Source organism: Pseudomonas sp. JE3303, from assembly GCF_056312565.1.
Genome location: NZ_JBWGIF010000005.1, coordinates 57289 through 282784, shown reverse-complemented (window position 1 = coordinate 282784; position 225496 = coordinate 57289). Strand labels below are relative to the sequence as shown.

Genomic DNA, 225496 nt, shown 5'->3' with positions numbered 1-225496 from the left:
CTTCGAAGAAGCAGCTGTGCTGCTGGCTGAACTGTCCGCCGTGAAGTTCACCGAATCCTTCGACGTTGCTGTCAACCTCGGCGTTGACCCGCGTAAATCCGACCAGGTCGTTCGTAGCGCTACCGTGCTGCCACACGGCACTGGCAAGACCGTACGCGTTGCTGTCTTCACCCAGGGTCCAGCTGCCGAGGCCGCTCTGGCTGCCGGCGCTGACCGTGTAGGCATGGACGATCTGGCTGCAGAAATGAAAGCCGGCGACCTGAACTACGACGTCGTCATTGCTTCCCCGGACGCAATGCGTGTTGTAGGCCAGTTGGGTCAGGTTCTGGGTCCTCGCGGCCTGATGCCTAACCCGAAGGTTGGTACCGTATCCCCAGACGTAGCCACCGCGGTCAAAAACGCCAAGGCTGGTCAGGTTCGCTACCGTACCGACAAGAACGGTATCATCCACACCTCCGTTGGCAAGGTCGGCTTCGAAGCTGGCAAGCTGAAGGAAAACGTTGAAGCCCTGATCGCTGATCTGAAGCGTATCAAGCCAGCTTCCTCGAAAGGTATCTACGTCAAGCGCGTTACCCTGAGCACCACCATGGGCCCAGGTCTGGTCATCGACCAGAGCTCGCTGGACGCGTAAGACAAAACTGGCGCGAGCGATCGCGCCGGTTGCAAAAATTGGGGTCCCTGCCTGGCGGGGGCTATCCAAGACCGTAGGCGGCGCAAGCCTTAAACCACCAGCCTACGCAGATGGTGCTCCCGGTTCCTTACCGAATCAGACACCAAAACGACATCCGGCTTCGGCCAGATGAAACGGTAACAAGCAGGAGTTTTACCCGTGGCAATTAAACTCGAAGACAAGAAGGCCATCGTCGCTGAAGTCAACGAGGCTGCCAAAGTCGCTCTGTCCGCTGTCGTGGCTGATGCCCGTGGTGTGACTGTAGGCGCAATGACCGGACTCCGCAAAGAGGCTCGTGAAGCTGGCGTATACGTACGTGTCGTACGTAACACCCTGCTCAAGCGCGCTGTTGCTGACACTGAATACAGTGTCCTCAACGACGCCTTCACTGGCCCTACCCTGATCGCTTTCTCCAACGAACACCCGGGCGCTGCTGCTCGTCTGTTCGCTGAGTTCGCCAAGGGTCAGAGCAAGTTCGAGATCAAGGCAGCTGCGTTCGACGGCAAGTTCCTTGCCGCAGACCAGATCGACGTGTTGGCTTCCCTGCCGACCCGCGACGAGGCTATTGCGAAGCTGATGAGCGTGATCCAAGGCGCAACCAGCAAGCTGGCTCGTACCCTGGCAGCCGTTCGCGACCAGAAAGAAGCTGCTGCTGCCTAAGGCACCGCAAGCCCTTTCGAAATCATACGTTTAATTTGATGGCTGCGTAGGCTGTCACCCCAATACAGGATTTAAGTCATGTCTCTGACTAACGAGCAAATCATCGAAGCAATCGGCCAGAAAACCGTTCTGGAAGTTGTTGAGCTGATCAAAGCAATGGAAGAAACCTTCGGCGTTACCGCTGCTGTCGCCTCTGCTGGCCCAGCTGCTGCCGCTGCCGTTGTTGAAGAACAAACCGAGTTCAACGTTGTTCTGCTGGAAGCTGGCGAGAAGAAAGTCAACGTCATCAAGGCCGTTCGTGAACTGACCGGTCTGGGCCTGAAAGAAGCCAAAGAGAAAGTTGACACCGCTCCTCAGATCGTCGCCGAAGGCGTGTCGAAAGACGCTGCTGAAGACGCCAAGAAGAAGCTGGAAGAAGCAGGCGCCAAAGTCGAAGTCAAGTAACTCTCGACTGTGCGTCTCCAGCCCGAGCGATAAGCGAAAGGCTGATGGCTGGTGGCTCATGCCACCGGCCTTTTTCCGTTATTGGCGGCCGACCAGGTCGGCCCCGATGACGTGCTCCAACCACCTGACCGGTGGCGCAAACCATGGGGTTTGCAGATTTTCTGGCTGCTCCCGTCGGGAGAAGCCAAACAAGCAGGTGACCAAGCTGGGGAACGCTGATGGCTTACTCATACACTGAGAAAAAACGTATCCGCAAGGACTTTAGCAAGTTGCCGGACGTCATGGATGTGCCTTACCTCCTGGCCATCCAGCTGGATTCGTATCGTGAATTCCTGCAGGCAGGAGCGACCAAGGACCAGTTCCGCGACGTCGGGCTGCACGCGGCCTTCAAGTCGGTTTTCCCGATCATCAGCTACTCCGGCAATGCTGCCTTGGAGTACGTTGGCTATCGTCTGGGCGAGCCGGCTTTCGACGTCAAGGAATGCGTCCTGCGCGGCGTGACCTTCGCCGTGCCTCTGCGGGTGAAAGTCCGCCTGATCATCTTCGACAAGGAATCGTCGAACAAAGCGATCAAGGACATCAAAGAGCAAGAAGTCTACATGGGTGAAATCCCCCTGATGACTGAAAACGGTACCTTCGTTATCAACGGTACCGAGCGTGTAATCGTTTCCCAGCTGCACCGTTCGCCAGGTGTGTTCTTCGACCACGACCGTGGCAAGACTCACAGCTCCGGCAAGCTGCTGTACTCGGCGCGTATCATTCCTTACCGCGGTTCGTGGCTGGACTTCGAGTTCGATCCGAAGGACTGCGTGTTCGTTCGTATCGACCGTCGCCGCAAGCTGCCGGCCTCCGTACTGCTGCGCGCCCTTGGCTACAGCACCGAGGAGGTCCTGAACGCCTTCTACACCACCAACGTACTCCACGTCTCGGGCGAGAAGCTGAGCCTGGAGCTGGTGCCACAGCGCCTGCGTGGTGAAGTCGCGGTCATGGACATTCACGACGAGACCGGCAAGGTCATCGTCGAGCAGGGTCGCCGTATCACTGCGCGCCACATCAACCAGCTCGAAAAAGCTGGCGTGAAGCAGCTGGACGTGCCGATGGAATACGTCCTGGGCCGCACCACTGCCAAGGCTATCGTGCACCCGGCTACCGGCGAGATCCTGTGCGAGTGCAACACCGAGCTGACCACCGAGCTGCTGATCAAGATCGCCAAGGCTCAGGTTGTCCGCATCGAGACCCTGTACACCAACGACATCGACTGCGGTCCGTTCATCTCGGACACCCTGAAGATCGACTCCACCAGCAATCAGCTGGAAGCGCTGGTCGAGATCTACCGCATGATGCGTCCAGGCGAGCCACCTACCAAGGATGCCGCCGAGACCCTGTTCAACAACCTGTTCTTCAGCGCCGAGCGCTACGACCTCTCCGCTGTAGGTCGCATGAAGTTCAACCGTCGTATCGGTCGTACCGAAATCGAAGGTTCGGGCGTGCTGAGCAAGGAAGACATCGTCGAGGTCCTCAAGACCCTGGTCGACATCCGTAACGGCAAAGGTATCGTCGACGACATCGACCACCTGGGTAACCGTCGCGTGCGTTGTGTCGGCGAGATGGCCGAGAACCAGTTCCGTGTTGGCCTGGTGCGCGTCGAGCGTGCGGTCAAGGAACGTCTGTCGATGGCCGAAAGCGAAGGCCTGATGCCGCAAGACCTGATCAACGCCAAGCCGGTAGCGGCGGCGGTGAAGGAGTTCTTCGGTTCCAGCCAGCTCTCGCAGTTCATGGACCAGAACAACCCGCTCTCCGAGATCACCCACAAGCGCCGTGTCTCCGCACTCGGTCCTGGCGGTCTGACCCGTGAGCGCGCCGGCTTCGAAGTCCGTGACGTACACCCGACCCACTACGGCCGCGTGTGCCCGATCGAGACGCCTGAAGGTCCGAACATCGGTCTGATCAACTCCCTGGCGGCCTATGCCCGCACCAACCAGTACGGCTTCCTCGAGAGCCCGTACCGCGTTGTGAAAGAGGGTGTGGTCTCGGACGATATCGTGTTCCTGTCCGCGATCGAAGAAGCTGATCACGTCATCGCCCAGGCTTCGGCCACGATGAACGAGAAGAAGCAGCTGATCGACGAGCTGGTAGCGGTTCGTCACCTGAACGAATTCACCGTCAAGGCGCCGGAAGACGTCACCTTGATGGACGTTTCGCCGAAGCAGGTTGTCTCGGTTGCAGCGTCGCTGATTCCGTTCCTCGAGCACGACGACGCCAACCGTGCGTTGATGGGTTCGAACATGCAGCGTCAGGCAGTCCCGACCCTGCGCGCCGACAAGCCGCTGGTAGGTACCGGCATGGAGCGCAACGTCGCCCGTGACTCCGGTGTCTGCGTGGTAGCTCGCCGCGGTGGTGTGATCGACTCCGTCGACGCCAGCCGTGTGGTCGTTCGCGTTGCCGACGACGAAGTCGAGACCGGCGAAGCGGGTGTCGACATCTACAACCTGACCAAGTACACCCGTTCGAACCAGAACACCTGCATCAACCAGCGTCCGCTGGTGAACAAGGGTGATGTGGTTCAGCGCGGCGACATCATGGCCGATGGTCCGTCCACCGACATGGGTGAACTGGCTCTGGGCCAGAACATGCGCATCGCGTTCATGGCGTGGAACGGCTTCAACTTCGAAGACTCCATCTGCCTCTCCGAGCGTGTGGTCCAGGAAGACCGCTTCACCACGATCCACATCCAGGAACTGACCTGTGTGGCTCGTGACACCAAGCTTGGCCCAGAGGAAATCACTGCGGACATCCCGAACGTGGGTGAAGCCGCACTGAACAAGCTGGACGAAGCCGGTATCGTCTATGTAGGTGCCGAAGTCGGCGCTGGCGACATCCTGGTCGGCAAGGTCACTCCGAAAGGCGAGACCCAGCTGACTCCGGAAGAAAAACTGCTGCGCGCAATCTTCGGCGAGAAGGCCAGCGACGTCAAAGACACCTCCCTGCGCGTGCCGACAGGCACCAAGGGTACTGTTATCGACGTACAGGTCTTCACCCGTGACGGCGTCGAGCGCGACAGCCGTGCGCTGTCGATCGAGAAGATGCAGCTGGACGAGATCCGCAAGGACCTCAACGAAGAGTTCCGCATCGTAGAGGGCGCGACCTTCGAACGTCTGCGTTCTGCCCTGAACGGCCAGCTGGTCGACGGTGGCGCGGGCCTGAAGAAAGGCACCGTGGTCAGCGACGAAGTACTGGACGGTCTGGAGCACGGCCAGTGGTTCAAGCTGCGCATGGCCGAAGACGCGCTGAACGATCAGCTCGAGAAGGCCCAGGCCTACATCGTCGATCGCCGCCGTCTGCTGGACGACAAGTTCGAAGACAAGAAGCGCAAGCTGCAGCAGGGCGATGACCTGGCACCGGGCGTACTGAAGATCGTCAAGGTCTACCTGGCAATCCGTCGCCGCATCCAGCCGGGCGACAAGATGGCCGGCCGTCACGGTAACAAAGGTGTGGTCTCGGTGATCATGCCGGTCGAAGACATGCCGCACGACGCCAACGGTACTCCGGTCGACGTGGTCCTGAACCCGTTGGGCGTACCATCGCGTATGAACGTCGGTCAGATCCTTGAAACCCACCTGGGCCTCGCGGCCAAGGGCCTGGGCGAGAAGATCAACCGCATGATCGAAGAGCAGCGCAAGGCCGCTGAGCTGCGCACCTTCCTGACCGAGATCTACAACGAGATCGGTGGTCGTCAGGAGAACCTTGCGGAATTCACCGACAAGGAAATCCTCGACCTGGCGCATAACCTCAAGGGCGGTGTGCCAATGGCTACCCCGGTCTTCGACGGTGCCAAGGAAAGCGAGATCAAGGCCATGCTGAAACTGGCCGATATGCCAGAGAGCGGCCAGATGGTGCTGTTCGATGGTCGTACCGGCAACAAGTTCGAGCGTCCTGTGACCGTTGGTTACATGTACATGCTCAAGCTGAACCACTTGGTGGACGACAAGATGCACGCGCGTTCCACTGGTTCTTACAGCCTGGTTACCCAGCAGCCGCTGGGTGGTAAGGCGCAGTTCGGTGGTCAGCGTTTCGGGGAGATGGAAGTGTGGGCGCTGGAAGCATACGGCGCGGCATACACCCTGCAAGAAATGCTCACAGTGAAGTCGGACGACGTGAACGGCCGTACCAAGATGTACAAGAACATCGTGGATGGCGATCACCGTATGGAGCCGGGCATGCCCGAGTCCTTCAACGTGTTGATCAAAGAGATCCGTTCGCTCGGTATCGACATCGATCTGGAAACCGAATAACACGTGACGCGAATCGGGAGCGGGGCTGATACAGCCCGCTCTCTGCTCCGCCAGGAGGAAAGGCCTTGAAAGACCTACTGAATTTGCTGAAAAACCAGGGTCAAGTCGAAGAGTTCGATGCTATCCGCATCGGCCTCGCGTCGCCTGAGATGATCCGTTCGTGGTCGTTCGGTGAAGTAAAAAAGCCGGAAACCATCAACTACCGTACGTTCAAGCCTGAGCGTGACGGTCTGTTCTGCGCCAAGATCTTTGGCCCAGTCAAGGACTACGAGTGCCTGTGCGGCAAGTACAAGCGCCTCAAGCACCGCGGTGTGATCTGCGAGAAGTGCGGCGTTGAAGTCGCCCTGGCCAAGGTCCGTCGTGAGCGCATGGCGCACATCGAACTGGCCTCGCCGGTTGCCCACATCTGGTTCCTGAAGTCGCTGCCGTCGCGTATCGGCTTGCTAATGGACATGACCCTGCGTGATATCGAGCGCGTTCTCTATTTCGAGAGCTACGTCGTAATCGACCCGGGCATGACCACCCTCGAGAAGGGTCAGCTGCTCAATGACGAGCAGTACTTCGAAGCGCTGGAAGAGTTCGGTGACGACTTTGATGCCCGCATGGGTGCCGAAGCTGTCCGCGAGCTGCTGCACGCTATCGACCTGGAGCACGAGATTGGCCGCCTGCGCGAAGAAATCCCGCAGACCAACTCCGAGACCAAGATCAAGAAGCTGTCCAAGCGTCTGAAGCTGATGGAGGCCTTCCAGGGCTCGGGCAACCTGCCTGAGTGGATGGTCCTGACCGTTCTGCCGGTTCTGCCGCCAGACCTGCGTCCGCTGGTTCCGCTTGATGGCGGTCGCTTCGCGACCTCCGACCTGAACGACCTGTATCGTCGGGTGATCAACCGTAACAACCGTCTGAAGCGCCTGCTCGACCTGTCCGCGCCGGACATCATCGTGCGCAACGAAAAGCGCATGCTGCAGGAAGCGGTCGACGCACTGCTCGATAACGGCCGTCGTGGCCGCGCCATCACTGGCTCGAACAAGCGTCCTCTGAAATCCCTGGCCGACATGATCAAGGGTAAGCAAGGTCGTTTCCGTCAGAACTTGCTCGGCAAGCGTGTCGACTACTCCGGCCGTTCGGTAATTACCGTAGGTCCGACCCTGCGTCTGCACCAGTGCGGTCTGCCGAAGAAGATGGCTCTCGAGCTGTTCAAGCCGTTCATTTTCGGCAAGCTGGAAATGCGTGGTCTGGCGACCACCATCAAGGCCGCCAAGAAGATGGTCGAGCGCGAGCTGCCGGAAGTGTGGGACGTTCTCGCCGAAGTGATTCGCGAACACCCCGTGCTGCTCAACCGTGCACCGACCCTTCACCGTCTGGGCATCCAGGCGTTTGAACCGGTACTGATCGAAGGCAAGGCCATCCAGCTGCACCCGCTGGTCTGTGCTGCGTACAACGCCGACTTCGACGGTGACCAGATGGCCGTTCACGTGCCGCTGACGCTGGAAGCCCAGCTCGAAGCGCGCGCGCTGATGATGTCGACCAACAACATCCTGTCGCCAGCCAACGGTGAGCCGATCATCGTTCCTTCGCAGGACGTTGTACTGGGTCTGTACTACATGACCCGTGAAGCCATCAACGCCAAGGGCGAAGGCCGCGTGTTCGCGGACCTGCAGGAAGTCGACCGCGTATTCCGCGCCGGCGAAGCTGCCCTGCACGCCAAGATCAAGGTTCGTATCAACGAAACCGTGAACGACCGTGATGGCGGCAGCGTCAAGAACACCCGTATCGTCGACACCACCGTCGGCCGTGCACTGCTGTTCCAGGTTGTACCACCAGGTCTGTCGTACGACGTGGTCAACCAGCCAATGAAGAAAAAGGCGATCTCCAAGCTGATCAACCAGTGCTACCGCGTGGTTGGTCTTAAAGAGACCGTGATCTTCGCTGACCAGCTGATGTACACCGGCTTTGCCTACTCGACCATCTCCGGCGTTTCCATCGGTGTCAACGACTTCGTTATCCCGGACGAGAAAGCCCGCATCATCGGTACCGCTACCGACGAAGTGAAAGAGATCGAGAGCCAGTACGCCTCCGGCCTGGTAACCCAGGGCGAGAAGTACAACAAGGTCATCGACTTGTGGTCCAAGGCGAACGACGAAGTCTCCAAGGCGATGATGGCCAACCTCTCGAAAGAGCGGGTCATCGACCGCAATGGCGACGAAGTCGAGCAAGAGTCCTTCAACTCGATGTACATGATGGCTGACTCCGGTGCCCGGGGTTCGGCAGCTCAGATTCGTCAGTTGGCCGGTATGCGTGGCCTGATGGCCAAGCCGGACGGCTCGATCATCGAGACGCCGATCACCGCGAACTTCCGTGAAGGCCTGAGCGTACTGCAGTACTTCATCTCGACTCACGGTGCTCGTAAGGGTCTGGCGGATACCGCGTTGAAAACCGCGAACTCCGGTTACCTGACTCGCCGTCTGGTGGACGTTGCCCAGGACCTGGTCGTTACCGAGATCGACTGCGGTACCGAGCAAGGCCTGCTGATGACGCCGCACATTGAAGGCGGTGACGTCGTAGAGCCGCTGGGTGAGCGTGTACTGGGCCGTGTCATCGCCCGTGACGTGTTCAAGCCAGGCACCGACGACGTGATCGTTCCTGCCGGCACCCTGGTCGACGAGAAGTGGGTCGAGTTCATCGAGCTGAACAGCATCGACGAAGTGATCGTGCGTTCGCCGATCAGCTGCGAAACCCGCTATGGCATCTGCGCCAAGTGCTACGGCCGTGACCTGGCTCGTGGTCACCAGGTGAACATCGGTGAAGCTGTCGGCGTTATCGCTGCACAGTCGATCGGTGAGCCGGGTACCCAGCTGACCATGCGTACGTTCCACATCGGTGGTGCTGCAAGCCGTACTTCGGCTGCCGACAGCGTCCAGGTGAAGAACGGCGGTATGGTCCGTCTGCATAACCTCAAGCAGGTAGAACGTGCTGATGGCAACCTGGTTGCCGTATCGCGTTCTGGCGAGCTGGCCATTGCCGACGAATTCGGCCGTGAGCGTGAGCGCTACAAGCTGCCTTACGGTGCAGTGATTTCGGTCAAGGAAGGTGACAAGGTCGACGCTGGCGCCATCGTCGCCAAGTGGGACCCGCACACCCACCCGATCGTGACCGAGATGAAAGGTACCGTGACCTTCGTGGGCATGGAAGAAAACATCACCATCAAGCGTCAGACTGACGAATTGACCGGTTTGACCAACATTGAAGTCCTGGACGTCAAAGACCGTCCGGCCGCAGGCAAGGAAATCCGTCCTGCAATCAAGATGGTCGACGCCAATGGCAAGGATCTGCTGCTGCCAGGTACCGACGTACCGGCCCAGTACTTCCTGCCGGCGAACGCCCTGGTCGGTGTTGCCGACGGTGCACAGATCGGTGTTGGTGACGTTATCGCGCGTATCCCGCAAGAGACGTCGAAGACCCGTGACATCACCGGTGGTCTGCCACGGGTTGCCGACCTGTTCGAAGCCCGTCGTCCGAAAGAAGCCTCGATCCTGGCTGAAGTCAGCGGCACCATTGCCTTCGGTAAAGAGACCAAGGGCAAGCGCCGTCTGGTCATCACTCCGAACGATGGTACCGATCCGTACGAAGAGCTGATTCCGAAGTGGCGCCACCTGAACGTCTTCGAAGGCGAACAGGTAAACCGCGGCGAAGTCATCTCCGACGGCCCGAGCGATCCGCACGATATCCTACGTCTGCTGGGTGTGAGCGCGCTGGCCAAGTACATCGTCAACGAGATCCAGGACGTTTACCGTCTGCAAGGCGTGAAGATCAACGACAAGCACATCGAGACCATCCTGCGTCAGATGTTGCGCAAGGTCGAGATCAGCGAGTCGGGCGATTCCAGCTTCATCAAGGGCGACCAGATGGAACTGACCCACGTGCTGGTCGAGAACGAGCGTCTGGCCGGTGATGACAAGTTCATCTCGAAGTTCTCGCGCGTGCTGCTGGGTATCACCAAGGCGTCGTTGTCGACCGAATCGTTCATCTCGGCGGCTTCCTTCCAGGAAACCACCCGTGTACTGACCGAAGCGGCGGTAACCGGCAAGCGCGACTACCTGCGCGGCCTGAAAGAGAACGTGGTCGTGGGTCGTCTGATCCCGGCTGGTACCGGTCTGGCCTACCACAGCGAGCGCAAGCGCCGCCGTGAAGCCGACAAACCGCTGCGTGTAAGCGCCAGTGAGGTGGAAGCCGCACTGACCGAAGCACTGAACTCAAGCGGTAACTGAGTACAGGGCAGGGCCCCGGCAACCCCCTGAAGGGCATCGGCGACACAAAATGTTGCCGATGACTGGAGGGGGGAGGCTGGGGCCTTGTCTTGACTGGGTGCAAGATCCTCCGTAGACTTTTGTACCCTTAAATTCGGTAGGGCTCCGTCCTGCCGTTTTTTGGCTTTTCTTGCAAGACAATAGCGTCGCAAGACAAACAGTGGAGCTAGTAGATGGCAACTATCAACCAGCTGGTACGTCAGCCGCGTAAGCGTATCGTCGAGAAATCCGACGTACCTGCGCTGCAGAACTGCCCGCAACGTCGTGGCGTGTGCACCCGCGTGTACACCACCACGCCGAAAAAACCTAACTCGGCACTGCGTAAAGTATGCCGTGTGCGTCTGACCAACGGTTTCGAGGTTTCCTCGTACATCGGCGGTGAAGGCCACAACCTGCAAGAGCACAGCGTCGTCCTGATTCGTGGCGGCCGTGTAAAAGACTTGCCAGGTGTTCGTTACCACACCGTTCGCGGCTCTCTGGATACCTCCGGCGTCAAAGGCCGTAACCAGGGTCGTTCGAAGTACGGTACCAAGCGTCCGAAGTAATCGGCCGTTTGCGGTAATTTGCAGTCAATCATTTTTATTGAGTCGATAAGAGTAAGGTCGGGCGCGCACCGCAAGGTCGAGTCCCGGGCTAACCTGAAGACCGTTTGAGGGCTTATCAATGCCAAGACGTCGTGTAGCAGCCAAGCGTGAGATTCTGGACGATCCGAAATACGGAAGCCAGATCCTCGCCAAGTTCATGAACCACGTGATGGAAAGCGGCAAGAAGGCCGTAGCCGAGCGCATCGTTTACGGTGCCCTGGATACCGTCAAAGCACGCAAGAACAGCGATCCCCTGGAGATCTTCGAGAAAGCTCTCGACGCCATCGCTCCGCTGGTCGAAGTAAAGTCCCGCCGTGTCGGCGGTGCCACTTACCAGGTTCCGGTCGAAGTTCGTCCATCGCGTCGTAACGCTCTGGCAATGCGCTGGCTCGTAGACTACGCCCGCAAGCGTGGCGAGAAGTCCATGGCCCTGCGCCTGGCCGGCGAACTGCTGGATGCCGCTGAAGGCAAAGGTGCTGCAGTCAAGAAGCGTGAAGACGTGCACCGTATGGCTGAAGCCAACAAAGCATTCTCGCACTACCGCTTCTAATTCAAGCATCAATCATTTTGCGAGGGCTTTATGGCTCGTACTACAGCAATCAACCGCTACCGTAACATTGGTATTTGCGCGCACGTTGACGCGGGCAAGACTACCACTACCGAGCGGATCCTGTTCTACACAGGCCTGAGCCACAAGATGGGCGAGGTGCATGACGGCGCCGCGACCACCGACTGGATGGTGCAGGAGCAGGAGCGGGGTATTACCATTACCTCCGCTGCCGTTACCACCTTCTGGAAAGGTTCTACCGGTCAGTACGACAACTACCGCGTAAACGTCATCGATACCCCTGGCCACGTTGACTTCACCATTGAAGTTGAGCGTTCGCTGCGTGTACTCGACGGCGCGGTCGTTGTGTTCTGCGGTACCTCCGGCGTTGAGCCGCAGTCCGAAACCGTATGGCGTCAAGCCAACAAATACGGCGTTCCACGTGTTGTCTACGTGAACAAGATGGACCGTGCCGGCGCTGACTTCCTGCGCGTTATCGGCCAGATCAAGAACCGCCTGGGTCACACCCCGGTTCCGATCCAGCTGGCAATCGGTTCCGAAGACAACTTCCAGGGTCAGATCGATCTGATCAAGATGAAAGCTGTCTACTGGAACGACGACGACAAGGGTACTTCGCCGCGCGAGGAAGAAATTCCTGCCGACATGCTTGAGTTGGCTCAAGAGTGGCGCTCCAACATGGTTGAAGCGGCTGCCGAGTCCAGCGAAGAGCTGATGAACAAGTACCTGGAAGGCGAAGAGCTGACCATCGACGAAATCAAGGCAGGCCTGCGTGCGCGCACCCTCGCCAGCGAAATCGTCCCGGCTGTCTGCGGTTCGTCGTTCAAGAACAAGGGTGTTCCCCTGGTTCTCGACGCCGTCATCGACTTTCTGCCTGCTCCTACCGAAATTCCTGCGATCAAGGGTATCAACCCGGATGACAAGGAACTCGACAAGGAAGACCCGGCAGTTCGTCACGTGGAGCGTCACGCTTCCGATGACGAGCCGTTCTCGGCTCTGGCGTTCAAGATTGCCACCGACCCGTTCGTTGGTACTCTGACTTTCGTGCGCGTCTACTCGGGCTTCCTGAGCTCGGGCGACTCCGTGATCAACTCGGTCAAGGGCAAGAAAGAGCGCGTCGGCCGTATGGTGCAGATGCACGCCAACCAGCGTGAAGAGATCAAGGAAGTACGCGCTGGCGACATCGCTGCTCTGATCGGCATGAAGGACGTCACCACTGGTGACACCCTGTGCAACGCCGACCAGCCGGTCATCCTCGAGCGTATGGACTTCCCGGAGCCTGTGATTTCGGTTGCTGTCGAGCCGAAGACCAAGCAGGACCAGGAAAAGATGGGTATCGCACTGGGCAAACTGGCTCAGGAAGACCCGTCGTTCCGCGTCAAGACCGATGAAGAAACCGGTCAGACCATCATCTCCGGTATGGGTGAGCTGCACCTGGACATCCTCGTTGACCGCATGAAGCGCGAGTTCAACGTCGAGGCCAACATCGGCAAGCCGCAGGTTTCGTACCGCGAGAAGATCACCAAGTCCAACGTCGAGATCGAAGGCAAGTTCGTTCGTCAGTCGGGTGGTCGTGGTCAGTTCGGTCACTGCTGGATCCGCTTCGCGGAGCCGGACGTGGACGAAAAAGGCAACATCACCGAAGGTCTGGTGTTCACCAACGAAGTCGTTGGTGGTGTGATTCCTAAGGAATTCATCGCCCCGATCCAGAAGGGTATCGAAGAGCAGATGAAGAACGGCGTCGTCGCCGGCTATCCTCTGATCGGCCTGAAGGCCACGGTATTCGACGGTTCGTACCATGACGTCGACTCCAACGAGATGGCGTTCAAGATCGCTGCTTCGATGGCAACCAAGCAACTGGCCCAGAAGGGCGGTGGCGTGGTTCTCGAGCCGATCATGAAGGTCGAAGTTGTAACCCCTGAAGACTACATGGGTGACGTGATGGGTGACCTGAACCGTCGTCGTGGTCTGATCCAGGGTATGGATGATTCGGTCTCCGGCAAGGTTGTCCGTGCTGAAGTTCCGCTCGGGGAAATGTTCGGTTACGCGACCGACGTTCGTTCCATGTCTCAGGGTCGCGCGAGCTACTCCATGGAATTCTCCAAATACGCCGAAGCTCCGTCGAACATCGTCGAAGCTCTCGTTAAAAAACAAGGCTGATTCAGCCCCTTTAGGCTAGGAGTTCACTGTCGTGGCTAAAGAAAAATTTGATCGTTCCCTTCCGCACGTAAACGTTGGCACCATCGGCCACGTTGACCACGGTAAGACCACTCTGACCGCTGCTCTGACTCGCGTCTGCTCCGAAGTATTCGGTTCGGCCGTCGTCGACTTCGACAAGATCGACAGCGCCCCAGAAGAAAAAGCTCGCGGTATCACCATCAACACCGCGCACGTCGAGTACAACTCGAAGATCCGTCACTACGCTCACGTCGACTGCCCAGGTCACGCTGACTACGTGAAGAACATGATCACCGGTGCTGCGCAGATGGACGGCGCGATCCTGGTTTGTTCGGCCGCTGATGGTCCGATGCCACAGACCCGTGAGCACATCCTGCTGTCCCGCCAGGTAGGCGTTCCGTACATCGTGGTCTTCCTGAACAAGGCTGACCTGGTAGACGACGCTGAGCTGCTGGAACTGGTCGAGATGGAAGTTCGCGACCTGCTGTCCACCTATGACTTCCCAGGCGACGACACCCCGATCATCATCGGTTCGGCTCGTATGGCGCTGGAAGGCAAAGACGACAACGAAATGGGCACCACCGCTGTCAAGAAGCTGGTTGAGACTCTGGACAGCTACATCCCGGAGCCTGAGCGTGCTATCGACAAGCCGTTCCTGATGCCGATCGAAGACGTGTTCTCGATCTCGGGTCGTGGTACCGTTGTTACCGGCCGTATCGAGCGTGGCATCGTCCGCGTTCAGGACTCGCTGGAGATCGTTGGTCTGCGTGACACCACCACCACCACCTGCACCGGTGTTGAGATGTTCCGCAAGCTGCTCGACGAAGGTCGTGCTGGCGAGAACTGCGGCGTTCTGCTGCGTGGTACCAAGCGTGACGACGTTGAGCGTGGCCAGGTTCTGGTCAAGCCAGGTTCGGTCAAGCCGCACACCAAGTTCACCGCAGAAGTCTACGTTCTGTCGAAGGAAGAAGGCGGTCGTCACACTCCGTTCTTCAAAGGCTACCGTCCTCAGTTCTACTTCCGTACTACTGACGTGACTGGTAACTGCCAGCTGCCAGAAGGCGTTGAAATGGTAATGCCAGGTGACAACATCCAGATGGAAGTCACCCTGATCAAGACCATCGCAATGGAAGACGGCCTGCGTTTCGCCATCCGTGAAGGCGGTCGTACCGTCGGCGCCGGCGTCGTAGCCAAAATCATCGAGTAAATCTCGATAGGTTGAAGAAGCCCCCGCTCAGCAGGGGCTTTTTTATTGGGTTGACACCCAATATGGGCGTCTATAGAATCACGCCTCCTTTTAACGGGCGTAGTGCGCCCGGTGGGAATAGCAGCCTGGAGTCTGAAATCCAATGCAAAATCAGCAAATCCGTATCAGGTTGAAGGCTTTTGACCATCGCCTGATCGACCAATCCACCCAGGAAATCGTGGAAACCGCGAAACGTACTGGTGCTCAAGTGCGTGGTCCAATTCCACTGCCTACCCGTAAAGAGCGGTTCACCGTTCTGGTCTCCCCGCACGTCAACAAAGACGCGCGTGACCAGTACGAGATCCGTACTCATAAGCGCGTTCTGGACATCGTCCAGCCAACGGATAAAACCGTTGATGCGCTGATGAAGCTTGATCTGGCGGCCGGTGTGGAAGTGCAGATCAGCCTCGGCTAAGACAGGGTCTTAGTCGTGTAACGCTCTGAAATGGGCGGCCATAGCGGGTGAAAGCCCCGTACACTCATGAGGTTTACAACATGACTATTGGTGTAGTCGGTCGTAAATGCGGTATGACCCGTATTTTCACCGAAGAAGGTGTCTCCATTCCGGTCACGGTCATTGAGATCGAGCCGAATCGCGTCACCCAGTTCAAAACCGAAGAAACTGATGGCTATCGTGCAGTGCAAGTCACTGTCGGCGAGCGTCGTGCTTCGCGTGTGACTGCTGCTCAGGCAGGTCACTTCGCAAAGGCGAACGTTGCAGCTGGTCGCGGGGTCTGGGAATTCCGTCTTGAAGAAGGCGACTACCAGGCTGGCGACTCGATCAACGCCGAGCTCTTCGCTGCTGGTCAACTGGTAGATGTTACCGGTCAGTCCAAAGGTAAAGGCTTCGCCGGTACCATCAAGCGCTGGAACTTCCGTGGTCAAGATAACACCCACGGTAACTCCGTTTCCCACCGCGTCCCGGGCTCTATCGGCCAGTGCCAGACTCCTGGTCGTGTATTCAAGGGCAAGAAAATGTCCGGTCACATGGGCGCCGAGCGCGTGACCGTTCAGTCCCTGGAAGTAGTGCGCGTCGACGCTGAACGCAATCTGTTGCTGGTCAAGGGTGCCGTTCCAGGCGCTACTGGCGGTGACGTGGTTGTGCGTCCGGCTGCCAAGGCTCGCGGTTAAGGGGAAGCTGACATGCAATTAAATGTAAATGACGCTCAAGCGATCGAAGTTTCCGAACTGATTTTCGGTGGCGAATTCAACGAGACGCTGGTTCACCAAGCAGTCGTGGCCTACATGGCCGGCGGCCGTCAGGGCACCAAGCAGCAAAAGACCCGTTCCGACGTATCCGGTGGCGGTAAGCGCCCATGGCGTCAGAAGGGTACTGGCCGCGCTCGTGCCGGTACCATCCGTAGCCCGATCTGGCGCGGCGGTGGCACCACTTTCGCAGCTCGTCCACAGGACCACTCGCAAAAGCTCAACAAGAAGATGTATCGCGCTGCACTGCGTTCCATCCTCGCTGAGCTGGCCCGTACCGACCGTCTGGTCGTGGTTCAGGACTTCGCTGTTGAAGCACCAAAGACCAAAGACCTGCTGAATAAGCTGAATGGCATGGGTCTGAGCGACGTGCTGATCGTTTCCGACGCCGTTGACCAGAACCTGTACCTGGCTGCTCGTAACCTGCCGCACGTCGACGTACGTGACGTTCAAGGTTCCGATCCGGTCAGTCTGATCGCCTATGACAAAGTGTTGATCACTGTGTCGGCCGTGAAGAAATTCGAGGAGCTGCTGGGATGAACCAGGAACGCGTATTTAAAGTCCTCCTTGGCCCGCATGTTTCCGAGAAGGCTACCGTTCTGGCTGAGAAGAAAGGCCAGTTCGTATTCAAGGTTGCTACCGACGCAACCAAGCTGGAAATCAAGAAAGCTGTCGAGAGCCTGTTCGGCGTACAAGTCGAAAACGTGTCGACTGTCAACGTTCTGGGTAAAACCAAGCGTACCGCACGTGGTCTGGGCAAGCGTAATGACTGGAAGAAGGCGATCGTCTCCCTTCAGCCAGGCCAAGATCTCGATTTCAGCAGCAGTGCTGAGTAAGGAAGGGGTGCATCATGGCAATCGTTAAATGCAAACCGACTTCCCCTGGCCGCCGTTTCGTGGTCAAGGTGGTCAACCAGGAGCTGCATAAAGGCGCTCCTCACGCACCGCTGCTCGAGAAAAAATCGAAGTCTGGTGGTCGTAACAACAATGGCCGCATCACTACTCGTCACGTAGGTGGTGGTCACAAGCAGCATTACCGTATGGTCGACTTCCGTCGCAACGACAAGGACGGCATCGCCGCCACTGTCGAGCGTATCGAATACGACCCTAACCGTACTGCTCACATCGCCCTGCTTTGCTACGCAGACGGTGAGCGTCGCTACATCATCGCGCCTAAAGGCGTGAGTGCTGGCGACCAGCTGATCGCAGGCGCTCTGGCTCCAATCAAGCCAGGCAACTCCCTGCAGCTGCGTAACATCCCAGTAGGTAGCACCATTCACGGCATCGAACTGAAGCCGGGTAAAGGTGCTCAGATCGCTCGTTCCGCTGGTGCTTCGGCTCAGCTGATCGCTCGTGAAGGCGTCTACGTGACCCTGCGTCTGCGCTCCGGCGAGATGCGTAAAGTACTGGCCGAGTGCCGTGCGACCCTGGGCGAAGTCTCGAACTCCGAGCACAGCCTGCGTTCGCTGGGTAAAGCTGGTGCCAAGCGCTGGCGTGGCGTTCGCCCAACCGTTCGTGGTGTTGCCATGAACCCGGTTGACCACCCACATGGTGGTGGTGAAGGTCGTACCTCCGGTGGTCGTCATCCGGTATCGCCATGGGGCTTCCCGACCAAGGGTGCGAAGACTCGTGGTAATAAGCGTACCGACAAAATGATCGTCCGTCGTCGCAAGTAAATAGAGGGATACGACAGTGCCACGTTCTCTGAAAAAAGGTCCTTTTATCGATCTTCACCTACTGAAGAAGATCGAAGTGGCGACGGAGAAGAACGATCGCAAGCCAGTGAAAACCTGGTCGCGCCGTTCGATGATCCTGCCACAAATGGTCGGTCTGACCATCGCGGTACACAACGGTCGTCAACATGTCCCAGTTCTCGTGAACGAAGACATGGTCGGCCACAAACTGGGCGAGTTTGCCGGTACCCGCACTTATCGTGGGCACGTGGCTGACAAGAAAGCCAAGCGTTAAGGGGTTAGGAAATGGAAGTAGCCGCTAAGTTGTCGGGCGCTCGAATCTCCGCCCAGAAAGCCCGCTTGGTCGCCGACCAGATCCGCGGGAAGAAGGTGGGCGAAGCGCTCAACCTGTTGGCCTTCAGCAGCAAAAAAGCTGCTGAAATCATGAAGAAAGTCCTCGAGTCGGCCGTTGCCAACGCCGAACATAACGAAGGCGCAGACGTTGATGACCTGAAGGTCTCCACCGTTTTCGTCAACGAAGGGCGTTCGCTGAAGCGCATCATGCCGCGTGCCAAAGGCCGCGCTGATCGCATCGTCAAGCGGTCTTGCCATATCACTGTCAAGGTTGCGGACAAGTAACGGAGTCGATCAGATGGGTCAGAAAGTACATCCCACTGGCATTCGCCTGGGAATCGTCAAGGAGCACACCTCCGTCTGGTACGCAGACGGTGCTACTTACGCAGATTACCTGTTGAAGGATCTGAAAACACGTGAGTACCTCCAAGACAAACTAAAAAGCGCGTCCGTAAGCCGTATCGATATCCATCGTCCGGCTCAGACTGCACGCATCACCATCCACACCGCTCGTCCAGGTATCGTTATCGGGAAGAAAGGTGAAGATGTTGAGAAGCTGCGTCAGGACCTGACCAAGCAAATGGGTGTGCCTGTGCACATCAACATCGAAGAGATCCGCAAGCCGGAACTCGACGGTATGCTGGTTGCGCAGAGCGTAGCTCAGCAGCTGGAACGCCGCGTAATGTTCCGTCGCGCCATGAAGCGCGCCGTGCAGAACGCCATGCGTATTGGTGCCAAGGGCATCAAGATCCAGGTGAGCGGTCGTCTCGGCGGTGCTGAGATCGCACGTACTGAATGGTATCGCGAAGGTCGTGTGCCACTGCACACCCTGCGTGCCGATATCGACTATGCCACCTACGAAGCTCACACCACCTACGGTGTGATCGGTGTCAAGGTTTGGATCTTCAAAGGCGAAGTTATTGGTGGTCGCCAAGAAGAACTGAAACCACAAGCACCAGCGCCTCGTAAAAAAGCTGCTAAGTAAGGGGTACGCCAAATGTTGCAACCAAAGCGTACAAAATTCCGCAAGCAGATGACTGGCCACAACCGTGGTCTGGCACTGCGCGGTAGCAAGGTCAGCTTCGGCGAATTCGCCCTGAAGGCTGTTGCTCGCGGTCGTATCACCGCCCGTCAGATCGAGTCGGCACGTCGTGCTCTGACCCGTCACGTTAAACGTGGCGGCAAGATCTGGATCCGTGTATTCCCGGACAAGCCGGTTACCAAGAAGCCTCTCGAAGTGCGGATGGGTAAAGGTAAGGGTTCCGTGGAGTACTGGGTTGCCCAGATCCAGCCAGGCAAAGTCCTGTACGAGATCGAGGGTGTTTCTGAAGAGTTGGCTCGTGAGGCATTTGCCCTGGCTGCTGCGAAGCTGCCACTTGCCACCTCCTTTGTTAAGCGGACGGTGATGTGATGAAAGCGAATGAACTTCGTGAGAAATCAGCACAGCAACTGAACGAGCAACTGCTCGGCTTGCTGCGCGACCAGTTCAATCTGCGCATGCAGAAAGCAACTGGCCAGTTGGGGCAGTCGCACCTGCTCTCGCAAGTTAAGCGTGACATCGCTCGCGTGAAAACTGTGCTCAACCAGCAGGCAGGTAAGTGATCATGGCTGAAGCTGAAAAAACCGTCCGTACGCTGACTGGCCGTGTCGTCAGCGACAAAATGGACAAGACCATCACCGTTCTGATCGAGCGTCGCGTAAAGCACCCGATCTACGGTAAATACGTTAAGCGTTCGACTAAGCTGCACGCGCATGACGAGACCAACCAGTGCAAGATCGGCGACAAGGTTTCCATTCGCGAAACCCGTCCGCTGGCCAAGACCAAGTCCTGGGCGCTGGTTGAAGTCATCGAACGCGCTGTTGAAGTCTAAGGGCGAAGGGTCGGAGAAATTTTATGATTCAGACTCAATCCATGCTCGATGTGGCCGATAACAGCGGCGCTCGTCGCGTCATGTGCATCAAGGTTCTCGGCGGTTCGCACCGCCGTTACGCCGGCATCGGTGACATCATCAAAGTAACCGTCAAGGAAGCAATTCCGCGCGGCAAGGTCAAAAAAGGCCAGGTGATGACTGCTGTTGTCGTACGTACCCGTCACGGTGTACGTCGCGCTGACGGTTCCATCATTCGTTTCGACGGTAACGCTGCTGTTCTGCTGAACAACAAGCAAGAGCCGATCGGCACTCGCATCTTCGGGCCAGTGACCCGTGAACTTCGCAACGAGAAGTTCATGAAGATCGTCTCGCTCGCCCCTGAAGTGCTGTAAGGAGATCCGACATGCAAAAGATTCGTCGTGACGACGAGATCATCGTGATCGCCGGCAAAGACAAAGGTAAGCGCGGTAAGGTGCTGAAGGTACTCGCTGATGACCGTCTGGTCATCGGTGGTGTCAACCTGGTGAAGCGTCATACCAAGCCTAACCCGATGTCGGGCGTTCAGGGCGGTATCGTCGAGAAAGAAGCGCCACTGCACGCTTCCAACGTTGCCATTTTCAATGGTGAAACCAACAAGGCTGACCGCGTTGGCTTCAAAGTAGAAGACGGCAAGAAAATTCGTGTCTTCAAGTCGACCCAAAAAGCGGTTGATGCTTGAACACTGCTAGGTAGAAGACCATGGCACGACTGAAAGAGATTTACCGGAACGAAATCGCTCCAAAGCTTAAGGAAGAACTTAAGCTTTCGAACGTGATGGAAGTCCCGCGCGTTACCAAAATCACCCTGAACATGGGTCTGGGTGAAGCAATCGGCGACAAGAAGATCATCGAGCACGCAGTAGCTGACCTCGAGAAGATCACTGGTCAAAAGCCGGTTGTGACTTTCGCACGCAAATCCATCGCGGGCTTCAAAGTCCGTGAGGGTTGGCCGATTGGCGTCAAGGTTACCCTGCGCCGTGATCGTATGTACGAGTTCCTGGACCGCCTGCTGGCGATCTCCCTGCCTCGGGTCCGCGACTTCCGCGGCCTGAATGCCAAGTCCTTCGATGGTCGTGGCAACTACAGCATGGGCGTGAAAGAGCAGATCATCTTCCCGGAAATCGACTACGACAAGATCGATGCTCTGCGCGGTCTGGACATTACCCTGACCACCACTGCTCGTTCGGATGACGAAGGCCGCGCTCTGCTGCGTGCTTTCAAATTCCCGTTCCGCAACTGATTGGAGTAGGAAAATGGCCAAGAAGAGCATGAAAAACCGCGAGCTGAAGCGTCAGCTCACGGTTGCCAAGTACGCCAAGAAGCGTGCCGAGCTGAAAGCGACCATCGTCGACGTGAACGCCTCTCCTGAAGAGCGTTTCGCTGCCGTTGTCGCCCTGCAGAAGCAACCACGTGACGCGAGCCCGGCTCGCCTGCGTAACCGCTGCCGCCTGACCGGTCGTCCGCACGGCGTCTACCGCAAGTTCGGCCTCGGCCGTAACATGCTGCGTCAAGCAGCAATGCGTGGTGACGTACCAGGTCTGGTCAAGGCCAGCTGGTAAGCCCTGCAGGGCGGGGTACCGATGGAAGGGGATTGATCTTCCGACCATCGGTGTCCTCGCACAGAAACAAGCCCCCTCGTGGGGCTTGTTTCGTTTCTGCTATGTGTCTAGAATGACCGGCTCACCTGAGCCCGGGTTTTTTGACCTGCCTGCTTAGGTGGTTGTTATAGCCGAGAGGCTAATATTTCTTGTATCAGGAGCATCTAGCCCATGAGTATGCAGGACCCGTTAGCGGACATGCTAACTCGCATCCGTAATGCCCAGATGGCTGAAAAGTCCGTCGTAAGCATGCCTTCTTCGACTCTGAAGGTTGCGGTAGCAAAAGTTCTCAAAGACGAAGGCTACATCGCCGGCTATCAAGTCAGCGCTGAGGTCAAACCGTCCCTGTCGATCGAACTGAAGTACTTCGAAGGCCGTCCGGTCATCGAGGAACTGAAGCGCACCAGCCGTCCAGGCCTGCGCCAGTACAAGTCCGTCTCGGACCTGCCGAAAGTACGTGGCGGTCTGGGCGTGTCTATTGTCACCACCAGCAAAGGTGTGATGACTGATCGCGCTGCGCGCGCTGCCGGTGTCGGTGGCGAAGTTCTGTGCACAGTGTTCTAAGGGGGGATAGGCATGTCTCGCGTCGCTAAGAACCCCGTAAAGCTGCCGTCTGGCGTCGAAGTAAAATTCGCCGGTCAACAGCTTTCGGTGAAGGGTGCCAAGGGCACTCTCGAACTGAACGTTCACAATTCTGTTGAAGTTACCGAAGAGTCTGGCGAGCTGCGCTTCGTTGCTCGCAATGGTGACCAGCAAGCTCGTGCCATGGCCGGTACTACCCGTGCCCTGGTAAACAACATGGTCCAAGGCGTAAGCCAAGGCTTCGAGCGCAAGCTCCAGCTGGTCGGTGTTGGTTACAAGGCGCAAGCCAAGGGCACCGTGCTGAACCTGGCTCTCGGCTTCTCGCATCCTGTGGACTACGAACTGCCAGCCGGTATCACCGCTGAGACCCCAAGCCAGACCGATATCCTGATCAAGGGTATCGATAAGCAACTGGTTGGTCAGGTGGCCGCTGAAATCCGCGATTTCCGTCCACCAGAGCCGTACAAGGGCAAGGGTGTGCGTTACGCGGACGAAGTAGTCCGTCGTAAAGAAGCCAAGAAGAAGTAGGGCCTAGCAAATGACCGACAAAAAAGTTACTCGACTGCGTCGCGCTCGCAAAGCACGCCTGAAAATGCACGAACTCGAAGTCGTGCGTCTCTGCGTGTTCCGCTCTTCGCAGCACATCTACGCCCAGGTCATTTCGGCCGACGGCAGCAAGGTTCTGGCAAGTGCCTCGACCTTGGACAAAGAACTGCGTGATGGTGCCACCGGCAACATCGACGCGGCCACTAAGGTTGGCAAGCTGGTAGCTGAGCGCGCGAAAGCCGCTGGCGTTTCTCAAGTTGCTTTCGACCGTTCTGGCTTCAAGTACCACGGCCGCGTCAAGGCGCTGGCTGATGCTGCTCGTGAAGGCGGGCTGGAGTTCTAAGTTATGGCAAATAACGACCAAAAGCGCGACGAAGGCTACATTGAGAAGCTGGTTCAAGTTAACCGCGTTGCAAAAACCGTAAAAGGCGGCCGTATCTTCACCTTCACCGCGTTGACCGTGGTTGGTGATGGCAAGGGCCGCGTCGGCTTCGGCCGTGGCAAGTCGCGCGAAGTACCTGCCGCGATCCAGAAAGCCATGGAAGCTGCTCGTCGCAACATGATCCAGGTTGACCTGAAGGGCACCACCCTGCAGTACGCCACCAAGGCTGCCCACGGCGCCTCGAAGGTTTACATGCAGCCTGCCTCCGACGGTACCGGTATCATTGCCGGTGGCGCAATGCGTGCTGTCCTGGAAGTTGCTGGCGTTCAGAACGTCCTGGCCAAGTGCTACGGTTCGACCAACCCAGTGAACGTGGTTCATGCCACCTTCAAGGGTCTGAAGGCCATGCAGTCTCCTGAATCCATTGCTGCCAAGCGCGGCAAGAGCGTTGAGGAGATCATCTGATCATGGCTACCGTTAAAGTAACGCTGATCAAAAGCACCGCCGGCCGTCTGCCTAACCACATCCTGTGTGTGAAGGGCCTGGGTCTGCGTCGCATCGGTCACACTGTAGAAGTCCTGGATACTCCCGAGAACCGCGGGATGATCAACAAGGCCTACTACATGCTGCGCGTCGAGGGTTAATCGATGAAACTCAATGATCTGAGTCCAGCGCCGGGTTCCCGTCGCGAGAAGCATCGTCCGGGTCGTGGTATCGGTAGCGGTTTGGGCAAGACCGGTGGCCGCGGCCACAAAGGTCAGACCTCCCGTTCCGGTGGCACCATTGCTCCGGGCTTCGAAGGCGGTCAACAGCCGCTGCACCGTCGTCTGCCGAAATTCGGCTTCGTTTCCCTGAAAGCCATGGACCGCGCAGAAGTGCGTCTGTCCGAGCTGGCCAAAGTGGAAGGCGACGTAGTCACCGTGCAATCCCTGAAGGATGCCAACGTGATTAACCAAAACGTACAGCGTGTGAAAATCATGCTGTCCGGCGAAGTTACTCGCGCGGTCACCATCAAGGGTATCGCAGCCACCAAAGGTGCGCGTGCGGCTATTGAAGCAGCTGGCGGCAAATTCGAGGAATAAATGGCTAAGCAAGGTGCTCTCTCTTCGCTCGGCAAGGGCGGGATGTCTGAACTCTGGGCTCGTCTGCGTTTTCTGTTCCTGGCGATCATCGTCTATCGGATAGGCGCGCATATCCCAGTTCCAGGCATCAACCCGGACCGGCTGGCGGAACTGTTCCGGCAGAATGAGGGGACCATTCTTAGCTTGTTCAACATGTTTTCCGGCGGTGCGCTGGAGCGCATGAGCATCTTTGCACTGGGGATCATGCCGTACATTTCGGCATCGATCATCATGCAGCTCATGACCGCTGTCAGCCCACAGCTGGAGCAGTTGAAGAAGGAAGGTGAAGCTGGCCGTCGCAAGATCAGCCAGTACACCCGCTACGGCACCGTTATCCTGGCGCTGGTCCAAGCCATTGGCATGTCCATTGGTCTGGCCGGTCAGGGCGTGGCGTTTTCTGCAGACCTTGGCTTCCATTTCGTCGCTGTCACCACGTTCGTGGCGGGTGCGATGTTCATGATGTGGCTGGGCGAGCAGATCACCGAGCGCGGTGTGGGCAACGGTATCTCGATGTTGATTTTCGCAGGTATCGTAGCCGGTCTTCCGAGAGCAATCGGGCAGTCTTTCGAGTCTGCACGCACGGGCGATATCAACATTTTCGCCTTGGTCGCTATCGGGCTGCTGGCAGTAGCGATTATCGGTTTCGTGGTGTTCATCGAGCGTGGTCAGCGGCGTATCGCCGTTCACTATGCGAAGCGTCAGCAGGGCCGCAAGGTCTTTGCTGCGCAGACGAGCCACTTGCCGCTTAAAGTGAACATGGCGGGGGTTATCCCGGCCATTTTCGCGAGCAGCATTCTGCTGTTCCCGGCTTCGCTGGGTGCCTGGTTCGGTCAGTCCGAAGGTATGGGCTGGTTGCAGGACATCTCGCAGTCGATCGCTCCTGGTCAGCCGTTGAACATTCTGCTGTTTAGTGCAGGGATCATTTTCTTCTGCTTCTTCTATACGGCGTTGATGTTCAATCCGAAAGACGTAGCGGAAAACCTGAAGAAGTCCGGTGCCTTTATTCCGGGTATCCGTCCTGGTGAGCAGTCGGCGCGCTACATTGATGGCGTTCTGACCCGTTTGACCATGTTCGGTGCTCTATACATGACGGCCGTGTGCCTGCTGCCCCAGTTCCTGGTGGTGGCTGCAAACGTTCCGTTCTACCTTGGCGGGACCTCGTTGCTGATCGTGGTAGTGGTTGTGATGGACTTCATGTCCCAAGTACAATCGCACCTCGTTTCACACCAGTACGAATCCCTGATGAAGAAAGCCAACCTGAAAGGCTATGGCGGCAGCGGTCTGCTGCGCTGATTGGCCCCTAAGGTTCGAGGAGTTGGTGATGAAAGTTCGTGCATCGGTGAAAAAGCTGTGCCGTAACTGCAAGATTATTCGCCGCGAAGGCGTCGTGCGAGTGATCTGCAGCGCGGAACCGCGTCACAAGCAGCGCCAAGGCTGAGTGTGATTTGCGCTTCAAACCCAGCAGCTAGTGTGCTGCTGGGTTGATTATTTGTTTCTACAGCGATATTATCTCGCGCCCTATTTCTTGGCTTCCGGGGCGTAGGTAGCTGTCAATTGGAGTCCCACTGAATGGCCCGTATTGCAGGCGTTAACATTCCAGATAACAAGCATACTGTTATCTCGCTGACCTACATCTACGGTGTTGGTCGCACAACTGCACAGAAGATCTGTGCAGACGCTGGTGTCAACCCAGCCGCTAAGATCAAGGATCTGAGCGACGAGCAGATTGAACAGCTGCGTGGCGAAGTCGCGAAGTTCACCACTGAAGGTGACCTGCGTCGTGACGTCAACATGAAAATCAAGCGTTTGATGGACCTGGGCTGCTACCGCGGTCTGCGCCATCGTCGGGGTCTTCCGGTTCGCGGTCAGCGCACCAAGACCAATGCCCGTACCCGTAAAGGTCCGCGCAAGCCGATCCGCAAGTAATCGCACCAGCGAATCGACAGGAATATAGACATGGCAAAACCTGCTGCTCGTCCTCGTAAGAAAGTCAAAAAGACAGTGGTTGATGGCATCGCCCACATCCATGCGTCTTTTAACAACACCATCGTGACCATCACCGACCGTCAGGGCAACGCGTTGTCCTGGGCTACCTCCGGTGGTTCGGGTTTCCGTGGTTCGCGCAAGTCCACCCCGTTCGCAGCTCAGATCGCTGCCGAGCGTGCTGGTCAAGCTGCGCTGGAATACGGTCTGAAGAACCTCGACGTAAACGTCAAGGGTCCAGGTCCAGGTCGTGAGTCGGCTGTTCGTGCTTTGAACGGCTGTGGCTATAAGATCGCCAGCATCACCGACGTGACGCCAATCCCGCATAACGGGTGCCGTCCGCCGAAGAAGCGCCGCGTGTAATCAGGAGACAGATAAATGGCACGTTACATTGGTCCAAAATGCAAACTGTCTCGTCGTGAAGGCACCGATCTGTTCCTGAAGAGCGGCGTACGCGCTCTGGAATCGAAGTGCAACATCGAAGCAGCCCCAGGTATCCACGGCCAGCGCCGTGGCCGTCAGTCCGACTACGGTACCCAGCTGCGCGAGAAACAGAAAGTTCGTCGTATCTACGGTGTACTGGAGCGTCAGTTCAGCGGTTACTACAAGGCAGCAGCCTCCAAGAAGGGCGCTACCGGTGAGAACCTCCTGCAACTGCTCGAGTGCCGTCTGGATAACGTCGTCTACCGTATGGGCTTCGGTTCGACTCGCGCCGAATCCCGTCAGCTGGTTTCGCACAAAGCGATCAGCATCAACGGTAAGACTGTAAACATTCCATCCTACCAAGTTCGTCCGGGTGACGTGGTCGCGGTTCGCGAGAAGTCGTCGAACCAGCTGCGCATTGTTCAAGCCCTTGAACTGTGCGCCCAGCGTGGCCGAGTTGAGTGGGTTGACGTGGATGCTGCCAAGAAGTCGGGCGTTTTCAAGAACGTTCCTGCTCGCAGCGACCTGTCTGCCGACATCAACGAAAACCTGATTGTCGAGCTCTACTCCAAGTAAGGGCTAGAAAATAGGTGCATCCATGCAGATTTCGGTAAATGAGTTCCTGACACCCCGCCACATTGATGTGCAGGTTGTCAGTCCGACCCGCGCCAAGATCACGCTCGAGCCTCTCGAGCGTGGCTTCGGCCACACCCTGGGCAACGCGCTGCGCCGCATCCTGTTGTCCTCCATGCCTGGCTGTGCAGTAGTCGAGGCCGAGATCGATGGCGTACTCCATGAGTACTCCGCGATCGAAGGTGTACAGGAAGATGTAATTGAAATCCTGTTGAACCTTAAAGGTCTGGCAATCAAGCTGCACGGTCGTGACGAAGTTACGCTGACCTTGTCGAAAAAGGGTTCGGGGGTGGTTACCGCTGCCGATATTCAGCTGGATCATGATGTCGAGATCGTCAACCCCGATCACGTAATCGCTAACCTGGCGTCGAATGGCGCCTTGAACATGAAGCTCACCGTAGCTCGTGGTCGTGGTTATGAGCCGGCAGACTCGCGTCAGACCGACGAAGACGAAAGCCGCAGCATCGGTCGTTTGCAGCTGGATGCTTCGTTCAGCCCGGTACGTCGTATCGCTTACGTGGTGGAAAACGCCCGTGTCGAACAACGTACCAACCTGGACAAGCTGGTCATCGATCTGGAGACCAACGGCACCCTGGATCCTGAAGAGGCTATCCGTCGTGCTGCTACCATCCTGCAACAGCAGCTTGCTGCGTTCGTCGACCTGAAAGGCGACAGCGAGCCAGTAGTTGTCGAGCAGGAAGACGAGATCGACCCGATCCTGCTGCGCCCGGTTGACGATCTGGAACTGACCGTACGTTCGGCCAACTGCCTCAAGGCGGAGAACATCTACTACATCGGCGACCTGATTCAGCGTACCGAAGTAGAGCTGTTGAAAACTCCGAACCTGGGCAAGAAGTCCCTGACTGAAATCAAGGACGTCCTGGCTTCGCGTGGTCTGTCCCTCGGCATGCGCCTCGACAACTGGCCGCCTGCAAGTCTTAAGAAGGACGACAAGGCGACTGCCTGATCGTCGTAATCACCGAACGAACTGTTTGGTAAGGAATGAATCATGCGTCATCGTAAAAGTGGACGTCACCTGAGCCGTACCAGCTCTCACCGCAAGGCCATGTTCCAGAACATGGCGGTGTCGCTGTTCGAGCACGAGCTGATCAAGACTACCCTGCCGAAAGCCAAGGAACTGCGCCGCGTTGCCGAGCCGCTGATCACCCTGGCCAAGGAAGACAGCGTTGCCAACCGTCGTCTGGCCTTCGACCGTACTCGTTCGAAAGCTATCGTTGGCAAACTGTTCAACGATCTGGGCAAGCGCTACGCCACCCGTCAGGGCGGCTACCTGCGCATCCTGAAGTGCGGTTTCCGCGCTGGCGACAACGCTCCTATGGCGTATGTCGAGCTGGTTGATCGTCCAGTCGGCGGTGCTGTAGAAGCCGCTGAGTAAGACGTTTAGTCTGCTACAGAGAACCGGGCCTTGAGCCCGGTTTTTTGTGTCTATACGCATTGAGATTATCTATTGATCTCACTAATGTAATGAATTTGTTTCACACGCCTCCGTACTGGATACTCCTTCTCAAGCCGCCGAGCCGGCACTACATCCAGAGAAGGAAAGCCCATGAGCAAGATACTCACCACCGCCAGCGGCGCCCCGGTTGCCGACAACCAGAACTCCCGCTCCGCAGGCCCGCGTGGCCCCTTGCTGCTGGATGATTTCCATCTGATCGAAAAACTCGCGCACTTCAACCGCGAGAACATCCCTGAGCGCCGCGTGCACGCCAAGGGCTCGGGCGCCTACGGCACGTTCACCGTCACTCGCGACATCACCGATTACACCTGTGCCAAGCTGTTCGAACAGGTCGGCAAGCGAACCGAGACCTTTCTGCGCTTTTCAACTGTTGGAGGCGAGCGTGGTTCGGCAGATACCGAACGGGATCCCCGCGGTTTCGCCCTGAAGTTCTACACCGAGGAAGGCAACTGGGACATTGTGGGCAACAACACGCCGGTGTTCTTCATCCGTGACCCCCTCAAGTTCCCTGACTTCATCCACACCCAAAAGCGTTTGCCGCAGAGCAACCTCAAAAGTGCCCAGATGATGTGGGACTTCTGGTCGCATTCGCCTGAGTCGCTGCACCAGGTCACGATTCTCTTCTCCGACCGGGGTATTCCGGACGGCTACCGGCACATGCACGGTTTCGGCAGCCACACCTACAGCCTCATCAACGCCCAGGGCCAGCGCACGTGGGTGAAGTGGCACTTCAAGACCCGCCAGGGCATCAAGAACCTGACTCCGGCCGATGCCGCCCGTTTGGCCGGCACGGATCCGGACTACGCCCAGCGCGACCTGTTCGGCGCGATCGAGCGTGGGGACTTCCCCAAATGGGCGGTGTGCATCCAGGTCATGAGCGAGGAGCAAGCCGCCATGCGCGCCGAGAACCCGTTCGACGTGACCAAGACCTGGTCGCAGAAGGAGTTTCCCCTGATCGAGATCGGCGAGCTGGAACTCAACCGCAATCCGCTCAATTACTTCGCGGAGGTGGAGCAGGCGACCTTCGGCCCTAGCAACATGGTCCCGGGTGTGGGCCTGTCCCCTGACCGGATGCTGCAAGGCCGTGTGTTTGCCTACGCTGACGCTCACCGCTACAGGGTCGGGACCAATCACCAGCAGCTGGCGGTGAACGCGCCACGCAGCCCGGTCAACTCCTACCAGCGTGATGGCGCCATGGCGTTTGGTAACAACGGCGGTGCCGCCCCGAACTATGAGCCCAACAGCTACAGTGATGCGCCCAAGCAGTCGCCACGCCATGCCGAGCCAGCCTTGGCGCTGAGCGGCGCCGCCGGCAGGCATGACCATCGCGAGGATGGCGATTACTACAGTCAGGCCGGTGCGTTGTTCCGGCTGATGAGTGCCGAGCAAAAGGCACTGTTGATCAGCAACATCGCTGGAACGATGGCAGGGGTCACCGAGGAGGTAGTAGAGCGTCAGTTGCGACACTTCATCCAAGTGGATCGCGCCTATGGAGAGGGGATTGCCCAGGCACTGGGATGGAAACTTGCCTAAGTCGAAGTGATAAGGAGAACCGCCCGCATCTGGGCGGTTTTTCAATGAATATCACTACCGTTTGCCGACTTTTTTCATAGTTTTTGCGTGTTTTTCAGTGACCTCGCAATAATCCTGGTTCAAACTATGGCTTTCACACAAGGAGAAACAGGGCAATGCAAGGTCACCCGGACGTAATCGACTACCTCAACTCGTTGCTCACGGGCGAACTGGCGGCACGCGATCAATATTTCATTCATTCACGGATGTACGAGGACTGGGGCTTCAGCAAGCTCTACGAGCGTATCAACCACGAGATGGAGGAAGAAGGTCAGCACGCCGATGCCCTGATGCGCCGCATCCTGATGCTCGAAGGCACGCCGCGCATGCGTCCTGACGATCTTGACGTCGGCACCACCGTGCCGGAGATGATCGCCTCCGACCTTCGCCTGGAGTACAAGGTGCGTGCCGCGCTGTGCAAAGGCATCGAGCTGTGCGAGCTGCACAATGACTACATCAGCCGCGACATCCTGCGCGCGCAGCTGGCCGACACCGAAGAAGATCACACCTACTGGCTGGAAAAGCAGCAGGGCCTGATCAAGTTGCTTGGCCTGGAGAATTACCTGCAATCGCAGATGTGATCACGCCTCGCGCTGTAGCATGAAAAAAGCCCCTGGCACTCACGTGTCAGGGGCTTTTTTCATATCCGGGGTGTCAAGCCCGGTCCCGCTCCAGCAGCGGCTTGAGGTAGTGCCCGGTGTGCGATTGCTTCATCTTCACCAGTTCCTCCGGCGTGCCGCAGGCAATGATCTGCCCGCCCTTCGAACCGCCCTCGGGCCCCAGGTCGACCAGCCAGTCGGCGGTCTTGATCACATCCAGGTTGTGCTCGATCACCACTACGGTGTTGCCGTGATCGCGCAGGCGGTGCAGCACGTCCAGCAATTGCTGGATGTCCGCGAAGTGCAGCCCGGTGGTCGGCTCGTCAAGGATATACAGGGTCTTGCCGGTATCGCGCTTGGACAACTCGCGCGACAGCTTCACCCGCTGCGCCTCACCGCCGGACAACGTGGTCGCTGACTGGCCCAGCTTGATGTACGAGAGCCCGACATCCATCAGCGTCTGCAGCTTGCGCGCAAGCGCCGGTACCGCATCGAAGAAGCCGCGGGCATCCTCGATGGTCATTTCCAGCACTTCATGGATGTTCTTGCCCTTGTACTTGATCTCCAGGGTCTCGCGGTTGTAACGCTTGCTCTTGCACACGTCGCAAGGCACGTAGATGTCCGGCAGGAAGTGCATTTCAACCTTGATCAGGCCGTCGCCCTGGCATGCTTCGCAGCGTCCACCCTTGACGTTGAAGGAGAAGCGCCCTGGGCCATAGCCGCGCGAACGCGATTCCGGCACGCCAGCAAACAGCTCGCGGATCGGCGTGAAGATACCGGTGTAGGTCGCCGGGTTGGAGCGCGGGGTGCGGCCAATCGGGCTCTGGTCGATATCGACCACCTTGTCCAGATGCTGCAAGCCGTCGACGCTGGCATGCGGCGCCGCTTCCAGCGTGGTGGCACCGTTGAGCGCGGTCGCCGCCAGCGGGAACAGGGTGTTGTTGATCAGGGTGGACTTGCCCGAGCCGGATACACCGGTCACGCAGGTCAGCAGCCCGATCGGCAGCTCCAGGTCGACGTTCTGCAGGTTGTTGCCGCGGGCGCCCTTGACCTTGAGCGAGAGCTTTTTGTTGCGCGGCGTGCGCTTGGCCGGCACCACGATTTTCTTGCGCCCGGAGAGGTACATCCCGGTCAGCGAGTCGGGGTGGTCCATGACCTCCTGCGGGGTGCCCTCGGCAACGATCTGCCCGCCATGCACACCGGCACCCGGACCGATGTCGACCACGTAGTCAGCCAGGCGGATGGCGTCCTCGTCGTGCTCGACGACAATCACCGTGTTGCCCAGGTCCCGCAGGTGATTGAGGGTGCCCAGCAAGCGGTCGTTGTCGCGCTGGTGCAGGCCAATGGAGGGTTCATCAAGGATGTACATCACGCCCACCAGGCCCGCGCCGATCTGGCTGGCCAGGCGGATGCGCTGGGCCTCGCCGCCAGACAGGGTGTCGGCGCTGCGGTCCAGGGTGAGATAGTCCAGGCCGACGTTGACCAGGAACTGCAGCCGCTCGCAGATTTCCTTGAGAATCTTGGAGGCGATCTCGCCACGCCGGCCCGTTAGGGTCAGGCCGCTGAAATAGCTGCTCGCATCGCCGATCGGCAGGCTGGTGACGGCCGGCAAGGTCTTTTCGCCTACCCATACATGCCGTGATTCACGGCGCAGGCGGGTGCCGCGGCAGTCAGGGCAGGGCTGGGTACCCAGGTACTTGGCCAGCTCTTCACGCACAGTGGCCGACTCGGTCTCACGGTAGCGGCGCTCAAGGTTGGGCACGATCCCCTCGAACGGGTGGGAGCGCTTGACGATGTCGCCCCGGTCATTGAGGTACTTGAAGTCGACGTTCTGCTTGCCGCTGCCTTGCAGCAGCAGCTTCTGCTGTTCGGCTGGCAGCTGGCCAAAAGGTTTCTCGAGGCTGAAGCCGAAATGCGCAGCCAGTGAGCCGAGCATCTGGAAGTAATAGACGTTGCGCCGGTCCCAGCCGCGGATCGCCCCCTCGGCCAGGGTCAGCTCGGCATTGACCAGGCGCTTGGTGTCGAAGAACTGCTTGACCCCCAGGCCGTCACAGGTGGGGCAGGCGCCAGCCGGGTTGTTGAAGGAGAACAGCTTGGGTTCGAGCTCGCTGATCGCATGGCCGCAGATCGGGCAGGCGAAGCGGGCGGAGAAGATCATCTCCTCGCCAGGCTCGTCGTCCATCGGCGCGATCAGGGCGATACCGTCGGCGAGCTTCAGAGCAGTCTCGAAGGATTCCGCCAGGCGCTGTTGCAGGTCGGCGCGCACCTTGAAGCGGTCGACCACCACATCGATGCTGTGTTTCTTCTGTTTGTCCAGCTTGGGCAATTCATCGAGTTCGTAAAGCTTGCCGTTGATGCGCGCGCGGACAAAGCCCTGGGCGCGCAACTCGTCGAATACCGCCAGGTGCTCGCCCTTGCGCTCGCGTACCACAGGGGCGAGCAGCATCAGTTTCTTGCCTTCGGGCTCGGCCAGTGCCAGGTCGACCATCTGGCTGACGGTCTGGGCTTCCAGCGGGATGTCGTGGTCCGGGCATCGCGGGGTACCGACGCGGGCATACAGCAGGCGCAGGTAGTCATAGATTTCGGTGATGGTGCCCACGGTCGAGCGCGGGTTGTGCGATGTCGATTTCTGCTCGATGGAAATGGCCGGTGACAGGCCCTCGATAGTGTCGACGTCAGGCTTTTCCATCATCGACAGGAACTGCCGGGCATAGGCCGACAGTGATTCCACGTAGCGGCGTTGACCTTCTGCGTACAGGGTGTCGAAGGCCAGTGAGGACTTGCCGGAACCCGACAGGCCGGTGATGACGATCAACTTGTCACGCGGCAGGGTCAGGTCGATGTTCTTCAGGTTGTGGGTACGTGCCCCACGAATCAGGATCTTGTCCACTGCGGCCTCGCTTGGCGGGCATAAACCAGGAAGTATACGGCGCGCTGCCATTACGCGGCAAAGCGTCGCGTATATGCCGTTAAGCAGTCGGACTGATAGAATCCCCGCCGGTTCACACGAGGTTAATCCATGCACGACAACCACCACGATCGCATGAGTGGCAGCGAAACCCGCGCCGCAGGCGGCCTGGCCTTGGTCTTTGCTTTTCGCATGCTGGGCATGTTCATGGTCCTGCCCGTGCTGGCCACCTATGGCATGGACCTGGCCGGGGCGACACCGGCGCTGATCGGCCTGGCCATCGGTGCCTACGGCCTGACCCAGGCGTTCCTGCAGATTCCATTCGGGATGATTTCCGATCGGATCGGGCGTCGCCCGGTCATCTACGCAGGCCTGGTGATCTTTGCCCTGGGCAGCGTACTGGCGGCCCAGGCGGATTCGATCTGGGGCGTGATCGCCGGACGTATCCTGCAGGGGGCGGGGGCAATTTCAGCGGCAGTGATGGCCTTGCTCTCGGACCTCACCCGCGAGCAGCACCGGACCAAGGCCATGGCCATGATCGGCATGAGCATCGGCCTGTCGTTCGCCGTCGCCATGGTCGTCGGGCCGCTGCTGACGCGTACCTTTGGCCTGTCAGGATTGTTCCTCGCAACCGCGGGCCTGGCGCTGGTCGGCATCGGCCTGGTCGTGTTCGTCGTGCCCAATGCCCACAGCGCACTGCAGCACCGCGAGTCTGGCGTGGCTCGCCAGGCCCTGGGCCCGACCCTGCGTCATCCCGACCTGCTGCGCCTGGATGTGGGCATCTTCGTGCTGCATGCCATCCTCATGGCCAGCTTCGTCGCCTTGCCGCTGGCGTTCGTCGGCGCGGGACTGCCCAAGGAAGAACACTGGTGGGTATACCTGACTGCGTTGTTCGTCTCATTCTTTGCAATGGTTCCCTTCATCATCTATGGCGAAAAGAAGCGCAAGATGAAGCGTGTGTTGCTCGGCGCAGTGGCTGTGCTGATGCTCACCGAAGTGTTCTTCTGGCAATGGGCTGACAACTTGCGCGGACTGGTGATCGGCACCGTGATATTCTTTACCGCATTCAACCTGCTGGAGGCATCCTTGCCTTCACTGGTGAGCAAGGTGTCGCCCGCCGGCGGCAAAGGGACGGCCATGGGGGTCTACTCCACGAGCCAGTTCCTGGGTGCCGCGCTGGGAGGAATACTCGGTGGTTGGTTGTTCGGGCAGGGTGGCCTGAGCATGGTGTTCATGGGCTGTGCCGGTTTGTGCCTGGTCTGGCTGGTTGTCGCGCTGAGCATGCGCGAACCGCCTTACGTGACCAGCTTGCGCATGCCGCTATCGCCGGAAGCGGTCCGGGAAGCCGGGCTGACCGAACGCCTCATGGCCGTGCCGGGAGTGACCGACGCCGTGGTGGTGGCAGATGAAGCCGCCATCTACATCAAACTGGATACGAAAATTTTGGACCGTGCGACCCTTGAGCGTCTGGTAGACCCGGCCTCAGCGGCGTGCGAAGCCTAGGAGAACGTTATGGCCCGTGGGGTTAACAAAGTCATTCTGGTCGGTACCTGCGGTCAGGATCCCGAAACTCGCTACCTGCCCAACGGTAACGCCGTGACCAACCTGAGCCTGGCCACCAGCGAGCAGTGGACCGACAAGCAGACCGGTCAGAAGGTCGAGCGTACCGAGTGGCACCGTGTCTCGATGTTCGGCAAAGTTGCCGAAATCGCTGGCGAATACCTGCGCAAGGGTTCGCAAGTCTACATCGAAGGCAAGCTGCAGACCCGCGAGTGGGAAAAAGACGGTATCAAGCGTTACACCACTGAAATCATCGTCGACATGCAAGGCACCATGCAGCTTCTGGGCGGCCGTCCGCAGAACCAGGATGGTGGCAACCAGTACAACCCAGGCAGCAACCAGGGCGGCAACCAAGGCGGCGGCAACTACAACCAGGGTGGCAACCAGGGCGGTAACAACTACAACCAGGCCCCGCCGCGCCAGCAGGCCCAGCGCCCGCAACAGGCCCCGCAACGCCCGGCGCCGCAGCAGCCGGCCGCGCAGCCTGCTCCTGACTTCGACAGCTTCGACGACGATATTCCGTTCTAGGGCCTGACGCTCCGGAATGAATCAAAGCCCCTGACCGCAAGGCCAGGGGCTTTTTGCTGTCTGCACCCTGACCCGACATGCCGACGCAGTCCCTTTCAGAAATTCTCGGCTAGTCTTAGCCATTGGCGGCCGTTGATTCTGCCGCCACCGTGACAGTTCGAGAGACGCCGGCAATGTCCCGTGCGTCCACCACCTGATCAGGAGTGCACGATGGACCTCAACCGTCGGCAGTTCTTCAAGGTCGCTGCAGTCGGCCTTGGAGGCTCGAGCCTGGCAGCGTTGGGCATGGCCCCGACGCCGGCCTTCGCCGAGCAGGTACGCCACTTCAAGCTGGCGCACACCAGGGAGACCCGCAACACATGCCCCTACTGTTCGGTAGGCTGCGGCCTGATCATGTACAGCCAGGGCGATGCGGGCAAGAACGTCTCCCAGAACATCATCCATATCGAAGGCGACGCGGACCACCCGGTCAACCGCGGCACGTTATGCCCGAAAGGAGCAGGTCTGCTCGACTTTATCCACAGTCCCAACCGGCTGCTGTACCCACAGGTGCGCAAGCCGGGCGGCACCGAATGGACGCGGGTCAGCTGGGACGAAGCCATGGACCGCATTGCCGATCTGGTCAAGATCGACCGCGACGCCAACTTCATCGAGAAAAACGCCGAGGGCCAGACCGTCAATCGCTGGCTCACCACCGGCTTTCTCGCCGCTTCCGCTGCTTCCAGCGAGGCGGGTTACCTGACCCACAAGGTCATCCGCTCACTGGGCATGCTGGGGTTCGATAACCAGGCACGTGTCTGACATGGCCCGACGGTGGCAAGTCTTGCCCCGACGTACGGCCGTGGAGCCATGACCAACCACTGGACCGATATCGCCAACGCGAATCTGATCCTGGTAATGGGTGGCAACGCAGCAGAGGCCCATCCGTGCGGCTTCAAGTGGGTAACCGAGGCCAAGGCGCATAACCAGGCGCGGCTGATCGTGGTCGATCCCAGGTTTACCCGCACCGCAGCAGTGGCCGATTACTACGCGCCGATTCGCACCGGCAGCGACATCGCCTTCATGGGCGGCCTGATCAATTATCTGCTGAGCACCGACAAGATCCAGCACGAATACGTGCGCAACTACACCGACGTTTCGTTCATCGTCAAAGCCGGCTTTGGCTTCGAGGACGGGCTGTTCAGCGGCTACGATCCGGTCAAGCGCACCTACAACGACAAGTCAGGCTGGGGCTACGAGATCGGCGAGGACGGCTTCGCCAAGGTCGACCCGACCCTGCAGGACCCGCGCTGCGTCTATCAACTGATGAAGCAGCACTACAGCCGCTACACCCCGGAACTGGCCAGCATGACCTGCGGCATGCCGCAAGCCAGCATGCAGAAGATCTGGGAAGAGATCGCCACCTGCTCGCAACCGGGCAAGACCATGACGATCCTCTACGCCCTGGGCTGGACCCAGCACTCGATAGGCGCGCAGATCATCCGCAGTGCGGCCATGGTGCAGTTGCTGCTGGGCAACGTGGGCATGCCCGGAGGTGGCGTCAACGCCTTGCGCGGCCACTCCAACATCCAGGGCCTGACCGACCTTGGGCTGTTGTCCAACTCACTCCCGGGTTACCTGACCCTGCCGGGCGATACCGAGCAGGACTACGACGCCTACATCGCCAAGCGGGCGCCCGTGCCGCTACGGCCGGGCCAGCTGTCCTACTGGCAGAACTACGGCAAGTTCCACGTCAGCCTGATGAAGGCCTGGTACGGTGCCAAGGCAACCGCCGAAAACCGCTGGGGCTATGACTGGCTGCCCAAGCTCGACATCCCCGGCTACGACGTATTGAAAATGTTCGACCTGATGGGCCAGGGCAAGGTCAACGGCTATATGTGCCAAGGCTTCAACCCCATCGCCGCGTTGCCTGACAAGAACCGTGTGACAGCAGCGCTGAGCAAGCTCAAGTGGCTGGTGATCATGGATCCCCTGGCGACTGAAACCTCGGAGTTCTGGCGCAAGGTCGGGCCATTCAATGACGTCAGCAGTGCCGACATCCAGACCGAAGTCATCCGCCTGCCCACCACCTGCTTTGCCGAGGAAGACGGTTCCCTGGTCAACAGCAGCCGCTGGCTCCAGTGGCACTGGAAAGGTGCCGACGGCCCAGGCGAGACACGCACCGATGTGCGCATCATGAGCGAGTTGTACCTGCGCCTGCGCAAGCGCTACCAGGAGGAAGGCGGCGCCTACGCCGAGCCATTGCTCAACCTCAGCTGGCCTTACAAGGTGGCCGACGAGCCATCCCCGGAAGAATTGGCCAAGGAGCTCAACGGCAGCGCGGTCATCGACCAGGCAGATGCCGCAGGCACGGTGCTGAAGGCCGGCCAGCAACTGGCGGGCTTCGGCCAGCTCAAGGACGACGGCAGCACCGCCTCGGGCTGCTGGATATTCTGTGGCAGCTGGACCGAGCAGGGCAACCAGATGGCCCGGCGCGACAACAGCGACCCGTTCGGCATGAAGCAGACCGTCAATTGGGCGTGGGCCTGGCCATCCAACCGGCGCATCCTCTACAACCGCGCTTCGGCCGACCCCCAGGGCAACCCCTGGGATCCACACAAGCGCCTGGTCTGGTGGAACGGCAAGACCTGGGGCGGCACCGATACCCCGGACTACAAGGTCGATGTCCCGCCCGAGGCGGGCATGAACCCGTTCATCATGAACCCCGAAGGGGTCGCGCGCTTCTTCGCCCTCGACAAGATGGCGGAGGGACCATTCCCTGAGCACTACGAGCCCTTCGAGACCCCCATCGGCATCAACCCTCTGCACCCGAACAACAAGAAGGCCACCAGCAACCCGGCCGGACGTGTGTTCGATTCGGTGTGGGAAACCCTCGGTCAGGCCAAGGACTTCCCCTATGCCGCAACGACCTATCGACTGACCGAGCACTTCCACTTCTGGAGCAAGCACTGCCGCCTCAATGCCATCGCCCAGCCCGAGCAGTTCGTCGAGATCGGTGAAGTGCTGGCCAACGAGAAGGGCATCGCGGGGGGGGATCGGGTACGGGTGAGCAGCAAGCGCGGGTTCATCGAGGCGGTGGCGGTGGTGACCAAGCGGATCCGGCCGCTGCAGGTCAACAACCAGACCGTGCACCAGATCGGCATCCCGCTGCACTGGGGCTTCACCGGCGAAACCCGGCATGGCTACCTGACCAACACCCTGGTGCCGTTCCTGGGTGACGGCAACACCCAGACGCCGGAATCCAAGTCGTTCCTGGTCAACGTGGAGAAGATCTGATGGCCAGCCAAGATATCATCGCCCGGTCAGCCACCACGACCGTCCCTCCCTCGGTGCGCCAGCAGCAGGAAGTCGCCAAGCTGATCGACACCACCAAGTGTATCGGCTGCAAGGCCTGCCAGGTGGCGTGCTCGGAGTGGAACGAGCTGCGTGACGAGGTCGGCCACAACCACGGCACCTACGACAATCCCCACGACCTCACCGCCGAGACGTGGACCCTGATGCGCTTCACCGAGCACGAGACATCCGATGGCAACCTGGAGTGGCTGATCCGCAAGGACGGCTGCATGCATTGCGCAGATCCTGGTTGCCTGAAGGCGTGTCCGAGCCCCGGCGCGATCATCAAGCACGCCAACGGCATCGTCGACTTCAACCAGGACCACTGCATCGGCTGCGGCTACTGCATCACCGGCTGTCCTTTCAACATCCCGCGGATCTCGCAGAAAGACCACAAGGCCTACAAGTGCAGCCTGTGTTCAGACCGCGTGGCCGTGGGGCTGGAGCCCGCCTGCGTGAAAACCTGCCCGACCGGCGCCATCGTCTTTGGCACCAAGGACGACATGAAGACCCATGCCGCGGAACGGATCGTTGACCTCAAGTCGCGTGGCTTCGACAACGCCGGTCTCTACGACCCCGACGGGGTTGGCGGCACCCATGTGATGTATGTGCTGCACCACGCCGACACGCCGCGTATCTATGCGGGCCTACCGGACGAGCCGGTGATCAGCCCGCTGGTCGGGCTGTGGAAAGGCATCAGCAAGCCGCTGGCGCTGCTGGCCATGGGCGCCGCGGTGGTCGCAGGCTTCTTCCATTACGTGCGGGTAGGACCGCAGCGGGTCGAGGAAGAAGAGCATCCGGCGGCGGTGGACAGCAGCGTGCATCAGGTGGACCCGGCGGTCCATGTCTATGACCCAGGCAAGCCTGGTGGGCAAGGGGAGCAGCGGCCATGAACGATGACAGACCGATCCTGCGCTACACCGCCAACCAGCGGACCAATCACTGGTTGGTGGCCATCCTGTTCGTCATGGCCGGGCTGTCGGGGCTGGCGCTGTTTCATCCGGCGCTGTTCTGGCTCAGCAACCTGTTTGGAGGGGGGACGTGGACACGGATCCTGCACCCTTTCATGGGCGTGGCGATGTTCGTGTTTTTCCTCGGCCTGGTGGTGAGTTTCTGGCGCGCCAACTTCATCACCGCCAACGACCGCCTGTGGTTGCGCCGCATCGACAGGGTGATGCTCAATCGGGAGGACGGCGTGCCGGTGATCGGCAAGTACAACGCCGGGCAGAAGCTGCTGTTCTGGACCCTGTTGCTGTGCATGCTGGTCTTGCTGGTCAGCGGGGTGGTGATCTGGCGCGCGTATTTCAGCGAGTATTTCGGAATTGGCGCCCTCAGGGTTTCTACCTTGCTGCATGCGCTGGCGGCTTTCGTGCTGGTGCTCAGCATCATCGTGCATATATATGCCGGCATCTGGATCAAAGGCTCGGTGGGCGCCATGCTGCATGGCTGGGTCAGCCGGTCCTGGGCGCGCAAGCACCATGAGCTGTGGTACCGCGATGTAACCGGCGACAAGCCACCACACCGCGCCACCCGCAAGGAGGGATGAACGCTTGAGTACGATCCTGGAGCCTGGGCAGATTGAAGCCTCCGCGGTCTCGCCACCGTTCTTGCACCTGCCACCGGCCAACCTGTTCGAGTTGCGCGCCGCACGCCTGGAACGGCTGGCCGAAGGGCATGCGCTTGCCGGTTACCTTCGGCTAGTCGCCAGCCTGTGCCGCGTGCAGCAGCAATTGCTGGCGCTGCCGCCTGGCGGCGTACCGGTCGAAGCAGAGCGCCAGCGCCTGTGCATCAGTCATGGCCTGCCGCCCTTGTCGGCCGACAGCCTGGTGCGCGAGGGTGCGTGGCTGGTCTGGCTGCAGGCCTTGCTCGATCTCTACGTTCCGCCGCCTGGGGATGCGTTGGCCGAGGCCTTGCGGCAATTGCGCGAGGCGGACACGCAGCAGCGCAAAGGCTGGGGCATCGCCTTGCTGGCGGGGCAATACGATGCGCTGCCAGCGGCGCTGGTGCCATTCATTGGAGCTGCGCTGCAGGCCGCCTGGAGCCATTGGTTGCTGGCGCTGCCGGCTGGCGAGATCAAGGCGGGCGGCAGCCTCAGCCAGTGCCCGTGCTGCGGTTCTCCGGCGATGGCCGGCGTGGTGCGTAACCGCGGCAAGCACAATGGCCTGCGCTACCTGGTGTGTTCGTTGTGTGCCTGCGAGTGGCATGTGGTGCGGGTCAAGTGCGTGTACTGCGAACAAAGCAAGGATCTGCGCTACAGCAGCTTCGAGGATGACCGGCATGCGCCGGAAAAAGCGCCGCTGCGTGCCGAGTGCTGCCCGGGGTGCAAGGGGTACCTGAAGCAGCTGTATCTGGAGAACGATGCCGAGGCTGAGGCCCTGTCGGCGGACCTGGCCAGCCTGGCGCTGGACATGGCGCTGGACGAGGCGGGGTTTCAGCGGATGGCGCCGAACCTGATGCTGGCGCCGGGGGGCGGGTAGGCGGTCTACACTCTGAGACCGAGTCGCCCCTAATCGCGTCCCGACTTGCCCGCGATAGGACCCGTCCAGACACCGGATAAGCCCAAGGTCGCCTGCATGCCCCACAGCACCCACAGCACCCACCCACGTCTACCCTCCATCGACACCCTCCTGCGCCACCCCGCCTGCCAGCCCCTGCTTGACCGCCACGGCCGCGATGCCGTCCTGGCCGCCCTGCGCCAGCTGCTCGATGGCCTGCGCGACCCCGCCCGCCGGGGCCAGCTCAGCGGCGCCGAGCTCACCGCCGAAGTCCTTACCGGCCGCGCCAGCGAACGTCTCGCACTGCAGAGCCAGAGCCACATCCGCCGCGTATTCAACCTTACCGGCACCGTCCTTCACACCAACCTCGGCAGGGCATTGCTGCCCGAGGAAGCCATCCAGGCCGTGCAACTGGCTGCCCGCTACCCGCTCAACCTCGAGTTCGACCTGGCGACCGGCAAACGCGGCGACCGCGACGACCTCATCGAAGGACTGATCCGCGAGCTCACCGGCGCCGAGGCCGTCACCGTGGTCAACAACAATGCCGCTGCCGTGCTGCTGGCGCTCAACAGCCTGGGTGCGCGCAAGGAGGGCATCATCTCCCGCGGCGAACTGATCGAGATCGGCGGCGCCTTCCGGATACCCGACATCATGGCCCGCGCCGGCGTACGCCTGCGCGAGATCGGCACCACCAACCGCACCCACGCCCGAGACTACCAAGCGGCCATCGGCCCGCGCACCGGCCTGCTGATGCGGGTGCACTGCAGCAACTACAGCATCCAGGGCTTCACCACCCAGGTGCCGACCGCGGCGCTGGCCGAGATCGCTCACCAGCACGGGCTGCCATTGCTCGAAGACCTGGGCAGCGGCAGTCTGCTCGACCTCACGCGCTGGGGCCTGCCCGCCGAGCCGACCGTGCGCCAGGCGCTGGCCGATGGCGCCGACATCGTCACCTTCAGCGGCGACAAGCTGCTCGGCGGACCTCAGGCAGGGATCATCGTCGGCCGCAAGGAACTGATCGCCCGGATCAAGAAGAACCCCCTCAAGCGCGCCCTGCGTGTCGACAAGCTGACCCTGGCGGCACTCGAAGCAGTGCTTGGCCTGTACCGCAATCCCGATCGCCTGGCCGAACGCCTGCCAAGCCTGCGGCTGCTGGCCCGGCCGCAGCAGGACATCATCGCCCAGGCCGAACGCCTGGCGCCTGCCTTGGCCAGCCAGCTCGGTCCCCAGTGGTCTGTCAGTGTCGAGCCGGCGCTGGGGATGATCGGCAGCGGCAGTCAGCCTGTGGCGCGCCTGCCCAGCGCCGCCCTGTGCATGCGGGCCCAGGTTTCCAAGCGTCTTCGTGGCCGCAGCCTGCATGTACTGGAGCGGGCCCTGCGTGCCTTGCCAGTGCCGGTGCTAGGACGTATCGACGACGACGCGCTGTGGCTGGACCTGCGCCAGCTCGACGACGAGACCCAGTGGCTGGCGCAGTTGCCCGGACTGCGGCTGGGCGTGGTGTCAGCGTGATCGTCGGGACCGCCGGGCATATCGATCACGGCAAGACCGCATTGCTTCAGGCCCTGACCGGGCAGGCGGGCGACCAGCGTCAGGAAGAGCGCGACCGCGGGATGACCATCGACCTGGGCTACCGCTACGCGGCGCTGGAGCAGGACGGGCCGCTCACGGGATTCATCGATGTGCCGGGGCATGAGCGTTTCATCCACAACATGCTGGCCGGCGCCCATGGAATCGATGTGGTGCTGCTGGTGGTGGCCGCGGACGATGGCGTGATGCCGCAGACCCGCGAGCACCTGGCGATCGTCGAGTTGCTGGGTATCCCTCAGGCCCTGGTGGCGATCACCAAGTGCGACCGGGTCGAGGCGCCGCGGATCGCCCAGGTGCAGGCCGATGTGGCCGCGCTGCTCGCTCAGGGTAATTATGCGGGCGCCGCGCAATTCGCCGTTTCGAGCGTGAGTGGCGAAGGCATCGACGCCCTGCGCCAGGCGCTGCTGCAGCTCCGCGACAGGGTACAGGCGCGCGGCGTGGCCGACGGTTTTCGCCTTGCCATCGACCGTGCTTTCGCCGTGACGGGAGCGGGCATCGTGGTCACCGGCACGGCACTCGCCGGGCGGGTGGACGTCGCCGATACCCTGTTACTGGGCAAGGCCGGCAAATCGGTGCGGGTGCGCGGCCTGCATGCACAAAACCAGGCCGCACCAACGGCCCAGGCCGGCCAGCGAGTGGCCCTGAACATCAGCGCCGAGCGGCTTGCGCTGGAGCAGATCCACCGGGGCGACTGGCTGGTCGCCGAGTGGCTCCACGCGCCGAGTACGCGTATCGATATCGAGATGAACCTGCTGCCGGGCGAAACACGTCCATTCGCTCACTTCAGTGCCGTCCATGTGCATCTTGGCACCCAGGATGTCACCGCGCGGGTAGCGCTGCTGCAGGGCGAGACGCTGCGCGGCGGTGAGCGGATGTTCGCGCAACTGCTGCTCAACGCACCTTTGCAGGCAGTTCACGGCGACCGGCTGGTGTTGCGTGACCAGCGCGCCGAGCGGACCTTGGGTGGCGGCAAGGTGCTCGATCCCTTCGCCCCGAGTCGTCAGCGCCGCAGTGAGGCGCGGCTGCGACAGTTGCAGGTGCTGACCGACGCCTTGAGCCTGGAGCTGGCGTTGCCAGCCTTGCTCGACGCTGCGCCTGGCGGCCTGGAGCCACAGCGGCTGGAGCGCCAGTTCAATCGGCTGCGCGGTAGCTGGCGAATGCCCGGCAATGCCCTTGTCGTCGCGACGCGCCAGGGCCAGCTGTTGTTCGCCAGGGGGCACTGGAAGAGGCTCGGGCAGCAAGTGATCGAGCAGCTTGCGCTGTTCCATGAGCAGGAGCCTGACCAGTTGGGCCCGGACCGGGACCGCCTGCGCCGCTTCGCCGCCCTGTCCCTGGAACGTCCGGCTTTCATCAGCCTGCTGGAGGAGTTGTTGAGCGGTGGGGAGATCGCCGCCAGCGGTCCATGGCTGCATTTGCCTGATCATCAGGTCCGCCTTACCGACGCGGAGACCGAGGCATGGGCACAGCTCGAGCCCTTGTTGCTGGAAGGGCGGTTCGATCCGCCCTGGGTCAGGGCTCTCGCCGGTACGCTGGCCTTGACGGAGGCTGATGTCCGCTTGCTGATGCGCAAGCTGGCGCGGCTGGGGCTGGTGCATCAGGTGGTCCGGGACCTGTTCTACCCTGAGGTGACGATCCGGCGCATGGCCGAGCTGCTGGTCCAGCAGTCGGACGGCACGCTGGTGGTGCAGGTTGCCGAATTTCGCGATATGTTGGGCATCGGCCGCAAGCGGAGTGTGCAGATACTGGAGTACTTTGACCGGATCGGCCTGACACGCCGGGTGGCCGACCAGCGCCATGTTTGCCCGGACAACGCCTTGGCCCAGCAGCCCAGGCGATGATTCAAGGAAGGCAATCGCGCCCGGTGGCGCGGCCGGGCTTCAAACCCGGTTGGGGACGGCATCCGTTCCCGGGCAGGTTCGACTCCCGCTGCCTTCCGCCATTTACAGGCTCAGCCCCGCTCCCCACACAGATCCAGCGCGAACCAATGCTCTGCCGCTTCTGCGTCCAGTCCTGCACCGAGCAGCGCAAACATCTTCCCCAGCGCTGCCTCACGGGTCATTCCGCCGCCACTGGCCAAGCCGGTCTCACGCAACCGGCTCCCCGCAGCGTACGTCCCGAATTCCACCGCACCCTCAGGGCACTGACTGATCGCGGCAATCATCACGCCGTTCTGGCGGGCGTCATGCAGTGCATCAAGCAGGGCCTGATCGTCCGAGGGCCCTGTGCCGCTGCCATAGCATTCCAGCAGCAGGCCGTGGGCGCCGGTGGCCAGCAGTGCACTCACATGCTGCGCCTGCAGGCCAGGAAACACCGGCAGCACGACCAGGTTCACCATCTTGCGCACTTGTCGGTAATCCAGCGCCGCCGGGATCGAAGCGGCCTTTTCAGCTTCACGATGACGGGGCAACACCACAAACGCATCGAACGCTTCGCTACGCAGCTTCGAGGCTCGCGCGCCATGCAGCAGGTGACCGTTGAAGTACAGCTGCACGCCATCTTCCAGCCCATCGGCAAACAGCTGCAAGGCGCCTTCGAGATTGCCCCAGGCATCGCTGCCGGGGGCGCCAGCGGGAAGCATCGAGCCGGTCAGCACTATCGGTACCGGCAAACCCAGCAACAGGAACGACAACGCTGCGGCGCTGTAGGCCAGCGTGTCGGTGCCGTGCAGCACCATCACACCATCATGGCCGTCGCGCTCTACCGCTTCGACGATGGCGTCGCGCATGGCCAGCCAGTTGGACTGCTGCATGTTGGCGCTGTCCAGCAATGGGTCAAGTTCGCGCAACGACCAGTTTATCTGCGGTGCATCCGGGCGTTTTGCCAGGTGCTCGCGCATCCGCGCTTCAAAGCCGCCCGCAGGCGCGAGGCCCGCCGGCGTCTCGAGCATGCCGATGGTGCCGCCGGTATATAGGACGAGGAGGTTGCTGACTGCACGCATGGGGCGTTCCGTGGCGATGAGCGGAAGGATGTGGCCGCCCGCGGGAGGGGCGGCCAGGGAGGCGTGAGAGTATCAGCCTTGAGTCTGGACCTGGCCGGTGGCCTTGTCAGCAGCTGTTTCCACCTGTGGATTGGCCGGCCAGGCGGCGCGGTCCAGGTCCAGGTCGGGGAACTTGGCAGAGTCGAACACTGGCTGCTTGATGCCGGCACGGCGCTGGCCATCGTAGTCGCGCATCACCCGCAGGCCGACCTTGAACAGCATCGCCAGGGCGATCAGGTTGACGAAGGCCAGGCAGGTCATGGTGATATCGGCAAAGGTGAACACGGTCGACAGGTTCTGCACCGAGCCCCACACCACCAGCGCCAGCACCAGAGCGCGGTAGCCCAGCAGCACCAAGCGGTTGCGGCTGAGGAACTGCAGGCTGGTCTCGCCCAGATAGTAGTTGTAGAGGATGCAGGTAAACACGAACAGCGACAGCGCGACGCTGACGAACAGGCGGCCCCAGTCACCGACCACGGCAGCCAGGGAGTTCTGGGTGAGGACGATGCCGTCACCTTCGAAGCCCGGGGTATAGAAGCCCGACAGCAGGATCAGCAGCGCGGTGCAGGTGCAGATCACGAAGGTGTCGAGGAACACGCTGAAGGCCTGTACCACGCCCTGGGCGCCTGGATGACGCACAGCGGCGACGGCGGCGACGTTAGGCGCGCTGCCAAGGCCCGCTTCGTTGGCGAACACGCCACGCTTCACGCCCATGACGATGGCGCTGCCGAGCAGGCCGCCGAAGGCTGGGTCGAGGCCGAAGGCGCTCTTGAGGATGGTTTCAAGCATGGCTGGCACGTGCTCGATCTGGCTGCCGATCACGTACAGGGTGACGCCGATGTAGGCCAGGGTCTTGACCGGTACCAGCAGGTCGGAGACCGAAGCGATGCGCTTGATGCCGCCCAGGAAGACCACCGCCAGCAGCACGGCCAGGGCAATGCCGGTGTGCTCGGGCGCGAAGCCGAAGGCGTTCTGCAGCGAATGGGTCACGGTGTAGGACTGCAGGCCGTTGAAGGCAAAGCCGTAGGTCACCAGCAGCAGGACCGAGAACACCACTGCCATGCGCTTGAGCTTCAAGCCATGCAGGATGTAATAGGCTGGGCCGCCACGGTACAGGCCGTCACCGTCGGCGCGCTTGTAGACCTGGGCCAGGGTGCACTCGAAGAAGCTGCTGGACATGCCCACCAGTGCGGTGACCCACATCCAGAACACCGCGCCTGGACCGCCCAGGGTCACGGCGATGCCGACACCTGCGATGTTGCCTGCGCCGACCCGGCCGGCGAGGCTCAGCATCAGGGCCTGGAACGAGCTCAGCTGGCCCGCCTGGCCTTTCAGGGATTCCTTGAAGACGCCGAACATGTGTCCGAAATGACGGAACTGGACGAACCGCGAGCGGATTGTGAAATAGCTGCCGAGTCCGACGATCAGCACGATAAGGAGTTTCCCCGAAAGGAAATCGTTGAGCACTTCGAGCATGGTGTAACCCTCGATTCTTGTTCTTTTGCGTGAAAGACCGCAGCGATGTCGTGGCACCGCGCTTTGTTGGGGCGAATGGTTGGCCATGACAAGAGTGGTTACAATTTCGCAGGTTGGTCTGATTTGATGCGACCTGATGCTAGAATGGCGTCAATCGCATCACCAGGAACGGCGCCCATGAGCGAACATTTCGCGGCTAATCTCAAGCTCGCCTGCAATCATTACCGCTCTATTTCAGAGGTTTGCCGGCAGCTGTCGATCAACCGCGCGCAGTTCAACAAGTACCTGAGCGGGCAGAGCCGGCCCACGGCCTACAACCTCAAGCGCATCGGCGATTTCTTCGGCGTCGAGGATTACGAGCTGGGCTTGCCGCCCGAGCAGTTCGCCCGCCTGATCGGCGCGCGCACCACCGAAAGCCTCGCGCAACAGCAGGGTGACCCTCTCAGCGACCTGCTCAAGCCCCTGCACGCCCATTCCGGCAACTTGTCCCGCTACTGTGGCTACTATTTCGAATACTCCAACTGCATGTCGGTGCCGGGGACCATCCTGCTGTCGCTGGTGCACCTGTATGAAGAGCGCGGCAGCTTTATGTTCGAGCGCCAGGAACGGCAGGAACGTACCAGCAGCACGGACGTACAGGCCGAAGACTGGGTACGCTGCCGCTACCTGGGCGCGGCCTTCCAGCTGCAGGATCGCCTGTTTCTCATCGACTACGAGTCGCTGACCTTCAATGAGATGAGCCAGACCATCCTCATCCCCAGCTTCAAGAGCCGCATTACACGGCTGAACGGCCTCAAGACCGGCGTATCGAGCGGCGACCGCCGGAACCCTGCCTGCACTCGCGTGGTCTGGGAGTACCTGGGGCCCGAGATAAACCGCATCAACGCGTACCGCCAGGTGAAGCTGTACCGCCCGGATGATCCGCGCATAGATGATGACGTGCGCGAACGACTGAACGTCGGGCCGATTCGCAATGGATTGTTCGAGATCGAATAATGCCAACCTGTCGCAGGGCCCCGGTTGGACTTCCCTCGCAGGAAACCGCAATAATGTTCGCTTTCCTCAATCAACCTGTTCGGATCTGCTGACTCTATGCGAATGCGCCTGATGCTATTGGGTGGTGGAAGTGCCCTCGGGCAAGCGCTGATTCGCCTCGGGGCCGAGGAGGATGTGGCCTTCATCGCGCCGCGTCCACCGGACACCGGCTGGAATGCGGCGAGCCTGACCCAGCTGCTCGATGACACCCGTCCGGATGCGCTGATCAACCTGGCTTACTACTTCGACTGGTTTCAGGCCGAGTCGGTCAGTGAGCAGCGCCTCGCCCAGCAAGAGCGGGCAGTCGAGCGGCTGGCCGAGCTGTGCCAGCACCACGAGATCAAGCTGGTGCAGCCGTCGAGCTACCGGGTGTTCAACGGCCTGCGGGCGACCGCCTACAGCGAGAAAGACGAGCCCGCGCCGTTGGGCCTGCGTGGCCAGGCCTTGTGGCGAATCGAGCAAAGCGTGCGCGCCACCTGCCCGCAACACGTGCTGCTGCGCTTTGGCTGGGTGCTCGATGAGACCATCGATGGTGCGCTGGGACGTTTTCTGACCCGCGCCGAGCAACCCCACGAACTGCTGCTGGCCGACGACCGGCGTGGCAATCCGACGCCGGTGGACGACGCCGCTCGGGTGATCCTGTCGGTGCTCAAGCAGCTGGACTGCGCCGCGCCGCTGTGGGGCACCTATCATTACGCTGGCAACGAAGCGACCACACCGCTGGCGCTGGGGCAAGCTATCCTCAGTGAGGCGGCCCAGTGGCACAAGCTGGCCGTGCAGACCCCAACCCCGCAAGCTCACGCCTCGCGGCCCGATGCGAGCGACGAGCCGCAGCACGCGGTGCTGGCCTGCAGGAAGATCCTCCACACGTTTGGCATCAAGCCCCGCGCCTGGCGCGCTGGCTTGCCGCCCCTACTGGACCGATTCTATCGTCATGGCTGATGCCCCAATTCTGATTACCGGTGGTGCAGGATTCATCGGTTCGCACTTGAGCGATGCGTTGCTGGCCAAGGGTCATGCGGTACGCATCCTAGATGATCTCTCGACCGGCAAGCGCGCCAACCTGCAACTGCAGCACCCGCGCCTGCAACTGATCGAAGGCGATGTCGCCGACGCCGCGCGGGTGGCCGAGGCTGCCGCCGGGTGCCAGGCCGTAGTCCACCTGGCAGCGGTGGCGTCGGTGCAGGCCTCGGTCGAGGACCCGGTCAAGACCCACCAGAGCAACTTCATCGGCACCCTCAATGTCTGCGAGGCCATGCGCCTCAATGGCATTCGCCGCGTGGTATATGCCTCGAGCGCGGCGGTGTACGGCAACAATGGCGAAGGCCAGTCGATCACCGAAGACACGCCAAAGGCGCCGTTGACCCCTTACGCGGTGGACAAGCTGGCGGGCGAGCAGTACCTGGATTTCTACCGGCGCCAGCATGGCCTGGACCCGGTGGTGTTCCGCTTCTTCAATATCTTCGGGCCGCGCCAGGACCCTTCCTCGCCGTACTCGGGGGTGATCAGTATCTTCGCCGAGCGGGCCACCCAAGGTACGCCGATCACGGTCTTCGGCGATGGCGAGCAGACCCGCGATTTCCTTTATGTCGGCGACCTGGTGCAGGTCATGCTCCGGGCACTCGAGCTCGACGAGGTGCAGGAGGGTGCGGTCAACATCGGCCTGAACCAGGCCACCTCGCTCAACCAGTTGCTCGCAGCGCTGGAGCAGGTGGTCGGCAGTCTGCCCCCTGTGAATTACGGCGCATCGCGCTCGGGTGATATTCGCCATTCGCGGGCTGACAACCAGCGTCTGCTGGCGCGTTTCGGCCTGCCTGAGCCGACTTCCATGGTCGATGGTCTCGCCAGCCTTCTAGGCAAGGCGCAGTAACAAAAAAACGGCGATTTGATCGCCGTTTTTTTATACGTCCGAACTCAGAACTTGTAGCCGATACCGACCATGTAGACCCACGGGTCGACATCCACATCGACCTTGGTCTTGCCCACGCCCAGGGCGGATGGGCCGTCGATGGTCGCCTTGGTGTCGATGTCGACGTACCACACCGCGGCGTTGACCAGCAGGTTGTCGGTCACCATGTAGTCCATTCCCAGTTGGCCGGCGATGCCCACCGAATCCTGCAGCTTCATGTTGCTGAAGCCCTGTTGCTTGCGAGCGCTGCTCAGGTCTTCATCGAAGAACAGGGTGTAGTTGATGCCGACGCCAGCGTAAGGCTGGAATCTGGACGAGGCTTCCATCGGGTAGTACTGCAGCGACAGGGTCGGGGGCAGTTGCTTGATATCGGCGAGCTTGCCGTCCAGGCCGCCACCCAGGCCCTTGACGCCCACGGTGTGCTTGAACGGTGTGGCCGCCAGCAGCTCAAGGCCGACATGGTCGGTGAGCATGTAGGCGAAGGCCAGGCCCAGCTGGGTGTCGCTGGTCAGGGTTGCCTTGGTGCCAGACATCCTGGCACCGTCGAGTTTCAACTCGCCGCTGTCTTCATTCGGGGCAGTGGTGATGGCACCGGAACGGATGATGAAATCGCCAGCCTGGTGGGCGTTGGCAACAGGCGCGGCGAGGGCAAGGGCGACGAGCGAGGCGCCGAGCAAGGACTTGTTCATGGAAGCTCCCAAAGGACGTCAAAAATTTTGTGGCCCAATGGTACGGAGCTGTTTAACCACCAAACTTGATCTGGCTCAATGAAAGGTGCGTCCTAGACGGGACGCAGTTCTCATTCCAGCTCATAAACGTAGATTTTCTCGGCTTCCATCCGGTAACCGGCGTCGGCCAGTTCGCTGCGGGTGGCCGCGACCTGCATCTGTCCTTCGATCCAGTAGGGCTGGTAGAGGTCTTCTACGCGCACGCCCATTTCGCTGAAGATATGCACGATCTGGTTCGACGGTGGCGGCGGCACATGGATGCAGGCACCGTAGTAGGGGACCAGCAGGAACTCGGTGGTCCGGCCTTCCTCGCTGACCTCCAGTGGCACGATGTAACCCGGCAGCTTGATCCGCTGGCCGTCGAGTGACTTCACCACCGGGGCGTCAGGTGCCTGCTGGCTGGCCGCTGGCGCGGACTCTGCGGCCAGGGCATCCCCGAGCTGGGACAGTTGCGAGAGGTCGTGCAGCGGGGTCAGCTGCGGTTCGATGCGCGGTGCGCCGTCGGGAATCAGCTGTGGCCAGTCGAGGGTACGCGGCTCGCCGGCCCACAGCGGGGTGACGGCGAACAGCAGGAGCAGCAGCAAGGCGCGGGTCATGTGAGCTTCTCAGAGGTGAATGGACAGGCCGTCGGCCAGCGACTGCCGGTAGGCGCGCCAGGCCGGCACGCTGCCCATGAGCAACGCTGCGCCAAGAATGACCGCCAGCAGCGCCCATTCATGGGCACTCGGCCAGGCCAGCGGCAGGTACAGGCCGTAGTTGGTCTGGACATAGCCTTGGGCCACGGCGATTCCTGTGTAGAGCAATCCCAGCCCGGCGGCGATCCCGCACAGCGCCAGCGCCAGCGCTTCGAGCACCAGCAGGCCGGCGATATGCCAAGGGCGTGCGCCGACTGAACGCAGGATGGCCATCTCCCGCCGCCGCTCGTTGAGGCTGGTGAGAATGGCCGTCAGCATGCCGATCAGCCCGGTCAGCACCACGAACAGCGACACCACGAACAGCGCCTGTTCAGCGGTGCCCATCAGGCTCCACAGCTCCTGCAGGGCAACGCCGGGCAAGATCGCCAGCAGCGGCTCGTTGCGGAATTCATTGATCTCCCGCTGCAGGCTGAAGGTCGCGATCCTGCTGTTCAGGCCTAGCATGAATGCGGTGATGGCACTCGGCTGCAAGTCCATGCCGCGTGCCTGGTCAGCGCTGATGCGCCCGCCGCCACGAGCCGGCACGCCGTTGTGCCAGTCGATGTGGATAGCCTCCATGCCGCCTAGCTCGATATGCAGGGTGCGGTCGACCGGCGTGCCTGTGCGGGCCAGCACGCCCACCACGGTAAACGGCTTGTCGTCGTGCTTGACCAGGCTGATCGCCGCCACGCCATGGGCCAGCACCAGCTTGTCGCCCAGCTTGTAATGCAGTGCATGCGCGACCTCCGCGCCCAGCACCACCTCGAAGGGATCGTCAGCGAAGACGCGTCCCTGGCTCAGTTGCAGATGCTGCCTGCGTCCGTACTGGTAGTGCGCGAAGTACTCGGCAGTAGTGCCCATCACCCGGTAGCCCCGGTGTGAATCGCCCAGCGAGACAGGGATCGCCCACTTCACCCGTGGATCCTTCGCGTAGTGTTCGAAACTGTCCCAGCGGATGTTGTTGGTGGCATTGCCGATGCGAAATACCGAGTACAACAGGAGGTTCACCGAGCCGGAGCGGGCGCCGACGATCAGGTCGGTGCCGCTGATGGTGCTGGCGAAGCTGGCGCGGGCCTCGGTACGCACGCGCTCCACGGCCAACAGCAGGCATACCGACAGGGCGATGGCAAAGGCCGTGAGAAAGGCGGTGAAACGCCGGTTGGCCAGGCTGGCCAAGGCAAGATGGAACAGGTACATCAGGCCTCCTGGGGCAGGTGCGGCGTGGCTGCCCGATTGAGCTCGGCCAGGGACAGGTGACGGTCGAACAAGGGCGCCAGGCCCTGGTCATGGCTGACGAACAGCAGGCTGGCACCGGCGCCGCGGCACTCCTCGAACAGCAGCCGGATGAAGGCTTCGCGGGTATCGGCGTCGAGCGCCGAGGTGGGTTCGTCAGCGATCACCAGCTCCGGTTGGCCGATCAACGCGCGCGCGGCCGCCACCCGTTGCTGCTGGCCGATCGACAGGCTGTCGGCACGCCGGGCGAGCAATGCCGGGTCGCCGAGGCCCAAGTGCGCCAGCAGCTGGCCGGCCGCCTGGTCGATGCTGCCGTGACGCTGGATCGCGCGCTCGGCACGGCTGCACGAAAAACGACAAGGCAGCTCGACGTTTTCGCGCACTGACAGGAAGGGCAGCAGGTTGAACTGCTGGAAGATGTAGCCCGTGTGATCGACCCTGAACCGATCGCGGGCGCCCTGGCCCAGCTCGCCCAGGTCCTGGCCCAGCAGGCGCACGCTGCCCTGGGCCGGACAGTTCACCCCGCCCAGCAGACCGAGCAGGGTGGTCTTGCCACTGCCACTGGGGCCCTTCAGAAACAGCGCCTCGCCAGCTTCCAGGCGAAAGTGCGGTATGTCCAGCAGCGGCGGCTGCCTCGGCCAGGCAAAGACCAGGTCATGCAGCTCGATCAGCGGAGGGCGCATTCAGAACGCGACCACGGCCTGGGCCGGACTGGCCTGGGTGCCTTTCTGACCGTTGGGGCCGATCAGTTGCACATTGATCTTCTGGGTGGCCGGGAAGGCGCTGAACAGCGGGCCGAGATCCAGTTGAGCAAGCTTGCCCGGCTGGCTGCAGGTGATCTGGTAGTGGGCATGGATATCGGTGTGCTCGTGGCCAGCGGCCTGCGCATCGCCGAACAGCGGGCTTTGCAGGTCTTCGGCGCTCTCGCTGCAACCGGCGTCCTTGGCCAGGCCGAACAATTTCAGCGGCTGCTCCAGCTGCTGGCGCACCGCGGCGACCTTGGCCTTGTCGGCGTCGGTACTGGCGGCATGCTCGAAACCGACGAGGTTCATTGCCGGGCTGTCGAGTTCCAGTTCCAGCGCATTGCCATCCAGTGCGACGTTGAGGCTGGCAACCCCGTGCTCGTGGGCGCCGAGACTGCCGTGCTGGTGATCATGATCGTGCTCGTCGTGGGCATGGGCCGCGGCCAGGGGGAGCAGGGCAAAGGGCAGGGCGAGCAACAGGCGGCGCATGGACGACTCCGGGGAGGATGCGGAAGGATTCGTAATGTTATAACAAGTTTTGCCGGGCGCACCAGTGCGCTTGGCGATGCCGAGTGCGCATGGGAGCATGTGAGCATGTGACCCGTAGAGGATAGAACCGTGAGAATTCGAGGAAAGATCGGCGAATGGCCGGTGGACCTGACCATTGAGCTGGAGCCGGCGGAGTGGGCGCAGCTGGGACGTCAGCTGGAAGTGCCTGCCGCAGTCTCGGCTGCGGCCCCGGCGCAAACCGCACCCCGGCAGGACGATGGGCAATGGCTGGCGGCCTGCGACTTGCTGCGGCAGGCCGGCCAGCTCAACGGACCGGCACTGCTGGAGGGCCTGGAGATGCTGACGGGAAGTACATTGACCGGCAAGCGCCTGCTGGTACGGCTGCGCCATAGCGCCAATGTACGAGTGGAGACCGGGGCGGACGCCCCGATCTATCACTGGCTGGATAGGGTTGGCAACCGGTAGCGCTGACGACACTTCTGAAACCGCTGCGGTACCTGTAGGATCTCAGTACAGGGCTGCAAACAGCTTGCGGCGGTAACCTGCCACCAACGGATGATCACTGCCCAGCAACTCGAACACCTGCAGCAGGGCCTTGTGCGGCAAGCCGTTCTCGTAACCCCGGTTGCGCACGAACAGCTTCAGCAAGCCATCCAGCGCAGCATCGTATTGCTGGCGCGCCAATTGCTGGATGCACAGCTGGTACGACGCTTCATCATCCTGGGGGTTCTGCGCCAGGCGGCTCTTGAGCTCGGCGGTTTCGGGCAGGTCGGCAGCCTGGCGCAGGAATGTCAGCTGAGCCTTGGCACCGGCCAGGGCGGCCTTGTGCTCGTCGGTCGTGACGGCATCAAGCACCACCTGCGCTTCACCCAGTTCCCCACGCTCGGCCAAGCAGCGCGCATAGAAGATCAGTGCCTCGGCATTGCTGTTGTCTTCGCCCAGCAGGGCCTTGAGCGTGGCTTCGGCTTCACTGAAGCGGCCTTCGCTGAACAGCGCCTTGGCCAGTTCGAGCGGCGAGGCGGCAACTGGCGCCGGCAATTGCACATGGGGTTCAAGCAGGGCGCGGATGGCCGACTCTGGCTGGGCCCCGGCAAAGCCGTCGACCGGCTGGCCATCCTTGAACAACACCACGGTCGGCAGGCTGCGGATGCCAAAGCGGGCGACGATGTCCTGCTCGATGTCGCAGTTGACCTTGGCCAGCAACAGCTCGCCCTGGTAGCTCTCGGTGATCTGCGCGAGCAGGGGCATCAGTGCCTTGCAGGGGGCGCACCACTCGGCCCAGAAGTCCACCAGCACCGGCTTGTGGAAAGAGTTCTCGATGACCACCTGATCGAAATCGGCGGCGCTGGCATCGAAAATGTACGGCGTGTCTTGGCTCATCGCGAATCTCGCAAATCCTGTAATGGCATAACTATAAAGGCTGGCGCCAGGCGTGGTACAGGCTGACCCTTCATGGCGTCTTTTCGAAACGCAGGGCGCCGGTGGCCTGGGTCTGGGCCTGGCTGATGCGCAGGGCAGGCAGGTGCAGGATCAACTGGCCGGAACGGCTCGCGCGGCCCCGCAGCTCGACGCGTGCGCCCGCCGGGAAAGCCTCGGGGTTGAAACGCAGGTGATAGGGCAGCGGCAGGCCGGTGCCATCCAGGTTGCTGCTCGCCAGCAGGCGCTGGGGCCGGCCGCGGTCATCGATCACCAGCAGTGCCAGCTCGACTTCGGCACCCACCGGCACCTCGAGCAGGGTTCCGCTGAGTTCACGTTGGTAGGCGGGCAGGGGGCCAAGGCCTTCGAGCTTTTTCGCAGCCTTTGGCGCAGGTGCGGCGGCGGGCTGGTCGGGTTTCGGTGCTTCGCTGCTGCAAGCCGCCAGCAAGGCGCCGAGGCAGAGCACTGCAAGCGCTCGGTGGTGCATGGAGAAATCCTTCACGGGCAATTTCAATGGATGGTAACCCCTTTGGCTTGTCTTGCCAGTGGGATGCGCTACCATGGCCCTCCCTTTTTTTGTTGCCTGCCACCATGCACTGTCCGTTTTGCGGTGCCAACGACACCAAGGTCATCGACTCGCGACTGGTCGCCGAAGGCGAACAGGTACGCCGCCGCCGCGAGTGCGTCGCCTGCGGCGAGCGCTTCACCACCTTCGAGACCGCCGAGCTGGTGCTGCCCCGGCTGATCAAGCAGGACGGCACCCGCCAGCCTTTCGATGAAGAAAAACTTCGTGCCGGCATGCTGCGCGCACTGGAAAAGCGCCCGGTCAGCATCGAGCGCCTCGAAGCCGCGCTGGCGCACATCAAGCACAAGCTGCGCGCCACCGGCGAACGCGAGGTCAAGTCGCTGGTCATCGGTGAGCTGGTGATGGCCGAGCTGCGCAAGCTCGACGAAGTCGCCTACATCCGATTTGCCTCGGTCTACCGGCGCTTCCAGGACCTTGACGAATTCCGCGAAGAAATCGACCGCCTGGCCCGCGAGCCAGCCAAAGAGTGACGATGCCCAGCCAGACCGCCATCCTCGATGCCCACTACATGGCCCGCGCCGTGGAACTGGCCCGCAAGGGCCTCTACAGCACCCATCCGAACCCTCGTGTCGGCTGCGTGATCGTGCGTGATGGCGAGGTGGTCGGCGAAGGCTGGCATGTCCGCGCCGGCGAGCCGCATGCCGAAGTGCATGCCCTGCGCCAGGCCGGCGAGCGCGCACGCGGCGCCTGTGCCTACGTGACCCTTGAGCCCTGCAGCCACCATGGGCGCACGCCGCCCTGCGCCGAGGCGCTGGTCACGGCCGGCGTGGCGCGGGTGGTCGCGGCCATGCAGGATCCGAATCCGCAAGTGGGCGGGCAAGGCCTGCGGCGCCTGGCCGAAGCAGGCATCGAGGTCGCCAGCGGCGTGCTTGAAGCCGAAGCGCGCGCGCTCAATCCCGGTTTCCTCAAGCGCATGGAACACGGCCTGCCGTATGTAAGTGCCAAGCTTGCCATGAGCCTGGACGGGCGCACTGCCATGGCCAGCGGCGAGAGCCAGTGGATTACCGGCCCGGCGGCGCGCTCGGCGGTGCAGCGCCTGCGAGCGCGTTCCAGCGTGGTGCTGACCAGCGCCCAGAGCGTGCTGGCCGACAACGCGCGCATGACTGTGCGCGCTGACGAGCTGGGCCTGGATGCCGAGACCACGGCGCTGGCAGTATCGCGCTTGCCGCTGCGGGTGCTGGTCGATGGCCGCCTGCGCCTGCCGCTGGAAGCGCCGTTTTTCCAGGCGGGCCCTGCATTGGTGGTGACCGCCGCCGCGGACGACCCGCGCTACGCCGAGGCCGGCCACGAGCTGCTGAGCCTGCCCGGCGCGGACGGCCAGGTCGATCTGCCGGCGCTGTTGCAGGCCCTGGCCGCGCGCGGGGTCAACGAGATCCTGCTGGAGGCCGGGGCCGGCCTGGCTGGTGCGTTTGCCGAGAAGGGGCTGATCGACGAATACCAGCTGTTCGTCGCAGGCATCTTCCTTGGCTCCAGCGCCCGTCCGCTGCTGGACTGGCCACTGGCGCGAATGAGCGAGGCACCCAGGCTGAAAATCATCGAAATGCGCGCGGTCGGCGAAGACTGGCGGATCACGGCCATCCCTGTTCCGGCCCGCAGCGTATAATTCCAGGCTTGCCACGCGCAGCCCCGTTATCGAGGAGCACACATGTTCACAGGCATCATCGAATCCATCGGCTCCATCCGCAACCTGACCCCCAAGGGCGGTGACGTGCGGGTCTACGTCGAAACCGGCAAGCTGGACCTTGCCGACGTCAAGCTGGGCGACAGCATCGCCGTCAACGGCGTGTGCCTGACCGCTGTCGAGCTCCCCGGCGACGGCTTCTGGGCCGACGTGAGCCGCGAGACCCTCGAATGCACCGCTTTCGACGACCTAAAGAGCGGCAGCCCCGTCAACCTCGAGAAGGCCCTGACCCCGACCACTCGCCTGGGTGGCCACCTGGTGAGCGGCCACGTCGACGGCGTCGGCGAAATCGTCTCGCGCAGCGATAACGCCCGCGCGATCCAGTTTCGCGTGCGCGCGCCCAAGGAACTGGCCAAGTACATCGCCCACAAGGGCTCGATCACCGTCGATGGCACCAGCCTGACGGTCAACCTGGTCGATGGCGCCGAGTTCGAGCTGACCATCGTCCCGCACACCCTGTCCGAAACCATCATGGCCGACTACCGCACAGGTCGTCGGGTCAACCTTGAGGTCGACCTGCTGGCCCGTTACCTGGAGCGCCTGCTGCTGGGCGACAAGGCCGCCGAACCGAGCAAGGGCAGTGGCATCACCGAAAGCTTCCTGGCCGCCAATGGCTATCTGAAATCCTGATCGAGAAGGGGGTGCCGCGTGGCGCTCAACAGTATTGAAGAGCTGGTGGAAGACATCCGCCAGGGCAAGATGGTCATCCTCATGGATGACGAAGACCGCGAGAACGAAGGCGACATCATCATGGCTGCCGAGTGCTGCCAGGCCGAGCACATCAACTTCATGGCCAAGCACGCCCGTGGCCTGATCTGCATGCCGATGACCCGCGAGCGTTGCGAAACCCTCAAGCTGCCGCTGATGGCGCCGCGCAATGGTTCGGGCTTCGGCACCAAGTTCACCGTGTCGATCGAGGCTGCCGAGGGTGTCACCACCGGCATCTCCGCCGCTGACCGCGCCCGTACCGTGCAGGCCGCCGCCGCCAAGGACGCCAAGGCCGAGGACATCGTCAGCCCAGGCCATATCTTCCCGCTGATGGCGCAGCCCGGCGGTACCCTCGCTCGCGCCGGTCACACCGAAGCCGCCTGCGACCTGGCGCGCATGGCCGGCTTCGAACCTAGCGGCGTGATCTGCGAAGTGATGAACGACGATGGCACCATGTCGCGCCGCGCCGAGCTCGAAGTCTTCGCCGCCCAGCACAACATCAAGATCGGCACCATCGCCGACCTGATCCATTACCGGATGATCCACGAGCGTACCGTTCAGCGGGTTTCCGAGCAGCCCCTGGACAGCGAGCTGGGCCAGTTCAACCTGGTCACCTTCCGCGACGCGGTCGAGGGCGACGTGCACATGGCCCTGACCCTGGGCACCATCTGCGCCGAAGAGCCGACCCTGGTGCGCGTGCACAACATGGACCCGCTGCGCGACCTGCTGATGGTCAAGCAGCCTGGCCGCTGGAGCCTGCGCGCCGCGATGAACGCGGTCGCCGAGGCCGGCAGCGGCGTGGTCCTGCTGCTGGGCCACCCGCTCGATGGCGACGTGCTGCTGGCGCATATCCGTGAAAGCGCGGGCGAGACTCAGGTCAAGACGCCGAGCACCTACAGCACCGTCGGCGCCGGTTCGCAGATCCTTCGCGACCTGGGCGTGCGCAAGATGCGCCTGATGAGCTCGCCGATGAAGTTCAATGCGATATCCGGATTCGATCTGGAAGTTGTAGAATACGTGCCCTCCGAGTGACACAGGCCTGATCGAAGTCCTGCCGCTCGTGTCCAAAACCTCCTGCAGGCCGCCTGGTAGCGGCCTCGCTCTTTAAGATGAGAACTCCGGAATGACCCTGAAGACCATCGAAGGTACCTTCATCGCCCCCAAAGGTCGCTATGCTTTGGTGGTTGGCCGCTTCAACAGCTTTGTCGTCGAAAGCCTGGTAAGCGGTGCCGTTGATGCCCTGGTACGCCACGGCGTGAGCGAAAGCGACATCGTCATCATCCGCGCCCCGGGCGCCTTCGAGATCCCGCTGGTCGCGCAGAAAATCGCCCAGCAAGGCGAATACTCGGCGATCGTCGCCCTGGGCGCGGTCATCCGTGGCGGTACCCCGCACTTCGAATACGTGGCGGGCGAATGCACCAAGGGCCTGGCCCAGGTGTCCATGGAATTTGGCGTTCCGGTCGCCTTTGGTGTCCTGACTGTCGATTCCATCGAACAGGCCATCGAGCGTTCCGGCACCAAGGCCGGCAACAAGGGCGCTGAAGCTGCCCTGTCCGCCCTTGAAATGGTCAGTCTGCTGGCGCAGCTGGAGGCCAAGTGATTAGCGACGAAAGCGATCGTTTCAATCCGCGCGATCCCAAGCCGGCCGATGCCGGCAAGCCATCGAAGAGCGTCAAGCGCCGCGAAGCCCGAAAGCTCGCGACCCAGGCACTGTATCAATGGCACATGGCCCGTCATTCGCTGAACGAGGTCGAAGCGCAGTTCCGGGTCGATAACGATTTCACCGATGTCGACGGCGCCTACTTCCGCGAGATCCTTCACGGGGTCCCGGCGATGGTGCAGGAAATCGACAACGCCCTGGCCCCGTGCCTGGACCTGGCGCTCGAAGAGCTCGACCCGGTCGAACTGGCGGTACTGCGCCTGTCCACCTGGGAGTTCATCAAGCGTGTGGACGTGCCGTACCGCGTTGTCATCAACGAAGGCGTCGAACTGGCCAAGGTCTTCGGCGCCACCGACGGACACAAGTTCGTCAACGGCGTGCTCGACAAGTTGGCTCCGCGTCTGCGCGAAGCCGAAGTCAAGGCGTTCAAGCGCTGATCCTGGCGCTGCCGGACCATGGGTGAGTTCGAGCTGATCAGCCACTACTTTGCCGCCGCGCCCTGTGCGCAGGGCGGTGAAGAGGTGGGCCTGGGCATCGGCGACGACTGCGCCCTGCTCAACCTGCCGGCCGGCGAACAGCTGGCTGTCTCGACCGATACCCTGGTCGCCGGCGTGCACTTTCCAGCACAGTGCGAGCCACTGCTGCTCGGCCAGCGCTCGCTTGCAGTGGCCGCCAGTGACCTGGCGGCAATGGGCGCCACGCCCATCGGCTTCACCCTGGCGCTGACCTTGCCCGAGGTCGGCGAGCAGTGGCTGCAGGCCTATGCCGAAGGCCTCGACCGCATGGCCCGCCATTGCGGCCTGAGCCTGATAGGCGGCGACACCACCCGCGGACCCCTCAGTATCACCATGACCGTGTTTGGCCGGCTTCCGGCTGGGCAGGCGTTGGTGCGCAGCGGTGCCCGTGCCGGTGACCTGCTGTGTGTCGGTGGCGAGCTGGGCAATGCCGCCGGCGCCCTGCCGCTGGTGCTGGGCGAGCGCACCGCCGAGGCCGCGCTGGCCGAGCCGTTGCTTGCGCACTACTGGTCCCCCTCGCCGCAACTGGCGCTGGGCCAGGCCCTGCGCGGCAAGGCAAGTGCGGCGCTGGACATCTCCGACGGTCTGCTGGCCGACTGCGGGCATATCGCCAAGGCATCGAAGGTAGCCTTGGAGGTGGACCTCGCCCGGCTGCCGCTATCGCCCGCCCTGCAAGGCCTGCTCGGGCCCGAGGGCGCGCGGCGGGCGGCGCTGAGTGGTGGTGACGACTACGTGCTGGCCTTCACTCTACCCCCACACCATCTATCATCCCTGCAGCAGGACGGCTGGCCGATTCATGTCGTCGGGCGTGTGCTCGACGGTCAGGGTGTCAGCCTGCACGACTGTCAGGGCCGGGACATCACCCCGGCCGTGCGGGGTTACCAACATTTCAGGGAGACACCGTGACCGACCACCCAAAGCAGGTGCCTGCGGAGTTCGTCCCACCTTCGGTCTGGCGCAACCCATGGCACTTCCTCGCCTTCGGCTTCGGCTCAGGCACGCTGCCCAAGGCCCCAGGGACCTGGGGCTCGCTGGTGGCCCTGCCGTTCGTGCCGCTGTGGCAGATGCTGCCGGACTGGGGCTACTGGCTGTTGCTGGGCCTGACCATGCTGTTCGGCTTCTGGCTATGCGGCAAGGTCGCCGACGACTTGCGCGTTCACGACCATGAGGGCATTGTCTGGGACGAGATGGTCGGCATGTGGATCACCCTGTGGCTGGTGCCAGAGGGCTGGCAGTGGCTGCTCGCCGGGTTCCTGATGTTCCGGTTCTTCGACATCCTCAAGCCGTGGCCGATTCGCTGGATCGACCGGCACGTGCATGGAGGCGTGGGAATCATGCTCGACGATGTTCTGGCGGGTGTATTCGCCTGGCTGGGCATGCAGGTGCTGGTCTGGGTTCTGGCTTGACGAAGGAGCGTTGAATGGCCATCAGGTATGTGTTGCTGGCGATGTGGCTTGTACTGACCGCAAATGCTTACGCCGTGGATGAGGACGCTGGCCCACCTGGCCAGGTGCGCCTGGTCAGCGAGGAGTGGATCGACTACACCAATGCCGATGGCACCGGCCTGGCCTGGGATGTATTGCGCAAGGTGTTCGAGCCCGCCGGCGTCGAGGTGAAGCTGCAGACTGCACCGTACAGCCGCTCCGTCGGGCTGGTGAAGCGCGGTGAGGCTGATGCCTGGGTCGGTTCCTACAAGGAAGAGGAAGACGACAACCTCTATCCGCGTTGGCATTACGACATGGACCACATCTACGCCCTGGGCCTGGCCAGCAAGCCCGTGCCGACGCTTGAGGACATCAGCCAGCATCGGCTGGCCTGGGTCCGCGGCTACGACTTCCAGTACTACCTGCCCGGCACCGAAGACTGCCTCAAGGTACAGCATTGCCGCGAAATCCAGCGCCGCGAGGGCATCCTGCCGATGCTTCAGCACAACCGGGTCGACTTCTATATCGACGCGTTGACCGAGGTCGACTATGTGCTTGACCAGGCGTCCAACCCCGCACTGTTTCGCCGGACCCACATCGTCGAGCTGCCGCTCTACCTGGCCTTTGGCAACAATGAACGAGGCAAGGCCCTGCGCGCGGTGTTCGACCAGCGCATGGACTCCCTCGCGCGCAACGGCGAGCTGAAGCCGATATTCGACCACTGGAAGCAGCCGTACCCCTTTGGTGACGAAAGCGCGCCGCGCTAACGATCGAACTTTTCGATCTTGTCTCCCGGTATTCAGCGTGCGCACGGGTGCCGGGCTGCTGATACAATCGGCTCACGTGAAATCCCAAGTTACCAATCAGGAGCACAACGTGCCCGTCGTCTTTGTTGCCGCCTCGAAACTGCCTACTCCTTTTGCAATCTTCACCATGCATGGCTTTCTCGATGAAGCCACCGGCCGCGAGCATGTCGTGCTCAGCCTGGGTGACGTTGCCGATGGCCAGCCGGTTCTGGGGCGCCTGCATTCCGAATGCCTGACCGGTGATGCGCTGTTCAGCCAGCGCTGCGACTGCGGCTCGCAGCTTGAAGGCGCGCTGCAGGCCATTGCCCGTGAAGGCCGTGGCGTGCTGCTGTACCTGCGTCAGGAGGGTCGGGGCATCGGCCTTCTGAACAAGATCCGCGCCTACAAGCTGCAGGATGGCGGCGCCGACACCGTCGAGGCCAACGAGCGCCTGGGCTTTGCCGCCGACCAGCGCGACTACGCCATGTGTCTGCCGATGCTCGAGCACCTGGGCGTGCAGTCGCTGCGCCTGATGACCAATAACCCGCGCAAGGTGAAGGCATTGACCGACATGGGCATCGTGGTCGCCGAGCGTGTGCCGCTGCACACCGGGCATAACCCGCACAACAGTCACTACCTGGCCACCAAGGCCGGCAAGCTCGGCCACATGATGGGCAACGAGCACCAGGGCGAGGCCGGGCCAGCGTGATCCGCGGCATGGGGGGTGCGCGCGGTGTCGTGGTCTTCCTGCTTCTGGCCTTCAGTACATGGGCCAACGCCGGGCTTCGTGTCGTCAGCCTGGCGCCGTCGATGACCGAGATTGTCATCGAGCTTCAGGCAACCGACCTGCTGGTCGGCGTGCTCGATGGCGTCGACCGGCCAACGGCGCTGGAAGGGCTGCCTTCGGTGGGCCGCTACGGGCAGCTGGAAATGGAGCGGCTGATCAGCCTCAAGCCCGACCTGCTGCTGCTCTGGCCCGACAGCGTGGCCCCTGCGCAGCGTGACCAGCTGCAGCGGCTAGGCATCCCCATCTATACCGGCGAGCCTCATGACCTTGATCAGCTGCTTGAGCAGATCGAGGCGATCGGCGTGCGCCTGGACCGCGCGGAGCAGGGCCGTGCCTATGTGGCCGAACGCCGCCAGCGCCTGAGCGAGCTGCGCCAGCGGTATCACCGCGAGCAGCCGCTGCGAGTGTTCTACCAGGTCTGGAACAATCCTCTCTACACCTTGGGCGGCGCCCAGATCATCAGCGATGCGTTGGCGGTGTGCGGGGCGCGCAATGTCTTTGCCGACCTGAAGCAGCCGGCACCGCAGGTCAACATTGAATCGGTCTTGCAGCGTGATCCACAGGTGATCCTGGCGGGCGATGATGCCCATCTGGAGGAATGGAAGGCGTGGCCGGCGCTGAGTGCTGTGTCCCAGGATCGTTTGCTGATCGTGCCGGACAAGGGCCTAGAGCGGCCTAGCGGTCAGATGATCGATGCCACCGCGCGCCTGTGCGCCGTGCTCCAGCCTACAGCGTCGGCGTCCAGGTAAGGCTCAGCAGCCAGGTCCGCCGCTCTTCGCGATAGGCCTGGTTGTCGGTCCCGTAGCTGTAGAGTGCCCGGCTGTAATCCTTGTCCAGCAGGTTGTCGAGCTTCAGCGCCACGCTCACCTCGGGCGTGGCCTGCCAGGCGCCGCGCAGTCCCAGCAGACCATAACCGCCAAGGCGATTGCGGTTGGCTTCGTCATCGAAGCTGCTGCTGACTGCCTGCCAGCTACCACCCACACTGAAACGGTCGAACTGTCGGTCCAGGTCCAGGCTCAGGGTGCGCCGAGCCCGGCGCGCCAAGGTGTGGCCGCTGTCCCGGTCGCGCGGGTCGGTGAAGGCGAGGCCCAGTTCGGCCTGCCAGCCGAACAGCTCCTGATGCAGTGCCATTTCCAGGCCGTTGATCCTGGCCGACGCCACGTTACGCGGGATGGAACCCTCGCCGAAGATGATCGCATCGCGCAGGTCGGTGCGGTACAGCGAAGTCTCCAGCCGGGTGCCGGCGCTGATCTGGCTGCGCCATTGCAGCTCGTAGCTCTTCGAGCGCTCCGGGTCCAGGTCGGGATTGCTGAACTGCGGGTAGTAGAGGTCGTTGAAGGTAGGCGCCCGGAAACCTTCGCTGTAGGACAGCAACACGTCATTATCGGGGTTCAGCGGCAGGGTCAGGCTGGCGCTCCAGGTCGTCTGGCCGCCGAACTGCTGGTTCTGGTCGCGGCGCACGCCGACTTCGGTCGAGAAGTACTCGCCGGTGAAACGGTGCTGGATGAACGCCGCGCGGTTCCAGCGGCTGTCCTCGTCGAAGTCGGTACTTGCATGAACCCGGTCCTGGTACCAGTCGCCGCCCAACAGCAGGCTGTTGCGCCCGTCCAGCACGAGATCGTTCTGCCAGGTGACCTGGTCGCGGTAGGTATTGAACACGCTGGCATCGTCACTGAGTTTGTCGCGTTTGTCGTCGCGGTTCTCGCTGTGGGCCAGTTCCAGGCGCGAATGCCATCGCTCGGCCAGTTGCGCGTCCAGGTAGGTGCCCACGCTGCTGACGTTGAAGTCGGTGTAGGGCTTCTGGCCGAAGCTTTCGAAGGTGACCGGGTCGAAGCGCCCGAACGGGTTGTCGTATTCGCTGCGGCCACGGCTGTCGAGGAGGTTGAGGCCTGCCTCGAAGTTCTCGGTGAAGGTGTGGCTCAGGCTGAAATTGATCGACTGGTTGCGGTACGCATCGTGGTCATCGTCGCTGGCAAACGAAGGCCCGGTGGAGTCGATGCCGGCGGTCTCGTCCAGGCTGGCGCCGAGGTTGAAGCGGGTCGGGCCATCTCCACCGGACAGTCCCAGGCTGGTTTGCCGGGTCTGGTTGCTGCCTGCGGCCAGGCGCAGCCGCGGCTGCAGGCCTTCGCCCGCGTTGCGGCGGGTGAAGATCTGGATCACTCCGCCGATGGCATCGCTGCCATAGATGGCCGAGCGCGAACCGCGCAGGACCTCGACACGCTCGATCTGGTCGATGCCCAGAAACTGCAGGCCGCTGTCCCCGGAAGTCGCATTGGCGATGCGCACGCCATCGACCAGCACCAGGCTTTGCGCGGCCTTGGTGCCGCGGATGAAGATCCCCGGCAGACTGCCCCGGCCGCCGGTGGGTGCGGCTTGCACACCCGGCACGCGGGTCAGCAGGTCGGTCACACTGGTGGGTTGCAGGCGATCGATGTCGGCGCGGGTGAAGACCGTGCTGGCGGCGCTGGTGGCGGTACGCGATTCGACCTGGCGGTTGGCGCTGATCAGTACGTCGGGGAGCTTGAGCGCGTCGTCACGGGTGGCGGGGGCGGCCATCAGGGTCGTGGGGAGGCAGAGCAGCAAAGGGGCAAGACGTAGCGGAGTCATGAGGGCACCAGGTGGAACGGTGGGGGCTGTTCTGGGGCCGCTGCGCAGCCCATCGCGGGACAAGCCCGCTCCCACAGAATGGGATGCCCCCAAGGGTTGGATTTTTTGTCCAACTTCTTGGGGGCAGTCCAGAAGTGGTGCAACACGGCGAACCTGTGGGAGCGGGCTTGTCCCGCGATGGGCTGCGCAGCGGCCCCAGTCAATGACAACTTATCCTACAGCCCGAGCACCGCCATCCGTGCGCGCACCGAAGCCTCGATCCCCTCCGCATCCAGCCCGCACTCGGCCAGCATCTGCGCAGGCTTGGCATGCTCGACATAGATGTCCGGCAGTCCCAGGTGCAGCAAGGGCATCACCACCCCCTGGCCCGCCAGGTACTCACCCACCGCGGCACCCGCGCCACCCATGATGGCGTTTTCCTCGATGGTCACCAGCAGCTCATGGCTGCCGGCCAGTTCACGCACCAGTGCTTCATCCAGCGGTTTCACGAAGCGCATGTCGACCACGGTCGCATCCAGGCCTTCAGCCACCTTCAGCGCCTCGGACAACTGCACGCCGAACACCAGCAGGGCAACCTTGCTGCCCTGGCGGCGCACCACGCCTTTACCGATATCCAGCGGCTCCAGATCACTGCTGATCGCAGCGTTCGGGCCGGTACCGCGCGGATAGCGCACGGCGGCGGGGCCGTTGTAGAGGTGGCCGGTGCTGAGCATCTTGCGCAACTCGTTCTCATCGCTCGGGGTCATCACCAGCATGCCCGGGATGCACCGCAAGAACGACAGGTCGAAGCTGCCCGCGTGAGTCGGACCGTCTTCACCCACTAATCCCGCACGGTCGATAGCGAACAGCACATCGAGGTTCTGCACCGCGACGTCATGGATCAGCTGGTCATACGCACGCTGCAGGAACGTCGAGTAGATCGCCACCACCGGCTTGGAGCCCTCGCAGGCCATGCCGGCCGCCAGGGTCACGGCGTGCTGCTCGGCAATCGCGACGTCGAAGTAGCGATGCGGATACCGCTCGCTGAACTCGACCAGGTCGGAGCCTTCCTTCATCGCCGGAGTAATACCCACCAGGCGCGGATCGGCAGCGGCCATGTCGCACAGCCATTTGCCAAACACCGCCGAATACTTGGGCCCGCCGGCCTTTTTCGGCGCGATGGGCTTGTCCACGGGTTCGAGCTTGGTGATGGCGTGGTAGCCGATCGGGTCGACCTCGGCAGGCGCGAAGCCCTTGCCCTTCTTGGTCACGACGTGCAGGAACTGCGGGCCCTTGAGGTCACGCATGTTGCGCAGGGTGGCGATCAGGGTCGGCAGGTCGTGGCCGTCGATCGGGCCGATGTAGTTCCAGCCCAGCTCTTCGAAGAGCGTGCCGGGGACCAGCATGCCCTTGGCGTATTCCTCGGTGCGGCGGGCGATTTCCCACGCACCGGGCAGCCGCGAGAGGACCTTCTTGCTGCCTTCACGCATGCTTGCGTAAGTGCGGCTGGAAAGGATCTTGGCCAGGTAGTTGGACAAGCCACCGACATTGCGCGAGATCGACATGTCGTTGTCGTTGAGGATCACCAGCATGTCCGCGTTGACTTCCTGGGCGTGGTTCAACGCCTCGAAGGCCATGCCTGCGGTCAGGGCGCCATCGCCGATCACCGCGATCGACTTGCGCGCGGAATTCTGCAGCCGGGCGGCAATCGCCATGCCCAGGGCAGCGCTGATCGATGTGCTGGAGTGACCCACCCCAAAGGTGTCGTACGGGCTCTCGCTGCGCCGCGGGAAGGCAGCGACGCCGTCCTTCTGACGCAGGGTGTGCATGCGCTTGCGGCGGCCGGTGAGGATCTTGTGCGGATAGGCCTGATGACCTACGTCCCACACCAGACGATCGTCTGGCGTGTCAAAGACGTAGTGCAGGGCGATCGTCAGCTCGATCACGCCCAGGCCGGCGCCGAAGTGCCCGCCAGACTGCCCGACGGTATAGAGCAGGTCCTGACGCAGTTCGTCAGCCAGGGTCTCCAGGTCGGCTTCGGCCAGCCGGCGCAGGCCGGCAGGCGTATCAGCGCGATCAAGCAATGGCGTGACCGGGCGTTCGCGGGGGATCTCTTGAAACGTCGTGGGCATCAGGCGAATCGTTATAGGTTTGAAGTGGCGGCAGTTTACCCCATTGTTCGGGAGACTGCCCATTTAGGAGGCCTGTACCGGTGGGTGCGGCGAGTCAGTTGCGCCGCTCGACGATATACCGTGCCAGCGCCCGCAGCGGCTCGGCGGATTCACCAAAGCCTTCCAGTGCGACCAGCGCCTGGTCACGCAGTTCAACCGCGTAGGCCTTGGCCGCATCCAGGCCCAGCAGGGCGGGATAGGTAGGCTTGTCGCGGGCAATGTCGGCTCCCTGGCGCTTGCCCAGGGTCGCGGTATCGCTCTCGACATCCAGAATGTCGTCCTGCACCTGGAACGCCAGGCCGACCGCCCCGGCATACACCTGCAACGCATCGAGCTGTTGCTGCCCGGCGCGCGCGCTGGCCAGGGCGCCCAGGCGCACGCTCGCTTCGATCAGCGCACCGGTCTTGTGCCGATGCATGAACTCCAGCGCGTGCTGGTCAAGCTTCACGCCCACCGAGCCCAGGTCGATGGCCTGGCCACCCACCATGCCTGCCGGGCCCGCCGCCCTGGCCAGCGCCTGCACCATCGCCAGGCGGATACCGTCCACCTGAGGGCTCAAGCGCGAATCGAGCAGCGCCTCGAACGCCAGGCTCTGCAGCCCGTCGCCGGCCAGAATCGCGCACGCTTCGTCAAACGCCTTGTGAGTCGTCGGTTGCCCGCGGCGCAGATCGTCATCATCCATCGCTGGCAAGTCATCGTGCACCAGCGAATAGGCATGGATCAGCTCGACCGCACAGGCCGCGCCGTTGGCATCTTCAGCAGGAGCGCCAAGCGCCTCGCAGGCCGCGTACGCCAGCAGCGGGCGCACACGCTTGCCGCCGTTCATCACGCTGTAGCGCATGGCGGCGTAGAGCCGTTGCAATTCAGGCGTGGGCGCCTTGAACAAAGACTCGAGGGCAGCGTCGACGCGGGCCTGGCAGGTGGACTGGTAGGCGCCGATCATGCCGCGGGGTCCGCGTCGAAGGGCTCGGCGGCGAGCTCCCCGTCACGCTCCAGCAGGACCTGGACCTTCTGTTCGGCCTGGGCCAGGGCGCTCTGGCAGTCACGGGTCAGGCTGATGCCTTGCTCGAAGGCGGCCAACGAGTCCTCCAGCGACAGTTCGCCGTTCTCCAGGCGCTCGACCAGCGTTTGCAGGTCGGCGAGGGATTGCTCGAAATCGATGGAGGCTTTTTTGCGGGCCATGGCAGCTGTCTCGGTGGCGGTATTAACCGCGCGACACTAGCAGAGCAGGGCAGGGGGAGCAAATGTGGGCCGCAGGGCAGCCCACACGAAACGGGAGGATCAGACAGCGATTGCCGCTTCCTGCATCACGGCGACACGGTATTGCGCCAGCTCCTCGATGGTCAGGATCGGCAGCGAGTATTCGCGCGCATACATCATTACCTGCTCGCCACGGGCCATGGTCCCGTCCGGGTTCATCAGCTCGCACAGTACACCGGCCGGACGCAAGCCGGCCAGCCGCGCCAGGTCGACCGTGCCCTCGGTGTGGCCACGGCGAGTCAGCACGCCGCCGTTGCGCGCGCGCAGCGGGAAGACGTGGCCGGGGCTCACGATGTGCCGGTCCTGCGCCGTGGAGCTCAGCGCCGCGGCAATGGTGGTGATGCGGTCCTTCGCAGAAACGCCGGTAGTGATACCTTCCGCCGCTTCGATGGTGACCGTGAAGCCGGTGCCATGGCGGGCCTGGTTGTTCTGCACCATCGGCGCCAGCTGCAGCGCATCGACAGTGGTTTCGTCCAGGCACAGGCAAACGATGCCGCTGCAGTCGCGGATCATCATGGCCATGGTCTGCATGGAGATATTTTCGGCGGCGGCAATGATATCCGCTTCGTCCTCGCGATCATCGTCGTCGAGCAACAAAACCGGCTTGCCGGCCTGGAATGCGGCGATAGCGGCCGCGACATTGGGGTACTGCTGGCGGTGCAAAGGGGACATGAAACGCTCCTCGTTAGAGATCGATGAACGTTTCAGGGCGAACAAAACGCGCGCAGGGGCACAGGGGCCCCGCCTGACGCCTTCTTTCATCCGGACTATGACCGTCGGCTCTGGAGTCTCACCAGATCTGCTGACCCTTGGCCAAAAAGCCAAGGCGCTCGCGGGCTCATCTTTCGATTTACCGCCGGTGGGGACTTGCACCCCGCCCTGAAGACCGGGCAAGCATACAGCACAGTGCCACCCCACTGGCAAGCCATCGGACCACGACCTTTGGTGCAGGTCATACGCGTTATCATGCGGATCAGGCAGTCAGCGGGGTATCAGCATGAACATTCTCGAAGTGGCCGGCGGCAAGCCGATCAAGCTCTGGACCGACGGTGTCCCCGTTGAAGAAGAGGCCCGCCGGCAGCTCATGAACACCGCCAGGATGCCCTTCATCTACAAGCACCTTGCCGTCATGCCCGACGTGCACCTGGGCAAGGGCTCGACCATCGGCAGCGTCATCCCCACCGTCGGCGCCATCATTCCCGCCGCCGTTGGCGTCGATATCGGCTGCGGCATGATCGCCGCCCGCACCTCCCTCAACGCCCGCGACCTGCCCGACAACCTCCACGCCCTGCGCACCGCCATCGAACAGTCCGTACCCCACGGCAAGACCTTCGGCCGCCGCGACCAGGGTGCCTGGGATCACGTCCCCCACCACGCCGACCAGGCCTGGCAGAGCCTCGCCGCCCGCTTCAAGGCGATCACCGACAAGTATCCCCGCCTTGAAAAGACCAACAACCGTCATCATCTCGGCACCCTCGGTGGCGGCAACCACTTCATCGAAGTCTGCCTCGACGAAGCCCAGCGCGTCTGGTTCATGCTCCACAGTGGCTCGCGCGGCGTCGGCAATGCCATCGGCAACCACTTCATCGAGCTTGCCCAGGCCGACATGCGCCAGCATCTGGCCAATCTACCCGACAAGGATCTCGCCTATTTCAAGGAAGGCAGCCGCCATTTCGCCGACTACGTCGAAGCTGTCGAATGGGCCCAGGACTTCGCCCGGCACAACCGCGAGCTGATGATGCATGCCGTCATCGCCGCCGCCCGCAACGTATTGCGCAGGCCGTTTGACGCCAACCTCGAAGCCGTCAATTGCCACCACAACTACGTGCAGCGCGAGCAGCATTATGGCCGCGAAGTGCTGGTCACCCGCAAAGGCGCGGTGTCTGCGCAAAAGGGCCAGCTCGGGATCATTCCCGGGTCGATGGGTGCCAAGAGCTTCATCGTCCGCGGGCTGGGGAATGAAGAGTCGTTCTGCTCATGCAGCCACGGCGCAGGCCGGACCATGAGCCGCACCAAGGCCAAGAGCAGCTTCACCGTGCAGGACCAGCAGCGTGCCACCGCGCATGTAGAGTGCCGCAAGGACAAGGATGTGATCGACGAGATACCGATGGCCTATAAGGACATTGATGCAGTGATGCGCGCGCAGAGTGAGCTTGTGGAGGTTGTCCACACCCTTCGGCAGGTGGTCTGTGTGAAAGGCTGAGCAGCGCCCCTCCAAGACCCAAAGACCGCACATATCCGTGGGCGGTGTGGCGAGCGCAAATCGCAGGCATTAAAAAGCCGGCTTGTGGCCGGCTTCTTGGGGACGGTCTTGGCTAATTTTTGGTAAGCCGCAACCGCCTTAAACTGTTGGCACAAGGCCTGGAAAGAGGGCGGTCGACCTGGTCGGTCGTCGCCTGGGCCCCTGCTGCGCGGCCAGGCCGGGAGGGGCAGATATGCGGCTTAGCATACAAGGGTGATACCAGGTTGCCCAGCAAAAAATCCCCAGCTTCATTCCGGCCTCCCCGGTCGCAGATGTGCCCACCAGAATACCCAGCCGATGATTTCCACTCCCTGCACGCGGCATTGAAGGGCGGTCAGCCTTTCGGGTGGGTGATTGCGGTTGTCGTGGCTGTGCAGGCACAGCACCCCTTTTTCGGTAAGGCTGAGGGTGTTCACGCGCAGCTGGCCACCGTGCAACAGGGCGTAGGTTTCGCCTTCGACGATGCGGGTAAGGCTGCGGTCGATGGCGAGCGTGCTGCCATGGGGCAGGGTGGGGGTCATGTTGTAGGCCGGCATGCTGAGGCACACGGCGTCGCCTGGGGCCACGCCCAGTGCTTCGAAGGCCCGTAGCGGCAGGCGCAGGTTGCCGCCAGGTACCGGTTCGAGCTGGCCGTCGCATACGCGGTAAAGCGGGATCGGCGAGTATTGCCCGTCATGGCACATCAATGCGCTGGGCGAAGGGGAGTGGGGCGCGTGGCGGGGGCAGGGAGTGCACAGGCGCGGGATGGGGTTGAGGTATTTCGGGCCTTCACCGGTGTGCAACCAGCGGCGATGCACGCACAGCAAGTCGGAGATCTCGTCGAGACGGGCCAGGGGCACGCCGCGCTTGAACCAGTTGTTGACGTGCTGGGGCGAGACTTGGCGCTGGGCGGCAAAGTCGGAGGCGGTCAGGTTGCACTCCTGGAGGAGGGCTTTAAGGCGTTCACCAGAGCTGTTCATGGGGCTCAGTCTAGCGAGCGATGAGCGCGAGGAATATAAACGTTAAGTTCAATTTTGCTGTAGGAAATCAGTGCTTTCGGAGGAATTAGCTGAGGATCGCGTAGGAAAAGTGCTGTCTCAACATTCGCAGGCTATAAAAAAACCCCGCCGAGGCGGGGTTTTCTCAGTCAAGCGGGCTTCAGCCTTTGTAGGCAGCAACCGACTTGGTAATCGCGGCGCGGGCGGCGTCTGCACCTTCCCAGCCTTCGATCTTGACCCATTTGCCTTTCTCGAGATCCTTGTAGTTCTCGAAGAAGTGCTTGATCTGCTCCAGCAGCAGGGCTGGCAGGTCGGTGTATTCCTTCACGTCGACGTACAGCTGCGACAGTTTGTCGTGCGGTACGGCGATGACCTTGGCGTCGCCGCCGCCGTCGTCAGTCATGTTCAGGATGCCGACCGGGCGGGCGCGGATGACCGAGCCAGGGGCAACCGGGTACGGAGTAACGACCAGCACGTCGAGCGGATCACCGTCGTCGGCCAGGGTGTTGGGGATGAAACCGTAGTTGGCCGGGTAGAACATCGGCGTGGCCATGAAACGGTCAACGAACAGGGTGTCGCTGTCCTTGTCGATCTCGTATTTGATCGGCGCGTGGTTGGCCGGGATCTCGATGGCGACGTAGATGTCGTTCGGCAGGTCTTTGCCAGCCGGAATCTTGCTGTAGCTCATTGGGCAGTGCCCCCATGTTTGACCAAAAATTGGGCGCGATTATAGGCATATTCGCAGGGGGGTTGCCACGGTTGGGGATAGTCGGGCCGCCGATCAAGCCTGGGTGTCGCGGTAATCCGGGTGCTGGTGGCGCAGGTGATGGAGCCGGGTGAGAGGATCCTGGCGGTAGAACAGCGCCAGTTGCTGGTAGACGGCAGGGTAGGCCTGGTGCAGCAGGTCGGGGGCGCTGAAGAAATATTCGCTGGTGACGGCGAAGAACTCGGCAGGGTTTTCCGCAGCGTAGGGGTCGATGGCGGTGTCGGCGTCGGGGTCCTGGTCGAGCTGGCGGTTGAGGTCGTCGAAGGCTTGCTGCATGGCCTTGGCCCAGTCGCCGACGTGCATGCCGTCGTGCAGGGGCGGTAGGCCGTTGGCGTCGCCGTTGAGCATGTCGAGCTTGTGCGCGAGCTCGTGGATGACCAGGTTGTAGCCTTCCCAACCGCCGCTGGCGAGCACGCCAGGCCAGGCAAGGATCACCGGCCCCTGGTGCCAGGCTTCGCCGCTGTGCTCACCGTCCCACTCGTGCTCGACGCCGCTGGAATCGCGGTAGCGCTGGGGGCTGACAAAGTCGTCGGGGTAGAGGATGACTTCGTGAAAGCCCTGGTACCAGTTGAGCTCGCCCAGGTGCAGCAACGGCAACTGGGCCTGCGCCGCGAGAAACAGCCGCTGCTCGCCATCGAGTTCGACGCCGGGCAGGGCGGTGAGATGCTTGTCGGCCAGGAACAGCACGCTGGCGTCACGCAGCCAGCGGTCCTCGTTTTCGGTCAGGCCGTCGAGCATCGGCAAGCGCTGGCAGATGGCCTGCCAGCGTTGCGGATCGATGGGATGGCGCGCCAGAGTGCGCTGGCGCCGCCAGGCGCGCAGTGACCACATCGGTCAGTGGGTATTGGCAGTGCGGCCGAAGCGGCCGCGCACCAGGCCGATGATCATCGGTACCAGCGAGAGGACGATGATCGCCACGATCATCAGCGACAGGTTCTGCTTGATGAATGGCACGTTGCCGAAGAAATAGCCCAGGGTCACCAGGCCGCCGACCCAGAGAATGGTGCCCGCGACGCTGAAACCGAGAAAACGCGGGTAATGCATCCTGGCGATGCCGGCGACAAACGGCGCGAAGGTCCGCAGGATCGGCAGGAAGCGCGCCAGGGTCACGGTCTTGCCGCCATGGCGTTCGTAGAAGTTGTGGGTCTGCTGCAGGTAATCGCGGCGGAAGATCTTCGAATTGGGATTGGAAAACAGCCGCTCGCCAGCCGTTCGTCCGATCACGTAGTTGGTACTGTCACCCAGGATGGCTGCCGCCATGAGCAGGCCGCCAAGCAGTACCGGATCCATGCCGCCGCCCGCAGCGATGGCGCCCGCGATGAACAGCAGCGAGTCGCCCGGCAGGAAAGGCATCACCACAAGACCGGTCTCGCAGAAAATCACTGCGAACAGAATGGCGTAGATCCAGGGACCGTAATTGGTGACCAGCAAATCGAGGTACACATCGAGATGCAGTATAAGATCCAGCGGGTTGAAATCCATGTACAACACCTGTGTTCTTGACCCGCAGCAGCGGGCACGCGATGACGGACAATGCGAGGATGTAGGCTTCTTCACCCAGGTCCGGATGAATTTTCACACACGAAGAGCAGGCATTATACGGCCATGAAGGGAATCTGCCCGGACAGTTTGTAGCGGCTGATTACGGCAGGGGATACCGGCAGGCGAGCGCCTGCCGGGCGGGGTTCAGTCGCCGTTGATCGGCAGGATGTAGTTCTTGAATTCGGTGTCCAGACGAAAGCCCATCGACTCGTAGGTCTTCTTGGCAACCTCGTTGTCATCGCTTGTGGACGCGCGCAGGCGCACTGCGTTGGTTTCCCGGGCCATCTTCTTGGCTTCGCGCATGAGATTGTCGGCGACGAGCATGCGCCGGTAGTCCTCGGCCACGTAGATGTCGTTGACGATCCACACGCGTTTGAGCGACAGGGACGAGTAGCTCGGGTAGAGCTGGCAAAAGCCCATCAGCTTGCTGTCGTCATCCTTGGGGAGGGCGAGGTAGATCACTGACTCGTCGCGTTTCAGGCGTTTTTCGAGAAACGCCCGCGAGGAGTCCGGATAGGGCAACTGCTTGTAGAACTCCCGGTATTTGACGAAGAGCGGGGCGATGAGGTCGAGGTGTTCCAGGGTTGCCTTGATGATGCGCATGAGCAGTCCTCAGGGTCCATTTGGGGGAGCGGCGAATTGCCAGCAGCCTGTGTCCGAATGCTGCATCACTGCGGGGTCGAAGCGCAATCTGCTCTGCATTACAGGGTTTTACCCCTCGCCAAGCAAAAAGTTTCCTTTTTTGCCAATGGGCTCATCGCTGTCCAGTCTGTGCACCTCGGCCTCCTCCTTGAGTCTGACCCCCGACAGCTGACGACGGTTGGCTTCCCTTATCAAGTAGAGCAGGCGATGGGCGGCCATGCCATAGCTCAGGCCCTCAAGGCGTATGTTGGAAATGCAGTTGCGGTAGGCGTCAGTCAGGCCGACACGCGGTGCATACGTGAAGTACAAGCCGAGGCTGTCGGGCGAGCTCAGGCCTGGACGTTCGCCGATCAACATGACAGTCATGCGCGCGCCCAGCAGTTCGCCCACTTCATCGGCCACGGCGACCCGCCCTTGCTCGACAAGGATCACCGGCGCCATCGACCAGCCGTCATTCGCCGCCTGTTCTTCGAAGCGGGCCAGTAACGGCAGGGCGTGCCGGTGCACGGCCAGGGCCGAGAGACCATCGGCGATCACGATGGCAAGGTCCACCCCTCCGGGCTTTGCCTGGACATGCTCACGCAACTGGCAGGCGGAGTCCTCGTCGAGGCGCCGCCCCAGGTCGGGGCGTTGCAGGTACAGATTGCGGTCTGTGGCGGCGCTGTGCAGCAGCAGGCTGTCACGCCCGCGATCGCTCAACTGGGCGGCCAGGCTGGTGTGGTCGAAGGGCAGATGGACCGCGTCGCGGGCCTGGGCGTGGGCAAACTGGAAATCAAGTTGCGCCGCAGTCGGCAGGCTGGTGCCGGTGCGGCCCAAGGCGATGCGCGCCGGAGTCAGGGTGCGCAGGGCGAGCCAGGGGTTGTCGGTGCTGGGAGTCTTTTCGTCCATGTTCGTCTCTAGGCAAGTTGCGCAAGGGCGTGGCGGAAGGCTGGTGGCAGGTTGTCACCGAAGCGCACCCTGCCATCGGCCTGGGTGAGGATGCCGGTACGGGCCAGCCAGGCCTCGAACTCGGGGCCCGGCTTGAGGCCCAGGGTCTGACGGGCGTAGAGCGCGTCGTGGAAAGAGGTGGTCTGGTAATTGAGCATGATGTCGTCCGAGCCCGGAATGCCCATGATGAAGTTGATGCCTGCCACGCCAAGCAGGGTCAGGAGGGTGTCCATGTCGTCCTGATCGGCTTCGGCGTGGTTGGTGTAGCAGATGTCGCAGCCCATGGGCACGCCGAGCAGCTTGCCGCAGAAGTGGTCTTCGAGCCCGGCGCGGATGATCTGCTTGCCGTTGTAGAGGTATTCCGGGCCGATGAAACCGACCACGGTATTGACCAGGAAAGGCTTGAAGTGGCGGGCAACGGCGTAGGCACGGGCCTCGCAGGTCTGCTGGTCGACGCCGTGGTGGGCGTTGGCCGACAGCGCGCTGCCCTGGCCGGTCTCGAAGTACATCAGGTTCTGCCCGAGCGTGCCGCGGTTGAGGCTCAGGCCCGCTTCGTATCCCTCCTGCAGGACATTGAGGTTGATGCCGAAACCGGCGTTGGCGGCCTCGGTGCCGGCGATGGACTGGAACACCAGGTCGAGCGGCACGCCACGGTTGATCGCTTCGATCGAGGTGGTCACGTGGGTCAGCACGCAGGACTGGGTGGGAATGTCGTAGCGCTGGATGATGGCGTCGAGCATTTCCAGCAAGGCGCAGATCGAGGCGATGTTGTCGGTGGCCGGGTTGACCCCGATCATGGCGTCGCCGTTGCCATACAGCAGGCCGTCAAGGATGCTGGCGGCGATACCAGCGGGCTCGTCAGTGGGGTGGTTGGGCTGCAGGCGGGTGGACAGGCGCCCGCGCAGGCCCATGGTGCCGCGAAAGCGCGTGACCACGCGGATCTTCTGCGCCACCAGCACGAGGTCCTGCACGCGCATGATCTTGGACACGGCGGCCGCCATTTCCGGGGTGAGGCCGGGGGCAAGGGCGCGCAGGCTGAGTTCATCGGCCTCATCGCTCAACAGCCAGTCGCGCAGCCCGCCGACGGTCAGGTGGCTGACCGGGGCGAAGGCTGCGGCATAGTGAGTGTCGATGATCAGGCGGGTAACTTCATCTTCCTCGTACGGGATCAGTGCCTCGCTGAGAAAGTGCGTGAGCGGGATATTGGCCAAGGCCATCTGCGCAGCGACCCGCTCACCGTCGTTACCGGCCGCGATACCCGCGAGAAAGTCGCCCGAACGGGCCGGGCTGGCCTTGGCCATGACGTCCTTGAGGCTGTCGAAACGGTAGACCTGATTGCCTACCGTGTGTACGAATGTTGCCATTGCTTATCTCCAGGGCAGCTGAGGCCAGGCAATCAATGCAGCGCTGCTTCGGCTTTCTGAATTGCGGCGAATTCCTCTTCGGGTGTACCCGCCACCAGGTGATGCCGGCTATAGAACGCGAAGTAGGCGATCAGTACGCCGTAGATCACCGCAGCCCCGATGACCACCCGTGGATCGACCAGAAAGCCCGCGACCACGGCCAGGCATGCCAGCACCAACGCCACGCCCGAGGTGAAGATTCCGCCCGGGGTGCGATATGGACGCTCCATTTTGGGGCGTCGGATGCGCAGCGCGATGTGCGCGGCCATCATCAGTACATAGGACAGCGTAGCGCCGAACACAGCGACCAGGATCAGCAGGTCGCCCTGGCCGGTCAGCGAGAGCGCGAAACCGATGATGCCGGGGATGATCAGGGCCAGGACCGGCGCCTTGCTCTTGTTGGTCTGGGATAGCTTGCGGGGCAGGTAGCCTGCGCGGGAAAGCGCGAAGATCTGCCGCGAATAGGCATAAATGATCGAGAAGAAGCTGGCGACAAGCCCGGCGAGGCCGACCAGGTTGACGAAGCCGCTCATCCAGGTGGAGCCGCCGTAGGCCCGGGACAGTGCCTCGACCAAGGGGTTGCCGGAAGCCTTGAGCGCCTCCGAGCCCGCGCCGCCGGGGCCGACTACCAGGATCAGCAGAGCAAAGGCGAGCAGCACCAGCATGGCGCCGATCAGGCCGCGTGGCAGGTCGCGGCGAGGGTTCTTGGTTTCTTCCGCAGCCAGCGGGACACCCTCGACGGCAAGGAAGAACCAGATGGCGTAGGGGATCGCCGCCCAGACACCGACATAGCCGAAAGGCAGGAAGCTGCTGGCACCGACCGCGTCGGTCTGGGCAATGTCGAACAGGTTGCTGGCGTCGAAGTGCGGCACCATGCCGATCAGGAACACCACAAGGGCAATCGCAGCGACCGCCGTGATGATGAACATCAGCTTGAGTGCTTCACCCACGCCGAAAATGTGGATGCCGATGAAGATGATGTAGAAGGCCAGATAGATCATCCATCCGCCGATGCCGAACAGCGATTCGCAATAGGCACCAATGAACACGGCGATGGCGGCGGGGGCGATGGCGTACTCGATCAGGATCGCCGTGCCGGTCAGAAAGCCGCCCCAGGGCCCGAATGCGCTGCGGGCGAAGCCGTAGCCGCCGCCTGCGGTGGGGATCATCGAGGACAGCTCGGCCAGCGAAAAGCACATGCACAGGTACATGGTGGCCATCAGCAGCGTGGCCAGGAACATGCCGCCCCAGCCGCCCTGGGCCAGGCCGAAGTTCCAGCCGGCATAGTCACCGGATATCACGTATGCCACGCCCAGGCCGACCAGCAGGACCCAGCCCGCTGCGCCCTGTTTCAATTCTCGTTGCTGAAAGTATTCGGAACCGACCTTTTCGAAATCGACGGATGAACCTGACGGCGTGTTGCCGGGATGATCGCTAGGCATTGTGTCCACCTTTTTTCTTGGTCCGGCGGGGGTGCCGGTTATTGGTGATACAGCTTGCAGGAAGCGGGCCAGAGCGGTTGAAGGGGCTTTGGCCGATGTCTTTCCGGGGAGAATCCGGGGCCGCGACGCGGCCCCGGATGCTTCAGAAGAACCCGAGCGGGTTGATGTCGTAGCTCACCAGCAGATTCTTCGTCTGCTGATAGTGATCCAGCATCATCTTGTGCGTCTCACGGCCGACGCCCGACTTCTTGTACCCCCCAAACGCGGCGTGGGCCGGGTACAGGTGATAGCAGTTGGTCCAGACTCGCCCAGCCTTGATCCCGCGCCCCATCCGGTAGGCCCGGTTGATGTCACGGGTCCATACGCCTGCACCAAGACCGAACTCGGTGTCGTTGGCGATCGCCAGCGCCTCTTCCTCGTCCCGGAAGGTCGTGACGCTCACCACCGGCCCGAAGATCTCTTCCTGGAACACGCGCATCTTGTTGTGGCCCTTGAGCAGGGTCGGTTGGATGTAGTAACCCGTGGCCAGGGCGCCTTCGAGTTTTTCGACCTTGCCGCCGGTCAGCAGCTCGGCGCCTTCCTGTTCGGCGATCTCAAGGTAGGAGAGGATCTTCTCGAACTGTTGCTGCGACGCCTGGGCGCCCACCATCGTGTCGGTGTCGAGCGGGTCGCCGCGCTTGATCTGCTGCACCTTCTTCATCACCGCTTCCATGAACTGCGGGTAGATGGACTCCTGCACCAGCGCCCTGGACGGGCAAGTGCAGACTTCGCCCTGGTTGAAGAACGCCAGCACCATGCCTTCGGCGGCCTTCTCGATGAAGCTCGGCTCGGCCTGCATGATGTCTTCGAAGTAGATGTTCGGCGACTTGCCGCCCAGCTCGACGGTGGACGGGATGATGTTCTCGGCGGCGCATTTCATGATGTGCGAGCCGACCGGGGTGGAGCCGGTGAAGGCGATCTTGGCGATGCGCTTGCTGGTGGCCAGCGCTTCGCCGGCTTCACGGCCATAGCCCTGCACCACGTTGAGTACGCCAGGCGGCAGCAGGTCGCCGATCAGCTCGGCCAGCACCGTGATGCCCAGTGGGGTCTGCTCGGCGGGCTTGAGCACCACGCAGTTGCCGGCGGCGAGGGCCGGGGCGAGTTTCCAGGCGGCCATCAGCAGTGGGAAGTTCCACGGGATGATCTGCCCTACCACTCCGAGCGGCTCGTGGATGTGATACGACACGGTGCCTTCGTTGATTTCGGCGGCGCCGCCCTCCTGGGCGCGGATGCAGCCGGCAAAGTAGCGGAAGTGGTCGACCGCCAGCGGGATGTCGGCGTTGAGGGTTTCGCGGATCGGCTTGCCGTTGTCCCAGGTTTCGGTGATGGCCAGCAGCTCGAGGTTCTGCTCGATGCGGTCGGCAATGCGCAGCAGCACGTTGGAGCGGTCCTGCACCGAGGTGCGGCCCCAGGCGTCGGCAGCGGCGTGGGCGGCGTCGAGGGCCTTGTCGATGTCTTCGGCGCTGGAACGGGGGAATTCGGCGATCGGCTGTCCGTTGACTGGCGAGACGTTGGTGAAGTACTCGCCTTTTACCGGCGGGACGAACTCACCACCGATGAAGTTGCCGTACTGGCGCTTGAACGAGACCTTGGCGCCGTCGGTGCCGGGATGTGCGTAACGCATGATGTGTCTCCTGGATATTGAATTTGTAGGGGAGGATATAAAGTCTAGTGCAAGGGTCGCGCCAGCGCTTTCGGGTCCATTGCGGGCGCGAAACAGCGGGTGCGATTTCCTGCGCCCTGGGCTACCCTGCCTCGACGTTTTGCGAGGTCGATCATGCACATTCATATTCTCGGTATTTGCGGCACTTTCATGGGTTCCCTGGCCGTCCTGGCCAAAGAGCTCGGGCATCGGGTCACTGGCTCGGATGCCAATGTCTATCCACCCATGAGCACACAGCTCGAAGCCCAGGGCATCGAACTGACCCAAGGCTATGACGCGGCCCAGCTGGACCCGGCGCCTGACCTGGTGGTGATCGGCAACGCGCTGTCACGTGGCAATCCGGCAGTGGAGCACGTGCTCAACAAGGGGCTGCCTTATGTGTCCGGCCCGCAGTGGCTGGCCGACCATGTGTTGCAAGGCCGCTGGGTGCTGGCCGTGGCCGGCACCCACGGCAAGACCACCACCAGCAGCATGCTGGCGTGGGTGCTGGAACATGCCGGCATGAGCCCGGGCTTCCTGATCGGTGGTGTGCCGCAGAACTTCTCGGTGTCTGCCCGCCTGGGCGAGACGCCGTTCTTCGTGGTCGAGGCCGATGAGTACGACAGTGCCTTCTTCGACAAGCGCTCGAAGTTTGTCCACTACCGTCCTCGTACCGCGATCCTTAACAACCTCGAGTTCGATCACGCGGATATCTTCCCCGATCTGGCCGCGATCGAGCGCCAGTTCCATCACTTGGTGCGGACCATTCCGAGCGAAGGGCTGATCGTCCATCCGACTACCGAACAGGCGCTGGAGCGGGTGATCGGCATGGGCTGCTGGACGCCGGTACAGACCACCGGCGAAGGTGGCCAGTGGCAGGTGCGCCTGCTCAGCGCCGACGGTTCGCGCTTCGAAGTGAGCTTCGAGGGTGAAGTGCAGGGCGTGGTCGATTGGGCTCTCACCGGCCAGCACAACGTCGCCAACGCACTGGCCACCCTGGCTGCGGCTCGCCATGTCGGCGTGGTGCCGGCCATGGGCATCGAGGCCCTGAGCGCCTTCAAGAGCGTCAAGCGGCGCATGGAGAAGGTCGCCGAGGTCAACGGCGTGACCATCTATGACGACTTTGCCCACCACCCGACCGCCATAGCCACGACTCTGGACGGCTTGCGCAAGCGCGTGGGGGAGGCACCGGTGATTGCAGTGATCGAGCCTCGCTCCAACTCCATGAAGCTCGGCGCCCACCGCGATGGCCTGCCTGAAAGCGTCAACGACGCCGACCAGGTTATCTGGTACGCACCGCCCAACCTGGGCTGGGACCTGGCGGGCACTGCAGCGCAGTGCAAGGTGCCGGCGATCGTCGCCGACAGCCTGGAAGCCATCATCGAACGGGTCAAAAGCCAGGCTCAGCCCGGTACGCAGGTTGTGATCATGAGCAACGGCGGCTTCGGTGGCCTGCACGGCAAGCTTGCCGAGGCGCTCAAATGAACGGGCCAGACCGCATCACCCTGGCGATGACCGGGGCGTCGGGGGCACAGTACGGCCTGCGCCTGCTCGACTGCCTGGTGCGTGAAGACCGCGAGGTGCACTTTCTGATCTCCAAGGCCGCGCAGCTGGTGATGTCGACCGAGACCGACGTAGTGCTGCCCGCCAAGCCCCAGGCCATGCAGGCGTTTCTGACCGAATACACCGGCGCTGCCGCCGGGCAGATCCGCGTCTATGGCAAGGAAGACTGGATGTCGCCGGTGGCCTCCGGCTCCGGGGCGCCAGGGGCCATGGTGGTGGTGCCCTGCTCGACGGGCACCTTGTCGGCAATCGCCACCGGTGCCTGCAACAATCTGATCGAGCGGGCGGCCGACGTGACCCTCAAGGAGCGCCGCCAGCTGATCCTGGTGCCTCGCGAGGCGCCGCTGTCGACCATTCACCTGGAGAACATGCTCAAGCTGTCGCAGATGGGTGCGGTGATACTGCCGGCGGCACCTGGGTTCTATCATCAGCCGCAGACCATCGACGACCTGGTCGATTTCGTCGTGGCTCGGATTCTCAACCTGCTGAACATCCCGCAGGACATGCTGCCGCGCTGGGGCGAGCATCACCTGGGCGCGGACGAGTGAATCGCCTGCTGGCGGGGCTGGCAGTGCTCGTCGCGCTGCAGGGATGTGCGACGGTGCGCACCCTGGATGCCGCCAAGCCCGGCGCGCCGGTGGTGTATTCCGGTACGCGGCTGGACCTGTATGCGTTGAAGGGTGGGTGTTGCGCGCTGGACCGGTTTGGCGCTGAGGCGCCGGCCTATCCCGGGCTTGACCTGCCGGGGAGTGCGTTGCTGGATACGGTGCTGCTGCCGTTATCCGTGTTGACGGTGCTGGGGGTGGGATTCCAGGCTACCGGAGGCCTGTAGGAGCGGCCTTGTGCCGGGACGCCGGACCGTGCGAAGCGGCCGCTCAGCGGTTGTAAACCTGCCGGCTCGGTGTGTCAGACGAACGGTGTCGCCTGGTTTTACGGCCCCTTCGGGCCCGCTTCGCGACACAAGGCCGCTCCTACACACACACAAACGCACAGGCACAGGCACAGGCACAGGTACACAGCAGTCTGCGGGGGCGGAGATGATCCCGAGGTTATTTGCCCAGCCTGCGCAGTTCATCGGACTCGACGATGCGAATCCCGTCCTGCTCTTCCAGCGCCAGCCGCCACAGCGCCCGGGCCAGCTGGCATGCTTCGATTCCCCGGAATTTCCCGGGGATCAGTTTCGACAGCGATCCGGCTACCTGCTCGGCCAGGCGCGGCTCGACGCGCTCACCCAGCAGCAGCGAAGGCCGGGCAATCGTCAGCTGTGGCCAATCCTGGGCCTTGAGCGCTTCTTCCATCTCGCCCTTGACCCGGTTGTAAAAAATCGAAGACTGGGGATCGGCGCCAATGGCGCTGACGACAAGAAGATGACGCGCGCCCAGCTCGCGGGCCCGCCTGCTGAAGGCCACGACCATGTCCAGGTCCACCGCGCGGAAGGCGGTCTCCGATCCGGCCTGCTTGAGCGTGGTGCCCAGGCAGCAGAAGGCGATATCCACCCTGCCGCCCAACCGGGGCAGGAAGATCGCAGGGTCACCCACCGGGTTTTCCAGGTGCGGGTGCTCGGCCAGCGGACGCCGGGTGGGAGCCAGTACGCGGCTGATGGTCGGTTCACTGAGAAGCCGGTCGAGCAGATGCTCACCCGTCAGGCCCGTGGCTCCGGCAAGCAGTACATGCTGAGGCGTCAAGTACATGATGTCTCTCCCTTGTTACAGTCAGCTTAGTGGCTTGCAGGGATTTTTTCCTGTCCCGCCGGAGCGGGGCGGGCATCACTCTGCAAGGCCTTGCGGGCCTGCTGCTGGCGCAATCGCTGCCAGTGGTCAAGCACGGCGGGCGGAGCCCAGAACTGGGGCTCCGAGGCTTCGAAACCTTCTGTCCGTTCCCGTTCGGCAACAGTAGCGCTCGCCAGTTCAAACGCCTGTTTCAGATCGTCGGTCTGATTGAACGCCTGGGCGAACAGCGCGTCGCCGAAGTAGGTGAAATCGGCCTCCTCCGAGCAGCCGAACGAAACCCGGTCGGGACGGGCCGCGGTCATGATCAGCGTGCGGTCGTCCTTGAGCGGATCGATATAGCCTCCTGAATAACACGCGGAGATGACGATCACCTTATCACGGTGCTCGAGGGGAGCCAGCGCGCTGGCCAGTTCGCTTGCGGTCAAGTCGGCCAGTTGCAGGCGCGGCTGGTCGAGCACCAGTTGATGGTCCTGGCTGCCATGGCTGGTCAGGTAGATGAACACCAGGTCCTCCGGGCCGCTGCGCTCGGCCAGTGCCTGGGCGGCGCGGGTAAGGTTCTCGCGGGTGGCCATGGGCCGGTCGGCCAGGTGGTCGCGGTGGTTCACCAGGGTAACCTGGCCGCGCGCACCGAAACGTACCTTCAGCAGCTTGCTGACGTAATCGGCCTCGCGCAGGAATACGCTCTGCTGGCCGTCGCCGGCCAGGACCAGGCTGTACAGCTCTATGGGCGGCGTGGAGCGGGGCAGGCTGGCCAGCGATTGCTCCAGCAGCTTGCCCTGGTTGAGCAGTGCCAGCTCGAGCGGGTCAGGCAGCAGCTTGCCTTTTTCATCACGGTTGCGCAGGCCATTGACCCAGAAACCCGCCTGGACGCGTCCATCGCTTGACGTCAGGCGCCCGTGCCCCTGGTAGGCGTCGCTTTCGAAACCGCCGATGTAGTGACTGCCGTCGGCAAGCTGCAGGCGGCCCTGTCCTGTGAACCGCCAGTCCCGAAAGCCGCCCTTGTAGTGACTGCCGTCGCTGCCGAGCAGCTCGCCCTCACCCATGAGCGAGCCGTCCTTGAACTCGCCGATCCACACATCGCCATCGGCGTTTTCGTAGCGGCCACGGCCTTCGAGCCGGTTGTTCTTGAAGTCGCCGATGTACTGCTCGCCTTCGACGCTGTTGAACGTCCCGGCGCCCTGCAACTGGCCGTCGACGAACTGACCACTGTACTGGTTGCCGCTGGCGTCGCTGCGAACGCCAGCGCCATTGGGCTTGCCCTTGGTGAACAGGCCCTGGTAGCGGCTGCCGTCAGCCAGGTCGAGCTGGCCGGCGCCATCGTACTGGTCATTCCTGAACTGGCCGCGGTAAAGGCTTTCAAGTTCCTTGAGAGTACCCTCGCCATCGCGGCGGCCATGTTTGAAGGTGCCGGTGTAATGGCTGGCGAGCGTGCTCAGGGTGCCCACGCCCTGGAACAGCCCTTCGACGAACTGCCCGCGATAGACCTCGCCATTGCTGCCATGCCATTCACCCTGGCCATGCCACTGGCCATCGTGGAAGCCACCGGCGTACCAGCTGCCGTTGGGATAATCGATGCGCCCCTCGCCCTGTAGCAGGCCATCGACCACCTCGCCCCGGTAGCGGCCACCGTCGGGCAGGCGCGCATCCGGCGGAGACAGCGACTCGCCGTCACCACAGGCGGCGAGCAACAGGATCAGGGCAATGGGTGCAAGCTGGCGCATGGCGGGGTCCGGGAAAAAACAAGCCCGGGAGTATGCCGCACAATGCGCCGGCTGAAACAGCCGCAGCTGCCGACTGCCCTGAGTTTCAGACGAAGCAGAGGGTGATGGGCTCGGCGACGTAGGCGGGCTTTTCCTCGCCCTCGATCTCCAGCGTGGCGGTAGCCTTGAGCAGCCATTGGCCAGGGCGCTTCTCGGTGACGTCAACCAGTTCGACCTTCAGGCGCACCTGGCTATCGACCTTGACCGGCTGGATGAAGCGCACGCTGTCCAGTCCGTAGTTGACCACCATCTTGATCCCTTCAGGCAGCAACATGATGTCTTCCATGAGCTTGGGAATCAGCGACAAGGTAAGGAAGCCATGGGCGATGGTGCTGCCGAACGGCGTCTGCGCCGCCTTCTGCGCGTCGACGTGGATGAACTGGAAGTCTCCGGTGGCCTCGGCGAACAGGTTGATGCGCGCCTGGTCGATCTTCAGCCACTCGGAACGTCCCAATTCCTTGCCAACATACTGCGACAGTTCTGCAACGGGTACATGGGGCATCGCGGCTCTCCGGATTGTTGTTGCGTCTGGGTTCGAGAATCCAAGATCAGCACGGCATCCGGGCCTGGTCAAGTCGCCACCGCATCGGTGAATGCCGGGGTATAGCCTTCCGCCCGGCGTGCTTATAATGGCGCCTGGCATGGAAGGAGCTCCTTATGTTGTTGCGTGGTTTGACCTGGCTGGTGCTGTTTCAACTGCTGGGCACGGCGATCAATCATCTGCTGGTGCCGGTGCTGCCTGGGCCGATCATTGGCCTGCTGCTGTTGCTGGTGTTCCTGATGGTACGCGGCGAAGTGGGTGCACCGCTCAACGAAGCGGCCGGCAGCCTGCTGCGCTACCTGCCGTTGCTGCTGGTGCCGCCAGCGGTGGGGGTGATGGTCTATGCCAAGGACATCGCGGCGGACTTCTGGGCCATCGTAGGGGCGCTGGTGATTTCCGCGCTGCTGACCCTGGTCTTCGTCGGCGTGCTGATGCAGCGGCTCATGCACCGCCAGGTCAAGCGCGAGGAACAACCATGATGCTCGACTGGCACGGCGCGGTCGACGCGGTCATCCATCACCCGTTGTTCGGCATCGGCATCACGCTGGGTGCGTACCAGGTGGTGCTGGCGGCCTTCGAGAAAACCCGCTGGATTTTCCTGCAGCCGGTGCTGGTGTCGATGTTGCTGGTGATCGGTGTGCTGCTGACCTGTGGCATCGGCTACAGCGAATACCGCAAGAGCACCGAGATCATGAACATCCTGCTGGGCCCGGCCACCGTGGCCCTGGCGGTGCCGCTGTATCTCAACCTGCGGCGCATTCGCCAGCTGTTCTGGCCGACCTTTACTACGCTGGTAGTCGGGGGTCTGTTCGCCACTGTTGCCTGCCTGCTGCTGGGCTGGTGGTTTGGCGCCGAGCACATGATCCTGATGACCATGGCGCCCAAGTCGGTGACGTCGCCGATCGCCATGCTGGTGGCCGAGCAGATCGGCGGAGTAGCGGCCCTGGCGGCAGTCTTCGTGCTGATCACCGGCGTGATCGGCGCTATCTTCGGACCGGCGCTGCTGTCGCGTTGCGGGGTGCTGAGCCCCGAGGCGCGTGGCATGTCGCTGGGTATTACCGCGCATGCCGTCGGTACCTCGGTGGCGTTGCAGGAAAGTGACGAGTGCGGCGCCTTTGCCGCGCTGGCGATGAGCCTGATGGGCGTGGCCACGGCGGTGTTCCTGCCGTTGGCCGTCAGCCTTGTGGCCTGAGGACAAGACATGACGCTTCCGCTGTTTCCCCTGAATACGGTGCTTTTTCCTGGCTGCCTGCTCGACCTGCAGATCTTCGAGGCGCGCTACCTGGACATGATCGGCCGCTGCATGAAGCAGGACGGCGGTTTTGGCGTGGTGTGCATCCTTGAGGGCGAGGAGGTTGGCAAGGCTGCGCCGGGTGTCGCCCACATCGGCTGCGAGGCGCTGATCCGCGACTTCCAGCAGCAGGACAACGGCCTGTTGGGCATCCGTGTCGAAGGCGTGCGACGTTTTCGGGTCGAGCAGACCGATATCGAGAAAGACCAGTTGCTCGTGGCCGCGGTGCAATGGTTGCCCGAACGGCCGGACACACCGCTGACCGAACATGACGACGACCTGCTGGCGCTGCTCATTGCCTTGGGCGAGCATCCGATGGTGGCTTCCCTGGACATGCCCAAGGCCGTGGACGGGCAGCAGTCGCTGGCCAACCAACTGGCCTATCTGCTGCCCTTCATGGAAGAGGACAAGCTCGACCTGCTGGCCATCGACTCGCCCCAGCGGCGCCTGGAAGCGATCCAGTCACTGCTGGAGCGCATCCAGGGCGAACTCTTCGCCTGACTTAGTACTGGTAGCGTAGCAACGCCTGGGGCAGGGCATAGAGGGCGAAGAACGCCAACAATGCGATGCAAGATGGCAATACCAGCCACCAGACCCTCAGCGGCAAGGCGTTCAGCGGCTGGCGCTGCTGCGTCAGGGTCAGGCTCAGGGCGCAGACACAGCAGGCCAGCAGAGCCCCCGCCAGGATGTCGGTCGGCCAGTGGGCGCCCAGGTACACCCGCGACAGAGCGATCAACAACGCGGGCAGGCAACCCAGCAAGATCCAGGTCAGGCGCATCCGCGGCGGCTGGCCGCGCCCTGCAAGCACCGCCAGGGCCAGGAAAAACGCAAATGATGCCGAACTGTGGCCGCTGGGCATGCTGTAGGTGGTCAGCGGGTCGGTCAGTACTTCGGGGCGCGCCCGGGCGAACAGCCATTTCAGCGTACCATTGGCCACCGCAGTGCCGAGCAGTGCCCCGCCGACGAAGACCGCATGACGCCATTGCCGGGTGAGCAGCAGCAGGCTGGTCAGCAAGACCCCGAGAATCAGCTGGTGACTGAAGTCGCCAAGCCGGGTGATGACCACCACGGTGGCATCCAGGGCCTGTCGGCGGTGCTCCTGGATCAGCGTCATTACACCCTGGTCGAATTCATGCAGGTAAGGCCAGCCCAGAAACACAGCTGCCAGCGCCAGCAGGCTGGCTCCCGCGACCAGTCGGCTGCCATGGCGATGTCGACGCAGGCTGCTGTTGATGCTCAGGCCGATCAGGATCGCCACGCCGCCGGCGATCAGCCCTGCGTCCAGCCAGAAGCCCTCGGGCAGCGGCAGGCGCATGGCCGCCCCGGTGGCCCAGCCGGGCAATAGGTAGGCAATCGACCACCCAGCCCCAGAGACCAGGCTGACCGCGATGAAGCGGGGTAGCGGCATGTCGAACATGCCGGCCACCATGGGCAGCATTGGCCGTAGCGGGCCGATGAAACGCCCGACCAGCAGGCTCGCGATGCCGTAGCGCTGGAAATAGGTTTCAGCGCTGCCGATCCATTCGGGGTGATGGCGTATCAAGGGCAGTCGACGGATGTTCTGGTGAAAACGCCGTCCAAGCGTATAGGACACCGCATCACCGAGCATCCCGCCAAAGAAACCCAGCATCAGCGTTTCGCTCAGTGACAGCGCGCCGCTGCCGGCCAGTACCGCCACCGCGAACAGCAGCACGGTGCCGGGCACGATGATCCCCGCGATGGCCAGGCACTCGATGCAGGCCACCACGAAAATCGCCAGCCCAAGCCACTGCGGGTTGGCACTGAGCCAGCTGGTCAGGCTGTCGAGCCATTGGCCCATGTGTCAGCTTCCTTGTTGGAGAATGAAGAAGTCGCGCCCTTCGACTTGGCCGCGGCGCAGAGGGTTCCGGGTGCAGAAACGGGCATATTCGGCATCGACGAAGCGGTATAGCAAATGTTCGTCGCGGCCGTGGGGAATACCGAGGCGTGTGGTCTGGATAATTTGTGTCGGGTTGATTCCGCAGTCTTCGACATACAGCCGTTCCGCGTCAAAACGCTGGGCGTCCCAGTGGGGCACTTTAAGGCCAAGCGCCTTGCAGAGCAGCGTCTGTCCTGCACACAGGCGCTCGGCTGGTCGGAACTGGCCGCTGGCGTCGGGATTGTTGAGCTGCATCTGCGCCAGGCTGTTGGCGTCCGAGAGCGCGTCCTGCCACGGGAAGGCCGACTTGATCAGCACCGCGTTGCCGGGTCCCTGGGCGCTGAAATTCAGCGAGTCGCCGCCGCGTGCGTAGTACATGTAGATATGCCCGCCGTCCAGGAACAGCGCCTTGCGCTTTTCGGTATAGCCCAGCGAGGCGTGGCTGCCCTTGTCGGTCAGGTAGTACGCCTCGGTCTCGATGATTCGCACCGCCAGCCAGAGGTTGCCCTGGCGGTGCCGGATGATCTTGCCCAGCAAGGCCTTGGCCAGGGTCTGGGCATCACGGTCGAAAAAGCTGTCGGGCAGCGCGCGGGCAGGGCAGGGAGCTGTATCAGGCATGCGATGGCTTCGCGCTTGGTAAAGGGCATGAGGATAGCAATTTATTGTGGGTTTACGCAGGAGGTGGAGGGGCGGGTTTTGTCTTGAGATGTGCAGCGCTCAGGAGGTCGAGCGCCGGGTTTTGTCTTGAGGTGTGCAGCGCCCAGGAGATCGAGCGCCGCCCGCGCGGCGCATCGCGGGACAAGCCCGCTCCCACATTTGTTGCAACGTGCCATGGCCTGTAGGGTTGGGGTTGCCAGCCTTAGTGCATGGCAGAAGAGTGGTGGGAGGCCAGTGTGCTCCCCTCAAGACCTGAGCCGGACAAACAAGGCTAAGACTCCATTCTGTCAGGCCATGGCACGTTGCAACAAATGTGGGAGCGGGCTTGTCCCGCGATGCGCCGCGCGGGCGGCGCTCGATCTCATGGGCCCCACAAGGCCCCAGGCGCACGCTTTTCCCACCCACCCCAACGCTTCATTTCAGACCATCCGCCAGCCACCGCTGGGCGTACACCTGCGCGCCAGTTATAATCAGCCGATTTCCCCTTTGCCAAGACACCGAGCCCATGACTGAGTCCGTTCTTGACTACATGACCCGCCTGGGTCGCGCCGCTCGCGAAGCCTCGCGGGTGATCGGCCGTGCCACCACCGGGCAGAAGAACCGCGCCCTGCTGGCGGCCGCCGATGCCCTCGACGCCGACCGCGACGCGCTCACCGCAGCCAACGAACTGGATTTGGCCGCTGGCCGTGCAAGCGGCCTGGATGCTGCCTTGCTCGACCGCCTGGCGCTGACGCCAGCGCGAATCGACGGCATGATCACCGGCCTGCGCCAGGTGGCCAGCCTTCCGGACCCGGTCGGTGCCATGCGCGACATGAGCTATCGTCCGTCGGGCATCCAGGTCGGCAAGATGCGCGTGCCGCTTGGGGTAATCGGGATCATCTACGAATCGCGGCCGAACGTGACCATCGACGCCGCCAGCCTGTGCCTGAAGTCCGGCAACGCCACCATCCTGCGTGGCGGCTCGGAGGCGATCCACTCCAACCGCGCGATTGCCGCCTGCATCCAGCGCGGCCTGGCTGTCGCCGGCCTGCCGCCCGCCGTGGTCCAGGTGGTCGAGACCACCGACCGCGCGGCCGTCGGCGCGCTGATCAGCATGCCCGAGCATGTGGACGTGATCGTCCCTCGCGGCGGCCGTGGCCTGATCGAGCGCATCAGCCGTGACGCGCGCGTGCCGGTGATCAAGCACCTGGACGGCATCTGCCACGTGTATGTGGCCGAGCATGCCGACCTGGACAAGGCCTGGAACATCGCCCTCAACGCCAAGACCTATCGCTACGGCATCTGCGGCGCCATGGAAACCCTGCTGGTCGACCAGTGCGTGGCAAGCGACTTCCTGCCCGAGATGGCCCGCCGCCTGTGCGCCAAGGGCGTCGAGCTGCGTGGCTGCGAACGCACCCGTGCGATCATCGAGGCGCTGCCTGCCACCGAAGACGACTGGCACACCGAGTACCTGGCGGCCATCCTGTCGATCCGGGTGATCGACGGCCTGGACCAGGCCATCGAGCACATCAACCACTACGGCTCGCACCATACCGATTCGATCGTCACCGAACACCAGGGCCTGGCCCGGCGCTTCATCGCCGAAGTCGACTCGGCATCGGTGATGCTCAACACGCCGACCTGCTTTGCCGACGGATTCGAGTATGGCCTGGGCGCGGAGATCGGTATCTCCACCGACAAGCTGCATGCGCGTGGGCCTGTTGGCCTCGAAGGCCTGACCTGCGAGAAGTACGTGGTGATCGGTGACGGCCAGCTGCGCGGCCAGGAGTCCTGCTGATTTGACTCAGGCGACCACGCCCGCGCGCGGGGCTGTCCGGCGTGTCGGCATTCTCGGCGGCACGTTCGACCCGGTGCACATCGGCCATCTGCGCAGTGCGCTCGAAGTGGCCGAGTTCATGGCCCTGGACGAGCTGCGCCTGCTGCCGAACGCGCGTCCGCCCCACCGCGATACCCCGCAAGTGGCGGCGCAGGACCGCCTGGCGATGGTCGAGCGTGCGGTCGAAGGCGTCAGTCGCCTGAGTGTCGACGCCCGGGAACTGGCGCGCGACAAGCCCTCCTACACCATCGATACTCTGGAGTCGATCCGCGCCGAGCTCGGGCCCGATGACCAGCTGTTCCTGGTGCTTGGATGGGATGCTTTTTGCGGCCTGCCTGGATGGCACCGCTGGGAAGAGCTGCTGCAACACTGTCACATCCTGGTGCTGCAACGCCCGGATGCCGATGTCGAACCCCCGGACGCGCTGCGCAACCTGCTGGCGGCGCGTTCAGAAAGTGACCCCACGACCCTGCCCGGGCCTGCGGGACACATTTCATTCGTCTGGCAGACCCCGCTTGCGGTGTCGGCCACGCAGATCCGACAGCTGCTGGCCAGCGGCAAGTCGGTGCGGTTCCTGGTGCCGGACGCAGTACTGGCCTATATCGATGCGCACGCCCTTTACCGTGCGCCGAACTGAAGGCGCCAAACGGCGCCTCATCCAAACGAGTTGAACGAGTTTTATATGAAAAAGCAAAACAACATCACTGCCGAAGAACTGGTCGAACTGACCAAGGCAGCCCTGGACGACGTCAAGGCGCAGGACGTACAAGTCATCGACGTGCGTGAAAAGCACAGCCTGACCGACTACATGATCATCGCCACCGGTACCTCCAACCGCCAGATCAGCGCGATGCTGGAAAAGGTGCGCGAGCAGGTCAAGGCCAAGGGCGTGCAGCCGCTGGGCGAAGAAGGCAAGGGTGACAGCGACTGGGTCCTGCTGGACCTGAACGACGTCATCGTGCACATGATGACCGCCGCCGCTCGCCAGTTCTACGACCTGGAGCGCCTGTGGATGGGTGCCGAGCAGAGCCGCGCCGCCGATGGCAAGCACCACAACCCGGATCACGCCCACAGCTACTCCGACAACCTGAAAGACCGGGAATAAGGAAGCGCTGTGCGTCTGCGCCTGATCGCGGTCGGCTCGCGCATGCCCCGATGGGTCGAGGACGGCTGGCATGAATATGCCAAGCGTCTGCCTTCGGAGCTGGCGCTGGAGCTGGTTGAAATCCCGCTGAACACCCGTGGCAAGAACGCCGACGTCGCTCGCCTGATTCGTCAGGAGGGCGAGGCGATGCTGAGCAAGGTGCAACCGGGGGAGCGAATCGTTACCCTGGAAGTCCACGGCAAACCGTGGAGCACCGAGCAGCTGGCGGTCGAGCTCGATCGCTGGCGGCTGGATTCGCGCACTGTCAATTTCATGGTCGGTGGCCCGGAAGGGCTGGCGCCGGAGGTCTGCGCGCGTGCCGAGCAGCGCTGGTCGCTGTCACCGCTGACCCTGCCGCACCCGTTGGTAAGGATACTGATCGGCGAACAGTTGTACCGTGCCTGGACCGTGCTGTCCGGGCATCCTTACCACAAATGAGCCTGTAAGCTTCATGTCGCAGCCGATCCGCCTCAAGGACCACGAGAAAGACGCCCGCCTGGTGCGTAAGCGCGTCGTGGTCGGCGCGGTGGCGATCATGCTGCTGATTTGTGTGCTGATTGCGCGGCTGTATTACCTGCAGGTGATCCAGTACGACTATCACTCCACGCTGTCGGAGAACAACCGGGTGCATGTGCAGCCGATCCCGCCGACCCGCGGGCTGATCTACGACCGCAACGGGGTGATCATCGCCGACAACCGCCCGAGCTTCAGCCTGACCATGACGCGCGAGCGTTCTGGCGACTGGCAGCAGGTGCTGGACGTGATCGTCGAGGTGCTGGAGCTGCCCGCCGACGACCGCGCCCTCTTCGAGAAACGCATGCGCCAGGGGCGCCGGCCATTCGAGCCGGTGCCGATCCTGTTCGAGTTGACCGAAGAACAGATCGCCCGGGTGGCGGTGAACCAGTTCCGCCTGCCCGGTGTGGAGGTCGCGGCCCAGCTGGTGCGACACTACCCGCAGGGCGCGCATTTCGCGCACTCGGTCGGTTATGTGGGACGAATCAACGAGAAAGAGCTCAAGATCCTCGACCCGGTCAACTACAGCGGTACCCACCATATCGGCAAGACCGGCATCGAGCGCTTCTATGAAGCCGAACTGCACGGCCAGGTCGGCTATGAAGAGGTGGAGACCAACGCGCGCGGCCGGGTGCTGCGGGTGCTCAAGCGCACCGACCCGATTCCTGGCAAGGACATCGTCCTGGGCCTGGACATCAAGTTGCAGGAAGCCGCCGAAGCGGCCCTGGCCGGGCGCCGTGGCGCCATCGTCGCGCTCGATCCGCGCAGCGGCGAGGTGCTGGCAATGGTCAGCCAGCCGAGCTTCGATCCCAACCTGTTCGTCACCGGCATCGGTTTCCAGGCCTACGCCGACCTGCGCGACTCCATCGACCGGCCGCTGTTCAACCGTGTACTGCGCGGGCTGTACCCGCCGGGCTCGACCATCAAGCCGGCGGTAGCCATCGCCGGACTGGACAGCGGTGTGGTGACGGCTGGCAGCCGGGTGTTCGACCCGGGCTACTACCAACTGCCCAACTACGACCACAAGTACCGCAACTGGAACCGCAGCGGTGACGGCTGGGTAGATCTGGACCTGGCGATCATGCGGTCCAACGACACCTACTTCTACGACCTGGCGCACAAGATGGGCATCGATCGCCTCTCCAGCTACATGAACAAGTTCGGCCTGGGCCAAAAGGTCTCGCTGGACATGTTCGAAGAGTCGTCCGGCCTGATGCCAACCCGCGAGTGGAAGCGTGCCACCCGCCGCCAGGCGTGGTTCCCGGGCGAGACGCTGATTCTCGGCATCGGGCAGGGCTACATGCAGACCACGCCTTTGCAGATGGCCCAGGCCACGGCGCTGATCGCCAGCAAGGGCAAGTGGAACCGGCCACACCTGGCCAGGACCATCGAGGGCCAGCCTCCCGTGGACGAGGACCCGATCGCCGATATCGTCCTGCGCGACAAGTCGGACTGGGTAAAGGTCACCCATGGCATGGAGCAGGTGATGCACAACGCCCGCGGCACGGCGCGCCAGGCTGCGGCCGGGGCGCAGTACCGCATCGCCGGCAAGAGCGGTACGGCCCAGGTGGTCGCCATCAAGCAAGGCGAGAAATATGACCGCAACAAAGTCCAGGAACGCCACCGTGACCATGCCTTGTTCGTTGGTTTTGCCCCCGCGCAGGATCCGAAGATCGTGGTGTCGGTGATGATCGAGAACGGCGAGGCCGGCGGCCGGGTCGCGGCGCCCGTGATGCGCCAGGTGATGGACGCCTGGATGCTCGACGAAAATGGCCTGCTCAAGGCCGATTTCGTACCTTCAACCGTCGCGCAGGAAAACGCCCCGTGATGAGTAATTTCGATCGCATGCTCTCCAGCGAGGATGTGATGCGCCGGCGCGCCAGCTTCTTGCAGCGCATCCATGTCGACGGCCCCTTGCTGATCCTGTTGCTCGCCCTGGCGGCCGGCAGCCTGTTCGTCCTCTATTCGGCCAGCGGCAAGAACTGGGACCTGCTGCTCAAGCAGGCCAGCTCGTTCGGCCTGGGACTGGTGTCGATGTTCATCATTGCCCAGCTCGAACCGCGCTTCATGGCGCGCTGGGCGCCGGTCGCCTACCTGGGCGGGGTGTGCCTGCTGGTAGTGGTCGATGTCATGGGCCACAACGCCATGGGCGCCACCCGCTGGATCAACATTCCCGGGGTGATCCGCTTCCAGCCTTCGGAGTTCATGAAGATCATCATGCCGGCGACGCTGGCCTGGTACCTGTCCAAGCGGACCCTGCCACCCGACCTGAAGCACGTGGCCATCAGCCTGATGCTGATCGGCGTACCGTTCATCCTCATCGTGCGCCAGCCCGACCTTGGCACGGCATTGCTGATCCTGGCCGGGGGCGCCTTCGTGCTGTTCATGGGAGGCCTGCGCTGGCGCTGGATCCTGACCGCGATCGGGGCAGCGGTGCCAGTGGCGGTGGCCATGTGGTTCTTCTTCATGCATGACTACCAGAAACAGCGCGTGCTGACCTTCCTCGACCCCGAGAGCGACCCATTGGGCACGGGCTGGAACATCATCCAGTCGAAAGCGGCCATTGGCTCGGGCGGGGTCTTCGGCAAGGGCTGGCTGCTGGGCACCCAGTCGCACCTGGACTTCCTGCCCGAGAGCCACACCGACTTCATCATCGCCGTGCTCGGCGAGGAATTCGGCCTGGTCGGCATCTGCGCCTTGCTGCTGCTGTACCTGCTGCTGATCGGCCGCGGGCTGGTGATCACCGCCCAGGCGCAGACCCTCTATGGCAAGTTGCTGGCGGGCAGCCTGACCATGACTTTCTTTGTATACGTGTTCGTCAATATCGGTATGGTCAGCGGCCTGCTACCCGTGGTGGGTGTGCCGCTGCCCTTCATCAGCTATGGCGGAACTTCGTTGGTGACGCTGCTGTCAGCGTTTGGCGTTCTGATGTCGATCCACACGCACCGCAAGTGGATTGCGCAAGTTTGAATAAGGTGAAGAATTTCATGCAAGCAGTGCGTGGCTGGATGGCTCGTTGTGTACCGTGGATCGGTGCGATGGGCCTGTTCGGCGCTGTCCAGCAGGCCAACGCCGGTGACTATGACGGCTCGCCACAGGTGGCTGAATTCGTCGGCGAGATGACCCGCGACTACGGGTTTGCCGGCGAGCAGCTGATGAGCGTGTTTGCCGAAGTACAGCGCAAACAGTCGATCCTCGATGCGATCTCGCGTCCGGCCGAGCGGGTCAAGCCGTGGAAGGACTACCGCCCGATGTTCCTCACCGACGCGCGCATTGCCCGCGGCGTGGACTTCTGGCGCCAGCATGAGGCCACCCTGGCGCGCGCCGAGCAGGAATACGGCGTGCCGGCCCAGGTGATCGTGTCGATCATCGGCGTCGAGACCTTCTTTGGCCGCAACACCGGCAACTTCCGGGTGCTCGACGCACTGTCGACCCTGGGCTTCGACTATCCGCCGCGCGCCGACTTCTTCCGCAAGGAATTGCGTGAGTTCCTGCTGCTGGCCCGCGAGGAACAGCTCGACCCGCTCACGCTCAAGGGTTCGTACGCGGGCGCCATGGGCCTGCCGCAGTTCATGCCCAGCAGCTTTCGCGCCTACGCCGTGGACTTCGACGGTGACGGCCACATCAACATCTGGAACAACCCGGACGATGCCATCGGCAGCGTCGCCAGCTACTTCCAGCGTCATGGCTGGGTGGGCGGCGAGGCTGTGGTCAGCCGCGCCACGGTGCGCGGCGAGCGTGTCGACGAGGGCCTGAGCCCTGGTATCGATGCGGTCAAGACCGTCGCAGAGTTGCGGGCACTGGGCTGGTCGAGTCATGATGCGCTGCGCGATGATCTGCCGGTGACCGCCTTCCGTCTCGAAGGCGAAAATGGCCCGGAATACTGGCTCGGCCTGAAGAATTTCTACGCGATCACTCGCTACAACCGCAGCGTGATGTACGCGATGGCGGTACATCAGCTATCGGACCTGCTGGTTCAAGCACGGGGCGTCAAGTAATGCGCGTACTGTTCAACACTTCCTCTTTCAAGCTGCTGGCCTGCGCCGCCGCCGGTCTCGTTCTGGCCAGCTGCTCCAGCACCCGCGCGCCGCAGACATCGCAGCAGCAGGGCTCTGTCGTACGTGCCCAGCCGGGCCTGGACATCAACCGGGCCCACAAGGACGGCGCGCCGTGGTGGGATGTCGATGTCACGAAGATCCCCGATGCCACGCCGACCGTGCATACCGGCAACTACAAGGCCAACCCTTATACCGTGCTGGGAAAGACCTACTTCCCCATCCAGGACTCGCGCAACTATCGCGCCGAGGGCACGGCGTCGTGGTACGGCACCAAGTTCCATGGCCAGAATACCGCCAACGGTGAGGTCTACGACCTCTACGGCATGAGCGCGGCGCACAAGACCCTGCCGCTGCCGGCCTATGTGCGGGTGACCAACCTGGACAACAACCGCGTGGTGGTGCTGCGGGTCAACGACCGCGGGCCGTTCTATTCCGATCGGATCATCGACCTGTCCTACGCAGCGGCCAAGAAGCTCGGCTACGCCGAAAGCGGCACCGCCCGGGTGCGCGTCGAGGGCATCGACCCGCAGCAGTGGTGGGCCCAGCGGGGCCAGGCAGCACCGATGGTCCTGCAACAGCCGCAGGTAGCCCAGACCAAGCCGCTGCCAGCCACCACCGGCCGCGTCGAACAGTGGACCCCGCCACCGCAGCAGCACGCCGCGGCCGTGGTGCCGGTGCAGGTTGCCAGCAACAACGCCATCGGCAACAGCGGTGGCCTGTTCCTGCAGGTTGGCGCCTTCGCCAACCCGGATGCCGCTGAGCTGCTGCGTTCCAAGCTCAGCAGCATGGTCAGTGCGCCGGTGTTCATCAGTTCCATCGTGCGCAACCAGCAGACCCTGCACCGCGTGCGCCTGGGGCCGATCAGCAGCCAGGGCGAAGCCCAGCAGATGCAGGACAGCGTGCGCCTGGCCAATCTTGGCCAGGCCAAGGTGGTCACGGCGGACTGACAGAGAGCTGTCGGTTTTGTCATGTAGCGGGTAACGCGCCCATGTACAATGGTCGTTTTGCCCGCAAGGCCCCGGCCTGTTAACTTTTTGCCCATGAGGGCATGAGCCCATTAGCCATTTCGAGAGACGGATGAACATCACCTCCTTTGCCAAACGCCTTTGCCTGCTTGTACCGCTGATGATCACCCCTGCCGCGTTCGCGGCAGAGCAGATGATGCCGTCGCCGCCGCAACTGGCAGCCAAGTCCTACGTGCTCATGGAAGCGTCCAGCGGTAATGTCCTGGTCGAGAACAATGGTGACGAGCGTCTCCCGCCGGCCAGCCTGACCAAACTGATGACCGCCTACATCGCCACCCTCGACATCCGTCGTGGTCAGATCGGCGAGAACGACCCCGTTACCGTCAGCGAAAACGCCTGGCGCACCGGTGGCTCGCGGATGTTCATCAAGGTCGGCAGCCAGGTCAGCGTGAGCGACCTGCTGCACGGCATCATCATCCAGTCCGGCAACGACGCCAGCGTGGCCCTGTCCGAGCACATCGCCGGCAGCGAAGACGCCTTTGCCGACATGATGAACAAGACCGCCGCGGACCTGGGCATGAGCAACACCCACTTCATGAACCCGACCGGCCTGCCGCACCCCGAGCACTACTCCTCGGCGCATGACATGGCGGTACTGGCTCGCGCGATCATCGACGAGGATCCGGCTCACTATGCGATCTACTCGCAGAAAGAGTTCTACTGGAACAACATCAAGCAGCCCAACCGCAACCTGCTGCTGTGGCGCGACAAGACCGTCGACGGCCTGAAGACCGGCCACACCGACGAGGCTGGCTACTGCATGGTGTCCTCGGCCGTGCGAGACGGCATGCGCCTGATCGCCGTGGTGTTCGGCACCAACAGCGAACAAGCGCGCGCTGCCGAAACCCAGAAGCTGCTGACCTACGGTTTCCGCTTCTTCGAAACCCAGACCTTCTACCAGAAAGGTACCGAGCTGACCCAGGCCCAGGTCTGGAAGGGCGCGACCAACGTCATCAAGGCCGGCCTTGCCGACGACCTGAGCATGACCATGCCCAAAGGCCAGCTCAAGCGCCTGGCTGCCAACATGATGCTCAACCCCCAGCTGACCGCGCCCATCGCCAAAGGTGACGTGATCGGCAAAGTCGAAGTCAAACTCGATGACAAGGTTGTCCACAGCGCTGACCTGATTGCCCTGGACGGCGTCGAGGAAGCTGGTTTCTTCGGCCGTATGTGGGATAGCATCCGCCTGTTCTTCTACGGGTTGTTCAACTGATACGTGACCTGCCGCGCCCCCGCCTTGTTCTGGTGGGGGCGCCGTTGTTGCCACGGCTTACGAGGCCGTTACTGCCATGAGCGAAGCTGACGTCAAGTCGCATAAAATCGAATTCCCCTGCGCCGATTATCCGATCAAGGTGATCGGTGACACCGTTGTAGGTTTCAGGGACACGGTGATCGAGATCCTGAGCAAATACGCCCAGGTCGACCTGAGCACCCTGGCCGAGCGTCAGAGCAAGGAAGGCAAGTACACGACGGTGCAACTGCACATCGTTGCCACCGGCGAAGACCAGCTGCACAACATCAACAGCGCCCTGCGCGCGACCGGCATCGTCAAAATGGTGCTGTGATGCCTGTTACCCTCGGCTTTCGCGATCTCGGCCAGATGCCATACGAGCCGGTGCTGGCGGCCATGCGCCGCTTCACCGACCAGCGTACGGCCGAGACTGGCGACGAAGTCTGGCTGGTGGAACACCTTCCGGTGTTCACCCAGGGCCAGGCGGGCAAGGCCGAGCACTTGCTGATACCGGGCGAGATCCCGGTGGTGCAGACCGACCGGGGCGGCCAGGTGACCTATCACGGTCCCGGGCAGCTGGTGGCCTATCTGCTGCTCGATGTACGCCGGCTGGGTTTTGGCGTGCGCGAGCTGGTCAGCCGCATCGAGCGCAGCCTGATCGGCTTGCTGGCAAGTTTTGACGTCGAGGCCGCGGCCAAGCCCGATGCGCCCGGCGTGTATGTCGATGGGGCGAAGATCGCTTCCCTCGGCCTGCGGATTCGCAACGGCTGTTCGTTCCACGGCCTTGCCCTGAACGTTGACATGGACCTCGCGCCATTTCGCCGAATCAACCCCTGCGGGTATGCGGGGCTGGCCATGACCCAGCTGCGCGATCAGGCAGGGCCGATCGATCTTTCCGAGGTCAGGACAAGGCTGCGCGGACAGCTGGTCAAGCACCTCGACTATGCTGAGCAGACGACCCTCACGGGCGGAATCGACTGAATATGACTATTGTGCAAGAAGCCGTGCCTAACCTGATACCGACCCAGGATGTCTCCCCACGCCCGGCCCCGCGGCCGAAGGTCGAGGCGGGCGTCAAACTGCGGGGCGCCGACAAGGTAGCCCGGATCCCGGTAAAGATCATTCCCACCGACGAGCTGCCGAAGAAGCCAGACTGGATTCGCGTGCGTATTCCGGTCTCGCCTGAAGTCGACCGCATCAAGCAACTGCTGCGCAAGCACAAGCTGCACAGTGTGTGCGAGGAAGCCTCCTGCCCGAACCTGGGCGAGTGCTTCTCTGGCGGTACCGCGACCTTCATGATCATGGGCGACATCTGTACCCGCCGCTGCCCGTTCTGTGACGTCGGCCACGGCCGGCCGAAGCCGCTGGACCTGGACGAGCCCAAGAACCTCGCCGTCGCCATCGCCGACCTTCGCCTCAAGTACGTGGTGATCACCTCGGTGGACCGCGACGACTTGCGCGACGGTGGTGCCCAGCACTTCGCCGACTGCATCCGCGAGATCCGCGCCCTGACTCCTGGCATCCAGCTGGAGACACTGGTGCCGGACTACCGCGGGCGCATGGACGTGGCCCTGGCCATTACGGCCCAGGAGCCGCCGGACGTGTTCAACCACAACCTTGAAACCGTGCCGCGCCTGTACAAGGCCGCGCGCCCGGGTTCGGACTACCAGTGGTCGCTGACCTTGCTGGAGAAGTTCAAGGAGCTGGTGCCGCACGTACCGACCAAGTCCGGCCTGATGCTCGGCCTGGGCGAGACCGACGAGGAAGTGATCGAAGTGATGCAGCGCATGCGCGAGCACAACATCGACATGCTGACGCTCGGCCAGTACCTGCAGCCTTCGCGCAGCCACCTGCCGGTGCAGCGCTTCGTGCACCCGGACACCTTCGCCTGGTTCGCCGAGGAAGGCTACCGGATGGGCTTCAAGAACGTCGCGTCCGGCCCGTTGGTGCGTTCCTCGTACCACGCCGACCAGCAGGCGCATGAGGCTCGGATCAAGCTCTGAGCCTTTGTGGGTTGACGATGCCGATGCGCGCCGTGAGGCGGCATCGGCATTTTTGTTTGCAGAGGGAAACAAAAGAATGAACAACGCCTGTCCAGCCAACCTGGATTCACGCTTGCCGGGGCCACTGCCGCATCACGCACGCTTTGCCATCATCGCGCCCGCTGGCCCCGCACGGCTGGATGCGGAGCGGGCCCGGGAATGGTTCGAGAGCCGGGGTTATCACTGCGAGCTGATGCCCGGGGTTAGCCAGGCCCAAGGCTACCTGGCCGGGTCCGACGAAATCCGCCTGCACGACCTGCACGCCGCCTTCGCTGATCCGCGGATCGACGCGATCCTGTGCATGCGCGGCGGGTACGGCAGCATGCGATTGCTGGACAAGATCGACTTCGAGCTGCTTCGGCGCAATCCCAAGCCGCTGATTGGCTATAGCGATGTCACGGCGCTGCACACGGCTATTGCCCGGCACGCCGGTTTCATTACCTTCCATGGCGCGATGCTCAATGCCGACCTGCTGGGAGAGAAGCTCGAGCCTACGCTTGGCTCGTTGCTGGCGCAGCTGCACGGACGCCTTGGCAACGGCAGTGTGCTGCAGCATCCTCCAGCTTATCCGCTGAGCGAAATACTGCCCGGCACGGCAAGCGGCCGTTTGATGGGTGGCAATCTGTCCATGCTGGCGGCAACCCTGGGTACGCCGGGGGAGGCAAGCCTCGCGGGCTGCATCCTGTACATGGAGGACATCAACGAGCCGTTGTACCGGATCGACCGGCTGCTGACCCAATTGCGGCTGGCGGGCAGGCTTGCTGGAGTGCGCGGAGTGCTGGCAGGGGATTTCGCGGGGATAACGGTCGAGGCAATGACGCCATTGCTGCAGGATATCTTCGGGCCGCTGGGCGTGCCCGTCCTGGCTGGGTGGCGCAGTGGGCATTGCAATCCGAACCTGTGTTTGCCGCTTGGGGCACAGGTTCGGTTGGACAGCAGTGCGGGGACCCTGACCCTGGAACAGGATCTCTTCAGGCTCTAAAGCCAACGCCGTCCCCGTGTAGGAGCGGCCTCGTGTCGCGAAATGAGGGCGTAGCCCTCACCCAGGCGCAAAATAGCCGCGTTGTGCGATGGCAGCAGGGGACACCGCATGCAGTCCGATACCCTTGCAGCGCTCTGCGATTCTGGGGCCGCTTCGCGGCCCTTTCGCGACACGAGGCCGCTCCTACACGGGGGATCGAGGTTCTAGGGCTGGCGCAGGCTCTCGAGCAACTTGTGCGTCGGGTAGCCATCCGCTGGCCAACCCAGCGCTTGCTGCGCCGCGCGGATCGCCTTGCGGGTATTGGCGCCGATGATGCCGTCGGCGTTGCCGGCCTCATGCCCGCTGGAGTTGAGCAGACTCTGCAGCTCCATGCGCTCGCTGCGGCTCAACGGCAGGTCGTCCTTGGGCCAGGCACCTGCGATGTAGCCCCAGTTGGAGAACCGGTCACCGAGCAGGCTCACCGCCAATGCGTAGGACGACGAGTTGTTGTACTTGAGAATCGCGCGGAAGTTGTCGAGCACCAGGAACGCCGGGCCCCGCGCGCCAGCCGGCAGCAACAGGGCCGCGGACAGTTGGCCGCTGCCGTCGGGCAGGCGGGTGCCGGTGGGCATCTTCAGGCCCAGCTGCAGCCACTCGTTGACCGTCTTGCGCTGCACGCCATCGGCCAGGAAGAAGTCGAAGCCCGGTGCCAGCTGTACTTCGAAGCCCCAGGGCTCGTTGCTTTTCCAGCCCGAGCTTTGCAGGTAATGAGCGGTCGAGGCCAAGGCGTCGGCGGTGCTGTTCCAGATATCGCGACGGCCGTCGCCATCAAAATCGACTGCATGGGTGTCGTAGGTCGTCGGGATGAACTGCGTCTGGCCCATGGCGCCGGCCCACGAGCCGCGCATGGCCTCGGGCTGGATATCACCGTTCTGCAGGATCTTCAGCGCGGCCAGCAACTGGTCGTGCGCGAAGGTCGGCCGACGGCCTTCGTAGGCCAGGGTCGCCAGCGAGCGGATGACTGACTTGTTGCCCTGGAACTTGCCGTAGTTGCTCTCCATGCCCCACACCGACACCAGCACCTGGCGGTCGACGCCATAGCGTTGCTCGATGCGGGTCAGCAGCTCGGCGTTCTCTTCCAGCAGGGCCTTGCCCTGGCGCACGCGCAGTGGCGAGAGAGCGCCGTCAAGGTATTCCCACACCGGACGGGTGAATTCTGGCTGGCTGCGATCCGCCTTGATCACGTCCATGTCGGGCGTGATGCCCTGGAAGGCATGGTCGAAGAGGCTGGCGTTGATACCGGCCTGCAAGGCTTGCTGGCGGAAACCGTCCTGCCACTGGGCGAAGGTCTGCGCAGGCTGGATGTCGGTACTGACATCGGACACGGGGCTGGGCAGGGGCACGGCTGCGGCGGGCTGGGCTGAGGCCAGCGGGAGAGCGTCGGCGGCGGTAGGTTTTTCCGCGCAGGCGACGAGCAGGATGAGGCTGGAGGCCGCGATCAGCTGGCGAGGTTGCCAGCGCTGGGAAAGACGAAGGGGCATGCACAGGTCCAGGAATTGCAGGTCAGGTGCCGACCATATCATGCCTGTGGCGTTCGTGCTTCATGCGGCCAAAAAGTGAGAAGCCTCCCAATCTCTCGATTGGAAGGCTTCGCGGCGGTAGCTGCCTTTGCCTTTGCCCGATTGCTCCTGGCGGGAGCGGAAGAGGGGTTGGGCGACGATCGACTTGGCTTTGTTGGGTCTTTTTTGTTGCGGCTTTTTGCTCATGGCGCGTCCCTGGGTGAGGGGTGGGGTACGGCGCGCACTCTAAGACCAGCGGGGGGTGGTGACCAATTGATTGTATGTATCGGCGGTGTGTCAGGGCTGGCCTCTTCGCTGGCTTGCCAGCGAAGAGGGCGGACCTGGCACTGCAGGATTACTGGGCGGGAAGCGCCAGGCGCTGCCCTGCCATCAGCAGGCTCAACCGCGACAGGCTCACCCACGGCGATCCCTCGGCCTGGCCTTTGATCTGCGCATCGATGCGCTGGGCATCCTGCAACAGCTGCGCCCAGCGCTGTGCTGACATCCGCTGCAGGGCCTTGCTCACCAGCGGGCGACGTTTATCCCATACCGGCGGGCGGGCCTGGCTGAAGGCCTTGTCCAGTGGCACGCCCTGGCTGAACTGCTGGGCCAGACCGGCCAGCAGCCGCAGTTCGCGGGCCAGTGCCCAGAGAATCACCGGCGGCTCGACACCTTCGCCGCGCAAACCCTCCAGCATCCGCAGCGCATGCGCCGCCTCGCCGTTGAGAATGGCATCGACCAGCCCGAACACGTCGAAGCGGGCACTGTCAGCCACGGCCCCCTGGACAGTTTCGACCGTGATCTGACTGCCTTCGGCCACCAGCTTGAGCTTCTCGATTTCCTGGGCAGCGGCCAGCAGGTTGCCTTCCACTCGCGCGGCTATCAGCTCCACTGCTTCGCGCTGGGCCGACAAGCCGGCCTGTGCAAGCCGCTGGTTGATCCACTGGGGCAGTTGATGGCTGTCCACCGGCCAGATCTGGATGAACTGGCAGTGCTGGCCTTCGATCAGGGCCTTGCCCCACTTGGTCTTCTGCGCGCTGCCATCGAGCTTGGGCAGGCTGATCAGCAGCAGGGTGTCTTCCGCTGGCCGGCTGCAGTACTCGATGAGCGCAGCGGCGCCCTTGTCACCCGGCTTGCCGGTGGGCAGTCGCAGTTCAAGCAGGCGGCGCTGGGCAAACAGCGACAGGCTGGCGCCCGCCTGGAGCAAGGTACCCCAGTCGAAGTTGGCGTCGGCACTGAAGACCTGGCGTTCGTCGAACCCCTGCTTGCGAGCAGCGGCGCGGATAGCGTCGGCAGCTTCCTGGCACAGCAGCGGGTCATCGCCGCTGACGATATAGACAGGCGCAAGGTTGCCTTGCAGGTGTTTGGTGAGCTGGGCGGGAGTGAGCTTCATGGGGGAGGGCGGGGCACCAGGGTGCCCCTTTCAGACTCAGTTGGCAGGCAGTTCCAGGGGAGACTGCTGAGGCGTGGCGTCCTGGGCACGGCGCGCCGCGTCCAGTGCCTCGGCCTCGGCACGGGCGCGTTCGTCGGCTTCCTGCTGCAGGTGCTCGAGCTGGGTCGGGGTCAGCAGTTGCAGGCGAACCAGCATGGCCTGTACCAGGTCCTGGCGCAGTTCGTTGCGCGTGCGCGTTGCGTCCTGTTCCGAGCCGGTGATGTTGTTGCCGTCATGGATGTAGACCTTGCGCACCTGGACCTTGTCATCGAGCAACTGAGCGTTGTTCAGGCCGGCGATGGTGTAGCTCAGCGTGGTGGTGAGCTCATACTCGGCCGAACGGCTGCCGCCGGTGTAGCTCGCCGCGCGGCGGTCTTCCTGTTCGTTGGTCAGGATCAGCTTGTATGGCGCGCCCGCATGGACGTCGACGCCGCTGTTCTGCAGCACCTGGCGCAGTTGGGTGACGGTATCGCCATAGGCATTGCGCGCGCTGACATCCAGTTCCTTGATGGCCATCTCGGTGTCGCCCGTGCCACGCAGCTGGAAACCGCAGGCGCTGAGCAGTACGGCCAGGCCCATTACCAGCAGATTGCGTTTGATCATGTTGTTGCTCCCTTGTGGGCCGATTCCGCCCGCCCGCGTGTTGCGCGGGCGGACGTTGCCATCAGTTGGCGACGATGTTGACCAGCTTGCCTGGTACCACGATGACCTTGCGGATAGTCAGGCCATCGAGGAAGCGCAGCACGTTCTCGTTGCCGCGCGCAGCCGCCTCGACTTCCTCGCGGCTGGCCGCGGCAGGCATTTCGATCTGGCCGCGCAGCTTGCCGTTGACCTGGATCACCAGCACGATGCTGTCCTGCACCAGTGCGCTTTCGTCGACGACAGGCCAGCTGGCGTCGATCACGGCGCCCTCGTGGCCCAGGCAGTTCCACAGCTCATGGCTGATGTGCGGGGTGATCGGCGCCAGCAGCAGGGCGACGGTCTCCAGGCCTTCCTGCAGCAGGGCGCGGTCTTGCGCGGTAGCCTGCGGGGCTTTTTCGAGCACGTTCATCAAGGTCATTACCTGGGCAATGGCGGTGTTGAACTTGTGGTGCTGGCCCACATCGGTGCTGGCTTGCCTGATCGCCGCATGAATGGCGCGGCGCACGGTTTTCTGTGCGTCGTCCAGGGCAGCGATATCGAGCGTGCCTGGCAGGCCCTGGCTGACGTGTGCCTGGGCGAGGCGCCAGACGCGGCGCAGGAAGCGGCTGGCGCCTTCGACGCCGGAGTCCGACCATTCCAGGCTCATGTCAGGCGGCGAGGCGAACATCATGAACAGGCGGCAGGTATCGGCGCCGTAGGCATCGATCATCGACTGAGGGTCGACGCCGTTGTTCTTGGACTTGGACATCTTCTCGGTGCCGCCGATTTCCACCGGCAGGCCGTCGGTCTTCAGGCGGGCGCCAATGATCTTGGCCTTGGCATCGCGCTCGATTTCGACATCGGCCGGGTTGAACCAGTCCTTGCCGCCGTTGCTGGCCACGCGGTAGTAGGTCTCGGCGACCACCATGCCCTGGGTCAGCAGGTTCTTGAACGGTTCGTTGGACGTGACCAGGCCTTCGTCACGCATCAGCTTGTGGAAGAAGCGCGCGTACAGCAGGTGCAGGATGGCGTGTTCGATGCCGCCGATGTACTGGTCCACCGGCAGCCAGTGGTTGGCGGCCTTCGGATCGACCATGCCACCCTCGTAGTTCGGCGAGGCATAGCGGGCGAAGTACCAGGACGACTCGACAAAGGTGTCCATGGTGTCGGTTTCGCGCTTGGCCGCAGTGCCGCATGTCGGGCAGGTGCACTCGTAGAACTCGGGCATGCGCGCCAGTGGCGAACCGGCGCCATCCGGCACCACGTTTTCCGGCAGGGTAACCGGCAGCTGGTCTTCAGGCACCGGCACGTCGCCGCACGACGGGCAGTGGATGATCGGGATCGGGCAGCCCCAGTAGCGCTGGCGGCTGATGCCCCAGTCGCGCAGGCGGAACTGGGTGCGTGACTTGCCCAGTCCCTTGCGGATCAGGGCAACTTCGATGGCGTCGAAGGCGCCAGCGAAGTCCAGGCCATCGAAGGCGCCGGAGTTGATCACCTGGCCGTGCTCGCCATAGGCAGGCTGCCATTCGCTGCCGACGTCATCGCCAGCGCTGGTACGCACCACGGCCTTGATCGGCAGATCGTACTTGTGGGCAAATTCGAAGTCGCGCTCGTCGTGGGCCGGCACGGCCATGACCGCGCCATCGCCGTAGTGGATCAGCACATAGTTGGCGACCCATACAGGCAGCTTCTCGCCGGTCAGTGGATGCTCGACGAACAGGGAAGTGGGCATGCCCTTCTTCTCCTGGGTGGCGACGTCGGCTTCGGCGACGCTGCCGCTCTTGCATTCATCGATGAAGGCCTGCAGCGCCGGGTTACCCTCGGCGGCCTGGGTGGCCAGGGGGTGCTCGGCGGCAACGGCCACATAAGTGGCGCCCATCAGGGTGTCGGGACGGGTGGTGAAGACCTTCAGCGCGCCTTCGTGGCCGATGCTCGCCTGGTCGTACGGGAACTGTACTTCCATGCCGCGCGACTTGCCGATCCAGTTGCGCTGCATGGTCTTGACCTGTTCAGGCCAGCCCGGCAGCTCGTCGAGGCTTTCGAGCAGCTCGTCGGCGTAGTCGGTGATGCGGAAGTAGTACATCGGGATCTCGCGCTTTTCGATCAGCGCGCCCGAACGCCAGCCACGGCCGTCGATGACCTGCTCGTTGGCCAGGACGGTCTGGTCGGCGGGGTCCCAGTTGACGGTGCCGTTCTTGCGGTAGATGACACCCTTCTCGAACAGGCGGGTGAACAGCCACTGCTCCCAGCGGTAGTAGTCCGGCTTGCAGGTGGTGACTTCACGCGACCAGTCGATGGCCAGGCCCAGGCTCTTGAGCTGGGTCTTCATGTAGTCGATGTTCTCGTACGTCCACTTGGCCGGGGCGACGTTGTTTTTCATCGCCGCGTTTTCGGCCGGCATGCCGAAGGCGTCCCAGCCCATTGGCTGCAGGACGTTCTTGCCGAGCATGCGCTGGTAGCGGGCGATCACGTCGCCGATGGTGTAGTTGCGCACGTGCCCCATGTGTAGCTTGCCGCTCGGGTACGGGAACATCGACAGGCAATAGTAAGTGTCCTTGCCTGGCTGTTCACTGACGGCAAACGACTGTTGCTCATCCCAGAAAGTCTGGGCGGCGGCTTCGATGTCACGGGGCTGATATTGTTCGTGCATGGCTACTTTTGCGCTGAGAGATGAGAGACCCTATCCAGGCAGCGAAGCTCGCTGCATCCGGCAATCCGGTGTCAAAAGAGTGAGCGCCGTAGCATACAGGACCGTCGCGCGTAGAGGGAAACCCTGATTGCATCGCGCGCCCCGGCCCTGCGGCCTGCGGGCCGTTGGTCGCGGCGCCCGGCTGCTTTTTACAGTGACGCTAAGCTCAGGTGTGGGGGAGATGTTCTTATCTTCAATGAGGTGAACGGATGGGAGAGTCGCAGCTACCCGTAACGAAACCGGAGCTATATGAACGCCTGATCGATCGACTGGGCCTGGCGCTGGAAGTGGCCAGGACATCTGTGCAATTACGTGATGAAACACCTGTCGAACTTGAGCTGCGCGGCCTGAGCCACGCCGAGTTCGAGGTGATCAAGGCTTATCTGGACACGCTTGCCGAAGGCCGTATTGCAAGTGCCGGTGCTTATCAGCAATCGGAGCCGCCACCGGGAGCCAAGGTCATCTGGCTCAAGGACAAGAGGCGCTCGTCCCTCACCGCAATATCCAGGACGCTGCCACTCAGATAGCCGTTCGGGTGTGCCGGCGCAATCAGGAGTGCGCCAGAAATCAGAGACATTTCACCAATCGGCGCCGCCCGCGCACTTGTGGGCTGGCGCCGATTTTCTTAGGCTGCGCACCTTCCATGGAGGTGCCCGATGCCCATTCGCTACCTGATCAAACACTGGCTCTTGCCCCCTGGCGGTCTGCTGCTGTTGCTGCTGGCCGCCTGGCTGTTGCGCAAGCGCTGGCCGCGGCTGGCGGGGCTGTGCTTCGCGCTGGGGCTGGGTGGATTGTGGGTCATGAGCCTGCCGCTAGTGGTGGAGCAGGCGGCGCGGCAACTCGAGACCGAACGGCCCCTGGACCCGAGCGAGTGGGCAGGGCTGGCCAAGCACGCCGATGCCATCGTGATTCTCGGGGCTGGGCGAGAGCGCGGTGACCCGGCCTGGGGCGGGGAGGACCAGCCCGCGGTGGTGGCCCTGGAGCGATTGCGCTATGGGGCCCAGCTTGCCAAGGCTTCCGGCCTGCCAGTGCTGACCACCGGCGGCCTGCATTACGGCACACCGCCAAGCGAGGCTCAGTTGATGGGCGACAGCTTGCAGCGGGACTTTGGCGTAGACGTGAAATGGAAGGAACAGGCCAGCCGCACTACCTGGGAAAATGCCCGGATGACGGCCGAGATCTTGCGGCCGCTGGGCGTGCGCCGGGTCGTGGTGGTGACCCAGGCCTGGCACATGCAGCGCTCGCGCTGGAGCTTCGAGCAGGCCGGTTTCGAAGTGGTGCCGGCGCCGGTGGGGGCGCTGGGGCGTGACCATGGGCGGCCGTTCTGGGGGTTGCTGCCTGAGGGGCGGGCGGTATGGCAGAGCGCGCAGTTGTTGAACGAGGCGGTGGGGTTGGTGGGGTATCGGTTGTTCTACTGACACAGCCTGGGGCCGCTTTGCGGCCCATCGCGGGACAAGCCCGCTCCCACAGGATGGTGAGTTGCACCCCCAGAAGCTGGAAACCCATCCAGCTTCCCGAGCCCGAGCACTCTGTGGGAGCGGGCTTGTCCCGCGATGGGCTGCAAAGCAGCCCTAAGGCCTACACCGTCTTGGCGATCCGCGACGCCAGCAACGCCCACCCAAACAACAGCAGACACACCACCGCCAACGGCCACGACCGCCATTGCAGGTACGGCGTCAGCTGCTGCATCGGCACCACTTCCCCATAGAGAATCGCCCGCTCGAACTGCGGCACCTGCGCGGTGATCTTGCCGAATGGATCGATCAGCCCGGTGACGCCGTTGTTGGTGGCGCGGATCATCCAGCGGCCCGCCTCCAGGGCACGCATCTGGGCCATCTGCAAATGCTGCAGCGGGCCGATCGAGGTGCCGAACCAGGTGTCATTGCTGATCGTCAGGAGAATGTTGCTGCGTGCGGCAAGGCTCGCGGCGAACTCCGGGTAGACCACTTCGTAGCAGATGTACGGGGCGATCTGGTAACCCTTGGCCTGCAACATCGCCTGGTCGGCCGGGCCGCGGGCAAAGTCCGACATCGGCAGGTCGAAGAAGGCGATGACCCCGCGCAGCATGTCCTGCAGCGGTACGTACTCGCCAAAGGGCACCAGCTTCTGCTTGAGGTAGGTGCCTTCGCCTTCGCCGCTGACCGTTATGCCGTTGTAATAGCGGCGCTGCCCTTGCTCCACCTGGCGTACTGGCACGCCGGTGATGAGCGCGCTGTGACGGTCGCCGGCAAAGCGGCCCATCATGTCGATGTAGCCCTGAGCCTGGTCCTTGAGGATCGGCACCGCGGTTTCCGGCCATACCAGCAGGTCGACAGGCCTGGAGCTGAAGCTCATGTCACGATAGAGGGCGAGCTGTGCGTCGATGTGCGCCGGGTCCCATTTCAGGTCCTGCTCGACGTTGCCTTGCAAGGCAGCGACCTTGAGCGGTGCGCCAGCAGGGCTGGTCCAGGCGTGGCCCTTCAGCGCCAGTCCGGCAACCCATGGTGCGAGCAGCAGCACTGCACCGGCCGCCAGGAACGACGGCCGGGCGCGCAGGCGGTGCAGGTTGCACAGCAGCGCGGCGCTCAGCGCCAGGACGAACGAGACCAGCCATACGCCGCCCACGGGCGCGAGGCCGGCGAGCGGGCCGTCGAGCTGGCTGTAGCCGGAGTAGAGCCATGGGAAGCCGGTGAGGAACCAGCCCCTGAACGCTTCCTGCAATACCCACAAGGCGGCAAAGCACAGGGCATCGGCCAGGGGCGCCTCGCTGCGCCGCAGCCAGCGCGCCCAGAGCCACGCGGGCAAGGCGAAAAACCAGGCGATGGCAGCGAAGAATGCCACCAGCAGCAGCGTGGCCAGCAATGGCGAGGCGCCGCCGTAGGTGTTGATGCTGACGTAGATCCAGCTGGTACCGGCGCCATACAGCCCGAATCCGTAGCACCAGCCACGGCCCAGGGCCTGGCGAGGGCTCAGCTCGCGCAGCCCCAGGTAGAACAGGCCCACCGCGAGCAAGGCCAACGGCCAGATATCGAATGGCGCCAAGGCCAGGGAAGTAATGGCACCGGCCGCCACGGCCAGCAGGTTACCGGGCCAGCCGGGACGGGTGATCCAGCGCATGTAGATCCTTAGCGGTTGATAGGCGTCAGGCGCAGCAGGTGAATCCGGCGGCTGTCAGCGTTGAGGATGCGGAAACGGTAAGGACCGATCTCGGTGGTCTCGTTGCGCTTGGGAAGATGGCCGAAGGCGCTCATCACCAGGCCACCGACCGTGTCGAACTCGTCGTCCGAGAACGCGGTGTCGAAGAACTCGTTGAAGTTCTCGATCGGCGTCAGGGCCTTGATCAGGAAGTCGCCGCTGGGCAGCGGCTTGATGTAGCTGTCTTCCTCGACGTCATGCTCGTCCTCGATGTCGCCGACGATCTGCTCGAGCACGTCCTCGATGGTCACCAGGCCCGCCACGCCGCCGTACTCGTCGATGACGATGGCCATGTGGTTGTGGTTGGCGCGGAACTCGCGCAGCAGCACGTTGAGACGCTTGGACTCGGGCACGAAGGTGGCCGGGCGCAGCAGGTCCTTGATGTCGAACGTGTCGCCGTTTTCCTTGAGGATCAGCGGCAGCAGGTCCTTGGCCAGCAAGACTCCGAGCACATCGTCGTGGCCTTCGCCGATCACCGGATAGCGCGAGTGCGCGGCGTCGATCACCGCCGGCAGGAACTCGCGTGGCGACTGGTTGACCTTGATGCTGATCATCTGCGAGCGCGGCACCATGATGTCGCGCACCTGCAGGTCGGCGACCTGGATGGCGCCTTCGACGATGGTCAGCGCTTCGCTGTCGAGCAGCTTGTTCTGATGGGCTTCGCGCAGCAGCTCAAGGAGCTCCTGGCGGTTTTTCGGCTCATGGACAAAAGCCTGGGTCAGTTTACCCAGCCAGGACTTCTGCCCGTTGCTCGATCGGTCTTCGCTCATGGCGGTTACTCGTGTTCCTTGCAGGTATCAGTGTGTGGTGTGTCGGATTCGTCGTCGGCGTACGGGTCTGGATGACCCAGTTCGGCGAGCAGAGTTCGTTCGAGGGCTTCCATCTCTTCAGCTTCATCGTCATCGATGTGGTCGTAGCCGAGCAGGTGCAGGCAACCGTGGATGACCAGGTGCGCCCAGTGGGCCTCGAGGGACTTGCCCTGTTCGGCCGCTTCGCGCTCGACCACCGGGATGCAGATCACCAGGTCGCCCAGCAGCGGGATGTCGAGCAGCTCGTCCGGCACGTCGGCCGGGAACGACAGCACGTTGGTCGCGTAGTCCTTGTGCCGGTACGTGTGGTTGAGCTCGCGGCCTTCTGCCTCGTCGACCAGGCGGATGGTCATCTCGGAGTCGGCGCTGCGCTGGCGCAAGGCAAGCTCGCACCAGCGGCGGAAGTCGTCATCAAGCGGGGCGGCGGCATCCGTGGCCCGTTGCAGGTCGAGTTCAAGCATCGCCGACGCTACCCTCGGGCTTGGCCGCACGCGTCTCGAAGCGCTCGTAGGCTTCGACGATGCGCTGGACCAGCGGATGGCGCACCACGTCCTTGGGCTGGAAGTGCGTGAAGCTGATGCCCGGCACGTCCTTGAGCACGTCGATGACATGGGCCAGGCCCGACTTGGTGCCGCGCGGCAGGTCGACCTGGGTGATGTCACCGGTGATCACCGCGGTAGAGCCGAAGCCGATGCGGGTCAGGAACATCTTCATCTGCTCGACGGTGGTGTTCTGGCTCTCGTCGAGAATGATGAAGCTGTTGTTCAAGGTGCGGCCACGCATGTAGGCCAGCGGGGCGATCTCGATCACCTGGCGCTCGATCAGCTTGGCCACGTGCTCGAAGCCGAGCATCTCGTACAAGGCGTCGTACAGCGGGCGCAGGTACGGGTCGATCTTCTGGGCCAGGTCGCCCGGCAGGAAGCCGAGCTTCTCGCCCGCCTCGACTGCGGGGCGTACCAGCAGGATGCGCCGGACCTGTTCACGCTCCAGGGCGTCGACCGCGCAGGCCACGGCCAGGTAGGTCTTGCCGGTACCGGCCGGGCCTACGCCGAAGTTGATGTCGTTGGCCAGGATTTCCTTGACGTAGCGCTGCTGGTTGACGCCGCGCGGGCGGATATTGCCCTTGCGGGTGCGCAGCGACACGCTGACTTCGATGACAGCCGGGTTGTCGAGGGTTTCCACGGTGGATTCCTGGAGGTACAGGTGGACCGTTTCCGGAGACAGCTCGGTGGCCTTGGTCTCTCGATAGAGGCGGCGCAGCAGCTGCTCGGCAGAGGAGGTGGTCTTGGGGTCGCCGATCAGCTCGAACTGATTGCCGCGGTTGCGGATCTCGATGGCCAGGCGTTGCTCGATCAGGCGCAGGTGCTCGTCGAACTGCCCGCACAGATTGGCGAAGCGATGGGCCTCGAAGGGTTCGAGGATGAAACGATGAGGTTGTATGGGTGCGTTCAAGGTCGTTTTTGGCCGCTCAACGGCTAAGGAGATGAACCCAAGAATAACCCTTGCTCGGCAGTGGCGAAAGCACTTAAACGATCAAGGGTCGCGAAGGGGAGGCCGCAGGTGATTCGGCGCGGTTTGCGCGTGCGCCCGCTCTGGTATCATTCGCTACTATTTCCCTATTCTGATTGCCGCCGAACATGACCAAGCGCGAAGCACCCATCTATAAAGTGATCTTTATCAACCAGGGCCAGGTGTTCGAGATGTACGCCAAGCAGATCTTCCAGAGTGATCTGTGGGGCTTTCTTGAAGTGGAAGAGTTCGTCTTTGGCGAACGTACGCAGATGGTCGTCGATCCCAGCGAAGAGAAGCTCAAGGCCCAGTTCGAGGGCGTCGTGCGCAGCTTTGTGCCGATGCATTCGATCGTGCGCATCGACGAGGTCGAGCGTCTGGGTACCGCCAAGATCAGCGAAGCGAAAGGCATGGGCAATGTGATGCCGTTTCCGGTGCCGATGCCCGAGAAGTAGCAGGAGGGTTTTCAGGGCAGCGGAGAGAAAGGCGTACGCCCGTCGGCGTTCTGCAGTTCCAGCAGGTATTTGCGGAAGATCTGGCCGAGCACCTGGGTTGCGTGTTCCAGGTCTTCGCGGGACATCTGCGCCGAGACCTCGTCGGCCATGTCCAGGGCATCCTCGGCCCCGTTGACCGCTGCCATCTTCAGCACGATATAGGCCTGCACGTTGTTGGCGGCGACCCCTTCGCCGTGGAAGAACATGGCGCCAAGACGGTATTGCGCTTCGGCGTGGCCTTGCAGCGAAGCCTGTTCGAAGTAGCTCAGTGCCTTGTTCAGGTCGCGCGGCGCGAGAGTGCCGCTGTAGTAGAACTCGCCCAGCTCGAACTGTGCCTGTGCATCCCCCGACGCCGCCGTCTGCTCGCACGCCTTCACGGCCTTGGGCAGGTCTTCGGGCTGGACATTCAGGGTGCAGCGACCCGTCGCCGGAATCAGCAACGAATTACCGTCCTCTGCCAACGCCAGCAGGGGCTGAAGAAGCAACAGGCAGCCCAGGGAAAGGGCGCGGCCGGTGCGGTTCATGGGGATCGACTTACCTCTGCAAAGCTGCGGCCAATGTATCTGGTGGCACATTATGGGATAAGCAGCGCCAACCTTACAAAGTTTTACTCGAATTTGTGCAGGGCGAACAGCATTGTGCGCTGTCGCCCCTGCTGGAGGTAATTACCTGGCCAATTCGGCGAACGCACGCTCGGCTGCATCCAGGGTGATCTTCAGCTCGGCCTCGCCGTGGGCGATGGACGTGAAGCCTGCCTCATAGGCACTCGGCGCCAGGTACACGCCGCCTTCGAGCATCAGGTGGAAGAAGCGCTTGAAGCGCTCGACATCGCTTGCCATCACGTCTTCGAAGGTGACGATGTCGTCGGCCCCGGTGAAGTACAGCCCGAACATGGCACCTGCCTGGGTCGTGACGAAAGGCACCCCCGCGGCATCGGCACGTTGCTGCAGGCCGTCGAGCAGGCGGCTGGTGAACTCGGTCAGCTCGTCATGGAAGCCCGGGCGGCTGATCAGCTTGAGGGTGGTCAGGCCCGCAGCCATGGCCAGCGGATTGCCCGACAGGGTACCGGCCTGGTAGACCGGGCCCAGCGGTGCGATGCGCTCCATGATCTCGCGCTTGCCGCCGAAGCAGCCTACAGGCATGCCGCCGCCAACGATCTTGCCAAAGGTCGACAGGTCAGGGGTGACGCCGTAATAGCCCTGCGCGCCGCCGAGGGAAACACGGAAACCGGTCATCACTTCATCGAAGATCAGCACCACGCCATGCTTGTCGCATTGCTCGCGCAGGCCTTCGAGGAAGCCCGGTGCCGGTGGCACGCAGTTCATGTTGCCAGCCACTGGCTCGACGATGATGCAGGCAACGGTCTCACCGACTTCGGCCAGGGTCTTCTCGACCTCGGTAATGTCGTTGAACTGCAGGGTCAGCGTGTGCTTGGCGAAGTCGGCCGGCACGCCAGCGGAGCTTGGCACGCCCTGGGTCAGCAAGCCGGAACCGGCCTTGACCAGGAGGCTGTCGGAGTGGCCGTGATAGCAGCCTTCGAACTTGATGATCGCGTCACGCCCTGTGTAGCCACGGGCCAGGCGGATGGCGCTCATGGTCGCCTCGGTACCCGAGCTGACCATGCGGACCATTTCCATGGACGGCACGATCGAGCAGACAAGGTCCGCCATCTCGGTTTCCATGGCCGTCGGGGCACCGTAGGACAAACCATGCTCCAGTTGGCTGCGCACCGAAGCGAGCACCTCGGGGTGGCTGTGGCCAAGGATCATCGGACCCCAGGAACCGACGTAGTCGACATAGCGCTTGTCATCTTCGTCGGTGACGTAGGCGCCTTCGGCGTGCTTGAAGAACAGCGGAGTGCCGCCGACGCTCTTGAAAGCGCGTACCGGCGAGTTGACGCCCCCGGGAATGTGCTTCTGGGCGTTGGCGAACAGGGTTTCGGAACGGGACATGATGAAATCTCTCAAATCAGGCAGAAGCGAACAGGGCATTGAAGGCGCGGGCACGGCGGGTGACTTCCTGCGTGCTGTCGGCGCCGAACAGGCCATGGATCACCGCCAGCAGGTGCGCACCGTGGTCGACCAATGCTGCGGCGTTGTCGAGGGTGACGCCGCCGATCACGGCGATCGGCAGCTTCACGCGGGCGCGGGCTTGGCTGAGCAGTTCAAGGTCGGCCGCGGGCGCGCCGGGCTTGGTGACGGAATTGAAGAAGCGGCCGAACGCAACATAGCTGGCACCTTCGCGGGCAGCCTGCTCGGCGAGATCGACCTGGGCGTGGCACGTCGAGCCGATGATTGCGTTGCGTCCGAGCAGGGCGCGGGCCGGGGTCAGCGGGCCATCGGTCTGGCCCAGGTGCACGCCGACGCCCAGGCGTGCGGCGAGCTCGGCATCGTCGTTGATGATCAGGCGTGTGCCATAGCGGTCGCACAGCGCCTTGAGGGTTTCGGCTTCGCGCAGGCGGCGGGCCTGGTCATTGCTCTTGTCGCGATATTGCAGCAGGCAGACGCCGCCCTCGAGCGCCGCCTCCACATAAGACAGGAAGCGGCCGGCGAGCAGCTGGCTGTCGGTGATGGCATACAAGCCGCGTAATTTCATCATCGGGCCTCGAAGGGTGGAATCAGGAGCAGAAGTCCAGCGGCAGCCGGCGCGGCACGAACTGACCCTTGCCCAATTGCTCGGCGTCACGCAGGGTGCGCCACGTATAGTCCAGGGCCGAGCGCACGGCGCTTTCCAGCTGCTCGCCCAGGGCCAGGCGACCGGCGAGGGCGCTGGCCAGGGTGCATCCTGATCCATGATAGCTGCCCGGCAGGCGCTGGCAGGTCCAGGTATGACGCTGGCCGTCGCGGCTGTACAGGCGATTGTGAATTTCGTCCTCATCACCATGACCGCCGGTGATCAGCAGGTGCCGGCAATACGGCAACAGCTTTTCGGCGCATTCGTCCGCGGTGCCTTCGGGCAACTCGGCGAGGATGCGCGCTTCAGGCAGGTTTGGCGTGGCGATCATGGCCAGCGGCAGCAGGCGCTCGCGCATCGCATAGCCGACCTCGTCCCGTCCCAGGCGGCCACCGCCGCCTGCCCGCAGCACCGGGTCGCAGACCATCGGCAGGTGCGGATGGGCCATGAGCAGTTCGGCCACGGTATCGACCATCTCGATCGAACCCAGCATGCCAAGCTTCACGGCAGCGACCGTCGAGTCAGCCAGCACGGCGTTGGCCTGGGCCAGCACCCATTCGCGGTCGAGCACCCGGAAATCGGTGACATTGACGGTATCCTGGACGGTCAGGGCGGTCACGGCAGGTGCTGCATGACACCCCTGGGCGATCAGGGCTTCTATATCTGCCTGCAGGCCGGCGCCGCCACTGGGGTCGTGGCCGGAGAGACAGAGGACAACGGGGCGGGAGCTGTAGATATTCATGGTGGGCGAGCTTACCACCAAACCTTTTTGACCGGGTTGCCGGGCGAATCACTTTTGTTGATCAAGTGATCAGGTTATTGCCCTGTCTGGCGCTGTAATATACGTTCTAGAGCCTCTGCTTTATATTTTGCATGGGCCGATTGCCTCTCCGGAGACCTGTGCTAGAGTGCCCCGATAATCGATAACGGCTGCTGCCAGCTTCGTCGCCTCAAAGGGATAGGGGGCCTCGCGACGTGACTGGACAGGCCATGCTGGGGCTGTATGCGCTATTTGCTGATCGTTGTGCTGGGCTGGCTGCCCTTGCTCGCCGGGGCCGTCGACTTCGACGAGACCACGCGCAGTCTGCCATTGGGTAAGGTCATGCAGGTCTTCGAGGACCGCGAGGGCACCGCCACCATTGCCCAGGTCAGCGCGCCCGTGTTCGCCGGCCGCTTTCGCCAGCATTCGACCGACGTGCTCAACGCCGGCTACTCCACTTCGGTGTTCTGGCTGAAAATCGACCTTGCCTACGCCCCCAAGCGCCAGGCAGCGCCGCGCCAGTGGCTGCTCGAACTTGCCTACCCGCCGCTCGATCACCTCGAGCTCTACCTGCCCGACGCCCAAGGCGAACCGCGCCTGGCGCAGCGTACCGGTGATGCATTGCCCTACGCCACGCGGCAGATCCGCCAGAACAACTACCTGTTCGAGATCCCCTTCAGTCCAGGGCAATCGACCACTGTCTACCTGCGCCTGCACAGCCAGGGTTCGGTGCAGGCGCCGCTGACCCTGTGGTCGGCCGAGGCCTATCTGGAAGACCAGCCGACGCGCCTGTACGTGCTCGGGATGATCTATGGCGTGCTGCTGGTGATGCTGGTGTACAACCTGTTCATCTACGTCAGCGTGCGCGATCCGAGCTACCTCTACTACATCCTCTATATCGCCTCGTTCGGCCTCTACCAGGTGTCGGTCAATGGTGCTGGCGTTGCCTACCTGTGGCCCGACAGCCCATGGTGGGCGAACGCCGCCACGCCGTTGTTCATCGGCGCGGCAGGGCTGTTCGGTTGCCAGTTCGCCCGGCATTTCCTGCAGATGAGCCGGATCAGCATCGCCTTCGACCGGTTGCTGCAGCTACTGATGCTGGGCGGCGTGCTTGTGATGGTGCTGGCGGTCAGCATGCGCTACGGCGTTGCCCTGCGCATGGCCACGGCCCTCGCGCTGCTGTTCACCGTGAGCATCTTCGCTGCCGGACTGTATGCCTGGGCACGCGGGTTGCGGGCGGCGCGCTACTTCATCATCGCCTGGTCGGCCTTTCTGCTGGGTGGGTTGGTCAACACGCTGATGGTGCTGGGCTACCTGCCCAACCAGTTTCTCACCATGTACTCCAGCCAGCTTGGCTCGGCGCTGGAGGTGGCGCTGCTGTCACTGGCCCTGGCCGACCGCATCAACAGCATGCGCGACCAGCAGGCGCAGACCCTGCGCGACACTGGCCACACCCTGGAGCAGCTCAACCAGCAGTTGGCCAAGAGCAACCAGCTCAAGGATGAGTTCCTCGCCACCGTGACCCACGAACTGCGCACACCCATGAACGGTGTGATCGGCTCGCTGGAACTGATGCAGACCCTGCCCATGGATACCGAGCTGGCCCAGTACCAGCGGACCGCCAGTGATGCGGCGCAGAACATGATGGTGATGGTCGACGACATCCTGATCCTTACCGAGCTGCAGGCAGGACGGGTCCGCGCGCATGCGGTGCCCTTCAGTCTGCGCCGGCTGCTTCAGGAGCTGCGTGCGAGCTATGCCGGCCAGGCGCTGGGCAAAGGGCTGTACCTGAGCCTGGACATTCCGGCCGACGTGCCTGACACCCTGGTCTGCGACGCCCAGAAACTGGCCCGCTGCCTGGCGTGCCTGGTGGACAACGGGCTCAAGTTCACCCACCACGGTGGCGTCGTGCTGCAGGTTCGCGGCCGCTTGACCGGGCCCCAGACCCTGGCATTGTCGGTCAGTATCAGCGACACCGGCATCGGCTTCGACGACCTGGACCAGGCGATCCTGTACCAGCGCTTCTTCCAGGTAGACGGGTCCATGACCCGTCGCTATGGCGGCATGGGCATCGGCCTGTCGATCTGCCGCCAGCTCGCCGAACTGCTGGGCGCCAAGCTGACCCACGAGTCGACTGCGGGACTGGGCAGCCGTTTTGAAGTGAGCCTGAACGTCGCCGTGGCACAGGCGAGCGTGGTTCCCCGGCAGATGACGACCGGACTAAAACGCTTCTAGTTAGGCGTTTTTGTCACTTTGATGCGGTACTGAAGAGGTGCTTCACTGGGTTTTCCAGGCATGACCAGATCCAGGAGGCCTCGATGAACCTGCACCAGTACGCTGAAACCCACGAAGTCACCAACCAGCCACCGTCGCTGGACGGCGCCAACCTGTACCGCCTCGACGTGCCGTTGCAGGAGTGGTCGCGACGCTTCGGCGCGGGCTGGGCCGAATCGAGGATCGACGCCTATGGTGCGCTGGCGGGTGGGCCGCTGATGGCGGCAGGGTTCCTGGCCAACCAGCACAAGCCACGCTTCACCAGTCATGACCGCTATGGCCACCGTATCGACCTGGTGGAGTTTCATCCGGCGTATCACGAGCTGATGCGCACGGCCATCGAGCATGGCCTGCCGTCGTTGCCCTGGGCCGAACCGCACAGTGGTGCCCACGTCGCCCGCGCCGCCATGACCTACCTGCACACCCAGGCCGAAGCGGGCAGTGGCTGCCCGCTGACCATGACCTTTGCCGCCGTGCCCGCGCTCAGGCTGCAGCCGGAGCTTGCCCGGTACTGGGTGCCCAAGGTGCTGTCGCGCGAGTACGACCCCCGCAATGTCGGCGACCGGCACAAGGCAGGCGTCACCCTGGGCATGGCCATGACCGAGAAGCAGGGCGGCACCGATGTCCGCGCCAACACCACTCGTGCCTATCCGGTCGGCAGCCCCGGGCCGGGCCAGCCGTACGAGCTGGTCGGGCACAAGTGGTTCTGCTCGGCGCCCATGTGCGACGCCTTCCTGACCCTGGCACAGACCGAGAAGGGCCTGAGCTGCTTCCTGCTCCCCCGGCACCGGCCCGACGACAGCCGCAACCAGTTCTATATCCAGCGCCTGAAGGACAAGCTTGGCAACTGCTCCAACGCCTCCAGCGAAGTGGAGTTTCGCGGTGCACTGGCGTGGATGCTTGGGGAAGAAGGGCGGGGGGTGCCAACCATCATCGAAATGGTCGCCATGACCCGCTTCGACTGCATGGTCGGCTCAAGCGCATTGATGCGCCAGGCGTTGACCCAGGCCGCGCATCATTGTGCTCATCGCACGGTGGGCGGGCGCTTGCTCAGCGAGCAGCCCCTGATGCAGAACGTGCTGGCGGACCTTGCGCTGGAGAGCGAGGCGGCGCTGGCGCTGAGCCTGCGCATGGGGCAGGCGCTCGATCAGCTCGACGATCCACAGCAGGCACGCTTTGCCCGCCTGGTGACCGCAGTGGGCAAGTACTGGATCTGCAAACGTGCCCCGGCCTTGATCAATGAAGCCGCCGAGTGCATGGGCGGCGCCGGCTATGTCGAAGACAGCATCCTGCCGCGCCTGTACCGCGAAGCCCCGGTCAACTCGACCTGGGAGGGTTCGGGCAACGTGCAGTGCCTGGACGTGCTGCGCGCGCTGTCCAAGGAACCCGGGGTGCTCGAAGCGCTGTTCGCCGAGCTAGGCGACGGGCACGGCGACCCGCGCCTGGCCGCGCATATCGGCAACCTCAAGAGCGCCTTCGCCGATACGGGCGACATTCAGTACCGCGCGCGGCAACTGACCGGGGACATAGCCGTGGCGCTGCAGGCCAAGTTGTTGCTGGAGGCGGGGAATGCCGTGGTGAGCGATGCATTCATCGGCAGCCGTCTGGCGGGCGGGGGGCGGGTGTACGGCGAGCTGCCGCGAGGCGTGGACGTGCAAGCCCTTGTGGCCCGGTCATCGCCTGCCTGACCCATCCCCGACGCACGCGCCCTTTCCCGACGCACGTGCTCCACACCTACACCCACACCCACATACACGAGCGCGCATTGGGTTAGAGGGATGTTTTTACCCGCGAACCTAGGCAAGATGGCTGACATGCATGTCCAGACAGGAAGCACAGTGTGAGCCAAGCTTTTGTAGTTGTAGATACCGCCGAGCAGGCCGTCGATCGTCTGGCGGCCCTGCATGAACAAGCCAGCACGGCCCTCAGCCAGGCGCTCAAGCGCTACCTCAAGGACCGGACCGAACCCGACGCCGACGAACGCGCGCTGTTTCGCTACCCTGCGCTTCGCCTGACCTACTACTGCCAGGGCGAAGCCCCGGTCATCACCCGCGCCTATGCCAAGGTCCAGGTGGCAGGCACGTACAGTGTCACCGTCACTCACCCGGCCGCCTTCCGCAAGTATCTGCTGGAGCAGTTGGGCCCGTTGATGAGCGACTTCACGGTCACCGTTGAAGTGGGCGTCAGCGAGCAGAACATCCCTTATCCCTATGTGGTCGAGCAGGGCGACGAGCTTGCCGGTACCGGCATCACCGCCGCGGCGCTGGCGCGGGTCTTCCCCAGCACCGACCTCTCGGCGGCCACCGATGGCATTGCCGACGGCCTGTACGACTGGGATGCCGAAACCCTGCCGCTGGCACTGTTCGACGCCGCCCGCGTGGACTTTTCCCTGCGCCGCCTGGTGCACTACACCGGCAGCGACTGGCGCCATGTGCAGCCGTGGATCCTGCTGACCAACTACCACCGATATGTCGACCAGTTCATCGCCCACGGCCTGGAGCAGCTGCGCGAGGACCCGCGTTTCGTGCGCATGGTCTTGCCCGGCAACGTCTTCATCGACAAGGGGATGGACCACGGCGAGGCCCAGGCGCTGGTCGCCGGGGTGGTCTGGCACCGCTACCAGATGCCGGCCTATCACCTGATCGCCGCTGACGGGGATGGCATTACCCTGGTCAACATCGGCGTCGGCCCGTCCAACGCCAAGAACATCACCGACCACTTGGCCGTACTGCGTCCGCACTGCTGGCTGATGATCGGTCACTGCGGCGGCCTGCGTCAGTCGCAGACCATCGGCGATTATGTACTGGCCCACGCCTACATGCGCCGCGACGGGATCCTCGACCGGGTCGTGCCGCCGAATATCCCCATCCCGGCCCTGGCCGAGGTGCAGATGGCGCTGCAGGAAGCGGCGGCCCAGGTGACTGGCGAGCGCGGGGACGAACTGAAGAAGCGCCTGCGCACAGGCACCGTGCTCACCTACGATGACCGTAACTGGGAGCTGCGCTGGGCGCAGGAGCGGCCGCTGATCAACCTGTCGCGCGCCGTGGCCGTGGACATGGAGAGTGGCACCATCGCCGCCCAGGGTTATCGCCTGCGGGTGCCGTACGGGACCCTGCTCTGTGTGTCGGACAAGCCACTGCACAGCGAGATCAAGCTGCCCGGGGCCGCCAACGCCTTCTACAACCGGGCGGTCAGCCAGCACCTGAAGATCGGCATCGCCGCGCTGGACCTGCTGCGCACCGAGCTCAACTCGCTGCACTCGCGTAAACTGCGCAGCTTCGATGAGCCGCCGTTCCGCTGAGGCCCCATGCCCTTGCCCCCCCGTTCCAAGCCGCGCCGCGCTGATGCGCGGCCTGCCGGCCCGCGTCGCCAGCCCAAGGCGCCGCCGGCCGAGCCACGCCTGATCCTGTTCAACAAGCCGTTCGACGTCCTGACCCAGTTCAGCGACGGCGAGGGCCGCGCCACCCTAAAGGACTTTATCGGCATTCCCGGCATCTACCCCGCCGGGCGCCTCGACCGTGACAGCGAAGGCCTGTTGCTGCTGACCAACGACGGCCGGTTGCAGGCGCAGATCGCCGACCCCAGGCACAAGTTGCCGAAGACCTACTGGGTGCAGGTAGAAGGAGAGGCGAGCGATGAGCAGGTGCGGCGCCTGCGCGAGGGTGTCGAGCTCAACGACGGTCCGACCTTGCCCGCCGAAGCCCGCCGCCTGGACGAGCCTGAGCTGTGGCCGCGCAATCCACCGGTGCGTTTTCGCAAGAGCGTGCCGACCAGCTGGCTCGAACTGGTGATCCGCGAGGGCCGCAATCGCCAGGTACGGCGCATGACCGCCGCGGTCGGCCTGCCTACCCTGCGCCTGGTGCGCGTGCGTATTGGTGACTGGACCCTGGACGGCCTGGATCAGGGCTGCTGGCGGGAAGTGCCGGCCAAGCGCTAGACGCCCTCGAGAAAGCCGACCACCACCGTCTTGATGATGAAGGCAAGCACGCCCAGGCCCAGCACGCCGAACAGGATGATCGTGCCGAAGCGTCCGGCCTGGGATTTTTTCGCCAGGTCCCAGACGATGAAGCCCATGAAGCCGATCAGCAGGGTGACCAGGATGATCATCATCCATTCTTCGAACAGTGCGGGATCCATCGATATGCTCCGGGTCGGTGACTAGCGCAGGTGGGTCAGGGGCAGCTCGGTGCTGGCCAGCACCTGGTTGAGCACGAAGCTCGAGCGCACGCTGGTCACGCCTTCGATCCGCGTCAGGCTGCCCAGTAGCAGTTTCTGGTAGTGGTCCATGTCAGGCACTACCACCTTGAGCTGGTAATCGGCGTCCATCCCGGTGACCAGGCTGCACTCGAGCACCTGGGGCAGGCCGCGGATTGCTGCCTCGAAGGTCTCGAAGCGTTCAGGCGTGTGCCGGTCCATGCCGATCAGCACATAGGCCGTCAGGCTCAGGCCCAGTTTCTTGCGGTCCAGCAGCGCGACCTGGCGAGAGATATAGCCATCGTCTTCGAGTTGCTTGACCCGCCGCGAGCAAGGCGAGGGCGACAGGCCGATGCGCTCGGCCAGCTCCTGGTTGGAAATGCGCGCGTCGCGCTGCAGCTCGGCAAGAATGCTCAGGTCGTAGCGGTCAAGCTTGCTCATGAAAGGGGCCTTTTCTGTTCGGATTGCGGCAAATTATCAATCAGGGGTTAAAAATTGCGCAAGTGATATTTAAGTCAGCAATGTTAGCAATCCTCTGCTGCGCTGGATCCTCTATCTTTATCAACAGAATCACTGCCCGGACATCAGTCCACGGCGACCGGCCCAACAAGGGCGGTTGCGGCCAGCCATCCAACAGGATCGGCCAGGCCCCCGGGCTACGCACCGTCCACAAGACGGCGTGAGGTGAGCCGGCGTCACAAGCGCCGAGCACGGACGACAATTCCTGAAGGGAGGCCAAGCGGCCTCCCTTTTTTAATGGGTGGGGTTTGGGGGGGATGTGCCTGTCTTGAGATGTGTGGCGCTCGCGCGAGGCGTGCGCTTGGGGCCTTGTGGCGTCCATGAGATCGAGCGCCGCCCGCGCGGCGCATCGCGGGACAAGCCCGCTCCCACATTTGTTGCAACGTGCCATGGCCTGTGGGATTTGGGTTGTCAGCCCTGGTGCATGGCGGAAGACGGGTGGGGGCCGGTGTGCTCGCCACAAGATCTTCGCCGTACAGACAAGGCTAAGACTCCAGTCTGTCAGGCCATGGCACGTTGCAACAAATGTGGGAGCGGGCTTGTCCCGCGATGCGCCGCGCGGGCGGCGCTCGATTTATGCGGCACCACAAGGCCCCAAGCGCACGCCCCGCGCGAGCGGCGCTCAATCGCAATGGCGCTGAAAGCATCCAGCCGTGCCCCTGCCGAACCTACCGCCCCCCCGCATTTTCATCTCCCCCCCGCAACCACCCCTGTAAACTCCTGCAATCACAGTCCCGTTTCCTACGAGAGAACAGCATGAAGTCACGCATCTGGCAGTTGGCGGGTGTAGGTTTGCTCAGCCTGGGAGTTTCCTGTTCAGCATCTGCCCAGGGCCCGAACGAAGGCCACGGTGGGCAGGGCCCTCAGGATCCCAACAGCGGCGGCAGCTCTCCCTTGAACTCGCGCGACGAAGTCCGCCAGACCCAACCCCCGCGCCAAGGCAATTACCAGGACATCCCCCGCCGTCCAGACGGACACGGCAACGGATGGGGCTCGGGCCCGCAGTATCGCCCCGGACACACCATCGACCGCTTCCCCGACCGCTATTCGAAAGTGCCGTACCGTGGCCAGGACTACTTCTATTCCGGGGGCTACTGGTACCGGCCACAAGGTCCGAACTACGTGGTCGTGACCCCGCCCTACGGTGCACGGATCGACTACCTGCCGTCCTATGCCCGGGAAGTCTGGGTGGGCAACGCGTTGTTCTTCCTGGTCGCAGACACCTACTACCAGTACCTGTCGGACAGCCGCGAGTATGTGGTCGTCAACCCGCCCGTTGCCCCGCCTGCGCAACAGGCAGGCAGCGGCTACGACGTGATCGCCTACCCCGCTTACGGCCAGACGGCCGAGCAGCAACAGCAGGACCGCTACCAGTGCCACCGCTGGGCGGTGGACCAGTCCGGTTTCGACCCTGCGTCAGCGAGCTATGCGCCGGCGGCGAATGTGTCCGACACCTACCGGCGGGCGTTGGGAGCGTGTTTGAGCGGGCGAGGTTATAGCGTGAATTGAGATGGGAAATGGACTACGGCTTTTTAGGAAAGCGTGAAGTGACGTTTTTCACCTCACTCCGGGAAAGTAGCCCTTCAAGTTCCTCGCCTTCGGTCGACCATTTGCAGCGGTTAGCTACACAACAGCTACACGAGGTGTATAGTTCAAATAGCGAAAAGACTCATCGCCATTTTGAATTTACAGGGGGCAAGCGAATGACCATCCCGATCCCGGAGACTAAAAACAAGCCCGTGCCTATCAATATGCGCACTGACGCAAAGCGTCGAGACCTTATAGATACAGCAGCCCAGATCCTCAGCGTGGACCGTACCAGTTTTATCCTGGACGCGGCCTGCAAGCGTGCGGAGGAAGTCATCCTTGACCGTCGGCTGTTCCTGCTCAGCGATGAAGCGTTTGATCGATTCGAGCAGGCACTCGAAGCCAATCCCATAAGGAATAATGAATGCGTCAGGGATCTTCTGGCCAGACCCAAGCCTTGGAGTTGAATTCTCCTGAAAGGCTGACGCCTGACCATGACAGGTCGCTGTTCGATTGCGGGGATAGGTCCAACAATGAGTATCTGCAGAAAAGGGCTCTGGATGCGCAGCGGGCAAAGCATGCTGTGGTGTATGTGTCATGTGTCAAAGGGACCCGTCGTGTAGCGGCTTACTACACCCTTTCAAATGCCTCCGTAGCACGTCAATACGCACCAAGTGCCCGGCTCAGGCGCAATGCACCCGATCACCTGCCTGTAACGGTTCTCGGTCGGATGGGCGTCGCGCTAGAAGCCCAGGGTCAGGGCTTCGCTGTAGCGCTGTTGGCAGATGCAGTGGAGCGAGCGTTGGGCGCAGCAGAGGTGGTGGGATCGACTGCATTGATCGTCCACCCTCTCAACGAATCCCTGGTGGAGTTCTACGCCAGATTCGGCGACTTCAAACCCTGTCCGGACCTCACGCCACTGACGATGATGCTTTCGTTGCGCTGACACCAGCTGTAATCAAGCAGCCGGCACCAGCCCGTACGAAGCCAGTTGCTCGACGCTGCCACGGTGCTGGATCAGCCGTGGATCATCCAGCGGCAGGCGCTGGCCCAGCTCGCTTTCGAGAATCGCCTGCAGCTTGGCATTGTCGACCTTGCCGTCAGCACCGACAGCCTTCTGAAGCTTCTCGGGAGCGACCTGAGCGGTAGTGCCGCCTGGGTAGTAGATGGCGCCGGTCGCGAAGTCGATGCCGAAGGCGATCAACCCGGGAATGACGTAGAACAGAATGCCGATCGCATCGAGGGCGACGATCACAGGGTCGACCTTGCCCTCGATCTGACCGCGGCGCTCTGGGTAGAACAGTGTGCCGCAGGCCGTCAGCTGGGTCAGCAGGGCAGCGACCAGGGCGCCACCGATGACGCGGGATTGGATGCGCATTTGAATCTCCGGAAATAAAAGCCACGAACAATGCCAGGCAGAGCGCCTGCATCTGAACCTGAGACCATGATAAGGCTGGCCAGGTTCGCCGTTATACTCGCCCGACTGTTCGAGGGCCACCATGATTTCATTACCGATAGATGCTGTATTGCCAGCGCTGCGCCAGGCCTTGACCGAGCGCAACGAAGCCGTGCTCGAAGCGCCCCCTGGCGCGGGCAAGACCACCCGTGTTCCCTTGGCCTTGCTCGATGCGCCCTGGCTGGCCGGACAGAGCATCGTGATGCTCGAACCCCGTCGTCTTGCAGCGCGGGCGGCGGCGGAGCGGCTGGCCAGCGAGCTGGGCGAGAAGGTCGGCGAGACCGTTGGCTATCGCATCCGGCTGGACAGCAAGGTCGGGCCGAATACACGCATCGAAGTAGTCACCGAAGGCATTCTTACCCGCCGCCTGCAGTCCGATCCGGCGCTTGAAGGCGTGGGACTGCTGATCTTCGACGAATTCCACGAGCGCAGCCTCGACGCCGACCTGGCGTTGGCACTGAGCCTCAACGGCCGCGAGTTGCTGCGAGACGACCCGCCGCTGAAAATCCTGCTGATGTCGGCGACCCTGGAGGGCGAACGCCTGTCGCGCCTGCTCGACGATGCGCCGGTGGTCAGCAGCCAGGGGCGCATGCACCCGGTGCAGATGTGCTGGGGGCGGCCGTTCCAGCCGGGCGAGTTCATCGAACCGCGGGTGGTCGATACGGTACTGCAGGCCGTCGCGGACGAAACCGGCAGCGTGCTGGTGTTCCTGCCGGGCCAGGCCGAGATCCGCCGCGTGCACCAGTCTCTGCAGGACGCCTTCGGCGATCGTCGCGACGTGCTGCTTTGCCCGCTGCATGGCGAGCTCGACCTCACTGCCCAGCGCGCAGCCATCGAGCCTGCACCTCAGGGCATGCGCAAGATCGTGCTGGCGACCAACATCGCCGAGACCAGCCTGACCATCGACGGCGTGCGGGTGGTGATCGACGCGGGGCTTGCGCGGGTGCCGCGCTTCGATCCCGGCAGCGGCATGACCCGCCTGGACACCCAGCGCATCTCCCGCGCCAGCGCCACCCAACGGGCTGGCCGTGCCGGGCGCCTGGAACCGGGGATCTGCTACCGGCTCTGGTCCGAGGCCCAGCATGAGCAACTGGCCGCCCATGGCAGCGCGGAAGTTCTCCAGGCGGACCTCGCGGGCATGGCCTTGCAACTGTCGCGCTGGGGCGTGACCCCGGATCAGCTGCGCTGGCTCGATCAACCTCCGACGGCCGCCTACACCCAGGCCCAGGACCTGCTGGCAAGGCTCGGGGCCTTCCGGGCCAGCACTCGCGACGCGCTCAGCGACCACGGCCAGGCCATGGCGGAGTTGCCGGCGCACCCCCGCATCGCGCATCTGCTGTTGCGGGGGCAAGACCTGGGCTTGGCCGACATGGCGTGCAACGTTGCAGCCTTGCTAGGCGAGCGCGACATCCTGCGCGGTGGCGGCGCCGACCTGCACAGCCGGCTTGCCTTGCTCAGCGGCGAAAGCCGTGCCGTCCGCGGTAGCCAGGGCGGTGTGCAGCGAGCCCGACAGCTGGCCCGCCAATACCGGGGAATGCTGCGCGCAAAGACACGCTCGGCGGTCCCGGACCCCGACCATCCTCGCTGGCTCGGCGCCTTGCTGGCGCTGGCGTATCCAGACCGGGTGGCCCAGCAGCGCCGCGAGGGTGGTGCCGAGTACCGCCTGGCCAATGGGCGCGCGGCCTTGTTCGCCGAAGCCGACGCCTTGATGAAGCACCCCTGGCTGGTGATCGCCGACCTCGGCAGCCGTCAGGGGCAGCGTGAGGAGCGTATCTACCTCGCCGCCGATTTCGAGGCGGCGTTGTTCGAAAGCGTGCTGGCCGAGCAAGTCGAGACGCTCGACCTGCTGGACTGGGACGAGCGCGAAAACGTGCTGCGCGCCGAGCGCCAGCGCAAGGTGGGTGAGCTCGTGCTCAGCCGCGAGCCGCTGCCGGGCCTGGATGACAACGCCCGCGCCCGCGCGCTGCTTGGTCTGGTCCGGCGCAAGGGCCTGGCGCTGTTGCCGTGGACGCCGGAACTGCGCCAGTGGCAGGCGCGAGTGGCGCTGCTGCGCCAGCTCGACGTGGACAAGGAGGGGCAGAGCGAATGGCCCGATCTGGGCGATGGAGCCTTGCTCGCCACCCTCGAAGACTGGCTTGAGCCCTATGTAGGCAAGGTTACGCGGCTGAGTCATTTCGCCCAGCTGGACCTGTCTTCGATCCTGCGCAACTTGCTGCCGTGGCCGCTGCCCCAGCGCCTGGACGAGTGGGCGCCGGTGCATCTCAACGTACCCTCGGGCTCGAACATCCGCCTGGACTACAGCGAGACCCCGCCGATCCTGGCCGTGCGCCTGCAGGAGCTGTTCGGTCTCGCCGACACCCCGCGCATCGCCCAGGGACGGCTGCAGGTCAAGCTGCACTTGCTGTCACCCGCGCGTCGGCCAGTACAGGTGACCCAGGACCTCGCCAATTTCTGGCGTACCACCTACGCCGAGGTGAAGAAGGACCTGAAGGGCCGATACCCCAAGCACTACTGGCCGGATGACCCGCTGGTGGCCGAGGCGACGGCACGGGCCAAGCCACGCAAGGCCTGAAACCCTTGGTCAAGGGCTGCGCGGGCAACAGCAACCGCGCAGTGACTGGCCAGGTCAGGCGCCGTCTTCTGCCTCGCGCAGCATGAACAACCGGTACAGCACCACGCTGTTGAACAGCTGCAGGAAGCCGCTGAGGCTGTCCATGGCCAGCCTCAGCGCGGGCTGTGGATCAGGGAACAGGGTCAGCAGCAGCGCATCGATCAGCCACAACGGCGCCAGCACGGCAAGCACGCAGACCATGATCTGCCAGAAATGCCCGGTGGTCATGCGCGCGCTCTCGCGCATCGAGGCCACCACCGGCATACCGCGCAACACCAGCAGGTACTCGGCGAACACCAGGTTGATCATCACCCAGATGCCCGGCAGCACGAACAGGGCAAGGCCCGCCATGATCAGCAACGAGCTGATCAGGATCATCAGCGCCAGCGTCGGCCAGAGTTGCACGGCGCGGGCGAACAGGTCGCGCTTGGGGGGCTCCAGGCCGTTGCTGCGGGTGTCCAGGTAAAGGATCAGCGCCGCGCTGTACAGGGGGTAGAACAGCAGGCTGACCAGCAGGCCGTAGCTGGGCGATGCGGCGTCGCCCAGCTCGCGGTAGAGCAACTGGGTGCCCAGGGCTTCGAGCACCACCAGCGGCAGGCACAGCTGCATGATGCCGATAAGGTGGCGGCGGAAGAAATACAGGGAGTCGCGCAGAACACTCAGCGGATTCATTCGTCAATATCGCATGGCAGTAAAAGCAGGGCGTCACTTTAGCCCAGGCATTGGCCAAGCTGAAAAAACTTTCACGGTCCCGGCAATTGAATCGGGCGTTCCAGTCCCCCATCTTTATCCTGTCCGATGTCCCGCTTTTGTACGAGGTCACCCATGAACACTGAAGAGCAAACCCTGATCGACGGCCTGTTTACCCGGCTCAAGCAGGCCGAGGACCCCAACCAGCCGCGGGATGCCCAGGCCCAGTCGCGCATCGAGGAACATGTGCGCCAGCAACCGGGCGCGCCGTACTACATGGCCCAGGCGATCCTGGTGCAGGAAGCTGCGCTCAAACGCATGGACGAGCAGAACAAGCAGCTCGAAGCCGAGCTCAAGCAGGCCCGTGCCCAGGCGCAATCCCGGGCGCCGGCGCCAGGGCAGAGCGGCGGTGGGTTCCTGTCGAGCATCTTCGGTGCTGGCAGCCGCCCGCCCGCGCCTGAGCCGCAGCGCCCAGCACCGGCCGCGCCACAAGCCGGTGGTGGCTGGCGCGAACCGTCACGCGGGTTCAGCCAGCAACAGGCTCCCGCTTTCGGTGCTGCCTCGGGTGCCGTGGGACGTGCGGGCGCTGGCAGTTTCCTGGGCGGTGCGCTGCAGACGGCCGCCGGTGTGGCGGGCGGGGTGATGCTGGCGCATGGGATCAGCAGCCTGTTCAACAATGACGAGCAGCCTGCGCAAGTGGCCGAGGCGACTCAGGAAGAGCCGGCCCCGGCCAGCGACAGCGGTGGCTGGAACCAGGACGACCAGCAGCATGTGGCTGACGACGGCGGCTATGCCGACACGGACTACGGCAATGACGACGGCGGGTTCTTCTCGGATGACGATACGTTTGTCTGATCGTTAGGGCATGGGCATACTGCGCTGCTGCTTAGCCCTTTACTTGAAGAGGAACACCCGGTGAAAAAGATCGCCGTATTCGCCGACGTGCAGAACCTCTACTACACCGTGCGGCAGGCCTATGGCTGTCATTTCAACTACGCCGCACTGTGGGCCGATATCAGCCAGCACGGCGAGATCGTCGAGGCGGTGGCCTATGCCATCGACCGGGGCGACAGCAAGCAGCAGCAGTTCCAGCAGATCCTGCGCAACCTGGGTTTCACCGTCCGGCTCAAACCGTACATCCAGCGCAGCGACGGCTCGGCCAAGGGCGACTGGGACGTGGGCATCACCCTCGATGTGATCGACGCCGCCGCGCGCGTCGACCAGGTGGTGCTGGCCTCGGGCGACGGCGATTTCGACCTGCTGCTCGAGCGGGTGATCCAGCGCTATGGCATCGAAACGGTCGCCTATGGCGTGCCCGGGCTGACTGCCAACTCGCTGATCCGCGCGGCCGACCGCTACGTGCCCATCGAAGGAAAACTGCTGCTGCGCCACTAAGCCAGGCATGCATGTGTTCCGCTGTTTTAATCAGATTTTGTAACTTCTGTTTACCACGCAGGCTTTCTAAACTGGTCGACCCGAAAATGGATTTCGAGTCTTCAACCATGCCTGCTGCCCGTCGTTTCCCGTTGATTCTCATTGGTGCCTTCCTGGCCTTGTATCTGGTCTGGGGTTCCACCTACCTGTTCATCCGCATTGGCGTCGAGTCGTGGCCGCCACTGTTGATGGCGGGCATACGATTCCTGATTGCCGGCAGCCTGCTCTATGCATTCCTGCGCTGGCGCGGCGTGCCGGCGCCTACCTGGCCGCAATGGCGCGCAGCGGGCGCGATCGGGTTTCTGCTGCTCAGCTGCGGCAACGGCGGGGTGACCCTGGCCGAGCACGCTGGGGTCGCCTCGGGCGTCGCGGCGCTGGCGATTGCCACGGTGCCGTTGTTCACCTTGCTGTTCGGGCTGCTGTGGGGCCAGCGCAATACCCGCCTTGAATGGGCAGGAATCTTGATGGGGCTGGTGGGCATCGCATTGCTCAACCTCGGCTCCAACCTGCAGGCGAGCCCCATGGGCGCGACGCTGATCCTGTTCGCCGCCGCGGCCTGGGCGTTTGGCTCGGTGTGGAGCAAGAGCCTGCCACTGCCCCAGGGCGCGATGGCCAGCGCCGCCGAGATGCTGGTGGGCGGCGCCGCGCTGCTGATCGGCAGCGCCCTGAGTGGCGAGCGCATGACCCAGATGCCCACGGCGGCGGGCTGGGCGGCGCTGGCGTACCTGGTGTTCTTCGGCTCGATCCTGGCGTTCAGCGCCTACATGTACCTGCTCAAGAACGTGCGCCCGGCGGCGGCCACCAGCTATGCCTACGTCAACCCGGCGGTCGCGGTGCTGCTTGGTATCCTGTTCGTTGGCGAAAGCATCGGCGTCGAGGAATGCCTGGCCATGGCGGTGATCATCGGCGCCGTGGTGCTGATCGGCCTGCCGCAGTGGCGCAAGGCCCCGGACGCGGCAGCGACAGCCGAGCCGCTGAAGGAGCAGGCATGCAAGTGATGGGGCAGGGCAGGGCTTTGCGGTAGACTGCCGCCTTTGCTGAACCCCCTGACGGTATTGCCATGACTTTCGCCAAACTCGGCCTGATCGAACCCCTGCTGCGCGCCTTGCAGCACCTGGACTACAACACCCCGACCCCGGTCCAGGCCGAGGCCATCCCTGCCGTGCTGGCGGGCCGCGACCTGATGGCCGCCGCCCAGACCGGCACCGGCAAGACCGCAGGCTTCGCCCTGCCGATGCTGCAGCGCCTGGCCATGGAAGGGGCCAAGGTCGCGAGCAATTCGATCCGCGCCCTGGTGCTGGTGCCGACCCGCGAGCTGGCCGAGCAGGTGCACGAGAATATCCGCCAGTACGCCGAGCACCTGCCGCTGAGCACCTACGCGGTCTACGGTGGTGTCAGCACCAACCCGCAGATGATGCGCATGCGCCGCGGTGTCGACCTGCTGGTCGCAACGCCTGGCCGCCTGCTCGACCTGTACCGGCAGAACGCGGTGAAGTTCGGGCAGGTGCAGATCCTGGTGCTCGATGAAGCCGACCGCATGCTCGACCTGGGCTTTGCCGAAGAGCTGCAAGCGGTCTACGCAGCCTTGCCGCGCAAGCGCCAGACCCTGCTGTTCTCGGCGACCTTCTCGGACGAGATCCGCATGCTCGCGGGCCTGGCCCTGAATGATCCGCTGACGATCCAGGTCAGCCCGCGCAATACCACCGCCACTACCGTGAAGCAGTGGCTGGTGCCTGTGGACAAGAAGCGCAAGCCCGAGCTGTTCCTGCACTTGCTGCGCAAGCAGCGCTGGTCGCAGGTACTGGTGTTCGCCAAGACCCGCAACGGCGTGGACCAGTTGGTCGAGCGCCTGCGCGAGGAGGGCGTGAATGCCGACGGGATCCACGGCGATCGTCCCCAGGCCACGCGCCAGCGTGCGCTGGACACCTTCAAGGCCCGTGAGGTGCAGATCCTGGTCGCCACCGACGTCGCCGCCCGCGGCCTGGACATCGATGACTTGCCGCTGGTGGTCAACTTCGACCTGCCCATCGTGGCCGAGGACTACATTCACCGGATCGGCCGTACTGGCCGTGCGGGCAATACCGGCGAGGCGATCTCGCTGGTGTGCGCGGACGAGGTGCAGTTGCTGGCAGCGATCGAGACGCTGACCCGCAAGACCCTGCCGCGCCATGAAGAACCGGATTTCGTCCCCGATCACCGGGTGCCGGATACCGATGCCAATGGCCAGGTGGTGAAGAAACCGAAAAAGCCCAAGAAGCCCAAGGAAACCAGCGCCAAGCGTGGCCTGGGCCGCTGGATGGACAGCGCCGAGAACATTACCGAACCGCTGGTGAAACCCGTGCGCCGCGTGCCGGCGTTCAACGGCGGCCCCATAAAGCGCAAACCCTAGGTCACACGGGGCGGCGTACCCACTGGGCCGCCGCCATCCCCGCACGGAGACCGCTGGCGAAGCAGCCGGTCAGCAGGTATCCGCCGGTCGGGGCTTCCCAGTCGAGCATCTCGCCAGCGCAGAACACGCCCGGCAGTGCCTTGACCATCAATCCCGTATCCAGCGCCTCGAAGCGCACCCCTCCGGCGCTGCTGATGGCTTCATCGATCGGCCGTGCCCGCACCAGGGTAATCGGCAGCGCCTTGATCGCCCGGGCCAGCAGGGCAGGGCTCGCGAAAGTGACCTGGTCGGTGAGCTCGCGCAGCAAGGCCGCCTTGACCCCCTCCAGCCCCAGCTGCCCCTGCAGATGCTTGGCCATCGACCGCGAGCCTCGTGGCTTGGCCAAGGCCTGTTCGACTTTATCCACAGGCCGGTCGGGCAGCAGGTCCAGTAGCAGGGTGGCTTGTCCGTCCCGGTTGATCGCCTCGCGCACCGGCGCCGACCAGGCGTAGACCAGGCTGCCCTCGACGCCCTGCGCGGTGAGGATGAACTCACCCTTGCGCGGTGCGGTGCCAGGCATGCCAAGGGCAATGTTCTTGAGCGGCGCGCCCGCAAACTTGTCCTTGAGCAGATCGCTCCAGCCTGTCACCTCGAAACCACAGTTGCTCGGCTGCAATGCCGAGATATCCACACCCCGCTCGGCCAGCAGCGGCACCCACGCGCCGTCCGATCCCAGGCGCGCCCAGCTTGCGCCACCCAACGCCAGTACCACGGCGTCAGCCTGCACCTGCAGTTCGCCCTGTGGATAAGCCAGCCGCAATGCACCGTCGCCGGTCCACCCGAGCCATCGGTGCCGGGTGTGGATAACCACGCCGCTGTCCCGCAGGCGCTTGAGCCAGGCGCGTAGCAGGGGCGCGGCCTTCATGTCGGTTGGGAACACCCGGCCGGAGCTGCCGACGAATGTTTCGATCCCCAGGCCGTGAATCCATTGGCGCAGCGCGGTGGCATCGAAGTCCTGGAGGAGCCCGTCGATCTCGTCGCGCCGCTCGGCGTAGCGCGACACAAAGGCCGGGTAGGCCTCCGAATGGGTGATGTTCATTCCCCCGACGCCCGCCAGCAGGAACTTGCGGCCCACCGAAGGCATGGCGTCGAACACCTGCACCGCAACGCCCGCCTGGGCCAGGGCTTCGGCGGCCATCAACCCGGCGGGGCCGGCGCCGATGACGGCGACGAGGGGACGGGCAGGGGAGTGTTGATCGGTCATGGCGGGCTGCAGGCTGTGGAAAAGAGCCGGCATTCTAGCGCAGCACGACCCCTGCAGGCACTGGTCAAAAAACGTACAGCGCCTTGTACATCAGGCAGTTAAAGGGCTGGAGCCTGTTTCGCTCAGGTTATCCACAGGCGGTTCCACAGTCATTGTGTGTAACCCAATACCCGGCTGGCGCTGTGATGGAGAATGCCATGCCGCCGCGCGAGGGCCTGGCGGTCCTTGCTGTAGCCACCGCCGATCACCCCGGCCACCGGGATATCCCGCCCAAGGCAGTGGCGCAGCACGCATTCATCCCGCGCGGCCACGCCGTCGTCGGTCAGTTGCAGGTAACCCAGGGCATCGTCCTTGTGCACGTCCACGCCAGCGTCGTACAGCACCAGGTCCGGCTGGTACAGCGGCAGCAGGTAATTGAGCGCGTCGTCGACCACCTTCAGGTAAGCCGCGTCGCCCATGCCCCGGGGCAGGGGGATGTCCCAGTCGCTGTGGGCCTTGCGTGCGGGGAAGTTCTGCTCGCAGTGCAGCGACACGGTGATGGCGTCCGGGGTGTCCTGGAGGATGCGCGCCGTGCCATCGCCCTGGTGCACGTCGCAGTCGAAGATCAGCACCCGGTGCACCCGGCCGGCCTCGAGCAGGTAGCGAGCGATGACCGCCAGGTCGTTGAAGATGCAGAAGCCCGCGGGATGATCGTAGTGGGCGTGGTGGGTGCCACCGGCCAGGTGGCAGGCGATGCCGTGCTCGAGGGCGAGCTCCGCTGTCAGCAGCGAGCCGCCGACGGCGCGCACGGTGCGCTGGGCCAGGGCTTCGCTCCAGGGCAAGCCAAGGCGGCGCTGGTCCTCGCGCGACAGTTCGCCGTTCATGTAGCGCTCGATGTAGCTGCGGTCGTGGGCCAGGGCGAGGATGTCGTTGGGGCAGACTAGCGGACGCAGCAGGGCCTGGTCGTTGGTCAGCCCGCTGTCGATGAGGTGGTCGCGCAGCAGGCGGAACTTGTCCATGGGAAAACGGTGGTCCGGTGGAAACTCCGGGCTGTAGTCGTCGTGGTAGATCAGCGGCAAAGGCATGGGCGATTCGCGGTCAGGGGATGCACCGATCTTGCCAGCAGTGGACGCCGGCGCGCCATCCTCGGGTCGTCGATCTGCGCGCCAGCGCATACACTTGCAGTGAAGATCAGGAGCCATTGCATGAACCCCATTCTCAGACTGGAAAGTGCCCGCCTGGTACTGCGCCAGTGGCGTGACGATGACCTGGACGAGTTTGCCGCGATGTCTGCCGATCCCCAGGTGATGCGCTATTTTCCCGCGCCGCTGACCCGGCTTGAAAGCGCGGCGCTGATCGGCCGCATCCGTGGGCACTTCAATGAACACGGCTACGGCCTGTGGGCGCTGGAGCGTACCGACAGCGGCGCGTTCATCGGCATGACCGGGCTGCTCAACGTCAACTTCGACGCAAACTTCGCCCCCGCCGTGGAGATCGGCTGGCGCCTGGCGCGGCGTCACTGGGGCCTGGGCTACGCCAGCGAGGCCGCCTGGACCTGCCTGCGCTGCGCCTTCGCCCAGTTGCACCTGGACGAGGTGGTGTCGTTTACCAGCGATACCAACCTGCCCTCGCAAAAGGTCATGCAGGCCATCGGCATGCAGCAGGACGTGGCAGGCAGCTTCGAGCATCCGCGGCTGCCGCCCGGCCACCCGCTGCGTCCTCACGTGCTGTACCGCATCGACCGCGACCGATGGCAGGCCACCCTGCGCCCGTGAATGCTTGAACATGCGGGGCAGCGCGGACAAACCCTGTATCATTTAGCGCATTAATTTATGCAGAAACGCCGCGCTGTCGTGCCTTGCTAGGAGAATCCTGAATGAGCCATGTGTTGGACGACCTGGTCGACCTGTTGAGCCTCGAGTCCATCGAGGAAAATCTGTTCCGCGGGCGGAGCCAGGACCTGGGCTTCCGTCAGCTCTATGGTGGGCAGGTGCTTGGCCAGTCGCTGTCGGCCGCGAGCCAGACGGTGGAGGAGGATCGCCACGTGCACTCGCTGCATGGCTATTTCCTGCGCCCGGGCGATGCCAGCATGCCCGTGGTGTATTCGGTGGACCGTGTGCGTGATGGCGGCAGCTTCAGTACCCGGCGGGTGACGGCGATCCAGAAGGGCAAGCCGATCTTCACCTGCAGCGCCTCCTTCCAGTACGACGAACAGGGCTTCGAGCACCAGGCGCAGATGCCTGAGGTGGTCGGCCCCGAGAACCTGGCGACCGAGGTCGAACTCGTCAGCAGCATGGCCGATCGGTTGCCCGAGCGCATTCGTGACAAGGTGCTGTGCGCCAAGCCCATCGAGATCCGCCCGGTCACCGAGCGCGACCCGTACAACCCCAAGGCGGGTGATCCGGTGAAGTACGTCTGGTTTCGCGCCGACGGCACGCTGCCGGACATGCCCGCCTTGCACAAGTACCTGCTGGCCTATGCCTCCGACTTCGGCCTGCTGACCACGTCGCTCATGCCCCATGGCAAATCGATGTGGCAGCGCGACATGCAGATCGCCAGCCTCGACCATTCGCTGTGGTTCCACCGCAACCTGCGCGCGGACGAGTGGCTGCTGTATGCCACCGATAGCCCGTGGGCCGGCAATGCCCGTGGCTTCAACCGCGGCAGCATCTTCAACCGCGCCGGCCAGCTGGTGGCCTCGTCGAGCCAGGAGGGCCTGATCCGCCATCGCGAGGACTGGGCATGAGCCTGTCGCAGATGCGCAACTGGGTATTCGACATGGACGGCACCCTCACCGTCGCCGTGCACGACTTCGCGGCCATTCGTGTTGCGCTGGGTATCCCGCCCGAGAACGACATCCTCACCCACCTGGCCGCCTTGCCTTCAGCGGAAGCCGAGGCCAAGCATGCCTGGTTGCTGGAGCATGAGCGCGACCTGGCGGTGGCTTCGACGGCGGCCCTGGGCGCGGTCGAGCTGGTGCGGGAGCTGGCCGGGCGGGGGTGCCGCCTGGGCATCCTTACCCGCAATGCCCGGGAGCTTGCGCATGTGACCTTGCAGGCGATTGGCTTGGCGGATTGTTTTCCGGTCGAGCATATCCTGGGGCGTGACGAGGCCGCGCCGAAGCCTAGCCCGGATGGGTTGTTGAAGATCGCCCAGGCCTGGGGCGTGACGCCGGGGGAGCTGGTGATGGTCGGGGATTACCGTTTCGACCTGGATTGCGGGCGCGCGGCAGGGGCGCGGACGGTGCTGGTGAACCTGCCGGAGAATCCATGGCCGGAGCTGGCGGACTGGCATGCGGCGGATTGCGGGGCGTTGCGGGCGTTGTTGGCCTGAGGGCGACTTAACTACCCTCCGGCAACAACCGATCCCGGCTATTCGACAGATGCAGGCAGATCGCCGCCCGCGCTGCATCCGGATCCTGCCTGCGGATCGCATTCAGGATCGCCTCATGCTCGAGATTGGCAAGGTACGCATGCCGCGCCATGTTCGCGCCTGCACGCTCGACCCGGTCCATGCGATTGCGCGGGATCAGCGCATTGCCCAGCTGCGCCATCATCTCGGTGAAGTAGACATTGCCGGTCGCCTCGGCGATCAGTAGGTGGAAACGCCGATCGGCCTCGATGCAGCTGTCACCCGCGGCAGCCAGGTCCTGGTAGTCGTCCAGCGCCCGGCGCATCTGGGCGAGGTGATGCTCGTCGCGTCGCAAGGCGGCCAGGGCGGCGGCCTGGCCTTCGAGGCCTATACGCAGCTCCAGCAGGTCACGCACGCTGCCAGCGCTTTCGGCCCCCACCCGCAGGCCCGCCTGGGCCTGGCGCTCGATAACGAAGGTACCGATCCCGTGCCGGGCCTCCACCAGCCCTGACGCCTGCAGCTTGGACAGCGCCTCGCGGACCACCGTGCGGCTGACCCCATGCTCCCTCACCAGGGTGTTTTCAGACGGCAGCTTGTCACCTGGCGTGTACATGCCCAGCAGGATGCGCTGGGTCAGGCTGGAAACCAGGTCGTGGGCGCGGCTGTGGCCACGCTTGCGCAGGGGCGGGGACGCAGGTGCAGGTGTTTCCATGGCGGTCTCCCAGAGACAAGACAAGCAGGCCGGTATGCAAGCGATCCTAGCAGCGCGACTTGTACGACAAGTACTTTTTTCGGTTTATTTTTCGAGCTGATTTGGCCCGCTCACTGAGAATGTAGCAACTTGTTTCCCAGCGGATTGACGATTTTATGCAAATTCTCGGCTTGTATAACGGCACATCCTGACTGTTCGGCATCTTGTCGTACAACTCGCGCGCGCATATTCTTTGCCCCAAGCATGTCAGACAACTCCCAGGCGACTGCCTCCAGCCTGTGACCTGAACCTGCAGTGACCCGCACAAAAACAATTAGTGGGAGATACACCAGTGACCGATCCCGTCGTTTCGTCCGCGCACCGTGGCGATGACACGCTCGCCAGCGCCGTAGCCAAGGTCAAGCGCCATGTGCTGCCGCTGTTCGTCATCATGTTCATCGTCAACTACCTCGACCGCGTCAACATCGGCTTCATCCGTCCGCACCTCGAAAGCGACCTCGGTATCAGCGCCGCAGCCTACGGCTTTGGCGCAGGCCTGTTCTTCATCGGCTATGCCTTGTTCGAGGTGCCGTCCAACATGCTGCTGCAAAAGGTCGGCGCCCGCATCTGGCTGACCCGCATCATGTTCACCTGGGGCCTGGTGGCAACCGCCATGGCCTTCGTGCAGAACGAAACCCAGTTCTATGTACTGCGGTTCCTGCTTGGCGTCGCCGAAGCCGGGTTCTTCCCTGGCGTGATCTACTACTTCACCCGCTGGCTGCCAGGCGCCGAACGCGGCAAGGCGATCGCCATCTTCCTCAGCGGTTCGGCGGTGGCCTCGCTGATCTCCGGGCCATTGGCCGGGGCGCTGATGCAGGTCCAGGGCCTAGGCCTGCACGGCTGGCAGTGGATGCTGTTCATCGAAGGCATGGCCTCGGTGGCGCTGTGCTTCTTCGTCTGGTTCTGGCTCGACTCCAAGCCGCACGATGCCAAGTGGCTGACCCGTGCCGAGCAGGATGTGCTGGTCGACACGATCGACCGTGAACAGCGCGAGCGCGAGGCAGTGGGGGCGGTCAAGCCGTCGATGTGGTCCTTGCTCAAGGATCGCCAGATCGTGCTGTTCTGCGTGATCTACTTCTGCATCCAGCTGACCATCTATGCCGCGACCTTCTGGCTGCCGAGCATCATCAAGCGCATGGGCGACCTGAGCGACATGGAAGTGGGCCTGTTCAACTCGGTCCCCTGGCTGATCTCGATCATCGCCATGTACGCCTTCGCCGCAGGCTCCTCACGCTGGAAATTCCAGCAGGCCTGGGTGGCCGCCGCGCTGATCGTCGCTGCTGTCGGCATGTTCATGTCCACCACTGGCGGGCCGGTATTCGCCTTTGTCGCGGTGTGCTTCGCGGCCATCGGCTTCAAGTCGGCCTCGGCGCTGTTCTGGCCCATTCCACAGGCCTACCTGGATGCACGCATCGCCGCCGCCGTCATCGCGCTGATCAACTCGGTGGGCAACCTAGGCGGGTTCGTCGCGCCCACCACCTTCGGCCTGCTCGAACAGCACACCGGCTCGATCCAGGGCGGGCTGTACGGCCTGGCCGTGACCTCCGTACTGGCAGCCATCGTGGTGTTCTTCGCCCGCACCGGCCCAAAGTCGCCCGCTTCCAATGACCAGAAACCGCGCTCGGCCTTGAGCCCGACCCACTGAACCTGCAGGAGAACAAGACAATGAACATGCAGACTCAACCTGAATCGATCGGCAGTGCCCAAGTCCACACCGGCACCCCCGTGATCACCGACTTGCGCGTGGTGCCAGTGGCTGGCCACGACAGCATGCTGCTCAACCTCAGTGGCGCCCACGGCCCGTACTTCACCCGCAACATCGTGGTGCTGCGTGACAGCGCCGGCAACACCGGCGTGGGTGAAGTACCGGGGGGCGAGAGCATCCGCCAGACCCTGGAAGACGCCCGCAGCCTGGTGATCGGCCAGCCCATCGGCAACTACCAGCGCGTGCTCAACAGCATGCGCCAGACCTTCGCCAACCGAGATTCGGCCGGGCGCGGCCTGCAGACCTTCGACCTGCGCATCACCGTGCACGCGGTCACCGCCATCGAGGCCGCGCTGCTCGACCTGCTGGGCCAGCACCTTGGCGTACCCGTCGCAGCCCTGCTCGGTGAAGGCCAGCAGCGCGATGCCGTGAAGATGCTGGGCTACCTCTTCTATATTGGTGACCGTGCCCGCACCGACCTGGCCTACCGCAGCGAAGCCGAGGCGGACAACGACTGGTTCCGCCTGCGCCATGAAGAGGCCCTGACCCCCGAGGCCGTGGTCCGCCTGGCCCAGGCCGCCAAGGACCGCTACGGCTTCAGCGACTTCAAGCTCAAGGGTGGCGTGCTGCGCGGCGAAGAAGAGATGGAGGCCGTGACCGCCCTGGCCGAGCACTTCCCCGAAGCGCGCATCACCCTGGACCCCAACGGCGCCTGGTCGCTGCGCGAGGCCATCGCCCTGTGCCGCGACAAGCATCACGTGCTGGCTTACGCCGAGGACCCTTGCGGCGCCGAGAACGGGTACTCGGGCCGTGAAGTGATGGCCGAGTTCCGGCGCGCCACCGGGCTGCCCACCGCGACCAACATGATTGCCACCGACTGGCGGCAGATGGGCCATGCGATCCAGCTGCAATCGGTGGACATCCCCCTGGCCGACCCGCATTTCTGGACCATGCAGGGTTCCGTCCGGGTCGCGCAGATGTGCAACGACTGGGGCCTGACCTGGGGCTCGCATTCGAACAACCACTTCGACATTTCCCTGGCCATGTTCACCCAGGTTGCCGCTGCTGCGCCGGGCGAGATCACCGCCATCGACACCCACTGGATCTGGCAGGACGGCCAGCGCCTGACCCGCGAGCCACTGCGTATCGTCGATGGGCACGTGCGCGTGCCGGAGCGTCCGGGGCTGGGTGTCGAGCTGGATGAAGACCAGTTGGCCAAGGCCCACGAGTGCTATCGCAACATGGGGCTCGGCGCGCGGGATGACAGCGTCGCGATGCAGTTCCTGGTGCCAGGTTGGTCGTTCGACAACAAGCGGCCATGCCTGGTGCGGTGACCCGCCGGGCTTCTCCCCCCTGTGTAGGAGCGGCCTTGTGTCGCGAAACGAGGGCGAAGCCCTCGCCGGGGCGCATGACTGTCGCGTTGCGCAATGGTGGCAGGGGACCCCGCATATGGTCGGGTCTATCTGCAGCGCCTAATCGATTCTGGGGCCGCCTTGCGGCCCTATCGCGCGGTCCGGCGTCCCGGCACAAGGCCGCTCCTACACAGGGCCCGGCTGCGCCGGCCATGGCTACCTACCAAAAAAACCCTGAGTCATCTCCACAAACGCCCCCAACACCGGATTCGGACTGTCCCTGCAAAACGCCAGGAAGATCTCCGCCTGCTGCTCCGTCCCCACCAGCGGCCGAAATACCACGTGCTCCATCCGCAACGCCTGGGCCGACGCAGGCACCACCGCGCACCCAAGCCCCACATTCACCAGTCCGATGATCGAGTGCGTCTGCCCCAGTTGATGCACATACCGTGGCTGCACATGGTGCCGGGCAAACAGGTTGGCAATACGGTCATGGAAATAGCGCCCCTCGCTGTCGGTGTACATCACGAAAGGCTCCCCATCGAAATCCGCCGGGCTCAACTGTTCACGCCCCGCCAGCGGATGGCCGGCGGGGAGGGCTGCGACAAAGGGCTCGCTCTTGATCGGCACATATTCCACCCGCGCACTGGGCGTCACCTGGCGCACGAACCCGATGTCGATCAAGCCGGTTTCCAACGCATGCACCTGGCTGCTGGACACCCGCTCGCTCAGCACCAGGTCGATGCCCGGCAATTGCGCAGCGGCGTGCACCAGCAGCTGCGGGATCATGCTGTAGGCCCCGACGGCGGTAAAACCCAGGGTCAGCCGACCAGCCTCGCCATGGGCAATACGCCGTGCCGACTGCGCGGCCAGCTCAGCGGTCTGCAGCACGCGCCTGGCATCTTCCAGAAAATTCTGCCCGGCGGGCGTCAGGCGCGCCTGGCGATTATTGCGCTCGAGCAACAGCACGCCGAGGTCATGTTCCAGCAGCTGGATCTGCCGGCTGAGCGGTGGCTGGGTCATGTGCAGGCGAAGGGCGGCCCGGCCGAAATGCAGCTCCTCGGCCACGGCGACGAAGCAACGCAACTGGTGAAGCTCCATGATTCAATTCCTGAATTATTCGATCCAGTATCTATATTAGACCTGTATCGATTGCCGTCCTAGCATCGGACTTACCCACTCGAACTGCCGGACACGCAATGAACAATCACAAGAACGAACTGTTGCTCACCCAGCCCGTGCCCGACGCGATCGACCAGGCCCTGGTGCAGGACTACCTCGTCCATCGCCTCTACCAGCATGATGATCCACAAGCCTTGCTGGCCGACGTCGGCCCGCGCATTCGCGGCGTGGTCACCGGCGGTGCCAAGGGGCTCTCCAACGCCCTGATGGATCAGCTGCCCGCCCTCGAGATCATTGCCATCGCCGGTATCGGCACCGACGCAGTCGACCTGCCCAAGGCCGCGGCTCGCAACATCTGCGTCACCACCACCCCCGGCGTGCTGACCGACGACGTTGCCGACATGGCCATCGGCCTGATCATCTCGACCCTGCGCCGTCTTGGCGAAGGCGAGCGGCTGGTGCGCAACGGCCAGTGGGGCCGGGTCAACCTGCCGCTGGCGCGCAAGGTCAGCGGTATCGACCTGGGCATCGTCGGGTTGGGCCGGGTCGGCCATGCCATTGCCCGGCGCGCCGCCGCGTTCGACATGCGCATCGCCTACACCGACCTGCAGGAACAGCCCGACAGCGGCTATCGCTTCGTCGGCGACCTTACGGCCCTGGCGCGCTCGGTGGATGTGCTGGTGCTGGCGGCCTCGGCCGACGACGGCAAGGCCATTGTCACCGCCGAGGTGCTCGAAGCCCTGGGCCCGGACGGTTACCTGGTCAACGTCGCACGCGGCAAGCTGGTGGATGAAGACGTGCTGGTCGAGGCCCTGCGCGAGCGGCGTATCGCCGGTGCCGGCCTGGATGTATTCGTCGACGAACCCAACGTGCCGCCCGCGCTCCACGACCTCGACCACGTCAGCCTGCAGCCGCACCGCGCCAGCGCCACCTTGCAGACGCGCCTGGAGATGGGCCGCATGGTCTTGCTCAACCTGGCCGCCTGCTTCGCCGGTGAACGACCACCGCACCGAGTGGGCCGAGGCTAGACGACCGCGCCACTTTCCTCCTGACAAGAACAATCGCTTCCCGCGAGAAGCAAGAGGGGCATCATGAATACCAAGTCCGCCGTTGCCACGCCGGTCGAACAGAGCGCCGTGGGTCGCCACCGCTTTCTGGTCCTGGCGCTGATCTTCGTCATCACCGTCATCAACTACGCAGACCGCGCCACCTTGTCGATCACCGGCACCGAAGTGCTGGCAGACCTGAGCCTGGACCCGGTGATGCTCGGCCTGATCTTCTCGGCCTTTGCCTGGGCCTACGCGCTGGGCCAGGTGCCTGGCGGCTGGCTGCTGGACCGCTACGGCGCGCGGCGGGTGTATGGCATCAGCCTCATCCTGTGGTCGGTGTTCACCTTGCTGCAAGGCACTGTGGGCTGGATGGGCCTGGCCGGCGCCTCGGCGGCGGTGGCACTGTTCTCGATGCGCTTCATGCTTGGCCTGGTCGAGTCTCCGGCGTTTCCCGCCAACTCGCGCATCGTCAGCTGCTGGTTCCCGACCCGCGAGCGCGGCACCGCCTCGGCGCTGTTCAACTCGGCGCAGTACATGGCCGTGGTGGTGTTCGCCCCGCTGATGGCCTGGATGACCCACACCCTGAGCTGGGAGCAGGTGTTCATCTGGATGGGTGTGCTCGGGCTGGTGCTGAGCGTGGTGTGGTTCCGCCTGTACCACGAGCCGCACAACGCGCCGGGGCTGTCGCGCAGCGAGCTGGAATACATGCGTGAAGGTGGCGCCCTGGTCGACCTGGAAAAAGACCGCAAGTCCGCCAAGAGCAAGCCCACCCGCGCCGAAGTGATGCAGCTGTTCACCAGCCGCAACCTGTGGGCGGTGTACCTGGGCCAGTACTGCATCACCGCGCTCACCTACTTCTTCATCACCTGGTTCCCGATCTACCTGATCAAGGGCCGCGGCATGACCATCATGGAAGCCGGCTGGGTAGCTGCGCTGCCGGCGATCTGCGGGTTTACCGGCGGGATCCTCGGCGGGTTGCTGTCGGACTGGCTGATCAGCCGTGGCGTGCATCCCTCCAAGGCGCGCAAGACACCGTTCGTGCTCGGCATGGGGTTGTCCACCGTGCTGGTGCTGGCCAACTACGTCGACGCCAACTCCGCGGTGATCATGCTGATGGCCCTGGCATTCTTCGGCAAAGGCTTCGCCGCGGTGGGCTGGGCCGTGCTGTCCGACGTGGCGCCCAAGAAGATGGTCGGGCTGTGCGGCGGCGTGTTCAACGGCATCGGCAACGTGGCCGGCATTGTCACCCCATTGGTGATCGGCTACGTAGTCGCCACCACTGGCTCGTTCCATAACGCACTCTGGTTCGTCGCCGCCCATGGCGTGCTGGCGATCTTCGCTTACCTGTTGCTGGCCAGGCGCTTCGAGCGTACCGGGCAGGCGTAGGCAGACGCCCGGCAACAGGGCCCCGGTCATGACCGGGGCTTTTTTTTGTCTGTCTTGAGGGGGGTGGCGGTCATGGGATTGAGCGTCGGCCGCGGGGCGTGCGCTTGGGCCTTGTGGCGACCTTGAGATCGAGCGCCGCCCGCGCGGCGCATCGCGGGACAAGCCCGCTCCCACATTTGTTGCAACATGCCATGGCCTGTGGGATTTGGGTTGTCAGCCCTGGTGCATGACGGAAGACGGGTGGGGGGCGGTGTGCTCGCCACAAGATCTTCGCCGTACAGACAAGGCTAAGACTCCAGTTTGTCAGGTCATGGCACGTTGCAACAAATGTGGGAGCGGGCTTGTCCCGCGATGCGCCGCGCGGGCGGCGCTCGATCTCAAGGGCGCCACAAGGCCCCAAGCGCACACCCCTTAACCCCCGCATGACGCCCCCAGACAACCCTTGTCGTGATCAAACACCCCCGTGGCGTTTTCAAGTAATTTGCCTTCGCCCCCCACGGCTTAAAGTGGACCCCGCTTCTCATCCACGCGTCGCTCTTGAAACGTGATCAAGTCAACAACAGAGCGTGAGCGACCGTGTCTATCATCCGTTTCTTCCAAGGAGGCCCTTTCGCCTACGCCTGCCCGTCCTTTCCTGTGTCAGCAAAAAGAGAACAAGATCAATGAACACCGTGGGATCTGATGGTAGTAACCTTGCGCAAGGTTTCAAACCACGTCACGTCACGATGCTGTCGATTGCCGGCATCATCGGAGCGGGACTGTTCGTAGGCTCCGGGCATGCCATTGCGGCAGCCGGGCCCGCCACCATAATCGCCTATCTCGTCGCTGGGACGCTTGTCGTCCTGGTGATGCGCATGCTCGGCGAAATGGCTGTCGCCAACCCCGACACCGGCTCGTTTTCCACCTATGCAGACCAGGCCATCGGCCGCTGGGCCGGCTTCTCCATCGGCTGGCTGTACTGGTGGTTCTGGGTGCTGGTGATCCCCATCGAAGCCCTGGCCGCAGGCCATGTGCTCAACAACTGGTTCCCCGAGGTCGGCAGCTGGTTCTTCGCCTTGCTGTCGGTGGTGCTGCTGGCAGGCACCAACCTGTTCAGCGTGGCCAAGTACGGCGAGTTCGAGTTCTGGTTCGCGATCCTCAAGGTAGCGGCGATCATCGCCTTCATCAGCCTGGGGTTCAGCGCCCTGATGGGCTGGCTTCCGGACCGCGAGGTCAGTGGCCTGAGCACCCTGGTCGAGGAGTACGGCGGCTTTGCCCCCAAGGGCGCATCAGCCGTGGTCGGCGCCTTCATCACCGTGATGTTCAGCTTCATCGGCACCGAGGCCGTGACCATCGCCGCCGCCGAATCGAACAACCCGGCGCGCAACATCGCCCGGGCCACGCGCTCGGTGATCTGGCGGATCAGCACCTTCTACCTGCTGTCGATCTTCGTGATCATCTCCATCGTCCCGTGGAACGACCCGCAACTGGCCGTGGTGGGTTCCTACCAGCGCGCGCTGGAATTGATGAACATCCCGTACGCCGCCTTCCTGGTGGACTTCGTCGTGCTGGTCGCCGTGGCCAGCTGCATGAACTCCTCCATCTACATCGCCTCCCGGATGATGTACTCGCTGGCCAAGCGCGGCGAAGCCCCGGCGATGCTGAAGAAGACCTCCAGCGTCGGCGTACCGCGGTCAGCGGTGTTCGGCAGCACCTTGATCGGCGCCGCCATAGCCATCCTCAACTTCTTCGCGCCCAAGGGCGTGTTCGAGTTCCTGCTGGCCAGCTCCGGCGCCATCGCCTTGCTGGTGTACCTGGTGATTGCCATCTCCCAGCTGCGCATGCGTAACCGCATGCAGCGCCAGAACATCGAGATCCCGTTCAGGATGTGGCTGTTCCCCTGGCTCACCTGGGCAGTGATCATCTTTATCAGCTGCGCGTTGGGCGTGATGATGTTCACCGAAGAGCACCGCGCCGAAGTGACCTCGACCATCGGTTTGGCGCTGGTGATCTCGTTCCTCGGGATCATCTCGTCACGCCGGCACCAGGCGCGGGATGCCTTGGTTGCGCGGTCGATGGGGTAGCCCGGACAAGGTGCCTGGCTGCTCCCCCCCATGTAGGAGCGGCCTCGTGCCGGGACGCCGGACCGCGCGAAATGAGGGCAAAGCCCTCACCGAAGCGCATCACTACCAGGTTGTGCAATGCTGCCAGGGAACACCGGATGCATTCAGTCGGCCCTTGTAGCGTTTCTGCGATCTTAGGGCCGCTTCGCGCCCCCTTCGCGACACGAGGCCGCTCCTACAGGGGGCGGCGCCTGGACCAGGAAACGAACCAAATCAATCCCTCACCTGCAAGAGCACGAGCAAGACCCTAATCCGCCTCACGCCAGATCAGCTTGCTGGTGTCATACCCCTGCTTCTGCGCCTGGGCCAGCAATTCATGCCGGGTCTGGTCATTCACGATGGGCGTACGCGACAGCAGCCACAGGTACTCCCGGTTCGGATGCCCAACCAGCGCCACCCGATAATCATCGTCATGGAACAGCACCCAGTACTCGCCCTTGGTCACCGAAGGCAGCAACCGGCTGAACCAGTTATCAAACTGCACCCAGAGCTTGTCCGTCTGGCCCGGCACCTGGGGTTCGGCGACGCCCTTGGCTTCAGTCCATTCCCCATCTTCATCGCGGCAGCGATTGTCGACATCGACCCGCCCGTCCTCCCGCACGCCGTAGCGCGCCTCGGACTGCACGCAATTGCGTTGGAAGAACATCGGCAGCCGCGCCAACTCATACCAGGTGCCCTGGTAGCGCTGCAGGTCGACCTGCATCGTCGATGGCGGAGCCTCATGGTTATCGTTCGAATTCACGCACCCGGCCAAGGCCAGGGTCAGGCAGGAAAGCAGCAGTAGCGGACGCTTCACCTTGGATTCCTCCACGGGTTATCGGACCAAGCCCACGTCCCGAGAGGGGGAGGGGGTTTCAGGTTCGATACCGGTCTACAGTGAAAGTTGAGTTTTTCGGCTGTCCATCGCAACTACCACCTGAACAACACCCAAACCAGGGAAACACTCCATGAGCACCACCATCACCCTGAAAACCCTGATCGAACAAGCAACCCAAGGCACCATCCGCGAACTGGAACTGCTCTCCATGGAAGGCGGCTTCTACCTGCTGCGCGCACACCTGGCCTCGGAAACATGCCGAGTAGTCACCGACCAGGGCCACCCTTTGAAACTGCGCTCCACCACAGAGCTCCGTGACCACCTTCACGCATTTCCATCAATCCCCTGCGTCCTGGTCCAACACGTAGCCCATGACGAAATGTGCGGCCACACACCCACCGACATAGAGCCCCTCCGCGTCCCCTTCACCCTGGAGCGCCAGTTCTGATCACTGGAAAAACCCACCAGATACCCGCCCTGATAGATTCCCTAAATCGCTTCGGCCTCCGCCATTCGTCGGGTAAATCACTGCCCATGACTACCACTCAATAAATCTCGCAGCTTACTACCCAACCACCTGACAGGTGGCACTTCGCGACTACCCCTCTCACCAGAAGTTTCATATAAAACTTTGATGGCCAAGTAATGGCACTCCCGCCCGGTTTTCTGAGATTCTGCCTATCCAAGATTCGAAGAATTCCAGGTCCCGTATGGCCAGCACCGCTCCAATCCCCTTCAACGAAAAAGACCGGCTGGCCCGCGTGACCGAGATGTGCATCCTGGCCAAGGAGACAGATGCCGAGCTCGATGCCCTGGTGTCCATGGTCTCCCAGCGCTTCGCCATGCCCATCTGCCTGATCTCGATCGTCAGCGCCCGCCAGCAGTGGTTCAAGGCCAAGGTGGGCCTGGACAGCGATAGCACCTCGCGTGACGTGTCGTTCTGCGCCCACACCATCCTCGGCGTAGCGCCACTCGAAATCACTGACGCCACGCTCGATTCAAGGTTTAACGCCAACCCCCTGGTGACCGGCGCACCGGGTATCCGCTACTACTGCGGCGCACCGCTGGTTACCGAGGACGGCTACGCGATCGGCAGCCTCTGCCTGATCGACACCGTCTCCAGAGCCGCCATGAGCGACGCCGACCTCACAGCCCTCGTCGACTTCGCCGCATTGGCCATGAAGATGCTGACCGGCATCCGCCTGCGAAACTTCCTCGACCAGCCCACAGGACTGTGGAACCGCGTACGGCTCGAGTTCGACGTGGCAAACCACCTCGCCCAGAAAGGCGACTTCGTCCTGCTGGCGATCGACATCATGCCCGTCAAGGTGCTGAACGACATCGTCAAGGCCCTGGGCTACAACTACGCCCACGACCTCACCCTGCGCGTGAAAAGCCTGATCGTCGGCCAGCTGGGCAGCGGCATCCAGCTCTACAAGATCAGCCCCACACGCTTCGGTTTCATCCTTCCCAGCGCCGCCGACGTCAGGCGCGTGTGCAGTGAACTCGTGCAGGCCCTGCTGCCCCCCGTGGAGTGCCACGGCATCCCCGTCTCGCTCGATGCAGGCATTGGCGTGCTCCCGGTCTCCCGCACCGGCGGCCACGACCTGGAGTGGCTCCGCTGGGTCGTCAACGCCGCCGAAGACGCACGGCATTGCCCACGGCGTTGGTCCTACTACGATCCCGAAATGGACGCCGCCCAGCGCCGGGCATTCCTGTTGCTGAGTTCCTTGTCCCAAGCCCTGGCCAGCCCGAACCAGTTCCGCCTGGAATTCCAGCCCCGCATCGACCTTCAATCCGGCGAGTGCCGCTCGGCCGAAGCACTGCTTCGCTGGCAGCACCCCGTGCTCGGCGCCATCTCCCCGGCCGAGTTCATCCCCCTGGCGGAAAAGACCGCCCTGATCACCGACATCAGCGTGTGGGTCATGGTCTCGGTGGTCCGTTACCTCAAGCATTGTCCTGTGAGAGACCTGACCGTCAGCATGAACGTGACCGCCCGCGACCTGGAGAGCTGCGCGTTCATCGACAGATTGCTCGAAGAGCTCGCCAGCCACGGCGTCGATCCCATCCGCATCGAGCTGGAGTTCACCGAAAGCGTGCTGATCGAGCACCCCGAGGTGGTCGAGCAGCAACTGCAGCGCGCCCGGCGCGTGGGCATCACCGTGGCGATCGATGACTTTGGTACCGGCTATAGCAACTGGGCGTACCTGAGCCGGATTCCGGCGGCGGTGGTGAAGCTGGACAAGACGCTGATCCAGAAGATCTTCGCCAGTGAGAAGGATGCGTTGCTGGTCAGGACGTTGATCGACCTGGCGGGGGAGTTGGGGTATCGGGTGGCGGCGGAGGGGATTGAGACGGTCGAGGTGCTGGAGCAGGTGAAGGCGTGGGGGTGTGCTGAGGCGCAGGGCTTCTATCTGGCGCGGCCGATGTCGAGTGGCGACTTCGAGCGTTGGCATGAGGCGCAGAGCGTTTGATCCTGAACCGTGACTCGCTTGGAATCAGGAGTTTCGATACGAGGCATTGAGAAATTTCACGCAAAGATTGGTTAGCTTTCCTTTGAAGCCGCGGAGAAATACCTCAACTTTTCCTGCCTCCGTGTAGGCCATCTCCGAATCATCTGCACGCGGACCTCAAGCCGTTGCGAGGGTCTCGGGAGCGCTCTAGTCTCGCCAAAGTCGCTGGGCAAACCGGCGACCGGTTTGCCAGGCCCTCTGATAATCACATACCAGAGACTGGTTCGACTTTATTCGGCAAATGATCGAGGCGCTGCCAGCATGAGCGAATCAAGAACACCCCACAGTGCAACAGACGACCGCTTCGACGAAGTGCTCGCGCTGATCCACGGCGCCAGGCAGCGGGCCATGCAGGCGGTGAATACCCAGCTGATTGAACTGTACTGGCAGGTCGGTGCGTATATCAGCCGCAAGCTGGAACAGGCTGAATGGGGGGATGCCGTGGTCGGTCAGTTGGCCGATCATCTGGCGCGAACCCAGCCGGGACTCCGTGGTTTTACCCGGTCTAATTTGTTCCGCATGCGTCAGTTCTATGAGGTCTACCGAAACGAGGGAAAAGTCGCGGCACTGCCGCGACAATTGTCCTGGACCCATAACCTGATCATCTTCGGCCAGAGCAAGCGCCCGGAAGAGCGCGAGTTTTACTTGCGGATGGCGATCAAGGAAAAATGGTCGAGCCGTGAGCTGGAGCGCCAGTTAAAGGCAGCACTGTTCGAGCGCAGCATCACCCAGCCCGCAAAAGTCTCAGCAGTGCTGAGACAGTCTCACCCCTCGGCCCTGGAGGTATTCCGCGACGCCTACATGGTCGATTTCCTCGACTTGCCTGGCGCCCATGCCGAGGCCGATCTGCATCAGGGGTTGTTGGCGCGGCTCAAGGATTTCCTTATCGAGCTGGGGCGCGACTTCTGCTTCGTCGGCTCTGAATACCCCCTGCAAGTAGGCGGGCGTGATTTCGCCCTGGACCTGCTGTTCTTCCACCGTGGCCTCAACTGCCTGGTGGCCATCGAACTCAAGGTCGGCCGATTCGAGCCAGAGTATCTGGGCAAGCTCGGTTTCTACCTGGAAGCGCTGGACCGAAACGAACGCAAACCCCACGAAAATCCTGCCATTGGTGTGCTGCTGTGTGCCAGCAAGGACGACGAAGTGGTGGAGTACGCGCTCAACCGCAGCTTGTCGCCGGCGCTGATTGCCGAGTATCAGACGCGGTTGCCGGACAAGCAGTTGTTGCAGGCCAAGTTACAGGAGTTCTATGCGTTGGATACTGCGCGGGGGGATGAGTTCTGAGAGGGATGCTGACGGTCTGGCTTTAATGCAACCCCTTGCTGGACATTGCTCAATTCAAAGCATCTACGGAAATACGGCAGATATCCATCCAAGGCTCACACGACCGGTCGCCTGCTTGCTAGGCTTGTCTGCCAAGCCCGGGGCGACGGTGCCCACGTAGCACCGTCCTCCCGTCAGCCTCCCTACAAGTCGCAGCTACGATTGAAGCCGTCGATGTGCAAATCCAGAAAGCAGGTTTTCCTATGAGTGCAGTGATCGGCCAGAAGCTACAGAGCAGTCGCAAAGAACTTCTGGATATCGGGCTTCGCAACAACATGCTCAACTTCCGCAAGACCGCCAAGACCTTGATGGTGGTCGATGAGCTGTCCGAAGAGGTGTTCAAGACCCTCTATCGTCAGGACAAGGCCATGGCCTTTGCGCCAATGGCCCGCAAGAAACTGGTGGACCTGGCCAAGGCCTCCAGGCCGGAGGAGCTGGAGAGCGACACCCCCGGCAACGACGAGTTGTTGCATGAGCTCGATGGCCTGGACTGGAATGCCTTCGCTGAGGACGCAGCCGAGGATGAAACGGGCAAGGCCCGCCGCCATCGCGATACGCGTTTGCAGACTGCCATCGAAGACGAACGTCTTTTCCTCCAGCTGTTGAAGATCCATACCGAGGCCAAGGGCTTCATCGAGGAGCAGGGCGTCAACACGCTATTCCTGTCCCTGGGTTTCCTGCATTGGTACGAAGCGGACAGCTCTGAAAACCTGCGCAAGGCGCCTCTGATCCTGCTGCCCGTCACGCTTGAACGCAGCGGGGCGAAGGACGCGTTCAAGCTGAAGTACTCCGGTGACGAGCTGATGCCGAACTTGTCCCTGGTCGCGAAGCTCAAGACGGACTTTGGCCTGGACCTGAGCGCATGTGCGTTCGACGAGGAAACCTTCGACACTGACGAAAACAGCCTGGATCGCTTCTACAGCGATGTCACTGCTGTAATCAGCAAACAAGCGCGTTGGAAGGTTGCCAGTAACGAAATTGCGCTGGGCTTCTTCTCGTTCGGCAAGTTCCTGATGTTCAAGGATCTCGACCCGAAGAGTTGGCCGGAAGACAAGCACCCTGATAACAACCCGGTGATGAAGCGCCTGCTGGGCCCGGGCTTTGGAGATCAGCGCGCGGCATATCCCGAGGACGTGAATATCGACTCGGTGATCAAGCCGGGTGAAGTCCGTTTCGTCAAAGACGCCGACAGCAGCCAGACAGAAGCCATCCTGGAAGTGCGCGAAGGCTCCAACCTGGTCATCCAGGGCCCGCCGGGGACCGGCAAGTCCCAGACGATTACCAACATCATCGCCGAGCTGATCGGGCAGAAGAAAACCGTACTGTTCGTTGCTGAAAAGATGGCGGCACTGGAGGTGGTGAAGCGCCGCCTGGATGAAAGCCATCTCGGCGACGCGGTACTCGAACTGCATTCCCACAAGTCCACCAAGCAGTCCGTGCTCAAGGAGCTGGGACGCACCCTGGATCAAGGTCGGCCACTGAGCAAAGGCGCAGAGGGCGACCTGGCCACCCTGAAAGCGCTGCAGGATGCCCTCAATCATTACTGCGAAGCCGTCAGCGCGCCGGCGGGGGCAAGCGGTTTGCCCTTTATCGACGTGCTTGGCCGCTACCTGAAGATGCAGCGAGTCCATCCCGGATTACCCGTGATCCCGTTTGGCCCAATGGCCGGCTGGAGTTTCGCCGAACAGCAGAAGCATCGAGAGCTGGTCGAAGAACTGGTGCTCCACCTCAAAGCGATGGGCCGGCCCGATCGCAGTCCGTTCTGGGGCAGCCAGCGCACGTTCTTCTCACCCATCGAACAAACCACTGCCAGTGACGCATTGCAGTCGGCGATCTCCCACCTCAACGCCCTGCAATCCGCCACTGCCGCGCTCTCCGAGCGATTGATGCTGACCCAGCCGGCCACCTTGGCAGACGTCGATGTGGTCTGCCGTGCTGCACGGCGTGCGGCGGAGGCGCCGCGGCTCGAAGGCATCAAGATATCCACAGGTGAATGGCAATCGCGTCGCGACGCCATTCGCGAACTGCTCGATGCGGGCGAGAAAATGTCTGCCTGCCGTGACCAGTTCGACAAGCACCTGATCGACGCTGCTTGGGAGCAGGACCTTCTGGACGTTCGCCAGAACCTCCTGGCCTACGGCGACAAGTGGTGGAGAATATTCTCGGGTCGCTTCCGCGCATCGCGCACCCGGCTGCAAGGTCTCGTCCGCGAGGCATTGCCCAAGAGCAACGCCGGCATGCTTGAACTGGTCGACGCGGTCCTGACCTACCAGCAGCACAAGAAGGTGTACGACCAGCACGAAGCCTTGGGCAGCGCGCTGTTCGGCGCCCAGTGGCAACGCCAGAAAACCGATTGGGCCGTGCTCGAGCGCCTGAGTGCCTGGGTGATCCAGCTACATGACGACTTGGGCAACGGGCAGATCCCCCAAGGCATCATCGCCTTCCTGGCCGGACACGCCGATGCCGCTGGACTGGGCGATGCCGTCGCTGGCGTAGAGCAACATGTCAGCGGGCTGGACAAGGCGATCCGTGAATCGCTGGAAGTGACCGGCATGCAGGAGGAGAACGCCAAGGCCGATGTCAGGAAACTCTCCCTGCCCGCCCTGGAAGCGCGTTTGCAGGAATGGCAAGGCAACCTCAACGCCCTCTACCAGATGTCCCGATTCAACGTGCTCTCGGCACAGATGCTCACCGCCAACTTGAGTGAGCTGCTCAACATCGCCATCAGCCATGACGAGCACGAGAACCTGACCGCCATCCTGGATCTCTCCTGGTACGCAGGCCTGGTGCAATCGGTGTATGCCCAGAAACCCGCGCTCCAGCAGTTCGACCGGATCAAGCACGAGCACCAGATCGCGCGCTTCAAGTCGCTCGATCTCGCGTCGCTCAATCACGCCCAGACGTCCCTGGCCAAGCAGGCGTGGGAGGGGATGCCCAATATCAACCAGCCCGGTGAAATGGCCGTACTGCGCGCCGAGCTGAACAAGAAGCGCCGCCATATACCGATCCGGCAACTGATCGAGAAAGCGGGGCGAGCGATCCAGCAGATAAAGCCGGTGTTCATGATGAGCCCGATGTCGATCGCCAACTTCCTTCCACCCGGCAAGCTCGAGTTCGACGTGGTGGTATTCGACGAAGCCTCCCAGGTGAAAGCCGTCGATGCCTTCGGTGCCATCATGCGCGGCAAGCAGGTCGTGGTCGTGGGCGACACCCGCCAGATGCCGCCTACCGACTTCTTCAGTCGTGACGTCGAGATGGACGACGAAGACGGGGCGACCGCCGACATCGAAAGTATCCTGAGCATGTTCAAGGCCGCGGGTAGCCAGGAGCGCTACCTGCGCTGGCACTACCGGAGCCGGCACGAGTCGTTGATCGCGGTCTCCAACGTCGAGTTCTACGACAGCAAGCTGGTGGTCTTCCCCTCGGCGGGCCAGCATCCCGATGCCACGGGCATCAGCTTCGACTACCTGCCCGAGGCGATCTACGACCGGGGCCGCACCCGCACCAACAAAGGCGAAGCCAAGGCCGTCGCCAAGGCCGTCATGGAGCACGCGATCCGCACGCCCGGCCTGTCGCTGGGCGTGGCTGCCTTCAGCGTGGCGCAGCGTGATCTCATCCAGGTCGAGATCGAGTTGCTGCGTCGGCAGTCCCCGGAAGCGGAAGCCTTCTTTACCGCCCAGGGGAGCGAGCCATTCTTCGTCAAGAACCTGGAAAACATCCAGGGCGATGAGCGCGACAAGATCTTCATCAGCATCGGCTACGGGCGTAACGAGTCCGGCCGCGTTGACAAGGCGTTTGGCCCGGTCAACCGCGAGGGCGGCCACCGCCGCCTCAACGTCCTGATCACCCGGGCCAAACTGGCGATGCGCGTGTTCTGCAACTTCAGGGCGGAAGAGCTTGAACTCGACGCCAACGCCCCCCTGGGCGTCAGGGCGCTGAAGAACTTCCTCAAGTATGCCGAGACAGGCGAACTCGAAGTCGCACGCGAGACCGGCAAAGCTGCGGACTCCCCGTTCGAGCTGGAAGTGATCGAGGCGCTGCGAGAGCGAAACTATGTGGTGGAACCGCAGGTAGGCACCGCAGGCTACTTCATCGATATCGCCGTCAAGGATCCCGAGTATCCAGGGCGCTATGTCCTGGCGATCGAATGCGATGGCGCGGCCTATCACAGCTCCCGCTCGGCGCGTGACCGGGACCGCCTGCGCCAAGGCGTGCTGGAAGGCCTGGGCTGGAACTTCCACCGGATCTGGAGCACGGACTGGTTCCGCAACCCGCAGCAGGAAACCACCCGCGTCGTGGCAGCGATCGAGGCGGCTCGTGCCAGGATCGCCGAGGGACGGCATGCGCTCCCCGAGGTGGCACCTGAACCCAAGCACGAGATTGTGCGCGGAGAGCCGGCCGTGGAAACCATGCCGAGTTCGAGCAGGCAATACGTGAAAGCGCGCCTGGCCCCCGTGGCCTCGCTGAACGAGCTGCATCAGGAAAAGCCGGAGAGCCTGATGCAGATGATTCGTACGGTGGTCGAGGTCGAGGCACCGGTGCATACCACCGAAGTTACTCGTCGGCTCATGGAGGCGTTTGGTGTGACGCGGGCTGGCTCGAGGATTACCAACGCGGTCGACCAGGCTATTCGGCTTGGTGTGCAGCACAGGTTGTTCCACGGGCGGGGTGGGTTCATGTATTCGGTTGAAAACAAGGCCGTCCCTATCCGCAGCCGCGCCCATTGGGAGTCTTCCGAGCGCAAGGTCGAGTGGATTGCTCCTGAAGAGCTGGACCAGGCGCTGGTAGAAACCGTCACGCTAGGATTCTCGATGAGCCGCGAAGATGTCATTTCCGGAGCGCTGGCGCTGCTGGGCTTTGGGCGGGCGACGGCGAAGATTGCTGGGATGGTTGATGAGCGGATTGTTGCGCTGGCCAACGAGGGGAGGTTGCGGATGGTTGATGGGGTGGTGACTCCAGTGGCTTCGTCTTGACCCATTGGGGTTAGAGCCCAAGGCAATCGTGTCAGCACTGCTGACACGATTGCCTTGGGCTCACAACTTCAAAGCTGACCCCGTTCGTGTGGGAGATTCTACGGTGCTTTACAAGGATGCGTTGATCGCATCGACCCGCAGCGACTGGGGCAACGCCAGCATAGTCTGATCTGCGATCAGGCTATTGCGCGTGCGCGGTTCTCTGAGGCGTACTCAGATGACGAGAAAGTCTCACCGCTGGTGAGACAATTCCTCTGGTCCCATAACCTGATCATCTTCAGCCAAAGCAAGCGCCTGCCAGGGCGCTGCGGAATCGACGTGAACATGTTTCTGCTTCTTCGGCAGGAGCGGTGTATCAAGCGTGCCCAGCGTGAACACGCATCGATAACTGCTCCGGCGATACCTCGGACCCTCACGCAACCGGCGCATTGCGAAACACTTGCCCGCGCCTCAGCGGAATCGTAGCGCAGCTCGCCAGGCCGAACACTGCAGCGACCACTATCCAGCCCAGTCCGTTGGCATACAACGGCACGGTCGAGGCCAGCAATGCATCCGCGCTTGCGGGCAACAGTGCGAAAGCCTTGAGTGCGTCGATCATGCCCATGATGCCCGCGCCCGTGACCGCGCCGGCATACACCGATTGATGCCCGCCAAAAAACCGATTGAGAAACACCAGGGCGATCAAGGTAATCGCGATCGGGTACAGGAACAGCAGGATAGGGGAGGCGAGGTTGAGGATGGAAGTCAGGCCAAAGTTGGTGATCACCAGGCTCAGCAGGCCCAGCGTGACCGCCCACGCCTTGTAGCTGAAAGCGGGGAACACGCGGCTGAAATAATCAGCCACCGATGCCAGGCACGCGACCGCCGTTGTCAGGCCAGTGAGCAGGACGATCACTGCGAGCATCACCACGCCGGTACTGCCGAGCAGCAGGTCGACGATGCCGGTCAACGCTTGGCCGCCATTGCTGGAGAGGCCCAGTACTTCAAAGCTGCTCGCGCCCATGCCCGCCAGCGACAGTTGTACGGCCGCCAGGGCTATCACCGCGAAGATACCGGCGCGAACGAACAATCTGGACAACAGCTGCGGCGCCACTCCGGAAAGCCTGGCGGCATCCAGGAAGATCTTGCCGAACACAAAGGCCGCCAGTACATCCATGGTGTAATAACCCTGGGTGAAGCCCACGCTGAAGGCGTTGGCGATGTATTCACCCGAAGGCGCCGCGAAATCGGCGATCGGCGAGATGAGGGACGTCAGCACAATGACCACCAGCAAGATGAGGAAGGTGGGCGTCAGGACATTGCCTATGCGATCGACGAATTTCTTCGGATCCAGCGACAGGTAGAGTGTCACGCCGATGAAGACCACCGAAAACAGCATCAATATCCAGCTGTCAGGCAGCGACAGGCTCGTCACGAAGGGCGTGACCGACACTTCATACACCACCGCAGCGGTGCGCGGCACCACATAGATGGGACCCAGCGTCAGGAACAGAAGCAGCGAAAAGAGCTTTGCAAAGGTGCTGCCGACTCGGTTGGCCAGCGACTCGATAGTACCGCCGGCAATCGACAATGCCAGGATGGCCAGGAACACAAGGCCAACGCCAGTGATCAGGAAACCCGACATCGCGACCCAGGTATTAGTCCCCGCAGCCTGTCCCAAGGGTGGCGCAAAGATGATGTTTCCCGCCCCCAGGAACATGGAAAAAAGAAAGAATGAAAGTGATACGAAGGTTTTAACGCGGATCTTGTCGGTCATGAAGTGTGCCTCGATTTTTATTAGTATCGCAACGGATTGTCATGTCCTTGCGCGAAGAGTCAGAACCGGTTGATGCAATAAGGCCGCAGGTCGAGACTGTTGGCCTGGCCGGTCATGCGATCGGATATCAGCCTGCCGGTCAGGGCGGCGAGCGTGAGGCCGGCATGCTGATGGCCAAAGGCGAAGCCGATTTGCGGACAGTGTGGATGCGTATCGATGACCGGCAGTGAATCGGGAAGGGTGGGCCGCATGCCCATCCACTCGGTTGCTGCCCCCAGGTCAGGCTGGGTCTGCGGCAACAGGGCGCCGAGGTGATGACGCAGGGTTTGATAGCGGGCCGGGTTGGCAGGGAGCTGCACGCCGCCCAACTCACTGAAACCGACAATCCGCAGGCCGCCGTCCAGCGGCGAAATAAAGACGTTGCGGTCAGCGGAACAGATCGGACCGTTGATCAACCCATGGACCTGGGGCAGATTCAGGTGGTAGCCGCGTTCTGCCATCAGCGGGACCGATAGTCCCAACGTCTCGAGCAGCGCCGCGCTATGCGCGCCCGCACATACTATTGCGTTGCCATAAGTGTGTATGCCATTGGCGGTCTTCACTTCCACGCCGCTGCCGACAGGACGAAGGGAAAGCACGTTCTCTTGCCGCCGTTCGCCGCCGCGTTCGATAACCCGTCTCAGCAGCGCCTGGCTCAGCTGATAGGGGTCGCCTACACGATGTGCATCGGGCAGCAGAATCGCGTGGTTGATCCGCCTACGCAAGGCCGGCTCGAGAGCAGCCACCTGGTTGCTGTCGGCAAATTGCGCTGCGATTCCCCAGGCAGAATAAAAGTCCTGTTCCGCCCGAGCGTCACCCAGGCCCTGAGCGTTTTCCCAGACACGCATGTAATGAGTCTGACGCAAGTGTGAGGCGAGTTCTTCCCTGTCAAGCAGCGCCTGCCAGGCGGGTACTGCGAGCTTGAGCAGGGCGGCCAAAGCGCAGCGGCCTTTCTCAACGGACTGTGTACGGGCTGCCATTGCAAACCGAACCATCCATGGAAGGCTGTGGCGCCAGTGTTTCACCGGCACGGCCAAGGCCCCATGCGGATCCCTCAACATCGACCAGGCGTTGCGGATATTCGCGCCGGTAGCCAACGGCTCAATGAGCTCTGTGGCAATGAAACCAGCATTGCCGTACGACGCTCCATGGCCGGGCGTATTGGGGTCGAGCAAGGTGACTCGACAGCCTCGCTCCAGCAATTCCACCGCTGTGCAAAGGCCGATCAGGCCTGCGCCAACCACAGCGTAGCTATTGGAAGTTTCCATGGGTCAGACCCCTGATCTTGATCGGCACGCTATGGCGGATCGCATGTGGATACCGGGTTCGAGCCATCGTCGATGGCCCGTTCATACTTGCATTTACGCAGGGCTTGCCTGGAATGCGTCATAGGCCAGCGAAGCGGCAGCCAAATCTTCCAGCGCGGTGCCGACCGCCTTGAAGACGGTCACCTCGTCGGCGCAGGAGCGTCCAGGGTGTTGACCGCGGCAGAGTTGCTGCAATGTCGCCGCTACCTGCGATTCGCTGAACGCACCGCTCTCGATCGGCGCGAGGATATCACCCGCTTTCAGCAACGCTTCGGCTGTGTCGATGAACACCGTGCCCTTGCTGAAACACTGGTCATCGCTTTCGCGCATGGCAGGCGTGAAGCTGCCGATAAGGTCCAGGTGGGTACCCGGTTTCAGCCATTGGCCATGGATCAACGGCGCAGTCGACAAGGTCGCACAGGTCACGATGTCAGCGTCGCCTGCGGCCTCTTGCAGGTCGTCGACCTCCTGCGCATCGATGCCTTGTGCCCGCAGGTTGGCCGCCATCGCCTGCGCTGACTCGGGGCGAATATCCCACACCAGAACCCGTTCGATCGGACGCACCGATCGGTAGGCTTCCGGTAGCAAGCTGCCCACGCGTCCGGCTCCGACCACCAGCAACGTGCTTGCGTCTGGACGACTCAGCCACTTGGCAGCCAGCGCTGAAGCGGCCGCAGTGCGCCTGGAGGTGATCACGTCCCCATCCAGGATCGCCAGAGGCACTCCGGTCGCAGCGTCGTACAGGATGAACACCGAATGCAGCCCCGGAAGGCCGTGGGCATGGTTGTTCGGGAAGATGGAAACCGTCTTGACCCCCAGCCGCTTGCCCGGCTGCCAGGCAGGCATCAGCAGGAGGATGCCGTTTTCATCGGTGGTGTCGCCGGCGATGGCATGGTTGTGCCGCAGCGGTACCTCGCAACCTTCTTTGAAAAAGGCCTCGATGGCCTGGATCAGCAGGTCAAACGGCAGCTGTGCAGTTGTTTGGCTTTGACTGAGAACGTGCATGCTATGCTCCACTCGATACCGGGGATGGTTGACTCATCTCGCCTGTTTTTTTCGTATAAGAAAATTTATATCGTAAAAGAAACCTTCTCGTCCAGTGCTTTGGTCAGATGGTTGCTGCGTGCGGATGACCTTTATGATTCCAGAAAATAGCGAAACCGCTCTGGCGCCGAGCGCTCCAGAGCTCTCGAGCAGCGTCCTGGCTGAAAAACTGCGATGGCTGCGACGCAACGCAGCCATGACCCTCCAGGAGTTGAACAAGCGCTGCGGCATTTCCGTGTCCACGCTCTCGAAAATAGAAAACGGCCAGCTGTCGCCGACCTACGAGAAGATCGCCGCACTGGCATCAGGCCTGGATGTGGAAGTCGGTGAGCTGTTCAGCCCGGCGACCAGCGCTGCTGCGCCAAGGCGCAGAAGCGTGACCCGTCACGCGCAGGGCGTACCCCACCGCACCGACCAGTACTCCTACGAAATCCTTCACACCGACCTGGCCCACAAGCGCTTCGTCCCGCTGGTGACGACCATTCGCGCGCACGACCGCGCCGAGTTTCCGCAGTTGCTCAGCCATGAAGGCGAAGAGATGGTGTATGTGCTGAGCGGGCAGGTGATCGTGCACACCGAAGGCTACGCGCCCCTGGAATTGGGACCGGGCGATTCGTGCTACTACGACAGCACGATCGGGCATGCGTGTGTGTCTGGTACAGCGGAGGATGCGACGGTGCTGTGGATAAGTTCGCACGCGGACTTGCGGTAGGGGGAGCGCTACACCCTTTGTACAACGGGCGCTGGAAACCCTGTGTCATCCACATACTCGCTGTGATCACCCTCCAGCCATGCAGTTCCTGCACAATTCAGCAGGGAGTACAGCAGGCTGTCTGGTGCTCCACCAAGCAGAGATATTGCAAAGCTCCGGACGATCGGGTGAGGTACGGATCATCCATACGTTGGGCTTGAATGAGGGACGGGCGGGACCTCCAAGGAACGGCCGCTGCGGGTACCCATCAATTGTCCCCTTAAGGGAACATCGTTCAGCACCGTTTCAAGTACAGTCATTTCCAGAAAGGGCCTCTGAGCTCAAATAAAAACAATAGGAGATGCAGCGTCATGTACCTGCCCCATAGCGAGCCACGACGCTCGATCTATTTCGATTATCAGGTCTTTCCGGCCTATACCAGAAGTGCTGGCGCTGAGCAGATTGAGCGAAAACCCGTCGTGGTTGTAGGCGCGGGTCCGATTGGGCTGACCATCGCCCTTGATCTGGCTCGTCACAACATTCCTTGCGTGGTGGTGGAGTCGGAGCGACAAGTCAGTGAGGGCAGCCGCGCGATTGTCTTCACGCGGCGATCGATGGAAATCCTCCAGCAAGTAGGCGTGGCCGACCGCGTTACGGAAATGGGCCTGCCCTGGTCATGCGGCAACTCGTTCTATCGTGATCAACTGGTGTTTCGCATGGAAACCCCGCACGACCCGGACGACCGTTATGCGCCCATGACCAACTTGCAACAGCCGTGCCTCGAACAGCTCCTCGTCGAAGCCGCAGAAGCCAATCCTCTGGTGGAGATTCGTTGGGGCAACCGGGTCATCGAGCTTGAACAAGAGACTGATTTCGCCCGTTTGAACATAGACACCCCTGCGGGCACTTACTCGCTGAACGCGGACTGGGTGGTGGCCGCAGATGGTGCCCGCTCGGCGATCCGCTCGCTGCTTGAACTGAAGCTTGAGGGTGCCTCTTATGAAGGCCGCTTTGTCATTGCCGACATCAAGATTAACCTGGACTTGCCGACAGAGCGCCTGGCCTATTTCGATCCCGTCTGGAACCGAGGCAACACCGTTCTGATGCATCGCGAGCCCGGCAACATCTGGCGGATCGACTATCAACTCCCGGAAGGGGAGACGCCTGAACAAGCACTGACCCCTGAATCGTTAGCTACCCGTATCAACGCCCAGTTGAACATGATGGGCATCGACGATCCTCAGTGGGAAATGGACTGGAGCTCCGTGTACTCCGCGCGCGCCTTGACGCTCCCCGACTACATCCACAACCGCGTGATCTTCACTGGAGACGCCGCACATCTATTGCCAATTTTCGGCGTGCGGGGTGCCAACACAGGCTTCCAGGATGCCCATGACCTGGTGTGGAAGCTGGCGTTGGAGATCAAGGGGCTGGCCGGCCCGAAACTTCTTCGCTCTTATACCGAAGAGCGGGTATGCGCTGCGCGGGAGATCATCGGCGAAGCAGGCAAGAGTACGCGCTTCATGGCGCCGCCTACACCCGGCTATCGTCTGGTCCGCGATGCAGTGTTATCACTCTCGCTGACCCAGCCGTTCGTTCGTCCGTTGTATCACTGGCGCACCTCGCGTCCACACGATTACGCAGAATCGGCGCTCAACTGCCAGACTGACGACAACCGGCACTTCAACGCCGGGCCTCGCAACGGCGCTCCCTTGTTCAATATCAAGTTGGCCGAGGACGATTACCTGTTCGACCATCTGGGCGCCAGTTTTTACCTGCTCCACTTCACCGACGGCACGTCGATTCCTGAGGCCCTGCAAGCAGAGGTGGAGCGCCTCCGCAGCAGTGGCATCCCCCTGCAGCTCATTGCGGTCGCCAAGGTTGGGCAAACGAGCATCGATGGTGCAGACCAGCTGATCGTGGACATGCACGGGCATATTGCCAACAAGTTCGGTATCACCGGGAACGGCGCCTATCTGGTGCGTCCGGACCAGCACATCTGTGCTCGCTGGGAACAATTGACAGCCGAGCAATTGCGCACTGCTGTTCACATCGCCCTTGGCAACAACGGAGACGAGCTGCAATGAGTACATCGACGGTACAGGACCTGGAACACGTTTATGACCTGCTGGCCGATTCCCTGGACCAAGCCACGCCCGCCAAGGCAGAGCTGTTTCTGGTTAAGTTGGCGCTGTTGAGCGCCAACACACTGGGCGATGCCCAGACGTTCAAGACCCTTCTGCAGTCGGCGCTGCAGGATTTGTAAACGCCCTCTGAACAGGCCGTCGTCTCGACGGACGCCGGCCTGGCAAGAATCATCCAGAACGCTGTTGCACCAGCAACAATCATGAGGCTGGCACAGCGACTGGCGCAGCTCTATCTAATAATAATTCAGGAGCTGAAATGTCTAGCACTTTCGCCCCCCTAACACCGTCGGCAACCTCCGATAAGGCTCGTCAGCAAGGCGTCATGAGCAAGGTGTCCAAACGCCTGCTTGGATTCCTGTTCCTGTGCTTTGTACTGTCCTTTCTCGACCGCATCAATATCGGATTCGCCGGCCTGACCATGATGGACGATCTTGGGCTGAGCAGTACCCAGTTTGGCCTGGCGACGACGCTGTTCTATGTTGCCTATATCATTTGCGGCATACCCAGCAATCTTGCATTGGCAAGGGTCGGCGCCCGCAAATGGATCGCCAGCCTGATGATTGCCTGGGGCATGGCCTCCACGGCAACGCTGTTCGCTACCGATGCCCAGAGCCTGTATCTGTTGAGGATACTGGTCGGCATCACCGAAGCAGGCTTTCTACCTGGCGTGCTGCTATATCTGACGTATTGGTTTCCGTCCGCTTATCGCGCGCGCGCCAACGCCTTGTTCATGATCGCGATGCCCTTTACCGCTGGCATCGGCTCCGCCATCTCCGGACTTATCTTGAGCCTGGATGGCACTTGGGGCATGTACGGCTGGCAATGGCTGTTCCTGCTCGAAGGAACGCCCTCGATAATCGTCGGGTTCGTGGTGCTTTATTATCTGGATGACAGTCCACAAAAAGCCAACTGGCTGGACGCCGACGAAAAATATCATCTGCAGCAAGCCCTGGCCGAAGATCAACCCGCCGCCAGCACTGCCAAGGAAAAACCCGTCAGTCTGTTGCATGAAATGCTGTCGCCTACCGTGCTGCTATTCAGCTTGGTGTATTTCTGCCTGGTCAACACGCTGGCCATGATCGCCGTCTGGACACCGCTGATCATCAAGAGCATCAGCACTACCGGCAGTAACAGCACCATCGGCTTGCTGGCCTCTATTCCCCAGATATGTACCATCATCGGCATGATCATCTGGGGGCTGCACTCCGATCGTACCCAGGAGCGAAAATGGCACCTGGTGCTACCCATGCTGTTTGCCGCTGTTGGATGGATGTTTGCCGCTTATGGCAGCCATTCATCAGTGCAGTTGCTCGGCATCTGCATGGCGTCCACGGGTTCGTACACGGCGATGTCGATTTTCTGGACCACGCCCGATCAGGCCATGAGTTTCAGGGCTCGCGCCATCGGCATTGCCGTCATCAACGCCATGGGCAACATCGGGTCGGCACTCAACCCGCTCGTGGTAGGCTGGCTCAAGGATCTGACCCAGAACTTCACCGCAGGGATCGTCTATGCCGCGGTCCTGCTGATGATCGGCTCATTGCTCACCCTCATGCTGCCGTCCTTGCGCTCGCCAGGCCGTACCGTCCGACCAACAGCGTAAGCGCCATGACGGTACGGCGTCCGCGCTTTTTGTCCATGGCAGAAAGCGCTACAGTGCTGTTCTGTCCGTTCCCAGGATGGATAAGAACCAGAGTCGCCCGGAGGCATCATGGAATACTGGCCCCTCAGGGTACACACCGGCGATATCCGCCTGGATGTCGTACACATAGCGAGCCTGCTCTCCCGCGTGGGTGAGCAGCAAAGCAAGGTATTGGCTGCAGATTTGCTCAAGCTGGTCGGTGTGCAAGTGCCGTTGGCTCAGTGCACTATTTTCGCTTATCCACCGCATCGCAGTCCGCAGATCATTTCCTTTGCCGACCGCGCCCGCATGCCCCAGCTCTCCAATATTTCCAGCAATTACGCTGAACGCTTCTACAGCATGGATGGCAATCGGCAAGCCATGAGTGCCCGCTCAATGGCATCGAACTCCGAGCGTATTCTGATCCAGCGCCAGGCGCTCGAAGACATCATTCATCGTGATTATCGACGCATCTGTTACGAGCAGCCGCAGATTTCCGAACGGGTCGCCCTGCTCAGCCACTGCGAAGGGGATCGGTGGCTCTCGGTGAATTTTTATCGCGGGCGCGAGCATGGCCGCTTTGATGTCGATGAGATCGACTTCATAGAGACCATGGCACCGCTGATCATTCAGCTCGTTCGGCTTCACTATCGAGCGTATCTCGAAGCGAATGAGATGCCGGCGCTGCTCAGCGAGCGGGTGACCAGGGTTTATCCGCAACTCACCCGTCGTGATCAGGAGTTGCTCCACCTGATGCTCGGTGGCAGCGATGTTGATGACATCAGCTTGAGCATGGGCATTCAACATTCCAGCGCCGCCACCTATATCAAACGCCTGTACCGCAAGCTGGGCATTTCCAGTCGACGTGAATTGCTTGCGATGGCGATCGAACCGAAGTGGACGGATACGCTGCAACGAAACCAGGCGAAGGCCGTTTGATGAGGGCTCTACCCAAGGTACAAGCCCCCTGCAGGTGGCTCCCGCCTGGCCGCAACCGTTGACCTATTACCCCGATGAACGTGTTCAGGCCGTAGCTGCCTTAGCTCGGCGGGCTTGGCATGGTGTGCGGCTGCAATCGTCATCCGTACATTGACGTACGACCTTGACATCGGTGGTGGACCCGGCAATTGTACGTACTGACGCAATCTCAAACGAACCCGGACTGATAATTAAATATAAGATAATAGATAAGCAATCTGGAATTGATAAATAGGCTGAAGGTAAAAATCAAACTGAAAATAGATAGATAGAAAATATTAAAAATATTAAAAATTTAAATAATATAAATAGCGAAAGCGCTATCAGAAAATATAGCCGGCGTAAGGAAGAAACTTCCAAATAGATACAATGGCAGGTGGCCGATGTCTACATTAATTGAAAACTTGAATTCAGTAAAAACTGTGCATCTTGAGATCAGGACGACTGAGTTCGCCAAGGATTTTATTCGCCAAGCAGCAACCATTTCAGGGCTGGACATGAGTTCGTTCATTATGGCTTCTGCCTTCAAAGAAGCCGAAGCAGTAATGGGTAGCTACAACTGCTTGGAGCTTTCAGAGGAAGCTTTCTCCCGCTTACAGGGAGTTCTTCGCAATAGCGATGTAGAAGCAACACCACCCCCAGCCCTGGTGAAACTCATGAGGAAGAAAAATGAGCGTGCACGAGGTAGTAGAATAGCTCGGGGTAGCGACAGTCATGGCCAGTGAGCTGGGGTCGGTCATGTTATGGTCCTGCCACTACACTTGGACTGAACATAAAGACGCGCTGGCTCGGAGGGCCTATGTCTCACTACTGGCGTCACCCGGCTGTCCCCCATATCGAGATCCGCAATGTCGAGGATGGCCGCACCTTCAGCCACGGAAGCCATGCTCACGCGACCTTCTCCATCGGCGCAATCATGGCGGGGCAGAGCAGCTACCTCAATGGCCATCACACCCGCTACATTTCGGCCGGAAGTGTCGTGTTGATGAACCCAGGGGCAGTCCATGCCTGCAACCCTCTGCATGACCAACCCTGGGCCTATCGCATGTTCTATGTCGATGCAGGTTGGCTGGCCTCGGTACAACGCCAGGCAGGTATCGGCGCACAAGACGGCTTCGTCCCCTTCGCAGAGAACTACAGCACCGATCCCACGTTGTTTGCCGAACTGGATAGCTTGTACGTCGTGTTGACGGACAGCGGCATTCCCCCTGACATCATGCAGGCCGCGGTGCAGAATTTCTTCCAGCGACTGGTGGCACGGCTGCAGACCGCCAACGACCACACTGCGTGCGCCCCACACAAGATGGCTCAGGCCGCAGAGTTTATCCGCGAGCATTGCACACAGCCCCTGCGCCTGGAGGATATCGCTGCTGCGGTGCAGCTATCGCCCTCCTATCTGATCCGCACGTTCAAGGCGCACTACGGGCTGACGCCCCACGGCTACTTGATTGATTGCCGCCTCCAGCTCGCTCGCGATGGCCTGCGCCGGGGCGACGGCATCGCCGAAGTCGCGGCCCAGGCTGGATTCGCAGACCAAGCGCATCTACAGCGTTTGTTCAAACGCACCCTGGCCGCCACCCCAGGGCAGTATCGGGGCTGATCACTCCAGCAACAAATACACGGCGCTACCCGCCAGCAATGCAGCCATGCCCCGGTTGAACCAGCGTATCCCGGCAGTACGCTCCAGATAGCCTCGCAACGAGGCACCGGCCCAAGCCCAGCTGGCCAGCGACAGCCAGCAGATCACCAGATAGAGCAGGGCGAACACCCACACCATCAGCACGTCGCCGTCGGCCACAAAGGCGCCCATCCCAGCCAGGCAGGCTAGCCAGGCCTTGGGGTTGAGCCACTGCAGCAGTGCGCCGCTCAATGCAGATGGGACCTTTTGCTCCTGCGCGGTGCTCAATCGACCGTCATCGCTCATCAACTGGTACGCCAGATACAGTAGAAACATCACGCCAGCGATACGAATCAGTTGGGTCAGTAACGGCCACTGGCTCAGCACTTCATGCAGCCCTAGACCGATCAGCAGAAGCAGCAGGATGAACCCCAGCGTTGCGCCGGTGACATGGGGGAGGGCGGCGCGGAAACCGTAGCGCGCTGCGCAGCCTAGGGAGATGATGTTGACCGGGCCGGGGGTGATGGAGCAGGCCAGGGCGAAAGCGGCCATGGACAGGACAATGCTCATTTCGGAACCTTCAGTGCTCGTGAGGGAGTGGTGAAGGTAGGATGAAACGATATGACGGTATTGAAGGAAATTGCCCTGTGGTGGCTTTGCATCGATAACCGCTCTAATCGGCTTGTTGTCTGTGCGGCCGGCCAGACCGTCTTGATGGCTAAGCTGGGCGCCAGCGTTATCCCGGCTCGACTCTTGACTAGGGTGTCCCGTTCCTTCCATGCAAACGAAAGCCAGGGCGCCCGCTCAATCGCTCGTAATAGTCGTTCACTGCCGGCAGGTGGGGATGATCCAAGGGTGTTTCAAACCATCGATTGACCGAAAGACCAATGGGTATGTCTGCCAGCGAGAACGTATCGCCGGCGACGTATGCGTTAGTTGAAGCGAGTTGTCGCTCCAGTATCTGCATGTGCCGGCACCAGTCCGCGCAGCCGGCGGCGAGTGCGTGATGGTCCTGATGGGAAGGTGAGTGTCTGACCAAGGACATGAATGCGTAGATCCAGGACCTGTTGAGGTCCGAGGCTTGCCAATCGATCCATTGGTCGACTCTGGCTCGAGCGCTCGCTTCGACTGGGTAGAGGGAGGCTTCCCCGTAGCGCGTAACGAGGTAGCGGATGATGGTGTTGGATTCCCACAGTGTAAAGTCGCCGTCCTGGATGACCGGGACCATGACATTGGGATTCATCGCGAGGAATTCGGGGGTGTCGGTGGGTTTGAAACCTGTACCCCAGTCCTCCCGCTCGAAGGGGAGGTTGATCTCGGCACAGGTCCATAGGACCTTTCGTACGTTGATGGAAGAGCCTTCGCCCAATATCCGTAGCATGTTGGCGTCCTTATCTGGGGAGAGGTGATCGTCCACAGTGGTAGTTCACCGGCCAAGGATCGCGGCTTGTTGGCCGTTTATAGTCGAAAACAGTTGTTGTGGCCGGCAGCTATCGACCCTGAGTTGCCCTTTGAAGATGGTCAGTACCGGCAAAATGGCAACAGGCAGTCTTGTCCAATGATTCGAGCGAACCCGGAATTCACATCAAATACTAAATTGCGTCCGAGGAGGCATATTGCTAGCATCGCGTACTGAACCGCAGCCGAGGGCGTCCGAATGCGTGGGCTTAAGGGGAGCCGTCCGAAAGAAAAATTTCCGAGAGGCTAGGCGCTAGGCGTTGATCGCATGTGTCTTCGTACTAGATACGATTGAGCAGACACTGAACAAGTTCCCCACATTGACTAAAATATGGGGAATGCGCCGAACATCTCAAAATACTCAAATTTCAATATGAAAGGATGCATTCGAAAGATGAACACCTTACCCAGGTTAGAATTGCCAAAACGGTGGGAGTTTCTCGAGCAAAGAGCACTTGCTGCAGGCTTGGACGCAGGGCAATTCGTAGAGCGCGTAGATTCCGCAGCAGACCGTATTGACCATCTGCTGCAAAGGGTAAAAACCGGTGGCGGCGGTTTATTCGAAGTTTTTTATGGGCTGTCCGGCAGCGGAAAAACTACATTCCTAAAAACCCTACCGAAACATTTCCAGCACATTCGTGTCCTATCTTTTCCCAAAAGCTCCCCACTCGAGGAGCTACCACAATTTGTATTAGAGCAATTTGTCCCCAATGATACGGACGCACGAATTATATTGATTGAACGTCGGGACAATCCTTCAAGTTCTGACGTTGGCGCTATCAGTGAAATGTTTGCTGAGCTGTTGGAGGTCTTTCGCGACCCACAGGGATCGGCACTTGTATTATGGCCAATAACCCGTAACCCTGAGGCGGTGAAAATTGCAAATGAGGCATGGATAACTGGCCGTGATTCTATGACTGACACTCTAACTAAAGGTCTTTATCAGTTCACAGGACTGCCTAAGGAACGATTTTATCATATTGCCGACACCACCACGCGAAACCTTACCGGTGACGGTCTGGAAGCATTCGGTATTACGTTAGATATCGCCAACTCCCTTCTGAGCGGCAATGAGACGATCGCAGATTTCTTCAACGCTGTTGACTTGCATGCTGAGCAGCAACGACAGAAAACTTGGTCCGTTCTTAAGAATCGAGTTAGAGCACGCCTGTGGATTGTGTTACCCGGAGACGTGCCCTCAGTTATTAGATCAACAGTGTCGTCCTTGACACAGGGAACGAGAAACAGAGTAGACATTGATCTGGTAGCCGAGTTCATCGATCATCCCGATAACACATCTCTGTACGTAGCGGATTGGAAAGCCAAGAGAGCCTCAATGGCACACCTGCTGCGTGCAATCGATCTTCGTCTATTTGGACTTCCCCCGAACATCTCTCTCGCAGCGGTGAGGGCATTCGGGGATGAGTCGACCACCAAAGTACTAAAACAGCCCTCGGTCAATATAGACTCAGCTAAAACAACTTTACGCGCTAGCAAAATTTACAAGTCCATCTTAGAAGAGATTAGCATTCCCACTAGCCCGTATTCCGGCAACAACAGAGACATTGATGAAACGTCAAATGAATTTAGACGTATGCAGGCAAGCGCCAGCAAAGGCGACAAGCAGCTGAACAAATCTGTCGGATTATTGTTGGCAGAATGCCTGAAAGAGGACGCACCTAGCATAACCATAACCACCGAGAAAAAATCCCTACCCAAGTGTGAGTTAAAACCAGACATTTGTATACACATCGGCGACCAAGATTACATTTGCTTAGAACCAACGTGGCGTTCGACAGATCGAGGAATCCCAGGAGAGATTAGCGGTGGCCAAAATACATTGGCAGAATCCCACATCAAGAAATATATTCTTGAGAAAGCAATGCAATATGTAAAAGGTCTGGATTTGTAGATTGCCAAATCTTGATCGGCCCAGTTGCCCTATACGAATCCGGCCTTCACCTTGTGAATAGCTGCCCATCGCGAAGGGCAGCTATGGGTCCGATGGCGGTCACAGCCGCCCCATGCCTCGCCGAGCGCTGGAAGTGCTTGATCCTTACCTACACCCCTTACCTCAAGCTCTAGAACGCCGACCACATCTGAGAAACCCTTCATACTTAGGGCCATATGAACCATCAGCTCTCGGACTGTGCAAGAGTGTCAGCACTGCTGACACCCTTACAGTGACCCCCCAACGTGGCCAGTGCTGAGGCTAGTCATACAACCAAGCCTTCAACCCCTTCAAGTTCCCCACCCAGATCTGCTGTGCCTCAGGCTTCGGATCAAGCTTCTTCGGATCGATCTGATACCGCTGCAGCACATACTTCACCAGCGCCTGCCGGCTTGGGATCTCCAGCTTGCCGTCCACCATCCCGAAGTCAGTCTCGATGATTGCCTTCTGCGTCGCCGTCAGTCGCTCGTCCGGGATGATCAGCACCGGCACTTCGGTGTTCCACTCATCATCACCCTCGATACCGTTTTCAGTGATGTCATCCATCACCTCCGGCACCCCACGCAAGCGGCTAAGCACAAAATCCCGATACGCTTGGTTCTTCTCGCAGTACGCCCGCACATGCCAGCGCATGCCGGTATAGATCAACGTATGAGGCGCAATCAACCGCACCTCCGGCTCCGGGTTGGCCAGAGAGACATATTCGATCTCCAACCGCAGATGTTCCCGGCAAGCCTTCAGCAGTGGCCGCAGAATTTCCGCCTTGATCGACCGATCGGGCACTTCCAGCACCAGCGTATGCGCATACGCCAGCGCCAACCCCTCGATATGGGGAGCGCGCGCATTGTTCTGATACAGCAGGTGGAGGTAGGCGCTGGCGCTGTCGTCGATGAACAGCGGCTTGAACTGCTTGCTGGGGACGTAGCCCTTCAGCTGTTTGTCATATGTAAGGTTTTTAGGCGCATGTTCGTTGATGTAGGTGTTGATGTCCTTCGACGCCTGCTGCCGACTGATCCCGAAGCTCTGGATCAGGTGCCCCGTGGTCAGCCGGCCCTCCCACCAGGCAACGGTCTCTATCAAACGATAGCGAAGTGCCAGGTCCCAGCGTACCTGCTCGATTGCTTGCTTGCGCTTCATCACGTCTCCATCTGTGCGAATACTTTACCTGTACAAGACTACAGAATAGACGTGTCATGTAAAGCTACATATCGTGTCTCCACCAAGTGTGAACAGGCGCGGTTCGAGGGAACAGGATATGGATGGTTGGGATTGGTTGAGCGTGGTGGCGATGCTGATGCTTTGGGCGATTCTGACGGTTTTGCTGATGCAGTACTTGCGGCTCGAAAAAATGGGCCAAGTGCTCGAGCAGTGGCGCGCCAGCACGCAAGAGCGGCAGCGGCGAATTGAAAGGCATGCTGAGTTGCAATCAGCACTACGGGCGGAAAAAGCGCATGTTCAGCAACTGCTACGCAGAGTCCAAATTCTGCAGGCCATGTTGCCAACGGTATGAAGGAAGAAAGCATGAACAGATTGGATCGTATCAAAGGCTGCCTGCTGGGTGGCGCCGTAGGTGATGCACTGGGCGCGCCCGTGGAGTTTCTGAAATGGACTGAGATAAAGGCCAGGTTCGGTGCCGAAGGAATCACTGACTTTGCCCCAGCCTACGGCCTGACAGGCGCCGTGACCGACGATACGCAGATGATGCTCTTCACCGCCGAAGGCCTTTTGCGCGCCTTCGTGCGGGGCAGCTCCCGGGGGATCTGCCATGTTCCGTCGGTCATCCATCATGCTTTGCTGCGTTGGCTGCTGACCCAGGACTACCCGTGCATGCGCGACGTCGAGAGCAACGGCTGGCTTATCGGTAACCAGGCACTGTGGTCGCGGCGGGCACCCGGCAATACCTGCATTCAATCGCTGCAAAGGGCGAAACGCTTCGGCGAGCCCGCGCAGAACAACAGCAAAGGCTGTGGTGCTGTGATGCGGGTGGCGCCTTGCGCGTTCTTCGGCAAGGCGTTCGAGTTCGCCAGCGAATCAGGCCGACTGACCCACGGTCATCCCTCGGGCTACCTGGCTGCGGGGATGTTCGCTGACATCCTTCAGCGCATCGTCGACCAGTCCGCTAGCCTGGAGCACGCACTGACCGGAAGCCTGGCTCGGTATGGTCGGCTTGAAGGCATGGACGAGGTTCGAAGCGCTCTGGAGCGGGTGCTGCTGTTCTTTTACGAAGACTACCGGCCGACGCCGGAGCGTATCGCTCACTTCGGCGGTGGCTGGGTTGCGGAAGAAGCGTTGGCCATTGGCGTATGGTGCGCGTTGTTCGCCGACAGCCTAGACGAGGGCGTGATCATGGCGGTCAACCATGACGGTGATAGCGACAGTATCGGCCTCATTGCAGGGCATCTTCTTGGCGCGAAATACGGTACGGCGGCGATTCCGACGGTCTGGTATGAGCAGCTCGAACTGCGCGAGGTGATTGAACGTGTCGCGGAAGATATCGAGCGGGTTCCGCGGGATTTCTGCGGGGTTTATGGCGAGTTCGATGCGGAGATTGCCAGGGATTACCCGGGGGATTGAAGCAAGTGATCGAGATTATTCTGCTCTGTAGTTTAAAAGAAGCTGACCAGCTTAGGGTAAGAGCGCATTAGCCACTAATTGAACGGTACATTGAAAAGGCTGAACAGGTACTGCTGCCTGACGCTCCTGAAAATTTGGCAAGCAACAACGGACTCGCATTCACGACCGCTTGGTAACAGAGTTTTGCAAGGGCGCAGGCGCTGTGCCACTATTCCTTCCCGGCTTTGAAGTAGGGCGATCTTTCTACTTCGAGTTTTCTTCCGAATACAGTAGGCATGCTTATGGCTAATTACAGTATTGACCCAACATACGACAAATGCCGCGCGTTTATTGATGGTTGGCGCTTGAAAGGCAGGAGCTGGGAAAATATCGCCAAGCTCGGCCGGCTTGGACAGTCACTTGATAAAGCCAATGACTGGTTCCTATCGCAGGAGGAAATGGACGACTGGCCTTCGCTGGGCGATAGTCCGGAAGAGCGCTTTGAACGCTGGAAGGAGATCGTTCGGCACAAGGAGCAGGCCGAACAGCAGTCAATTGTCGCGGCGAGACCCTTGATCGTTGTGGGGACGGAAGAAGCCGAGCCAGGTATGGCAGTTCCGCAAGACGCGCGAAGTGCATGGCAGCTCTACAGAAAATATCTGATCGCGCAGGGCTGGAAGGAGACCTCGGTCGATAATATTCAACGATCTGCGGTGCGTATCCTGCAGCACCTTCGCCAGACGACAAAGGATCGCATGGCCGTAAAAGGGCTGGTGGTCGGACACGTACAATCCGGCAAGACAGCCAATATGGCGGGCATGATTTCCATGGCGGCCGACTATCGCTGGAACCTGTTTGTCGTGCTCACCGGGACGCTTGAAAATCTGCGGGTGCAAACCAGCGAACGTCTGGTCAACGACCTGTTCCGGCATGATGGTAACGTCAGCTGGAAGGCAATCGAGCATCCGTCGAGGAACAGTCCTTATGGCGCCCGCGCGCAGGATATGCAATTCGACGCTGGCCGAAGAGACCGTCACCTTGTTGTTTGTTTGAAGAACCCTGCCCGGCTGAGGCATCTCATCGCATGGATTAACGCGCACCCGCTGGGAATGTCGCAGATGCGGCTAGTGGTGATTGATGACGAGGCAGATCAGGCGGGTATTAATTCGAATGACGTATCGAAGGCTGAGCGTACGGTCATCAATAGACTCATCTTGCAGTTGATCAGTCTGCCACTGCAGTGCGTGAATTACGTCGCGTTCACCGCCACACCCGCCGCCAATTTTCTCAATGAAGGTCCTGGAGACACTCTGTACCCCACGGAGTTCATAGCAGCGCTGCCGCAGGCGGATGAGCATTTCGGGCCTGTGCAGATTTTCGGTTACGCCGAAAATGAGAAGGAGCCGCTTGGGATCGTTCGTGAAGTCTCTGGCGAGGATCTTGGACAGGTTGGTAGCCTTCACAAGGGAGAAGACCTAGAACTGCCTCACTCGCTGGAAGAGAGCTTGATCTGGTACCTGTGCTGCGTGGCGGTGATGCGATTGTCCGGCGCTGCAAAACCGGTGAGCATGTTGATCCATACCAGCGCAAGGCAACTGCATCATGATTACATGAGCGACGCGGTACAGGCCGCACTTGCCACGTGGTCGGATTATGGCACTGATCATTTGGTCGCTACATTCAGGCCTGTTTGGGATAGGGTTTCAGCAGATTTGAATGTTGCGCAGTTTACTGAACGCTTCCCTGACTACGGACGGCTCTCCGAGCTTTGCGAATTGCCGAGGTTTGACAGTTTTTTTGCAGAAATCCGAACACTTCTCAGTACTGTGACGGCTATTCAGCTGGACGAGAACTCGAAACGGACGTACCACCGCGGTATCCACGTATGTGTCGATAACTGCGCAAATAACGGGGTCACCGATGAAAACGAAGTACGGCGGTTGTTCTACCCTGATGCAGCGCAGTGTCTGGACTTTTGCACCGCGTTCATCGTTATCGGTGGGGGCACGCTTTCAAGGGGCCTGACGATTGAAAATCTAGTCAGCACCTTTTTCCTCCGTGGGTCGGCACAAGCAGACTCTCTCATGCAGATGGGGCGCTGGTTTGGGTATCGCAAAGGCTACGAGCTATTGCCTCGCATCTGGATGTCCGATGATACGAGAGAGAAGTACGAGTTTATGACACTCGCAGAGGAGGAGCTTCGTGACGATCTGCAGCGTTTCATGCACGGCGGCGCCAAGCCTGAGGAGTTCGGGCCTCGCGTACGTGTACATTCGAGGCTTGCTTGGATACGCCCGACAGGCTCGAACAAGATGCAGCGCGCGATTAAGGCGACATTCGACTTTTCGGGAATCAGCCGGCAAACAACAGTTTTCCACGACGGCGATGCTGCTGCCGCAGTGCTTGATGACAATTTGTCCTCAACGGAGAGATTTCTAAGCTCTGCAGGTACTGATCTTGAAAAGTCAGAATTGAAGGGTGCCAACAGTCTTGTCTGGCGGAATGTTGACGTGAATCGGGTATCCGATTACCTGGTAAGCTTGTCGTTCCACCCTGGAAATCAATTCTTCTCGGACATGAAAGCGTTTCTGAAATGGCTCAGCGAGCATGCGGAAAACGCCGGCTACACGAAATGGAACGTCGTAGTAGCGGGTAGTACACCAAGTCCGAAAAATAGCTGGAAGATTTCTGGCAAGACTGTGGGTCGAGTCAATCGCAGCCGTTTGGCCGATAAACGATCGGATGACGGCGTTTCCATTGGTGCGCTGAGAGATCCGAAGGATCTGCTGGCCGATGCCCGCGGCCTTGAAAGTAGGAGTGTCTCGAAGGCAGGTTTCAGTAACTCCCAAATAGCAGAGCTTCGCGACAAAGGCGGCGTTGGAACAGTTCCTCAGCTGCTGATTTATCTTATAGACAAAGAGAGCCCCCACCAGCGTTCTTCAAAGGTCACCGCCGCGCCGCGCCGAGAGAGGCAGCCGCTCAATGCCAAGGCACATATCGTGGGCATCAGCCTCTATCTGCCGGGTTCGCAAGGCAAGCAGAAAAACTACGTCACTCACGTCACGGTCAATATCCCGGAAACCTTCACAGCATCGAAAGATAGTCTCGAAGAAACGGTAGGTGAGGTCTGATCCATGAAGTACTACAGCCTCAAACTGCAGCCCATGCAGGAATCCGGTGCATTCCTGCTTCGCGCACTGCAGAACGAAGAAACGCCTTTGCTGGATCTGCTGGTGCGCGAATCCGTTCAGAACGCGCTCGACGCAGGGCGCAACGGTAATCATTCACAGCCGGTTTCAGTGGATTTCCATATTCGCGAGCACTCGCTGGACGCCATCGCCTCCACGTTCAGTGAGGGGCTGAACCTGCAGATGCTTTCGAAACGCTATCCACGTACTCCGAAACTACTTGAAATTCGTGATTCAGGTACCGAGGGGCTCACCGGACCGATGACCTTCGATAGCGTGGAAGCGAACGGTCAGCATGGGAATTTTCTGAAGCTCGCGTTCGAAATCGGTCGGACTCGCTCAGATGACGGTGCGGGTGGTTCGTGGGGCTTGGGCAAGACCTGCTACTTTCGGATGGGCGCCGGTCTAGTCATCTACTACAGCCGGATCAAGACAGCCGAAGGGTATGAAGAGCGGTTAGTGGCTTCGCTGGTCGAAGATGAAAATCGTGACGACCGCCTGCAGCTCACGACACAAACCGGCATTGCCTGGTGGGGGGCGAATGATAGTTTGCGAGCAATCACTGCGCCGGACCATATTCACGAAATCTTGACGACCTTGGGTGCCCAGCCTTTCACCGGTAGAACAACCGGAACGGCAATCATCATTCCATTGCTCAAGGAAAAACTTCTACCCGTTTTTGATGAAGATGCCGACGCGGCGCCATGGTGGTACGGAAGCTGTGAGGCCTACTTGAACGTCGCAATCCAACGCTGGTTCAGTGCGCGGCTGGATAACCCCTTCTTCTCGAGTGGTAGATATCTGAGTGCATCGGTCAACGGCAGCGAGATAACCAGCGCGGACATGCTGCCGATATTTCGGGTGAGTCAATGCTTGTACGACCGTGCTATAGGAAAGGTACCTGAGAGGGACGACTATCTGACGGCCAGAGGCGTCAAGAGCAATGATGTGCTCTGTAGAGTTATTCAGTTGCGAGGAGAGTTCGTGAGCGGTGGTCAGGCAGGCTGGCTGCTTGCCGCGGCGTTGACCCCGCGGCAGTTGCAAATGGAGGCACCAGACAACGCGCCCAGCCCAGAAATATGCATCTTCTCCAAGACAGACAGCGGTGCGCCCCATCGACCGATCATGACCTTCATGCGCTCGCCCGGAATGAACATCTGTTGGGACGATAGTATTGATTCGCGAGGCTGGACCGGTGGATTCACCGGTTTTACGGATGGGCGATACGTTGTGGGGCTCTTCCTGCCAGATTCCGAACAGGAGCTCCAGCCATCCGAATCTCGAGGGCTACGCTCGACCATACAGAATCTGGAAGCGTATCTGAGGAGTTGCGAGCGTGCGGACCACGCGGAGTGGGTAGATATGAATGGAGGGCGAGTCGTCGAAAAGATTCGTGCCCAATGTGGCCGGGCCTTGAAGGATTTCGGCGTACCACCCCAACCCAGCGTTACCGTCAAACCGTCGATGAGGATGTCTCGCAAGCTTGCGGAACTCGTGCTGCCCAGCCGTGGGTTCGGCGGTGATGGGCGATATGGCCAAGCGGCGCGGCGGGCGCCCGTCGGACAAGGAGCCAGAGGAGGTGCGGTACCTTCGCCCGATCTGGAAATAATGGAAGTCAGACATGCAGCATCGGCCATCGTCATGAAGTGGTGTTTGAGATGGGGGATGCTGCAGCCAGGCATACCGAGAGAAATCACTGTTTCTGTAGATTCCGAAGCCGGGCCGATCAGCTTTGATACATGGCTTAAGGGCGGGCTCGGCGTGTTCCCGTTTCGACTAGAGCTCTCTAACATCAGTAGTGCTATCGTTTCTTTCAAAAATGCGGAAATAGCCAATGGGACCGGTGTCCGGCTCATGGTTAGTGCTGCGTCTGTACAACCAGGGCTGATGCTGGAGGGAGAATTTCACGTTCGGATGACTGAATCCGGTGGCAAATTATTGCGACCGGTGATCGGTGTTCGGATTTCGGATATGAATGGAGCGGCAGAATGAGTACTCGGCTGCCGCTATATCGAATGCTGAATGTGCCGCTCGGCGGCGGAAGCGAGTCTGAACTGAAATATGAGTTCCGCTCATATGAAGGTCTTGATCCAGGCGCGACTTCGGTGTGTGGCGATCAATATGCCATGGGCAAGGACAGTGACTGGAACCCAGCCGAACATCCGTTGATGGTCGAATGTTCGATCGAGCGGGCTTCGCTTCTAGAAACTATCTACGGTCCCGACGGTGTGGCGAGCACGGACGCTGAGGTCTTGCTAGCGCTGGAATGGGCATCTGCAGATTCTTGCTGGCGAACGCTTGGACCCGTTCATGGCCTGCGGTACGAAGAAGACAGCGGGATCATAGAGCTCAACATCGAACTGGAGCCAGGGACGGTTAGAGGGAGCGGTTTCGTGTCGGTCCAAGCGTTTCTAGGCCAACACAATGCAGAGCTCGTACCCGGATTTGCGCATCATTCGGGCGCACGACTGGGCCCCTTGGCACAACCAATCGAAATCATCATTGACGGTGACGGCTCCCTTTTCCCCGTAGTCGAGGAATCCTTGGGCACAGAAGGGCCGCTGTGGGAATTGAAAGCTTGCTGGAGCGATCCGCAGGATGAGCCATTCACCAGCGACTACGTTGCTCTTATTCTCAACAACGTCCATCCGCATTTCGAACAACTGCGGGACCGTCGGGCTTTGAATATCGAGCAGTCGCCATTGATGCGTCAGGTATTCTCAGCCTGGCTTGCGCTGGTCATTGCTCAGGTCAAGGATGACATGGGCTCGGAATTTGATACGTATACAGGCGCGCCTGATGCCGATGAAGGTATCGGGAGTATTGCGGACGCAGTGCGCTCATTCATTCGATTGGGTGATCTGAATACAGGCTCACTTCCGGAGTTGTTCATGTCTACTCAATGCTGGCTTGATCGACGGGTCCGGGAACTGGAGAGCGCGGAATGAGTTTCCCGACACTGAACACCAAACTGTCGCAGCGCCACTTTGACGAGATGGCCAAAAGCGATGCATTTCTACCCGACATGCCCAATCCGGACATGGAACAGATACGGCGTCAATTACTCGCTATCGTGTCGCTGTACGACCCCACTGCACGGAGCAACGCATCAGGCCCTGGCAGCTATGACGTGAAAGTTGGCCTTGCTCTGTACCAGGTATTGGCAGAGGCTGGCATGGACATTCGTACCGCCGCGGATGATGGCTGGTGGCGTTTCCTCTCTCTGCGTGTACTGCCTGATCTGGTGAAAAGCAGGTGGGACAGCGCCCCTCCTGTGCGGTACTGGAAGGGCCGAAGCCGCATCTGGTTACGGGCAATGTGGTGGACCGTCCACCTTACATGGCAGGGTTCAGAAGAACAGACTCGAAAAGTGCTGGAAAGCGTAACCACAGATACGGTTGTACAACTGGTCGAGCGTCCTGGAAAGGGCGGTTTCAGGGTTGATCTGACACGGCTGATTTTCAAGATGCGTCGGTTGCGTAAACCCTCCCAAGATCAGTTCAGAGCAATCATGAAACTCAATACGGCTCAGATTGTGTTGAAAGAACCCCAATTTTGCGAAGGTGGTTTGTTTGGCTACGTTGATGGGCTGTTTGCCGATGTGGGATGCGCTCCGATCGACTGGGTAAGTGACCATGACTAATCTGCTGAAAGAGATTCAAGAGGGTTTTGCCAACCTTGACTTAAGCGGCCGGATGCTGCCCATCAAAGCGCTGCCAGTGGCTTGCCCGGCATGGGTCTTTCGAGAAGGGGAGAGGTTCGGCGTTGCCATTGAATGCTTTAAAGCTTTGGAGATTTCCGAAGGATTCGCTGGTGCCAGACTCCGGACAGTCGAACGGGTTGTCGCGGGGCAGCAACGGCGCTTCTTGCGGCTGGAGTCGTCCATTGAATGGCTCCGCAACGAGTTCGGGGTGATCTGCGAGCATATGGTCAGCGTCGATTCAGGCATTGGTGTACGCCAGGCGCTGCTGACTGATCCACTTGTTTGGTGGCAGCGGTGGCGGCATTTACTGGGCAATGCACTCGTCGACAAACATGGCTATGACGTACTTGCCGAATTGTTGGCCTTGGAAATGCTGGTTGTCAGAGGGGCTACCTTCGAGTGGCGGGGCCCTTTCGGCGGTGTGGTTGACATCAGTACTCCAGCGATGGATTACGAGGTCAAGTCAACGACCAGTCGTTACCAGGCCGTAGTCAGCATTTCCGGACAGTTTCAGCTGGCCGCCTCCTCCGGTAAGCCCTTGCAATTGATTCACTTCCGGTTCGAGCCAGTCAATGATGGTTTGTCGATCGATCTAGTATGTGATCGTCTAATTGCGCTCGGCGTAGATGCATCCATGCTGGAAGTCGCATTGCAGCGGCTCGGGATGGAGGCAGGATGTTCCGCGCGGAAGGAGGCCTATGACTTGCTCGAGGCACGATCCTATCCGGTCGATCAAAGTTTTCCCCGTATAACGCCTGCGAGCTTCATAGGAGGCGTGCTCCCCGCAGGCGTTGTCCAGTTTGAGTATAGAGTTGATCTATCTGGTCTGAAGTCTCAGCAGTTATAGAGATTAACTTTAACTTCGGCAGGCTATTCAAAGTCCCAGCCTAACTGTGGTGCAAGATGAACGGCTTGGCAACTTCAGCATCACGGTCAGCTAGAGGGATCAATTGCAAAAGCGGGCCAAGATATATATTGTTGATTAGAGTCTGGCACGGCCTCCAAAAGCCATTTCATTTCTGCTTCTGGTTTACGGATTCCGCACTCCCAAAGCTCGAAGACGCGCCAACCCTGCTGTAGCAGTTCGTTCCTGTTTCTCATGTCGCGCTTCACATTCTGTTCAAATTTAGCGCGCCAGAAATCTTCGCGAGTGCTGGGGTTGGTTGCGAACCTGCACCCGGGGTGCCTGTGCCAGAAGCAGCCATGAATGAATATGCATACACGATAGCGAGGCAGAACCACGTCGGGGCGACCCGGAAGCTGTCGTGGATGCAGTCGATACCTGAAGCCATGCTTGTGCAGCAGCTTTCGCACCTTCATTTCCGGCATTGTATTGCTGCCGCGAATACCGGCCATCATGCGAGACCTGACTTCTTTACTGACTATGTCCATGAATTACCTGCCAGATGCGCCTGCTCTTGTTGAAGCATACGACCGTTGAAAAGGTGCTAGCGCTCCCAAAGATATTACGACCTGTTGATTTTTCAGATGCACGCGGAGGGACAGGTCAATGGTGTCGCTGCATCAGGTAGTGGACCAAGGTTTGAATACTGCGCGCCCTGAAGGAGCCTTTAGCCGGAAATACCGGCCATTTTACAGCGCCCGCCAAGGGGATGTGCTCCTCACGAGCACGGCTGCAGCTGCGCTGCTGTCCTAATCCTGGTAGTATCGCGGTTCGGCCGCCTACGCCGTTGCCATTCCTGATTTCTTGACCAATGAAGCCCATGATTCAATACCAGAATATCCTTTTTCCACCGAAGGCGAACGCCGAGCCAGTTGCCGCAATCGAGGACCTTGTTCAGATCGTCGACCTTTTTGCCGGGCCAGGCGGGTTGGGTGAGGGTTTCTCCTCCTCCGGTGATGGCAGGCACTTCGATATCATCGTTTCTGCCGAAATGGATTCGGTCGCCAGGAGAACGCTCAGACTGCGTGCCTTCTACCGCTTGCTTAAGCGCGAGTATCCTCAAGGGCTGCAGGATTACTACCGATATTGCAATGGAGAGGCAGCAGAGCCTAGTACCTCTCGAACAGCAGAACTCTGGGACCGAGCTGAGCAGGAGGCGCGTCAGATAACCTTGGGATCGAAGGAGGGCGACAAGGAGTTGAACAAGCTCATTGACGCCAGATTGAATACTGAAGGGCGGCCGTGGGTCCTCATTGGTGGTCCCCCATGTCAAGCGTATTCGATCGTCGGTCGAGCCAGAAACCAGGCCAAGCAGGGTTACGTCCCTGAGAATGATCCTCGGCACTTTCTGTATAAAGATTATCTGCGCATTATCAAGGATTACCGACCTACTGTCTTCGTCATGGAAAATGTCAAAGGTATCCTGTCTTCTAAAGTTGGAGGTAAGGGGATCTTTGCGCAGATCTTGAGAGATTTGGTAGATCCCACCAAAGCACTTGATGGCGCAGAGGGGGGGCAGAAATACAAGATCTGTTCTCTGGTTTCCGAAGAATCTTTCACCTCTTCAGATTGCATCGACAGGGTGAACCCGAAGTCATTTATCATCGAAGCTGAAAAGTACGGAATTCCTCAAGCCCGTCACCGTGTCATCCTGCTGGGAATAGCAGTCGATGAGCACGGTAACATTCCGCATCATGAGCTTTTGACACCAGTCGATCCGGTATCAGTAAGACAAGCCATTGGCGGCCTGCCCAGGCTTAGAAGCAAGCTGTCCCGGGGTTCTGACTCTCAAGAAGCCTGGTATAAAGCTGTTGCCGATGAAGTGGATGATTTGCTACATCATGCGGAACTTGAAAATGGCAAGCTGATTGGCCCACTGCGAGAAACTCGTCAAGCACTTTTCAATGCTCCGCGGAGTTCAGGTGGTGAGCGAGTGTTAAAGCAGCAGGCTCAAGGTAGCACCGGAATATTATCTCTAGATGCCTGGTATCATGACGCCAATATCAAATATTGGATGAGTCACGATGCTCGTGGCCATATGCAGTCGGACCTTCGACGATACGCGTTTGCTAGCACCTTCGCTGAGCACTTCAAATATTCACCCAAGGGGCATCAGCAATTTTCCCTCCCAGGCCTCGCTCCCGCTCACAAGAATTGGGAAAGTGGTAAGTTTAGTGACCGTTTCAGGGTGCAGATCGCAGGGCTTCCGGCGACGACCATCACTAGCCATATCTCAAAGGATGGACACTACTTCATTCATTACGATCCTGCACAATGTCGTAGCCTGACCGTTCGCGAGGCTGCACGGCTTCAGACATTCCCGGACAACTATTATTTTGAGGGGAATCGAACTCAACAATACCACCAAGTAGGTAATGCGGTACCGCCTCTACTGGCAAACAGGATTGCACAAATTGTCTACAACGTTGTGTGTCGACGGGTTGCTGAGCGTCGCGACTTAGTGGTTAAACGACCAGTAGGAAATGCACCTGTCTCGCTACTGATCGATAAGTGATTTGTAAAATATACCGTAAGGGGTTGGGGCTGATAGCAGTGCCTGCTAGGCTTCCGCGTCAACTACGAAGCCAGTCTGAATAGGCGCACAGCGCTGTCGCGGGTGACATTGACATCAGACAGGCCGATTGTTTCATGGGGGATTGTCGCGAAGCCAAAATGCGGTCAGTGCGGCACCAGTGGTAGGAACGCCCGTTTGCTCTTGAAAAGAAAGTAGTCCACTGCGAATCTTCAACGCGTGTGGCGCCCGGACAGCCATGGGATCTGCACCGGGAACCCACGAATGCTACGAGTCCCGCTGTAGTCCCCCATTGGATCGTAGCCTAGGCCGGGGTTTAGCTTTCCTGGCTTTAGCCAGAGGTTTTAGTGTGGGAAGAAAGCAACTGGCTCCAAGTAGCCGCCGGCCGATTCCCCCCATCATGCTAACAGAGGAAGGCCAAAAGCAGATCATGGACACGCCGCTAATGACTTTGTATTGTATGCATAAGTCGTGTCATCTTTCTTTTTTCGCGCCATGCTGCGTTTCAAGAGTGGTACTCGAGCCAGAAAAGATTACTAGGTGGCGGTGTAGCGCTAGGGGTCAAGCCAATATACATGGCAGATAATATGAAATAGCCGGATGTCAGTCATCGCTGTATTCGGTACAGGCCTTCTATGATACGCCGAAGATGAATCAGAGGTCTTTGGTAGGCATCTGATTCGCAAGTTCCCTCGTGTTCAACGGCCATCTAAAGTTGTCCTCAAACTCCGCTATGACAGCATTCACGAGCTGATAGGTACCTTTTTTCATAGGTCCCCCATCGATCAGTCTACTACTCGCTTCGGGTCTTGAGCGGCTGGGCGCTCAGTTAGCCACTCTATTACCGTAGGACGTAATCAGTGCACGCAATTCCTCTATGGTGAGTGCGGGCTTTTTGCGATGCAGCATGGCATGGCAGTTAGGGCACACGGGCCTCAGGTCATTCACCGGGTCTACCTGACACTGCTGGCCATTCTCTGCCAAGGGCTTGAGGTGATGGACATGGATGTACCCTTTGCCCAAAGTGCCGTAAAAGTACTCAAAGTGAAAGCCACAGACCGCGCAGCTGATGCCCCATTTCTCAATGCACTTTAGACGCGCTTCCGGGTCGCGTTCGAAACGGTTTACCGTAACAGCCTGCCGAGCGCCTTCGAAGTATGCTTCGCCATCCTCAAGGTCATCGGGAAAATGCGGCAGCCTCATACCTGTACGTTCAAGCCAAAGTTTGGAGAGTGACGCCGCAGCGTCGTAAGGAATTTTTTTTCCTGAACCTTGAGCGTTCCAGATTGTGGGGTGGAACTCTGTTAGCTCATCAATCCCAATTTTTATTTGGGTGCGGGGGTCATACAGACTGTCGAACGTTACGTCGACGAAAATAGCGGTTTTCCCTTGATTGCGAAGGTCTTCGTTGTAGTGCGGCGCTTCGAAAGCTTCACTAGCAGTGAATCCTGAACCAAATATCCCTCTTGGACTCACGCCCTGCTTGGTCAGGAAAACACGTGAGCCAAGTGGAATCTTTTTCGAGGTGCCAGCACTCCAACGTAGCGTTTTATTACCGGCTTCGAACAGTTGGAGATAATAGGAAAGTTGCTCGTATCCCCATTCACTGGGTTTCCAAGTGAGCAGATAGGCATCCATCAGTATCCTTAAGTTGTAAAGGGCAAGGCTAAGGCCGATGGATCACGACATTGATCCCGCTTCCCGCTTCCCGCTTTCCCGCTTCCCGCTGAAAATGAAGCCATTATAGGCTGATTGTGGCTCGAGGCTCAGCGAAAGGGCGGTCGAGCTTAGGATGCTGCCGCGCAGAACACTCCGCCTTCATCTCTGAGGAGGCCCAGGCATGTCAAGCCATGGCACTAGGATTTTCACCAAGCCTTCGATGAAGTGGGGGGCGCTGAGCAATCTCAATTCTGTAGCAAACGCAGTTAGCAACCTCAAACGGCATGCTCCGATCGTGTCCCGGAACGTGGTGTAACTCATCATGACTCTGGCCATTCAGCACGCCGTTTAATTGATCAAGCCCAGCACCTTGGCTTCAGGGTTTTCGCTGACCGCTTCGAGGATAAGCCGTGTGTTCCCTTTTTAGCGCGAGTCCCCGGGCAGAGGTACGCCGCCCTGTGGGATGAGTGTGTGCCGAAGACCTGAATTCAGCGATAAACGGTGGAGGGTGTGGCTTTACCCATTTCCTTTCAGGGGATAAGGTGGCGAGCATTGCAAAATGATGGCACTTCGCAGTATTCCCAGGGATGATGCTCCAAAGCGCCGGCGCTTTACGTGCTGCTTCACGCCCCTACGGATTTCTCTCGATTGTTTGCCGGGTATTGGTTGAGCCACTAGGCATTGAGTGGCGTTGGGAGAGTTATGCGTGAGTGGGTCCAGGCTTTGCTGGCGGCAGTCCCGGAAAAATGGCCGCGCCTTAAACGGCCGTCATCTGTAGCGGGCGTTGTGGTGCTGTTTGGTCTGTTCGAATGGTGCTAATCCTAGCCTGTCACGGTGTTGCCACGGTTGAGTTACCTCATTCGATAGGGGTAGTTGAAGTGTTCCGCCAAGATCCAGCGTTCAACATTGGAGTAACCGAATGATTGCGAGTTTTCTCGAAGGTGTGCTGACTTCTGTTTCGGCTAGCACGGTGACTGAGATCTTTATCTGGCTGATGCTCGTCATCGTTTTGATGGCCGTGCGCCAAGGGAAGAGTGGTAAGCACGGGCTGTTTCTCGAGCACGCACCGGCAGTGCTTGTGTCACTGGGAATTCTTGGGACCTTTGTCGGTATTGTGATCGGCTTACTGGACTTTGATGCTCATGACATCAAGGGCAGTATTGAAGGCTTGCTCGATGGACTGCGCACGGCTTTCATCACCAGTCTTGTCGGTATGACCCTTTCCATCCTCTTGAAGGCAGCGGATACATTTTGGTTTGCCCCGGCCCGTGGCCGTGCGGAGCAGCCGGACAGCGTCACGCCCGAGCATATCCATGGTGTGCTGACCCAGCAGGTCAAACTGCTGGAAGGACTCAACCTGTCGCTTGCTGGCAATGAGGAGGGTTCGGTGACAGGGCAGCTGAAATTGATGCGTAGCGATGTGAGCGATTTCCGCAGTGCTCTGGATCGCACTCATCGCGAGTTCCAGGACAAGCTCTTCGTTCAGCTAAACCAATTCGGCGAAATGCTGGCGAAGTCGGCCACGAAGACCGTGATCGATGCGCTGCGTCAGGTAATTCAGGATTTCAATAAGCACTTGGTAGAGCAGTTTGGCGATAACTTCAAGGCGCTGAACGAGTCGGTTGGTAAGATGAATGAGTGGCAGGAGCTCTACAAGCAGCACGTCGAGGCACTAGAGGCGCGCATTGAGCTGGCAATCAACGAGCTGGAGCGCACAGCGACGGCCAATGAGGCGATTAGCCGTTCTCTGTCTACCTCGGAGCAGTCCATCGGCACTATCGAGGGTCATTGCCAAAGCATCCCCATCGCCATCGGCCAACTGGAGCCAGTATTGCAGGCCAACCAGAAGCAGGTTGGAGTGCTTGAAGAACATCTCGGTACATTTGTCACGATGCGGGACCACGCTATTAGCGCGGTGCCGCAACTACAGCAGCATATGGAAACGCTCTCCGGCCAGCTTGCTGAAGGCATGAGGGGCGTGATGACCACCATGCACGAAGGCGCGCAGGAATTTGGCCGTTCGGTTGACCTGACCAACGCGGCGTTGGCGGAATCTGCCCATGTCGTGAGTAGCAGGTCTGAACAGATTGCCGAGAATATGCAGGATGCCGCGCAAGGGTTCGGCTCATCCGTTCGTGGCACTCTCGAGAGTATGCTGAGCAATTCCAAAGCATTGGAGCAGCAGATGGGGCTAGCTGTAGAAAAGGCAGCCAGCTCCATGACAGAGGCGTTCCGCCAGGCAACCGGCAAGATTCAGGAAGGGGTGACCGGGTCGGTAGAGGCCACCATGAATACGCTGCGTTCCAGCGTGGAAGGGACTCTAAGCCAGACCGAGACACAGATTCAGGGTTCAGCCAACCGCACCATGGGCGCTGTGGAAGCCCAAGTGCGAGAGGCCACCGAACGGGCCGGTGCCTCACTGCAAATCCAGCTCAACGCCATGGATCAGGCCATTGGTCGCGAGCTGGAAAAGGTCTTCAAGGAAATGGGCTCGGCACTGGCCACGATCTCCCGACGAATTGCCGATGATCATGCCGAGCTGACGCAGCGGGTACATGCCTGATGGGAAGTCTGGACAGCCTGTTTCGCAGCCGCAGCTCGAACAAGGAAGACGCCGAGCACTGGATCGGCATTTCTGACTTGATGTCCGGATTAATGATGATGTTCCTGTTCATTGCCGTGGCCTATATGTATTACGTGCAGGTCGAGCGGGACAACATCAAGGAGATCGCCGTCGCTTACAAAGACACTCAGGTAGCGATCTACAATGATTTGGTCAGCGAGTTCGCGGAGGATCTGCCCCGCTGGAACGCGGCCATCGAGCGCGACACCCTGGAAGTCACCTTCAATAATCCTGAGGTACTGTTCCGTTCTGGATCGCCCGAGCTGAATCCGCAATTCAAGACGATCTTGGCCGATTTTTTCCCGCGTTATGTGGCGGTGTTGTCTCGCTATCGCACGGCTATTGAAGAGATTCGCATCGAAGGGCATACCAGCAGCGACTGGGGAAGCCTTCACGGTGAGCAGGCGTACTTCCCTAACATGGCCCTATCTCAGGACCGTACGCGGTCTGTGCTGCAACATGTGCTGTCGCTGCTACAGGCCGCAGCTGATCGGGAGTGGGTGCGCGCAAGTTTTGCCGCAGTGGGCTACTCCTCCTCACGGCGCATTGTTAATGGTGATACCCAGCAAGAAAACAGCGCCCACTCTCGGCGGGTGAACTTCCGAGTGATCACAAATTCTGAACTGCAGATTCGCAACATTATTGAGAGGCTCGATGGAAATCAGAGTTGATTTTACCGAGCTGTGGAACCACGTGAAGCGGCTTGGCGCTGCCCCGGTGGAATTCGACTGGGTGGCAGCGGCGCAACTTGATCCCATCGATATTGAGCTGCTGGAAGGGCGTGAGGTTCGCCTTGAAGACTTGGATGTCATCAACGGGCTGCTAAGTGTCGATGGTCGCCAGGTACTGCTCTACATCCCTGACCAGTATTCTCCGGTTGATGTAGTACAGGCTTCGCCCGATAAAGGTAAACGGTTCCACGTGGCGGACTGCAAGACGCTGGCGGATATGCGTGCAAAAGGGCGATTCGAACGGTATTTGGTCACCAATAACCTGACGAGTATTTTTTCGATCAGTGGAAAGAACAGTTCCGGGGTCTCGGAGCAACTGGATTCGCGCTTAATGGTCTGCAAAAACTGCCTAGAGAAACTAAATTACCAGAACTATTGTCACGACACCACGCGCTCGCACATCTGGCAGGGTTTTCAGATTGCGGGCTTTTTTGAAACCTACAGCACCAGCTTCACTCATCTGCCGCGTAACCTGACACAGCGCTCCATCGGCAATGATTACACGGCGGACTGGAGCGACGTATCAAGCAACGTGCGGCGACGCTGTAGCTTCACGTGCGAGGGGTGTGGCTTGAGTCTGAGCGAACACCGCCGTCTGTTGCATGTACACCATGTCAATGGGGTGAAGCAGGATAACAGCAGTGTCAATCTGAGGCCGTTGTGTGCGGACTGCCACCGTAAGCAGCCGTTGCATGAGCATATGTTCATATCCAAGGCGGATATGCAGTTGCTGACCCGGCTGCGTCGTGAGCAGAGCATCTTTGCGGGTGACTGGGCGCAGGTGCTGGAACTGGCCGACCTTTCCGTGCATGGCGCCCTGATGGAAGCGCGGCACAGGGGGTTTGAGGTACCTGAACTCGGTTACGGGCTGATGAGCCAAGACCGGGTCACCACCTTCGAAGTGGAAGTGGCTTGGAAGCTTGAACGTATCGCCATCAGTATTACCGACGCTCCTGAAATAGCAGGCTGGACTATTGTGAGTCCGGCGGATTTTATACGGAAGAATCTCTGAGCAATCAGTCTTATTGGCTAGCACAGGTGGGGGCGACCAACGTACTGATTTTAGTTTTGCCTGAAGGAAGCATGTGTCATTTTTCAAGAGTGCAAAGGCACCAAGTACCGGCTCGGCAGGTGCTTCAAGTCGGTCAGTCTAGTCATGCGGGCCTAAGTCTTGGGTCGATCACAATCGTCAGCGGTTCATCATTGAGGGGGAGAGGCCTACCTGAGACCGATTTGTCAGAGGATTGCCGTTTGGGCTACGCATTGGCGAGGGCTATAGGAGCACGACTTGAGAGGAACTCATTCCCAAAGCTCTTGTTGGTCATCTCGACCAGCGCGAGGCTTCGGACGCCTGCTGGTGAGGAGCCTACGGTCTGCGTTCACATTTGAACCACTCGGCGATCCGCATTCCCGCTTAATGCGACGTGCATGTCGGTCGGGCTACCAAACGCGATGTTTATTCGGATCGCAACATTGCATCAAAACAGCGCGCAGAATCTCCAAAACTTCAGATTTTCCCTCTTCCCTGTAGTCCATTTCCCAAAGATACTCCCACGGCCCAAAAGCCGTTGCAGTGGTCGCAACCACCGTTCTAGTCTCCCCACGTCGTTGCCCATCAACGACCGGTTTTGACAGACCGCGAATCGTTGACCACATGTCCTGCCGCTATGGCGGCTGTACGTGGGGCACCGTGTGTGCGCCGGGTGCCAACGATCCCGGTCTGTCAACCCGCGTACAGCTGCCACCCTCCTGTTTGACAGCAGGTGAGCGGCAGCTCCACCATCGTTGGAGAGAGACCATGCTCAAGATCGTTCCAGATCCACCGCTTTCCGGTTTCATCAAATCCCCTCAATCCCTTGAAGACACTCTGGTCCAGGCCTCGGAGTACCTCGTCTGTGCGCTGACGGTTGCGCAGCAGGCGGTGCAGCAACTGGCCAAGCCGGGTGAGCAGGTGCTTACGTTGGCTGTGATGCATGAGATTGATGCGGCGCACAGTCTTGTTGAGTTGGCGCTTGGGCAGGTTCAGGCGAAACACAGTGGGCAGGGGGAGGGTTAATCATGTCGGAAGAATCGAAGAAGAAGGGGCTTGGCGTTACGCCGGGGATTGCGAAATGTGCCGAGGGCGAGCAGACGCCGGATATGTTTCGGGTGGCGCAGGGGATGCCCATTGATTACGCGCTGGAGCAGGCTTCGGTGATGATGGGGTGCGTGCATCGGCTGACGTTCGTGGGGGTTATGGAGAAGGATGAGACGCTGGTCTGGGCTGCGCATTTGCTGTCGGGAATGGGGCGGGCGTTGGTGGAGGATGTGAGGATGGGGCTGGCTCGGGGTGTGGTTAGGGGAGGGGGGTAGGCTGCGGGGTGGGGAGGTAGCCTTGGTTTGGTGGTGAATGGCCCGGCTTTGGCCGGGTTCGCTGGTAAGCCAGGATCCCAGAGGTTGCAGTGCTGATCCGAAGGGCGGCGCTAACCTGCTAGGAGATGGCTCAGGGGTTTCTTTCAGGTAGCTGAGAGATGTATTGCTGGGCTGGCCTCTTCGCGGGTACGGCGCTGCCACAGGTATTGGTATATCACTGCTATGACAGGTGCCCCTTTCGCCAATAAGGGTGAGGACGAGCTGACTTGCGATTTTTCCAAAGTCTTGCCTGCCAGCTTTCGAATATTCCGCAGTCGAACCCTGCAAATGGTTTTCGTATCCTCTCAACTTATTGATTTATAAAGAATAAAAAATTGGCATGGCTGTTGCTCTCTTTGAATCAAACAAGAGGAACGAGCCATGCACGCCTTCCACGCCAATCCCGAACCAAATCCCTGCTTCGTCCGCATTACGGGCACTCAACGCCAGCGCTTCATCGAGTTCGAGTTTTCCGTCGGCGATCTTGAGCTATCCGTCGAAATGATCATGCCCGTCGAGGCGTTCGAGGAGTTTTGCGCTCGCCACGATGCCCAGCAGTTGAGTGCTGAACAGGTGGCGCGAGTCGAGTACGAACGACTGAAGTGGCGCTTCGGTGAGCCCGGTATCACTGAGTGACCCCCCCTCTCCACAAGAACAACAAGGGAGACCTTAAAATGCATGTCGATATCAAGACGTCGTCCGTCAAACCGATTCGTAATACCTACGCCTACGTGCAAACACGCTTTGGTGACAAACCGGCTTCGCGCTATCAGGAAGCGAGCTACGACATCCAGGAAGAAATCAACTTCCATTACCGTCCACTGTGGCAGCCGACCCATGAGATCTTCGACAGCTCTCGAACTCAGGTCACCATGCAGGACTGGTACGCACTCAAGGACCCGCGTCAGCTCTACTATGCGACGTACACATTGATCCGTGCCCGGCAACAGGAAGTGATGGAAAGCAATTTCGCGTTCGTCGAGAAGAATGCACTGTTCGCCAGCATTCCCGTCGATCTCCTGGAGAAGGCCCGCAAGCTACTTGTTCCGCTTCGCCACTACGAGTGGGGCGCCAACATGAACAACAGCTTTATCACCGGCTATGGCTATGGTGCGACGCTGACCAATGCCACGATGTTCGCCACCATGGATCGCCTGGGCACCGCCCAGTACCTGACCCGGATTGGTCTTCTCGTGGACGGCAATCAGCCCGAGTCTCTGGAGCTGGGCAAACAGGAATGGCTCGATGCCGCTTGTTGGCAGCCGCTGCGCCAAAGCGTCGAGCGTATGTTTGTGGTCCAGGATTGGTTCGAGTTGTTTGTCGCCCAGAACCTGGTGTTCGACGGCTACCTCTATCCCTTGGTCACGGAGATTGTCGACCGTGAGTTAGTGGGCAAGGGTGCTTCGGCCCTCGGCATGCTCACGGCCTTCATGAGCGAGTGGTACGACGAGACGCAGCCATGGGTGAACTCGGTGTTGAAAACGGCGGCGGCAGAATCTCCGGCAAACCGTGAACTGCTGGTGGGCTGGATCGCTACTTGGCAAGTACCGGCGCGCGAAGCTATTGCAGCGCTGCTTACCGAATTAGGCAGTGACACGCAGCAACTGGAACACCTCGATGAGGCCTTCACTAAACGCCTGACCAAGCTTGGCCTGATTGGCATGGAGGTGGCGGCATGAACGCCAATGTATTTATCGCCTTCCAGGCCAACGATGAAACCCGGCCGATTATCGAGGCCATCGAGCAAGACAATCCACACGCCACCATTACCCACATGCCAGCGATGGTGAAGATCGACGCACCCGGCCGCCTGACGATTTGCAAGGACACGGTGGAAGGACTGCTTGGCCGTTCCTGGAACCTGCAGGAGATCCATATCAACCTCATCAGCATCTCCGGAAACATCGAGGAAACCGACGAAAGCTTCACGGTGGGATGGTTTCGCTAAGCGCGAAGGTATTCCGATCCATAAGAACAACAACGGAGAGAAACCATGAACTCGCAAGCTAATGCCGGTGCTGCGCGCAAACTCAGCCTGAAAGACAAATACGGCCTGATGACCCGTGACCTTGGCTGGGAAACCAGCTATGTACCAATGGACGAGGTTTTCCCACACGACAAGTTCGAAGGCATCAAGATTCACGATTGGGACAAATGGGAAGATCCCTTCCGCCTTACTATGGATGCCTACTGGAAATACCAGTCCGAAAAAGAGCGCAAGCTCTACGCGATCATCGATGCCTTCGCGCAGAACAACGGCCACTTGAATGTGACCGATGCGCGCTACATCAACGCCCTCAAGCTTTTTTTGACCGGCGTCACGCCCATCGAATACAACGCCCATCGCGGCTTTGCCATGGTCGGACGGCAATTGCGAGGCGTCGGACCACGGGTCGCCTGCCAGATGCAGGCCATCGACGAACTGCGGCATTGCCAGACCCAGGTTCATACGCTGAGCCACTACAACCGCTACTTCAACGGCTTCCACTCCTGGCCGCAGAATTTCGATCGGCTGTGGTATCTCTCAGTGCCCAAGTCGTTCATCAACGATGCCATGTCGGCGGGACCTTTCGAATACCTGGTGTCGATATCGTTCTCGTTCGAGTACGTGCTGACCAATCTTCTGTTCATGCCGTTCATGTCCGGAGCGGCCTACAACGGTGACATGGCGACAGTGACCTTCGGTTTCTCCGCCCAGTCCGATGAAGCTCGGCACATGACCCTGGGGCTGGAGGTGATCAAGTTCATCCTCGAGCAGGATCCGGCCAACGTACCGATCGTGCAGAAATGGATCGACAAGTGGTTTTGGCGTGGCTACCGGTTGCTGACGCTGGTCGGCATGATGATGGACTACATGCTGCCGAAGAAAATCATGTCCTGGCGCGAAGGTTGGGAGATCTATTTCGAGCAGAGTGGCGGTGCCCTGTTTGCCGACCTCGAGCGCTATGGCATCTGCAAGCCCAAGTACTGGGAAGATTCGGTCAAGGAAAAGGATCACATCACGCATCAGGCCTGGAGCATGTTCTACCAATACTGCTGGGGCACCGGCGTACACGGCTGGCTGCCCAAGCAAGAGGAAATGGACTGGCTGGCCGAACAGTATCCCGACAGTTTCGACAAGATCTACCGCCCGCGCTTCGAGCAATGGAAAAAACAGGAAGAGGCTGGCGAGCGCTGGTTCAACACCAGCCTGCCTTGCCTGTGCCAGGTCTGTCAGATCCCGATGATATTTACCGAGCCCGATGAGCCCCTGGCTCGCCGCCAGCGTGAAAGTGAGTACAAGAGCGAGCGTTATCAGTTCTGTTCCAATGGTTGCAAGGACATCTTCGACGATGAGCCGGAAAAGTACATCCAGGCCTGGCTGCCGGTGCAGCAGATCCTCAAGGGCAAGGCTGGCGGCCCGGGCATCGATGATGTGATTCGTTGGTCCTACCTGGCTCCGGGCAGTGACACAGGTGCTTTCGAAGCCTCGGCCGACGCCCGCAACTGGAAGCTCTGGAAAGGTCTGTAATCCGGGTAGCTAACCAAAAAAGACTCCCCCGAAATAACAATAAGGCGGTGCTTGCGAGCACCGTCAAGGAGACTCTCATGCCTGTTATAGCGCTCAAACCCGATTACCGTGGTGAAGCTCGCGATGCCGTGGATCAGTTCAACGGACAGCAATTGATTTTTGTCGAGTGGATCGGCCACCTGAGTATTTGTGCGCCCATCGCGTTGTTGGTCGACCCAGAGCAAGGCTTCGGCGACTTCATCGGAAAAACCCTCCAGCAGAGCGTTTTCGCCTCTCATCCCGACTGGGCTCTCATCGACTGGCAACAGGTGCAATGGGGCTTCGCACGTCAGCCATTGAATCCGCAGCCCGACGCCACCTTTGCCAGTCTGGGCATCGGTCACAAGGCGTTCATCACGTTACGCACCCCTAACCTGGATGGAATCTGAGAGGTCGTCATGAGCTACGAATTGACTATCGAACCGCTTGGCCAGGTCATCGAGGTGGAGGAGGGGCAGACCCTCCTTGACGCGGCGTTACGTGCCGGCATCTGGCTTCCCCACGCCTGCTGTCACGGCCTCTGCGCGACCTGCAAGGTGCAGGTGCTCGAAGGTGCAGTCGAGCTTGGCGAGGCATCACCCTTTGCCTTGATGGATATGGAACGCAGTGAAGGCAAGGCGCTGGCCTGTTGTGCCATCCCGCAGTCCGATCTGACCATTGAGGTAGAGATCGACGAGGAGCCGGATGCAAAGGCGATTGCCTTGCGCGACTTTGAAGCGACGGTGCATTCGATCGTGGAGCTGACGCCGACCATCCGAGGCATTTTCCTGAAGGTCGACAACGACGAGATAGAATTTCAGGCCGGCCAGTACATCAACCTGTATGTGCCCGGTTTGGCCGAGCCAAGGGCGTTCTCGATTGCCAGCGTTCCGTCGCAATCGAGCCTGATCGAGTTGAATGTGCGCAAGGTCCCGGGCGGCATTGGCACCACCTGGCTGCATGAGCAACTGCAGGTCGGACAGACGTTGAAGTTCAGCGGTCCGCTGGGTCGTTTCTTTACCCGCCATTCCGATCCCAATCCGGTGATTTTCATGGCGGGTGGTTCGGGGCTATCCAGCCCCAAATCAATGATCCTCCAGTTGCTGGAGGCCGGAGACACGAGAGCCATTTCCCTGTTCCACGGTGCGCGCAATCGGGCAGAGCTGTACTACGCCGAACTCTTCGAGCAACTGGCTCAAAGCTATCCGCAATTCCGCTACATACCGGTGCTCTCCGACGAGCCTGAGCACAGCGACTGGAGCGGTGCGCGAGGCTTCGTACATGAGGCGGCCGAGCTGACCTTCGCCAACGATTTTCGCGATCACAAAGCTTATCTGTGCGGCCCGCCTCCAATGATCGAGTCGGCCATCCGCAGCCTGATGCGTGGACGACTGTTCGAACGCGATATTCACCTGGAGAAGTTCCTGAGCGCGGCCGACGCCAATCAGTCAACCCGCAGCCCTTTGTTCCGCAACATCTGAGGAAGCCGGAATGCACCTCATACAACTGTGCAATGGACAGGAACAGTTTTATTGCGATGGCCAACGCAACCTGCTTCAGGGCATGCAACTCCTGGCCCGCAAAGGCATCCCGCTGGGGTGTCGAGGCGGTGGTTGCGGTGTTTGCCGCGTGCAGGTGCTCAGCGGGCGCTACCACTGCCAGCGAATGAGTCGCGAGCAGATCAGCGAGGCCGAGGAGGGCATGGGTATTGCCTTGGCGTGTCGGCTCTACCCGGAGAGTGATCTGGAAATTTCCGTGCTTGGTTTGAAGGGCCGACAACAGGACCACCCACATAACAACACGAGGTAGACGCCATGACTATGAAAGCCGTTCTGCGCCCTGGCCACGTTGCCATACGGGTGCTCGATCTGAACGCTGCGGTGCATCATTACGTGAACGTGCTGGGCATGCTGGAAACGGCTCGCGATGAGCAGGGCAGGGTGTTCCTCAAGGCTTGGGATGAACACGACCACCACAGCATGGTGCTGCGCGAAGCCGACGCTCCGGGTATGGACTACATGGCCTTCAAGGTGGCGGACGAGGCAACGTTGCATCAACTGGAGCAGGCCATTACCGAGTTTGGCCTGGACAGCCAATGGATTGCCGCGGGTGAGCATCCGGGCACTGGACGGCGGCTGCGATTCACTGCACCCACCGGTCATGTCTTCGAGCTGTATGCACACAAGGTATTGCACGGCAATGGGATGCCGACGACCAATCCCGGCATCAAGGCCGCCAACCTGAAAGGCATCCATCCCAGCCGTTTCGACCACTGCGCACTGATCGGTGACGATGTCTTGGGCAGCTACCGGTTATTTACCGAGGTCCTGGGCTTTGAACTGACCGAACAGATCGTGGCGGGTGATGACAAGGTGGCGGTGTTTCTGTCCTGCAGTAACAAACCTCACGATGTCGCGTTCATCCATGGGCCTGTGAAGGGCAAGCTCCACCATATGTCTTTTTTCGTCGAATCCTGGGCGCAGGTGCTTGATGCGGCGGACACCATTGCCGACCACGACGTGGCCCACGAGATCGGTCCGACCCGACATGGCATCACCCGTGGCGAAACCCTGTACTTCTTCGATCCGTCAGGCAATCGCAACGAAGTCTTCAGCGGTGGCTACATCTGGTACCCGGATCGACCTGTGCTGACCTGGACGGTCGATGAACTGCCAAGGGCGCTGTTCTTTCACGAGCGAAAACTCAACGAAACCTTCCTCAATGTCGTGACCTGAACGTCATCAACCTTTCGATCCCATCATGGAGAACCCCATTATGAGCAGCAGTCCTGAGCTGGCCCACAGCCTCACTACAGGCAACTTCACTACCAATTGCCACGACGTCGGAACGGGTGACCCTGTCGTCATGATCCACGGTTCCGGTCCAGGCGTGACCGCCTGGGCCAATTGGCGCCTGATCATGCCAGAGCTGGCCAGACAACGCCGCGTGATCGCCCCCGATATGGTGGGCTTCGGTTACACCGAGCGTCTCCAAGGCATCGAGTACAGCAAAGAGGTCTGGGTACGCCAGATCAATGACTTGCTCGACACTCTCGATCTTGAGCAAGTTGACCTGGTCGGCAACTCCTTCGGTGGAGGGATTGCGCTGGCCTTTGCCATTGCCTACCCCCAGCGGGTGCGTCGCCTGGTGCTGATGGGCAGTGTGGGTGTGCCGTTCGAGTTGACCAAGGGGCTCGACGCTGTGTGGGGTTACACGCCTTCATTGGACTCCATGCGCGGGCTGCTGGACATCTTCGCCTACAGTCGGGCACTGGTGACCGATGAACTCGCGCAATTGCGCTACGAGGCGAGTATTCGCCCGGGCTTCCAGGAGTCCTTCTCGCAACTGTTTCCTGCGCCGCGTCAGCGCTGGATCGATGCGCTGGCCAACCCTGAGGCAGCCATTCGCGGCCTGCAACAGCAGGCGCTGATCATTCATGGTCGCGATGACCAAGTGATTCCCCTGCAGACCTCGTTGACCCTGCTCGACTGGCTCGAACATTCGCAGCTGCATGTGTTTGGCGAATGTGGCCATTGGGCGCAGATCGAGCATGCCTCCCGTTTTGCGCGCCTGGTAGGTGACTTCCTCTCAGAGTGACCGATGCGCTGTACGACCCTGTCCACAACAATAAAAACTGGACTGACCATGAACTGTAATCGCTACAGCCTTGCCTTGGCTTTATCAGGTTGCTTGTGCGCCGGCGGCGTTTGGGCCACCGAAAACGGTGCGGATTCCTACGCGTTGGGCGCAGAAGGCGTCATGGCCGGGGCTTTGCCTCCGGCCGGGGTCTACCTGCTGAGCTACTACGAGAACTATCACGCTTCGCGCTTTGTCGATAAAAACGGAAATTCCCTGATTCCGGGCTTCGGGCTAAACGTTGATGCCCTCGTGCCTCGGCCGGTCTGGATGACCAATCAGCAGATCATGGGTGGCCAGCTGGGCTTCTATGCTGCACTGCCGCTGGTGGATCTGCGCGTAAGCATGGCGGGGGAGCGGGACTCCCGGCGGGCAATGGGCGATTCCATAGTCGCCTCGCTGCTGGCTTGGCACAACGGCAATCACCACTGGGCCGCGGCCGTAGAAGCGGTGTTGCCCACCGGCGAGTACGACCGCGATCACATGGCCAATGCAGGCAAGAACTTCTACACCCTGCGACCCATCATCGCCTATAGCTACAGCCAGCCTGATGGGTGGGATCTCTCCACCAAGATGTCCTACAGCATCAACTCGAAGAACGACGCCACCGATTACCACTCTGGCGACTACATCGCTGGCGACTACAGCGTTGGCTACAAAGTGGCGCCCAAGTTGACGCTTGCCTTGGAAGGCTACGTCTTCAAACAGCTTGAATCTGACCACATGAGCGGTGATGACATCGGCTTTCGCGGCCAGGTCGTGGCCTATGGCCCTGGCGTGCACTACCAGGGCCAAGGATGGTCATTGGAAGCCAAATACCTCCAGGAAACCGCTGTTGAAAACCGTCCCCAGGGCAATGCTACCTGGCTCAAATTCGTCTGGGCTTTCTAGCCTCTGCAAAGGACATCGTGATGACTCTATCCCACCTGGAAATGCTGGCCGAGCGGCTGATAACCGCCGAATGTGCGCGCCAACCCTGCGAGCCATTGCGTGAGGACATCGCAAGGTACAGTGATAATCCCGTCGAGACCGCCTACGCCATCCAGCAGTTGAACGTGCAGCGTCGGCTGGACGCAGGCGCACGCATTGTCGGTCGCAAAATCGGCCTGACCTCAGTCGCGGTCCAGCGTCAGCTGGGCGTTGATTCGCCCGATTATGGATGCCTGTTCTCCGACATGGCCTACGGCGACAATGAACTGATTCCCATTGATCGCCTGCTGCAACCGAAGGTCGAGGCAGAGATCGTGCTGGTCCTGGAACGCGACCTGACCTTCGAGCGGCATACCCTCGCCGATTTGATCAGTGCCACAGCCTATGCCTTGCCGGCACTGGAAATCGTCGACAGTCGCATTGCCGACTGGAATATCGGCCTCACCGACACCATCGCTGACAACGCATCTTGCGGTGTGTTCGTTCTGGGCAGTTCGCCAACGTCTCTCAGCCGCTTCGACCTGGTGGACTGTGCAATGCGCCTGACCGAAAACGGCGTAGAGGTTTCTCATGGCCAGGGCAGCGCCTGCCTGGGCAATCCGCTGAGTGCCGCCTGCTGGCTGGCGGACCGCATGGTCCAGCTCGGCACGCCTTTGCGCGCCGGCGATATCCTGCTCACGGGGGCGTTGGGACCGATGCGTCCGGTGCGGGCCGGCGCTGATTATTTTGCAGAAATCGAAGGGTTGGGTCGCGTGCGCGCCAGCTTTTCATCACTGGAGGCCAAATCATGAACCAACAGCGTATTCCCGTCGCCATCATTGGCTCGGGCAACATCGGCACCGACTTGATGATCAAGGTCATGCGCAACTCCCGTTATCTTGAAATGGGTGCCATGGTCGGTATCGACCCCGCCTCCGATGGCCTGGCCCGAGCCAGCCGCCTTGGGGTGCCGACGACGGCCGAAGGTATAGAAGGCCTCCTGGCGCTACCCAATTTCAAGGACATCCGCATTGCTTTCGATGCGACCTCTGCGGGCGCCCACGCTCGCCACAACGAACGCTTGCAGGCCCATGGCGTGCAGGTCATCGACCTCACGCCAGCTGCGATCGGCCCCTACGTCGTGCCAGTGGTCAACCTGGATGATCATCTGAATGCGCCGAATATCAACATGGTAACGTGCGGCGGCCAGGCCACCATTCCCATGGTACGCGCGGTGTCGCAGGTGGCGACGGTGCATTACGCCGAAATCGTGGCGTCCATCGCCAGTAAATCCGCCGGCCCGGGCACCCGGGCCAACATCGACGAGTTCACCGAGACGACGTCCAGGGCCATTGTCGACGTCGGCGGTGCCCAGCGTGGCAAAGCGATCATCGTGTTGAACCCGGCCGAGCCGCCACTGATGATGCGTGACACCGTGTATTGCCTGGTCGAGGAGGGCGCCGACGAATCGGCCATTCGTGCCTCGGTGGCCGAAATGGCCAAAGCCGTGCAAGCCTACGTTCCCGGCTATCGTCTCAAGCAGCAAGTCCAATTCGAGCACTTCGGGGTCGATCGGCCGTTGAATATTCCCGGGGCGGGAAAAATCGCAGGGCTCAAAGTGTCGATCTTCCTCGAGGTCGAAGGTGCAGCCCATTACCTGCCGGCTTATGCCGGCAACCTGGACATCATGACCAGCGCCGCACTGTCGGCGGCCGAGCGGTTTGCCGAAGTCCGAATAGCGCAGCGTGCTGCGACGGGAGACCAGCAATGATCGACAAAAACCGGAAAGTCTACATCTGCGACGTGACCTTGCGCGACGGCATGCATGCCGTGCGCCACCAATACAGCCTTGATCAGGTACGCACCATCGCTCGCGCGCTGGACGCCGCCGGGGTGGACAGTATCGAAGTAGCCCACGGCGATGGTCTGCAAGGTTCCAGCTTCAACTACGGGTTTGGCGCCCATACCGACCTCGAGTGGATCGAGGCCGTCGCCGGTGAACTCAAACATGCTCAGTTGGCCACCTTGCTGCTGCCGGGTATTGGCACTGTGCATGACCTCAAGGCCGCCTACGATGCTGGGGCGCGGATCGTGCGCGTCGCCACTCACTGCACCGAGGCCGACGTTGCCCGGCAACATCTGGAGCACGCGCGCCACCTGGGCATGAACGCCGTGGGCTTTTTGATGATGAGTCATATGAGCACGCCCCAGGAATTGGCCGAGCAGGGCCGTTTGATGGAGAGCTATGGCGCCCAGTGCATCTACGTGGTGGACTCCGGCGGGGCCATGAACATGTACGACATTGCCGAACGCTTCAAGGCAATGAAGGATGTACTGGATCCTCGTACCGAGACCGGGATGCATGCGCACCATAACCTGAGCCTGGGTGTGGCCAATAGTCTGGTGGCGCTGGAGCACGGCTGCAATCGTATCGATGCCAGTCTGTCCGGCATGGGGGCGGGTGCGGGCAATGCGCCGCTTGAGGTTGTTATCGCTGCCGCCGAACGCATGGGACTCAATCACGGTTGTGATGTGAAACGCTTGATCCATGCCGCCGAGGACATTGTTCGGCCGCTGCAGGAGCGGCCGGTTCGGGTCGATCGGGAGACGCTGGCGCTGGGTTACGCTGGCGTGTACTCGAGCTTTCTCAGGCATGCCGAAGCGGCGGCACAGAAGTATGGGCTGTCGGCCTTCGATATCCTTGTCGAACTGGGCAAGCGGCGCATGGTCGGGGGCCAGGAGGACATGATTGTCGATGTCGCGCTGGATATGCTGCGCACAGGATAAAACCTTTCCCCTTCACGGCGGACAGGCTGTCCGCCGTTTCATTCCAGGGCGAATTTCTTCTGCTTGTAGCCAATCTGCGCACGACTCAAGCCCAATAACCTCGCGGCGGCACTGAGATTGCCGTCGCAGCGCTCGATGGCCGCCTTCACTACCACGGCCTCCAGATTCTCCAGCGTGATGCGTTGGTCGAGAAGGTGGTCGAGGAAGATATCCACGGCTCGGCTTTCTCGCTGCTCATTCCCGACGTGCCCGTCACGGTTGAGTCCGGTGGTGACTTCGTTGTGCAGCGGGTCAATGGGCGACATGAACAGGGTCGATGCATCGATCAGGCTATCGTGCTGCGCCAGGATCATCCCGCGTTCGATCACATTCTCCAGCTCCCGCACATTGCCCGGCCAATCATGGGCCAGCAGGGCGTGCCGAGCCTTGTCGGTCAGCCCGCGTACGCGTTTACCCTCGCGCGCGGAGAATTTGTCGAGAAAGCGCTCCGCCAGCAAATACACGTCTTCCTTGCGATCACGCAGGGGCGGTATCGATACAGGGAAAACATTCAACCGGTAGAAGAGATCCTTGCGAAAGGTACCCTTGCTGACGGCCTCGGCAAGGTCGACGTTAGTGGCGGCGATGACTCTTACATCCACTTTACGGGTGGTAGTGTCGCCAAGCCGGTCGATTTCGCCAGATTGCAGCGCACGCAGCATGCGGGTCTGGGCACCCATGCTGAGCTCACCGACTTCGTCCAGGAACAATGTTCCGCCGTTGGCCCGCTCAAAGCGCCCTGCACGTGACGATTGCGCCCCGGTATACGCACCTTTTTCGATGCCAAACAGCTCGGACTCGATCAACTCGCCGGGTAACGCCCCACAGTTGACGGCAACGAATGCCTTGTCGGCGCGTGGGCTGGCATTGTGGATCGCGCGGGCGAATACATCCTTCCCAACCCCGGTTTCACCCAATAGCAGCACGGTCACCGGGCTGGCAGCGGCTTTCTGGGCTAGCGACCAGGCCTGCTTGAAACAAGCTGCTTCGCCGATCAGGTCACGGGGAAGGACGTGCTCAGGCAGTGTCGATCGCAAGTCATCCACCTGACTCTGCAGGGAAAGCAGTTGCTCGACCACCGAGTCTGTCTGGTAATAACGCAACTCGTCCTCGACGTCGCCCCAGTCTTCGACCGGCTTGCCAATGAAGCGGCAGCTGTTCAGGCCGGTTTCGACTTCCTTGTGCAGAATGAATCGGCCCATCAGCCCGCTGACGTAACCTGTCGCATGGCCCAGTTCGCTCCAGCAGACAGGCTGGTCGCTGGCGCCGTAGAGGGTATGGTGAATCTCGTTCTCGATCGAATTGCGCCATAGCGCGTCGATATAGTACAGGCCACCCTTGATGTCGATCTCCACAGCCTGCAGTTCGACTTTGACGATGCCTTCCAGGGCGTGGAGCAATGGCCCTTTGTGCAGGAGTTCCAGATCGGACAGACCTTGGTAACTGCTTCGTACAATTTTTGCATCACGCAAACCCGCGGCATAGCCGACGCGGGTGAGAATCCCACGCGCGCGCTCGACACCCAGCGAATCGATCAGCTCCTTGCGCAGAGCGGAAAGGGCGGAGGAATGCATTAACACCATCCGCTCTTCATCGAGCCATATCTGACCGGTCTGGAAGGAAAAGCGCAGGCGCGAAGCAACCTCTGCAATGCCCGGCGAGCTTTGTTCCCACCCGTCAAGGCGAACGGCATTTTTCATGAAAAGGATGCCTTTTATTTTTAGATGCAGGGATTGTATGCAGGCAAGAATCTTTAAGCGACAAGAAGATAAGCGCTACATCGTGTGAGCGTATCCTATCGATCTCGCTTGCAACGAAGAGGAATGGACATTCGGGTTTTCGGCTTGTCTGTCCTTACCGGTTGCCTTGACCGCCTTGAGCTGACGGTCGGAGAGACGGGTTGCCTGGGTAGGCATGAGAGTTACCCCCTGTAGCGTTTTGGTAGCCTAAAAATAGAATCCGGTAGCCCGGGATCCCACCTGGAACACCAGACCGTCTGGAACTCAAAAAACCTCGTCGGTCCTCAAAAGCACGGTAAATCCTTGATTTAACCGAATTCCAGGCACAAAAAAAGACGTCCGGGGACGTCTTTTTTTTTGGATTTGGTGGAGCCGGGGGGATTTGAACCCCCGTCCGCCAGTACTCCGCTGTCGGTACTACATGCGTAGCCATCTCTATTGAGTTAATCCGCAGCCGCCCGAGTGGCAGGGTGCTTTGGACGAGTTGTGTAAGTTTTAGTCGCTTTGCCCACAACGTGCTACACGACGATCCTGTTCTGTATGACAATCACTTCGGGTTTACAGGCATCCCCTAGTGATTGCTGGAGCCGAAGCTACCAGGAGAGCGGGCTCAGCTGCTTACGCAGCGAGAGCGTAACCCTCGTAGTTTTCGTCATTGGCAACTATAGAAAGTTGCAACAGTGGATTTACGAGTTCTGTTACCAACTCGGCATGCACCTAAAGTTTCGCGACCGGCGTCGAATCCTAATCGGCCCCTTTGCTGCTTCAGATCACACGTTTTTCAACGCGATGGACGGAGTATACGCCAATGCGCGGGCGACGTCGACAGCAGGTCCTGTCGCCCGGTTACAGGCTTAGTTGCCCGAACCACCACTGGTGCCGCTGCCTTTCTCGGTTTTCTCCAGGCGCTCCAGCACTTTGCTGGTAATCGCGATGCAGTCCTTGGTGTTGCCCGCGGCCTGGGCGGCCTTGGCTTTGTCGACATGCTCGGTAACCGCTTTGTCCAGGCCTTCGGACGTGGAGCCGGTGGTAGCCATCTGGTCGTTGATCTTCTGCATGTTGATCGCGCAAAGATCATCGTCGGCCGCGAATACCGGCGAGGCCAGGAGCGTGGCGGCAGCGAAAAGGGCGGAAAGCGCAGTACCTTTCATGGATGTCTCCCGTGGGCTAAGGCCTCTGGATAGTGGGCCTATAAAATGGACTGCGCCGCTTGTGCAGGGGTTCCATCGGGTTGGTGGCATTGTCATATCGCAAGATGTTTCAGAGCCTGCGGGCGGTGGTCACGCGGTCCACCAGGTAGACGAGGCCGTGGTAGTCGATGCCGCTGTGGGTCGACAGGCCGATCTCGCAGGTGCGGCTGGTGGAGATGCCTTCGTCGCAATACTGCACCGCATCCTTGAGCGTGCGCAGGGAGTGGGCGTTGAGCTCGGGGGTGGTGAAGCCTTTGTCGCCCGCGAAGCCGCAGCAATGAATGCCTTCGGGGATGACGACCTGCTTGCTGCAGAGTCGCGCAAGGTCGATCAGAGCCTGGCTTTCGCCGAGGTGCTGGGTGCTGCAGGTTACGTGCACGGCGATGGGCGCGTCCTGGGGGGTGAACTCCAGGCGGTCGAGCAGGTGGGTGCGGATGAAGCGCACGGGGTCGTAGAGGTCGAGGCGTGACTCGCCCAGGTCCTGGACCAGGCGCAGGGTGCAGGGGCTGGTGTCGCAGTAGATCGGGTCGAGGCCGCCGCGGCTGGCGAGGAGCAGGGCGTTGATCAGCTCCTGGCGCTTGTGCTCGGCCTGTTCGGGGTAGCCCTTGGAGGCGAACGGCTGGCCGCAGCAGAGGCTGTCGGGGTTGTCGGGGAAGACGACCTGGTAACCGGCTTTTTCGAGCAGGGCGCGGGTCTTGTCCAGCAGCGAGCTCTGTTCGCGGTCGCCGGCGGCGGGGCCCATCACGCGCGAAACGCAGGCGGCGAGGTAGACGACCCGTGGGCGGGCGTCGTTGCTCGCCGGGCCGAAGTCGAGGGTCCGCAGCGGCTGGGGCATGGCGGGGGTCCACTGGGGCAGGCGGCCGTGGCTGGCCTTGGTCAGGGTGGCGCTCAGTCGGTTGAGGCGTGGCGCGCCAAGCAGCTTGCGCGCGCCATTGGCGGCCAGGAGGGTGAGGCGGGCGCCGCGCAGGGCGGTGTGGAAGTGCTCGGCCAGCCAGTCGGCGGTCCGGCGGTGGTCGGCGCTCTGGCTGCGCAGCTTTTTCACCAGCTCGCCGGTGTTGATGCCGACGGGGCAGCGCTGGGCGCACAGGCCGGTGGCGGCGCAGGTGTCGATGCCTTGGTATTGGTAGTCGCGCTCGAGTGCATGGGTGTCGAGCCCGGCGCGGCGTTTGGCCTGGATGTCGCGCCACATGACGATGCGCTGGCGCGGGCTGAGGGTCAGGCCCTTGGAGGGGCAGACGGGCTCGCAGAAACCGCACTCGATGCATTTGTCGACGATTTCGTCCGCGGCGGGCAGGGGCTTGAGGTTTTTCAGGTGCAGCTGCGGGTCGTCGGTCAGCACCACGTCGGGGTTGAGAATGCCGGTGGGGTCGAGCAGGCGCTTGAGCTGCCACATCAGTTGGTACGCATCCTTGCCCCACTCGAGCTCGACAAAGGGCGCCATGTTGCGGCCGGTGCCGTGTTCGGCCTTGAGCGAGCCGCCGTACTCGACGGCAACCAGGTGGGCGACGTCGTCCATGAACGCCGAATAGCGGGCGATCTGCTCGGGTGAATCGAAGCCCTGGGTGAAGACGAAGTGAAGGTTGCCCTCCAGGGCATGGCCGAAGAGGATGGCTTCGTCGTAGCCATGCTTGTCGAACAGGGCGATCAGGCGGTTCACGCCTTCGGCCAGTTGCTCGATCGGGAAGGTGACGTCTTCGATGATGACCGTGGTACCGGTTTCGCGCACGGCGCCGACGGCGGGGAAGGTGTCCTTGCGGATGCGCCAGAGCTGGTTGTACACCACGGGATCTTCGCTGAAATCGACCTGCTTCTCGACGGGGAAGCCCGCGATAGAGGCGGTGATCTGCGCGAGTTGCTCGTGCAGCAGCGACTGGCTGGCGGCGCGGGACTCGATCAGCAGCGCGCAGGCGCCGGGCGACAGGCTCTTCACCCACACCGGCATGCCTTGCATGTTCTCCACCGAGCGCAGGCTGCGGCGGTCGAGCAGTTCGACGGCCGACACCGGTTGCTGCTTGAGCACCGGCACGGCGGTGCAGCAGGTCTCGACGTCGGGGAAGACCACCAGCGCGGTGGCCTTGTAGGGGTGGTCGGGGACGGTGTCGTAGGTCACCGCGCTGATGAAGCCGAGGGTGCCTTCGGAGCCGACCATCAGGTGGGTGAGGATATCCAGCGGCGCGTCGTAGTCGACCAGGGCGTTGAGCGACAGGCCGGTGGTGTTTTTCAGGCGGTACTTGTGGCGGATGCGGGCGGCCAGTTCGGTATTGGCGCGGGTCTGTCGGCCGAGTTCGCCGAGCTGGTCGAGCAGTGCGCCGTGGCTGGCCTGGAAGGCTGCGATGCTCTCGGGTTGTTCGCTGTCGAGCAGGGTGCCATCGGCGAGCATCAGGCGCATGCCGGCCAGGGTGTTGTAGGTGTTCTGGGCGGTGCCGCAGCACATGCCGCTGGCGTTGTTGGCGACGATGCCGCCGATCTTGCAGGCGTTGATCGAGGCCGGGTCGGGGCCGATCTTGCGGCCGAAGGGTGCGAGCCAGGCGTTGGCCTGGGCGCCGATGACGCCGGGCTGCAGGCGGATCTGCGCGCCGCCGTCGCGGATGTCGCGGCCGTTCCAGTTGTCGCCCAGCACCAGCAGCACCGAGTCGCTTACCGCCTGGCCCGACAGGCTGGTGCCGGCCGCGCGGAAGGTGACCGCCACTTGGTGGGCGTGGGCGGCGCGGAGCAAGGTCGCCACTTCGGCTTCACTCTCGACGCGGATCACCAACTTGGGGATCAGCCGGTAGAAGCTGGCATCGGTACCGAAGGCCAGGGTCGAGAGGGGATCGTCGAAACGCCGGTCGCGGGGGATCAGGTGTTCGACCGTGTCGAGGAACGCGGCGGGCAGGCTCATGCAATCTCCTCGCGAGGCCGTGGCATCTGGCGCGCCGCGTGCCCCGCGTCATCAGGCGGGTGTTGGGTGAGGCGGGGCGCTCAGGCGCCCAGTTCGCGCACCAGCGAATCGCGGGTGATCTCGCTGATCGACTTGGCGCCGGTCAGGACCATGGCCACGCGCATTTCTTTCTCGAACAGGTCCAGCAGGTTCTTCACCCCGGCTTCGCCAGCAGTGGCGAGGGCATAGATGAAGGCGCGGCCGATCAGCACGGTGTCGGCGCCGAGGGCGATCATGCGCACCACGTCGAGGCCGCTGCGGATGCCGGAGTCGGCGAGGATCTTCAGGTCGCCCTTGACCGCGTCGGCGATGGCCGGCAGGGCACGGGCGCTGGACAGCACGCCGTCGAGCTGGCGGCCGCCGTGGTTGGAGACGACGATGCCGTCGGCGCCGAACTTGACCGCGTCGCGGGCGTCGTCAGGGTCGAGAATGCCCTTGATCACCATCGGGCCGTCCCAGAAGTCACGAATCCACTCCAGGTCTTTCCAGGAAATCGATGGGTCGAAGTTGGCGCCGAGCCAGCCGATGTAGTCGGCAAGGCCCGTGGGGCTGCCGCGGTAGGTGGAGATATTGCCCAGGTCGTGGGGCTTGCCGTGCACGCCGACATCCCAGGCCCATTGCGGATGGGTCACGGCCTGCCACATCCGGCGCATGGCCGCGTTGGCGCCGCTCATGCCGGAGTGGGCGTCGCGGTAGCGGGCGCCGGGGACGGGCATGTCGACGGTGAACACCAGGGTGGTGACGCCCGCGGCCTTGGCGCGCTCCAGGGCGTTGCGCATGAAGCCGCGGTCCTTGAGCACGTACAGCTGGAACCACATGGGCCGCTTGAGCGCGGGGGCGACTTCTTCGATCGAGCACACCGAAACCGTCGACAGGGTGAACGGAATGCCCTTGGCGTCCGCCGCGCGGGCGGCCTGGATCTCGCCGCGGCGGGCGTACATGCCGCACAGGCCGACCGGGGCCAGCGCAACGGGCATGCTCAGGGTCTCGTTGAACAGCTGGGTCTCGAGGCTCAGCTCGGACATGTTCTTCAGCACGCGCTGGCGCAGGGCGATGCTGGCCAGGTCTTCGACGTTATGGCGCAGGGTGTACTCGGCGTAGGCACCGCCGTCGAGATAGTGGAACAGGAAGGGCGGCAGCTTGCGCTCGGCTGCGGTGCGGTAGTCGGTAGAGGCGGAAATGATCATGAGTTCTCGCAGCGTGAGTTGAAGGGCGGCTGCCGGGCGCGCCGAATCGCGCCCGGCCTCTGTCACTCTAGTGAACGAGCATGCCGGTCAGCCAGTACGCCTGGATCAGGGTGATCAGGCCGACGATGGTGGCGAAGAACAGGCTGTGCTTGAGGGTGAAGCGGAACAGGTCCGATTCCTTGCCGACCAGGCCGGTGGCGGCGCAGGCCACGGCGATCGATTGCGGCGAGATCATCTTGCCGGTCACGCCGCCGCTGGTGTTGGCAGCTACCAGCAGGGTGTCGTTGACGCCGATCTGGTGGGCGGTGGTGGCTTGCAGCGAGCTGAACAGCGCGTTGGACGAGGTATCGGAACCGGTCAGGAACACGCCCAGCCAGCCGAGGAACGGCGAGAAGAACGGGAACGCGGCGCCGGTGCCGGCCAGGACCAGGGCCATGGTCGAGGACATGCCCGAGTAGTTGGTGACGAAGGCGAAGGCCAGCACCATGCCGATCGACAGGATGGGCCAGCGCAGCTCGTAGAAGGTCTCGCGCAAAGTGGTCAGACCAGTTTTGAAGTTGATCTTCAGCACCAGCATGGAGATCAGGGCCGAGAGGAAGATGGCCGTGCCGGTGGCGGAGATCGGGTCGAGCTTGAACACTGCCGGGATGGCCGTCGGGGTGGCGACGATCGGCGCGGTCTTGATCACCAGCTGGTCCAGGTGCGGGATGGCGAAGTTGAACACCCAGTTGTACATCGAGCCGCCTGCGGCGAACGCGGCCTTGAAAGGCTTGAGTGTCCAGATGGTCACCAGCACGGTAAGGATCAGGAACGGCGACCAGGCCTTGAAGATTTCGCCGATGCTGTACGGCGAAGGCTGGCTGCCACCACCGTTGACCACCGCGGCGCCGACACTGCCCGTTGTTCCTGCGAACGAGCGCTTGGGCTGCCAGACCTTGAGGAACAGGGTCAGGGAGATGAGGCTGGCCAGGGCCGAGGTAATGTCCGGCAGTTCAGGGCCGATGAAGTTGGAGGTGAAGTACTGGGTGACGGCGAAGCTGAGGCCGGCGACCAGGGCGGCGGGCCAGGTTTCGCGGACGCCGCGCAGGCCATCCATCATGAACACCAGCCAGAACGGCACGAACAGCGACAGCAGCGGCAGCTGGCGGCCGGTCATGGCGCCGATCTTGAAGGCGTCGATGCCGGTGACCTGGCCAGCGACGATGATCGGGATGCCGAGGGCGCCGAACGCCACCGGGGCGGTGTTGGCGATCAGGCACAGGCCGGCGGCGTACAGGGGGTTGAAGCCCAGGCCTACCAGCAGCGCGGCGGTAATTGCCACGGGGGCGCCAAAGCCGGCCGCGCCTTCGAGGAATGCCCCGAAGCAGAAGCCGATCAGCAGGACCTGCAGGCGCTGGTCATCGGTGATCGACAGCACGGAGCTGCGGATCACTTCGAACTGGCCGCTCTTGACCGTGAGCTTGTAGAGGAACACGGCTGCAACGATGATCCAGGCGATCGGCCACAGGCCGTAGGCGAAGCCGTAGCCGGCTGCGGCCAAGGCCATGTCGGCAGGCATCTCGAAGGCAAAGATCGCCACCAGGATCGACAGGGCGAGCGTGATGCTGCCAGCGACATGACCCTTCAGGCGGAACACGGCAAGCGCGAAAAAGAAGAAGACGATAGGGATGACTGCCGCCATGGCGGACAGGCCGAGACTTCCAAGCGGGCTGTAGAGTTGTTGCCAAGTTTGCATATGGGGTGGCCCCTAATTGTTGTTGGTCATGCGCTGGCACTGGATAATTGGTAATACCAATTTACAATGTCTGGTGGCTAGGTTAAAAGGGTCGTGAAGGGTGTGTCAATTTGTCCCATGCAAAACTTTGGTCGAAGGCCGACGGAAGGCAGGGGCTGAGTGGCGTTGAAAATCCCCAGCGAGTGGGTGTGGGCGGGCGATGGATAGGCCAGAATAGGCGGCCCCGAACGCCCGGGAATGTGGAGTGCATGTGATGGTTTTTGATCAGGTCCGCCAGCGTCGACTGTCCGACGACATCGTCGATCGGCTGGAGGGGATGATTCTCGAGGGGACGTTGACGTCGGGCCAGCGCTTGCCGGCGGAGCGCGCGTTGGCGGAGCAGTTTGGTGTGTCACGGCCGTCGTTGCGGGAGGCGATCCAGCGGTTGGTTGCCAAGGGGCTGCTGGTGAGTCGCCAGGGTGGCGGTAACTATGTGGCGGAGGCGCTGGGGTCGACCTTTAGTGATCCGCTGTTGCAGCTGCTCGAGCATAATCCGGATGCGCAGCATGACCTGCTCGAGTTTCGTCATACGCTGGAGGCGTCATGCGCCTACTACGCGGCGATGCGTGCTACGGAGCCGGATCGTGAGCGGCTGAAGGTGGCGTTTGATGCGTTGCAGGATTGTTATGCCCGTGCGGATCAGGTCAGCCGTGCGGAGGAGGGGGTGGCGGATGCGCGTTTTCACCTGGCGATTGCCGAGGCGAGTCATAACGCTGTGTTGCTGCATACCATCCGTGGGTTGTTTGATCTGCTGAAGCGGAACGTGGTGACCAATATTGGTGGCATGTACCAGCAGCGGGCCGAGACCCGGGACATGCTGATTGGTCAGCACCGGGCGTTGTACCAGGCGATCGTGGAGGGGCGGGCGGAAGAGGCGAGGGAGATTTCCAGCCGGCATATCCTGTATGTGCAGGAGGTGCTGGAAGAGGCGCAGGAAGAAGCCCAGAGAGTGGCGCGGGCAGAGCGGCGTAGCGGGCGGTGAGCTGAAAGCCCTATGCTGCGGTACTGGTACTGATGCTAGTACTGGCAGCGGCACGATCCCTGTGGGAGCGGGTTTGTCCCGCGAACGGGCGCGAAGCGGCCGCAAAGCCATTCAACCCGTTCCTTCAGGCTGATCGCATAGGCAGGGTTTACGACTGCTGCGCAGTCGATCGCGGGACAAGCCCGCTCCCACAGGTACAGCGCAGTTCCTGACACCACTGCAGTGCCTGTGGAAGCTGGCTTGTCGGAGCGCCGAACCGCAGCGAACCCGGCGCAGCCGGGTCATTCACTGGCCATGTCAGGGCTGACCTCTTTTGTTGGCAGGTAAGCCCATAGCCAGGATCAGTCGTCCTTGCCCTTGCTCCGCACAGCACGCTGCAGCTCGCGATTGGAGTCGCGCTCTTTCAGCGTCTCGCGCTTGTCGTACTCCTTCTTGCCCTTGCCCAGGGCAATCTCGCACTTGATCAGGTGCTTGCTCCAGTAAATCGACAAGGCCACGGCGGTGTAGCCTTTCTGCTGCACCGAGGATTCCAGGCGCTCCAGTTCACGCCGGTTCAATAGCAGCTTGCGCGTGCGTATCGGGTCGGCGATGACGTGGGTGCTGGCGGCTGTCAGCGGGGCGATGTGACTGCCCATCAGCCAGGCTTCCCCGTCCTTGAGCAGCACGTAGCTGTCAGTCAGGTGGGCCTTGCCGGCACGCAGGCTCTTTACTTCCCAACCGGACAGGACCAGCCCGGCCTCGAACTTGTGTTCGATGAAGTAATCGTGTCGCGCTTTCTTGTTCTGCGCGATGGTCCCGGTCGGATGTTTCTTTTGTTTAGCCATAGGGGCAGCATTATAAGCAGTCTCCCGCGCTGTCGGCTACGGGGTAGCTGTGCGCTTGAGCCTTCGCAACGATTCCCGGACAATGCCGGGGCTGTCTTGAGTTCTATCTTTTGTTCCCAGCTTTGGAAGTGACGCCTGGATGACTACCCATATTCAACGTTCCGCCCTGCTGCCGTACCCCGCCCAGGCGCTCTACGACCTGGTCAACGATGTGGCCAGCTACCCGGAATTCTTGCCCTGGTGCTCGGCGTCGACGGTGCTGGAGGCCAGCGACACGGCCATGCGCGCCAAGCTCGAGGTGGCCAAGGGGGGCATCAGTCAGCACTTCGTGACCCGCAATGTGCTGGTGCCGGGACAGTCCATCGAGATGAATCTCGTCGAAGGGCCGTTCAGCCAGTTGCACGGCGTCTGGGTGTTCAAGCCGCTGGGGGAGAAGGCCTGCAAGATCAGTCTCGACCTGTCGTTCGACTACGCAGGCCCGCTGGTGCGCGCCACGCTCGGCCCGCTGTTCAACCAGGCGGCCAACACCCTGGTCGATGCGTTTTGCCAGCGCGCCAAGCAGCTGTATTCCTGAAGCGATAACAGGCAGGCACAAAAAAGCCCGGAGATGATCCGGGCTTTTTTTATCGCTGCGCCGAGCTTATTGCGGCGAGGTTTCCAGCGGGGCTGGCGTCGGCACCGGGATCGATTCGATGATGTCGATATCACGCTGGATCGATTCTTCCGCCGAGCCGGGCTTGGCCGGGGCCTCAGCAGGCTGCTGGGCAGGGGTAGTGCCCGGGGTGACCGTGGTATCGCCGCTGCCACCCAGGATTTCCTGGTCGCGGCTGACGCCTGGCATGAAGTCGCCGGACAGGCTGGCCAGCTGGTCGCTGTCGTTGAAGATCACGCTCATGCGCTCCTGCTGGCGTTGGCCGCCACCAGGCTGCAGGGTGTAGAGATAATCCCACCGATTGGTGTTGAAAGGATCCTGAATCAGGGGGTTACCCATGATAAACCTTACTTGCCGACGGGTCATTCCAGGGCGCAATTGGTCTATCATGTCTTGTGTAACGACATTGCCCTGCTGGATGTCGATTTTGTAAACCCCGGGAAACGAGCAACCGGCGAGTGCGAGCAGTCCCACGAAGGTGAGGCTGGTTAGCAAGAGCTTGGTGTTTTGCATCGGTGGGCGACTTCCACTATCTTGGCTGGACAACGTAAACCCCGATCATACCCGTATTCAGAGAAGCTGCGAAGCAGCATCGGCGAGAAAGCTGACCATGGTTGAAAATAGCGAATTACGCAAAGCCGGTCTCAAGGTGACCCTGCCTCGAGTAAAGATTCTACAGATGCTCGACTCTACCGAGCAGCGTCACATGAGTGCCGAAGACGTTTACAAGGCGCTGATGGAAGCTGGCGAAGACGTCGGTCTGGCGACCGTCTACCGCGTACTGACCCAGTTCGAAGCAGCGGGTCTGGTGGTTCGCCACAACTTCGACGGCGGCCATGCGGTCTTCGAGCTGTCCGACGGTGGACACCACGACCATATGGTCAACGTGGAAACCAGCGAAGTCATCGAATTCATGGATGCTGAAATCGAGCGGCGCCAAAAGGAAATCGTGGCCGAGCACGGCTTCGAGCTGGTGGACCACAATCTGGTCCTGTATGTACGCAAGAAAAAGTAACGATTTACTCTTCACTTGAACGCATAAAGGCGGCCCTCGGGCCGCCTTTATGCGTTCTGGCGCAGCTCAAGCCTTGCTGGTCACCACCATCTTGCGAGCATGGGCCAGCGATTCCTTGGTGAGGTCGATGCCGCCCAGCATCCGCGCCACTTCCTCGACACGCTCGCGCTTGCCCAGGTTGGCAACTGCAGTGTGAGTGGTGTCGCTGTTGCGCACCTTGTGCACGAACAGGTGGTGGTGCCCTTGCGCGGCGACCTGCGGCAAGTGGGTCACGGTCAGCACCTGTCCGCGTTCACCCAGGCGCCGCAGCAGTTGGCCGACGATTTCTGCGGTCGGGCCGCCGATACCCACGTCGACTTCGTCGAAGACCAGGGTCGGGATGCGCGAGGTCTGCGCCGTGATTACCTGGATCGCCAGGCTGATGCGCGACAGCTCACCGCCGGATGCCACTTTGGCCAGGCCTTTCAATGGCAGGCCGGGGTTGGCGCTGACCAGCAGTTCGACCACTTCAAGGCCGAAAGGCGACAGCTCGTTGCTGGTGATCGGATTGAGCTCGATGCAGAACCGCCCGCCGGGCATGCCCAGGCGCTGGATCTCGACTTCCACGGCGCTCGCCAGCTGCTTGGCGGCTTGCCGGCGCAGTGCGCTGAGCTCCTGGGCCTTGACCTGATAATGCTTGGCGAAAGACTTCAACTCTTCGGCCAGGCGCTCGACGGACTCGTCGCTGGCATTGAGGCCTTCGATCTCTTCCATCAGGCTTTGCTGCAGGTGCGGCAACTCGGTCGGGTGCACCCGGTGCTTGCGCGCCAGGGTATAGATAGTGTCGAGGCGCTCTTCGAGGGTCTGCAGGCGCATCGGGTCGGCGTCGAAATTGTCCAGGAAGCGGTTGAGCTCACCCACGGCCTCTTCGACCTGGATCTGTGCGCTCGCAATCATGTTGGCGGCCTCGCCCAGTGCCTTGGGCGCGCTGGACACCGCGGTCAGGCGATGCAGGCTGGCCGTCAAGGCATTGAGCACGTTGCCCGAGTCGCTTTCGCTGCACTGGTCGATCACCTGCCGGCAGATGCCGAACAGGGCCTCTGCGTTGGTCAGGCTCTTGTGCTCCTGCTCCAGTTGCTCGAGCTCGTTCTCGCCCAGGCCCAGGTTGTCGAGCTCTTCGAGCTGGTAGCTCAGCAGCTGGTGACGGGCGCGCTGCTCGTCGCCCGAATTGGACAGGCGCTCGAGCTCCACGCGGGTCTGCCGCCAGCGCTGGGCAGCCAGTTGTACCTGCCGGGCAAGATCGCTGGCGCCGGCGTACTCGTCGAGCAGGCGCCGGTGGGTATCGGTCTTGAGCAGCGACTGGTGTTCGTGCTGGCTGTGGATGTCGATCAGCAGCTCGCCCATGGCCTTGAGGTCGCCGAGCGTGCAGGGCGTGCCATTGATATAGCCGCGGCTGCGCCCTTCGGCGGTGATCACCCGGCGCAGGATGCACGGGCTGTCGCTTTCAAGGTCGCGCTCGGCGAGCCAGCTGCGTGCCTCGGGGATATCGGCCAGGTCGAAGGTGGCGAGGATATCCGCCTTGTCGGCACCCGGGCGCACCACGCCGCTGTCGGCACGGTCGCCCAGGGCGAGGCCCAGGGCATCGAGCATGATCGATTTGCCGGCCCCGGTCTCGCCGGTGATGACGCTCATCCCGCGAGCGAGTTCGAGGTCGAGGTGTTCGACAATTGCGTAGTTGTGTACGGACAGGTGCACCAGCATGGGGCGGCTCCCGAAAGGTCAGGTCTGGTTATTTATACAGTGTTTTTGATTTGCCTGACAATGCCCCGTGCGACAGTCGGGTGGTTCGCGATGCAAGCAAAAATGACCCCATGGAAAGTACTGGTGCCCCTTGAAGCCTCCATTTGCGCCCCCATATAGCCCGCAGACAAGGCGAGCATGGCTCGCGAACCCTGAATTTCGGAGGAGAGACCCATGGCTGACGAACAGCTGGATGAACAGAATCTGAATGCCGAAGAGGCCGGTGCCCAAGATCTCGGTGCTCGCGTACAGGTGCTGGAAGAGCAGCTGGCCGCCGCCCAGGACCAATCCCTGCGTACCGCTGCCGACCTGCAGAATATCCGCCGCCGCGCCGAACAGGACGTGGACAAGGCACGCAAGTTCGCCCTGGAAAAATTCTCGGCCGACCTGCTGCCGGTGATCGACAGCCTGGAGCGCGGTCTTGAGCTGTCCAGCGCCGAGGACGAGAACATCAAGCCGATGCGCGAAGGTATCGAGCTGACCCTGAAGATGTTCCACGACACCCTCAAGCGCTACAACCTCGAAGCGGTCGATCCGCACGGCGAGCCGTTCAACGCCGAACACCACCAGGCGATGGCCATGCAGGAAAGCGCCGAGGTCGAGCCCAACAGCGTGCTCAAGGTGTTCCAGAAGGGCTACCTGCTCAACGGCCGCCTGCTGCGCCCGGCCATGGTCGTGGTCAGCAAGCCGCCAGCAGTGGCGCAACCGTCGATTGACGAGAAGGCTTGAAATCCTTCTGGCTGTCCCCATTTAGTTGTCAAGCATTCAAGTATTGCCGCGGCGGCTCACGGTAGCCGCCGCCACCAAATTCAAGTTTCGGGAGAGTAGACATGGGCAAAATCATCGGTATCGACCTGGGGACCACCAACTCGTGCGTCTCCATCCTCGAAAACGGTAACGTCAAGGTCATCGAGAACGCCGAAGGCGCGCGCACCACGCCGTCGATCGTCGCTTATGCCAACGACGGCGAGATCCTGGTCGGCCAGTCCGCCAAGCGCCAGGCGGTCACCAATCCGCACAACACCCTGTACGCGGTAAAGCGTCTGATCGGTCGCCGCTTCGACGAAGAAGTCGTGCAGAAAGACATCCAGATGGTCCCGTACAAGATCGTCAAGGCTGACAACAGCGACGCCTGGGTCGAAGTGAACGGCCAGAAGATGGCTCCGCCACAGATCTCGGCTGAAATCCTCAAGAAGATGAAGAAGACCGCCGAAGACTACCTCGGCGAGCCAGTCACCGAAGCGGTCATCACCGTTCCGGCCTACTTCAACGACAGCCAGCGCCAGGCTACCAAGGATGCTGGCCGCATCGCGGGCCTGGACGTCAAGCGCATCATCAACGAGCCGACCGCAGCCGCTCTGGCCTACGGCATGGACAAGGCCAAGGGCGACCACACCGTGATCGTCTATGACCTGGGTGGTGGTACCTTCGACGTTTCGGTCATCGAAATCGCCGAAGTCGATGGCGAGCACCAGTTCGAAGTACTGGCCACCAACGGTGACACCTTCCTCGGTGGTGAAGACTTCGACATCCGCCTGATCGACTACCTCGTCGACGAGTTCAAGAAAGAAAGCGGCATGAGCCTCAAGGGCGACCCGCTGGCCATGCAGCGCCTGAAAGAAGCCGCTGAAAAAGCCAAGATCGAGCTGTCCTCGAGCCAGCAGACCGACGTGAACCTGCCGTACATCACTGCAGACGCCACCGGTCCCAAGCACCTGAACGTGAAGATCTCCCGCGCCAAGCTGGAATCGCTGGTCGAAGACCTGGTCACCCGTACCATCGAGCCATGCCGCATCGCGCTGAAAGACGCCGGTATCGACATCGCCAAGATCGACGACGTGATCCTGGTCGGTGGCCAGACCCGCATGCCGCTGGTACAGAAAGCCGTTGCCGACTTCTTCAACAAGGAAGCGCGCAAGGACGTCAACCCTGACGAAGCCGTTGCCATGGGTGCTGCCATCCAGGGCGCGGTCCTGGCTGGTGACGTCAAGGACGTCCTGCTGCTCGACGTCAGCCCGCTGACCCTGGGTATCGAAACCATGGGCGGCGTGATGACTCCGCTGATCGAGAAGAACACCACCATCCCGACCAAGAAGTCGCAGGTGTTCTCGACTGCCGATGACAACCAGGGCGCCGTGACCATCCACGTGCTGCAGGGCGAGCGCAAGCAAGCCGGCCAGAACAAGTCGCTGGGCAAGTTCGACCTGGCGGACATTCCACCGGCTCCACGCGGTGTGCCACAGATCGAAGTGACCTTCGACATCGACGCCAACGGCATCCTGCACGTCGGCGCGAAGGACAAGGCTACTGGCAAGACCCAGTCGATCGTGATCAAGGCCAACTCCGGTCTGTCCGAGGAAGAAATTGCTCAGATGGTCCGCGACGCCGAAGTCAACGCTGAAGAAGACCGCAAGTTCGAAGAGCTGGCCGCTGCCCGTAACCAGGGTGACGCGCTGGTCCACTCGACTCGCAAGATGGTCGTCGACGCCGGTGACAAGGTAACCGCCGAAGAGAAGACCGCGATCGAGGCTGCCGTGGTTGCCCTGGAAGCCGCCGTGAAGGGCGACGACAAGGCTGCCATCGAGTCGAAGATCGAAGAGCTGTCGAAGGTTTCCGCGCCGGTCGCGCAGAAGATGTACGCCGACCAGCAGGGCGAGCAGCCGCAGGGCGGCGCCCAGCAGCAGGCCGAGCCTGAAGCCAAGCACGACGACGTGGTTGACGCCGAGTTCGAAGAAGTCAAAGACAACAAGTAACCGTTACTGGTTGTCGGCCGGTTGGCCGCTCTAGGGCGGCGACTGGTAGGATGTCGCCGCGCGGGGGCTTGCTCCCGCGTTGGCGTGTCTGGAATACGCGAATTTTTACAGCATCTGTCAGGGCTCTTTCGACTGAGGCGGCAGGTGCTGGCGGCACGGCGCGGAACGCGCAGAGGTTTGCCGAACGCCCTCAAGAGTGCAAATGACTTATGGCAAAGCGTGATTTTTATGAGGTCCTGGGTGTCGAGCGTGGCGCCGGCGAAGGTGACCTCAAGAAGGCTTATCGCCGCCTGGCGATGAAATACCACCCGGACCGCAATCCGGGCGACAAAGAGTCGGAAGACATGTTCAAGGAGGCCAACGAGGCCTACGAAGTGTTGTCCGATGCCAGCAAGCGCGCGGCATACGACCAGTATGGCCATGCGGGCGTCGACCCGAGCATGGGTGGCGGCGGTGCTGGCTTTGGCGGCGCGAACTTCTCCGACATCTTTGGTGATGTATTCAGCGATTTCTTCGGCGGCGCCCGGGGCGGCTCGCGTGGCGGTGCCGCGCGTGGCAGCGACCTGCGCTACACGCTGGAGCTGAACCTGGAAGAAGCGGTACGTGGCACCACGGTCAATATCCGTGTGCCGACACTGGTCAACTGCTCGCCGTGCGATGGCTCGGGCGCCAAGAAGGGCTCGACTCCGTCGACCTGCCCGACGTGCGGCGGTATCGGCCAGGTGCGCATGCAGCAAGGCTTCTTCTCGGTGCAGCAGACCTGCCCGCGGTGCCATGGCCAAGGCAAGATCATCACCGACCCGTGCTCGTCGTGCCATGGCGAAGGCCGTGTCGAAGAGTACAAGACCCTCTCGGTCAAGGTCCCGGCCGGTGTCGACACCGGTGACCGCATTCGCCTGTCCGGCGAAGGCGAGGCGGGCGCCCAGGGTGGCCCGACTGGCGATCTGTACGTGGTCATCAGTGTGCGTGAGCACGCGATCTTCCAGCGTGACGGCAAGCACCTGTACTGCGAAGTGCCGATCAGCTACACCGACGCTGCCCTGGGTGGCGAGCTGGAAGTGCCGACCCTCGATGGCCGGGTCAAGCTCAAGATCCCTGAAGGCACCCAGACCGGCAAGCAGTTCCGCCTGCGCGGCAAGGGCGTGGCGCCTGTGCGCGGTGGTGCGGCCGGTGACCTGATGTGCCGCGTTGCGGTGGAAACCCCGGTAAACCTCAGCCGTCGTCAGCGCGAACTGCTTGAAGAGTTTCGTGATTCGCTGGAAGGCGACAGCTCCCACTCGCCCAAGGCCAATGGCTGGTTCGAAGGCGTGAAGCGCTTCTTCGGCGATTTGTAAAAGGAACGGCTTATGCGACGTATCGCGGTAATGGGCGCGGCAGGACGAATGGGCAAGACCCTGGTCGAGGCCGTGCAGCAGACTCCAGGCGCAGGCCTCACGGCTGCCATCGATCGTCCGGACAGCACCCTGGTGGGCGCCGATGCCGGTGAGCTGGCAGCGCTGGGACGTATCGGCGTTCCGCTGTCGGGCGACCTGGCCAAGGTGAGCGATGAGTTCGATGTATTGATCGACTTCACTCATCCGTCGGTGACCCTGAAGAACCTGGCGTTCTGCCGCAAGGCAGGCAAGGCCATGATCATCGGCACCACGGGTTTCACCACCGAGGAGAAGCACCTGCTGGCCGAGGCGGGCAAGGATATCCCGATCGTCTTCGCCGCCAACTTCAGCGTTGGCGTCAACCTGTGCCTCAAGCTGCTGGATACGGCGGCGCGGGTATTGGCTGACGAAGTGGACATCGAGATCATCGAAGCCCACCACCGGCACAAGGTCGATGCGCCTTCGGGTACCGCGCTGCGCATGGGTGAAGTGGTTGCCCAGGCGCTGGGGCGTGACCTGCAGGAAGTGGCCGTGTACGGCCGCGAAGGCCAGACCGGCGCGCGTGATCGCCAGACCATCGGTTTCGCTACCGTGCGTGCCGGTGACATCGTGGGCGATCACACCGTGCTGTTCGCCGCCGACGGTGAGCGAGTCGAGATCACCCACAAGGCATCGAGCCGCATGACCTTCGCCAAGGGCGCGGTGCGGGCTGCCCTGTGGCTCGATGGTCGTGCACCAGGGCTGTATGACATGCAGGATGTGCTGGACCTGCGGTGAATCGCTGAATTGTCGCAATCCCGTGTTTTAAGGGCACATCCATGGTAGACCAAAAAATCGGTTTCCTATAAGCTACAGCTTTAGTGTGTCCACTAAAAGCGCGCAGATTATTCAGCACATGAAAGCGGGG

Annotated in this window: 217 protein-coding genes, 1 tRNA gene, 1 other RNA gene and 1 riboswitch (1 of these 220 cut by a window edge); of the genes, 151 read left to right on the top strand and 68 right to left on the bottom strand. The window is 61.6% G+C overall.

Annotated features, from left to right (window positions below):
• From rplA to bfr, 39 genes are all read left to right on the top strand, one after another.
• Positions 1-631, top strand: the 3' portion of a protein-coding gene (rplA, locus tag AC0ZZU_RS09705; protein WP_158462092.1) for a 50S ribosomal protein L1. 65 nt of this gene lie to the left of the window's left edge; 631 of the gene's 696 nt are visible here — the last part of the coding sequence; its start codon lies beyond the left edge, outside the window; the stop codon is at positions 629-631.
• Positions 632-829: 198 nt separating this feature from the next.
• Positions 830-1330: a 50S ribosomal protein L10 gene (rplJ, locus tag AC0ZZU_RS09700; protein ID WP_158462090.1), complete on the top strand. Its 501-nt coding sequence runs from the start codon at positions 830-832 to the stop codon at positions 1328-1330.
• A gap of 78 nt (positions 1331-1408) precedes the next feature.
• Positions 1409-1774, top strand: coding sequence for a 50S ribosomal protein L7/L12 (gene rplL, locus AC0ZZU_RS09695; RefSeq protein ID WP_476340328.1), 366 nt, complete (start codon positions 1409-1411; stop codon positions 1772-1774).
• A 218-nt stretch (positions 1775-1992) separates the two neighbouring features.
• Complete coding sequence (gene rpoB / locus AC0ZZU_RS09690) at positions 1993-6066, top strand: DNA-directed RNA polymerase subunit beta (protein WP_476340326.1); 4074 nt, start codon at positions 1993-1995, stop codon at positions 6064-6066.
• 65 nt (positions 6067-6131) lie between these two features.
• Entirely contained in the window at positions 6132-10331 is a 4200-nt protein-coding gene (gene rpoC / locus AC0ZZU_RS09685; protein WP_476340325.1) for a DNA-directed RNA polymerase subunit beta', read from the top strand.
• Between the two features lie 212 nt (positions 10332-10543).
• Positions 10544-10915, top strand: coding sequence for a 30S ribosomal protein S12 (rpsL, locus tag AC0ZZU_RS09680; protein ID WP_003186084.1), 372 nt, complete (start codon positions 10544-10546; stop codon positions 10913-10915).
• Between the two features lie 118 nt (positions 10916-11033).
• The gene (gene rpsG, locus AC0ZZU_RS09675) at positions 11034-11504 is read left to right on the top strand and encodes a 30S ribosomal protein S7 (RefSeq protein WP_003246741.1); all 471 of its coding nucleotides are present in this window, start codon (positions 11034-11036) and stop codon (positions 11502-11504) included.
• A gap of 30 nt (positions 11505-11534) precedes the next feature.
• Complete coding sequence (fusA, locus tag AC0ZZU_RS09670; RefSeq protein ID WP_476340324.1) at positions 11535-13679, top strand: elongation factor G; 2145 nt, start codon at positions 11535-11537, stop codon at positions 13677-13679.
• Positions 13680-13710: 31 nt separating this feature from the next.
• Positions 13711-14904 carry an elongation factor Tu gene (tuf, locus tag AC0ZZU_RS09665; RefSeq protein WP_314877063.1) on the top strand — a complete coding sequence of 398 codons (1194 nt, stop codon included), beginning with the start codon at positions 13711-13713 and terminating at the stop codon, positions 14902-14904.
• Between the two features lie 142 nt (positions 14905-15046).
• Entirely contained in the window at positions 15047-15358 is a 312-nt protein-coding gene (gene rpsJ, locus AC0ZZU_RS09660) for a 30S ribosomal protein S10 (protein WP_003186070.1), read from the top strand.
• A gap of 80 nt (positions 15359-15438) precedes the next feature.
• On the top strand, positions 15439-16074 hold the full coding sequence (gene rplC, locus AC0ZZU_RS09655) for a 50S ribosomal protein L3 (protein ID WP_158460536.1): 636 nt from the start codon (positions 15439-15441) through the stop codon (positions 16072-16074).
• 12 nt (positions 16075-16086) lie between these two features.
• Complete coding sequence (rplD, locus tag AC0ZZU_RS09650) at positions 16087-16689, top strand: 50S ribosomal protein L4 (protein ID WP_158460537.1); 603 nt, start codon at positions 16087-16089, stop codon at positions 16687-16689.
• Positions 16686-16985 carry a 50S ribosomal protein L23 gene (gene rplW / locus AC0ZZU_RS09645; RefSeq protein ID WP_158460538.1) on the top strand — a complete coding sequence of 100 codons (300 nt, stop codon included), beginning with the start codon at positions 16686-16688 and terminating at the stop codon, positions 16983-16985. Before rplD ends, rplW begins: the two co-directional genes overlap by 4 nt.
• 14 nt (positions 16986-16999) lie before the next feature.
• Complete coding sequence (gene rplB / locus AC0ZZU_RS09640) at positions 17000-17824, top strand: 50S ribosomal protein L2 (protein ID WP_476340320.1); 825 nt, start codon at positions 17000-17002, stop codon at positions 17822-17824.
• A 16-nt stretch (positions 17825-17840) separates the two neighbouring features.
• Positions 17841-18116, top strand: coding sequence for a 30S ribosomal protein S19 (gene rpsS / locus AC0ZZU_RS09635; RefSeq protein ID WP_119138201.1), 276 nt, complete (start codon positions 17841-17843; stop codon positions 18114-18116).
• An 11-nt stretch (positions 18117-18127) separates the two neighbouring features.
• Positions 18128-18460 carry a 50S ribosomal protein L22 gene (gene rplV / locus AC0ZZU_RS09630; RefSeq protein ID WP_003103908.1) on the top strand — a complete coding sequence of 111 codons (333 nt, stop codon included), beginning with the start codon at positions 18128-18130 and terminating at the stop codon, positions 18458-18460.
• Positions 18461-18473: 13 nt separating this feature from the next.
• Complete coding sequence (rpsC, locus tag AC0ZZU_RS09625) at positions 18474-19160, top strand: 30S ribosomal protein S3 (protein ID WP_009397510.1); 687 nt, start codon at positions 18474-18476, stop codon at positions 19158-19160.
• A 12-nt stretch (positions 19161-19172) separates the two neighbouring features.
• Positions 19173-19586 (top strand): 50S ribosomal protein L16, encoded by a 414-nt coding sequence (rplP, locus tag AC0ZZU_RS09620; protein WP_476340318.1) that lies wholly within the window; start codon positions 19173-19175, stop codon positions 19584-19586.
• Positions 19586-19777: a 50S ribosomal protein L29 gene (rpmC, locus tag AC0ZZU_RS09615; RefSeq protein ID WP_002555481.1), complete on the top strand. Its 192-nt coding sequence runs from the start codon at positions 19586-19588 to the stop codon at positions 19775-19777. Before rplP ends, rpmC begins: the two co-directional genes overlap by 1 nt.
• Positions 19778-19779: 2 nt before the next feature.
• Complete coding sequence (gene rpsQ / locus AC0ZZU_RS09610) at positions 19780-20046, top strand: 30S ribosomal protein S17 (RefSeq protein WP_043210310.1); 267 nt, start codon at positions 19780-19782, stop codon at positions 20044-20046.
• Between the two features lie 23 nt (positions 20047-20069).
• Positions 20070-20438, top strand: a complete 369-nt coding sequence (rplN, locus tag AC0ZZU_RS09605) for a 50S ribosomal protein L14 (protein WP_011063774.1) — start codon at positions 20070-20072, stop codon at positions 20436-20438.
• 11 nt (positions 20439-20449) lie between these two features.
• On the top strand, positions 20450-20764 hold the full coding sequence (gene rplX / locus AC0ZZU_RS09600; protein WP_158460540.1) for a 50S ribosomal protein L24: 315 nt from the start codon (positions 20450-20452) through the stop codon (positions 20762-20764).
• Positions 20765-20784: 20 nt separating this feature from the next.
• Positions 20785-21324: a 50S ribosomal protein L5 gene (gene rplE / locus AC0ZZU_RS09595; RefSeq protein WP_158460541.1), complete on the top strand. Its 540-nt coding sequence runs from the start codon at positions 20785-20787 to the stop codon at positions 21322-21324.
• A gap of 13 nt (positions 21325-21337) precedes the next feature.
• Positions 21338-21643: a 30S ribosomal protein S14 gene (gene rpsN / locus AC0ZZU_RS09590; RefSeq protein ID WP_158460542.1), complete on the top strand. Its 306-nt coding sequence runs from the start codon at positions 21338-21340 to the stop codon at positions 21641-21643.
• Between the two features lie 210 nt (positions 21644-21853).
• Positions 21854-22246 carry a 30S ribosomal protein S8 gene (gene rpsH, locus AC0ZZU_RS09585; RefSeq protein ID WP_158460544.1) on the top strand — a complete coding sequence of 131 codons (393 nt, stop codon included), beginning with the start codon at positions 21854-21856 and terminating at the stop codon, positions 22244-22246.
• Between the two features lie 12 nt (positions 22247-22258).
• A complete protein-coding gene (gene rplF / locus AC0ZZU_RS09580; RefSeq protein ID WP_158460546.1) occupies positions 22259-22792 on the top strand; it encodes a 50S ribosomal protein L6 in 534 nt (177 codons plus the stop codon).
• 10 nt (positions 22793-22802) lie between these two features.
• Entirely contained in the window at positions 22803-23153 is a 351-nt protein-coding gene (rplR, locus tag AC0ZZU_RS09575; RefSeq protein WP_009397496.1) for a 50S ribosomal protein L18, read from the top strand.
• A 3-nt stretch (positions 23154-23156) separates the two neighbouring features.
• Positions 23157-23657, top strand: a complete 501-nt coding sequence (gene rpsE, locus AC0ZZU_RS09570; RefSeq protein WP_158460548.1) for a 30S ribosomal protein S5 — start codon at positions 23157-23159, stop codon at positions 23655-23657.
• A 2-nt stretch (positions 23658-23659) separates the two neighbouring features.
• Positions 23660-23836, top strand: a complete 177-nt coding sequence (rpmD, locus tag AC0ZZU_RS09565; RefSeq protein WP_158460550.1) for a 50S ribosomal protein L30 — start codon at positions 23660-23662, stop codon at positions 23834-23836.
• Positions 23837-23839: 3 nt separating this feature from the next.
• Positions 23840-24274 (top strand): 50S ribosomal protein L15, encoded by a 435-nt coding sequence (gene rplO, locus AC0ZZU_RS09560; protein ID WP_010220318.1) that lies wholly within the window; start codon positions 23840-23842, stop codon positions 24272-24274.
• Positions 24275-25606 (top strand): preprotein translocase subunit SecY, encoded by a 1332-nt coding sequence (gene secY / locus AC0ZZU_RS09555; RefSeq protein ID WP_158460552.1) that lies wholly within the window; start codon positions 24275-24277, stop codon positions 25604-25606.
• Between the two features lie 28 nt (positions 25607-25634).
• On the top strand, positions 25635-25751 hold the full coding sequence (rpmJ, locus tag AC0ZZU_RS09550; protein WP_002555468.1) for a 50S ribosomal protein L36: 117 nt from the start codon (positions 25635-25637) through the stop codon (positions 25749-25751).
• A gap of 131 nt (positions 25752-25882) precedes the next feature.
• Positions 25883-26239 carry a 30S ribosomal protein S13 gene (gene rpsM / locus AC0ZZU_RS09545; RefSeq protein ID WP_158460553.1) on the top strand — a complete coding sequence of 119 codons (357 nt, stop codon included), beginning with the start codon at positions 25883-25885 and terminating at the stop codon, positions 26237-26239.
• Between the two features lie 30 nt (positions 26240-26269).
• Positions 26270-26659: a 30S ribosomal protein S11 gene (gene rpsK, locus AC0ZZU_RS09540; protein WP_060392320.1), complete on the top strand. Its 390-nt coding sequence runs from the start codon at positions 26270-26272 to the stop codon at positions 26657-26659.
• A 15-nt stretch (positions 26660-26674) separates the two neighbouring features.
• Entirely contained in the window at positions 26675-27295 is a 621-nt protein-coding gene (rpsD, locus tag AC0ZZU_RS09535; protein WP_158460554.1) for a 30S ribosomal protein S4, read from the top strand.
• 22 nt (positions 27296-27317) lie between these two features.
• Positions 27318-28319: a DNA-directed RNA polymerase subunit alpha gene (locus tag AC0ZZU_RS09530; protein WP_003255452.1), complete on the top strand. Its 1002-nt coding sequence runs from the start codon at positions 27318-27320 to the stop codon at positions 28317-28319.
• A gap of 42 nt (positions 28320-28361) precedes the next feature.
• The gene (gene rplQ / locus AC0ZZU_RS09525) at positions 28362-28748 is read left to right on the top strand and encodes a 50S ribosomal protein L17 (RefSeq protein WP_028695417.1); all 387 of its coding nucleotides are present in this window, start codon (positions 28362-28364) and stop codon (positions 28746-28748) included.
• Between the two features lie 171 nt (positions 28749-28919).
• Positions 28920-30362 (top strand): catalase, encoded by a 1443-nt coding sequence (locus tag AC0ZZU_RS09520; RefSeq protein WP_476340312.1) that lies wholly within the window; start codon positions 28920-28922, stop codon positions 30360-30362.
• A 155-nt stretch (positions 30363-30517) separates the two neighbouring features.
• The gene (bfr, locus tag AC0ZZU_RS09515) at positions 30518-30982 is read left to right on the top strand and encodes a bacterioferritin (protein WP_324121520.1); all 465 of its coding nucleotides are present in this window, start codon (positions 30518-30520) and stop codon (positions 30980-30982) included.
• Positions 30983-31055: 73 nt separating this feature from the next.
• Here bfr and uvrA read toward each other — a convergent pair whose 3' ends face one another.
• A complete protein-coding gene (gene uvrA, locus AC0ZZU_RS09510) occupies positions 31056-33890 on the bottom strand; it encodes an excinuclease ABC subunit UvrA (RefSeq protein ID WP_476340310.1) in 2835 nt (944 codons plus the stop codon).
• A gap of 129 nt (positions 33891-34019) precedes the next feature.
• Here uvrA and AC0ZZU_RS09505 point away from each other — a divergent pair, with 129 nt between their 5' ends.
• From AC0ZZU_RS09505 to AC0ZZU_RS09465, 9 genes are all read left to right on the top strand, one after another.
• Complete coding sequence (locus AC0ZZU_RS09505) at positions 34020-35411, top strand: MFS transporter (protein WP_476340308.1); 1392 nt, start codon at positions 34020-34022, stop codon at positions 35409-35411.
• A gap of 9 nt (positions 35412-35420) precedes the next feature.
• Positions 35421-35996 carry a single-stranded DNA-binding protein gene (locus tag AC0ZZU_RS09500; RefSeq protein ID WP_476340306.1) on the top strand — a complete coding sequence of 192 codons (576 nt, stop codon included), beginning with the start codon at positions 35421-35423 and terminating at the stop codon, positions 35994-35996.
• Positions 35997-36206: 210 nt separating this feature from the next.
• Complete coding sequence (gene fdnG / locus AC0ZZU_RS09495; protein ID WP_476340305.1) at positions 36207-39272, top strand: formate dehydrogenase-N subunit alpha; 3066 nt, start codon at positions 36207-36209, stop codon at positions 39270-39272.
• The gene (gene fdxH / locus AC0ZZU_RS09490; RefSeq protein WP_476340303.1) at positions 39272-40222 is read left to right on the top strand and encodes a formate dehydrogenase subunit beta; all 951 of its coding nucleotides are present in this window, start codon (positions 39272-39274) and stop codon (positions 40220-40222) included. Before fdnG ends, fdxH begins: the two co-directional genes overlap by 1 nt.
• The gene (locus AC0ZZU_RS09485; RefSeq protein ID WP_476340301.1) at positions 40219-40875 is read left to right on the top strand and encodes a formate dehydrogenase subunit gamma; all 657 of its coding nucleotides are present in this window, start codon (positions 40219-40221) and stop codon (positions 40873-40875) included. The genes fdxH and AC0ZZU_RS09485 overlap by 4 nt, the downstream gene beginning before the upstream one ends.
• 4 nt (positions 40876-40879) lie before the next feature.
• Complete coding sequence (fdhE, locus tag AC0ZZU_RS09480) at positions 40880-41806, top strand: formate dehydrogenase accessory protein FdhE (protein WP_476340300.1); 927 nt, start codon at positions 40880-40882, stop codon at positions 41804-41806.
• 96 nt (positions 41807-41902) lie between these two features.
• Complete coding sequence (gene selA / locus AC0ZZU_RS09475) at positions 41903-43333, top strand: L-seryl-tRNA(Sec) selenium transferase (RefSeq protein WP_476340298.1); 1431 nt, start codon at positions 41903-41905, stop codon at positions 43331-43333.
• Positions 43330-45249: a selenocysteine-specific translation elongation factor gene (gene selB / locus AC0ZZU_RS09470; protein WP_476340297.1), complete on the top strand. Its 1920-nt coding sequence runs from the start codon at positions 43330-43332 to the stop codon at positions 45247-45249. The genes selA and selB overlap by 4 nt, the downstream gene beginning before the upstream one ends.
• Positions 45250-45254: 5 nt before the next feature.
• A tRNA-Sec gene (locus AC0ZZU_RS09465) sits at positions 45255-45350 on the top strand.
• A 9-nt stretch (positions 45351-45359) separates the two neighbouring features.
• Here AC0ZZU_RS09465 and AC0ZZU_RS09460 read toward each other — a convergent pair.
• Together AC0ZZU_RS09460 and AC0ZZU_RS09455 are read right to left on the bottom strand one after the other, a co-directional pair.
• The gene (locus AC0ZZU_RS09460; protein ID WP_476340296.1) at positions 45360-46349 is read right to left on the bottom strand and encodes an asparaginase; all 990 of its coding nucleotides are present in this window, start codon (positions 46347-46349) and stop codon (positions 45360-45362) included.
• Positions 46350-46421: 72 nt separating this feature from the next.
• Positions 46422-47864: an alanine/glycine:cation symporter family protein gene (locus AC0ZZU_RS09455; RefSeq protein ID WP_476340295.1), complete on the bottom strand. Its 1443-nt coding sequence runs from the start codon at positions 47862-47864 to the stop codon at positions 46422-46424.
• A 177-nt stretch (positions 47865-48041) separates the two neighbouring features.
• Here AC0ZZU_RS09455 and AC0ZZU_RS09450 point away from each other — a divergent pair, with 177 nt between their 5' ends.
• The 3 genes from AC0ZZU_RS09450 (at position 48042) to AC0ZZU_RS09440 (ending at position 50769) form a co-directional block, all read left to right on the top strand.
• Positions 48042-48860 (top strand): helix-turn-helix domain-containing protein, encoded by an 819-nt coding sequence (locus AC0ZZU_RS09450; RefSeq protein ID WP_476340294.1) that lies wholly within the window; start codon positions 48042-48044, stop codon positions 48858-48860.
• A gap of 96 nt (positions 48861-48956) precedes the next feature.
• Positions 48957-49841 carry a sugar nucleotide-binding protein gene (locus AC0ZZU_RS09445; RefSeq protein WP_476340292.1) on the top strand — a complete coding sequence of 295 codons (885 nt, stop codon included), beginning with the start codon at positions 48957-48959 and terminating at the stop codon, positions 49839-49841.
• Complete coding sequence (locus AC0ZZU_RS09440) at positions 49834-50769, top strand: NAD-dependent epimerase/dehydratase family protein (RefSeq protein ID WP_476340290.1); 936 nt, start codon at positions 49834-49836, stop codon at positions 50767-50769. The genes AC0ZZU_RS09445 and AC0ZZU_RS09440 overlap by 8 nt, the downstream gene beginning before the upstream one ends.
• Before the next feature lie 44 nt (positions 50770-50813).
• Here the strand turns inward: AC0ZZU_RS09440 and AC0ZZU_RS09435 are convergent, their stop codons facing one another.
• The 5 genes from AC0ZZU_RS09435 to AC0ZZU_RS09415 form a co-directional block, all read right to left on the bottom strand.
• The gene (locus AC0ZZU_RS09435) at positions 50814-51497 is read right to left on the bottom strand and encodes an OmpW/AlkL family protein (RefSeq protein ID WP_476340289.1); all 684 of its coding nucleotides are present in this window, start codon (positions 51495-51497) and stop codon (positions 50814-50816) included.
• Between the two features lie 110 nt (positions 51498-51607).
• On the bottom strand, positions 51608-52132 hold the full coding sequence (locus tag AC0ZZU_RS09430) for a DUF3299 domain-containing protein (RefSeq protein WP_476340288.1): 525 nt from the start codon (positions 52130-52132) through the stop codon (positions 51608-51610).
• A gap of 9 nt (positions 52133-52141) precedes the next feature.
• Positions 52142-53407 (bottom strand): ABC transporter permease, encoded by a 1266-nt coding sequence (locus tag AC0ZZU_RS09425; RefSeq protein WP_476340286.1) that lies wholly within the window; start codon positions 53405-53407, stop codon positions 52142-52144.
• Positions 53407-54126, bottom strand: a complete 720-nt coding sequence (locus tag AC0ZZU_RS09420) for an ABC transporter ATP-binding protein (protein ID WP_476340284.1) — start codon at positions 54124-54126, stop codon at positions 53407-53409. The genes AC0ZZU_RS09425 and AC0ZZU_RS09420 overlap by 1 nt, the downstream gene beginning before the upstream one ends.
• Positions 54127-54675, bottom strand: a complete 549-nt coding sequence (locus tag AC0ZZU_RS09415; protein ID WP_476340282.1) for a DUF2796 domain-containing protein — start codon at positions 54673-54675, stop codon at positions 54127-54129.
• Positions 54676-54804: 129 nt separating this feature from the next.
• Between AC0ZZU_RS09415 and AC0ZZU_RS09410 the strand changes: the two genes are divergently transcribed.
• A complete protein-coding gene (locus AC0ZZU_RS09410; RefSeq protein WP_476340281.1) occupies positions 54805-55161 on the top strand; it encodes a hypothetical protein in 357 nt (118 codons plus the stop codon).
• A gap of 42 nt (positions 55162-55203) precedes the next feature.
• Here the strand turns inward: AC0ZZU_RS09410 and trxA are convergent, their stop codons facing one another.
• Both trxA and AC0ZZU_RS09400 read right to left on the bottom strand, forming a co-directional pair.
• A complete protein-coding gene (gene trxA, locus AC0ZZU_RS09405; RefSeq protein WP_476340280.1) occupies positions 55204-56076 on the bottom strand; it encodes a thioredoxin in 873 nt (290 codons plus the stop codon).
• 70 nt (positions 56077-56146) lie between these two features.
• Entirely contained in the window at positions 56147-56599 is a 453-nt protein-coding gene (locus tag AC0ZZU_RS09400; protein ID WP_476340279.1) for a YbaY family lipoprotein, read from the bottom strand.
• A gap of 104 nt (positions 56600-56703) precedes the next feature.
• Here AC0ZZU_RS09400 and nrdR point away from each other — a divergent pair, with 104 nt between their 5' ends.
• The 11 genes from nrdR to AC0ZZU_RS09345 all read left to right on the top strand — a co-directional run bounded on the left by nrdR (position 56704) and on the right by AC0ZZU_RS09345 (position 65007).
• Positions 56704-57168: a transcriptional regulator NrdR gene (nrdR, locus tag AC0ZZU_RS09395; RefSeq protein WP_476340277.1), complete on the top strand. Its 465-nt coding sequence runs from the start codon at positions 56704-56706 to the stop codon at positions 57166-57168.
• 2 nt (positions 57169-57170) lie between these two features.
• The gene (gene ribD / locus AC0ZZU_RS09390; protein ID WP_476340276.1) at positions 57171-58301 is read left to right on the top strand and encodes a bifunctional diaminohydroxyphosphoribosylaminopyrimidine deaminase/5-amino-6-(5-phosphoribosylamino)uracil reductase RibD; all 1131 of its coding nucleotides are present in this window, start codon (positions 57171-57173) and stop codon (positions 58299-58301) included.
• Between the two features lie 42 nt (positions 58302-58343).
• The gene (locus tag AC0ZZU_RS09385; RefSeq protein WP_476340275.1) at positions 58344-59009 is read left to right on the top strand and encodes a riboflavin synthase; all 666 of its coding nucleotides are present in this window, start codon (positions 58344-58346) and stop codon (positions 59007-59009) included.
• Between the two features lie 18 nt (positions 59010-59027).
• Entirely contained in the window at positions 59028-60119 is a 1092-nt protein-coding gene (ribBA, locus tag AC0ZZU_RS09380; RefSeq protein ID WP_476340274.1) for a bifunctional 3,4-dihydroxy-2-butanone-4-phosphate synthase/GTP cyclohydrolase II, read from the top strand.
• Between the two features lie 91 nt (positions 60120-60210).
• Entirely contained in the window at positions 60211-60687 is a 477-nt protein-coding gene (ribH, locus tag AC0ZZU_RS09375) for a 6,7-dimethyl-8-ribityllumazine synthase (RefSeq protein ID WP_476340272.1), read from the top strand.
• Complete coding sequence (gene nusB, locus AC0ZZU_RS09370; protein ID WP_158460584.1) at positions 60684-61184, top strand: transcription antitermination factor NusB; 501 nt, start codon at positions 60684-60686, stop codon at positions 61182-61184. Before ribH ends, nusB begins: the two co-directional genes overlap by 4 nt.
• A gap of 18 nt (positions 61185-61202) precedes the next feature.
• Positions 61203-62168 (top strand): thiamine-phosphate kinase, encoded by a 966-nt coding sequence (thiL, locus tag AC0ZZU_RS09365; protein ID WP_476340271.1) that lies wholly within the window; start codon positions 61203-61205, stop codon positions 62166-62168.
• Positions 62165-62668, top strand: coding sequence for a phosphatidylglycerophosphatase A family protein (locus AC0ZZU_RS09360; RefSeq protein ID WP_476340270.1), 504 nt, complete (start codon positions 62165-62167; stop codon positions 62666-62668). The genes thiL and AC0ZZU_RS09360 overlap by 4 nt, the downstream gene beginning before the upstream one ends.
• Positions 62669-62682: 14 nt before the next feature.
• Positions 62683-63453 (top strand): substrate-binding periplasmic protein, encoded by a 771-nt coding sequence (locus AC0ZZU_RS09355; protein ID WP_476340268.1) that lies wholly within the window; start codon positions 62683-62685, stop codon positions 63451-63453.
• Positions 63454-63562: 109 nt separating this feature from the next.
• Positions 63563-64180: a GTP cyclohydrolase II gene (gene ribA / locus AC0ZZU_RS09350; RefSeq protein WP_476340267.1), complete on the top strand. Its 618-nt coding sequence runs from the start codon at positions 63563-63565 to the stop codon at positions 64178-64180.
• Between the two features lie 8 nt (positions 64181-64188).
• Positions 64189-65007 carry a cobalamin-binding protein gene (locus AC0ZZU_RS09345; RefSeq protein ID WP_476340265.1) on the top strand — a complete coding sequence of 273 codons (819 nt, stop codon included), beginning with the start codon at positions 64189-64191 and terminating at the stop codon, positions 65005-65007.
• On the opposite strand, the gene AC0ZZU_RS09340 is transcribed toward AC0ZZU_RS09345, so the two are convergent.
• The 5 genes from AC0ZZU_RS09340 to ribB all read right to left on the bottom strand — a co-directional run bounded on the left by AC0ZZU_RS09340 (position 64985) and on the right by ribB (position 70947).
• Positions 64985-66865: a TonB-dependent receptor domain-containing protein gene (locus AC0ZZU_RS09340; protein WP_476340263.1), complete on the bottom strand. Its 1881-nt coding sequence runs from the start codon at positions 66863-66865 to the stop codon at positions 64985-64987. The two genes, AC0ZZU_RS09345 and AC0ZZU_RS09340, sit on opposite strands and share 23 nt — an antisense overlap.
• 215 nt (positions 66866-67080) lie before the next feature.
• A complete protein-coding gene (gene dxs / locus AC0ZZU_RS09335) occupies positions 67081-68976 on the bottom strand; it encodes a 1-deoxy-D-xylulose-5-phosphate synthase (protein ID WP_476340262.1) in 1896 nt (631 codons plus the stop codon).
• A 94-nt stretch (positions 68977-69070) separates the two neighbouring features.
• Positions 69071-69958 carry a (2E,6E)-farnesyl diphosphate synthase gene (gene ispA, locus AC0ZZU_RS09330; RefSeq protein WP_476340260.1) on the bottom strand — a complete coding sequence of 296 codons (888 nt, stop codon included), beginning with the start codon at positions 69956-69958 and terminating at the stop codon, positions 69071-69073.
• A complete protein-coding gene (locus AC0ZZU_RS09325) occupies positions 69955-70197 on the bottom strand; it encodes an exodeoxyribonuclease VII small subunit (protein WP_158460593.1) in 243 nt (80 codons plus the stop codon). The genes ispA and AC0ZZU_RS09325 overlap by 4 nt, the downstream gene beginning before the upstream one ends.
• Positions 70198-70296: 99 nt before the next feature.
• On the bottom strand, positions 70297-70947 hold the full coding sequence (ribB, locus tag AC0ZZU_RS09320) for a 3,4-dihydroxy-2-butanone-4-phosphate synthase (RefSeq protein ID WP_476340258.1): 651 nt from the start codon (positions 70945-70947) through the stop codon (positions 70297-70299).
• A gap of 74 nt (positions 70948-71021) precedes the next feature.
• A riboswitch (FMN riboswitch) is annotated at positions 71022-71166 on the bottom strand.
• 106 nt (positions 71167-71272) lie between these two features.
• On the opposite strand from ribB, the gene AC0ZZU_RS09315 reads away from it, so the two are divergent.
• On the top strand, positions 71273-72478 hold the full coding sequence (locus AC0ZZU_RS09315) for an RtcB family protein (RefSeq protein WP_476340257.1): 1206 nt from the start codon (positions 71273-71275) through the stop codon (positions 72476-72478).
• A 287-nt stretch (positions 72479-72765) separates the two neighbouring features.
• Here AC0ZZU_RS09315 and AC0ZZU_RS09310 read toward each other — a convergent pair whose 3' ends face one another.
• The 9 genes from AC0ZZU_RS09310 to exaC form a co-directional block, all read right to left on the bottom strand.
• Complete coding sequence (locus AC0ZZU_RS09310) at positions 72766-73476, bottom strand: LexA family transcriptional regulator (protein ID WP_476340255.1); 711 nt, start codon at positions 73474-73476, stop codon at positions 72766-72768.
• A 178-nt stretch (positions 73477-73654) separates the two neighbouring features.
• Positions 73655-74182: an inorganic diphosphatase gene (ppa, locus tag AC0ZZU_RS09305; RefSeq protein ID WP_158465525.1), complete on the bottom strand. Its 528-nt coding sequence runs from the start codon at positions 74180-74182 to the stop codon at positions 73655-73657.
• A gap of 93 nt (positions 74183-74275) precedes the next feature.
• Positions 74276-75091: a M90 family metallopeptidase gene (locus AC0ZZU_RS09300; protein ID WP_476340254.1), complete on the bottom strand. Its 816-nt coding sequence runs from the start codon at positions 75089-75091 to the stop codon at positions 74276-74278.
• Between the two features lie 3 nt (positions 75092-75094).
• Entirely contained in the window at positions 75095-75742 is a 648-nt protein-coding gene (locus tag AC0ZZU_RS09295; RefSeq protein WP_476340252.1) for a DedA family protein, read from the bottom strand.
• Positions 75743-75946: 204 nt separating this feature from the next.
• Positions 75947-76405 carry an N-acetyltransferase family protein gene (locus AC0ZZU_RS09290; RefSeq protein WP_476340251.1) on the bottom strand — a complete coding sequence of 153 codons (459 nt, stop codon included), beginning with the start codon at positions 76403-76405 and terminating at the stop codon, positions 75947-75949.
• 108 nt (positions 76406-76513) lie between these two features.
• Positions 76514-77332, bottom strand: a complete 819-nt coding sequence (gene eutC / locus AC0ZZU_RS09285; RefSeq protein ID WP_476340250.1) for an ethanolamine ammonia-lyase subunit EutC — start codon at positions 77330-77332, stop codon at positions 76514-76516.
• Between the two features lie 8 nt (positions 77333-77340).
• Positions 77341-78735 carry an ethanolamine ammonia-lyase subunit EutB gene (locus AC0ZZU_RS09280; RefSeq protein WP_476340248.1) on the bottom strand — a complete coding sequence of 465 codons (1395 nt, stop codon included), beginning with the start codon at positions 78733-78735 and terminating at the stop codon, positions 77341-77343.
• A gap of 32 nt (positions 78736-78767) precedes the next feature.
• Positions 78768-80216: an ethanolamine permease gene (gene eat / locus AC0ZZU_RS09275; protein WP_476340246.1), complete on the bottom strand. Its 1449-nt coding sequence runs from the start codon at positions 80214-80216 to the stop codon at positions 78768-78770.
• A gap of 142 nt (positions 80217-80358) precedes the next feature.
• The gene (gene exaC / locus AC0ZZU_RS09270; protein ID WP_476340244.1) at positions 80359-81879 is read right to left on the bottom strand and encodes an acetaldehyde dehydrogenase ExaC; all 1521 of its coding nucleotides are present in this window, start codon (positions 81877-81879) and stop codon (positions 80359-80361) included.
• Between the two features lie 153 nt (positions 81880-82032).
• On the opposite strand from exaC, the gene mpl reads away from it, so the two are divergent.
• Genes mpl through AC0ZZU_RS09255 form a run of 3 tightly spaced genes read left to right on the top strand, consistent with a single transcriptional unit; the run spans position 82033 to position 84292 of the window.
• Positions 82033-83382 carry a UDP-N-acetylmuramate:L-alanyl-gamma-D-glutamyl-meso-diaminopimelate ligase gene (gene mpl / locus AC0ZZU_RS09265; RefSeq protein WP_476340242.1) on the top strand — a complete coding sequence of 450 codons (1350 nt, stop codon included), beginning with the start codon at positions 82033-82035 and terminating at the stop codon, positions 83380-83382.
• Positions 83379-84008, top strand: a complete 630-nt coding sequence (ubiX, locus tag AC0ZZU_RS09260; protein ID WP_476340241.1) for a flavin prenyltransferase UbiX — start codon at positions 83379-83381, stop codon at positions 84006-84008. The genes mpl and ubiX overlap by 4 nt, the downstream gene beginning before the upstream one ends.
• Positions 84005-84292, top strand: coding sequence for a YceK/YidQ family lipoprotein (locus tag AC0ZZU_RS09255; RefSeq protein WP_476340239.1), 288 nt, complete (start codon positions 84005-84007; stop codon positions 84290-84292). The genes ubiX and AC0ZZU_RS09255 overlap by 4 nt, the downstream gene beginning before the upstream one ends.
• A gap of 217 nt (positions 84293-84509) precedes the next feature.
• Here the strand turns inward: AC0ZZU_RS09255 and AC0ZZU_RS09250 are convergent, their stop codons facing one another.
• The 3 genes from AC0ZZU_RS09250 to AC0ZZU_RS09240 all read right to left on the bottom strand — a co-directional run bounded on the left by AC0ZZU_RS09250 (position 84510) and on the right by AC0ZZU_RS09240 (position 87452).
• Entirely contained in the window at positions 84510-85151 is a 642-nt protein-coding gene (locus AC0ZZU_RS09250) for a Rossmann-fold NAD(P)-binding domain-containing protein (protein ID WP_476340238.1), read from the bottom strand.
• Between the two features lie 26 nt (positions 85152-85177).
• Entirely contained in the window at positions 85178-86911 is a 1734-nt protein-coding gene (locus AC0ZZU_RS09245; protein ID WP_476340237.1) for a C13 family peptidase, read from the bottom strand.
• An 85-nt stretch (positions 86912-86996) separates the two neighbouring features.
• Positions 86997-87452 carry a MaoC family dehydratase gene (locus AC0ZZU_RS09240; RefSeq protein ID WP_476340236.1) on the bottom strand — a complete coding sequence of 152 codons (456 nt, stop codon included), beginning with the start codon at positions 87450-87452 and terminating at the stop codon, positions 86997-86999.
• A gap of 155 nt (positions 87453-87607) precedes the next feature.
• Between AC0ZZU_RS09240 and AC0ZZU_RS09235 the strand changes: the two genes are divergently transcribed.
• Genes AC0ZZU_RS09235 through AC0ZZU_RS09225 form a run of 3 tightly spaced genes read left to right on the top strand, consistent with a single transcriptional unit; the run spans position 87608 to position 89283 of the window.
• Positions 87608-87970 (top strand): CidA/LrgA family protein, encoded by a 363-nt coding sequence (locus tag AC0ZZU_RS09235; protein ID WP_476340235.1) that lies wholly within the window; start codon positions 87608-87610, stop codon positions 87968-87970.
• Positions 87967-88683, top strand: a complete 717-nt coding sequence (locus tag AC0ZZU_RS09230) for an LrgB family protein (protein ID WP_476340233.1) — start codon at positions 87967-87969, stop codon at positions 88681-88683. Before AC0ZZU_RS09235 ends, AC0ZZU_RS09230 begins: the two co-directional genes overlap by 4 nt.
• Positions 88684-88692: 9 nt before the next feature.
• On the top strand, positions 88693-89283 hold the full coding sequence (locus AC0ZZU_RS09225) for an LON peptidase substrate-binding domain-containing protein (protein WP_476340232.1): 591 nt from the start codon (positions 88693-88695) through the stop codon (positions 89281-89283).
• 1 nt (position 89284) lies between these two features.
• Here AC0ZZU_RS09225 and AC0ZZU_RS09220 read toward each other — a convergent pair whose 3' ends face one another.
• Both AC0ZZU_RS09220 and AC0ZZU_RS09215 read right to left on the bottom strand, forming a co-directional pair.
• Positions 89285-90601 (bottom strand): bifunctional DedA family/phosphatase PAP2 family protein, encoded by a 1317-nt coding sequence (locus tag AC0ZZU_RS09220; RefSeq protein ID WP_476340231.1) that lies wholly within the window; start codon positions 90599-90601, stop codon positions 89285-89287.
• 3 nt (positions 90602-90604) lie between these two features.
• Positions 90605-91297 (bottom strand): DNA-3-methyladenine glycosylase, encoded by a 693-nt coding sequence (locus tag AC0ZZU_RS09215; RefSeq protein ID WP_476340230.1) that lies wholly within the window; start codon positions 91295-91297, stop codon positions 90605-90607.
• Between the two features lie 544 nt (positions 91298-91841).
• Between AC0ZZU_RS09215 and AC0ZZU_RS09210 the strand changes: the two genes are divergently transcribed.
• From AC0ZZU_RS09210 to AC0ZZU_RS09150, 13 genes are all read left to right on the top strand, one after another.
• On the top strand, positions 91842-93113 hold the full coding sequence (locus AC0ZZU_RS09210; protein WP_476340228.1) for a glutamate-5-semialdehyde dehydrogenase: 1272 nt from the start codon (positions 91842-91844) through the stop codon (positions 93111-93113).
• 1 nt (position 93114) lies between these two features.
• Positions 93115-93789 (top strand): nicotinate-nucleotide adenylyltransferase, encoded by a 675-nt coding sequence (gene nadD, locus AC0ZZU_RS09205; RefSeq protein ID WP_476340227.1) that lies wholly within the window; start codon positions 93115-93117, stop codon positions 93787-93789.
• Positions 93790-93834: 45 nt separating this feature from the next.
• Complete coding sequence (gene rsfS, locus AC0ZZU_RS09200) at positions 93835-94257, top strand: ribosome silencing factor (RefSeq protein ID WP_158460617.1); 423 nt, start codon at positions 93835-93837, stop codon at positions 94255-94257.
• Positions 94258-94266: 9 nt separating this feature from the next.
• Positions 94267-94734, top strand: coding sequence for a 23S rRNA (pseudouridine(1915)-N(3))-methyltransferase RlmH (gene rlmH, locus AC0ZZU_RS09195; RefSeq protein ID WP_158460618.1), 468 nt, complete (start codon positions 94267-94269; stop codon positions 94732-94734).
• A 13-nt stretch (positions 94735-94747) separates the two neighbouring features.
• On the top strand, positions 94748-96637 hold the full coding sequence (gene mrdA, locus AC0ZZU_RS09190) for a penicillin-binding protein 2 (RefSeq protein ID WP_476340225.1): 1890 nt from the start codon (positions 94748-94750) through the stop codon (positions 96635-96637).
• Positions 96638-96675: 38 nt separating this feature from the next.
• Positions 96676-97779 (top strand): rod shape-determining protein RodA, encoded by a 1104-nt coding sequence (rodA, locus tag AC0ZZU_RS09185; RefSeq protein ID WP_191622568.1) that lies wholly within the window; start codon positions 96676-96678, stop codon positions 97777-97779.
• Positions 97780-97796: 17 nt separating this feature from the next.
• Positions 97797-98807 (top strand): lytic murein transglycosylase B, encoded by a 1011-nt coding sequence (mltB, locus tag AC0ZZU_RS09180; RefSeq protein ID WP_476340223.1) that lies wholly within the window; start codon positions 97797-97799, stop codon positions 98805-98807.
• Positions 98807-99814, top strand: a complete 1008-nt coding sequence (locus tag AC0ZZU_RS09175; protein WP_476340222.1) for a septal ring lytic transglycosylase RlpA family protein — start codon at positions 98807-98809, stop codon at positions 99812-99814. Before mltB ends, AC0ZZU_RS09175 begins: the two co-directional genes overlap by 1 nt.
• A gap of 130 nt (positions 99815-99944) precedes the next feature.
• A complete protein-coding gene (locus AC0ZZU_RS09170; protein WP_476340220.1) occupies positions 99945-101105 on the top strand; it encodes a D-alanyl-D-alanine carboxypeptidase family protein in 1161 nt (386 codons plus the stop codon).
• Positions 101106-101181: 76 nt separating this feature from the next.
• Positions 101182-101457: a DUF493 domain-containing protein gene (locus tag AC0ZZU_RS09165; protein ID WP_476340218.1), complete on the top strand. Its 276-nt coding sequence runs from the start codon at positions 101182-101184 to the stop codon at positions 101455-101457.
• Complete coding sequence (gene lipB, locus AC0ZZU_RS09160) at positions 101457-102104, top strand: lipoyl(octanoyl) transferase LipB (RefSeq protein WP_476340216.1); 648 nt, start codon at positions 101457-101459, stop codon at positions 102102-102104. Before AC0ZZU_RS09165 ends, lipB begins: the two co-directional genes overlap by 1 nt.
• A gap of 2 nt (positions 102105-102106) precedes the next feature.
• On the top strand, positions 102107-103126 hold the full coding sequence (gene lipA / locus AC0ZZU_RS09155) for a lipoyl synthase (RefSeq protein ID WP_158460626.1): 1020 nt from the start codon (positions 102107-102109) through the stop codon (positions 103124-103126).
• 76 nt (positions 103127-103202) lie between these two features.
• The gene (locus AC0ZZU_RS09150) at positions 103203-104147 is read left to right on the top strand and encodes a S66 peptidase family protein (RefSeq protein ID WP_476340214.1); all 945 of its coding nucleotides are present in this window, start codon (positions 103203-103205) and stop codon (positions 104145-104147) included.
• A 203-nt stretch (positions 104148-104350) separates the two neighbouring features.
• On the opposite strand, the gene AC0ZZU_RS09145 is transcribed toward AC0ZZU_RS09150, so the two are convergent.
• From AC0ZZU_RS09145 to leuS, 5 genes are all read right to left on the bottom strand, one after another.
• Positions 104351-105667: a lytic murein transglycosylase gene (locus AC0ZZU_RS09145; RefSeq protein WP_476340213.1), complete on the bottom strand. Its 1317-nt coding sequence runs from the start codon at positions 105665-105667 to the stop codon at positions 104351-104353.
• A 60-nt stretch (positions 105668-105727) separates the two neighbouring features.
• Positions 105728-105892, bottom strand: a complete 165-nt coding sequence (arfA, locus tag AC0ZZU_RS09140; protein WP_158460629.1) for an alternative ribosome rescue factor ArfA — start codon at positions 105890-105892, stop codon at positions 105728-105730.
• A gap of 148 nt (positions 105893-106040) precedes the next feature.
• Complete coding sequence (gene holA / locus AC0ZZU_RS09135; protein ID WP_476340212.1) at positions 106041-107078, bottom strand: DNA polymerase III subunit delta; 1038 nt, start codon at positions 107076-107078, stop codon at positions 106041-106043.
• 36 nt (positions 107079-107114) lie between these two features.
• Positions 107115-107720: an LPS-assembly lipoprotein LptE gene (locus AC0ZZU_RS09130; RefSeq protein WP_476340210.1), complete on the bottom strand. Its 606-nt coding sequence runs from the start codon at positions 107718-107720 to the stop codon at positions 107115-107117.
• 61 nt (positions 107721-107781) lie between these two features.
• A complete protein-coding gene (gene leuS, locus AC0ZZU_RS09125) occupies positions 107782-110388 on the bottom strand; it encodes a leucine--tRNA ligase (protein ID WP_476340208.1) in 2607 nt (868 codons plus the stop codon).
• 248 nt (positions 110389-110636) lie between these two features.
• Between leuS and AC0ZZU_RS09120 the strand changes: the two genes are divergently transcribed.
• Positions 110637-110954 carry a hypothetical protein gene (locus tag AC0ZZU_RS09120; RefSeq protein WP_476340207.1) on the top strand — a complete coding sequence of 106 codons (318 nt, stop codon included), beginning with the start codon at positions 110637-110639 and terminating at the stop codon, positions 110952-110954.
• A gap of 129 nt (positions 110955-111083) precedes the next feature.
• Entirely contained in the window at positions 111084-111845 is a 762-nt protein-coding gene (locus tag AC0ZZU_RS09115; protein ID WP_476340206.1) for a YdcF family protein, read from the top strand.
• A gap of 160 nt (positions 111846-112005) precedes the next feature.
• Here AC0ZZU_RS09115 and lnt read toward each other — a convergent pair whose 3' ends face one another.
• From lnt to AC0ZZU_RS09095, 4 genes are read right to left on the bottom strand one after another with little or no spacing between them, the layout of a single operon-like run.
• The gene (lnt, locus tag AC0ZZU_RS09110; RefSeq protein WP_476340205.1) at positions 112006-113523 is read right to left on the bottom strand and encodes an apolipoprotein N-acyltransferase; all 1518 of its coding nucleotides are present in this window, start codon (positions 113521-113523) and stop codon (positions 112006-112008) included.
• A gap of 8 nt (positions 113524-113531) precedes the next feature.
• Entirely contained in the window at positions 113532-114371 is an 840-nt protein-coding gene (locus AC0ZZU_RS09105; RefSeq protein WP_158460636.1) for an HlyC/CorC family transporter, read from the bottom strand.
• A 5-nt stretch (positions 114372-114376) separates the two neighbouring features.
• The gene (gene ybeY, locus AC0ZZU_RS09100) at positions 114377-114871 is read right to left on the bottom strand and encodes an rRNA maturation RNase YbeY (protein WP_476340204.1); all 495 of its coding nucleotides are present in this window, start codon (positions 114869-114871) and stop codon (positions 114377-114379) included.
• Positions 114864-115862: a PhoH family protein gene (locus AC0ZZU_RS09095; protein WP_476340202.1), complete on the bottom strand. Its 999-nt coding sequence runs from the start codon at positions 115860-115862 to the stop codon at positions 114864-114866. The genes ybeY and AC0ZZU_RS09095 overlap by 8 nt, the downstream gene beginning before the upstream one ends.
• Positions 115863-116047: 185 nt before the next feature.
• Between AC0ZZU_RS09095 and AC0ZZU_RS09090 the strand changes: the two genes are divergently transcribed.
• Complete coding sequence (locus tag AC0ZZU_RS09090; RefSeq protein WP_324121600.1) at positions 116048-116374, top strand: DUF1820 family protein; 327 nt, start codon at positions 116048-116050, stop codon at positions 116372-116374.
• An 11-nt stretch (positions 116375-116385) separates the two neighbouring features.
• Here the strand turns inward: AC0ZZU_RS09090 and AC0ZZU_RS09085 are convergent, their stop codons facing one another.
• From AC0ZZU_RS09085 to AC0ZZU_RS09070, 4 genes are all read right to left on the bottom strand, one after another.
• The gene (locus AC0ZZU_RS09085) at positions 116386-116937 is read right to left on the bottom strand and encodes a tetratricopeptide repeat protein (protein WP_476340201.1); all 552 of its coding nucleotides are present in this window, start codon (positions 116935-116937) and stop codon (positions 116386-116388) included.
• Positions 116938-117078: 141 nt separating this feature from the next.
• Entirely contained in the window at positions 117079-118365 is a 1287-nt protein-coding gene (hemL, locus tag AC0ZZU_RS09080) for a glutamate-1-semialdehyde 2,1-aminomutase (protein ID WP_476340200.1), read from the bottom strand.
• A 16-nt stretch (positions 118366-118381) separates the two neighbouring features.
• Positions 118382-119008: a thiamine phosphate synthase gene (thiE, locus tag AC0ZZU_RS09075; RefSeq protein WP_476340336.1), complete on the bottom strand. Its 627-nt coding sequence runs from the start codon at positions 119006-119008 to the stop codon at positions 118382-118384.
• A 22-nt stretch (positions 119009-119030) separates the two neighbouring features.
• Positions 119031-119828: a hydroxymethylpyrimidine/phosphomethylpyrimidine kinase gene (locus AC0ZZU_RS09070; protein WP_476340198.1), complete on the bottom strand. Its 798-nt coding sequence runs from the start codon at positions 119826-119828 to the stop codon at positions 119031-119033.
• Positions 119829-120089: 261 nt separating this feature from the next.
• Here AC0ZZU_RS09070 and AC0ZZU_RS09065 point away from each other — a divergent pair, with 261 nt between their 5' ends.
• From AC0ZZU_RS09065 to AC0ZZU_RS09050, 4 genes are all read left to right on the top strand, one after another.
• A complete protein-coding gene (locus tag AC0ZZU_RS09065) occupies positions 120090-122081 on the top strand; it encodes a sensor histidine kinase (protein ID WP_476340196.1) in 1992 nt (663 codons plus the stop codon).
• A gap of 83 nt (positions 122082-122164) precedes the next feature.
• On the top strand, positions 122165-123808 hold the full coding sequence (locus tag AC0ZZU_RS09060) for an acyl-CoA dehydrogenase family protein (RefSeq protein ID WP_476340195.1): 1644 nt from the start codon (positions 122165-122167) through the stop codon (positions 123806-123808).
• 152 nt (positions 123809-123960) lie between these two features.
• Entirely contained in the window at positions 123961-125421 is a 1461-nt protein-coding gene (amn, locus tag AC0ZZU_RS09055) for an AMP nucleosidase (protein WP_476340193.1), read from the top strand.
• Between the two features lie 6 nt (positions 125422-125427).
• Entirely contained in the window at positions 125428-126057 is a 630-nt protein-coding gene (locus tag AC0ZZU_RS09050; protein ID WP_476340192.1) for a pseudouridine synthase, read from the top strand.
• Here AC0ZZU_RS09050 and AC0ZZU_RS09045 read toward each other — a convergent pair.
• Both AC0ZZU_RS09045 and AC0ZZU_RS09040 read right to left on the bottom strand, forming a co-directional pair.
• Positions 126054-126257 (bottom strand): DUF2788 domain-containing protein, encoded by a 204-nt coding sequence (locus AC0ZZU_RS09045; protein ID WP_158460647.1) that lies wholly within the window; start codon positions 126255-126257, stop codon positions 126054-126056. The genes AC0ZZU_RS09050 and AC0ZZU_RS09045 overlap by 4 nt on opposite strands.
• 21 nt (positions 126258-126278) lie before the next feature.
• Complete coding sequence (locus AC0ZZU_RS09040) at positions 126279-126755, bottom strand: Lrp/AsnC family transcriptional regulator (protein ID WP_158460648.1); 477 nt, start codon at positions 126753-126755, stop codon at positions 126279-126281.
• Positions 126756-127589: 834 nt separating this feature from the next.
• Between AC0ZZU_RS09040 and AC0ZZU_RS09035 the strand changes: the two genes are divergently transcribed.
• The 3 genes from AC0ZZU_RS09035 to AC0ZZU_RS09025 are packed head-to-tail and all read left to right on the top strand — an operon-like array spanning position 127590 to position 129306.
• Positions 127590-128342, top strand: coding sequence for a DUF6515 family protein (locus tag AC0ZZU_RS09035; RefSeq protein WP_476340191.1), 753 nt, complete (start codon positions 127590-127592; stop codon positions 128340-128342).
• An 8-nt stretch (positions 128343-128350) separates the two neighbouring features.
• Complete coding sequence (locus tag AC0ZZU_RS09030) at positions 128351-128827, top strand: type II toxin-antitoxin system TacA family antitoxin (RefSeq protein ID WP_476340190.1); 477 nt, start codon at positions 128351-128353, stop codon at positions 128825-128827.
• Complete coding sequence (locus tag AC0ZZU_RS09025) at positions 128785-129306, top strand: GNAT family N-acetyltransferase (protein WP_476340188.1); 522 nt, start codon at positions 128785-128787, stop codon at positions 129304-129306. The genes AC0ZZU_RS09030 and AC0ZZU_RS09025 overlap by 43 nt, the downstream gene beginning before the upstream one ends.
• A gap of 12 nt (positions 129307-129318) precedes the next feature.
• Here AC0ZZU_RS09025 and AC0ZZU_RS09020 read toward each other — a convergent pair whose 3' ends face one another.
• A complete protein-coding gene (locus AC0ZZU_RS09020) occupies positions 129319-129738 on the bottom strand; it encodes a polyribonucleotide nucleotidyltransferase (protein WP_476340187.1) in 420 nt (139 codons plus the stop codon).
• A gap of 121 nt (positions 129739-129859) precedes the next feature.
• Here AC0ZZU_RS09020 and hrpB point away from each other — a divergent pair, with 121 nt between their 5' ends.
• Positions 129860-132388 carry an ATP-dependent helicase HrpB gene (gene hrpB / locus AC0ZZU_RS09015; protein ID WP_476340186.1) on the top strand — a complete coding sequence of 843 codons (2529 nt, stop codon included), beginning with the start codon at positions 129860-129862 and terminating at the stop codon, positions 132386-132388.
• Positions 132389-132442: 54 nt separating this feature from the next.
• On the opposite strand, the gene AC0ZZU_RS09010 is transcribed toward hrpB, so the two are convergent.
• Positions 132443-133099 (bottom strand): YciC family protein, encoded by a 657-nt coding sequence (locus AC0ZZU_RS09010; RefSeq protein WP_476340185.1) that lies wholly within the window; start codon positions 133097-133099, stop codon positions 132443-132445.
• Positions 133100-133252: 153 nt separating this feature from the next.
• Here AC0ZZU_RS09010 and AC0ZZU_RS09005 point away from each other — a divergent pair, with 153 nt between their 5' ends.
• From AC0ZZU_RS09005 to AC0ZZU_RS08990, 4 genes are all read left to right on the top strand, one after another.
• On the top strand, positions 133253-133972 hold the full coding sequence (locus AC0ZZU_RS09005) for a DUF2076 domain-containing protein (protein ID WP_476340183.1): 720 nt from the start codon (positions 133253-133255) through the stop codon (positions 133970-133972).
• 60 nt (positions 133973-134032) lie between these two features.
• The gene (locus AC0ZZU_RS09000) at positions 134033-134512 is read left to right on the top strand and encodes an NYN domain-containing protein (protein ID WP_476340182.1); all 480 of its coding nucleotides are present in this window, start codon (positions 134033-134035) and stop codon (positions 134510-134512) included.
• Positions 134513-134619: 107 nt separating this feature from the next.
• The gene (yedA, locus tag AC0ZZU_RS08995; protein WP_476340181.1) at positions 134620-135549 is read left to right on the top strand and encodes a drug/metabolite exporter YedA; all 930 of its coding nucleotides are present in this window, start codon (positions 134620-134622) and stop codon (positions 135547-135549) included.
• A gap of 62 nt (positions 135550-135611) precedes the next feature.
• Positions 135612-136940: a DEAD/DEAH box helicase gene (locus AC0ZZU_RS08990; RefSeq protein WP_476340179.1), complete on the top strand. Its 1329-nt coding sequence runs from the start codon at positions 135612-135614 to the stop codon at positions 136938-136940.
• A gap of 1 nt (position 136941) precedes the next feature.
• Here the strand turns inward: AC0ZZU_RS08990 and AC0ZZU_RS08985 are convergent, their stop codons facing one another.
• Positions 136942-138183, bottom strand: coding sequence for a TIGR03862 family flavoprotein (locus AC0ZZU_RS08985; RefSeq protein WP_476340178.1), 1242 nt, complete (start codon positions 138181-138183; stop codon positions 136942-136944).
• Between the two features lie 149 nt (positions 138184-138332).
• The gene (locus tag AC0ZZU_RS08980) at positions 138333-139247 is read right to left on the bottom strand and encodes a histone deacetylase family protein (RefSeq protein WP_476340177.1); all 915 of its coding nucleotides are present in this window, start codon (positions 139245-139247) and stop codon (positions 138333-138335) included.
• A 120-nt stretch (positions 139248-139367) separates the two neighbouring features.
• Between AC0ZZU_RS08980 and AC0ZZU_RS08975 the strand changes: the two genes are divergently transcribed.
• From AC0ZZU_RS08975 to AC0ZZU_RS08965, 3 genes are all read left to right on the top strand, one after another.
• Positions 139368-139937, top strand: a complete 570-nt coding sequence (locus AC0ZZU_RS08975; protein ID WP_476340176.1) for a GNAT family N-acetyltransferase — start codon at positions 139368-139370, stop codon at positions 139935-139937.
• Between the two features lie 101 nt (positions 139938-140038).
• Positions 140039-140908: an acyl-CoA thioesterase II gene (tesB, locus tag AC0ZZU_RS08970; RefSeq protein ID WP_476340174.1), complete on the top strand. Its 870-nt coding sequence runs from the start codon at positions 140039-140041 to the stop codon at positions 140906-140908.
• Positions 140905-141495 (top strand): HAD family hydrolase, encoded by a 591-nt coding sequence (locus AC0ZZU_RS08965; RefSeq protein ID WP_476340173.1) that lies wholly within the window; start codon positions 140905-140907, stop codon positions 141493-141495. The genes tesB and AC0ZZU_RS08965 overlap by 4 nt, the downstream gene beginning before the upstream one ends.
• Positions 141496-141502: 7 nt before the next feature.
• Here AC0ZZU_RS08965 and AC0ZZU_RS08960 read toward each other — a convergent pair whose 3' ends face one another.
• A complete protein-coding gene (locus AC0ZZU_RS08960; RefSeq protein WP_476340172.1) occupies positions 141503-142225 on the bottom strand; it encodes a FadR/GntR family transcriptional regulator in 723 nt (240 codons plus the stop codon).
• A gap of 430 nt (positions 142226-142655) precedes the next feature.
• Here AC0ZZU_RS08960 and AC0ZZU_RS08955 point away from each other — a divergent pair, with 430 nt between their 5' ends.
• Positions 142656-143909 (top strand): MFS transporter, encoded by a 1254-nt coding sequence (locus AC0ZZU_RS08955; RefSeq protein WP_476340335.1) that lies wholly within the window; start codon positions 142656-142658, stop codon positions 143907-143909.
• A gap of 20 nt (positions 143910-143929) precedes the next feature.
• Complete coding sequence (gene gudD / locus AC0ZZU_RS08950; protein ID WP_476340171.1) at positions 143930-145303, top strand: glucarate dehydratase; 1374 nt, start codon at positions 143930-143932, stop codon at positions 145301-145303.
• Positions 145304-145537: 234 nt separating this feature from the next.
• On the opposite strand, the gene AC0ZZU_RS08945 is transcribed toward gudD, so the two are convergent.
• Positions 145538-146422, bottom strand: a complete 885-nt coding sequence (locus AC0ZZU_RS08945; RefSeq protein ID WP_476340170.1) for a LysR family transcriptional regulator — start codon at positions 146420-146422, stop codon at positions 145538-145540.
• A gap of 98 nt (positions 146423-146520) precedes the next feature.
• On the opposite strand from AC0ZZU_RS08945, the gene AC0ZZU_RS08940 reads away from it, so the two are divergent.
• From AC0ZZU_RS08940 to AC0ZZU_RS08930, 3 genes are all read left to right on the top strand, one after another.
• Complete coding sequence (locus AC0ZZU_RS08940) at positions 146521-147471, top strand: 2-hydroxyacid dehydrogenase (protein WP_476340169.1); 951 nt, start codon at positions 146521-146523, stop codon at positions 147469-147471.
• Between the two features lie 63 nt (positions 147472-147534).
• Positions 147535-148878: an MFS transporter gene (locus AC0ZZU_RS08935; protein WP_476340168.1), complete on the top strand. Its 1344-nt coding sequence runs from the start codon at positions 147535-147537 to the stop codon at positions 148876-148878.
• Positions 148879-149540: 662 nt separating this feature from the next.
• Positions 149541-150941, top strand: a complete 1401-nt coding sequence (locus AC0ZZU_RS08930) for an amino acid permease (RefSeq protein WP_476340167.1) — start codon at positions 149541-149543, stop codon at positions 150939-150941.
• Positions 150942-151227: 286 nt separating this feature from the next.
• On the opposite strand, the gene AC0ZZU_RS08925 is transcribed toward AC0ZZU_RS08930, so the two are convergent.
• A complete protein-coding gene (locus AC0ZZU_RS08925; RefSeq protein ID WP_476340166.1) occupies positions 151228-151776 on the bottom strand; it encodes a lipocalin family protein in 549 nt (182 codons plus the stop codon).
• A 151-nt stretch (positions 151777-151927) separates the two neighbouring features.
• On the opposite strand from AC0ZZU_RS08925, the gene AC0ZZU_RS08920 reads away from it, so the two are divergent.
• The 4 genes from AC0ZZU_RS08920 to AC0ZZU_RS08905 all read left to right on the top strand — a co-directional run bounded on the left by AC0ZZU_RS08920 (position 151928) and on the right by AC0ZZU_RS08905 (position 160606).
• Positions 151928-152245 (top strand): DUF6482 family protein, encoded by a 318-nt coding sequence (locus AC0ZZU_RS08920; protein WP_476340165.1) that lies wholly within the window; start codon positions 151928-151930, stop codon positions 152243-152245.
• Between the two features lie 262 nt (positions 152246-152507).
• Positions 152508-154271, top strand: coding sequence for a sensor domain-containing diguanylate cyclase (locus AC0ZZU_RS08915; protein ID WP_476340164.1), 1764 nt, complete (start codon positions 152508-152510; stop codon positions 154269-154271).
• A 300-nt stretch (positions 154272-154571) separates the two neighbouring features.
• Positions 154572-155594: a PDDEXK nuclease domain-containing protein gene (locus AC0ZZU_RS08910; RefSeq protein ID WP_476340163.1), complete on the top strand. Its 1023-nt coding sequence runs from the start codon at positions 154572-154574 to the stop codon at positions 155592-155594.
• Positions 155595-155836: 242 nt separating this feature from the next.
• Complete coding sequence (locus AC0ZZU_RS08905; protein WP_476340162.1) at positions 155837-160606, top strand: DUF3320 domain-containing protein; 4770 nt, start codon at positions 155837-155839, stop codon at positions 160604-160606.
• A gap of 412 nt (positions 160607-161018) precedes the next feature.
• Here the strand turns inward: AC0ZZU_RS08905 and brnQ are convergent, their stop codons facing one another.
• The 3 genes from brnQ to lhpI all read right to left on the bottom strand — a co-directional run bounded on the left by brnQ (position 161019) and on the right by lhpI (position 164713).
• Positions 161019-162362, bottom strand: a complete 1344-nt coding sequence (brnQ, locus tag AC0ZZU_RS08900) for a branched-chain amino acid transport system II carrier protein (protein WP_476340161.1) — start codon at positions 162360-162362, stop codon at positions 161019-161021.
• 59 nt (positions 162363-162421) lie between these two features.
• Complete coding sequence (locus tag AC0ZZU_RS08895) at positions 162422-163669, bottom strand: NAD(P)/FAD-dependent oxidoreductase (protein WP_476340160.1); 1248 nt, start codon at positions 163667-163669, stop codon at positions 162422-162424.
• Positions 163670-163762: 93 nt separating this feature from the next.
• Positions 163763-164713 carry a bifunctional Delta(1)-pyrroline-2-carboxylate/Delta(1)-piperideine-2-carboxylate reductase gene (gene lhpI, locus AC0ZZU_RS08890; protein WP_476340158.1) on the bottom strand — a complete coding sequence of 317 codons (951 nt, stop codon included), beginning with the start codon at positions 164711-164713 and terminating at the stop codon, positions 163763-163765.
• A 133-nt stretch (positions 164714-164846) separates the two neighbouring features.
• On the opposite strand from lhpI, the gene AC0ZZU_RS08885 reads away from it, so the two are divergent.
• From AC0ZZU_RS08885 to AC0ZZU_RS08855, 7 genes are all read left to right on the top strand, one after another.
• Positions 164847-165464 carry a helix-turn-helix domain-containing protein gene (locus tag AC0ZZU_RS08885; RefSeq protein WP_476340156.1) on the top strand — a complete coding sequence of 206 codons (618 nt, stop codon included), beginning with the start codon at positions 164847-164849 and terminating at the stop codon, positions 165462-165464.
• A gap of 350 nt (positions 165465-165814) precedes the next feature.
• On the top strand, positions 165815-167530 hold the full coding sequence (locus AC0ZZU_RS08880; protein WP_476340154.1) for an FAD-dependent monooxygenase: 1716 nt from the start codon (positions 165815-165817) through the stop codon (positions 167528-167530).
• Entirely contained in the window at positions 167527-167709 is a 183-nt protein-coding gene (locus AC0ZZU_RS08875; protein WP_476340153.1) for a DUF2783 domain-containing protein, read from the top strand. Before AC0ZZU_RS08880 ends, AC0ZZU_RS08875 begins: the two co-directional genes overlap by 4 nt.
• 203 nt (positions 167710-167912) lie before the next feature.
• Entirely contained in the window at positions 167913-169193 is a 1281-nt protein-coding gene (locus AC0ZZU_RS08870; RefSeq protein ID WP_476340152.1) for an MFS transporter, read from the top strand.
• A gap of 108 nt (positions 169194-169301) precedes the next feature.
• Positions 169302-170150 (top strand): helix-turn-helix transcriptional regulator, encoded by an 849-nt coding sequence (locus AC0ZZU_RS08865; RefSeq protein ID WP_476340151.1) that lies wholly within the window; start codon positions 169302-169304, stop codon positions 170148-170150.
• A 422-nt stretch (positions 170151-170572) separates the two neighbouring features.
• Positions 170573-170914 (top strand): type II toxin-antitoxin system TacA family antitoxin, encoded by a 342-nt coding sequence (locus AC0ZZU_RS08860; protein ID WP_476340150.1) that lies wholly within the window; start codon positions 170573-170575, stop codon positions 170912-170914.
• Between the two features lie 74 nt (positions 170915-170988).
• Positions 170989-171789 carry a helix-turn-helix transcriptional regulator gene (locus tag AC0ZZU_RS08855; protein WP_476340148.1) on the top strand — a complete coding sequence of 267 codons (801 nt, stop codon included), beginning with the start codon at positions 170989-170991 and terminating at the stop codon, positions 171787-171789.
• Here AC0ZZU_RS08855 and AC0ZZU_RS08850 read toward each other — a convergent pair whose 3' ends face one another.
• A complete protein-coding gene (locus tag AC0ZZU_RS08850; RefSeq protein WP_476340147.1) occupies positions 171790-172377 on the bottom strand; it encodes a LysE family translocator in 588 nt (195 codons plus the stop codon). It abuts the gene before it with no gap.
• A gap of 187 nt (positions 172378-172564) precedes the next feature.
• The gene (locus AC0ZZU_RS08845; protein ID WP_476340146.1) at positions 172565-173188 is read right to left on the bottom strand and encodes a glutathione S-transferase family protein; all 624 of its coding nucleotides are present in this window, start codon (positions 173186-173188) and stop codon (positions 172565-172567) included.
• Between the two features lie 471 nt (positions 173189-173659).
• Here AC0ZZU_RS08845 and AC0ZZU_RS08840 point away from each other — a divergent pair, with 471 nt between their 5' ends.
• Positions 173660-175177, top strand: a complete 1518-nt coding sequence (locus AC0ZZU_RS08840; protein WP_476340145.1) for an ATP-binding protein — start codon at positions 173660-173662, stop codon at positions 175175-175177.
• Positions 175178-175477: 300 nt separating this feature from the next.
• Here the strand turns inward: AC0ZZU_RS08840 and AC0ZZU_RS08835 are convergent, their stop codons facing one another.
• On the bottom strand, positions 175478-176353 hold the full coding sequence (locus AC0ZZU_RS08835; RefSeq protein WP_476340144.1) for a WYL domain-containing protein: 876 nt from the start codon (positions 176351-176353) through the stop codon (positions 175478-175480).
• Positions 176354-176471: 118 nt separating this feature from the next.
• Between AC0ZZU_RS08835 and AC0ZZU_RS08830 the strand changes: the two genes are divergently transcribed.
• From AC0ZZU_RS08830 to AC0ZZU_RS08800, 7 genes are all read left to right on the top strand, one after another.
• A complete protein-coding gene (locus AC0ZZU_RS08830) occupies positions 176472-176726 on the top strand; it encodes a hypothetical protein (protein WP_476340142.1) in 255 nt (84 codons plus the stop codon).
• A gap of 11 nt (positions 176727-176737) precedes the next feature.
• Positions 176738-177790 (top strand): ADP-ribosylglycohydrolase family protein, encoded by a 1053-nt coding sequence (locus AC0ZZU_RS08825; RefSeq protein WP_476340141.1) that lies wholly within the window; start codon positions 176738-176740, stop codon positions 177788-177790.
• Positions 177791-178071: 281 nt separating this feature from the next.
• Complete coding sequence (locus AC0ZZU_RS08820) at positions 178072-180900, top strand: Z1 domain-containing protein (protein ID WP_476340139.1); 2829 nt, start codon at positions 178072-178074, stop codon at positions 180898-180900.
• 3 nt (positions 180901-180903) lie between these two features.
• Positions 180904-182949 (top strand): hypothetical protein, encoded by a 2046-nt coding sequence (locus AC0ZZU_RS08815; RefSeq protein ID WP_476340138.1) that lies wholly within the window; start codon positions 180904-180906, stop codon positions 182947-182949.
• Entirely contained in the window at positions 182946-183905 is a 960-nt protein-coding gene (locus AC0ZZU_RS08810; RefSeq protein ID WP_476340136.1) for a hypothetical protein, read from the top strand. The genes AC0ZZU_RS08815 and AC0ZZU_RS08810 overlap by 4 nt, the downstream gene beginning before the upstream one ends.
• Complete coding sequence (locus AC0ZZU_RS08805; RefSeq protein WP_476340135.1) at positions 183902-184600, top strand: DUF6339 family protein; 699 nt, start codon at positions 183902-183904, stop codon at positions 184598-184600. The genes AC0ZZU_RS08810 and AC0ZZU_RS08805 overlap by 4 nt, the downstream gene beginning before the upstream one ends.
• Positions 184593-185507: a PD-(D/E)XK motif protein gene (locus tag AC0ZZU_RS08800; RefSeq protein ID WP_476340133.1), complete on the top strand. Its 915-nt coding sequence runs from the start codon at positions 184593-184595 to the stop codon at positions 185505-185507. Before AC0ZZU_RS08805 ends, AC0ZZU_RS08800 begins: the two co-directional genes overlap by 8 nt.
• Before the next feature lie 86 nt (positions 185508-185593).
• On the opposite strand, the gene AC0ZZU_RS08795 is transcribed toward AC0ZZU_RS08800, so the two are convergent.
• Positions 185594-186052, bottom strand: a complete 459-nt coding sequence (locus tag AC0ZZU_RS08795) for a very short patch repair endonuclease (protein WP_476340131.1) — start codon at positions 186050-186052, stop codon at positions 185594-185596.
• A 332-nt stretch (positions 186053-186384) separates the two neighbouring features.
• Here AC0ZZU_RS08795 and AC0ZZU_RS08790 point away from each other — a divergent pair, with 332 nt between their 5' ends.
• The gene (locus AC0ZZU_RS08790; RefSeq protein ID WP_476340129.1) at positions 186385-188079 is read left to right on the top strand and encodes a DNA cytosine methyltransferase; all 1695 of its coding nucleotides are present in this window, start codon (positions 186385-186387) and stop codon (positions 188077-188079) included.
• Between the two features lie 843 nt (positions 188080-188922).
• Here the strand turns inward: AC0ZZU_RS08790 and AC0ZZU_RS08785 are convergent.
• On the bottom strand, positions 188923-189735 hold the full coding sequence (locus AC0ZZU_RS08785) for an HNH endonuclease (protein WP_476340127.1): 813 nt from the start codon (positions 189733-189735) through the stop codon (positions 188923-188925).
• 940 nt (positions 189736-190675) lie between these two features.
• Between AC0ZZU_RS08785 and AC0ZZU_RS08780 the strand changes: the two genes are divergently transcribed.
• From AC0ZZU_RS08780 to dmpG, 18 genes are all read left to right on the top strand, one after another.
• Positions 190676-192319 (top strand): hypothetical protein, encoded by a 1644-nt coding sequence (locus AC0ZZU_RS08780; protein ID WP_476340125.1) that lies wholly within the window; start codon positions 190676-190678, stop codon positions 192317-192319.
• Positions 192319-193050 (top strand): OmpA family protein, encoded by a 732-nt coding sequence (locus tag AC0ZZU_RS08775; RefSeq protein ID WP_476340124.1) that lies wholly within the window; start codon positions 192319-192321, stop codon positions 193048-193050. Before AC0ZZU_RS08780 ends, AC0ZZU_RS08775 begins: the two co-directional genes overlap by 1 nt.
• A complete protein-coding gene (locus AC0ZZU_RS08770) occupies positions 193034-194122 on the top strand; it encodes an HNH endonuclease (RefSeq protein WP_476340122.1) in 1089 nt (362 codons plus the stop codon). The genes AC0ZZU_RS08775 and AC0ZZU_RS08770 overlap by 17 nt, the downstream gene beginning before the upstream one ends.
• 786 nt (positions 194123-194908) lie before the next feature.
• Positions 194909-195166 carry a hypothetical protein gene (locus AC0ZZU_RS08765; protein WP_476340121.1) on the top strand — a complete coding sequence of 86 codons (258 nt, stop codon included), beginning with the start codon at positions 194909-194911 and terminating at the stop codon, positions 195164-195166.
• Positions 195167-195168: 2 nt separating this feature from the next.
• Positions 195169-195462, top strand: a complete 294-nt coding sequence (locus tag AC0ZZU_RS08760) for a DUF3077 domain-containing protein (RefSeq protein ID WP_158465481.1) — start codon at positions 195169-195171, stop codon at positions 195460-195462.
• Between the two features lie 420 nt (positions 195463-195882).
• A complete protein-coding gene (locus tag AC0ZZU_RS08755; RefSeq protein ID WP_476340120.1) occupies positions 195883-196137 on the top strand; it encodes a phenol hydroxylase subunit in 255 nt (84 codons plus the stop codon).
• A gap of 38 nt (positions 196138-196175) precedes the next feature.
• Positions 196176-197180, top strand: coding sequence for an aromatic/alkene monooxygenase hydroxylase subunit beta (locus AC0ZZU_RS08750; RefSeq protein ID WP_476340119.1), 1005 nt, complete (start codon positions 196176-196178; stop codon positions 197178-197180).
• Positions 197177-197449: an MmoB/DmpM family protein gene (locus AC0ZZU_RS08745; RefSeq protein ID WP_150747868.1), complete on the top strand. Its 273-nt coding sequence runs from the start codon at positions 197177-197179 to the stop codon at positions 197447-197449. Before AC0ZZU_RS08750 ends, AC0ZZU_RS08745 begins: the two co-directional genes overlap by 4 nt.
• A 45-nt stretch (positions 197450-197494) precedes the next feature.
• Positions 197495-199012, top strand: coding sequence for a YHS domain-containing protein (locus tag AC0ZZU_RS08740; protein WP_476340118.1), 1518 nt, complete (start codon positions 197495-197497; stop codon positions 199010-199012).
• Positions 199013-199089: 77 nt separating this feature from the next.
• Positions 199090-199440, top strand: coding sequence for a phenol hydroxylase subunit P4 (locus AC0ZZU_RS08735; protein ID WP_476340117.1), 351 nt, complete (start codon positions 199090-199092; stop codon positions 199438-199440).
• 9 nt (positions 199441-199449) lie between these two features.
• Positions 199450-200511 carry a 2Fe-2S iron-sulfur cluster-binding protein gene (locus AC0ZZU_RS08730; RefSeq protein ID WP_476340116.1) on the top strand — a complete coding sequence of 354 codons (1062 nt, stop codon included), beginning with the start codon at positions 199450-199452 and terminating at the stop codon, positions 200509-200511.
• 10 nt (positions 200512-200521) lie between these two features.
• Complete coding sequence (locus tag AC0ZZU_RS08725) at positions 200522-200839, top strand: 2Fe-2S iron-sulfur cluster-binding protein (protein WP_476340114.1); 318 nt, start codon at positions 200522-200524, stop codon at positions 200837-200839.
• Between the two features lie 5 nt (positions 200840-200844).
• Positions 200845-201765, top strand: a complete 921-nt coding sequence (locus AC0ZZU_RS08720) for a catechol 2,3-dioxygenase (RefSeq protein WP_476340113.1) — start codon at positions 200845-200847, stop codon at positions 201763-201765.
• 40 nt (positions 201766-201805) lie between these two features.
• Entirely contained in the window at positions 201806-202627 is an 822-nt protein-coding gene (locus AC0ZZU_RS08715) for an alpha/beta fold hydrolase (RefSeq protein ID WP_476340112.1), read from the top strand.
• Between the two features lie 3 nt (positions 202628-202630).
• On the top strand, positions 202631-203557 hold the full coding sequence (locus tag AC0ZZU_RS08710; RefSeq protein ID WP_476340111.1) for a SphA family protein: 927 nt from the start codon (positions 202631-202633) through the stop codon (positions 203555-203557).
• 20 nt (positions 203558-203577) lie between these two features.
• Complete coding sequence (gene mhpD, locus AC0ZZU_RS08705) at positions 203578-204387, top strand: 2-keto-4-pentenoate hydratase (RefSeq protein ID WP_476340110.1); 810 nt, start codon at positions 203578-203580, stop codon at positions 204385-204387.
• Positions 204384-205346 carry an acetaldehyde dehydrogenase (acetylating) gene (locus AC0ZZU_RS08700; protein WP_476340109.1) on the top strand — a complete coding sequence of 321 codons (963 nt, stop codon included), beginning with the start codon at positions 204384-204386 and terminating at the stop codon, positions 205344-205346. The genes mhpD and AC0ZZU_RS08700 overlap by 4 nt, the downstream gene beginning before the upstream one ends.
• Entirely contained in the window at positions 205343-206362 is a 1020-nt protein-coding gene (gene dmpG / locus AC0ZZU_RS08695) for a 4-hydroxy-2-oxovalerate aldolase (RefSeq protein ID WP_476340108.1), read from the top strand. The genes AC0ZZU_RS08700 and dmpG overlap by 4 nt, the downstream gene beginning before the upstream one ends.
• Positions 206363-206400: 38 nt before the next feature.
• Here dmpG and AC0ZZU_RS08690 read toward each other — a convergent pair whose 3' ends face one another.
• The 6 genes from AC0ZZU_RS08690 to AC0ZZU_RS08665 form a co-directional block, all read right to left on the bottom strand.
• Positions 206401-208101, bottom strand: coding sequence for a sigma 54-interacting transcriptional regulator (locus AC0ZZU_RS08690; protein ID WP_476340107.1), 1701 nt, complete (start codon positions 208099-208101; stop codon positions 206401-206403).
• Between the two features lie 403 nt (positions 208102-208504).
• Positions 208505-208896: a transfer-messenger RNA gene (ssrA, locus tag AC0ZZU_RS08685) on the bottom strand.
• Between the two features lie 98 nt (positions 208897-208994).
• Positions 208995-209291, bottom strand: coding sequence for a hypothetical protein (locus AC0ZZU_RS08680; protein WP_476340106.1), 297 nt, complete (start codon positions 209289-209291; stop codon positions 208995-208997).
• 109 nt (positions 209292-209400) lie between these two features.
• The gene (locus tag AC0ZZU_RS08675) at positions 209401-212211 is read right to left on the bottom strand and encodes an FAD-binding and (Fe-S)-binding domain-containing protein (protein ID WP_476340104.1); all 2811 of its coding nucleotides are present in this window, start codon (positions 212209-212211) and stop codon (positions 209401-209403) included.
• 80 nt (positions 212212-212291) lie between these two features.
• Positions 212292-213437: an FMN-dependent L-lactate dehydrogenase LldD gene (gene lldD / locus AC0ZZU_RS08670; RefSeq protein ID WP_476340102.1), complete on the bottom strand. Its 1146-nt coding sequence runs from the start codon at positions 213435-213437 to the stop codon at positions 212292-212294.
• A gap of 67 nt (positions 213438-213504) precedes the next feature.
• Positions 213505-215172 (bottom strand): lactate permease LctP family transporter, encoded by a 1668-nt coding sequence (locus AC0ZZU_RS08665; RefSeq protein ID WP_476340101.1) that lies wholly within the window; start codon positions 215170-215172, stop codon positions 213505-213507.
• 253 nt (positions 215173-215425) lie between these two features.
• On the opposite strand from AC0ZZU_RS08665, the gene AC0ZZU_RS08660 reads away from it, so the two are divergent.
• A complete protein-coding gene (locus AC0ZZU_RS08660) occupies positions 215426-216193 on the top strand; it encodes a GntR family transcriptional regulator (RefSeq protein ID WP_476340099.1) in 768 nt (255 codons plus the stop codon).
• A gap of 341 nt (positions 216194-216534) precedes the next feature.
• Here AC0ZZU_RS08660 and smpB read toward each other — a convergent pair whose 3' ends face one another.
• The gene (gene smpB / locus AC0ZZU_RS08655; RefSeq protein ID WP_158461707.1) at positions 216535-217017 is read right to left on the bottom strand and encodes an SsrA-binding protein SmpB; all 483 of its coding nucleotides are present in this window, start codon (positions 217015-217017) and stop codon (positions 216535-216537) included.
• Between the two features lie 139 nt (positions 217018-217156).
• Here smpB and AC0ZZU_RS08650 point away from each other — a divergent pair, with 139 nt between their 5' ends.
• Complete coding sequence (locus AC0ZZU_RS08650; protein WP_476340097.1) at positions 217157-217591, top strand: type II toxin-antitoxin system RatA family toxin; 435 nt, start codon at positions 217157-217159, stop codon at positions 217589-217591.
• A gap of 66 nt (positions 217592-217657) precedes the next feature.
• Here AC0ZZU_RS08650 and AC0ZZU_RS08645 read toward each other — a convergent pair whose 3' ends face one another.
• Positions 217658-218182 carry an outer membrane protein assembly factor BamE gene (locus AC0ZZU_RS08645; RefSeq protein WP_476340096.1) on the bottom strand — a complete coding sequence of 175 codons (525 nt, stop codon included), beginning with the start codon at positions 218180-218182 and terminating at the stop codon, positions 217658-217660.
• A gap of 97 nt (positions 218183-218279) precedes the next feature.
• Between AC0ZZU_RS08645 and fur the strand changes: the two genes are divergently transcribed.
• On the top strand, positions 218280-218684 hold the full coding sequence (fur, locus tag AC0ZZU_RS08640; RefSeq protein WP_296265860.1) for a ferric iron uptake transcriptional regulator: 405 nt from the start codon (positions 218280-218282) through the stop codon (positions 218682-218684).
• Between the two features lie 66 nt (positions 218685-218750).
• On the opposite strand, the gene recN is transcribed toward fur, so the two are convergent.
• The gene (gene recN / locus AC0ZZU_RS08635) at positions 218751-220424 is read right to left on the bottom strand and encodes a DNA repair protein RecN (RefSeq protein WP_476340094.1); all 1674 of its coding nucleotides are present in this window, start codon (positions 220422-220424) and stop codon (positions 218751-218753) included.
• 213 nt (positions 220425-220637) lie between these two features.
• Between recN and grpE the strand changes: the two genes are divergently transcribed.
• The 4 genes from grpE (at position 220638) to dapB (ending at position 225366) form a co-directional block, all read left to right on the top strand.
• A complete protein-coding gene (gene grpE, locus AC0ZZU_RS08630) occupies positions 220638-221192 on the top strand; it encodes a nucleotide exchange factor GrpE (protein ID WP_476340092.1) in 555 nt (184 codons plus the stop codon).
• A 101-nt stretch (positions 221193-221293) separates the two neighbouring features.
• A complete protein-coding gene (gene dnaK, locus AC0ZZU_RS08625) occupies positions 221294-223216 on the top strand; it encodes a molecular chaperone DnaK (protein ID WP_476340091.1) in 1923 nt (640 codons plus the stop codon).
• 209 nt (positions 223217-223425) lie between these two features.
• Complete coding sequence (gene dnaJ / locus AC0ZZU_RS08620) at positions 223426-224550, top strand: molecular chaperone DnaJ (RefSeq protein WP_476340090.1); 1125 nt, start codon at positions 223426-223428, stop codon at positions 224548-224550.
• A 12-nt stretch (positions 224551-224562) separates the two neighbouring features.
• The gene (gene dapB, locus AC0ZZU_RS08615; protein WP_476340088.1) at positions 224563-225366 is read left to right on the top strand and encodes a 4-hydroxy-tetrahydrodipicolinate reductase; all 804 of its coding nucleotides are present in this window, start codon (positions 224563-224565) and stop codon (positions 225364-225366) included.
• Positions 225367-225496 lie beyond the last annotated feature (130 nt).

Coding starts and splice junctions, on each gene's coding strand:
- ubiX (WP_476340241.1), top strand. CDS start 83,379: ATGAACGGGCCAGACCGCATCACCCTGGCGATGACCGGGGCGTCGGGG.
- AC0ZZU_RS09425 (WP_476340286.1), bottom strand. CDS start 53,407: ATGTACCTGTTCCATCTTGCCTTGGCCAGCCTGGCCAACCGGCGTTTC.
- AC0ZZU_RS09145 (WP_476340213.1), bottom strand. CDS start 105,667: ATGCCCCTTCGTCTTTCCCAGCGCTGGCAACCTCGCCAGCTGATCGCG.
- AC0ZZU_RS08800 (WP_476340133.1), top strand. CDS start 184,593: ATGACTAATCTGCTGAAAGAGATTCAAGAGGGTTTTGCCAACCTTGAC.
- AC0ZZU_RS08755 (WP_476340120.1), top strand. CDS start 195,883: ATGCACGCCTTCCACGCCAATCCCGAACCAAATCCCTGCTTCGTCCGC.
- thiL (WP_476340271.1), top strand. CDS start 61,203: ATGGGTGAGTTCGAGCTGATCAGCCACTACTTTGCCGCCGCGCCCTGT.
- AC0ZZU_RS09445 (WP_476340292.1), top strand. CDS start 48,957: ATGCGAATGCGCCTGATGCTATTGGGTGGTGGAAGTGCCCTCGGGCAA.
- smpB (WP_158461707.1), bottom strand. CDS start 217,017: ATGGCTAAACAAAAGAAACATCCGACCGGGACCATCGCGCAGAACAAG.
- mrdA (WP_476340225.1), top strand. CDS start 94,748: ATGTCGCAGCCGATCCGCCTCAAGGACCACGAGAAAGACGCCCGCCTG.
- ybeY (WP_476340204.1), bottom strand. CDS start 114,871: ATGCTTGAACTCGACCTGCAACGGGCCACGGATGCCGCCGCCCCGCTT.
- mltB (WP_476340223.1), top strand. CDS start 97,797: ATGCAAGCAGTGCGTGGCTGGATGGCTCGTTGTGTACCGTGGATCGGT.
- rpsM (WP_158460553.1), top strand. CDS start 25,883: ATGGCCCGTATTGCAGGCGTTAACATTCCAGATAACAAGCATACTGTT.
- AC0ZZU_RS08765 (WP_476340121.1), top strand. CDS start 194,909: ATGCTCAAGATCGTTCCAGATCCACCGCTTTCCGGTTTCATCAAATCC.
- AC0ZZU_RS08955 (WP_476340335.1), top strand. CDS start 142,656: ATGTTCATCGTCAACTACCTCGACCGCGTCAACATCGGCTTCATCCGT.
- holA (WP_476340212.1), bottom strand. CDS start 107,078: ATGAAGCTCACTCCCGCCCAGCTCACCAAACACCTGCAAGGCAACCTT.
- lhpI (WP_476340158.1), bottom strand. CDS start 164,713: ATGCACGTTCTCAGTCAAAGCCAAACAACTGCACAGCTGCCGTTTGAC.
- AC0ZZU_RS09210 (WP_476340228.1), top strand. CDS start 91,842: ATGACTGAGTCCGTTCTTGACTACATGACCCGCCTGGGTCGCGCCGCT.
- rpsH (WP_158460544.1), top strand. CDS start 21,854: ATGAGTATGCAGGACCCGTTAGCGGACATGCTAACTCGCATCCGTAAT.
- AC0ZZU_RS08860 (WP_476340150.1), top strand. CDS start 170,573: ATGTCTACATTAATTGAAAACTTGAATTCAGTAAAAACTGTGCATCTT.
- AC0ZZU_RS09315 (WP_476340257.1), top strand. CDS start 71,273: ATGAACATTCTCGAAGTGGCCGGCGGCAAGCCGATCAAGCTCTGGACC.
- rpsC (WP_009397510.1), top strand. CDS start 18,474: ATGGGTCAGAAAGTACATCCCACTGGCATTCGCCTGGGAATCGTCAAG.
- grpE (WP_476340092.1), top strand. CDS start 220,638: ATGGCTGACGAACAGCTGGATGAACAGAATCTGAATGCCGAAGAGGCC.
- AC0ZZU_RS08680 (WP_476340106.1), bottom strand. CDS start 209,291: ATGAAAGGTACTGCGCTTTCCGCCCTTTTCGCTGCCGCCACGCTCCTG.
- rsfS (WP_158460617.1), top strand. CDS start 93,835: ATGAAAAAGCAAAACAACATCACTGCCGAAGAACTGGTCGAACTGACC.
- rpsN (WP_158460542.1), top strand. CDS start 21,338: ATGGCCAAGAAGAGCATGAAAAACCGCGAGCTGAAGCGTCAGCTCACG.
- AC0ZZU_RS09070 (WP_476340198.1), bottom strand. CDS start 119,828: ATGAATATCTACAGCTCCCGCCCCGTTGTCCTCTGTCTCTCCGGCCAC.
- ribB (WP_476340258.1), bottom strand. CDS start 70,947: ATGTCCCCTTTGCACCGCCAGCAGTACCCCAATGTCGCGGCCGCTATC.
- rplN (WP_011063774.1), top strand. CDS start 20,070: ATGATTCAGACTCAATCCATGCTCGATGTGGCCGATAACAGCGGCGCT.
- AC0ZZU_RS09170 (WP_476340220.1), top strand. CDS start 99,945: ATGAACATCACCTCCTTTGCCAAACGCCTTTGCCTGCTTGTACCGCTG.
- lnt (WP_476340205.1), bottom strand. CDS start 113,523: ATGCGCTGGATCACCCGTCCCGGCTGGCCCGGTAACCTGCTGGCCGTG.
- AC0ZZU_RS09300 (WP_476340254.1), bottom strand. CDS start 75,091: ATGTGGTCACTGCGCGCCTGGCGGCGCCAGCGCACTCTGGCGCGCCAT.
- rpsE (WP_158460548.1), top strand. CDS start 23,157: ATGGCAAATAACGACCAAAAGCGCGACGAAGGCTACATTGAGAAGCTG.
- AC0ZZU_RS08720 (WP_476340113.1), top strand. CDS start 200,845: ATGACTATGAAAGCCGTTCTGCGCCCTGGCCACGTTGCCATACGGGTG.
- rpoB (WP_476340326.1), top strand. CDS start 1,993: ATGGCTTACTCATACACTGAGAAAAAACGTATCCGCAAGGACTTTAGC.
- AC0ZZU_RS08675 (WP_476340104.1), bottom strand. CDS start 212,211: ATGAGCCTGCCCGCCGCGTTCCTCGACACGGTCGAACACCTGATCCCC.
- AC0ZZU_RS09530 (WP_003255452.1), top strand. CDS start 27,318: ATGCAGATTTCGGTAAATGAGTTCCTGACACCCCGCCACATTGATGTG.
- AC0ZZU_RS08750 (WP_476340119.1), top strand. CDS start 196,176: ATGCATGTCGATATCAAGACGTCGTCCGTCAAACCGATTCGTAATACC.
- AC0ZZU_RS08725 (WP_476340114.1), top strand. CDS start 200,522: ATGCACCTCATACAACTGTGCAATGGACAGGAACAGTTTTATTGCGAT.
- AC0ZZU_RS08935 (WP_476340168.1), top strand. CDS start 147,535: ATGAATACCAAGTCCGCCGTTGCCACGCCGGTCGAACAGAGCGCCGTG.
- bfr (WP_324121520.1), top strand. CDS start 30,518: ATGCAAGGTCACCCGGACGTAATCGACTACCTCAACTCGTTGCTCACG.
- AC0ZZU_RS09415 (WP_476340282.1), bottom strand. CDS start 54,675: ATGCGCCGCCTGTTGCTCGCCCTGCCCTTTGCCCTGCTCCCCCTGGCC.
- AC0ZZU_RS09005 (WP_476340183.1), top strand. CDS start 133,253: ATGAACACTGAAGAGCAAACCCTGATCGACGGCCTGTTTACCCGGCTC.
- AC0ZZU_RS08740 (WP_476340118.1), top strand. CDS start 197,495: ATGAACTCGCAAGCTAATGCCGGTGCTGCGCGCAAACTCAGCCTGAAA.
- AC0ZZU_RS09130 (WP_476340210.1), bottom strand. CDS start 107,720: ATGATCAAACGCAATCTGCTGGTAATGGGCCTGGCCGTACTGCTCAGC.
- mhpD (WP_476340110.1), top strand. CDS start 203,578: ATGACTCTATCCCACCTGGAAATGCTGGCCGAGCGGCTGATAACCGCC.
- arfA (WP_158460629.1), bottom strand. CDS start 105,892: ATGAGCAAAAAGCCGCAACAAAAAAGACCCAACAAAGCCAAGTCGATC.
- AC0ZZU_RS09250 (WP_476340238.1), bottom strand. CDS start 85,151: ATGTACTTGACGCCTCAGCATGTACTGCTTGCCGGAGCCACGGGCCTG.
- AC0ZZU_RS08780 (WP_476340125.1), top strand. CDS start 190,676: ATGATTGCGAGTTTTCTCGAAGGTGTGCTGACTTCTGTTTCGGCTAGC.
- AC0ZZU_RS09455 (WP_476340295.1), bottom strand. CDS start 47,864: ATGCTCGAAGTGCTCAACGATTTCCTTTCGGGGAAACTCCTTATCGTG.
- rpmJ (WP_002555468.1), top strand. CDS start 25,635: ATGAAAGTTCGTGCATCGGTGAAAAAGCTGTGCCGTAACTGCAAGATT.
- AC0ZZU_RS08690 (WP_476340107.1), bottom strand. CDS start 208,101: ATGAAAAATGCCGTTCGCCTTGACGGGTGGGAACAAAGCTCGCCGGGC.
- rplF (WP_158460546.1), top strand. CDS start 22,259: ATGTCTCGCGTCGCTAAGAACCCCGTAAAGCTGCCGTCTGGCGTCGAA.
- dnaJ (WP_476340090.1), top strand. CDS start 223,426: ATGGCAAAGCGTGATTTTTATGAGGTCCTGGGTGTCGAGCGTGGCGCC.
- AC0ZZU_RS09450 (WP_476340294.1), top strand. CDS start 48,042: ATGAGCGAACATTTCGCGGCTAATCTCAAGCTCGCCTGCAATCATTAC.
- AC0ZZU_RS08795 (WP_476340131.1), bottom strand. CDS start 186,052: ATGGACATAGTCAGTAAAGAAGTCAGGTCTCGCATGATGGCCGGTATT.
- thiE (WP_476340336.1), bottom strand. CDS start 119,008: ATGAAATTACGCGGCTTGTATGCCATCACCGACAGCCAGCTGCTCGCC.
- AC0ZZU_RS08805 (WP_476340135.1), top strand. CDS start 183,902: ATGAGTTTCCCGACACTGAACACCAAACTGTCGCAGCGCCACTTTGAC.
- AC0ZZU_RS09310 (WP_476340255.1), bottom strand. CDS start 73,476: ATGAACAGCTCTGGTGAACGCCTTAAAGCCCTCCTCCAGGAGTGCAAC.
- rplW (WP_158460538.1), top strand. CDS start 16,686: ATGAACCAGGAACGCGTATTTAAAGTCCTCCTTGGCCCGCATGTTTCC.
- AC0ZZU_RS08990 (WP_476340179.1), top strand. CDS start 135,612: ATGACTTTCGCCAAACTCGGCCTGATCGAACCCCTGCTGCGCGCCTTG.
- AC0ZZU_RS08810 (WP_476340136.1), top strand. CDS start 182,946: ATGAGTACTCGGCTGCCGCTATATCGAATGCTGAATGTGCCGCTCGGC.
- AC0ZZU_RS08880 (WP_476340154.1), top strand. CDS start 165,815: ATGTACCTGCCCCATAGCGAGCCACGACGCTCGATCTATTTCGATTAT.
- AC0ZZU_RS09020 (WP_476340187.1), bottom strand. CDS start 129,738: ATGCGCATCCAATCCCGCGTCATCGGTGGCGCCCTGGTCGCTGCCCTG.
- rodA (WP_191622568.1), top strand. CDS start 96,676: ATGCGCCGGCGCGCCAGCTTCTTGCAGCGCATCCATGTCGACGGCCCC.
- AC0ZZU_RS09520 (WP_476340312.1), top strand. CDS start 28,920: ATGAGCAAGATACTCACCACCGCCAGCGGCGCCCCGGTTGCCGACAAC.
- fur (WP_296265860.1), top strand. CDS start 218,280: ATGGTTGAAAATAGCGAATTACGCAAAGCCGGTCTCAAGGTGACCCTG.
- selA (WP_476340298.1), top strand. CDS start 41,903: ATGCCCCACAGCACCCACAGCACCCACCCACGTCTACCCTCCATCGAC.
- AC0ZZU_RS09105 (WP_158460636.1), bottom strand. CDS start 114,371: ATGAGCGAAGACCGATCGAGCAACGGGCAGAAGTCCTGGCTGGGTAAA.
- rpsD (WP_158460554.1), top strand. CDS start 26,675: ATGGCACGTTACATTGGTCCAAAATGCAAACTGTCTCGTCGTGAAGGC.
- AC0ZZU_RS09385 (WP_476340275.1), top strand. CDS start 58,344: ATGTTCACAGGCATCATCGAATCCATCGGCTCCATCCGCAACCTGACC.
- AC0ZZU_RS09235 (WP_476340235.1), top strand. CDS start 87,608: ATGTTGTTGCGTGGTTTGACCTGGCTGGTGCTGTTTCAACTGCTGGGC.
- rpmC (WP_002555481.1), top strand. CDS start 19,586: ATGAAAGCGAATGAACTTCGTGAGAAATCAGCACAGCAACTGAACGAG.
- leuS (WP_476340208.1), bottom strand. CDS start 110,388: ATGCACGAACAATATCAGCCCCGTGACATCGAAGCCGCCGCCCAGACT.
- AC0ZZU_RS08930 (WP_476340167.1), top strand. CDS start 149,541: ATGAACACCGTGGGATCTGATGGTAGTAACCTTGCGCAAGGTTTCAAA.
- secY (WP_158460552.1), top strand. CDS start 24,275: ATGGCTAAGCAAGGTGCTCTCTCTTCGCTCGGCAAGGGCGGGATGTCT.
- AC0ZZU_RS08715 (WP_476340112.1), top strand. CDS start 201,806: ATGAGCAGCAGTCCTGAGCTGGCCCACAGCCTCACTACAGGCAACTTC.
- AC0ZZU_RS09220 (WP_476340231.1), bottom strand. CDS start 90,601: ATGGGCCAATGGCTCGACAGCCTGACCAGCTGGCTCAGTGCCAACCCG.
- AC0ZZU_RS09430 (WP_476340288.1), bottom strand. CDS start 52,132: ATGACCCGCGCCTTGCTGCTGCTCCTGCTGTTCGCCGTCACCCCGCTG.
- rpsJ (WP_003186070.1), top strand. CDS start 15,047: ATGCAAAATCAGCAAATCCGTATCAGGTTGAAGGCTTTTGACCATCGC.
- AC0ZZU_RS08885 (WP_476340156.1), top strand. CDS start 164,847: ATGATTCCAGAAAATAGCGAAACCGCTCTGGCGCCGAGCGCTCCAGAG.
- hrpB (WP_476340186.1), top strand. CDS start 129,860: ATGATTTCATTACCGATAGATGCTGTATTGCCAGCGCTGCGCCAGGCC.
- dapB (WP_476340088.1), top strand. CDS start 224,563: ATGCGACGTATCGCGGTAATGGGCGCGGCAGGACGAATGGGCAAGACC.
- rplR (WP_009397496.1), top strand. CDS start 22,803: ATGACCGACAAAAAAGTTACTCGACTGCGTCGCGCTCGCAAAGCACGC.
- rplP (WP_476340318.1), top strand. CDS start 19,173: ATGTTGCAACCAAAGCGTACAAAATTCCGCAAGCAGATGACTGGCCAC.
- rplQ (WP_028695417.1), top strand. CDS start 28,362: ATGCGTCATCGTAAAAGTGGACGTCACCTGAGCCGTACCAGCTCTCAC.
- eat (WP_476340246.1), bottom strand. CDS start 80,216: ATGCCTAGCGATCATCCCGGCAACACGCCGTCAGGTTCATCCGTCGAT.
- rpsG (WP_003246741.1), top strand. CDS start 11,034: ATGCCAAGACGTCGTGTAGCAGCCAAGCGTGAGATTCTGGACGATCCG.
- AC0ZZU_RS09165 (WP_476340218.1), top strand. CDS start 101,182: ATGAGCGAAGCTGACGTCAAGTCGCATAAAATCGAATTCCCCTGCGCC.
- AC0ZZU_RS09435 (WP_476340289.1), bottom strand. CDS start 51,497: ATGAACAAGTCCTTGCTCGGCGCCTCGCTCGTCGCCCTTGCCCTCGCC.
- AC0ZZU_RS09485 (WP_476340301.1), top strand. CDS start 40,219: ATGAACGATGACAGACCGATCCTGCGCTACACCGCCAACCAGCGGACC.
- AC0ZZU_RS09175 (WP_476340222.1), top strand. CDS start 98,807: ATGCGCGTACTGTTCAACACTTCCTCTTTCAAGCTGCTGGCCTGCGCC.
- AC0ZZU_RS08645 (WP_476340096.1), bottom strand. CDS start 218,182: ATGCAAAACACCAAGCTCTTGCTAACCAGCCTCACCTTCGTGGGACTG.
- AC0ZZU_RS09115 (WP_476340206.1), top strand. CDS start 111,084: ATGCCCATTCGCTACCTGATCAAACACTGGCTCTTGCCCCCTGGCGGT.
- AC0ZZU_RS09045 (WP_158460647.1), bottom strand. CDS start 126,257: ATGGATCCCGCACTGTTCGAAGAATGGATGATGATCATCCTGGTCACC.
- AC0ZZU_RS08960 (WP_476340172.1), bottom strand. CDS start 142,225: ATGGAAACACCTGCACCTGCGTCCCCGCCCCTGCGCAAGCGTGGCCAC.
- AC0ZZU_RS08735 (WP_476340117.1), top strand. CDS start 199,090: ATGCCTGTTATAGCGCTCAAACCCGATTACCGTGGTGAAGCTCGCGAT.
- rplE (WP_158460541.1), top strand. CDS start 20,785: ATGGCACGACTGAAAGAGATTTACCGGAACGAAATCGCTCCAAAGCTT.
- rplB (WP_476340320.1), top strand. CDS start 17,000: ATGGCAATCGTTAAATGCAAACCGACTTCCCCTGGCCGCCGTTTCGTG.
- rpsQ (WP_043210310.1), top strand. CDS start 19,780: ATGGCTGAAGCTGAAAAAACCGTCCGTACGCTGACTGGCCGTGTCGTC.
- lipB (WP_476340216.1), top strand. CDS start 101,457: ATGCCTGTTACCCTCGGCTTTCGCGATCTCGGCCAGATGCCATACGAG.
- gudD (WP_476340171.1), top strand. CDS start 143,930: ATGAACATGCAGACTCAACCTGAATCGATCGGCAGTGCCCAAGTCCAC.
- AC0ZZU_RS08985 (WP_476340178.1), bottom strand. CDS start 138,183: ATGACCGATCAACACTCCCCTGCCCGTCCCCTCGTCGCCGTCATCGGC.
- AC0ZZU_RS09295 (WP_476340252.1), bottom strand. CDS start 75,742: ATGGATTTCAACCCGCTGGATCTTATACTGCATCTCGATGTGTACCTC.
- AC0ZZU_RS09355 (WP_476340268.1), top strand. CDS start 62,683: ATGGCCATCAGGTATGTGTTGCTGGCGATGTGGCTTGTACTGACCGCA.
- AC0ZZU_RS08775 (WP_476340124.1), top strand. CDS start 192,319: ATGGGAAGTCTGGACAGCCTGTTTCGCAGCCGCAGCTCGAACAAGGAA.
- tesB (WP_476340174.1), top strand. CDS start 140,039: ATGAGCCATGTGTTGGACGACCTGGTCGACCTGTTGAGCCTCGAGTCC.
- AC0ZZU_RS09050 (WP_476340192.1), top strand. CDS start 125,428: ATGCCCTTGCCCCCCCGTTCCAAGCCGCGCCGCGCTGATGCGCGGCCT.
- AC0ZZU_RS08850 (WP_476340147.1), bottom strand. CDS start 172,377: ATGAGCATTGTCCTGTCCATGGCCGCTTTCGCCCTGGCCTGCTCCATC.
- AC0ZZU_RS09325 (WP_158460593.1), bottom strand. CDS start 70,197: ATGGCCCGCAAAAAAGCCTCCATCGATTTCGAGCAATCCCTCGCCGAC.
- AC0ZZU_RS09150 (WP_476340214.1), top strand. CDS start 103,203: ATGAACAACGCCTGTCCAGCCAACCTGGATTCACGCTTGCCGGGGCCA.
- AC0ZZU_RS08730 (WP_476340116.1), top strand. CDS start 199,450: ATGAGCTACGAATTGACTATCGAACCGCTTGGCCAGGTCATCGAGGTG.
- AC0ZZU_RS08840 (WP_476340145.1), top strand. CDS start 173,660: ATGAACACCTTACCCAGGTTAGAATTGCCAAAACGGTGGGAGTTTCTC.
- ribD (WP_476340276.1), top strand. CDS start 57,171: ATGCCCAGCCAGACCGCCATCCTCGATGCCCACTACATGGCCCGCGCC.
- exaC (WP_476340244.1), bottom strand. CDS start 81,879: ATGCGTTACGCACATCCCGGCACCGACGGCGCCAAGGTCTCGTTCAAG.
- rplD (WP_158460537.1), top strand. CDS start 16,087: ATGCAATTAAATGTAAATGACGCTCAAGCGATCGAAGTTTCCGAACTG.
- AC0ZZU_RS08710 (WP_476340111.1), top strand. CDS start 202,631: ATGCGCTGTACGACCCTGTCCACAACAATAAAAACTGGACTGACCATG.
- yedA (WP_476340181.1), top strand. CDS start 134,620: ATGCCTGCTGCCCGTCGTTTCCCGTTGATTCTCATTGGTGCCTTCCTG.
- lipA (WP_158460626.1), top strand. CDS start 102,107: ATGACTATTGTGCAAGAAGCCGTGCCTAACCTGATACCGACCCAGGAT.
- fusA (WP_476340324.1), top strand. CDS start 11,535: ATGGCTCGTACTACAGCAATCAACCGCTACCGTAACATTGGTATTTGC.
- AC0ZZU_RS08745 (WP_150747868.1), top strand. CDS start 197,177: ATGAACGCCAATGTATTTATCGCCTTCCAGGCCAACGATGAAACCCGG.
- AC0ZZU_RS08700 (WP_476340109.1), top strand. CDS start 204,384: ATGAACCAACAGCGTATTCCCGTCGCCATCATTGGCTCGGGCAACATC.
- AC0ZZU_RS08760 (WP_158465481.1), top strand. CDS start 195,169: ATGTCGGAAGAATCGAAGAAGAAGGGGCTTGGCGTTACGCCGGGGATT.
- AC0ZZU_RS09460 (WP_476340296.1), bottom strand. CDS start 46,349: ATGCGTGCAGTCAGCAACCTCCTCGTCCTATATACCGGCGGCACCATC.
- AC0ZZU_RS09215 (WP_476340230.1), bottom strand. CDS start 91,297: ATGCCTGATACAGCTCCCTGCCCTGCCCGCGCGCTGCCCGACAGCTTT.
- AC0ZZU_RS09280 (WP_476340248.1), bottom strand. CDS start 78,735: ATGGCAACATTCGTACACACGGTAGGCAATCAGGTCTACCGTTTCGAC.
- AC0ZZU_RS09040 (WP_158460648.1), bottom strand. CDS start 126,755: ATGAGCAAGCTTGACCGCTACGACCTGAGCATTCTTGCCGAGCTGCAG.
- AC0ZZU_RS08650 (WP_476340097.1), top strand. CDS start 217,157: ATGACTACCCATATTCAACGTTCCGCCCTGCTGCCGTACCCCGCCCAG.
- dnaK (WP_476340091.1), top strand. CDS start 221,294: ATGGGCAAAATCATCGGTATCGACCTGGGGACCACCAACTCGTGCGTC.
- rplL (WP_476340328.1), top strand. CDS start 1,409: ATGTCTCTGACTAACGAGCAAATCATCGAAGCAATCGGCCAGAAAACC.
- AC0ZZU_RS08785 (WP_476340127.1), bottom strand. CDS start 189,735: ATGGATGCCTATCTGCTCACTTGGAAACCCAGTGAATGGGGATACGAG.
- AC0ZZU_RS09240 (WP_476340236.1), bottom strand. CDS start 87,452: ATGCCCCATGTACCCGTTGCAGAACTGTCGCAGTATGTTGGCAAGGAA.
- ppa (WP_158465525.1), bottom strand. CDS start 74,182: ATGAGCTACAGCAAGATTCCGGCTGGCAAAGACCTGCCGAACGACATC.
- mpl (WP_476340242.1), top strand. CDS start 82,033: ATGCACATTCATATTCTCGGTATTTGCGGCACTTTCATGGGTTCCCTG.
- fdxH (WP_476340303.1), top strand. CDS start 39,272: ATGGCCAGCCAAGATATCATCGCCCGGTCAGCCACCACGACCGTCCCT.
- AC0ZZU_RS08905 (WP_476340162.1), top strand. CDS start 155,837: ATGAGTGCAGTGATCGGCCAGAAGCTACAGAGCAGTCGCAAAGAACTT.
- AC0ZZU_RS09010 (WP_476340185.1), bottom strand. CDS start 133,099: ATGAATCCGCTGAGTGTTCTGCGCGACTCCCTGTATTTCTTCCGCCGC.
- ispA (WP_476340260.1), bottom strand. CDS start 69,958: ATGATCGGCGCCTACCAGTCCACCTGCCAGGCCCGCGTCGACGCTGCC.
- lldD (WP_476340102.1), bottom strand. CDS start 213,437: ATGATCATTTCCGCCTCTACCGACTACCGCACCGCAGCCGAGCGCAAG.
- recN (WP_476340094.1), bottom strand. CDS start 220,424: ATGCTGGTGCACCTGTCCGTACACAACTACGCAATTGTCGAACACCTC.
- AC0ZZU_RS08980 (WP_476340177.1), bottom strand. CDS start 139,247: ATGCCTTTGCCGCTGATCTACCACGACGACTACAGCCCGGAGTTTCCA.
- AC0ZZU_RS08665 (WP_476340101.1), bottom strand. CDS start 215,172: ATGCAAACTTGGCAACAACTCTACAGCCCGCTTGGAAGTCTCGGCCTG.
- AC0ZZU_RS08920 (WP_476340165.1), top strand. CDS start 151,928: ATGAGCACCACCATCACCCTGAAAACCCTGATCGAACAAGCAACCCAA.
- AC0ZZU_RS08895 (WP_476340160.1), bottom strand. CDS start 163,669: ATGGAAACTTCCAATAGCTACGCTGTGGTTGGCGCAGGCCTGATCGGC.
- brnQ (WP_476340161.1), bottom strand. CDS start 162,362: ATGACCGACAAGATCCGCGTTAAAACCTTCGTATCACTTTCATTCTTT.
- dxs (WP_476340262.1), bottom strand. CDS start 68,976: ATGCCCACGACGTTTCAAGAGATCCCCCGCGAACGCCCGGTCACGCCA.
- AC0ZZU_RS09230 (WP_476340233.1), top strand. CDS start 87,967: ATGATGCTCGACTGGCACGGCGCGGTCGACGCGGTCATCCATCACCCG.
- AC0ZZU_RS08660 (WP_476340099.1), top strand. CDS start 215,426: ATGGTTTTTGATCAGGTCCGCCAGCGTCGACTGTCCGACGACATCGTC.
- AC0ZZU_RS08855 (WP_476340148.1), top strand. CDS start 170,989: ATGTCTCACTACTGGCGTCACCCGGCTGTCCCCCATATCGAGATCCGC.
- ribH (WP_476340272.1), top strand. CDS start 60,211: ATGACCCTGAAGACCATCGAAGGTACCTTCATCGCCCCCAAAGGTCGC.
- AC0ZZU_RS09120 (WP_476340207.1), top strand. CDS start 110,637: ATGGGAGAGTCGCAGCTACCCGTAACGAAACCGGAGCTATATGAACGC.
- AC0ZZU_RS09065 (WP_476340196.1), top strand. CDS start 120,090: ATGCGCTATTTGCTGATCGTTGTGCTGGGCTGGCTGCCCTTGCTCGCC.
- AC0ZZU_RS08790 (WP_476340129.1), top strand. CDS start 186,385: ATGATTCAATACCAGAATATCCTTTTTCCACCGAAGGCGAACGCCGAG.
- rplO (WP_010220318.1), top strand. CDS start 23,840: ATGAAACTCAATGATCTGAGTCCAGCGCCGGGTTCCCGTCGCGAGAAG.
- eutC (WP_476340250.1), bottom strand. CDS start 77,332: ATGGACGAAAAGACTCCCAGCACCGACAACCCCTGGCTCGCCCTGCGC.
- rpsL (WP_003186084.1), top strand. CDS start 10,544: ATGGCAACTATCAACCAGCTGGTACGTCAGCCGCGTAAGCGTATCGTC.
- AC0ZZU_RS08940 (WP_476340169.1), top strand. CDS start 146,521: ATGAACAATCACAAGAACGAACTGTTGCTCACCCAGCCCGTGCCCGAC.
- rplV (WP_003103908.1), top strand. CDS start 18,128: ATGGAAGTAGCCGCTAAGTTGTCGGGCGCTCGAATCTCCGCCCAGAAA.
- AC0ZZU_RS09340 (WP_476340263.1), bottom strand. CDS start 66,865: ATGACTCCGCTACGTCTTGCCCCTTTGCTGCTCTGCCTCCCCACGACC.
- AC0ZZU_RS08825 (WP_476340141.1), top strand. CDS start 176,738: ATGAACAGATTGGATCGTATCAAAGGCTGCCTGCTGGGTGGCGCCGTA.
- AC0ZZU_RS09345 (WP_476340265.1), top strand. CDS start 64,189: ATGGGGGGTGCGCGCGGTGTCGTGGTCTTCCTGCTTCTGGCCTTCAGT.
- rplC (WP_158460536.1), top strand. CDS start 15,439: ATGACTATTGGTGTAGTCGGTCGTAAATGCGGTATGACCCGTATTTTC.
- AC0ZZU_RS09025 (WP_476340188.1), top strand. CDS start 128,785: ATGCGTCAGGGATCTTCTGGCCAGACCCAAGCCTTGGAGTTGAATTCT.
- rpmD (WP_158460550.1), top strand. CDS start 23,660: ATGGCTACCGTTAAAGTAACGCTGATCAAAAGCACCGCCGGCCGTCTG.
- AC0ZZU_RS08910 (WP_476340163.1), top strand. CDS start 154,572: ATGAGCGAATCAAGAACACCCCACAGTGCAACAGACGACCGCTTCGAC.
- AC0ZZU_RS09420 (WP_476340284.1), bottom strand. CDS start 54,126: ATGCGCCCTCCGCTGATCGAGCTGCATGACCTGGTCTTTGCCTGGCCG.
- AC0ZZU_RS08975 (WP_476340176.1), top strand. CDS start 139,368: ATGAACCCCATTCTCAGACTGGAAAGTGCCCGCCTGGTACTGCGCCAG.
- AC0ZZU_RS08870 (WP_476340152.1), top strand. CDS start 167,913: ATGAGCAAGGTGTCCAAACGCCTGCTTGGATTCCTGTTCCTGTGCTTT.
- AC0ZZU_RS09090 (WP_324121600.1), top strand. CDS start 116,048: ATGACCAAGCGCGAAGCACCCATCTATAAAGTGATCTTTATCAACCAG.
- AC0ZZU_RS08845 (WP_476340146.1), bottom strand. CDS start 173,188: ATGCTACGGATATTGGGCGAAGGCTCTTCCATCAACGTACGAAAGGTC.
- AC0ZZU_RS08835 (WP_476340144.1), bottom strand. CDS start 176,353: ATGAAGCGCAAGCAAGCAATCGAGCAGGTACGCTGGGACCTGGCACTT.
- AC0ZZU_RS08915 (WP_476340164.1), top strand. CDS start 152,508: ATGGCCAGCACCGCTCCAATCCCCTTCAACGAAAAAGACCGGCTGGCC.
- AC0ZZU_RS08815 (WP_476340138.1), top strand. CDS start 180,904: ATGAAGTACTACAGCCTCAAACTGCAGCCCATGCAGGAATCCGGTGCA.
- AC0ZZU_RS09035 (WP_476340191.1), top strand. CDS start 127,590: ATGAAGTCACGCATCTGGCAGTTGGCGGGTGTAGGTTTGCTCAGCCTG.
- AC0ZZU_RS09030 (WP_476340190.1), top strand. CDS start 128,351: ATGGACTACGGCTTTTTAGGAAAGCGTGAAGTGACGTTTTTCACCTCA.
- AC0ZZU_RS08830 (WP_476340142.1), top strand. CDS start 176,472: ATGGATGGTTGGGATTGGTTGAGCGTGGTGGCGATGCTGATGCTTTGG.
- rplX (WP_158460540.1), top strand. CDS start 20,450: ATGCAAAAGATTCGTCGTGACGACGAGATCATCGTGATCGCCGGCAAA.
- AC0ZZU_RS09400 (WP_476340279.1), bottom strand. CDS start 56,599: ATGCACCACCGAGCGCTTGCAGTGCTCTGCCTCGGCGCCTTGCTGGCG.
- AC0ZZU_RS09060 (WP_476340195.1), top strand. CDS start 122,165: ATGAACCTGCACCAGTACGCTGAAACCCACGAAGTCACCAACCAGCCA.
- hemL (WP_476340200.1), bottom strand. CDS start 118,365: ATGTCCCGTTCCGAAACCCTGTTCGCCAACGCCCAGAAGCACATTCCC.
- AC0ZZU_RS08770 (WP_476340122.1), top strand. CDS start 193,034: ATGGAAATCAGAGTTGATTTTACCGAGCTGTGGAACCACGTGAAGCGG.
- AC0ZZU_RS09500 (WP_476340306.1), top strand. CDS start 35,421: ATGGCCCGTGGGGTTAACAAAGTCATTCTGGTCGGTACCTGCGGTCAG.
- AC0ZZU_RS08875 (WP_476340153.1), top strand. CDS start 167,527: ATGAGTACATCGACGGTACAGGACCTGGAACACGTTTATGACCTGCTG.
- AC0ZZU_RS09505 (WP_476340308.1), top strand. CDS start 34,020: ATGCACGACAACCACCACGATCGCATGAGTGGCAGCGAAACCCGCGCC.
- AC0ZZU_RS09290 (WP_476340251.1), bottom strand. CDS start 76,405: ATGCGCATCATCAAGGCAACCCTGGAACACCTCGACCTCATCGCCCCG.
- AC0ZZU_RS08820 (WP_476340139.1), top strand. CDS start 178,072: ATGGCTAATTACAGTATTGACCCAACATACGACAAATGCCGCGCGTTT.
- AC0ZZU_RS08865 (WP_476340151.1), top strand. CDS start 169,302: ATGGAATACTGGCCCCTCAGGGTACACACCGGCGATATCCGCCTGGAT.
- AC0ZZU_RS09440 (WP_476340290.1), top strand. CDS start 49,834: ATGGCTGATGCCCCAATTCTGATTACCGGTGGTGCAGGATTCATCGGT.
- AC0ZZU_RS09225 (WP_476340232.1), top strand. CDS start 88,693: ATGACGCTTCCGCTGTTTCCCCTGAATACGGTGCTTTTTCCTGGCTGC.
- AC0ZZU_RS09085 (WP_476340201.1), bottom strand. CDS start 116,937: ATGAACCGCACCGGCCGCGCCCTTTCCCTGGGCTGCCTGTTGCTTCTT.
- rpsK (WP_060392320.1), top strand. CDS start 26,270: ATGGCAAAACCTGCTGCTCGTCCTCGTAAGAAAGTCAAAAAGACAGTG.
- dmpG (WP_476340108.1), top strand. CDS start 205,343: ATGATCGACAAAAACCGGAAAGTCTACATCTGCGACGTGACCTTGCGC.
- AC0ZZU_RS08945 (WP_476340170.1), bottom strand. CDS start 146,422: ATGGAGCTTCACCAGTTGCGTTGCTTCGTCGCCGTGGCCGAGGAGCTG.
- trxA (WP_476340280.1), bottom strand. CDS start 56,076: ATGAGCCAAGACACGCCGTACATTTTCGATGCCAGCGCCGCCGATTTC.
- AC0ZZU_RS09245 (WP_476340237.1), bottom strand. CDS start 86,911: ATGCGCCAGCTTGCACCCATTGCCCTGATCCTGTTGCTCGCCGCCTGT.
- nrdR (WP_476340277.1), top strand. CDS start 56,704: ATGCACTGTCCGTTTTGCGGTGCCAACGACACCAAGGTCATCGACTCG.
- AC0ZZU_RS08965 (WP_476340173.1), top strand. CDS start 140,905: ATGAGCCTGTCGCAGATGCGCAACTGGGTATTCGACATGGACGGCACC.